This window comes from Bacteroides sp. 90-K9/2, from assembly GCF_047310725.1.
Lineage (GTDB): Bacteria > Bacteroidota > Bacteroidia > Bacteroidales > Bacteroidaceae > Bacteroides > Bacteroides vicugnae.
Map to the genome: position 1 here is coordinate 1,260,627 of NZ_JBCGVL010000001.1, position 230,686 is coordinate 1,491,312.

At 42.3% G+C, this 230,686-nt stretch carries 177 protein-coding genes, 2 tRNA genes and 1 other RNA gene (2 of these 180 only partly in view); 92 read left to right on the plus strand and 88 right to left on the minus strand.

Annotated elements, in window-relative coordinates; translation table 11 throughout:
• A protein-coding gene (locus AAHJ11_RS04935) for a hypothetical protein (protein WP_320974500.1) crosses the window boundary here: on the minus strand, positions 1–214 show its 5' end (the start). Its footprint begins 248 nt before the window's first position; the window shows 214 of its 462 coding nt (coding positions 1–214); its start codon is at positions 212–214; its stop codon lies beyond the left edge, outside the window.
• Positions 215–820: 606 nt separating this feature from the next.
• On the opposite strand from AAHJ11_RS04935, the gene AAHJ11_RS04940 reads away from it, so the two are divergent.
• The gene (locus AAHJ11_RS04940; RefSeq protein WP_195650589.1) at positions 821–1,513 is read left to right on the plus strand and encodes a DUF4468 domain-containing protein; all 693 of its coding nucleotides are present in this window, start codon (positions 821–823) and stop codon (positions 1,511–1,513) included.
• A 247-nt stretch (positions 1,514–1,760) separates the two neighbouring features.
• Here the strand turns inward: AAHJ11_RS04940 and AAHJ11_RS04945 are convergent, their stop codons facing one another.
• Positions 1,761–1,958 carry a hypothetical protein gene (locus AAHJ11_RS04945; RefSeq protein ID WP_298043860.1) on the minus strand — a complete coding sequence of 66 codons (198 nt, stop codon included), beginning with the start codon at positions 1,956–1,958 and terminating at the stop codon, positions 1,761–1,763.
• Positions 1,959–2,335: 377 nt separating this feature from the next.
• Here AAHJ11_RS04945 and AAHJ11_RS04950 point away from each other — a divergent pair, with 377 nt between their 5' ends.
• On the plus strand, positions 2,336–2,749 hold the full coding sequence (locus tag AAHJ11_RS04950; RefSeq protein WP_148364435.1) for an HU family DNA-binding protein: 414 nt from the start codon (positions 2,336–2,338) through the stop codon (positions 2,747–2,749).
• Positions 2,750–2,755: 6 nt separating this feature from the next.
• Positions 2,756–4,555, plus strand: a complete 1,800-nt coding sequence (locus tag AAHJ11_RS04955) for a hypothetical protein (protein WP_320974499.1) — start codon at positions 2,756–2,758, stop codon at positions 4,553–4,555.
• Positions 4,556–4,699: 144 nt separating this feature from the next.
• Here AAHJ11_RS04955 and ccsA read toward each other — a convergent pair whose 3' ends face one another.
• The 11 genes from ccsA to AAHJ11_RS05010 form a co-directional block, all read right to left on the minus strand.
• Entirely contained in the window at positions 4,700–7,177 is a 2,478-nt protein-coding gene (gene ccsA / locus AAHJ11_RS04960; protein ID WP_320974498.1) for a cytochrome c biogenesis protein CcsA, read from the minus strand.
• Positions 7,178–7,221: 44 nt separating this feature from the next.
• Positions 7,222–8,352 carry a PTS cellobiose transporter subunit IIC gene (locus AAHJ11_RS04965; RefSeq protein ID WP_320978719.1) on the minus strand — a complete coding sequence of 377 codons (1,131 nt, stop codon included), beginning with the start codon at positions 8,350–8,352 and terminating at the stop codon, positions 7,222–7,224.
• 39 nt (positions 8,353–8,391) lie between these two features.
• Positions 8,392–9,276 (minus strand): aryl-sulfate sulfotransferase, encoded by an 885-nt coding sequence (locus AAHJ11_RS04970; protein ID WP_148364431.1) that lies wholly within the window; start codon positions 9,274–9,276, stop codon positions 8,392–8,394.
• Between the two features lie 151 nt (positions 9,277–9,427).
• A complete protein-coding gene (locus AAHJ11_RS04975) occupies positions 9,428–11,230 on the minus strand; it encodes a c-type cytochrome (RefSeq protein WP_217721630.1) in 1,803 nt (600 codons plus the stop codon).
• Positions 11,227–13,740, minus strand: a complete 2,514-nt coding sequence (locus tag AAHJ11_RS04980; RefSeq protein ID WP_320974496.1) for a hypothetical protein — start codon at positions 13,738–13,740, stop codon at positions 11,227–11,229. The genes AAHJ11_RS04975 and AAHJ11_RS04980 overlap by 4 nt, the downstream gene beginning before the upstream one ends.
• Positions 13,741–13,787: 47 nt before the next feature.
• On the minus strand, positions 13,788–14,504 hold the full coding sequence (deoC, locus tag AAHJ11_RS04985; RefSeq protein WP_148364428.1) for a deoxyribose-phosphate aldolase: 717 nt from the start codon (positions 14,502–14,504) through the stop codon (positions 13,788–13,790).
• A gap of 42 nt (positions 14,505–14,546) precedes the next feature.
• Positions 14,547–15,581 carry a zinc-dependent alcohol dehydrogenase gene (locus AAHJ11_RS04990; protein WP_320974495.1) on the minus strand — a complete coding sequence of 345 codons (1,035 nt, stop codon included), beginning with the start codon at positions 15,579–15,581 and terminating at the stop codon, positions 14,547–14,549.
• A 23-nt stretch (positions 15,582–15,604) separates the two neighbouring features.
• Positions 15,605–17,122, minus strand: a complete 1,518-nt coding sequence (gene xylB, locus AAHJ11_RS04995) for a xylulokinase (protein ID WP_320974494.1) — start codon at positions 17,120–17,122, stop codon at positions 15,605–15,607.
• Positions 17,123–17,153: 31 nt separating this feature from the next.
• Positions 17,154–17,633 (minus strand): Lin0368 family putative glycerol transporter subunit, encoded by a 480-nt coding sequence (locus AAHJ11_RS05000; RefSeq protein ID WP_320974493.1) that lies wholly within the window; start codon positions 17,631–17,633, stop codon positions 17,154–17,156.
• A gap of 13 nt (positions 17,634–17,646) precedes the next feature.
• Positions 17,647–18,018 carry a Lin0368 family putative glycerol transporter subunit gene (locus AAHJ11_RS05005; protein WP_004325051.1) on the minus strand — a complete coding sequence of 124 codons (372 nt, stop codon included), beginning with the start codon at positions 18,016–18,018 and terminating at the stop codon, positions 17,647–17,649.
• A 52-nt stretch (positions 18,019–18,070) separates the two neighbouring features.
• Positions 18,071–19,159 carry an SMP-30/gluconolactonase/LRE family protein gene (locus AAHJ11_RS05010; protein ID WP_413579137.1) on the minus strand — a complete coding sequence of 363 codons (1,089 nt, stop codon included), beginning with the start codon at positions 19,157–19,159 and terminating at the stop codon, positions 18,071–18,073.
• A 466-nt stretch (positions 19,160–19,625) separates the two neighbouring features.
• Between AAHJ11_RS05010 and AAHJ11_RS05015 the strand changes: the two genes are divergently transcribed.
• The 4 genes from AAHJ11_RS05015 to AAHJ11_RS05030 all read left to right on the plus strand — a co-directional run bounded on the left by AAHJ11_RS05015 (position 19,626) and on the right by AAHJ11_RS05030 (position 22,700).
• Positions 19,626–19,919, plus strand: a complete 294-nt coding sequence (locus AAHJ11_RS05015) for a hypothetical protein (RefSeq protein WP_074557927.1) — start codon at positions 19,626–19,628, stop codon at positions 19,917–19,919.
• Between the two features lie 11 nt (positions 19,920–19,930).
• Positions 19,931–20,221: a cell division protein ZapA gene (locus AAHJ11_RS05020; protein ID WP_074557855.1), complete on the plus strand. Its 291-nt coding sequence runs from the start codon at positions 19,931–19,933 to the stop codon at positions 20,219–20,221.
• A gap of 123 nt (positions 20,222–20,344) precedes the next feature.
• Positions 20,345–21,880 (plus strand): ribonuclease Y, encoded by a 1,536-nt coding sequence (gene rny, locus AAHJ11_RS05025; protein WP_074557854.1) that lies wholly within the window; start codon positions 20,345–20,347, stop codon positions 21,878–21,880.
• Between the two features lie 64 nt (positions 21,881–21,944).
• A complete protein-coding gene (locus tag AAHJ11_RS05030; protein ID WP_320974492.1) occupies positions 21,945–22,700 on the plus strand; it encodes a copper homeostasis protein CutC in 756 nt (251 codons plus the stop codon).
• A gap of 118 nt (positions 22,701–22,818) precedes the next feature.
• Here the strand turns inward: AAHJ11_RS05030 and AAHJ11_RS05035 are convergent, their stop codons facing one another.
• From AAHJ11_RS05035 to AAHJ11_RS05085, 11 genes are all read right to left on the minus strand, one after another.
• A complete protein-coding gene (locus tag AAHJ11_RS05035; RefSeq protein ID WP_258979727.1) occupies positions 22,819–24,033 on the minus strand; it encodes a sodium ion-translocating decarboxylase subunit beta in 1,215 nt (404 codons plus the stop codon).
• Positions 24,034–24,047: 14 nt separating this feature from the next.
• A complete protein-coding gene (locus AAHJ11_RS05040; RefSeq protein ID WP_074557926.1) occupies positions 24,048–24,479 on the minus strand; it encodes a hypothetical protein in 432 nt (143 codons plus the stop codon).
• Positions 24,480–24,725: 246 nt separating this feature from the next.
• Positions 24,726–25,532: an FAD/NAD(P)-binding protein gene (locus tag AAHJ11_RS05045; RefSeq protein WP_413579139.1), complete on the minus strand. Its 807-nt coding sequence runs from the start codon at positions 25,530–25,532 to the stop codon at positions 24,726–24,728.
• Positions 25,533–25,562: 30 nt separating this feature from the next.
• On the minus strand, positions 25,563–26,576 hold the full coding sequence (locus AAHJ11_RS05050; RefSeq protein ID WP_320974490.1) for a 4Fe-4S dicluster domain-containing protein: 1,014 nt from the start codon (positions 26,574–26,576) through the stop codon (positions 25,563–25,565).
• Between the two features lie 9 nt (positions 26,577–26,585).
• Entirely contained in the window at positions 26,586–27,386 is an 801-nt protein-coding gene (locus tag AAHJ11_RS05055) for a 4Fe-4S binding protein (RefSeq protein ID WP_148364420.1), read from the minus strand.
• Complete coding sequence (locus AAHJ11_RS05060) at positions 27,379–27,852, minus strand: hydrogenase iron-sulfur subunit (RefSeq protein WP_074557844.1); 474 nt, start codon at positions 27,850–27,852, stop codon at positions 27,379–27,381. Before AAHJ11_RS05060 ends, AAHJ11_RS05055 begins: the two co-directional genes overlap by 8 nt.
• A gap of 14 nt (positions 27,853–27,866) precedes the next feature.
• Positions 27,867–29,867 (minus strand): CoB--CoM heterodisulfide reductase iron-sulfur subunit A family protein, encoded by a 2,001-nt coding sequence (locus AAHJ11_RS05065; protein ID WP_259022469.1) that lies wholly within the window; start codon positions 29,865–29,867, stop codon positions 27,867–27,869.
• Entirely contained in the window at positions 29,855–30,721 is an 867-nt protein-coding gene (locus tag AAHJ11_RS05070) for a CoB--CoM heterodisulfide reductase iron-sulfur subunit B family protein (protein WP_148364419.1), read from the minus strand. The genes AAHJ11_RS05065 and AAHJ11_RS05070 overlap by 13 nt, the downstream gene beginning before the upstream one ends.
• Positions 30,722–30,723: 2 nt before the next feature.
• The gene (locus AAHJ11_RS05075) at positions 30,724–31,278 is read right to left on the minus strand and encodes a 4Fe-4S dicluster domain-containing protein (protein ID WP_195650471.1); all 555 of its coding nucleotides are present in this window, start codon (positions 31,276–31,278) and stop codon (positions 30,724–30,726) included.
• Positions 31,279–31,380: 102 nt separating this feature from the next.
• Positions 31,381–31,818: a hypothetical protein gene (locus tag AAHJ11_RS05080; RefSeq protein ID WP_148364417.1), complete on the minus strand. Its 438-nt coding sequence runs from the start codon at positions 31,816–31,818 to the stop codon at positions 31,381–31,383.
• Positions 31,819–31,900: 82 nt separating this feature from the next.
• The gene (locus AAHJ11_RS05085) at positions 31,901–34,624 is read right to left on the minus strand and encodes a transglutaminase domain-containing protein (RefSeq protein WP_320974489.1); all 2,724 of its coding nucleotides are present in this window, start codon (positions 34,622–34,624) and stop codon (positions 31,901–31,903) included.
• A 324-nt stretch (positions 34,625–34,948) separates the two neighbouring features.
• Between AAHJ11_RS05085 and AAHJ11_RS05090 the strand changes: the two genes are divergently transcribed.
• Together AAHJ11_RS05090 and AAHJ11_RS05095 are read left to right on the plus strand one after the other, a co-directional pair.
• Positions 34,949–35,086 (plus strand): hypothetical protein, encoded by a 138-nt coding sequence (locus AAHJ11_RS05090; protein ID WP_167511728.1) that lies wholly within the window; start codon positions 34,949–34,951, stop codon positions 35,084–35,086.
• Positions 35,087–35,179: 93 nt separating this feature from the next.
• Complete coding sequence (locus AAHJ11_RS05095; RefSeq protein WP_148364415.1) at positions 35,180–36,358, plus strand: aminopeptidase C; 1,179 nt, start codon at positions 35,180–35,182, stop codon at positions 36,356–36,358.
• Positions 36,359–36,567: 209 nt separating this feature from the next.
• On the opposite strand, the gene AAHJ11_RS05100 is transcribed toward AAHJ11_RS05095, so the two are convergent.
• The 3 genes from AAHJ11_RS05100 to dinB all read right to left on the minus strand — a co-directional run bounded on the left by AAHJ11_RS05100 (position 36,568) and on the right by dinB (position 40,681).
• On the minus strand, positions 36,568–37,269 hold the full coding sequence (locus AAHJ11_RS05100) for a DUF4627 domain-containing protein (protein ID WP_320974488.1): 702 nt from the start codon (positions 37,267–37,269) through the stop codon (positions 36,568–36,570).
• A gap of 60 nt (positions 37,270–37,329) precedes the next feature.
• A complete protein-coding gene (locus AAHJ11_RS05105) occupies positions 37,330–39,264 on the minus strand; it encodes a heparinase II/III family protein (RefSeq protein WP_413579142.1) in 1,935 nt (644 codons plus the stop codon).
• A gap of 325 nt (positions 39,265–39,589) precedes the next feature.
• The gene (gene dinB / locus AAHJ11_RS05110) at positions 39,590–40,681 is read right to left on the minus strand and encodes a DNA polymerase IV (RefSeq protein ID WP_074557371.1); all 1,092 of its coding nucleotides are present in this window, start codon (positions 40,679–40,681) and stop codon (positions 39,590–39,592) included.
• Between the two features lie 215 nt (positions 40,682–40,896).
• On the opposite strand from dinB, the gene AAHJ11_RS05115 reads away from it, so the two are divergent.
• Positions 40,897–42,324 carry a DUF4419 domain-containing protein gene (locus tag AAHJ11_RS05115; protein WP_320978717.1) on the plus strand — a complete coding sequence of 476 codons (1,428 nt, stop codon included), beginning with the start codon at positions 40,897–40,899 and terminating at the stop codon, positions 42,322–42,324.
• Positions 42,325–42,392: 68 nt separating this feature from the next.
• On the opposite strand, the gene ssrA is transcribed toward AAHJ11_RS05115, so the two are convergent.
• Positions 42,393–42,789, minus strand: a transfer-messenger RNA (tmRNA) gene (gene ssrA, locus AAHJ11_RS05120).
• A 183-nt stretch (positions 42,790–42,972) separates the two neighbouring features.
• Between ssrA and AAHJ11_RS05125 the strand changes: the two genes are divergently transcribed.
• On the plus strand, positions 42,973–44,154 hold the full coding sequence (locus AAHJ11_RS05125) for a lactonase family protein (protein ID WP_148364411.1): 1,182 nt from the start codon (positions 42,973–42,975) through the stop codon (positions 44,152–44,154).
• Positions 44,155–44,158: 4 nt separating this feature from the next.
• Here AAHJ11_RS05125 and AAHJ11_RS05130 read toward each other — a convergent pair whose 3' ends face one another.
• From AAHJ11_RS05130 to AAHJ11_RS05165, 8 genes are all read right to left on the minus strand, one after another.
• Entirely contained in the window at positions 44,159–44,797 is a 639-nt protein-coding gene (locus tag AAHJ11_RS05130) for a M23 family metallopeptidase (RefSeq protein WP_320979425.1), read from the minus strand.
• Between the two features lie 37 nt (positions 44,798–44,834).
• The gene (locus AAHJ11_RS05135; RefSeq protein ID WP_074557366.1) at positions 44,835–45,500 is read right to left on the minus strand and encodes a B3/4 domain-containing protein; all 666 of its coding nucleotides are present in this window, start codon (positions 45,498–45,500) and stop codon (positions 44,835–44,837) included.
• A gap of 50 nt (positions 45,501–45,550) precedes the next feature.
• On the minus strand, positions 45,551–46,363 hold the full coding sequence (gene pgeF, locus AAHJ11_RS05140) for a peptidoglycan editing factor PgeF (RefSeq protein WP_320979424.1): 813 nt from the start codon (positions 46,361–46,363) through the stop codon (positions 45,551–45,553).
• Positions 46,360–47,526, minus strand: a complete 1,167-nt coding sequence (gene obgE / locus AAHJ11_RS05145; protein ID WP_074557362.1) for a GTPase ObgE — start codon at positions 47,524–47,526, stop codon at positions 46,360–46,362. The genes pgeF and obgE overlap by 4 nt, the downstream gene beginning before the upstream one ends.
• A gap of 115 nt (positions 47,527–47,641) precedes the next feature.
• Entirely contained in the window at positions 47,642–48,211 is a 570-nt protein-coding gene (locus AAHJ11_RS05150; protein WP_004301902.1) for an adenylate kinase, read from the minus strand.
• 67 nt (positions 48,212–48,278) lie between these two features.
• On the minus strand, positions 48,279–48,815 hold the full coding sequence (gene hpt, locus AAHJ11_RS05155; protein ID WP_004304676.1) for a hypoxanthine phosphoribosyltransferase: 537 nt from the start codon (positions 48,813–48,815) through the stop codon (positions 48,279–48,281).
• 41 nt (positions 48,816–48,856) lie between these two features.
• The gene (locus tag AAHJ11_RS05160) at positions 48,857–50,401 is read right to left on the minus strand and encodes a peptide MFS transporter (RefSeq protein WP_320978696.1); all 1,545 of its coding nucleotides are present in this window, start codon (positions 50,399–50,401) and stop codon (positions 48,857–48,859) included.
• A 204-nt stretch (positions 50,402–50,605) separates the two neighbouring features.
• Positions 50,606–50,830 (minus strand): winged helix-turn-helix domain-containing protein, encoded by a 225-nt coding sequence (locus AAHJ11_RS05165; RefSeq protein WP_148364407.1) that lies wholly within the window; start codon positions 50,828–50,830, stop codon positions 50,606–50,608.
• A 557-nt stretch (positions 50,831–51,387) separates the two neighbouring features.
• Between AAHJ11_RS05165 and AAHJ11_RS05170 the strand changes: the two genes are divergently transcribed.
• From AAHJ11_RS05170 to AAHJ11_RS05180, 3 genes are all read left to right on the plus strand, one after another.
• Complete coding sequence (locus AAHJ11_RS05170) at positions 51,388–52,899, plus strand: bifunctional ADP-dependent NAD(P)H-hydrate dehydratase/NAD(P)H-hydrate epimerase (protein ID WP_074557357.1); 1,512 nt, start codon at positions 51,388–51,390, stop codon at positions 52,897–52,899.
• A gap of 72 nt (positions 52,900–52,971) precedes the next feature.
• Positions 52,972–54,039 carry a DUF4831 family protein gene (locus AAHJ11_RS05175; RefSeq protein WP_074557355.1) on the plus strand — a complete coding sequence of 356 codons (1,068 nt, stop codon included), beginning with the start codon at positions 52,972–52,974 and terminating at the stop codon, positions 54,037–54,039.
• Positions 54,040–54,062: 23 nt separating this feature from the next.
• On the plus strand, positions 54,063–54,347 hold the full coding sequence (locus tag AAHJ11_RS05180; protein WP_298043763.1) for a hypothetical protein: 285 nt from the start codon (positions 54,063–54,065) through the stop codon (positions 54,345–54,347).
• 301 nt (positions 54,348–54,648) lie between these two features.
• Here the strand turns inward: AAHJ11_RS05180 and AAHJ11_RS05185 are convergent, their stop codons facing one another.
• The 16 genes from AAHJ11_RS05185 to AAHJ11_RS05260 form a co-directional block, all read right to left on the minus strand.
• A complete protein-coding gene (locus tag AAHJ11_RS05185) occupies positions 54,649–54,996 on the minus strand; it encodes a PqqD family protein (protein WP_195648413.1) in 348 nt (115 codons plus the stop codon).
• 118 nt (positions 54,997–55,114) lie between these two features.
• Positions 55,115–56,503 carry an MFS transporter gene (locus AAHJ11_RS05190; protein WP_074557349.1) on the minus strand — a complete coding sequence of 463 codons (1,389 nt, stop codon included), beginning with the start codon at positions 56,501–56,503 and terminating at the stop codon, positions 55,115–55,117.
• 246 nt (positions 56,504–56,749) lie between these two features.
• Positions 56,750–57,142, minus strand: coding sequence for a preprotein translocase subunit SecG (gene secG, locus AAHJ11_RS05195; protein WP_074557347.1), 393 nt, complete (start codon positions 57,140–57,142; stop codon positions 56,750–56,752).
• A 6-nt stretch (positions 57,143–57,148) separates the two neighbouring features.
• Positions 57,149–57,922 carry a tetratricopeptide repeat protein gene (locus AAHJ11_RS05200; protein ID WP_195648414.1) on the minus strand — a complete coding sequence of 258 codons (774 nt, stop codon included), beginning with the start codon at positions 57,920–57,922 and terminating at the stop codon, positions 57,149–57,151.
• A gap of 5 nt (positions 57,923–57,927) precedes the next feature.
• Positions 57,928–58,455 carry an LptE family protein gene (gene lptE, locus AAHJ11_RS05205; RefSeq protein ID WP_074557343.1) on the minus strand — a complete coding sequence of 176 codons (528 nt, stop codon included), beginning with the start codon at positions 58,453–58,455 and terminating at the stop codon, positions 57,928–57,930.
• Positions 58,442–59,683: a sigma-54 interaction domain-containing protein gene (locus AAHJ11_RS05210; protein ID WP_320978694.1), complete on the minus strand. Its 1,242-nt coding sequence runs from the start codon at positions 59,681–59,683 to the stop codon at positions 58,442–58,444. Before AAHJ11_RS05210 ends, lptE begins: the two co-directional genes overlap by 14 nt.
• Positions 59,684–59,787: 104 nt before the next feature.
• The gene (pdxA, locus tag AAHJ11_RS05215; RefSeq protein WP_148364404.1) at positions 59,788–60,882 is read right to left on the minus strand and encodes a 4-hydroxythreonine-4-phosphate dehydrogenase PdxA; all 1,095 of its coding nucleotides are present in this window, start codon (positions 60,880–60,882) and stop codon (positions 59,788–59,790) included.
• A gap of 4 nt (positions 60,883–60,886) precedes the next feature.
• Positions 60,887–61,930 carry a DUF4837 family protein gene (locus AAHJ11_RS05220; RefSeq protein ID WP_413579144.1) on the minus strand — a complete coding sequence of 348 codons (1,044 nt, stop codon included), beginning with the start codon at positions 61,928–61,930 and terminating at the stop codon, positions 60,887–60,889.
• 18 nt (positions 61,931–61,948) lie between these two features.
• The gene (gene rlmN, locus AAHJ11_RS05225) at positions 61,949–62,983 is read right to left on the minus strand and encodes a 23S rRNA (adenine(2503)-C(2))-methyltransferase RlmN (RefSeq protein ID WP_074557335.1); all 1,035 of its coding nucleotides are present in this window, start codon (positions 62,981–62,983) and stop codon (positions 61,949–61,951) included.
• A 103-nt stretch (positions 62,984–63,086) separates the two neighbouring features.
• Complete coding sequence (locus AAHJ11_RS05230; RefSeq protein WP_413579145.1) at positions 63,087–66,437, minus strand: DUF4062 domain-containing protein; 3,351 nt, start codon at positions 66,435–66,437, stop codon at positions 63,087–63,089.
• Positions 66,438–66,642: 205 nt separating this feature from the next.
• On the minus strand, positions 66,643–68,784 hold the full coding sequence (locus AAHJ11_RS05235; protein WP_298043755.1) for a peptidylprolyl isomerase: 2,142 nt from the start codon (positions 68,782–68,784) through the stop codon (positions 66,643–66,645).
• 119 nt (positions 68,785–68,903) lie between these two features.
• Complete coding sequence (locus AAHJ11_RS05240) at positions 68,904–70,160, minus strand: hemolysin family protein (protein WP_099146243.1); 1,257 nt, start codon at positions 70,158–70,160, stop codon at positions 68,904–68,906.
• Between the two features lie 53 nt (positions 70,161–70,213).
• Entirely contained in the window at positions 70,214–70,828 is a 615-nt protein-coding gene (gene lptC, locus AAHJ11_RS05245) for an LPS export ABC transporter periplasmic protein LptC (protein ID WP_099146244.1), read from the minus strand.
• A gap of 43 nt (positions 70,829–70,871) precedes the next feature.
• Positions 70,872–72,197: a hypothetical protein gene (locus AAHJ11_RS05250; RefSeq protein WP_099146245.1), complete on the minus strand. Its 1,326-nt coding sequence runs from the start codon at positions 72,195–72,197 to the stop codon at positions 70,872–70,874.
• 62 nt (positions 72,198–72,259) lie between these two features.
• Positions 72,260–73,531 carry a hypothetical protein gene (locus AAHJ11_RS05255; protein WP_413579148.1) on the minus strand — a complete coding sequence of 424 codons (1,272 nt, stop codon included), beginning with the start codon at positions 73,529–73,531 and terminating at the stop codon, positions 72,260–72,262.
• Positions 73,518–74,306 (minus strand): type III pantothenate kinase, encoded by a 789-nt coding sequence (locus AAHJ11_RS05260; RefSeq protein ID WP_176553111.1) that lies wholly within the window; start codon positions 74,304–74,306, stop codon positions 73,518–73,520. The genes AAHJ11_RS05255 and AAHJ11_RS05260 overlap by 14 nt, the downstream gene beginning before the upstream one ends.
• 408 nt (positions 74,307–74,714) lie before the next feature.
• Here AAHJ11_RS05260 and AAHJ11_RS05265 point away from each other — a divergent pair, with 408 nt between their 5' ends.
• The 5 genes from AAHJ11_RS05265 (at position 74,715) to AAHJ11_RS05285 (ending at position 82,802) form a co-directional block, all read left to right on the plus strand.
• Positions 74,715–75,902, plus strand: coding sequence for a DUF4105 domain-containing protein (locus AAHJ11_RS05265; protein WP_413579149.1), 1,188 nt, complete (start codon positions 74,715–74,717; stop codon positions 75,900–75,902).
• Positions 75,902–77,476, plus strand: a complete 1,575-nt coding sequence (locus AAHJ11_RS05270; RefSeq protein WP_148364398.1) for an alkaline phosphatase family protein — start codon at positions 75,902–75,904, stop codon at positions 77,474–77,476. Before AAHJ11_RS05265 ends, AAHJ11_RS05270 begins: the two co-directional genes overlap by 1 nt.
• A 212-nt stretch (positions 77,477–77,688) precedes the next feature.
• A complete protein-coding gene (secA, locus tag AAHJ11_RS05275) occupies positions 77,689–81,006 on the plus strand; it encodes a preprotein translocase subunit SecA (RefSeq protein WP_148364397.1) in 3,318 nt (1,105 codons plus the stop codon).
• 181 nt (positions 81,007–81,187) lie between these two features.
• Positions 81,188–82,294 carry a DUF6340 family protein gene (locus AAHJ11_RS05280; RefSeq protein WP_148364396.1) on the plus strand — a complete coding sequence of 369 codons (1,107 nt, stop codon included), beginning with the start codon at positions 81,188–81,190 and terminating at the stop codon, positions 82,292–82,294.
• 61 nt (positions 82,295–82,355) lie between these two features.
• The gene (locus AAHJ11_RS05285; protein WP_148364395.1) at positions 82,356–82,802 is read left to right on the plus strand and encodes a hypothetical protein; all 447 of its coding nucleotides are present in this window, start codon (positions 82,356–82,358) and stop codon (positions 82,800–82,802) included.
• 234 nt (positions 82,803–83,036) lie between these two features.
• Here the strand turns inward: AAHJ11_RS05285 and AAHJ11_RS05290 are convergent, their stop codons facing one another.
• The 7 genes from AAHJ11_RS05290 to AAHJ11_RS05320 all read right to left on the minus strand — a co-directional run bounded on the left by AAHJ11_RS05290 (position 83,037) and on the right by AAHJ11_RS05320 (position 96,686).
• Positions 83,037–85,172, minus strand: a complete 2,136-nt coding sequence (locus AAHJ11_RS05290; protein WP_320980137.1) for an alpha-N-acetylglucosaminidase — start codon at positions 85,170–85,172, stop codon at positions 83,037–83,039.
• 69 nt (positions 85,173–85,241) lie between these two features.
• Entirely contained in the window at positions 85,242–87,569 is a 2,328-nt protein-coding gene (locus tag AAHJ11_RS05295) for a beta-galactosidase (RefSeq protein WP_413579150.1), read from the minus strand.
• Positions 87,570–87,657: 88 nt separating this feature from the next.
• Positions 87,658–89,223, minus strand: coding sequence for a DUF4874 domain-containing protein (locus AAHJ11_RS05300; RefSeq protein ID WP_297284621.1), 1,566 nt, complete (start codon positions 89,221–89,223; stop codon positions 87,658–87,660).
• 28 nt (positions 89,224–89,251) lie between these two features.
• Complete coding sequence (locus AAHJ11_RS05305) at positions 89,252–90,562, minus strand: SusE domain-containing protein (protein WP_320974481.1); 1,311 nt, start codon at positions 90,560–90,562, stop codon at positions 89,252–89,254.
• Positions 90,563–90,577: 15 nt separating this feature from the next.
• Positions 90,578–92,092 (minus strand): RagB/SusD family nutrient uptake outer membrane protein, encoded by a 1,515-nt coding sequence (locus tag AAHJ11_RS05310; protein ID WP_148364391.1) that lies wholly within the window; start codon positions 92,090–92,092, stop codon positions 90,578–90,580.
• A gap of 12 nt (positions 92,093–92,104) precedes the next feature.
• Positions 92,105–95,494 (minus strand): TonB-dependent receptor, encoded by a 3,390-nt coding sequence (locus AAHJ11_RS05315; protein WP_309569299.1) that lies wholly within the window; start codon positions 95,492–95,494, stop codon positions 92,105–92,107.
• Between the two features lie 169 nt (positions 95,495–95,663).
• Positions 95,664–96,686 (minus strand): FecR family protein, encoded by a 1,023-nt coding sequence (locus AAHJ11_RS05320; protein ID WP_148364389.1) that lies wholly within the window; start codon positions 96,684–96,686, stop codon positions 95,664–95,666.
• A 134-nt stretch (positions 96,687–96,820) separates the two neighbouring features.
• Here AAHJ11_RS05320 and AAHJ11_RS05325 point away from each other — a divergent pair, with 134 nt between their 5' ends.
• Positions 96,821–97,396 (plus strand): RNA polymerase sigma-70 factor, encoded by a 576-nt coding sequence (locus tag AAHJ11_RS05325; RefSeq protein WP_148364388.1) that lies wholly within the window; start codon positions 96,821–96,823, stop codon positions 97,394–97,396.
• Positions 97,397–97,712: 316 nt separating this feature from the next.
• Here AAHJ11_RS05325 and AAHJ11_RS05330 read toward each other — a convergent pair whose 3' ends face one another.
• Positions 97,713–99,611, minus strand: a complete 1,899-nt coding sequence (locus AAHJ11_RS05330) for an ATP-binding protein (protein WP_148364387.1) — start codon at positions 99,609–99,611, stop codon at positions 97,713–97,715.
• 117 nt (positions 99,612–99,728) lie between these two features.
• Positions 99,729–102,365, minus strand: a complete 2,637-nt coding sequence (locus tag AAHJ11_RS05335) for a valine--tRNA ligase (protein ID WP_298043729.1) — start codon at positions 102,363–102,365, stop codon at positions 99,729–99,731.
• A gap of 251 nt (positions 102,366–102,616) precedes the next feature.
• On the opposite strand from AAHJ11_RS05335, the gene AAHJ11_RS05340 reads away from it, so the two are divergent.
• Together AAHJ11_RS05340 and mazG are read left to right on the plus strand one after the other, a co-directional pair.
• Positions 102,617–103,672, plus strand: a complete 1,056-nt coding sequence (locus AAHJ11_RS05340; RefSeq protein WP_234131909.1) for a DUF3810 domain-containing protein — start codon at positions 102,617–102,619, stop codon at positions 103,670–103,672.
• 12 nt (positions 103,673–103,684) lie between these two features.
• The gene (gene mazG, locus AAHJ11_RS05345) at positions 103,685–104,473 is read left to right on the plus strand and encodes a nucleoside triphosphate pyrophosphohydrolase (protein ID WP_008775510.1); all 789 of its coding nucleotides are present in this window, start codon (positions 103,685–103,687) and stop codon (positions 104,471–104,473) included.
• 106 nt (positions 104,474–104,579) lie between these two features.
• Here mazG and AAHJ11_RS05350 read toward each other — a convergent pair whose 3' ends face one another.
• The 6 genes from AAHJ11_RS05350 to rpsA form a co-directional block, all read right to left on the minus strand.
• Positions 104,580–105,047 (minus strand): hypothetical protein, encoded by a 468-nt coding sequence (locus AAHJ11_RS05350; protein WP_148364384.1) that lies wholly within the window; start codon positions 105,045–105,047, stop codon positions 104,580–104,582.
• 27 nt (positions 105,048–105,074) lie between these two features.
• Positions 105,075–105,455 (minus strand): hypothetical protein, encoded by a 381-nt coding sequence (locus AAHJ11_RS05355; protein WP_320978689.1) that lies wholly within the window; start codon positions 105,453–105,455, stop codon positions 105,075–105,077.
• 47 nt (positions 105,456–105,502) lie between these two features.
• Positions 105,503–106,054: an RNA polymerase sigma factor gene (locus tag AAHJ11_RS05360; RefSeq protein WP_148364383.1), complete on the minus strand. Its 552-nt coding sequence runs from the start codon at positions 106,052–106,054 to the stop codon at positions 105,503–105,505.
• Positions 106,055–106,078: 24 nt separating this feature from the next.
• The gene (locus AAHJ11_RS05365) at positions 106,079–107,620 is read right to left on the minus strand and encodes a L,D-transpeptidase family protein (protein WP_320978687.1); all 1,542 of its coding nucleotides are present in this window, start codon (positions 107,618–107,620) and stop codon (positions 106,079–106,081) included.
• Positions 107,617–108,549, minus strand: a complete 933-nt coding sequence (locus tag AAHJ11_RS05370) for a ribonuclease Z (RefSeq protein ID WP_148364381.1) — start codon at positions 108,547–108,549, stop codon at positions 107,617–107,619. The genes AAHJ11_RS05365 and AAHJ11_RS05370 overlap by 4 nt, the downstream gene beginning before the upstream one ends.
• A 326-nt stretch (positions 108,550–108,875) precedes the next feature.
• Positions 108,876–110,678, minus strand: coding sequence for a 30S ribosomal protein S1 (gene rpsA, locus AAHJ11_RS05375; protein ID WP_148364380.1), 1,803 nt, complete (start codon positions 110,676–110,678; stop codon positions 108,876–108,878).
• A 96-nt stretch (positions 110,679–110,774) separates the two neighbouring features.
• On the opposite strand from rpsA, the gene AAHJ11_RS05380 reads away from it, so the two are divergent.
• Entirely contained in the window at positions 110,775–116,732 is a 5,958-nt protein-coding gene (locus AAHJ11_RS05380; RefSeq protein ID WP_320978686.1) for a DUF3320 domain-containing protein, read from the plus strand.
• Position 116,733: 1 nt separating this feature from the next.
• On the opposite strand, the gene AAHJ11_RS05385 is transcribed toward AAHJ11_RS05380, so the two are convergent.
• Both AAHJ11_RS05385 and AAHJ11_RS05390 read right to left on the minus strand, forming a co-directional pair.
• The gene (locus AAHJ11_RS05385) at positions 116,734–117,864 is read right to left on the minus strand and encodes a retron St85 family RNA-directed DNA polymerase (protein ID WP_148364378.1); all 1,131 of its coding nucleotides are present in this window, start codon (positions 117,862–117,864) and stop codon (positions 116,734–116,736) included.
• A gap of 204 nt (positions 117,865–118,068) precedes the next feature.
• On the minus strand, positions 118,069–120,276 hold the full coding sequence (locus AAHJ11_RS05390; RefSeq protein WP_167511727.1) for a DUF5686 family protein: 2,208 nt from the start codon (positions 120,274–120,276) through the stop codon (positions 118,069–118,071).
• 1,099 nt (positions 120,277–121,375) lie between these two features.
• Between AAHJ11_RS05390 and AAHJ11_RS05395 the strand changes: the two genes are divergently transcribed.
• The 14 genes from AAHJ11_RS05395 (at position 121,376) to AAHJ11_RS05460 (ending at position 141,993) form a co-directional block, all read left to right on the plus strand.
• Complete coding sequence (locus AAHJ11_RS05395; protein ID WP_217721590.1) at positions 121,376–121,855, plus strand: hypothetical protein; 480 nt, start codon at positions 121,376–121,378, stop codon at positions 121,853–121,855.
• Positions 121,856–121,987: 132 nt separating this feature from the next.
• Complete coding sequence (locus tag AAHJ11_RS05400) at positions 121,988–124,177, plus strand: glutamine synthetase III (RefSeq protein WP_148364366.1); 2,190 nt, start codon at positions 121,988–121,990, stop codon at positions 124,175–124,177.
• A gap of 116 nt (positions 124,178–124,293) precedes the next feature.
• Positions 124,294–124,995: a Crp/Fnr family transcriptional regulator gene (locus AAHJ11_RS05405; RefSeq protein ID WP_148364365.1), complete on the plus strand. Its 702-nt coding sequence runs from the start codon at positions 124,294–124,296 to the stop codon at positions 124,993–124,995.
• 34 nt (positions 124,996–125,029) lie between these two features.
• Entirely contained in the window at positions 125,030–125,584 is a 555-nt protein-coding gene (locus AAHJ11_RS05410; RefSeq protein ID WP_148364364.1) for an RNA polymerase sigma-70 factor, read from the plus strand.
• A gap of 66 nt (positions 125,585–125,650) precedes the next feature.
• Positions 125,651–126,811, plus strand: coding sequence for a FecR family protein (locus AAHJ11_RS05415; protein ID WP_195648444.1), 1,161 nt, complete (start codon positions 125,651–125,653; stop codon positions 126,809–126,811).
• Positions 126,812–126,840: 29 nt separating this feature from the next.
• Positions 126,841–130,407 (plus strand): SusC/RagA family TonB-linked outer membrane protein, encoded by a 3,567-nt coding sequence (locus tag AAHJ11_RS05420; RefSeq protein ID WP_413579152.1) that lies wholly within the window; start codon positions 126,841–126,843, stop codon positions 130,405–130,407.
• Positions 130,408–130,425: 18 nt separating this feature from the next.
• Entirely contained in the window at positions 130,426–131,967 is a 1,542-nt protein-coding gene (locus AAHJ11_RS05425; protein WP_195648446.1) for a RagB/SusD family nutrient uptake outer membrane protein, read from the plus strand.
• Positions 131,968–131,998: 31 nt separating this feature from the next.
• Positions 131,999–133,009, plus strand: coding sequence for a hypothetical protein (locus tag AAHJ11_RS05430; RefSeq protein WP_195648447.1), 1,011 nt, complete (start codon positions 131,999–132,001; stop codon positions 133,007–133,009).
• A 32-nt stretch (positions 133,010–133,041) separates the two neighbouring features.
• On the plus strand, positions 133,042–134,046 hold the full coding sequence (locus AAHJ11_RS05435) for a TlpA disulfide reductase family protein (RefSeq protein ID WP_320974203.1): 1,005 nt from the start codon (positions 133,042–133,044) through the stop codon (positions 134,044–134,046).
• 31 nt (positions 134,047–134,077) lie between these two features.
• A complete protein-coding gene (locus AAHJ11_RS05440) occupies positions 134,078–135,784 on the plus strand; it encodes a S8 family serine peptidase (protein WP_148364358.1) in 1,707 nt (568 codons plus the stop codon).
• Between the two features lie 10 nt (positions 135,785–135,794).
• Positions 135,795–136,934, plus strand: coding sequence for a hypothetical protein (locus AAHJ11_RS05445; RefSeq protein ID WP_148364357.1), 1,140 nt, complete (start codon positions 135,795–135,797; stop codon positions 136,932–136,934).
• On the plus strand, positions 136,921–138,096 hold the full coding sequence (locus AAHJ11_RS05450; RefSeq protein ID WP_320979421.1) for a hypothetical protein: 1,176 nt from the start codon (positions 136,921–136,923) through the stop codon (positions 138,094–138,096). Before AAHJ11_RS05445 ends, AAHJ11_RS05450 begins: the two co-directional genes overlap by 14 nt.
• A 20-nt stretch (positions 138,097–138,116) precedes the next feature.
• Positions 138,117–139,406 carry a thioredoxin domain-containing protein gene (locus AAHJ11_RS05455; RefSeq protein WP_413579154.1) on the plus strand — a complete coding sequence of 430 codons (1,290 nt, stop codon included), beginning with the start codon at positions 138,117–138,119 and terminating at the stop codon, positions 139,404–139,406.
• A gap of 157 nt (positions 139,407–139,563) precedes the next feature.
• Positions 139,564–141,993 (plus strand): beta-N-acetylhexosaminidase, encoded by a 2,430-nt coding sequence (locus tag AAHJ11_RS05460; protein WP_234131897.1) that lies wholly within the window; start codon positions 139,564–139,566, stop codon positions 141,991–141,993.
• Between the two features lie 122 nt (positions 141,994–142,115).
• Here the strand turns inward: AAHJ11_RS05460 and trxB are convergent, their stop codons facing one another.
• Genes trxB through AAHJ11_RS05475 form a run of 3 tightly spaced genes read right to left on the minus strand, consistent with a single transcriptional unit; the run spans position 142,116 to position 146,262 of the window.
• Complete coding sequence (gene trxB / locus AAHJ11_RS05465; protein ID WP_004309849.1) at positions 142,116–143,066, minus strand: thioredoxin-disulfide reductase; 951 nt, start codon at positions 143,064–143,066, stop codon at positions 142,116–142,118.
• 36 nt (positions 143,067–143,102) lie between these two features.
• Entirely contained in the window at positions 143,103–143,750 is a 648-nt protein-coding gene (locus AAHJ11_RS05470) for a LolA-like putative outer membrane lipoprotein chaperone (protein ID WP_413579155.1), read from the minus strand.
• A gap of 19 nt (positions 143,751–143,769) precedes the next feature.
• Positions 143,770–146,262, minus strand: a complete 2,493-nt coding sequence (locus AAHJ11_RS05475) for a DNA translocase FtsK (protein ID WP_297284628.1) — start codon at positions 146,260–146,262, stop codon at positions 143,770–143,772.
• A gap of 125 nt (positions 146,263–146,387) precedes the next feature.
• On the opposite strand from AAHJ11_RS05475, the gene AAHJ11_RS05480 reads away from it, so the two are divergent.
• The 23 genes from AAHJ11_RS05480 (at position 146,388) to AAHJ11_RS05590 (ending at position 173,445) form a co-directional block, all read left to right on the plus strand.
• On the plus strand, positions 146,388–147,038 hold the full coding sequence (locus AAHJ11_RS05480) for a DUF5063 domain-containing protein (RefSeq protein ID WP_217721582.1): 651 nt from the start codon (positions 146,388–146,390) through the stop codon (positions 147,036–147,038).
• A gap of 2 nt (positions 147,039–147,040) precedes the next feature.
• Positions 147,041–147,700 (plus strand): 3'-5' exonuclease, encoded by a 660-nt coding sequence (locus AAHJ11_RS05485; protein WP_148364351.1) that lies wholly within the window; start codon positions 147,041–147,043, stop codon positions 147,698–147,700.
• 67 nt (positions 147,701–147,767) lie between these two features.
• Positions 147,768–148,946: a class I SAM-dependent rRNA methyltransferase gene (locus AAHJ11_RS05490; protein ID WP_148364350.1), complete on the plus strand. Its 1,179-nt coding sequence runs from the start codon at positions 147,768–147,770 to the stop codon at positions 148,944–148,946.
• Positions 148,947–149,354: 408 nt separating this feature from the next.
• The gene (locus AAHJ11_RS05495) at positions 149,355–150,593 is read left to right on the plus strand and encodes a nucleoside permease (protein WP_217721580.1); all 1,239 of its coding nucleotides are present in this window, start codon (positions 149,355–149,357) and stop codon (positions 150,591–150,593) included.
• A gap of 23 nt (positions 150,594–150,616) precedes the next feature.
• Positions 150,617–151,210, plus strand: coding sequence for a bifunctional nuclease family protein (locus AAHJ11_RS05500; RefSeq protein WP_074558501.1), 594 nt, complete (start codon positions 150,617–150,619; stop codon positions 151,208–151,210).
• Between the two features lie 8 nt (positions 151,211–151,218).
• Positions 151,219–151,917 (plus strand): 16S rRNA (uracil(1498)-N(3))-methyltransferase, encoded by a 699-nt coding sequence (locus AAHJ11_RS05505; protein ID WP_074558500.1) that lies wholly within the window; start codon positions 151,219–151,221, stop codon positions 151,915–151,917.
• 51 nt (positions 151,918–151,968) lie between these two features.
• Entirely contained in the window at positions 151,969–153,516 is a 1,548-nt protein-coding gene (locus AAHJ11_RS05510; protein WP_234131894.1) for a DUF4836 family protein, read from the plus strand.
• 20 nt (positions 153,517–153,536) lie between these two features.
• On the plus strand, positions 153,537–154,181 hold the full coding sequence (locus AAHJ11_RS05515; RefSeq protein ID WP_148364346.1) for an ATP-binding cassette domain-containing protein: 645 nt from the start codon (positions 153,537–153,539) through the stop codon (positions 154,179–154,181).
• Positions 154,182–154,268: 87 nt separating this feature from the next.
• Positions 154,269–155,474, plus strand: a complete 1,206-nt coding sequence (locus AAHJ11_RS05520) for an ABC transporter permease (protein WP_217721578.1) — start codon at positions 154,269–154,271, stop codon at positions 155,472–155,474.
• A 47-nt stretch (positions 155,475–155,521) separates the two neighbouring features.
• Entirely contained in the window at positions 155,522–158,173 is a 2,652-nt protein-coding gene (locus tag AAHJ11_RS05525) for a TonB-dependent receptor plug domain-containing protein (protein WP_413579158.1), read from the plus strand.
• Between the two features lie 243 nt (positions 158,174–158,416).
• A complete protein-coding gene (gene miaA, locus AAHJ11_RS05530) occupies positions 158,417–159,337 on the plus strand; it encodes a tRNA (adenosine(37)-N6)-dimethylallyltransferase MiaA (RefSeq protein WP_148364343.1) in 921 nt (306 codons plus the stop codon).
• A 58-nt stretch (positions 159,338–159,395) separates the two neighbouring features.
• Positions 159,396–160,322, plus strand: coding sequence for a diacylglycerol/lipid kinase family protein (locus AAHJ11_RS05535; RefSeq protein WP_004301802.1), 927 nt, complete (start codon positions 159,396–159,398; stop codon positions 160,320–160,322).
• A gap of 144 nt (positions 160,323–160,466) precedes the next feature.
• A complete protein-coding gene (gene kdsA, locus AAHJ11_RS05540; RefSeq protein ID WP_148364342.1) occupies positions 160,467–161,267 on the plus strand; it encodes a 3-deoxy-8-phosphooctulonate synthase in 801 nt (266 codons plus the stop codon).
• Between the two features lie 81 nt (positions 161,268–161,348).
• Positions 161,349–164,186 carry a M16 family metallopeptidase gene (locus AAHJ11_RS05545; RefSeq protein ID WP_234131890.1) on the plus strand — a complete coding sequence of 946 codons (2,838 nt, stop codon included), beginning with the start codon at positions 161,349–161,351 and terminating at the stop codon, positions 164,184–164,186.
• A 23-nt stretch (positions 164,187–164,209) separates the two neighbouring features.
• Complete coding sequence (locus tag AAHJ11_RS05550; protein WP_234131889.1) at positions 164,210–165,703, plus strand: DUF5687 family protein; 1,494 nt, start codon at positions 164,210–164,212, stop codon at positions 165,701–165,703.
• Between the two features lie 38 nt (positions 165,704–165,741).
• On the plus strand, positions 165,742–166,449 hold the full coding sequence (locus AAHJ11_RS05555; RefSeq protein WP_004301798.1) for an ABC transporter ATP-binding protein: 708 nt from the start codon (positions 165,742–165,744) through the stop codon (positions 166,447–166,449).
• Positions 166,450–166,474: 25 nt separating this feature from the next.
• The gene (locus AAHJ11_RS05560) at positions 166,475–167,098 is read left to right on the plus strand and encodes a C40 family peptidase (protein ID WP_081353369.1); all 624 of its coding nucleotides are present in this window, start codon (positions 166,475–166,477) and stop codon (positions 167,096–167,098) included.
• 26 nt (positions 167,099–167,124) lie between these two features.
• Positions 167,125–168,009, plus strand: coding sequence for a TraB/GumN family protein (locus AAHJ11_RS05565; RefSeq protein ID WP_074558488.1), 885 nt, complete (start codon positions 167,125–167,127; stop codon positions 168,007–168,009).
• Between the two features lie 38 nt (positions 168,010–168,047).
• Positions 168,048–168,686 (plus strand): HAD-IA family hydrolase, encoded by a 639-nt coding sequence (locus AAHJ11_RS05570; RefSeq protein ID WP_413579159.1) that lies wholly within the window; start codon positions 168,048–168,050, stop codon positions 168,684–168,686.
• A gap of 194 nt (positions 168,687–168,880) precedes the next feature.
• Entirely contained in the window at positions 168,881–169,198 is a 318-nt protein-coding gene (rplU, locus tag AAHJ11_RS05575) for a 50S ribosomal protein L21 (protein ID WP_004316691.1), read from the plus strand.
• 21 nt (positions 169,199–169,219) lie between these two features.
• Positions 169,220–169,483, plus strand: a complete 264-nt coding sequence (rpmA, locus tag AAHJ11_RS05580; RefSeq protein WP_004301792.1) for a 50S ribosomal protein L27 — start codon at positions 169,220–169,222, stop codon at positions 169,481–169,483.
• 230 nt (positions 169,484–169,713) lie between these two features.
• Complete coding sequence (serS, locus tag AAHJ11_RS05585) at positions 169,714–170,988, plus strand: serine--tRNA ligase (protein WP_074558484.1); 1,275 nt, start codon at positions 169,714–169,716, stop codon at positions 170,986–170,988.
• 156 nt (positions 170,989–171,144) lie between these two features.
• A complete protein-coding gene (locus AAHJ11_RS05590; protein ID WP_074637927.1) occupies positions 171,145–173,445 on the plus strand; it encodes a bifunctional dihydroorotate dehydrogenase B NAD binding subunit/NADPH-dependent glutamate synthase in 2,301 nt (766 codons plus the stop codon).
• Positions 173,446–173,655: 210 nt separating this feature from the next.
• Here AAHJ11_RS05590 and panD read toward each other — a convergent pair whose 3' ends face one another.
• Entirely contained in the window at positions 173,656–174,009 is a 354-nt protein-coding gene (gene panD / locus AAHJ11_RS05595) for an aspartate 1-decarboxylase (protein WP_004301789.1), read from the minus strand.
• An 18-nt stretch (positions 174,010–174,027) separates the two neighbouring features.
• Positions 174,028–174,873 (minus strand): pantoate--beta-alanine ligase, encoded by an 846-nt coding sequence (gene panC / locus AAHJ11_RS05600; protein ID WP_074558481.1) that lies wholly within the window; start codon positions 174,871–174,873, stop codon positions 174,028–174,030.
• 142 nt (positions 174,874–175,015) lie between these two features.
• Between panC and AAHJ11_RS05605 the strand changes: the two genes are divergently transcribed.
• Positions 175,016–175,849, plus strand: coding sequence for a glycogen/starch synthase (locus AAHJ11_RS05605; RefSeq protein ID WP_074637926.1), 834 nt, complete (start codon positions 175,016–175,018; stop codon positions 175,847–175,849).
• 20 nt (positions 175,850–175,869) lie between these two features.
• Complete coding sequence (locus AAHJ11_RS05610) at positions 175,870–177,555, plus strand: DUF4270 domain-containing protein (RefSeq protein ID WP_413579162.1); 1,686 nt, start codon at positions 175,870–175,872, stop codon at positions 177,553–177,555.
• 298 nt (positions 177,556–177,853) lie between these two features.
• Here AAHJ11_RS05610 and AAHJ11_RS05615 read toward each other — a convergent pair whose 3' ends face one another.
• The 3 genes from AAHJ11_RS05615 to AAHJ11_RS05625 are packed head-to-tail and all read right to left on the minus strand — an operon-like array spanning position 177,854 to position 182,545.
• Positions 177,854–179,308 carry a glycoside hydrolase family 57 protein gene (locus AAHJ11_RS05615; RefSeq protein WP_148364337.1) on the minus strand — a complete coding sequence of 485 codons (1,455 nt, stop codon included), beginning with the start codon at positions 179,306–179,308 and terminating at the stop codon, positions 177,854–177,856.
• Between the two features lie 17 nt (positions 179,309–179,325).
• Positions 179,326–180,591 carry a glycosyltransferase family 4 protein gene (locus AAHJ11_RS05620; RefSeq protein ID WP_164727216.1) on the minus strand — a complete coding sequence of 422 codons (1,266 nt, stop codon included), beginning with the start codon at positions 180,589–180,591 and terminating at the stop codon, positions 179,326–179,328.
• Between the two features lie 16 nt (positions 180,592–180,607).
• Positions 180,608–182,545 carry a glycogen debranching enzyme N-terminal domain-containing protein gene (locus tag AAHJ11_RS05625; RefSeq protein ID WP_148364336.1) on the minus strand — a complete coding sequence of 646 codons (1,938 nt, stop codon included), beginning with the start codon at positions 182,543–182,545 and terminating at the stop codon, positions 180,608–180,610.
• Between the two features lie 213 nt (positions 182,546–182,758).
• On the opposite strand from AAHJ11_RS05625, the gene AAHJ11_RS05630 reads away from it, so the two are divergent.
• Entirely contained in the window at positions 182,759–183,427 is a 669-nt protein-coding gene (locus AAHJ11_RS05630) for a rhomboid family intramembrane serine protease (RefSeq protein WP_148364335.1), read from the plus strand.
• A gap of 140 nt (positions 183,428–183,567) precedes the next feature.
• Here the strand turns inward: AAHJ11_RS05630 and AAHJ11_RS05635 are convergent, their stop codons facing one another.
• Positions 183,568–184,167: a MarC family protein gene (locus AAHJ11_RS05635; protein WP_004301781.1), complete on the minus strand. Its 600-nt coding sequence runs from the start codon at positions 184,165–184,167 to the stop codon at positions 183,568–183,570.
• Positions 184,168–184,304: 137 nt separating this feature from the next.
• On the opposite strand from AAHJ11_RS05635, the gene AAHJ11_RS05640 reads away from it, so the two are divergent.
• Positions 184,305–184,973 carry a Crp/Fnr family transcriptional regulator gene (locus AAHJ11_RS05640; protein WP_148364334.1) on the plus strand — a complete coding sequence of 223 codons (669 nt, stop codon included), beginning with the start codon at positions 184,305–184,307 and terminating at the stop codon, positions 184,971–184,973.
• A 90-nt stretch (positions 184,974–185,063) separates the two neighbouring features.
• On the opposite strand, the gene guaA is transcribed toward AAHJ11_RS05640, so the two are convergent.
• The gene (guaA, locus tag AAHJ11_RS05645) at positions 185,064–186,587 is read right to left on the minus strand and encodes a glutamine-hydrolyzing GMP synthase (protein WP_148364333.1); all 1,524 of its coding nucleotides are present in this window, start codon (positions 186,585–186,587) and stop codon (positions 185,064–185,066) included.
• Between the two features lie 131 nt (positions 186,588–186,718).
• On the minus strand, positions 186,719–187,165 hold the full coding sequence (gene mscL, locus AAHJ11_RS05650; protein WP_148364332.1) for a large-conductance mechanosensitive channel protein MscL: 447 nt from the start codon (positions 187,163–187,165) through the stop codon (positions 186,719–186,721).
• Positions 187,166–187,307: 142 nt separating this feature from the next.
• Between mscL and gap the strand changes: the two genes are divergently transcribed.
• The 7 genes from gap to AAHJ11_RS05685 all read left to right on the plus strand — a co-directional run bounded on the left by gap (position 187,308) and on the right by AAHJ11_RS05685 (position 194,572).
• On the plus strand, positions 187,308–188,318 hold the full coding sequence (gene gap, locus AAHJ11_RS05655; protein WP_143258094.1) for a type I glyceraldehyde-3-phosphate dehydrogenase: 1,011 nt from the start codon (positions 187,308–187,310) through the stop codon (positions 188,316–188,318).
• A 172-nt stretch (positions 188,319–188,490) separates the two neighbouring features.
• A complete protein-coding gene (locus AAHJ11_RS05660) occupies positions 188,491–190,551 on the plus strand; it encodes a M3 family metallopeptidase (RefSeq protein WP_413579165.1) in 2,061 nt (686 codons plus the stop codon).
• A 24-nt stretch (positions 190,552–190,575) separates the two neighbouring features.
• Positions 190,576–191,091: a DUF4847 family protein gene (locus AAHJ11_RS05665; RefSeq protein WP_148364330.1), complete on the plus strand. Its 516-nt coding sequence runs from the start codon at positions 190,576–190,578 to the stop codon at positions 191,089–191,091.
• An 8-nt stretch (positions 191,092–191,099) separates the two neighbouring features.
• On the plus strand, positions 191,100–191,549 hold the full coding sequence (locus AAHJ11_RS05670) for a dCMP deaminase family protein (RefSeq protein WP_148364329.1): 450 nt from the start codon (positions 191,100–191,102) through the stop codon (positions 191,547–191,549).
• 30 nt (positions 191,550–191,579) lie between these two features.
• Positions 191,580–193,331: a S41 family peptidase gene (locus tag AAHJ11_RS05675; RefSeq protein WP_148364328.1), complete on the plus strand. Its 1,752-nt coding sequence runs from the start codon at positions 191,580–191,582 to the stop codon at positions 193,329–193,331.
• Positions 193,309–193,836 carry a 5-formyltetrahydrofolate cyclo-ligase gene (locus AAHJ11_RS05680; protein WP_229091884.1) on the plus strand — a complete coding sequence of 176 codons (528 nt, stop codon included), beginning with the start codon at positions 193,309–193,311 and terminating at the stop codon, positions 193,834–193,836. Before AAHJ11_RS05675 ends, AAHJ11_RS05680 begins: the two co-directional genes overlap by 23 nt.
• Complete coding sequence (locus tag AAHJ11_RS05685; RefSeq protein ID WP_148364326.1) at positions 193,781–194,572, plus strand: histidinol-phosphatase; 792 nt, start codon at positions 193,781–193,783, stop codon at positions 194,570–194,572. The genes AAHJ11_RS05680 and AAHJ11_RS05685 overlap by 56 nt, the downstream gene beginning before the upstream one ends.
• Here the strand turns inward: AAHJ11_RS05685 and AAHJ11_RS05690 are convergent.
• Positions 194,559–194,846 carry a DUF721 domain-containing protein gene (locus AAHJ11_RS05690; protein WP_074638816.1) on the minus strand — a complete coding sequence of 96 codons (288 nt, stop codon included), beginning with the start codon at positions 194,844–194,846 and terminating at the stop codon, positions 194,559–194,561. The two genes, AAHJ11_RS05685 and AAHJ11_RS05690, sit on opposite strands and share 14 nt — an antisense overlap.
• The gene (gene recF, locus AAHJ11_RS05695) at positions 194,833–195,951 is read right to left on the minus strand and encodes a DNA replication/repair protein RecF (protein ID WP_074638815.1); all 1,119 of its coding nucleotides are present in this window, start codon (positions 195,949–195,951) and stop codon (positions 194,833–194,835) included. Before recF ends, AAHJ11_RS05690 begins: the two co-directional genes overlap by 14 nt.
• A 160-nt stretch (positions 195,952–196,111) precedes the next feature.
• On the opposite strand from recF, the gene AAHJ11_RS05700 reads away from it, so the two are divergent.
• From AAHJ11_RS05700 to AAHJ11_RS05740, 9 genes are all read left to right on the plus strand, one after another.
• On the plus strand, positions 196,112–196,795 hold the full coding sequence (locus AAHJ11_RS05700; protein WP_074638814.1) for a tetratricopeptide repeat protein: 684 nt from the start codon (positions 196,112–196,114) through the stop codon (positions 196,793–196,795).
• A 153-nt stretch (positions 196,796–196,948) separates the two neighbouring features.
• Positions 196,949–197,443 (plus strand): 6,7-dimethyl-8-ribityllumazine synthase, encoded by a 495-nt coding sequence (gene ribH / locus AAHJ11_RS05705; RefSeq protein WP_320979418.1) that lies wholly within the window; start codon positions 196,949–196,951, stop codon positions 197,441–197,443.
• Between the two features lie 50 nt (positions 197,444–197,493).
• A tRNA-Tyr gene (locus AAHJ11_RS05710) sits at positions 197,494–197,576 on the plus strand.
• Positions 197,577–197,585: 9 nt separating this feature from the next.
• A tRNA-Gly gene (locus AAHJ11_RS05715) sits at positions 197,586–197,658 on the plus strand.
• 62 nt (positions 197,659–197,720) lie between these two features.
• On the plus strand, positions 197,721–198,980 hold the full coding sequence (locus AAHJ11_RS05720; RefSeq protein WP_298047788.1) for a Gfo/Idh/MocA family protein: 1,260 nt from the start codon (positions 197,721–197,723) through the stop codon (positions 198,978–198,980).
• A gap of 306 nt (positions 198,981–199,286) precedes the next feature.
• Complete coding sequence (locus AAHJ11_RS05725) at positions 199,287–200,696, plus strand: Gfo/Idh/MocA family protein (RefSeq protein WP_148364575.1); 1,410 nt, start codon at positions 199,287–199,289, stop codon at positions 200,694–200,696.
• 114 nt (positions 200,697–200,810) lie between these two features.
• Entirely contained in the window at positions 200,811–201,701 is an 891-nt protein-coding gene (locus tag AAHJ11_RS05730) for a YitT family protein (RefSeq protein WP_074560295.1), read from the plus strand.
• Between the two features lie 72 nt (positions 201,702–201,773).
• Positions 201,774–205,115 (plus strand): glycoside hydrolase family 2 TIM barrel-domain containing protein, encoded by a 3,342-nt coding sequence (locus AAHJ11_RS05735; RefSeq protein WP_413579168.1) that lies wholly within the window; start codon positions 201,774–201,776, stop codon positions 205,113–205,115.
• A gap of 30 nt (positions 205,116–205,145) precedes the next feature.
• On the plus strand, positions 205,146–206,234 hold the full coding sequence (locus tag AAHJ11_RS05740) for a phosphotransferase enzyme family protein (RefSeq protein ID WP_074560289.1): 1,089 nt from the start codon (positions 205,146–205,148) through the stop codon (positions 206,232–206,234).
• A 157-nt stretch (positions 206,235–206,391) separates the two neighbouring features.
• Here the strand turns inward: AAHJ11_RS05740 and AAHJ11_RS05745 are convergent, their stop codons facing one another.
• From AAHJ11_RS05745 to AAHJ11_RS05765, 5 genes are all read right to left on the minus strand, one after another.
• Positions 206,392–207,057 (minus strand): DUF3256 family protein, encoded by a 666-nt coding sequence (locus AAHJ11_RS05745; RefSeq protein ID WP_413579169.1) that lies wholly within the window; start codon positions 207,055–207,057, stop codon positions 206,392–206,394.
• Position 207,058: 1 nt separating this feature from the next.
• Complete coding sequence (locus tag AAHJ11_RS05750; RefSeq protein WP_320996286.1) at positions 207,059–207,964, minus strand: DMT family transporter; 906 nt, start codon at positions 207,962–207,964, stop codon at positions 207,059–207,061.
• 15 nt (positions 207,965–207,979) lie between these two features.
• Positions 207,980–208,747 carry a tRNA pseudouridine(38-40) synthase TruA gene (gene truA, locus AAHJ11_RS05755; protein WP_320996285.1) on the minus strand — a complete coding sequence of 256 codons (768 nt, stop codon included), beginning with the start codon at positions 208,745–208,747 and terminating at the stop codon, positions 207,980–207,982.
• A 42-nt stretch (positions 208,748–208,789) separates the two neighbouring features.
• Positions 208,790–212,881 (minus strand): response regulator, encoded by a 4,092-nt coding sequence (locus AAHJ11_RS05760; protein WP_413579170.1) that lies wholly within the window; start codon positions 212,879–212,881, stop codon positions 208,790–208,792.
• Between the two features lie 261 nt (positions 212,882–213,142).
• Positions 213,143–213,769, minus strand: coding sequence for a DUF5033 domain-containing protein (locus tag AAHJ11_RS05765; protein ID WP_413579172.1), 627 nt, complete (start codon positions 213,767–213,769; stop codon positions 213,143–213,145).
• Between the two features lie 493 nt (positions 213,770–214,262).
• On the opposite strand from AAHJ11_RS05765, the gene AAHJ11_RS05770 reads away from it, so the two are divergent.
• From AAHJ11_RS05770 to AAHJ11_RS05815, 10 genes are all read left to right on the plus strand, one after another.
• The gene (locus AAHJ11_RS05770; RefSeq protein ID WP_320996282.1) at positions 214,263–214,832 is read left to right on the plus strand and encodes a DUF3575 domain-containing protein; all 570 of its coding nucleotides are present in this window, start codon (positions 214,263–214,265) and stop codon (positions 214,830–214,832) included.
• A gap of 12 nt (positions 214,833–214,844) precedes the next feature.
• Positions 214,845–216,290: a DUF3868 domain-containing protein gene (locus AAHJ11_RS05775; RefSeq protein WP_413579175.1), complete on the plus strand. Its 1,446-nt coding sequence runs from the start codon at positions 214,845–214,847 to the stop codon at positions 216,288–216,290.
• Positions 216,291–216,904: 614 nt separating this feature from the next.
• Positions 216,905–218,233: a fimbria major subunit gene (locus AAHJ11_RS05780; protein ID WP_413579176.1), complete on the plus strand. Its 1,329-nt coding sequence runs from the start codon at positions 216,905–216,907 to the stop codon at positions 218,231–218,233.
• 134 nt (positions 218,234–218,367) lie between these two features.
• A complete protein-coding gene (locus AAHJ11_RS05785; protein WP_413579177.1) occupies positions 218,368–219,459 on the plus strand; it encodes a FimB/Mfa2 family fimbrial subunit in 1,092 nt (363 codons plus the stop codon).
• Between the two features lies 1 nt (position 219,460).
• Positions 219,461–220,489: a FimB/Mfa2 family fimbrial subunit gene (locus AAHJ11_RS05790; protein WP_413579178.1), complete on the plus strand. Its 1,029-nt coding sequence runs from the start codon at positions 219,461–219,463 to the stop codon at positions 220,487–220,489.
• 17 nt (positions 220,490–220,506) lie between these two features.
• Complete coding sequence (locus AAHJ11_RS05795) at positions 220,507–223,554, plus strand: fimbrial protein (RefSeq protein WP_413579179.1); 3,048 nt, start codon at positions 220,507–220,509, stop codon at positions 223,552–223,554.
• Positions 223,555–223,572: 18 nt separating this feature from the next.
• Entirely contained in the window at positions 223,573–223,839 is a 267-nt protein-coding gene (locus tag AAHJ11_RS05800; RefSeq protein ID WP_320996276.1) for a hypothetical protein, read from the plus strand.
• A 264-nt stretch (positions 223,840–224,103) separates the two neighbouring features.
• Positions 224,104–224,601 carry a hypothetical protein gene (locus tag AAHJ11_RS05805; protein ID WP_074560281.1) on the plus strand — a complete coding sequence of 166 codons (498 nt, stop codon included), beginning with the start codon at positions 224,104–224,106 and terminating at the stop codon, positions 224,599–224,601.
• A 20-nt stretch (positions 224,602–224,621) separates the two neighbouring features.
• On the plus strand, positions 224,622–226,274 hold the full coding sequence (locus AAHJ11_RS05810; protein ID WP_148364319.1) for a flotillin family protein: 1,653 nt from the start codon (positions 224,622–224,624) through the stop codon (positions 226,272–226,274).
• A 161-nt stretch (positions 226,275–226,435) separates the two neighbouring features.
• Entirely contained in the window at positions 226,436–227,566 is a 1,131-nt protein-coding gene (locus AAHJ11_RS05815) for an AAA family ATPase (protein ID WP_074560276.1), read from the plus strand.
• 378 nt (positions 227,567–227,944) lie between these two features.
• Here AAHJ11_RS05815 and AAHJ11_RS05820 read toward each other — a convergent pair whose 3' ends face one another.
• Positions 227,945–228,382 (minus strand): DUF6078 family protein, encoded by a 438-nt coding sequence (locus tag AAHJ11_RS05820; protein ID WP_074560274.1) that lies wholly within the window; start codon positions 228,380–228,382, stop codon positions 227,945–227,947.
• 91 nt (positions 228,383–228,473) lie between these two features.
• On the opposite strand from AAHJ11_RS05820, the gene AAHJ11_RS05825 reads away from it, so the two are divergent.
• Positions 228,474–229,151, plus strand: coding sequence for a DUF5715 family protein (locus AAHJ11_RS05825; protein ID WP_234131880.1), 678 nt, complete (start codon positions 228,474–228,476; stop codon positions 229,149–229,151).
• 113 nt (positions 229,152–229,264) lie between these two features.
• A protein-coding gene (locus AAHJ11_RS05830; protein WP_167511724.1) for an ATP-binding protein crosses the window boundary here: on the plus strand, positions 229,265–230,686 show its 5' portion. Its footprint extends 135 nt past the window's final position; the window shows 1,422 of its 1,557 coding nt (coding positions 1–1,422); its start codon is at positions 229,265–229,267; the stop codon falls past the right edge of the window.

Here is a 230,686-nt window from a genome sequence, read left to right on the forward strand (position 1 = left end):
TAAATTTCCCCCCTTTATATGTATAGTACCCTAATTTCCCATTTTCAAAAACTAAGTAATATGTATATGAACCTTTGTTCATTACATATGTTCCCGTACCAGACTCTAATTCATTCGCAGTAATTTGTTTTTCATAAAACTCATCTCTTTCTTCATCTTTGCTACATCCAGCAAACATTAGTGCAGTAATCATTAAGAACAGTAAACTCTTCATATTTGTTTTTGTATGTTTATAGTTTGTAAAGGAACAAATAAGTTTGAATACAATCAAATTTTTACTCTACTTTTCTGAAGATATTCAAAAACAAATATCAAAAGGCTCAAATACATTATTAATTATGAACATGTTGTGTATATATCTCCAGCGTATTGGATATATATAGCCAATGCGCAGGATATATATAGCCAATATGTAGCGCATATATATCCTGCGTGTAGCACATATATACACAACAAACAGCTATTACTTATGCAAACATGAAAGATTAAGTATAATTTTTCTTCAACAATGACTAATTTACAAAATATATCATTACCTTTGTCGCAAGAAATAGTTATACAGTAGAACAAACAAGCTTATATTTCCAATTTTAAAATAAACACTTAGACAAAATAAACATAATGATATGAAAGCAAATCCACTCTTGCCAATTAATGACTCTATATCAAATACAAACTATTCTAAAAACAATACTGTAATAATATACAGCAACAATAACAAGTCTCCCTGATTTGAACTACAATTCTATAATCTCAGTCTAACACATTATTATTAATATCTTTCCTTTTTCTAGAAAGGGGAAAGAAAAAACTTTTTTGTATGAAAAGAATTATTTTTAGTATTCTAATTGGATTTACGGCAATTAGTGTAAGCGCACAACTTATGCGGAGTGAAGAACTTGAAAAGTATGCCAAAGAAAAGTTTGGCGATAAGTGGGAAAATGCAGCAGCCAATATAGGCTCTCAATTATCATTGGATAAAAACAAATCTTTGACATACACACAGGTCATTGAGTGTGGAGAACAAACGAAAGAGAAATTATATATTACTCTTAATCATTGGTTTGTTGAGTCTTTTAATGATGCAAATTCTGTCATTCAGCTTAATGATAAAGACGCTGGGGTTATTATTGGCAAAGGATATGTTGCTAATATTGCAGGCCATGTAGGTGGAATGAACGCATACAATGTTAGTATGCATCCAATTATCAAAGTTGATATCAAAGACAAAAAAATTCGTGTAACTTATACCGTACAGTGTTACGATGTCGAAAAATCTGTTGGTGGAGGCGTAATGTCTGCTTTTTCCAATGGTTCTACAAAGCCTGTATTATCTAATGAACAATGGCCGCTTGAAAGCTGCTATCCTTTTGTGGAAAAAGATGCACACAAAGCAAAAAAAACTTCATCAAAAGCACTGGTTATGGCTCATGCATATTCAAATGTCATCATTGATAAAATTGAAGAAGCTGTAAAAAACGGTCTTGTTGGTAACGAATCTGATAATTGGTAATTCGCACTGAAAAACTAAAAACACTAATAGTTTAGATCTCAAGTATTAACAATTCACACGATAAGTCTTAATACTTGAGATGTAGACTATTAATAATCAAAAATTCGAAGACCACAGCTATTAAAAAAAAATTAATAGCCAGTCATATTACTCACTAATCATTCTCCTGACTAAATCGCGATTCTTAGGATCATCTGCATTAACAACTCTGCCCTCGCCGCGTCCCAGTTTTTTTTTTCGTTCTTCATCACTTAGATACACGGTAGTGATAGCATCTGCCTGCAAACAGCATATTCAGATTCACATAACTAATTCCCCAAAGCACATAATCCATTGTCCAGCCATAACGCTGACAAGCAAAGTCAATTAATAGTCCATAGATACTTTTTCCTCCGAAAGTAATACTACTACCCTCTCCTTTAATCCGACTGATTTGACTCGTCATTTCCCGATCTGCATCTATCCCCAAATACAGAATAAACTCTTCAATCTTGTCATTTGAAAGAATAATGGTCAGAATTGTAGCGATATCCTCTTCCGATATATTATCCTCAAAAAACTTAGCACGATGAAGAATTTTCTCTATCTTTGCGACGTCTTAATCGACCAGGTGTTTTTACCAATCCATAAGGAAGATGTAATTAGTTCTACTCCATATATTAATAATTCCCCCTTATCTTTTAGCAAATTCATCCGCATGAATTAATCTGTTGCACTTGAGCAACCATTCAGCTATACTTGTGCAACCACCCAGTTACACAAGTCCATTTCTGAAGTTACTCAACTGCAATACATAATAGTCATCTAAAAGAAATTAGATTTATGAGCATACTTTATAAAACCACTCGTTTTGCGGATACTTTTACCGGCGACAAAGAAACGAATGTACGGGTACAACTATTATCATGGGACACTTTGGATACCAAAGCTTTTGTTGAATACTTAGCTGACAAAAACAATATCACCAAAGGCGACGCATACAAAAATCTAAGCATGGTACTAGAGGGAATAGAGGCCGTTCTGAAAGATGGAAATATTGTCAATCTGGATGATTTCGGCAGTTTTTCTCTGAACGGCAGTTTCTGCGAAGACAAAGAACCAGGTGAACACCACCGTGCAGAATCCATAGAGGTGAAGAATGTTGTATTCAAAGCCGAAAAACGTTTGAAAAAAGCGATAACAGCAGCCGGATTCGAGAAATATAATCCGGAAAGACACAACAAACGAAAATACTAAAACAACATGGAATACGATAGAATCTACTCCATCCGAAAAGGTGAATACTTTGCGGATGCATTGAAACGTGCCGGCAAAGACTTCATCCCGACCAATTGTATCATTAATAAACTCCTTCCCGGATTGGGAGCTACACACTGCGAATTGACGGCACCCCGAAAGTCTATCATTATCGAGCCCAACGTACCTGTTATTGAGTCTAAAGCAAAGGTACACAAAAACTCATTGGCTATCTATAAAGGAGTCAGCGTCCGGCAAATCACAGACTTTCTGGAGAAGAACCAAGACAAACATTACAAACTGTTGACTACTCCCGAAGGCTTCACCAAAATCAAAGAAGCCATGCTGGCTGTAAATATAGATATGTATACAGAGTGTTTCATCTTGTTTGATGAATGTGAAAAGCTAGTGCAGGACGTGCATTACCGTGATTCTATCCGCGAACCGATGAATGATTTTTTCCATTTTCAGCATAAGGCATTGATTTCGGCCACTCCCATCGTACCCGAAAAAGACAATCGCTTCGACAGTTTCATGCGGGTACTGATTCAGCCGGATTACGAATATCGTCAAAAGCTGAAACTAATCACTACCAACAATGTTCTGGAAACGTTGCAGGAGGTGATTGAAGCGAAGCGCGGCACGGTCTGCATCTTCTGCAACAGTATTGATTCGATAGATAGTTTCTACCGATTGATTCCCGAATTGAACAATGCCTGCACTTTCTGTAGCGAAGACGGACAATACAAACTATGGAAAGGCAACCGACGCAAAAAATCAATGATGATTACTGAACTGGAACGTTACAACTTCTTCACTTCACGTTTCTACTCCGCGGTGGATATCATATGTAAAAACCCGCCACATGTGATTCTCATCAGTGATTTGCATGGCGCAACCCAATCGGTTATCGATCCTACTACCGAAGCCATTCAAATCATCGGACGATTCCGAGGGGGAGTAAATACCGTGACACATATTGCTTCCATCCGCCCGGATCTGGAATGTATGTCAACCAATGAAATTGATAATTGGATACAAGGCGCTTCCCATATCTTCAACGGATGGAAAACTCAACTGGCACAAACCTCCAATATTGGTGAACGTACTCTGTTGCAGGAAGCTATCGGAGAAAATTCATATCTCCCCTATCTGGATGCGAATGGAAAACCTGATCCGTTTCTAATAGCAAATTTATATGAGAAAGAGCAAGTGAAGCGACTATACACATCCACCGATCTGCTTTGTAGTGCCTATCAACAGACCGATTATTTTATATTCTCTCATGAGGAACGTCTCATGCCGGTTTCGGATAATGAACGTATGGCAATCCAGCATCGCCTGGCAAAAAAGAAGCGGGCAGAGTTGATCGTCCGTAAGCTGGAAGAAATGGAGAAAATGAGCCGCACTACTGACAAGAAAGTGCAAAAACGCTACCAACGTATGCTGGGAAATCTGCTTACTACGACCAATGACAGGTATATATACGATTGTTTTTGCCGATTTGGAGGAGATTTCATTCGTGAATCTGACTATAATGAGAATAAATTGCGGACTGCATTGAATGTAAGCAGTGAGCATACGATTAAACAATCAGGGCAGATGCGTAGCTCTATCCAACGTACTTTTCCCATAGGTTCGGAGCTTTCCGTTCAGGAAGTGAAAAGTATGCTGAAACAAGTATATAAAAAGATGGGACTGAATACGGGACGAGGGATCACAACCAAAGAACTGGAACAATATGCAGAAATAGAAAAAGGATGGAAACACGACAATAGAACAATCAAAACACTGAAATTCAAATAATTGGCAATAAAATGCAGTTTTCCTTCCGAAAAAAGCAGAAACTCCGTATATGTTTCCTGTAAACTTCTCTTATTTTCGGCTATTTTCAGAGATAAGTTATTGATTATATGATCTGCCACATTTTTGTTTCTCCCCGTATAATACTTAAAAGAAAGACGAAAATGTGGCAGAGAGTTTCTTTAAACGTCTGCGGGCAAACAACGCCAAAACAAGTACGAGGCATACGCCCAATCCCCATATCCACAACAAGAAATCTCCTCCTTCGGTTTTTCCATAAGAATGCAGACCGCTCAAATAGTAGTTCACCCCAAACCAAGTCATTATAACCGAAAGGACGGCAACAACGGAAAGCAGATTAAAACACCAGGTGGTCTTTCCTTTCAGGAGAGGAATAAAGCGGATATGAAGCACCAATGCATAGACAACGATTGAAATCAATGCCCAAGTTTCTTTAGGGTCCCATCCCCAATATCTGCCCCAGGAGACATTGGCCCAGATAGCTCCAAGAAATGTTCCGGCAGTCATAAAGAACAGACCGAGGATCATTGCCATTTCATTCAGTAGCGTCAGTTCACGGATGCGGAACAAGAGTTTCACCCGGTTGGTGGCGGAAAGCAAACTCATCAATACAAGATTAAACAACCCTATCAGCGCACAAAGAGCAAAAAAGACGTAACCGATCATAATGATAGCGACGTGAGACATCAGCCAATAAGATTGAAGTACCGGGACTAAAGGAGTGATTTCCGGATTCAGGTGATTTAGTCCTGCTACAAAAAGCATGATTCCGCCCAATAGTCCTGCCAATGCGGGAAGAATACGGAATCGGCGGGCAAACAAGAGTCCGCTACCTACCAACATCCAGGAAGTACATATCATCGACTCGTAAGCATTTGCCCAAGGGGCATGTCCGCAAATATACCAACGTAACAAGACACCTGCCGTATGTGTGAGAAAAGCGATTGCCAGAAGAGCAATCAGAATACTGCTAATTTTTCTTCCCCATTTAAAGTCCGCAATAATCTCTCCGCAGGCAATGAAAAGTAGGATACCACCCAAAATCAAGTAAGCCAGACGACACCAGAAAAATAAATCCAGTTGATTATAGAGAAGTTCGGCTTTCACTTTCCGGTTGTCAATAGCAGGAACTTTAGCCTTTGCTTGTTGGTAGACATTCATCATTTCAACTACTTTATCTGCTTCCTTCCAGTTGTTGGAACGAACTCCATTTCCTAGCTCATAGATATACCAGTCCATGATTTTAGTTACAAATAGAGAATCTTTCCCATGAAAAGCGCTCAAGTCATCACCCGGTGAATACCATTTTCCCTGCAAATCGTTTCCATCCGGGAAAAGCGGTAGCAATTGGTGTTGCATGATGCGATATATGATGTTTACTGATTCATCCAGTTTTAATAAATCCGAGTCCAATCGTTTGCGCTCCGCAGCCGGTTTAGCGTAAATTGTGTTCAGTTCATTCGTCAGGATATAGTTACCGTCTGCATCAAATACATCTTGCCAGGCAATGTATTTGCCATCTCTGCCGAAGCGTTGAAGAAGTTCTTTATTATCCACTTTGATAAAAGGAAAAGCTCCCCATTCATCGGGAAAAGAAAGTAGATTCAAAAAGAATTGATCTGAATTAATGCCATTCAGTTTATCGGCTCCATACAATTTGCGTAAAATGGCAGATGTATAACTGTTGACGGGTTCGAGACGTCCGTTAGGGTTAAGCACTACCAGATTGCCAAACTTTTCGGCATGTAAGGAAGAAACACAAGGTAATTGTGAAACGACGAGAGATTGTTGTAAAGAGACAGCCGGTTGTTGTGCACGCAATGCCTGCATATTGGAGATGCCGGATAAAGCCAGAAAGAGCAATAAGCAGAAAGGGGTATTCTTTTTCATTTCTCCCAATTCTCTGCGCAACCGCCCGAAACGGGATTTCTTACTGAACAATGTCAAGACAAAACCTACCAGTAAAAGGAAATATCCCGCATATGTAAGCTGCATACCGGGACGGTCATAGCTCACTGATAACACGGTACCTTGTTCATCAGAATCGAATGAAGACTGAAACAGACGGTAACCATCCACATCAATCACTTTATTCATTCGTATGGTTGCCTGTAAAGGAGATTCATTTTCTCTCTTAATCACCAGGTCACTCTCATAAGACATCGGACTATGGGAACCCGGATAGCGCTGCAACCGGAAATCATTCAGAGTTACAGAAAAAGGCAAGGAAGCATTTTCCATCCCTGTTCCTTCCTCTTTCATCATGCTATTTGCCGTTTCCCCTTCACGGATATGCATGATACCCGTCACCCCTACATAGTGAGTGACAGCAGCTCCCAACCAGATAAAAAGAAAAGCTCCATGAAAAATCAGACTACCTTTACTAATTCTCTTAAAATAGCTTCCCTGAAGGAACATAGCCAATAAATTGACTGCCTGCAACAACTGCAACAGTATAAACCAGGGAGCATAATAAAAAAATTCACGGGCAACGGCAGGACCATAAGAGTTTTCCACCAAAGTGGCTACCGCCAATATCAGGGCATAAAGTCCCGCTAATATATACATCAATACTGGTAAAGCGATCAGTCGAATCAATTTCATCTGTTTTTCTTTTATAATAAACAATGCTTTTATAAATGAGGCTTTTATAGATAAGCAATTCCTTCAATTTCTACCAGCAATTCCTCTCTGCATACATCCGCATAAAGATATACGATAGGAATATCCGGGCAGAGTTTATCCAAGTCTGCTTTCACAGCTGGCGCATCCTCTTCATTCTTGAGATATACACGAAGAAGTCCCAACTTACCGGAATGTTCCGGTAGTTTCTCCCTACCCTCTTCCAAGCCGATCAAATGCTGGATATTTTCAAGAGTGATTTCCGTTTGAGAGAGAACATCTCCGGTCGTTACACTTTCCTCGCCACGGATAGCAGCCGTGCCGGAAATATAAATCACCTCCTGCCGACGGTCGGACAGCGACTTTCCTCTTTCAAATTTAGGAGTTCCCTTCTTCCCATCCGCCCGATGGCTAATCAACACCTCATCCGAATAGACATGAGCAGCCCGTTGCCAGTCGTTATCTAAAGGAGCAATATTCACTTCTCCACTGACAGCATTGAAATCAATCAGAACGCCGCCATGCTGTGTACCAATCCCCGTTGCTGCCGGATAACTCAATTCCCATTCCGAAGAAGCATAGAACAGAGTACGCACATCATTGAAATCCTGATAACACTGATTGCCATGTGCAATATCCGTGATATTTTCCAGATAATTCCACTGACGGACAATGTCGCCGAAATTCATCTGTTCCGTCTTTAAGATCTCTTCTGCCTTTCTGAAAGCCTGTTCCGATTGTTCGCGAACAGGAAGATTCAAATCATCTGCGTAAAGTCCCCCCACTATTATTTCCCGATAGTGAGGAGTCATGATCCGCAGGTAGCGGACAGAGAAAGAACTAATTTGTTCCTCTATGGTGACTGCCTCATCCGTAATCTCCACCAACGAATGTACCTCCAATACCAAGTCTGCTACCAAAGGCTTTTGAGCCACCAGCGAAACCACCGGACGGGGAGAAACGAAATGCCGCTCCACCCATTGTTCCAGAAAGGAACGCTGAAACTTGTATTCCTGATTATCCGTACAGCGTGTAAAGAGTACAAGACGGAGCACCCTCTCTTCGCGGACAGCGGATGAAAGTAATTCCTCCGCCATCTGTTCCCAACTGTTTCCTGTCGTTTTATACAAATTACATATGATTCGATGATACTTCATACTGCAAATTTCAATGTTTTTTCTGATGAACGATACTTATTAATGATAGGAGGTAACACCTGCCGGAACGTCCATGCTATAGACAGATGACATCGTCTTCAGCCCCGGAGTATTCTCCAAAGAATAAAGCACTTTCTTTTGACGGTCTACCAACAACATGTGTACTTTCTCTTTCGGATTCACATGTCCCGTCCAGTTCGTTATCAGGATGCGTCCGTCAGAAAAATACTGAAAACCTCCCAGAAACTTCAACGGTTTTCCGGGAATATCCGCATTCGATAATTCCCAAACAGTCTTTCCATCTGCCGTTACTTCGATAATTCTCGGATTCTGGTCTTTATCTGCTACGGCAATCAGCGTATGTCCGTTGGGCAGACGAGTCAGAGAATGCGGTCCGCCGGGAACATCCAGTTTCCACACCTCTTTGCCGTTCGTGTCATATTCCGTCACACATTGCGGTCCGTAATGTGCTACCAGAAAATGCCCGTTATCCAAGCGACGTGCATTACGCATAAACGCAAAACCTTTCTCTTTCACTCCCTCCGGCAGGATGCAAACTTCTTTCACAATCTTACCTTTAGGAGAGATTTCCAGCATACGTCCCGTGGTACATTCGCCCACAAACGTATTGCCGTTCTTCAACCGCTGACAGGCAAAGACCGGACTTTTAGACTCGTAATGGAAGATTGTATCGTTCTGACGGGTCATTTCGAGTACCCCGTGCCCAGTGGTGAAAAGGATATTGCCATTAGGCAATACCCATAAATCATTAGAATCGGGAGCTTTGTGCTGCCATACAATCTGATTGTTTTCCATCACAAAGACGATTCCCTGTGAATAATCTGTTCCTGCAAACGTCCGGGTCTGTGCCAACAGGGATGCAGAGAACAGAAATGTCAGAATCACAACATATATTCTTGTCATAAATATAAATTCAAAAATAGTTTTATATAAAAGATTTTTCAGGCACGGATTACACGGATTACGCGGATTTTATTTTCTGAATCCAATGATAGTACAGCTTTTAAACCGTGAAATCCGTGTAATCCGTGCCTAAAATCATCAATGAAGTTCACTACAAAGACAGTACGTATTCCTCCAACTCTTCCAGTTCTTTATCAGAAACAGGCTTATGAGGTCCGTGTACCTTTAACATATCTTTCATCGAATAGCTACGACCGTCATACAGATAAGGAGCCGTACGCCAACATTCATTCAGAGCAGGAACGTCCATAGCCAGTCCTTTATCAGATCCGGTAGTCCAATCCACTTTATACTGCTTCAGATCCGTATAGTATTCTCCGGAGTGGCAACTCGCACAGTTTTCTTCAAATATCTTCTTCCCTCTTTTCGCTTTCGCAGAAAGTTTACCATTCTCAAGATAAGGGCTTGGCAGAGGCTTCAGAGATTTCAAATATTCGTCGATAGATTCGTAGATCTCATCATCTCCCTCCATAAACAAGATATATTTCACTCCCGAACGAACGGCTACTTCGGCATTTTTACGAATACCGGTCGCCATACAAGGCGGAGTCTGATGGGAAAGCAAGAGTGTTTTCGTATTCTTCGGATTACCCATGCCATCATTCAGCAAGTCCCAGTTAAGCCCGTCCATGCGTGCATCATTCGGATGACAGGTTGCACAACTTTGCCAGTTTTGGAAACAAATGGTTGCATCATGGAAGTACATATCTCCCTTACCAACTTTAGTGAATGCCAATGGAGTACCCAGAATCTGCTTCTGCACATTCTTACCGTTCAAATCCATAGACACCAATTCCGACGTATAATAGTTGGCAGTATAAATTTTACCTCCCGTAGCTACGACCGAACGCGGCCCTTTTCCCTGTGTAGGAATGAAGTCACGGATGCCATACAAGAATCCCGCATCATTAGGTATATTGCCCCACGCTTTCATGGAAGGAGTAACCATTTCCCCTTGTTTCGCTTTCCCAAGACGTTCATGCAAAGCAATGCGATCGATACGCACCAATTCCTGACTACCGGCAGCAGCTACTATGATCTGCTTATCATCCGGGGTAACAATTACCGACCACGGATTGGCTGCTCCTTTCTGTGGAGTGTCCAAGATGACGGAAGTGAGCCACTTTCTTGCCTTCAAATCAATGATGGATAATGTATTTGTAGCCATCCATCCTCTATCCAGCTGATTGGTAGGCAACTGATAGCGGGAGATTAAATGAGTGACATACGCAAAAGTATGATTCTTATCCACCGCTACCGACTTCACATCCGTAGAACCGTTCGGCAACATAACACGTCCCGAAACCTTTTTCGAAAGCACATCTACCATATCGAGCTGTACTGCAATCGGATAAGCCGTAGAAGGCATTTCCGGCAGATTATTGGCTATCAGCAGACAGGAATCACCTGCAAAAGCAGCCATCGACACCGGTTCGCGGCCGACAGCTATTTTAGTTTTCACCTTACGGGTGGCCGGATCAATCTCCCAAAGTTCGTTGTTGAACCGCTGTGTCACCCAAAGAGACTTTGACAACGGATTATATAGAATATCCGAAGGAGTAGCTCCGCTTTTTGTTTTGGATTGTACGGAGAGTTTCTTTCCATCCAGTTCGTACATGGTGCCGTAGTTTCCGTCACATACTACCCAGAATTTACCATTCGCATCCTGCGTCATGGCATTGACAGGAGACGAGAAAGAGACTTTCTTTTCCATTTTCTGTCCGTCGGACGACATCTTGATGAGTTCACAACCTGCCCTGTTTGTTACAAACAAGGATTTCCCATTGTCTGCCAGAAACAAACGGTCCGGTGAAACCGTCGTTTCCGCTTCTTGCCAAGACGCACAAAGAAATATGGCAGCCATACCAACAGGTATCAATATCTTCTTTTTCATTTTTTCTCTTGTTTAGTTTGAAGGGATTGAATGTATTGACGAATATTCTCCTGATCTTCCGCACGGGCTGCTTCCCGCTTCTTATCATAATAGTTATAGAAGTCGAGATCCTTTTGCGACCAGTTGTTCGCTTCACGGTAGTCTCCGATAAAGGGCACAAGCAAGTCAATCCAGAGAGCTACTTTTCGTATTTCCTGAGGAGTCAGTTTGGTTCCTCCATGTCCGCTTTCCAGACGTTTAATCAGATTGCTCTTGTTGGAACCTGCAAAATAAGGAGGCAACAGCGTAGGTTCGGACAAAGCGCTGATCCAATTTACTTCCGGATGGTGCGGATCCCCCTTCCATGCATCTCCACCTTTATTTAATGTAACATGTGTCAGACTCAAGTACGAGTCCGTATATTTTCTTTTACTTCGTTTATCCGTTACTTTCAATTCACCTTTCAGGCTCATCCGTTGCTTCACTCCATCATGACAGGAGATACAATGCTTGTCCCAGATAGGTTGTATTTCTTTCAGGTAACTGAAATTGCGTTCGCCCATCTCATCTTCCGGAGCCAATGCCTTGACACCTTTGTTCATTGCCATGGATACCGGATGCCCTGCTACAGGAACCGTGTTCTTATGTTCGTGGCATCCTACACAACTCTGCACTTCGTTCGGCTGCAAAGTAGACCAACTACGCATAGTTTGTACGACACGTCCGTTTTCGTCTAATGCCTGAAAATAAAGCGGTCTGCGTGCAGGAACTTTAAAGAAAGCAGAACCATCAGGATACACTTCCGTTATTCCTAAAACCCGCTTCACATCCCATGCTGCATTTCCCACTCCTACTGGAGTACTCATAATAGCTCCTCCTCCTTCACCTTTACCGTTCACTTCACCTACACCTGCTGCACGGAACTGGATTTCCACCACACGCAACTGTTTGATAGTTCCCGGTTTCACACCTTTCAATCCATTACCCTCGTAGATATTCTGCATATAATATACGCCTTCATTCTTTGTATAATCTACCGAAGATGAACGGCGGAACGGACGTTTACGGGGAGCGACCAACACAGGCTGGTTGCAGGATATACGCGCATCGGATACGAGTAATTCACGTTCTCCGTCCGCATTCATCCAATAAACACCAAATTCCATCGGATGTCCGACGTAATAACCCAACGGAGTATACGATATTAAAAATTCCTTCTCGCTCAATGGAAAAGGATGCTGGAACTGATCGGTAAACTTTCCATAACCGTCAATACGTTCCGGTTCCGGCTTATGTACCGGAGCTACGAACATAACACCTTCATTCTCATCACGTCCGGCTTCAGGATCTATGATACCCAGTTTGCCATGTTGAGGAGTATGGTGACCCATAAAAACTCCCATCAACTTACGAGTACCGGGAATCTGACGAATCTGTGCCACCGTTGTCGGAAACCAGCTATTCATTCCGTAATATTCAGCCTGTCCTGTTCCATCGGGATTCATTTGGAACAAAGGCTGCGCCCATATCTGGCCGCGGTCATTGTAATCCCAGCGAGTATAGACCACCCGACCATCATCCAACAAAGTCGGTGTTACCGTATGCACCTGGTCGAAACCGACCTGACGCATATAACGCCCCTCCCTGTCGCAGAGATACATATTGCTGACTTCTGTAAACCAGCAGTCTACCGTACTTCCGCAACGGGTAGAGTTGAACAGGATATTGTCATCCGGCAAGTAAATGCCTTCAATGTCGGCATGTCCTTTTCCGAAAGTCAACTGCTTGATTTCCCGTGTCTTTAAATCCATTTCATACAGATGGAAGTCGTCTTCCTTGCGGGATTTCTTCCAGGAGAAAAGCAGATGCTGACCATCAAAATGAAGATTCGGATCACGCACTACTCCTTCTTCATCTGTCAGCATGGTTTCTACTTCCGCCCAAATTCCATTCATCTTCAATTTCGCCAACGCACCGCCCGCAATGTAGTTGCATTCAGCACGGGCATCCGACACTCCTTCGGTATAAGCAAAGAAAGAGGGACGCAACGTTCTGTACTTTGTAAAAACAATCTCCGGTTTATCTGCAGTGAAGGCTTCCAAACGCTTGATACGTCTTTGTTCACACGCTTTCAGATAAGACAGGAAAGCCGATTCGATGCTTTCCGGTGTATTAATCACGGCAGCTTTGATGTTCAGCTTCTGTAAACGCACGGAAAGTTCCTGATTAAAACTCTTGTTAAACCAGTCTACATCACCCGTTGTTCCATCCTGTAGCCACCAATCGTAATAGACCGGATAGGCACGCGTCAATCTCCGGTGCACGGCTTTTATCTTGTTTTCTGTTTCTTCCTGATTACCTTTCTGTTTTATCGCCTGAATTTCCGCGTATTTCTTCTGAATCTCGACGATAAAACCTTTCGCGTCGGTAGGCTGAAGGGAAGTGTCTTTCGTCTGCCATGCTACGATGGAGAGGAACACACAGCATGCCATCCCACACTTCAACAGCTTCATTAATTTCGATCTTATCATTTTATCTTCTTATTTACCTTAAATTTACCTTCCTGAAAAGAGAACGATTACAAACCTTTCTTCAGTTCCTTATAGGATTCTATAATCTGAATACCGCTTGATGTACCGATACGGGTAGCGCCCGCCTGAATCAATGCCAACGCAGAATCCAGATCGCGAATACCACCTGCTGCTTTCACTCCGATAGTAGGTCCTACCACACGACGCATCAATGCTACATCCTGCACCGTTGCTCCTGCCGTACCGAATCCGGTAGAGGTTTTCACAAAATCCACTCCGGCTTCTTTAGCTATACGACATACGGTTTCTTTCTCTTCATCCGTCAGATAACAAGTTTCAAGAATGACTTTACAGATCACACCGGCAGGTTTGCAGATAGAAACCATGTCTTCAATCTCTTTCTTTACAATTTCAATCTGTCCTTTCTGTAAAGCACGAACATTGATGACTGTATCTATTTCAGTAGCACCTTTGGCAATGGCATCACGGGTTTCAAATGCTTTGCACTCTACTGTGTTCTGTCCCAACGGAAAACCGATAGCGGCTCCTACACGCACTCCTGATCCTTCAAGCAACTTCACACAAATTTCTACTTCCGCAGGATTGATGGCTACCATTGCAAACTGATACTGACGGGCTTCCGCACAAAGTTTCTCAATAGGTGATGCATCACCGAAAGGTTTCAGGAATGTATGGTCGATCATACCTGCCAACTGCTCTACTGATAATTCTGCAATCACTTCGTTTATATTCTTCTTTTCCATTATTTTGAGTCGTTTAATAAGTTATTATAAATATACAGTTTCTTAAAAAGTCAATACGCATTTCAATACTTCACCCCGCTTCACGGCAGCAAAGGCTTCTTCTATTTCTTCTATCGCAAAGCGATGCGTGATAAAGTCGGATGCAGAAAGTCTGCCCTCTTCAATCCATTGTGCCAATGTGACCATTGCCGCCTTTTCTTCGGAACGGGTAGGCCATTGATGCATGTGCAGGTCGAAGTTATAAGGAGCTTTCGACAAGTCGAAGGTTGGATTCTTAGTCATAACGCCATAGACACACACATCTCCACCCATCTTCACCAATGGTAATACGGAATTTACGACTACATCCAGTCCTACCGCATCAATGACAGCATCATAAGAGCGATTAGCCGCGGCAATAAAATCCGGAGTACTGATTTCGGCGGGTGTATATCCGTTGTCTGCTCCCATCCGGCGGGCTACTTCCAGTTTAGCGGGAAGCATATCGACAATGTCAATCTGTCCCAGACCGAACAATTTACCCAACTTCACAAAGCTCAATCCTACAGGACCGGAGCCTACTACAATCACCTTTTTCCCCGGAGTCAGATTGAAATCCTTGAAAGCTCCCAACACTTCGCGCCAGGTACAAGAAATGACCGCTTCTTCCGGTTGCACATGAGAAGGAACTGTGTTCTGAATCTCAAAACTGTCCCAGCATCCCTGTTCGGGGGTAGCCAGTCCCTCTTCTTTCAGTACCTCAAAGTCGTTCACTACCACATATTCGCTGAAACCACCCCAGCCGCTATTGACACCTTGCGCGCCAAAATCGGAAATAAGACCGCCAATAGCACGGTCGCCTACCTTAAAGTTACGTACTTTTTCACCGACAGCCACTACAATTCCGGCATTTTCATGCCCCAAAGCCAATGGATAAGTATCCACTCCGGGGAATTTTCCGGCTATCAGTTTACTGTCAGTCGCATTACACAAAGCGACCATTTCCGTTTTCACCAATGCCTGATAAGCATTGATAACAGGAGTTTCCACCTGTCGTATTTCTATTTTGCCAGGAGCCGGCACTATTACTGTTTTCATTCGATTATTAGGTTTTATACAGATTATAATTCAGTTTTTGCAATTTCAGTATACATATCGCACAAGGCGTGATAAGCTTTATCAAAAACAGGCATCCAAGTCTCATACTTCTTCACGTTTTCCTGAATCGGCTGCACGGTCTGTTCAATACGGACAAAGCGGTCTATCACAGAGAAGTCTTTAAAGACTCCCGCACCGATACCTGCCAGAATAGCTGCTCCCATCGAAGTAGCCTCTTCCAGATAATTAGGTACACGGATTTCCGCCTGATAAATGTCTGCCATCATCTGACGCCATACAGGGTTTTGCGCACATCCTCCAATCACCGTCACCTGGTCGATGGGAACGTGTTTGCGGAAGATATTGACGATAAATCCCAGATTGAGAGTAATTCCCTCCATCACAGCACGTAGCATATCGCCATGTGTATGCCCCAGCGTCAGACCGATAAATGCTCCTTTGGCATCTACATTCCAACGGGGAGTACGTTCACCAAGCATATAAGGTAAGAATAGGAGTTTATTGGCTCCTATCGGAGAGGAAAGGATCTGTTCGTCAATCAGTTCGAACACGCTACGTCCGAGTTGAGCAGCCAATGCCTGCTCGTGCTGGCAGAGTTGGTTAATCATCCAGTTGTAGGAAGAGCCTGCCGCCTGCATCGTTCCCGACGGATGCAGCATGTCCGGCACTACGTGCGCCCAATTCATGGTGCGGCGTTGTTCGTCTACAATCGGCTTTTCTACTGTCAGAGCTACCCAAGAGGAAGACCCCAGATAGTTGTATGCGCTACCCGGAGCCACACAGCCGACGCCTACTCCGGCACAACTACCATCGCCTCCACCACAGATTACGGGTGTTCCGGCAAGCAGTCCTGTTTCACGGGCAGCTTCGTTGGTCACTTCACCGATGACGTCAATAGACGAACGGACTTCCGGGAATAAGGAAAGATCGAGTCCGGCAGCTTCTATGATTTCTTCACTCCATTGCCAACGGTTCAGGTCGTATGCATTGGTACCCGAAGCATCCGAGGGATCTGTGGCTAGAGTGCCGCAGAGGCGGAAGTTGATATAATCCTTGGCATTCAATATCTTGGCTGTCTGTGCAAAGATTTCCGGTTCGTGCTTCTTTACCCACATCAGTTTCTCAATAGAATAGGAAGCGCTGATCCGGTGTCCCGTGATTTCATAGAAATGAAGCGGGTCTATCTTTTCGGAAAGAATAGTCTCTTCTTCCTGCGAACGCTGGTCGCAATAAAGCATGTGAGGACGAAGCGGGTGACCGTTTTTATCCACACAAAGACAACCCATCATTTGTCCGCTAAGTGCCACACCGGCAATATCATTGGGAGATACCAGTTGGAGAAGTGCCTGCGTGGTATCTACAATCGCTTTCCACCAATGGAGCGGATTCTGTTCCGCCCGGTTGCCGGAAGCGTAATCTGTAGGGTATGCGGCTGTACGTGAAGCAATCAACAATCCCGATTCGTCGAATAAGGTTGCTTTATTACCGCTGGTACCCAAGTCATGTGCTAATATATACATATATGTTCTTTCTTCTTTTCAGTTAATTAATTCAGAGTGCCGCATTCGTGTATCCGGTAAGTCCGACGAAAAGACCACCGACGATACCGCCCAGGATAATCACCAGCCAACGGGGAAATGCTTCTTTCATTAGTCCCCCACGCGTGCCTTTCGGTGCGCAAAGTACATCGGCCAGAATGAAGCCCATCGCAATCGCCCATCCCATATCTACCCAGGGAGCACTGCCGCGATTTCCCTGATGAATCAAACTGAATTGCATCGGCAGACCTTCAGCATCATTTAAGAGTCCGGTGGAAAAACCAAATCCGGGCAGTTTGTGATTGACTATCCAAAAAGTACCGATAATAAGGGCGGCCGCCATAAATCCACCTATCGGACCAAAGTCCTTTACTAATTTAGGCCAACTCATCAACACGGTAAAGGTGACGGCAAAAGCTCCGAAAATAGATGTGATGATTCCGGCATGATACATGCCGAAGAATTCATTATAAGTCTGTAACCATTCGCTCATTGTTCTTTCCTCCTTAGTTTATCTTCCGGGCACAATCGCACGAACGGATTTTCCATACTAATATTCCTGCCAAGGCACCTCCTATCAGACAACAGATTAAGGTAGGTACTGCATAAAAGAAGTTGGTGATATCGCCTTGAAAGCGGACAATTCCCCAGGCAATCCCGGCAGAACCGATACACCAGCCCTGATCCAGCCATATTTTTCCCGGAGGATTCAGAATAGCTCCATGATAATGGTTCATATACCACATAATGCCGATAATCAGTGTGGCTGCCAACCAGCCTCCCATCAGACCGTATGTCTTCCAAAGTTCCGGCCAAATGCCAAATGCAAATCCGCCACAGATGGCAGAGCCGGCAAAGGTCGATAGATATTGTTTCATATAATTGATAATGTGTTTTTTAGGTTTATAATAGTAGTTCGGGGTTGTTTATTTATTCCAAAGACAACTTAGCCAGTGTGAAAGGCTTGTCGTGTTTCGTGTTTACCTTATCCGGTCCGGTCACCAAGTCGAAGCAAGATACAATCACCTGTCCGTTCCATACGATAGGTTCGCCCGGCTGATCCAGACCTCCGTCGCTTCCGTCACAGTCAGGACTTTGAGCAATACGCTGAATTTTTCCGTCTTTATCAATACATGCAACTGCATTTGCCGAGAAATCCGCTACCCAGATTTTACCTTTATCGTCTATACACATTCCGTCCGTGGTACGTAACTGGGTGGTATCTTGCGCCCATACATCATTACTAAGTACATTCCCTTCCACATCCATCTTTATGCGATGAACAGCTCCATCACCGAAGTTCCCTACAAAGAGGTCGCCCGCTTCGTTGAAAACAATTCCATCCAGTCCATATTGCACTTCCGGGTTCTTTGTGATAACGGTGGTAATAAGGTTTTTATCTTCTAATGTATTAGTCACTGCCACATCACGGTCATTCATATCAAAGCAATATACCCCGCTGACCAACAATCCCGAAGGATCTTTTATCTGTGATAATGAACTCTGGGTGACGTACAATTTCCCGTTACGGATACGCAGTCCGTTAGGATGCTCCATACCGGATGCCACAGTGATTGTTTCTTTTAATTGGTCGTTTTCAAACTTCAGACGAAGAACACGTCCTTTATTCTGTGCTTTCTCTGCTCCGCTCCAACCTTGATTGTCGCAAATAAACAGATCACCCTCTTCATTAAAGGCAATCCCCATCGGAGAAGCCCAGCCGGTTTCTTCCAACACCGGAACATCCATCCATTTCGCAATCTCGCCATTTTTAGTGATGCGCATCAGACAAGCAGGCTGCGTGATATCTGCAAAATTCGGACAGGCCAGAATCAAATCTCCATTAGGAGCGATAGCCATTCCATCCGGAGTCGGACAACAATCCGGTAATTTTGCAAACAATTCACTCTTCTGCGGAAGAGCATTCTCACCACTTTTTTGTTTCGGAGAAGTACATTGAATACAAGTTACTCCCATCAAAGAAGCTGCCACAAGAGATAGTAAATAATACTTTTTCATGGTTAGATAATACAAATGTTTATGTTTATAATTTGAGCCCGTCAGTTCGGTACGCAAACATACTGGTATTTATCAGCAAAGAAGGAAAATGACAAATCAATAAAGGACAAAAATTGTTCAAAATGCTGGGAAAAGAGCCGGTTTGAGCTGTAAATAGAGAGATTACCAATCAATCTCTATTTTTTCAGGCACGGATAACACGGATTACACGGTCTTTAGTGTTGTCATTGCCGCGAAGCAACCGCGTTAATCCGTGTAATCCGTGCCTAAATTATTATATAGACTAATTATGAACACATACTTATATATACCTTATATTATAAAAGCAGTCGGCACTTACTTCCTATGCAATACTCTACTTTCCCCTCCGTTCATGGCTAATTTAGGCTAAAAAGAACATTTTCTCATAAAAAGTTTTTGTAATATCAGAGTTAATCGTATTTTTGTGTACAATTTTGGTGTAGTGATGACAGAAGAAGAAAAAAAGTTATTGAATTCCTTTGAAACGCAACTCCGGCATTTGATTTATTTACACGATGAACTAAAGCGTGAAAATGCCGAGTTGAAGAAGCTTCTCGATAATGAAAAGCTGAAAAACGAGAAGGTACAAGCTCAATACAATGAATTGGAAGTCAGCTATACAAACCTAAAAACAGCTACGGCAATCAGCCTTAACGGCAGCGACGTAAAAGAGACGAAGCTGCGATTGTCAAAATTAGTGCGTGAAGTCGATAAATGCATCGCTTTGTTGAATGAATAAGAAGAAGATGTATGAACGATAAAATAAAGATAAACCTGCAGATAGCAGATTCAAACTATCCGCTAACCATCAACCGTGAGGAAGAAGAAATGGTACGGGAAGCCGCCAAGCAGGTAAATATCAGGCTTAATAAGTATCGGGAGGTTTATAAGAACCTGGAACCGGAGAAAATTATTGCCATGGTAGCCTATCAGTTCTCGTTAGAGAGACTGCAATTGATGCAACGTAATGATACCAGCCCCTATGTGGAGAAGGTAAAAGAACTGACAGAATTGCTGGAGGATTATTTTAAGGAGGAATGAATCCTGACCGGCTATTCACTGATAAGAGATAAAACAACCACGCACTGCACAATATCCAAGCAAAAGTATATGCTTTGATATTTGGCGGTGCGTTTTTATTTATATACTTAAATTAAATGTAGAATGATAGCAATAATAGCAACAGCAATTGCCTGCTTCATCGTAGGAGGAATCCTTTCATATATACTATTCCGGTATGTACTGAAATCCAAATACGATAATGTCCTGAAAGAAGCGGAGACGGAAGCGGAAGTAATTAAGAAAAACAAGCTGCTTGAAGTAAAGGAGAAATTCCTGAATAAAAAAGCAGATCTTGAAAAGGAGGTAGCATTGCGGAATCAGAAGATTCAGCAGGCGGAAAACAAACTGAAACAACGTGAAATGGTTCTTAGCCAGCGTCAGGAAGAAATCCAACGCAAAAAGATGGAAGCCGAAGCTGTAAAAGAGAATCTGGAAGCGCAACTTGTCATTGTCGATAAGAAAAAAGATGAACTCGACAGACTGCAACAACAGGAAATCGAGAAACTGGAAGCAATCTCCGGATTGTCTGCCGAGGAAGCTAAAGAACGTTTGGTAGAATCACTGAAAGAAGAAGCTAAAACGCAGGCACAATCATTCATCAACGACATTATGGATGATGCCAAGTTAACTGCCAGCAAAGAAGCGAAACGGATCGTTATCCAGTCTATCCAACGGGTAGCTACGGAAACTGCCATCGAAAACTCTGTTACGGTATTCCATATTGAATCAGATGAAATCAAAGGACGTATTATCGGACGTGAAGGACGTAATATCCGTGCTTTGGAAGCTGCTACCGGCGTTGAAATCGTTGTTGACGACACTCCGGAAGCAATCGTTCTTTCTGCTTTCGACCCGGTTCGCCGTGAAATTGCCCGCTTGGCACTGCATCAGCTTGTGACCGACGGACGTATCCATCCTGCCCGTATCGAGGAAGTGGTAGCTAAAGTTCGCAAACAGGTGGAAGAAGAAATTATCGAAACTGGTAAACGCACAACCATCGACTTGGGTATCCACGGTCTGCATCCTGAATTGATCCGTATCATCGGTAAGATGAAATATCGTTCTTCTTATGGTCAGAACCTATTGCAGCATGCACGTGAAACAGCCAATCTTTGTGCTGTGATGGCATCTGAACTGGGATTGAACCCGAAGAAAGCGAAACGTGCAGGTTTGCTGCATGATATCGGTAAAGTGCCTGATGAAGAACCGGAATTGCCGCACGCATTGCTGGGTATGAAACTTGCCGAGAAATACAAAGAAAAACCGGATATCTGCAACGCTATCGGTGCTCACCACGACGAGACGGAAATGACCAGCTTACTGGCTCCTATCGTACAGGTATGTGACGCCATCTCCGGTGCACGTCCGGGTGCACGTCGCGAAATCGTAGAGGCTTACATCAAGCGTCTGAACGATCTCGAACAATTGGCAATGGCTTATCCGGGTGTAACAAAGACTTATGCTATCCAGGCAGGGCGCGAACTCCGCGTGATCGTTGGTGCGGATAAGATTGACGACAAGCAGACAGAAAGCCTGTCAGGCGAAATCGCTAAGAAGATCCAGGATGAAATGACTTATCCGGGACAAGTGAAAATTACCGTCATTCGTGAAACACGTGCGGTTAGTTTCGCTAAATAAAGCAACTATTCAAAAGAAGATTCATATAAGGGCGAAGAAATTCGCCCTTTTTTAGTACAAGACTATGGAAAAGTATCAAATTGAGATTTGTACCAATTCAGTAGAAAGCTGTCTGGCTGCACAGGAAGGTGGTGCCAACCGCGTGGAATTATGTGCCGGAATACCGGAAGGCGGGACAACCCCTTCCTATGGTGAAATAGCCATTGCAAGAGAAGTATTGGCTCATACCCGCCTGCATGTTATTATCCGGCCACGTGGAGGAGATTTTCTTTATTCGGAGATGGAAATCAGAACAATGCTGAAAGACATCGAAATCGCACGAAAATTGGGAGCGGACGGAGTTGTATTCGGTTGCCTGACAGCAAACGGCGAAGTAGACTTAACATCAATGCAGATTCTAATGGAAGCCTCTAAAGGGCTGTCAGTCACCTTCCACCGGGCATTCGACGTATGTCGTAATCCTCAAAAAGCATTGGAGGAGATCATCGAGCTGGGATGCAACCGTATTCTGACTTCCGGTCAGCAACCTACGGCTGAACAAGGTATCGGTCTTTTAAAAGAATTGCAAGGACTGGCTGCGGGAAGAATTACGTTACTTGCCGGCTGTGGAGTAAATGAAAATAATATTGCACGGATTGCGGCAGGAACCGGAATCAATGAGTTTCATTTCTCGGCACGCGAAAGTATTCAAAGTGAAATGAAATTCAGAAATGAAGTTGTCTCAATGGGAGGAACAGTACATATCAACGAGTACGAACGAAATGTGACTTCCGTGCGAAGAGTCAAAGAAACAGTGGAGGCTTTATATAAAGGAATGTAAGTGATCGCCTCTCTACTATATACTAAGAAATGGTGAACATACAGCTTTAAGCCTTTTGTTCACCATTTCTGTTTTGCATTACCACCAGCGGTATCAAGAAAAACTGCTATACCTTTATTTATAAATAAGGAATCACCGTAATATAAATACCTGTAATAATAGCCGAAGTAATTACTCCCGAGATATTAGCTCCCAAGGCATCTCCCAAGACGAATGAGTCCGGATTATCTTTGCTTACAATCTTTTGTGCAACCTTTGCGGTAGTCGGCACACAGCTAACTGCTGCAATACCGATGACCGGATTGTAATTACCCCGTTTAATAATATACATGATATATCCTCCGATTATTCCTCCGATACCGGAAAGTAATAATGCTACAATGCCTAATACTAATAGTTTCAATATCTTCGGATCGAGCAGCAGATGTGCATCACAAAGTACACCCAGCAACACGCCCAACATAAAAGTCGATCCATAAAGCAACGGACCGCTCACAAAATCATAGATGTGTTTCATACCCGACTCACGAACAGCAACCCCCAGGAACAAAGAGAAAAACAAAGGAGAAGCTACCGGGAATAAGAAACAGAGAATAGCACAAAGAACAGCAGAGAAAGCCAGTTTTACTTTAGCATCGTAATTCTTCGGAGCTTTCTTTGTCACCATCTTAATAGCACGGAAACGTTTGGGAACCAACAGCTTCACAAGGTAAGGATAGCCTCCATATGTCAATCCTAAATAAAGATAGGCAACCACCGTAATAGGCACAAACAAATGCTTTGCCAATGCCAGTGAAGTAAACAAGACCATCGGTCCGTCTGCTCCACCTACCATCGCCACTGATGCACTTTCTTTGAGAGTCAGGCCGAGAGCGGAAGCAATAGGAACCGTCAGGAAAGTACCCAGTTCTGCACACAGAGCAAGGAATATACTTGCAAATGGTTTCTGAAGCAAGAATCCGACATCCAGAAGCGCCCCGATACCCATAAAGACAAAGCAGGCTATGAGCCCATTACTAAACGTCAGGGTGTAAACAGGTTGCAGGAAATCTATCTGCATGGTATTCATTAATTGATCCGTATCTGAAAGCATCGGATCGAGAAAGAGGTTACCTAGTGTGCCGTCGGGCATCATCAGTGTTCCGCAGTTGATAGCCACCATTCCGAGTCCCATCGGAATCATCACCATAGGTTCGAGGATACCTTTCCAGCCCAAATAGATCAGTAACAGACCGAGAAGTACCAGAAAAACTCTTGCAGAAGCAAGCACCCATCCGCTTGCCATCATTGTACCAATACCTTGAAATAAGGTAGCAAAATCTATATTTTCCATAAATTAGTTTTCTTTCATTGTTTGTTGTTAGTCAGTTTCTTTGAGTTCTTCTTATTGGCATGTACCTGCTCTTCTTCCCGAAGAAAAAATTCACGGGTATCCTGCGAATAATAATAATTAACCAGATTATTTTCCGAAGCTCCCGGACTCACTCCATGATAATAGCCGGGATAACCAGTAAAGTTCCTGTCAATCCCCCTACTATAGTCTTCACGAGAATCTCCTAAAGCATCTTCATCTACAATAGGTATTTGCCGGACTAATCTTTCCACCTTCTGCCGATGCTGCCGCCAGCGTCGTAGCCGGAGTAGCTCCAAACGGTGGGAACTATAAAAATCAAATGAATCAGCCGCATAGGCAATCAACTTGATGACCGCAGCGACAAAAAAACCGATGAGGAAAGTAAGCCCCATCATCGCAAGAGTAGATAGTAATAAATGAATCATAGTAATATAAAAATTAGGTTGTACAATCATATTCAAAATAAAGAAGAGGCGCCCAATGGTGAAACCATTATAAAATTTAGACACACATGAAAGTTAATCCCACTGGGCATTCCTCATCACCATATAAAAACAATCGGCGGATATTATTTGCCTGAAATCACTTCGGTATATATCCTTGCTTTTATACGACGTAACTCCCGTTTCACAACGGAAAACACAATATTTTAATCCTTAAACACCTTATCATTAGTATTCAGGAGGTATATCATTCAACTGGGCTTTGGTAAATACGGGACCGTCTTTACAGACATACAACTTCCCGACATTACACCGTCCACATTTTCTAACACCACATTTCATCCGGTTCTCCAGGGTGGTATAAATATTCTCATCGGCAAAGCCTAACTTCTCCAATACAGGAAAAGTGAACTTTATCATCACCGGAGGTCCGCAAACTATTGCCACAGTATCTGCACTGGCAGGTGCAGCAGCCTCAAGCACCGAAGGTACAAAACCGACTTTTCCTGTCCAGTCGGGAGTCTCCCCCCCGGGATCAACCGTAGTTATCAGATTGACATCCAGACGTTTTTCCCATTCTTTCAGCTCTTCTTTATATACCAGGTCGTTAACAGACTTGGCTCCGTAAACAATCGTTATATCTTTAAAATCTTCCCGCCTGTCCAATGCATTCCAGATGACGCAACGCATCGGCGGAAGTGCTATACCACCTGCAACGAACAACAGATTCTTTCCTTTCCACTCGTCCAACGGAAATGTGTTTCCGAAAGGTCCGCGAAAACCGACGGTAGCTCCTTCTTCCAGTTTGGCAAGTCCGGTAGTCACCCGTCCTGCCTGGCGGAATGTACACTCGATATATCCTTTACGAGTAGGCGACGAAGCAATACAGAAAGTTGACTCTCCTTCACCAAACGCAGAGTATTCACCGAACTGTCCGGCTTTGAAATGAAAGGCTTCTCCTTCCTTCTCGTCTTTAAATCTTAACCGGAAAGTCTTCACTCCCGGAGCTTCATGGGTTATCTTCTCAATCACCATCAGGTACGGAAGATATATATATTCGACTGCTCATTCATGGCTTGATATCGATATTAAGTGTTCAAGTATATTCATATCTACCGGGCAGGCACGTGAACAACGTCCGCATCCGGTACAACCGGTTTCCTGTATCCGTTCAGGCATATAGGAGAACTTATGCAAAATGCGCTGACGCCAACGGGTGCTTTGTGTCGGACGCGGATTATGTCCGGACGTATGAAGGGTAAACAGCGAAAAGCCGCAAGAATCCCAACAACGGACACGATGGCCGGACGAACCTTTGGCATCTTCCTGAATATCAAAACAGGCACAGGTTGGACAAACATAAGCGCATGCGCCACATCCCAAACAGCGTTCGGACTGTTGTTTCCAAACAGGACTGTCGAATGCTCCCGCCAACTTCTCCCGTACATTATCAACATTGAAACGAATGGGAACGGATGCCAGATATTGTTCCTTATCTATTTCTTCGGCAGGTGTATATTCTTTCACAAAGAATTTAACCAATGCTTTGCCTTTTGCTGTCAAGACTTCCACCAATGCACTCTGATCCGGCAACTCCGTAATCTGAATATCACTGCCGGCAGTATTACCGGGCCCCCCGTGAACGGAAGTACAGAAACATGATTCATCGCATTGTGCACAACTGAAGCTGATTAATGTCATTTTCTCCCGCCGGGCATTATATAGTTTATCTTTATAATCCCAATTAAAAATACCGGAAAGGGGTGCAACCCCTGCCGCATCACAAGGACGGATTTTCCAGAGAATCATTTCGGGAATTGCATTAATATCCGCTTCCTGCAAAGTAGCTTCTTTCCCGTCTTTCTGATAAGAGAACAGCACTTCTGTTTTCGGGAACGCAAATCGTTTAGCCGACTGGGTAGTCTGCACATAGTCCGTCGCTACCTCATCGTAAGAAGTCACTCTTTTGAAGTCTACTTTATCTCCTGAACGCACAGGAGCAAAAATATGCATTTCCTTTTTCACCATCTGGTGAAACCATTCTTGCAGACTGCTTTTACTGATATGTAGATTTTCCATTACTTTCTTTTAATGTATAAAGTTCTCTTTATCTTCTGCCTTGAAGGTAGAAAGTACATTTCCCGCAGGATTGATAGCACCGGGAGCAACCCCGAACTCGTCCTGAATGTCTTCCATCATACTTTGTGTCATCAAATGAAGAGGAATCCCCACCGGACAAGCTTGCTTACAAGCGCCACAACCGATACAGCGTCCTGCCATGTGCATCACGCGGTTAATCTGCCACTCCATATTTGTCAGCGGAGCAGACCAGGGTTGTACCCACTGCGGACAATTGACCTCCACAATACACCGGCTGCAATAACACAACGGACAGGCAGCCCGGCAAGCATAACATTTGATGCATTTCGACATTTCCCCCATCCAGTATTTCCACCGCTCTTCACGACTCATCTTTTTCAGACGATCAATCAGTTGAAGATTCTCCTCGCTAATAACCAAGGGAAAATCTGCCAGATATGTTTTTATTTCATCAAATCCTTTAAACTGGATAAGTTCTCCGTGTCCGTCAACGGTCAGTACCAGAAGATTATCTTCTTTCAACTGGTTTTCGAATGCCAATTGAACAATCGTCCGTAATGCCGGAACCGCAGCTGTTATAGCCACTTTGCCTGTTCCTGTTAATTCCCGTTTTGTCAGATAGACTGCAATATTATTCGTGCAACGGTCGTCCAGTATCAGTCTGTCGGCATTTTCTGCCTGCCGGCAAAAGAGAGGACGTGTTCCGTGATTTCCTTCTTCATAGCCTATCACAAGATTCACTTCTCCTTCTTGTAACAAAGCAACTGCTTTTTCTGTCAGTTTACTCATAGATAGCCTCCTTTTCCAAATAGTCCGAAGCTTTCTGATACTCCAGATAAGGTCCCAGTTCACGGATTCCGGCAACTGTTTCATTCACCAGATCAGCCCACTTGGCTCCCTCCGCCGCCGACACCCATGAATAACGGATACGACGTACATCAATACCCAAGAAGTCGAGCAGTCCGCGGAATACAATCCAACGACGACGTGCGTGGAAGTTTCCAGATGTATAATGACAGTCATTCGGATGACAACCCGAAACGATAATTCCATCAGCACCTCCGGCAAAGGCTTTCAACAGTAACATAAAGTCAATTCTTCCTGTACAGGGGAAGCGAACAATTTCTACATTAGCCGCATATTTCAACCTGCTCGTACCTGTCAGGTCTGCCCCGGCATACGTGCACCAATTACAGACAAAAGCTACAATGCGCGGTTCAAATTCTTGATTATTCTCGATCTTATTTTCGTTCATAGCTTACTCTCTTTTTAATGGTTCAGCAATGCCATCACTTCGGCATAGACCTGTTCATTGGAATATCCCTGTATATCAATAGATTTGGAACGGCAGAAAGCAACACAGGTACCACAACCCTGACAAAGTCCGGGATTTACTTTAGCAACTGTCTTTATTACATTCCCATTCCTGTCTTTTATTTCTTCACGTTCGATAGCCTGATAAGGACAAGCTGTCTGACACATGAAACATCCTACGCAAGTACTGAATAACGGAGGGGCAGTACGATTGACAACGGCTATCAACGGCTCACGAACCAGATTTGCCTGTGAAAACAATCCTGCTACTTTCACAGCGGCTCCCGAAGCCATTCCCACTGTTTCGGGAATATCTTTCGGTGCCTGACAGGCTCCTGCCAGATAGATTCCGGCTGTATTCGTTTCCACCGGTTTCAGTTTGGGGTGAGATTCGGCAAAAAACTGATAAGGGTCATAGGAAATGTGCATCTTCTGCGCCAGTTCTTCCGCTCCCTTGTTGGCGACTCCCGCTGTGGCAAGCACTACCATGTCAGCTTCTATCTCGACAGGTGATGCTCCCAACAGGGTGTCTACTCCTTTAACAATCAATTTACCGTTCTTCTCATATATGCGGGCGACGCGACCACGGACGTAATTCACTCCATCCTCTTCAATGGCACGGCGCACAAATTCTTCATAATTCTTTCCTCCGGCACGAATATCCATGTAGAACACGTACGATTCGCCACCATGTACCTTGTGCTGATAAAGCATCGCATGTTTGGCAGTGTACATACAGCATATCTTAGAGCAATAAGGAATTCCTTTGGCCGGATCACGGGAACCGGCACAGGCTACAAATACAATCTTTTGAGGAATCTGTCCGTCAGACGGACGGCGAATCTCTCCGAATGTAGGACCGGAAGCCGATGCCAGACGCTCAAACTGCAATCCGGTAATGACATCTTTGTATTTTCCATATCCATATTCGGGGAAGAAGTCGGTATTTAATACATTGAATCCCGTAGTCACTACAATTGCTCCGACTTCTTCAGTGATAATACGATCCTCCTGTCCGAAACGGATAGCCCCCGTAGGACATAGCTTTTCACAAACTCCGCATTTACCATTGCGATAATGGGTACAATGTTCTTTATCAATCACCGGTTTATTGGGCACTGCTTGCGGAAAAGGAACATAAATAGCTGTACGCATTCCCAAACCGGCATTAAATTCGCTCGGTATCTTCTTGTTGGGACATTTAGTCGTACAAAGTCCGCAACCGGTACATAATTTCTCATCAATGCTCTTCGCTTTCAGGCGTATACTGGCTTTAAAATTACCGATAAAGCCTTCCACATGCTCCAGTTCGGCATACGTATAAAGAGTGATATTCGGATGCTGCGCTACTTCCACCATTCGGGGAGTAAGAATACACTGCGAACAGTCTAATGTAGGAAAAGTTTCCGAAAGCTGTGACATATGTCCGCCGATAGACGGTTCTTTCTCTACCAGAATGACCTGATGTCCGCAATTGGCGATGTCCAGACTTGCCTGAATTCCGGCAATTCCTCCTCCAATCACCAGTGCTTTTTTGGTGATAGGAACCTGAATGGGGACCAAAGGATGATTCCGCTTTACTTTTTCAACCAGACTTTTGACAATATCGACAGCCTTACGGGTAGTTGCCTCCCCTTTCTCATGTACCCAAGAGCAATGCTCACGAATATTAGCTATCTCGCACAGATAAGGATTCAATCCGGCTTCCGCACATGCCCTCCGAAAGGTAGGTTCATGCATTCGCGGAGAACAGGCAGCAACGACAACGCCATCCAATCCATATTCTTTAATGGCGTTCTTAATCAATGTCTGTCCCGGATCGGAACACATATATTTATAATCGATGGCATAGGCAACGCCTTCCATTTCTTTTGCCGCCTCGGCCACTTTTTCGCAATCGACAGTTACACTGATATTTTCACCGCAATGGCAGATAAAAACTCCTATTTTAGACATACTTCCGCCTCCTTCAAATTTACAGCTACAAAATGACGTCCCAGTCCCAATTCCTTGGGAGTCAGTCCGACAGCCAGTCCGATAGCCTGTGTGATATAAAGAACCGGTATGGTAACAGGTTTTGCCAGATAGTGGTTGATAGCAGGGCGACGCATATCCAAATTAGAATGACACATCGGACAAGCCACAATCACGGCTTCCGCTCCCCGGTCGTCAGCATCTTTCAGAATATTTCCCGAGAGACGTCCTACAAGGTCTGTGCGAGAAACGGACAAGCCCGCACCGCAACACTCCGTTTTGAAAGCCCAGTCAATAGGAGTGGCACCAATCAGAGACATGATTTTGTCCATGCTTTGCGGATCTTCCAAACGGTCGAAGTTTAATATTTTATGGGGACGCACCAGCAAGCAGCCATAGTAACAAGCCACTTGATGAGCAAAAGGACGTACTATCTTCTCTTTTAATGCATCCAGCATATATTTCTCTATCATCTGGATGACATTCAATATTTTCACATGACCGAGGTAGCGCATTCCAACTGTAGTCAGTATTTCATCCTTCAATGCTTCATTGTGCATTAATTCGTATTGAGCCACACTCAAACGATTGTAACAGGAAGCGCAGGGGACAACGATTTCTTGAAATCCCTGTTGTTCTGCCAAAGCCAACACACGGGTAGGTAAGGCAAGAGACAATTGTTTGCTCATGGAGTGAGCAGCCGTTGCACCGCAACAGTTCCAGTCTTTCAACTCGATCAGTTCGAGTCCCATCGCCTGTGCCAGTGCTTTGACTGATTCATTATATTCACGAGAAGTTCCGTTTAGCGAACATCCCGGATAGAAACCGATTCTCATAGTTACTTTTGAGTCTTTTCAATGGTTTGTGCAAATATCTTTTTGATCATATTCTCATCTTTTACCCGTTCCGGAAGAAGGTTGAGCTTCCCTTTGACGAACATAACAGGAGCCACATTCAAATCCTGTGTCAAACGTAAGGTACGGGCTTTAAAACCTGCCACCAATCCAACCTCGTAGAGTCTTCCTGTTCTTTTTACTGATTCGAGAAAAGCGGAATGGAAAGCTACAACAGGGCGTGACTCTTTACTAATGCATCCTTCTTGACGGGATTTCTCACGCAGATAGTCCATCACTTCAGGAATGTTTATTTCTTTGGGACACCGGGCAATACAGTTTTCGCAATTCAAGCAAATCCAAATGGCATTGGAACTTAACACGCGACGGTCATTTTGAGCATTTTTTGTCTGCAACAACCGGAGAATATAGCTGGGAGCATAATCCATCTCCTCTGATAACACACATCCGGCCGTACATTTGCCACACTGGTAGCAATAAGACACATCAATACCCGTCTTTTGTTCCAAGTCACAGGAAATACATTCTTTGTTTTCCATGTTGACATGAATAAAATAGATAATAATAAAAATAAAGGAAAGAGTGGCAGAGAAGTATCAGAATAAGACACACCTCACCCAACCAAAAGAAAAGAATATTGTCTAAATGAGAATATGCGCCAATGTGTAGACGTAATACTTACACGAATATTTAGTGTAATTGACATCAAGGTCGGTATGACCCAAACGGTTCTCCGGAAGCTGAACATTCAGAGAGCTCAATATCTGTATAATCACAGTATTTGTATTGAACTTCAAGTTCTTGAAAGGAACAATGCTTCTTGGAAAAGAGATATTATCAAAAATGCAGTCACTGACTTTACAATTGGATGTCTCATCAACAAACTGCGAATGCGTTTTTTTACTTGACTTATCGAAGCCGGCAGAAGAGACACAACAACATGACTCTACTTTATATTGCATATCATTAACCCGGATTTCAGTTTCTTTCTGAAATCCCTGCAAATCTTTATCGGAAACATTACTAAATCCCAATACCAGAAATGCGCATGCTAATATGCAAAAAATATACTTAGTCATAATTTGCTGCAAACGTAATCATTCTTTTCCGAAAAAAGCATATTAAGAGCAAGAATTAACGATTATTCATACAGCCTCTTTCCTATAATCCATGTACAACTTTCATCAATTGTTCCCCTAAACCGATTGTATATCCTTGAGAAACAAAGACTATCCTATTAAATGTGTCGGCAATAATAAAGACCGGCAGGATGGAATTGTTCAAGTTCATAGCTGCCACAATTTCTTTCCGAATGCTGTCATCAGTATCAATACCGTAAGTGATGGTAGACGGAAGTCCCTTGAATTCGTCAGCATTAAATTTCTTGTATTGTTCTTCCGAAGGGAAAAGAAAGACCATCTTACGCCCCCACTGTTCAAAATCATTGCCTAGAGCGGCTATGTCTCTTAACGCATGATTGGTAGGTTCCTGCCCTGCCCCGAGAACAGCCACCACAAAATAGCCACGACCGCAGGTTTGCAAAATACTTTGCAGCCCGGTGTCACCGACCGGCCGATAGATCGCTTCTGAATTAAAATTGCCGATCACCTGTACCTGATCTTTGCTTTCACGCATCACAAGATCAACTGTCGTTGTCTTACCCGGTTCTATCGTAAAAAACGTAATGTTGGAAAGCACCGCGCCACTTGCCAGACGGGTTCCGGTCACCATCATATAATAGCCTTCATCAAACTCTCTCCCATATCTTAATAAATTATGCCATGTAGTCCCATCCCCCATATCTGTCTCTCCTTCGTCATAATTCAACAACTGGAAGGTACCGTCTTTAAACTTGGAAAGAGTGAAATGCGAATAATATTTAGGATTATCTAATGAACGGATAGGCGTATAGGTAGCTTTCAATACTCCTTTTGGGGACAATGCGGATTCTGCTGTCTCGAAATCGACATCTTCCGGAGCAAATTCTTTATTTAAGACCTGTACCTTTCCGGTCACTTCATCAATCCGGGCAGACGCCCATCCCATGCTCCGGCAAGCTGCTACAAAGAAAATATCACGTGACTTTTCATCAGCCACCCGTGCTTTCCACACACCCATCGGAGAGATCGGAATCTGTTGGGAATTCAATTCATTATTGATTTTAATTTCTTTTCTACACCATTCTATTAATACCTTAGGATCACGCTTCATGCTATCGGGAACAGACTGGTAAACAGTTTTTTCAATCGCTTCGCGAAGTACCTTTTTATAAGGAGTCAGCATTTCATTGGCTACACGAGGAGGATTGAGGTACATTCTTTTAAAACGTTCGGTATCTATCTTTTCCCAATCCGAAAGATTCGTTTGCAAATGATCATTCAATACATCCAGAGTTACATCACGGAGGTCTTTTGCCGAAAGACTCTCTAATATCCACATGGCACGTATTTCTTCCCATGAGACAGCATCTTTCTCTTTCCTGACAGGCAAAAGGAAGTCTTTCAATGTTTGGTAGTTTCCGCGCGAAGCAACCAGAAAGTCTGCCAGTTTTTCTTTCTTTTCCGATTGTAAAGCATTTCCATACAGCTTGTCTACCCACTCTTCGGCTTGTTTTTCCGTCATCATTGTTGCCACATACGCATTACGGATGGAGTCTTCTTGCGCCATTCGCCGATCATTCTCTGCACGCTGTTCGGGAGTGACTTCGGGGATATTCGCCCCTTCTACCGGAGGAATAAGATCCATTGGCAAGGAATAAGTTTCCCCTTCTTTCTTATCTAAAGAGAGATGCAATGCATTGTCTTTTCCAAAAGATAATTTAGCATAGCCAAATCGTCCGTCACGGGATGCCCAAACCAGCATATCTCCTTTACCGGCAGTCAGGCTGGCTTTCCCTTCTGCATCTGTATACTTCGTAGCTACTGTATAGAACTCTGCATAATTGTATATCTTAAATTCAACTTTAGCGTCTGCTACCGCTTGTCCTTCGGCATCCGTCACCGTCACGATAGCCTTAGCGGTAGGCGCATAATTATCAATCACATTGATTTCCGTATAATTCGGCGTTTCAAGCATCATTTCCTCCGGACCGTTATAACGCCCGAAGACTTTCGTATGCATCAACATTCCCCGACTGGCAGGAGCATTGAACCATCCCAGATTCAAAACCGGCTCCGGCTCACAGGCTCCGAAGAAATACCAATGTCCATCCGCCCATGCTTCCACCCAGGCATGATTATCATCCGTATGCGCCCAACGAGGCGTATACACCTGACGCGCCGGAATACCAACCGCCCGGAGAGCAGCTACCGTAAATGTAGACTCTTCACCACAACGCCCATACGCCGTCTTGACGGATGCCAATGGCGAACTGGTACGCGCATCACTCGGACGATAGACTACTTTCTCATGACACCAGTGATTCACCTCTAATATAGCCTCTTTCATCGGCAGCCCCTTCACCCTGTCTTTCAGCTCGCCATAAAACACACGACGGGAATCGTCCAGATTCTCATTATTCACCCGGATCGGCAAAACAAAATGACGGAACACTTCATCGGGAATCTCCTTTCCCCAAGGCATTTCGCTATGCGTCTGCTTTGACAGCCGGACATTTTCCAGATAATAATCTCCTGAATAGTCCGTCACATCCCCTATCGGCATATAAGCATAGAGAAACATCAATGCTTCGCGCTCGTAGACTGATAAAACAGAATCGGCAAAGATCGCAAATAAATCTCCATGAGGAAGTGCCTGTTTTTTCAGTTCAAAGTCTTGAGCCACTTGATTCCGGTAGGCTTCTTCTTTGAGAAAATGAGCGTTGTTACAAGCAAACAGCACAATTGACAAAATCAGGATGCACAAAAGATGGGTGAATGTTTTCATACGAGTGTTTGGTTTATTCTAATAATAAGGTTGCTGACTGACAAAAATACAAGAATATTTTCTGAAAGCCTAGATAAGTACATAAAAATGTGATAGATAAAAATAATATTGTCATCAACGGAGAATTGCGGGCATTTTGTAACAGGTTTGTAACATGGACCGTGTTCGAACCCTTATAAAAAGAAAATTCAAATGAAAAAGAAGATTTTTATGTTTTACAGCATATAATTCAAAAACAATTCGTATCTTTGCAGTGTTATTAGAGAAAACAAGATGTAAAATCGCTCTTCAAAACGTGGAGGGCAAAAAAAGAGGAAACAAATTATGAAAAAGAATGCAAATGAAAAAATTATGATGTTACAGTACCGTATTAAACGCTATCAAGCAATGGGAAATGGTGCTATGTGTCAAACCTTGAACGGTAAACTTCAAAAACTGCTGTCACAGCAGGTTGTCATGTAAATAAACACACTAATTATAATAAATAGAGCGAGGAACTTTCGAGTATCCTCGCTTTTTTTATACATTTGCAGAAGAAAGATAATAAAACACATTATGAAAAAGCTATTTATGTCGGTTGCGCTGCTTTTACTAGCCGTAACCTCTTTTGCACAAACACCCGGTTATGAATTCACAACCGTTGTATCTCACAAAGCAACACCTGTCAAAGATCAGGGCTCCACAGGAACCTGTTGGTGCTTTGCCACCGCTTCTTTTATGGAATCGGAACTGCTCCGTATGGGAAAAGGAGAATATGATCTCTCGGAAATGTTTATCGTCCGCCAGAAGTACATGAATCAGATCGAAGATAATTACCTGCGTCGTGGCAAAGGAAGCATTGGGGAAGGAAGTTTGGCACACACTTTCAAGAATGCTTATAAGAAAGCGGGAATCGTTCCGGAAGAAGTATACACCGGACTGCTAAACGACAGCAAAGATCATAACCACGGAGCATTGTCACGTTACCTCAAAGCATTGGTGGATGCAAATATTGCTTCTAAAAAGCGTACTCCGGAATATGATGCGCTCATCAACAATCTGTTCGACATTTATTTGGGCAAGCTTCCTGAAAAGTTTACTTATAAAGGCAAGGAATATACGCCTCAATCTTTCACTGAAAGTTTGGGATTGAATATGGATGATTATATCGAACTGACCAGTTTCACTCATAAACCTTATTATGAAACCTTCTCACCTGAAGTGCCTGACAACTGGGAGAATCAACCGATGTATAATCTTCCGCTGGACGAACTGATCGGGGCTATTGACTATGCATTGAACAAGGGATATACCGTATGTTGGGATGGTGATGTCAGCGAACAGGGTTTCTCTTTCAAGAACGGAATCGCCATCAATCCGCAAGTAGAGGACGTGAAAGATTACTCAACTACCGATCGTGCCCGTTTTGAAGCTATGCCTAAATATCAGCGTATGGATGAAGTGTTCAAGTTCGAGCATCCTTATCCGGAAATCAATGTTACACCGGAAATCCGTCAGGACGGTTATGAGAAGTTTGTAACGACCGATGACCACCTGATGCACATCACCGGCATTGTAAAAGACCAGAATGGTACTAAATATTATATTACCAAGAATTCCTGGGGAGCAGAAAGCAACAAATCCGGAGGTTATCTGAATATGTCTGAAAGTTATGTACGTGCCAAAACTATTTGTGTCATGGTTCATAAAGATTCTCTGCCAAAGGGTTTGAAGAAGAAACTCGGAATCCAATAAGCCGCTTGGTATCACCCTAAATAGAGGGTTGATTATTCTATGGATGTCTATATATTAAGTATGTGTTCTTAATAATTTAGGCACGGATTACACGGATTAACACGGTTACTTTGTAGCAATGACAATACTTAAGACCGTGAAATCCGTGTAATCCGTGCCTAAAAAAGATAGCAATTTATGAGTGACAGGCACTTACCCACCCTTAGTTTTTATTTTTTTCTCAATGTCACGTCGCCGATTTCTACAACGCCACCTTTGTTTTGTGAAAGAATAGCCAGATAGCAATCTTTCAGAATAGCAGCGTCATCATCCGTGTCAGATACTTCCAAGTCAGCATTTGCCTTCTTGCTGCTAATAGCATTAACCACTTGTCCCATATCATAATAAACCACTACTTTAGTCCATTTATCAGCATCTTTAATCTTAAAGTTATACTGTGCACCCGAAGCATTCGGTTGAGCATCCGCATCATAATCTCTACGCATGAAGAAAGTGGTATTGTACTTACCATTATCGTTCTTTTCTTCATTGGTCTGTTTGATGTATACACCTACCGGAGTACCAGCTTCTTTAGCTTTTGCATAGAAAGTAAGAACATAGATGCCTTTTTCCAAACCATCGGTAATACGTTGTCCCAGAAAAGCCTTGTACCAAGAGATATTTTTTTCGGCACCGGAATTATCAAATTTCATCGCATTCGGATATTTGGCATCTCCCGTTTGTTCCCAAGCAATAGTAGTTACTCCGTCAGCTTCATTATTCAAAATAAACCACTCTCCTGCGGCAGCTTTGTTAGCGTTAGTCACTTTAGTCTTTACTTCGGTAGCGAATTTTTCATTCTTTATCAGGTTCTGTGCACTTACACTTACTCCTGCAATGACCAAAAGGCCGGCAAATAAAACTTTTTTCATCTTACTGTGATTTAAATGTTTATACTTTATTTTTTCTTATTTAAAAGAATCTACTTCATCTTACTTCACTTGTTGGATCACAAATTCATATTTACCAGTCGCTTTCTTTTCTTCTGTCTTTAGTGTGATGCGGTAAATCTCCTTGCCCCATACGTTAGACAGGCGCGGATCATCTAATTTGATTGTTTCCAATTCTGCTTTAAATTGTGACGGATAATGCATTTCCACCTTTTGCCCCTTCACTTCGATTCGGATTTTCCCTTCAGACGGGAAAGTAACATTGCCCCAAGTTAAGAAATTCAGTTGATTAGGAGCAACAACCTCATCCAATGTATAAGTATCGCCAATAGTTAATTTATTATTATCAAGTGCGTAAGAGCGAATCCAACTTTTCACTTTCGCCTCTGCCGGATAAGCAGTAGCTATATCAGTAGAGAATGTCCGTTTCTTCTCATTGCAAACTGTATTTGTCGCTTTATACTGCTGACCGAATTTTTGCGGTACTCCGTTAATCATCGGCAAGTTGTGATAATTGCTCTGCATGGTCCAGATAGTATAGCGGTCTTTACCGAACGTCTGTTTGGTATAGGTACCTACACCGGCATCAATAATCACGGGAATCGTATTCACGTATAGAGAGAAGGTCCCTACATCATTGTGATTATGACTTTCGTTATTAAATCCTCCTTTAGCGGCAACGAACATACCATTCTTGTTCTTCATATAGCAGAATTCCGTTTCGGGATACCAGGTAACATCCGGCATATCATGTTTCGGAGTTGCTTTTGCGAGTTCATTACAGCAAAGCAGAGACTGGAGCGAACGGAAAGCATCGTTGCCCATGGTGGCATACGGCTTTCTCCCATTCAGCAGGTAAGCGGCAAAATGCATCATTTCATCGCTGTTTACAGCTTTACCGAAACGATAGATTAATAAGGGATCACCTCCTCCTTGTGCCGATGCGTCAGCAAAGTTCACCACCCAGCCATTACCCACGTATGAGCGGGACATATATTCTCCCATCCGGCGAATCATCGGTTCGTTGAACAGAGACAGTTTACCACCTGTACCATCGGAGAGTATCTGCAAATAATCATAGAGTTTTCCGGCAGCATGTCCCCAGTAGGATGTACCTTCTTCACAAGCACCGTCAGACTTCACGAAATTGATAAATTTGTCGACTGATTGCATGGAGCGGTAAACGGCTTTTGCCAACTTGTCTTTATTGTTCTCCATCAGGAAGAAACATTGCAGGGCATTTGAGTTACACCAAGGATTCCAGTTGTTGATGATTTCCCCCGGTTTCCAGTTAAAAGCCATCCACCACATTTCATCGTCGTTCATATATGGATCGAGAATACGTTCTTTGATTGCTTTACGCATTTGTAAAGATACCACGGGATTGATTTTGTCGAATGGTTTACGGAAGAAATAGTGCACCCAAGCCATTAAAGCTCCATATCCGCCTGAACCGAGGTCAATAATTTGTTCGCGGAAATCGGGCAGTGAACGTTTGCTGCTCTGGCGAGGTAAGTGTGCGGATAAAACCCATGAATTCATTTCACAGCTCATATATGCTCCGTTCAGTAGTTGGTCGATGAAGCGTCCTTTTCCTTCGGCCAGTTCGGCGAGCATCAGGGTGTTGAGTGCCTGACGGTTGGCGTCATAAGGAACTTCCATCACTTTCCGGTTACCGCTACGTTCGTACTCCAAATAAGCAGTGGCAGGTATCAGCTGCCATTTATAGTCGAGGAGTTTTTCACCGGCTTCGATGAGGCGTTGTTTGTTAGGGCCCATCAACGAGTCCCAAGCGGCGCGATCTGTATAAGCAGGGTAAGGCACCCAAGCCTGTTTCATTACCAACACGTTTTTCAACGTAGTTTCGTCTGCCACTTTCTGCAGCATATTGCGTTCGGTATATGCGTTTGCCTTGAAAGAAAGACTTCCCAAAGCTGCTACCAGAAAAACACAAAGCAAATGTTTCATTCGAGTCATGGTATTTTCATTCATTTAAGTATTGCAAAGATAGTGTATCTGATAAAAAATGAGGTGAGCAAATCATACGAACCTAATGACAAAAAAGTACATACTTCAAAATTTGTACTCATAATTGCTTCATTTTAAGCTTTTAGGTTATAGAATAATCGATTTCACTCATATTTAAACAGAGATTTCTTCTCAAAATACAGAGATTCCGTTCCAAGAAAACAGAGGTGCAATTTTAGCTAAACAGCGGCTCTGTCTTCCTTAAACAGAGCCTCTGTTTAGTCCAAATAAAGGCTCTATTTTGACATCCTGTTCTCTTCCCGTTTTTCATACCTTAATCCCAATCGCTAAATTCAAAACTCAACTGTTCCCAAACACCGTGTTGCTCATCGGCTTCTTCTTTCGGATTGGAGACAGAAAGCCCGATGAGACGGATTGGATGTTGTTCATATTCCACACTTTTAAGCAGTTCCTTGGCAAGCGGGAGTACCCGGTCTAAGGTAGTCAGTTCCTGCGATTGAGTAAGGCTTCGGGTGATCTGGCTAAAATCATGAAACTTAATTTTCAAGGTAAGCGTGTTTCCTTTGAAGTCTTTTCGCTGGAGACGTTCAATCAGTTCTACTGCAACGTGATATAATTCGATTATGACCGATGAACGGGCCGAAATGTCCCGTTCCAATGTACGTTCACAGCCGATAGATTTACGAATACGAATTGCTTCGACAGGGCGTTCGTCAATGCCTCGCGAACATTCATAATACAGCGTACCTGCTTTTCCAAAATGACCAGTCAGCATTTCAAGAGAACATTTCCGTAGTTGAAGTCCGTTGTGGATACCCAGCAAATGCATCTTCCTGGCAGTCACAGGTCCCACTCCCCAGAAAGATTCAATAGGAAGACAGGCGATAAAATCAAGAGCTTGTTCCGGGTGAATAGTACATAAGCCGTCCGGTTTGCGATAGTCCGAAGCTATTTTAGCTAAAAATTTATTATAAGATACTCCGGCAGAGGCAACAAGGTTGAGTTGCTCGCGAATCTTCAACTTTATTTCCTTGGCTATATCCACAGCCAGGGAAATATCTTTCTTGTTTTCAGTAACATCCAGAAAAGCCTCATCCAAAGACAGAGGTTCGATGAGGTCTGTATATTCGTGGAAAATCTCATGTATCTGACGGGAAACGGATTTATAAACATCCATCCTGCCGGGTACAAAGATGAGTTGGGGACAAAGGCGTTTCGCCTTTTGGGAGGACATGGCCGAACGGACACCATAACGCCGGGCTTCATAGCTGGCAGCAGCCACAACTCCCCTCTCTTCAGCATGACCTACTGCCAAAGGTTTGCCACGAAGTTCAGGATTATCACGCTGTTCTACAGAGGCATAGAAGGCATCCATGTCGATATGTATAATCTTTCTCTGCGTCATTCTTTAGGATTAGCAGAGCAAACTTACTACAAATTCCCGAATAATTCCCGCTTATCGGCTCAAGAAATAATACGCTTATGTTTTTTATAGATATAAATCAAAAAACATTTAATATCCTGTTTAATCTACTTCTTATAATGTTATATTTGCATATCGTCTATGAAAAGCATAGACATACCTGATAAGTTTATGCCACCATAGAATCATTTAAGATTATGAAAAACATACTTTTTGGCTTATTAATATCTTGCAGTGTTCCCATATTCGCTCAAAATGGAATCACCTTTAAAGTTGAAAAGCTTTCAAAGCCTGAAGAATTACTCCATTTGAATTCCCAAGACGACATTTATAAAAGTCTTATATTATCGTACATGAACATAGAGCCTTATGAAATAAAAAAGAAGCATATCGAAATTCCTTATCATATCATTGCAAAGAGCCAATCTCCTGACAGTCTGGTATCTTTTGGTCCTAATTCTTTTTTCAACGGTATGTATCAGGCTTATGCAGATCACAGGCCATTTGTTCTGTCCCCAGACATGATTTGGCTACTAATCAGCCAGGGATTTGCCCGGCATATAAATGCCAATCAGGAATCGATGAGAAATAATCTCGTTGACTTCTCCGGCAAACTGTCCTTAATTGTAAGAGCGGACAAGAAACTGGAAGACCCTACTTTTTCATGGGAAGAGATCTTTCCCCAATTCACAAAACAAATATCAGAACACGTCGGTAACCATCTGACTGAGTTGCTTACCTGTAATTTTTCAACAACCACCTCCTTAGAGAAAGTTGCTTCTGAAATAACAATCATGGAAGCTGTGAAGCCATACTTTGAGTTTATAATCATACGCATTGTCTGTGGAATACCTGAAATAACCCTCGAAGGAACTCCGGAGGACTGGGAGAAAGTTCTACAGAAAGCCAGAAGCCTGAAAGAATATAAACTTGAATGGTGGATTTCCGAACTGGAGCCTCTTCTGGAAGAATTTGTCAAAGCCTCCAAAGGCCAGGTGGACAAAAGCTTCTGGCGCAATATGTTCAAATATCATTCACAGAAGCAATACGGCGCTCCGAATATTATTGATGGATGGATTGTTAAATTTTTCCCGTATGACAAGAAAGGAAGAAGAAATAATCTGAAACAGCTTGAAGGCAGAAATTGTCTCCCTGATGAAATAGTGAAGGTAGATGTAAAGTATCAGGAAGTATATCCCGATGCCGTCAAAGAGACCCCATTGGAATTTTGGGCAGGTTTCATCGGACTGGAGCAAAATAGTAAGAATTTTGCTCTGCGACCACAAATAGGCTGGATGGTCAGAAAGAAAGACGTTAACAATGACGGATTAAAAAACAAGTTGAGTGCTGACGCCCAAAATGATGGCTGGGGCAGTGGTATTAACATTAGGGTAAAGAAGTTTCCTACTGTCTTGTTAGAACTGAAGGAGATAAAAAGGTTGGATATCCAGTTTATCGATAAGATCGATATACCGGATGAAATATCAAAGATAAAAATTGAATCGTTGACCCTATATGGAAAGATAACCAAAGAGGGAATAGAGCGCATTAAAAAGCTATTACCCGATACGGATATAAAAATAAATGGCTCGCGAGGTGGAATAAATTCATTGATAGCCCCATAAAAAAAGAACACTCAATGTTACTATTGCAACGTTGAGTGTTCTCTTTATAGATACTAATGATTAGTATAAAGTGGAGCTGGAGGGAATCGAACCCTCGTCCAAACGAGGAAATCATAAGCTTTCTACATGCTTATCTTTGCCTAAATTTTCGTGCAGGAACAGAACCAAAGCCATCAATTCCTGCCTTATCCTCTAAAGTTTCATCAAAAGTGCGAGGCCACTTCCAACTATCCCCGATGTAACTGCACCACTGAACCGGAATGCTTCGGAGCAACAGCTTCCGAGTGATGTCTCGTCCTGGCACCTAGTGCCTGGATTAAGCTAATCTACTGTGATTCGATTAAGCAGCAAGAGCGTAATTAGTTTCGCCAGATAAAATTTTGATAACTGATATTTAAGTGGAAATTACCGACCCACTGCATGCTTACCTACCATTTCTGCCCGCTGTCAAATCCAGTCAACCCCAAATTCTTATTCGTACAGAATAGCGATTATTTAGAACGCTTTCCAAGGGTGCAAAGATAGGAAATGTTTTCTAAATTACGAGAAGACGTTAGCAAATATTATATCAAAGCATTATCTTTACGGAGCTATTTTATACTTAAAATGAAAAGGCATCATGAAGAACCAACCAATAACATGCTATTTATGAAGAAGACATTTTTATCTAAAACATTTATATTCAACTCATTCGCTGCTGTTTGTATATTAGGAATCAGTATCAGTAGCTGCACATCTAAAAAAAAGACTCATATGGAAACAACCGGTACTACGGAAAATGAATTAACGATGTTAGTAGGTACTTACACTTCAGGAACCAGTAAGGGTATCTATAGCTTCCGCTTTAATGAAAAAGACGGAATTGCTGTCCCGTTGAGTGAAGTAGAAATAGAGAATCCTTCTTATCTTGTTCCATCCACTGACGGAAAATTCGTTTATGCAGTCAGTGAATTTAATGATGAGCGGGCTGCTGCCAATGCATTGGCTTTCGATAAAGAGAAAGGCACTTTCCAACTATTAAATTCACAGAAAACCGGAGGCGAAGACCCTTGCTATATTATCACTAATGGTAAGAATGTGGTGACTGCCAATTACAGTGGAGGCAGTATTTCTGTTTTTCCTATTGCTAAGGATGGTTCTCTCCTTCCTGCTTCCGATATCCTGAAGTTTGAAGGTTCGGGAGTAGACAAGGAACGGCAGGAAAAATCTCATTTGCACTGTATACGGATTACTCCCGATGGAAAATACCTGTTTGCAGATAATTTAGGAACAGACCAAATACATAAATATGTCATCAACCCGGATGCAGATATTGCCAACCAAGAGAGTTTCCTTAAAGAAGGACAACCAGCGGCCTACAAAGTAAAAGCCGGTTCAGGCCCCCGCCATCTGACATTTGCCCCGAACGGTAACTATGCTTATCTGATAAATGAGTTATCGGGCACAGTCATTGCTTTTGAATATAAAGACGGAAACCTGAAAGAGATTCAAACGATAGCTGCTGATACTGTGGGAGCCAAAGGAAGTGCAGACATTCATATCAGCCCGGATGGAAAATTCTTATATGCCAGTAATCGCTTGAAAGCAGATGGCATCGCTATCTTCCGGATTCATCCGGATAACGGAATGTTGACGAAAACAAGCTATCAACTTACAGGGATTCATCCGCGTAATTTCATCATCACGCCTAACGGTAAATACCTGTTAGTCGCTTGCAGGGATAGCAATGTGATACAAATTTATGAAAGAGATGCAGATACGGGATTGCTAACGGACGTGCACCGGGATATTAAAATAGACAAACCGGTTTGCATACGGTTTGTTCCATAATAATTTACTTCTTATTCTGCGCAACCCGACTATCAGGAATGTGAGTCTTCACAACGATTTTACCCCCATTCTTGGTACACTTGATACATTCTTTCCGCAATGTTCTCTCTTTCAGGTTGAAAATCAGATTCGGATTGAAGTGCTCTCCGTTGATACGGGTTTCGAAATGCACATGTTCGGTAGTGGCACGGCCAGTACGTCCGGTTAGTGCGATAGGCTGTCCGGCTTTTACGATATCACCGCTTTTAACCAGATTCTTGAAGTTGTGGCTATAAAGAGTTTCCAATCCGTTAGCGTGACGGATGACGACTAGATTCCCGTAGGCATAATATGGTTTCGACATACGTACCACTCCATCAAAAGCAGCACGAATCGTATCTTTTGCACAAGTTTTAATGTCTGTTCCCGAATGTCCTCCACGAGTTCCATAGGCGGAGATTACTTTTCCTCCGGGTAATGGAAAAGCATATTCATGGTCTTTCAAGGAGTCCAAATGCAGATAGATGTGATTCCCTTTAGCAAATAGTCCGGGAGTAGCTACCCGGACATCGCTCACTTCCCGGGCAGAGAATGAAGGTTTATTCTGTCCGTTGACAGCCAGTGGCAATAATAAAACAGTCAGTAAAATAAGTATGTTTTTCATGTGTTTTTTCTTTTTCAAGCCGGAAAAAGGAGCCTCATTATTCAAAGAACATGATTTCGCCTCCATCCGATTCTGCATAGTTTCTTAATAAAGTCTGAATCATTTCAGCAGCTTCTTTCAAGCCTTCTTTCCCGTTATAACCGTTGACTATCGCTAAAATATGAGTAGTTCCGAGACCCATTTTCGTACGTTCGTGATCGCTTGTCGGGGTTCCGATTCCTCCGAATGAATCGCGATATACGGGTAATCCTTCAATATTCAACACACCGCGCCCGATGCCTTCAAATGGTTCTCCAGCTTTACCGATACCGAGTTCAAGGTGTGTACCTTGTATTTTATCCGCATCGAAGCCACCGATAGAATGTCCCGTACGAAGAGACACGAGGTTAATCAGGTCTACCAATGTATCAATCTGATATAATGGGATTCCGCGCATCAGGCGGCGGCGCAAAGCTTCGGCTGACGGACGATAACGTCCGGGGTCTTTGCCACAACGTTTATAAGCCTCACGGGTAGCAAAGATAACAGGTTGATGTTTGATGTCTTCCATCTGTGTTGTGGAAGTCAGTTGTTCGGTGAAAGCATTGATTTCGTGCCAAAGACCTTCGCTGTAAGCAGTATTCTTCACTGCAGCATACACGGCGGCTCCGGCGAAAACCGGGCATGCGTCTTTTATTTCTTTAGATACTTTTATTTCAAACATAACTTATCATAAACTAATCATCAGTGCTATACGGTTATAGGTACTGATTATTACTTTCTAATCATTATTCCCGACAAGATACGGCCGGAGTCTATACCCAGCCTACGTGCAGAGAAGAATTCATCATGATGAATATAGGTACAGATGCCAGCTACTTCTATCTGTTCTGCAGGCACTCCGGCATTCAGTAATTCAATCCGGTTTGCTTCCCACAGGTCGATATGATACTTTCCGGTTTTCCTCTTTTTAACAGAAATAAGGGACATATCGAAACCACTTTCTTTAAAAGCTTCGTAGACCTCATCGCCTACTTCAAATGATTCGAGCGAAATACTCGGTCCGATGCAAGCTACCACATCTTCGCCTTGCGTTCCGAACATCTCATTCATGTGTTCGAGTACATTGCTGACAATATGCTCCACCGTTCCTTTCCATCCGGCATGAATGGCAGCTACCACTTGCAACTTCTTGTCATACAACAATACGGGTACGCAATCCGCAGTCGTGACGCAAACGCAATACCCCGGTATATTGGTAATTAAAGCATCGGCACCTCTCAAAACATCCTGCCTCATTCCTTCCGGAGCATCAAAGTACCATTTATCAATCACTATGCTCACGGCACCGTGTCGCTGCTCTGCAAAGAATAATTCTTGTATTTCCCACTTCATCAATTGAAGCAACCGATGCCGGTTACGGACAAGATTCATACACGTGTCATTCGTATAAGGCGAGCAGTTGAAAGAGGCATAAGTCCCGGTACTAACACCTCCGTGACGTGTAGTTACGAAATGAGCTACTCCGGGATATGACATGAGTGACTTATATCCCTTCAACTCTTTATTTTTTGTAAGTGAAATCATTTTTCTTCCCAATCTTCTTCCTCATATTCATAGTCGATATCATCGTCGTCATCATCAACATTGTCATCATATTCATAAACGATGTCTTCATCTTCGCCCATGTCTTTGAGCTCCTGTTGCAGACGGGTCACGTCCTTCGGACGGTGAACGATGTTCTCTATCTTATTACTTTCCTTATTCAGTTCTTCCCAAAGAATGTCTTTCAACACCGAGATACCCAAACCGGAAACAGAAGATATGAATACGTGGGGAATGCCTTCCGGCAATGTAGGTTCTATTTCGTCCATCAATTCCTGATCGAGCATATCGCTCTTGGTGACAGCCAACACACGTTGCTTGTCCAACATTTCAGGATTGAAAGTACGCAGTTCGTTCAGCAAGACTTCGTATTCCTTACGAATGTCGTCACTGTCTGCCGGAACCATAAACAGCAGTAATGAATTGCGCTCGATATGACGCAGGAAACGCAGTCCCAAGCCTTTACCCTGACTGGCTCCCTCGATAATACCCGGTATGTCCGCCATTACGAAAGACTTTCCACCATGATAGGAAACGATACCCAGATTGGGTTCGAGCGTAGTAAACGGGTAATCAGCAATTTTCGGTTTGGCAGCCGAAATAGAAGAAAGCAAAGTTGACTTACCCGCATTCGGGAAACCTACCAGACCAACATCGGCAAGCAGTTTCAGCTCCATGATAACGGTCATTTCCTGCATCGGTTCTCCCGGCTGCGCAAAACGCGGAGCCTGACGGGTTGCCGTCTTGAAATGCCAGTTACCCTGACCACCGCGACCGCCTTTGAGCAAGATCACTTCCTGTCCGTCTTCTGTTACGTCACAAAGATATTCCCCGGTTTCGGCATTATAAACGACCGTTCCGCAGGGCACTTCTATTACTTTATCCGCACCGTCTTTTCCGAAACTACGTCCTTTGCTCCCCGATTCACCATGACCGGCCATTGCATGACGGTCATACTTCAAGTGCAGCAATGTCCAGTAATTACGGTTACCGCGCAAGATGATATGACCTCCTCTTCCACCATCGCCCCCATCGGGACCTCCGTTAGGACAATATTTCTCGCGCCTCATGTGCGTAGAGCCTCTTCCGCCCTTACCCGAGCGACAGTATATCTTTACGTAATCAACAAAATTCGATTCAGCCATATTCTTTTTAAGTAGTTAAAGTAGTCAGTAGTTAGAGTAGTTAAGTAGAATACTCCGGCTACTGACTGACTTATTCATTTATAATAGTGTATTGATAATTAGTAAGATTACTAAATTACAATTTATCTACTGCTTCGCAGATTTCAGCAAAGATACCTTCCATAGTACCTAAGCCGTTGATGTGTTGGTATTTCTTTTCATTCTTGTACCAGTCGATCAGTGGGGCAGTCTGTGAATGATATACGTGCAGACGTTTTTTGATGGTCTCTTCATTATCATCAGCACGACCGGAATCCTTACCACGTTTAATCAGACGTACCATCAGTTCTTCCTCCGGAACATCCAGGTCAACCATTACAGAAACATCCTGTCCTCTTTCTGCCAACATTTTCTTTAATGCTTCAGCTTGTGCAATTGTTCTTGGGAAACCGTCGAAAATTACACCTTTGCTATCTTTGAAGCTGTCGAATACGCTTGCCAGAATATCAATCATTAATTCATCAGGAATCAATTGACCTTGGTCGATGTAACCTTTAGCAGTTTTACCCAGTTCTGTGCCATTCTTGATTTCAGCACGCAATACATCCCCTGTTGAGATGTGATTGATTCCATACTTTTCTACAATACGTTCGCTCTGTGTTCCTTTTCCTGAACCCGGAGCACCGAAAATTACGATGTTCAACATTTTGTTATTTACAATTTAACGATTTACTATTTACCATTAAAACTGGTACCTATTTAATATTAACTGTTTAATCTACTACTGTATAAATATCGGGATAGTTACGTCCGAAACCATCATAATCCAATCCGTAACCAACGATAAAGTCGTTCGGGATTTCCATTGCTACATATTCGATGTTCAGATTGACCTTGAGCTTTTCAGGCTTCACAAGCAGAGAAGCAATATGGATTGCTTCAGGGTTGCGTGTACCCAGTGTATCCAACAGGCGTTGCATGGTCAGCCCGGTATCCACAATATCTTCCACAATAACTACTGTGCGTCCGGCAATGTCTTCATTCAGTCCGATCACTTCCTTAATCACTCCCGAGGAAGTCACTCCCTGATAAGAAGCCAGTTTCACAAACGAAATCTCGCAAGGGATGGTGATATGCTTCAACAAGTCGGCGGTAAACATAAATGAACCGTTCAACACACTAAGGAAGAGCGGATTCTTACCTGCCAAGTCGCGGTTGATTTCGTTCGCTACGCGAATCACTTCTTTCTGAATATCCTGTTCCTTAATAGAAACAGTGAACTGTTTGTCTTTTATCTGAATGGTATCCATAACCGGTAATTTTAAAAATAACCTTGCAAAAATACGATTTTTTATTCTACCCCGTGCATCATCTTCTGTAATTTCTTCGAGAGAAGGAACAGAATCAATGAAGCAACACCGGACATGACAACGAATACCATAAAGAAATCGTACATGGTAGCAATCTGATAACCAAAGATTGATTTCACTTTTCCGGCTTCCGGATAAAGTCCGCTCAACATGCCTGCAAATTTATTGGCTGTGGCAGTAGACAGATACCAGATTCCCATCATCAAAGAGGCGAAGCGTAGCGGACTCAACTTATTTACCATTGAAAGTCCGATAGGTGACAAGGCTATTTCACCCATTGTATGAATAAAGTAAAGTCCTGTCAGCCAAATCATACTTACCTTCACTCCGGGGATGGCATCTTTCACTCCGAAACAGATGAAAAGATAACCTAAAGAAAGAAGTAGCAAGCCAATCGCTTGTTTGGTAGGAGAAGCAGGTTCCATCTTTCGTTTGTTAAGGAAGCTCCACACACCCGGCATTATATATGCCAGAACAACAACAAACAGAGGATTGAAGGATTGAAACCACGAAGCCGGCATTTCCCAACCTAAAATATCGCGGTTGGTCTGTTCGGAGGCAAAAAGGGTTAAAGAGGCTCCTGCCTGTTCGTAAGCCGCCCAGAAGAAAATGACAAAGAAAGCTACTATATAGATAACAAAAATACGGCTACGTTCGATCTTAGTTAATGATCCGTCCAGCAGGATGAGGACAGGGAAAACAATGCAGGCGGTAAAAATACCGATGCTCACCCAATCACCCTCAAAAGCATAATTAAAGAAGGCTATTAAAGCAACTGTAAGAATAGTGATTACAAAGGTATTACGTATCTTGGTACGCTTATCCATCTTCGGGTGTGAGATATGCTCGGCTATCTCCTCTTTCTTTTCACGTTTGGCATCGGGAATAATACCGATTGGTTCTCCGGAGGGAGAGAAAAGATATTTATTCTTTTGAGTTTCAAAAAGTACAACGGTGAACAGTGTCATGATTCCGGCTGCAAGAAATCCCCATTTAAAGTCGTGCGGATCACCGGTATCACCCAGATAACCACAAATCAAAGGGGCGGCAAAGGAACCTACATTCACTCCCATATAGAAGATGGTATATGCAGCATCCAGCCGTCTGTCTCCCGGTTCGTAGAGTTGACCAACGAGAGAAGAAACGGTAGGTTTGAAACAACCATTTCCCAAGATCAGGAATCCGAGTCCGCCATACATCATCCAGTGAGCAAGTTCCGTATTATCCAAAGTAGAGGCACTCATGAACATCAGGAATTGTCCGACTGCCATCATCACTGCTCCCCAAAACACAGAGCGACGGATTCCCCAATATTTATCAGCAATGTATCCGCCAATCAAAGGAGTTAAATAGACTAATCCGGTATAGCTACCGTAAATGGATGCTGCCGCTTCTTTGTCAAACAATAATGCCTGCGTCAGGAAGAGAATAAAGATCGCGCGCATACCGTAGTAACTGAAACGCTCTGCCGTGCTTGTCGCGAAAATCAGATAAAGGCCTTTCGGATGCCCTTTCAATGCACTCATAAATTTATGTGTTTAGTAGTTTATGGGGTGCAAAGGTACGAAAAATAGATTAAATGCTTTAAAAAAAGAAAGTTCTTATCAAACAGGAATACAGGGGGAATAATAAAAATGAGCATAAAAAATCCTACCGGTCCACTTCATTATTTTTTTAGCTGTATAAATAACAAAATGGAGATCCATCTTACATGCAGGTTACTTACCACTTTAGCCAAAAGTAAATTCGACATTTTCGACACTGGCAAAAAGCATTCCTTCCCTCTTCCTCAAAAAGACTTTGCTTTCTCTAGCCAGCCAACCAATAGCAAGAGCTACGTCTTCGAACGTCAAACCTAATTCACGGCACAAATCGAACATGGAAAGTTCACCTTTTTCATTTAAGATGCGCCATACTTTCCCGGCATTCAAGCCAATCTTTGTCTTTTCCATCATGCAAACTTTAAAAGATTAAACAATCTATTATTTATAATCTTATTCATTGTGAGCATAGGAAAATGATGCAATACACATCACCTACCCCAAAGATAGTATTTTTATTGGGAACCGCAAATAATCAAACACTTAAATTGTTCAAAAGCAGATTTTTCCCCAAACCAAACAGACTATATCCGATACATTTACAGATCATTCCCAATCTATTCATAACAAAGTTACTCTCTATCAATGATAAACTTACTAATGACTCATTGAAAAGTTCCTTTTCACTAACTAAAATCTATAAATGCAACTTGCATTTATAAAAACAAAGCTTGCGTTTATATAAATGAAAGCTTCATTTATATAATCAAAAGTTGCAATTATAGTTTTCTTCCTATACTCAAAAACTTTGCAACCTATAGAAAAGAACTTTGCTATGGGTCACGGACAACTTACTTCCCTATTCCCTGCAGCTCATCTCCTTATAATTAATAAGTTTTCTTCCCACAACAAACGGGAAAAGTCAGAAGAATCATGTACATTTGTAATCCGAAAACTAAAAGAACATCGCAATGAAAATATTTCCAAGCAGCAGTATCAAGAAATTGGACGCTTATACCATTGAGAACGAACCTATTGCATCAATCGACCTGATGGAACGTGCAGCAACCGCATTAACTAAAGCCATCACAGACAGATGGAATACGGAAACACCGGTCACCATCTTTGCCGGACCGGGAAATAATGGCGGAGACGCCCTTGCCGTAGCCCGCATGATGGCTGAAAAAGGGTATAAGCTCGAAGTATATCTCTTCAACCCAAAGGGAGAACTTTCACCTGACTGCCAGACCAACAAAGAACTGGTAGAAATGATGGAAGAAGTGGCATTCCATGAAATTAGTACCCAATTCGTCCCTCCTGTCCTGACACCCGATCATCTGGTTATTGATGGATTGTTCGGTTCCGGCCTGAACAAACCATTGAGCGGAGGATTCGCTGCCGTAGTGAAATACATTAATTCTTCCCCTGCCATGGTAGTAGCCATCGACATTCCTTCGGGATTAATGGGAGAAGAAAACACATTCAACGTAAAAACCAATATTATCCGTGCCGACGTTACTTTCAGTCTGCAACTGCCGAAGCTCGCCTTTTTGTTCGCAGAAAACACTGAATTTGTAGGAGAATGGGAATTACTGGATATCCAATTGAGCGAGGACGGCATTGAAGAAACGGAAACAAACTACGAGATGTTGGAAATAGAGGAGATCCGTTCACTCATCAAACCACGCAAACAGTTTGCCCACAAGGGAAACTTTGGTCATGCACTATTGATAGCCGGTTCAAAAGGAATGGCAGGAGCTTCTGCTCTCGCCGCCCGTGCCTGCCTCCGTTCGGGAGTAGGACTGCTGACCGTTCATGCACCAATGTGTAACAACGACATCTTGCAGACTTCCATACCTGAAGCAATCGTAGAAACCGACGCCAACGAGACCTGTTTTGCCGTACCCACCGACACAGATGATTATCAAGCAGTCGGCATCGGTCCGGGACTGGGACGAAATGAAGAAACGGAAGCTGCCCTACTGGAGCAACTGGAACACTGCCAAGCCCCTGTTGTAGTAGACGCCGATGCACTTAATATCCTTGCTAACCACCGCCACGCACTTACACATCTGCCGAAAGGCTCCATCCTCACCCCGCATCCGAAGGAGCTGGAACGTCTGACCGGCAAATGTCAGGATTCCTACGAACGTCTGATGAAGGCTTGCGAGTTGGCTCATGCCGCTCATGTCCACATTGTTTTAAAAGGAGCCTATTCCGCCATCATCACCCCCGAAGGCAAATGTTTCTTCAATCCGACCGGGAATCCAGGAATGGCAACCGGAGGTAGTGGTGACGTATTGACCGGAGTAATCCTGGCACTGCTCGCCCAAGGTTATCCAACCGAAGAAGCCGCTAAAATCGGCACTTACATTCACGGATTGGCGGGCGATGTCGCTCAAAAGAAGCAGGGAATGATCGGAATGATCGCAAGCGATATTATCACCTGTCTGCCGACAGCATGGCGACTTGTAAGCGAATAAAAGTTAAGAACTTACAGTTTTTTCAATAACTTCATTAACTTTGTTTTCAAAACCAGTTAAAAAGAACCGAATATGAAAAAGTTGATTATAGCAGCGGGACTACTGATGGCAACGTCCGCCTATGCACAAACCGAAGTACTGACGGGAGTTACCCGGGGAAAAGATTACGGAGTAGTCTACAGCCTTCCCAAAACCCAAATAGAGCTTGAAATAAAAGCCAACAAAGTCAACTATACTCCAGGAGAATTCAGCAAATACGCTGATCGTTACTTGCGATTGGCCAACGTCTCCACCGAACCCGAAGAGTATTGGGAACTGGCTAGTGTGAAAGTGAAATCCGTAGGAGTACCCAACAGCGAAACTACTTACTTCGTAAAATTGAAGGATAAAACAGTAGCACCGCTTATGGAACTGACAGAGGACGGCATCGTGAAAACCATCAATGTGCCTTACAGCAAAAGCAGTTCAGACAAGAAAACAGCTCCTGCTCCCACTGTCCTCTCAAAAATAGCGAATCCCCGCGAATTCCTGACCGAAGAAATCCTGATGGCCAGCTCTACCGCGAAGATGGCTGAACTGGTAGCTAAAGAGATCTATAACATCCGCGAAAGCAAGAATGCCTTATTGCGCGGACAAGCTGACAATATGCCTTCAGACGGAGCACAGCTTAAAATTATGCTCGATAATCTGAATGCACAGGAAGAAGCCATGACGCAAATGTTCTCCGGCACTCGTGATAAGGAAGAGAAGACATTCACCGTCCGTCTTACTCCGGACAAGGAATTCAACAACGAAGTTGCTTTCCGCTTCTCCAAGAAGCTAGGCGTAGTTGCTAATAATGACCTGGCAGGAACTCCGTTTTATATCAGCTTGAAAGACCTGAAATCTGTCAAGATCCCACAGGAAGACGGTAAAAAGAAGAAAGATTTGGATGGAATCGCCTACAACGTGCCCGGACAAGCAATGATTACATTGACCGACGGTAAAAAGAAACTTTACGAAGGTGAACTTCCTATTACTCAATTCGGTGTGATAGAATATCTGGCTCCTGTCTTATTCAATAAGAATTCTACAATCAAAGTTTATTTTGATCCGAATACGGGAGGATTGTTAAAAGTGGATAGAGAAGAAGGTAAATAGTAAAATTCTAAAAGACAAAGAATATGGGTGGTGAAGGACATATGCTCGACATGATACGCCGGCTTAGCGAAGGACGGGAGGCTTCCCGTCTACGCCGTGAACGTGCCAACAACAAACTGAAGCAATTAAACCGCACCAACGAGCCTTATCCACTGCCCAACACCACTCCCGAGGAAATGGGACGTATCATCCACGACTCGGAAAAAAAGAAAGAAAAGGACAGTAATTATTTCGTTTGGGGGACGCTTATTATCATGGGAGCCCTCATAGCAACTGCTGTCATATTCTGGGCAATCTTCCTTAATTAGATAATTTATGATGATAGATGATAGATGATAGGTGATAAATGATAGATGGGAGATGGGAGATGTTTCCTAAATGATAAGGGATATTTAGTAAATAAGAAATATAAGTAACTAAAGATATTCTCAAAATATTAAAAAGGCAACTAATTCGTAATGAATCAGTTGCCTTTTTTCATGTCTTTAAACGAGATATTTAATAAACCTCCTTAGGAGGGCTGTACTACGCATATAACCAGCTATTATGCCACATAGTAACTATCATTTATCATCTATCAACTATCATTTATCAACTATCTATCACCTATCATCTAATTAAGAAAAGTTTTATAAATCCATCTTTCTGCATTTGAGAAAGATAAGCCGATACACGAGACTCGTATCCCACTTCATTTTGAAAATGCTCTGCGAGTTCTTCTATGATCTCACGAACAGTACGTTTTCCATCTATCAGTTCCCATACAGCCGTACCGTGTTCTTCCAATCGTACATGAAGTTCTTTCGACATTCCTGCCGGTACAAGGAAGCGTTGCATCCACGGATATTTAAAACGGGGAAAGGAGAGCACAATCGTCTCCCCTTCCCTTTCTGCTGTAATATGTTCACTGCGACAGGGAATAACCTCTAACAGGTTGGTTTTCTCTTTGGCAGCCATAGTTCTTATTTCTTATTTCAAAGCATTAATACTGATTCTCTTTTATTTCCGAACCTTATACTTTCGGATTTATAGCGTTACTTTGAATCACAACAGTTACTTCGAATTGTAGCAACTGTTACTTCTGGATATTTGCCTCTTCCAAACCGTATCCTTTCTTCTTGTTCTCTGCTTTCAACATCAAAGCAACAACCAGAGCAAGTACACCAAAGAGAGCAAAAATAGTCATCGGCAATGTGTAATCATAAGTCTGTGCACCGTCTACCACCGGACCTTTACAATAAGTATTCAATACCCATCCGATTAACAAAGGAACACCCATCAATCCCCAGTTCTGTACCCAGAAAATCAAAGCGTAAGCAGTACCCAACTGTTTTTCCGGAATAATCTTCGGAACAGAAGGCCACATAGCCGAAGGCACCAGTGAGAAAGCAAATCCCAATATAATCATTATAATAGTAGCAAACCACCATATATTCAATATAGGCAGGGCAAACATGGTATGTACAAAAATCAGCATCAATGATCCGATCACCATCAATGTGGCTCCCTTACCGATACGGTCATATAACGAACCGAACAACGGAGTCAGGATAATAGCACCAATCGGCAATAATCCGGGAATCGTTCCCGCCAGTTTCGGATCCACATTATATTTCTGCACCATCAAGTCGGCAGCATATTTGATAAAGGGGAACACGGCCGAGTAGAACAATACACACAGTAATGCGATCAACCAGAATCCTTTATTTGTGATGATATACACAATGTCTTTCATGCGGAACGGCTCTTCCGGTTCCAAGCCTTCTGCATCCAAAGAAGCATCCAATTTCTTATCGTAGAAAGTATAAAGGAAGAAAGCGATGGTACCTACACACAACATAATCAGACAAAACAGAATAGGAGCAGGAATATTGGTATGGAATGCACCACTCTCATCCGTATATCCGAAGAAGTCTGCCAAAGGAACTGTCAACACCATCGCCAGAGTTGTTCCGATACGTGCCGTAGCCATTTCAAGTCCCATAGCCAATGCCATTTCCTTGCCCTTGAACCATTTCACTATAATCTTGGAAACAGTGATACCGGCAATCTCCACACCTACACCAAAAATAGCATATCCCAATGCAGCCAAAGTCACCTGTGTTTTGAATCCGAAGAGCATGGCACCTTCCGGAAAAGTAGTAGAAATCGCATAGTATTTCAATCCACAACCAAACACCATCAATAAACAAGCTCCCATTCCGGTGAAACGAACTCCCATCTTATCCAAAATGATACCACCGAAGATCAGCATCAACAAGAATACGTTAAACCAACCGTAAGCGCTTGTGAAGAATCCATAATCAAGACTATCCCATAGTAGTTCTTTCTCAAGCATGGGTTTTAGAGGAGACATTACGTCGGTGAGGAAATAGCCGCATAGCATAGTAAATGCGACCAATGCTAGAACACTCCATCGGAGTACGGCGGAGTCATTCAATTTCTGTTTCAAATGTTCTGTCATTGTTATATTCAAAAAGTAGTTAATAATCTTATACAGCCCACAAAGGTAGTTAAATCTCGTTTGTTTCTATCACAAAGAGATTGTTTTTACAAGAAAAAGTTAAGTGCGGATTACACTGACCACTCGGAACATTGAAAATCCGTGTAATCTGCGTAATCCGCACTTAAATATCAAAGAAATGCAGCATCCGTCTGCACCTTCCCTTAAATGGTTTTATCCCAAAGCCTTACCTGACGGCGGAGCAAATTACTCTGCTTTAGGAGCAGGAGTTTCAGCCGGTGCCGGAGTTTCCGTTGCAGGTGCATTGGTAGCAGGAGCATCAGTTTGCGGCGCAGCCGTACCTGCGGGTAAGTTATACGGGTTAGTCTGTTGTTCTTTCTGTGCCTGTTCCAACACTGCGTCTTTAGCAACTGCAGAACGAGGAACTACATAAGCAGTAGCAATGCTCATTACAACCATAAAGATGGCCAGGCCCCATGTTGCTTTTTCCAGAAAGTCTGTAGTCTTGCGCACGCCCATGATGGCGTTAGATGAAGAGAAACCAGAAGCAAGTCCGCCTCCTTTTGAGTTCTGAATCAGCACGATGAAACACATCAACAAGGCTGCAATAACCATTAAGATAACGAATAATAAGTACATTTTTAGTTATTTTGAATTAGCGTTAATAATCAATTTCTCCAAAAATCTGATTTGGTCTGCAAAGTAAGCATTTTTTTTTGGATATTTCAAGCTTAATTTTTTAATTATTTCAAGAGCTTTTGAATATCGTTGCTGTTTAACATAGATTTTTGCTAAAGTTTCCGTGAAACAGCTGTCGTCTTCCTCTTCTTCCTCCATCATTTCTTCTTCGCATACCTCGTCCGAAGCAGCTGCGGAAAATACCGCTTCTTCTCTTAACGGCTTCATGCAGAGGGGGGAGTCACTCTCACTCTTTTCTATAAAATCGTCAATCAGTTCGTATCCTTTGAGTTTGGGCGTTTCTTCCGATGGCTGTTCCGTAGCCGGAGTCTCCTCCAAAAGATAGGAAGTATAATCCATCGAATAGTCGAAGCCGGTCTGGGCCGCTACTTCTTCGGGGACTGTGGACAAGAAAGCGTCAATCAATGCCAATGTGCGGTCTACAGACGGCTCGTCTTTCAGTACCTCCGTGAGAGGTACTCCTTTTTTCCGCGCCTGCACATCATAGCGGTCACCTTCAATCAACTGGAACAACTGTCGTCTGTCTGCGATGTAAAGAACCGCTTTTCGCAGTTCCCCACCAAAACTAATATCATGGAGAACATACAGGTTTTTCAAATACAGCAGACGGAGCGACTGAAAATACGGATATCTCGCAAGAAGATTGCGCAGTTCGTATAAAGTATCCCTATTCAGCATCTCGGGATGCTGTATCCATTGTTGAAAGTTAACAGAAGTCATTTATATTACCAGTTTGCTACAGTTGCATTAAAAATTTGGTCGGTGATCTCTTTAGACATTTCAGCAATCAATCCGTCCTGTACGGCAGTCAGCAACTGGGTAGAGTCGTAGGTACGGAAAGCAGAAAACTGTTGTTCAAAGTCTTCGGCATGATTGGTATTGTTGACAAAGCGTACATTGACGGTGATAGTCAATTTTGTTTCCGAAGAGTAACCGTCGGCAGATACTGCCTGGTTATACTGATTGTATCCTGTGATTTCTCCGTCAATCTGCAAGTCGGCATTCTGATTCGGCTTGAGCAGTTGCAGACGGGTTTGCCGGATGAAGATATCTTTCAGGTCTTCATTGAACTTGGTCGCCAACGGAGCATACACATACTCCGACTTGATCGGGAAATCTGCTATCGAAATAGTCTTTACCTTATCATAATTGATAGACGATCCGTTAAACTTATAGGAGACAGTGCACGCAATGACTACCACCGGTAAAACGAACAGTACCAAAGGGCGTATTATTTTCTTAATCCAATTCATATTCTTTTATTTTTCTATAAAGTGTACGCTCGGAAATATTCAAGTCCTTAGCCGCACTTTTCCGCTTTCCATGATGCCTTTCAAGTGCTTTGCGTATCATTTCTTTTTCCACTTCGTCCAGTGACAAAGGAGGTTCTTCTACATATTCTTCCGTGTCTTGTATGTCATCATCATCCTTGCAAACCGCAGGCTGCATGGTATGAATGATAGCAGGTACCGAAGGCTGATGTGTCGTCACCACCGGGGTAGTAACCACCGTTCCCACTTGTCCTACCTGCCCCACCTGTCCGGCACGTTCAGCCATCAGGTTGTGTACCATCTTCTTCAACTCCGCTACCTCCTGGCGCATATCGAACAGAACGGAATAAAGAATCTCCCGTTCACTTTCAAAGCCTTTACTTTCGCGTGTTCCCATCAGTGCGGGAAGACGTTGTATATTTTGTGCGGGAAGATAATTCTGCAAGATGGCGGCAGTGATCTCCCTGTTTGTTTCAATGATGGATATTTGCTCGGTGATGTTCTTCAGCTGGCGCACGTTACCGGGCCACGGATAAGCCAGCAATTCTTTCTTGGCATCCTCCGTCAGCTGAATAGCGGGCATCCGGTATTTCTCTGCAAAGTCTGCGGAAAACTTACGGAACAACAGGAGCACATCGTCCCCACGTTCACGCAAAGGGGGAATCTGGATAGGTACCGTATTCAACCGGTAATATAAATCTTCACGGAAACGTCCTTCGGCAATCGCTTGTGTAAGATTGACATTGGTAGCTGCAACAATACGTACATCCGTCCTTTGTACTTTGGACGAACCTACTTTTATAAACTCGCCACTCTCCAACACACGAAGCAAACGTGCCTGGGTAGGCATCGGCAACTCCCCTACTTCGTCAAGGAAAATAGTACCACCGTCGGCTTCGCCAAAGTACCCTTTCCGTTCGCCAATCGCACCGGTAAACGCACCCTTCTCATGCCCGAACAGTTCGGAATCAATCGTACCTTCCGGAATAGCACCACAGTTGACAGCAATATACTGCCCGTGCTTCCTCCGGCTATATTGATGAATAATCTGCGGAAAACTTTCTTTTCCGACTCCACTTTCTCCGGTAATCAGCACAGACAAATCGGTAGGAGCTACCTGAATGGCAACATCTATGGCGCGCAACAATGCTTCGGTATTACCTATAATACCGAAACGTTGTTTCACTTGTTGTATCTCTGCTTTTGTCATCTATTTTAAGTATTAAGCCAGTATAAAGTATTAAGTATAAAGTATTAAGTATTAACCTTGCAAATGATCGACTGTGATAATACTTAATACTTTATACTTAATACTTATTCTTCGTCTACTGTATCCAGTTTCAGTTTATCACTATCATCACGTTTCTCGTAATACTGTTTACGCAACGGATTGGCACGAGCCACCTTTTCCCGCTGACGATTACGGAACACGTCGATGGCAACATAAATTGCCTGACGGAAAGAATCTTCACAAGCCACTCCCTTGCCTGCAATATCATAAGCAGTACCATGAGCCGGAGAAGTACGTACCACCGGCAGACCTGCCGTATAGTTCACTCCGTCTTCCATAGCCAATGCTTTGAACGGAGCCAGCCCCTGATCGTGATACATTGCCAGGATACCGTCAAAATGAGTATAATTGCCTGAACCCATAAAGCCATCGGCCGCATAAGGACCGTAACTAAGGATTCCTTTCTCTTCCATTTCTTTCATGGCAGGAATAATCACTTCCTGTTCTTCCATTCCCAACAAACCACCATCTCCGGCGTGAGGGTTGAGAGAGAGTACCGCGATACGCGGAGCACCAATGCCGAAATCCTGTTTCAAGCAACGATGGAATATCATCAGCTTCTCCTGAATCAGTTCCTTGGTAATCGTAGTGGCAATCTCTCTGACAGGGATATGCGTCGTAACCAAAGCTACCCGGAAGTCATTCTTCATCAAAATCATCAATGATTTATTACCGTTACCCAGACGTTCTTCGATATATTCCGTATGTCCGGGGAATGAAAATTCTTCCGACTGAATCGTATGTTTGTTGATCGGAGCTGTCACGATGACGTCGATCAAACCTTCGCGATATTCTTCAATGGCACGTTCCAAGGCTCCCAACGCAGCTTTACCCGCTTCGGGATCGGGTTTGGAAAATTCCACTTTCACCTCATCATCCGTGCAGTTCACCACACTCAAGCGGTTGTATCCCGCTTCGGTAGCAGAGTTGACAATACTGAAATTCGTCTGTATGTCCAACGCTTTACGATGATAAGCCGCTACTTTTGGTGAACCGTAAATGATCGGAGTACATAGTTCCAACATTGTAGGGTCGGAAAATGTCTTCAGAATCACCTCATAGCCCACCCCGTTAATATCTCCCTGGGTGATACCTATTCTTATCTTGTTATCTTCCATGTTTTTATTTTTTAGTTTGTTCCGCTGCCTCCTTGGATACACCTCCCAATGGAATTTGATTCTGCTGAACTTCATTCGGAAGTTTCAGTGTATAAAGAGATGCTTCCATCTGGCGTACCAGGTTGCGTTTCATTTTATCAGGTGAATAAACAAATATTTCTGCTGTAATAATTCGTTGGTTTTTCTCGTCCAGGCGAGTGTGGGAAACGTATGGGCCACCCATAAAATCACCCTTCATACGCCACAAGCCGCGTGCTTCCATCGTGTAGCTGTTCTGTACATTGATGGGACGAACGTCAGTCAGCAAACTGTCAGTCGACATATAAACGCCTTCTTTGAATCCGGGGATATTGGCTTGCATCACAGAGTCACGCTTATGCACAAAATATTCTTTCGTAAATGTATCCTTGTCAGTATAAGGATAAGAGTACATCACAAAATTACGGTCGGCAGTACCTGTGTTGGTAGAAGCCCAGAAAAAGTTCTCACCGGTTTTAGAATTGGTCAGTTCGGAAGGCAACCAGATATTGCAGCCGACCAGGCTATCCACTTGGTTGGAGATAAAGTTACTGTGTTTTTCTTCCAATAACGTAATCTGACGGTTCATTTCCGCACGGGTAAAGAAGTCGACAATCGTCTTTTTATTCTCTTCTACAAACTTTTCAAACTCTTCTTCGTTCGGAGCCTGGATAGTCAATATCATTTGCGGATTGGCATATACGTCTTTCGCATATTTGAAAGATGCTTTCGTATATATATCCTGTATATCTACAATAATAATGTTACGTATCAGCTTCAATGTAGAATCATAGTCTTTCGGTGAAGTATACATAATCCGGAAAGAAGGTTCCGACTGCGGCAAACCGGGCATATCGGAATCGAGCGCATCATGTAAAGCCCTTCCGGCAGCACGATCCCAAACACCGTGATCTACTACAACCAGAAGCTCATAGGCACGACCACTAGAGGTGTGATTTCCTTTCAGACCACAAGAAGCAACGACAAAGGCTACCAAAGCGATGCTTAAATAAAAAAAGTACTTTTTCATGATGTTCGGTTTTATATATTAACTCTCATTATTTTCTTCCTGTTTCGCTGTCGACAACATACCACAAGCTGCAAAAATATCTTCTCCTCTTGAAGAACGGATGGTGGTGAAAAGCCCGTGTGACGTCAGATAATCACGAAAACGGGTCATCGTTTCCATGTCCGCTCCTTCGAGGTCTACTCCCGGTATGGCATGAAAACGAATCAGATTCACCCTGCAATCCAGTCCGCGAAGAAGCTTCAGTAGCTCTTTGGCATAGACCTGCGAATCATTAAGCCCTTTAAAAACAATATATTCAAATGAAAGTCGACGTTGTTTGCTAAAATCATAGTTTTTTAACAGTTCCACCATCTCGGTGATCGAATATGCCCTTTCTGCCGGCATCAATTCGGAGCGTTGAGCTGTCAATGGAGAGTGAAGACTGATGGCGAGATGGCAATCGTTTTCTTCGATAAAACGCTGCAATCCTTTCCGTAGTCCGACTGTAGAAAGTGTGATACGCTTCGGGCTCCAAGCATAGCCATAGGTAGCGGTCAGTAGTTCCAATGCTTTCAGCACCTCATCCAAATTATCAAGCGGTTCGCCCATTCCCATCATCACGACATTGGTCAGTTTGTCGCGTTCCGGCAACGAATGAATCTGGTTGATGATCTGACTGGCGGTCAGGTTGGCGGTATAGCCTTGTTTACCCGTCATGCAGAACTTACAGTTCATCTTGCAACCTACTTGTGAAGACACACACAACGTTGCCCGGTCGTCATCCGGAATATAAACCGACTCAACAAAATGATTCTCACCAACTTTATAAAGATACTTCACCGTACCATCTACAGAGCGCATTTCATCTACCGGAGCAACTGCTCCCACCTCATAGTTCTGCTTGAGCAACTCCCGGTGTTTCAACGACAAATTAGTCATTTCATCAATCGAGGCTACCTTCTTTTCGTAAAGCCATGATGCAATCTGTTTGGCAGCAAAGCCGGGCATACCCAGTCTTTTTGTCAATGATTGAAGCTCTACAAGAGTCATTCCTAAAAGGGGATATTTAGACATTCTTCTTTCTGTTGATGGTTTATATTTGCAAATGTAAGGAAATAAAGTCGATTTCTATATAGCGAGAATGCAAAAGTTAACAAAAAAGGGAAGTAGTCCCAAGTTATGAACGAACCACATCTATATATTGAAGCAGCTTTTTCGCCATTTCCGAATCACTACCATTCCTTTTCACTTCATGATCGTACGCCTCACGAAAACAGGCCAACGCATCTTCCCGTTCATTACAAAAACTGTGTAAAACCCCTAGATTTTGACAAGCCAGAATCGTATGATCATCCTCCCATCCCAAGTACTTCTTCCGTAGTTCAAACTCTTTTAAGAAAGCATCTTTCGCCATTGGATAATTTTCCATCTTTGCATAAGCTTGCGCTTCGTAGTAACAGACCTCACTAGAAACATCAGGATCAATATCCTCGTGAATATCTAAAGTCGTTGCAATACGAATTACGTTCCCATACTCCTTATTCTCGTAATATTGTCGCATAATATCACATCTCAATGCCTCGTAACGGACAGTTAATTCAGCCAGACGCGGCTTTTCACTGAAAAACTTTTCATGCAGAAGAGACTCACGAAAAAATAAAGTAGAACTTTGTTCATCTCCACGCTCCTTCATCACCCGTTTAAACTCTTTGCACAAATGATACAACTCTTTGTGACAAGCCACGATCTGTTTCCTATTATCTATCTGTATAGCAATACCCAACGCCTCATTCACCAAACTCCACGCTTCATCATATCGCTTAATATAATAAAGACATTTTCCCTGCATACGCAAACATTTAGCCACTCCACTCGACAGTCTGCCATTCAAAGATTCGTGCATTTCAGCCACTTTCCGGAATTTCTTGGCAGCACTCTCTTCCTCATCCCTATAATAATCACAATAAGCCAAAAATTCGGAAAGTTCAATAACTTCTGCCTGACTCTTCTCGTCAGTAGAAGCCGCATGATAATTAAGCGCCCTATTCAAATAAATCGCAGCCTCATTGTATTGCTCATTGTAGTAATATGCCAGAGCCAGATTCCGACAGGTATTGGCAATCTCCAATTCCGGAGTTGGTACAATACTTTCCTGCATCACCAATGCTTTCAAGAAACAGTCGCATGCCGTTTCGTATTCTTCATTGCGGGCGTACCGGCATCCTTCATTCATCTTTAATACCGACTTGGCAATTAACGGTATCGCTTCTCCTTCCATACTTTTCTCGCTCACCTCCATTGCCGCCTTCGTCAGATGGAAAGAGCTGCTTAAGAAAGTAGCCATGTCATTAGCAATGACAGGAATCAAAAAAGAGTCAATCTGACCAAAGTCCAATTCAGCATAGGCTGCAGGCGTAAGCGAAGGGTTATCGTTCATTATCGCCTTCCAACAATCTTCTAATAGAGAATAATTAGTGCGATACAGGATTTCGAAGGTTTCCGCATCACAAATCCAATCTCTTAAAAAGTCCCAATGTTGCATCTTATAACTTTGATAAGTAATTTCCACTTGATAGCGATAAGAATCATGGTAACAAAACTGCTTCATGCGATAGTTATAATCAGCAAAAGTCAAAGGATGCGAAAGAGTATCGCTATCATCCAGAAGAGCAACAATTATTTCCTTGCGACACTCGTCTATAGACACGTCATCTTGAGCAAAACACCGTTCAATCGCCTCTATCATTTGTGTATCACAAATGCAATATCGCCCCCCTTTGTTGGTGAGCCAACTACTCATTTCCACTCTCAACTGCGACCAAAGCAGCTGATTAATACCTGTCATACTCTTTACCTCATCTTCGGTAAATCCTTCTAAAGTAAGTGAAAGCATTAAAAGCGCTCTTCCAATCCTATCGAAACCATAATCAGACGACAAACGCCGGAGCACACTGTCGTAGAATTGGGCAATCTCGTTTATCTGACAATATCCACTCATATATTCACTAAGAGTATCATATTGACCAAACGAAACTAATTCATTGAGCAATACATTTAAGCAGCGCGGTTGTTTAGCCAGCCCCCATGAGCTAAGAATATCTTCTTGCTGTGCAGACAGAGCTTTAGAATAAGTAGACAAATATTGTTTTGAAAACGACTTTGCATCAGTCTGCGAAAAGCCATTCAACCGGTAATGAACGTACCCGTTCCGGACAAAAGGCAGATATGCAGTAGATGATGCAGCAAAACTTAACACGACCTTCACATTGGACGGTATAGATCCGAATAAAGAAAACAGAGATACTTCCGTTGAATTTAGATAACTGATATCATCAATCAATAAAATGATAGCATATTTTGATCTCCCCAGCGCAGCCCATAACTGACTGAACTTTTGAATAGAATTCAAATCTTCCTCAATTTCTTTAATGTTTCGAAGTGTGTTTTCTGAAAAACCGTCCAATACATTATTCCCAAACACCATTGATTCTCTCACAATATCCAGAATCGATCTGGCTGTACCTTGAGTTGAATCTGATTCCTTTGAAACTTCAGCGGTAAACAAATCTTCTTCACCTAAAGTCTGACATTTGAGTGCATTCTGACATTTGGCAGCTAATGCCCTCACCAAAGTCTCCGGATAAGAAGACAGCGTAGTATTGTCCAGTCGATGATATATGGGAATCATCTGCGTATCATTGTTCACCCAATCACTCCAATGAGCCAGCAGAGCACTCTTACCAAGACCACGATCACCCGTTACAACCAGACACCGTTGCTCATCCGCAGCTAAGAAATCGGAAAAAGCCTGATCCGCTTCAGGTATTGGATGATAATTAAATAAGAGTTCATTACGGGTTAACTGTTCTTGCAATGCCTGGTTATCTTCCACAGTCAATACACTAGGAAACTCTTGTTCGAGCAGTTCTGTGAAAGCTGATTCTACAAATTGGCATAGCTGCTCGGGCGAATCATACTCTTGCACAGGATAGCGTTCCTGCTGCAAAAGACACTCTTTAAGATGCTGCAGCTTATGAAACTCCTCTTTAGGACAAGAGGGATCAGTAGCAGACTGTTTGATATAAAAATAGGCATGCAACGGATCGGGATTGCGCAGTACTCCAAACTGCATTTCCATCTCTGTCACACTCAAGTGGTTATTCAAATCATCTTCCACCCAACTATATTCCAGGCTATCACTGAAAGTCTGCGATATATCTTCATAACTGGGACACCATCCATAGCGTTCACCTACCATGCCAATGAAAAAAGGCCGGGAATGCACTATTTCTTTCAAACAGATTTCGACCACCTTGCCACTTTTTGCATCTTCTTCTGTGATGCCCCAACGCAGGTCGACCAATGAAATGGTAACACCACGACTGGCAGCCTTCACTTGCAAGCCCTTAAAAAGTTTGACTAATGCAGAGCGTTCCATCTCCATGTCTCTGAACGTTGACGAAAGGAATACACGAATGATACGTGAATTTTCAGTGGGAACTGAATACTGGGCTAGTTGTTTGGTCATAATATAGATTCATATTAGTTAATGAAGTATTTCACAAAGCCAATTAAAGATTGGCAAGGTATGGAAAATTTATCAGATAACAAAGATCGTAAACGAAAATGAGAATAAAAAAGGCACGGATTACACGGATTTCGCGGTTCTCTCATAAGTTAAAACCGTGTAAATCCGTGTAATCCGTGCCTGAATATCTATTCCTATTACTTCTTTAGAAGAACAGGAAGCGTGTATCTTTTACGTTTGCTTTCAGATACAAGTCGTTCATCAGACGGCTGGCAAAACGTGCGTGCATGTTAGTCAGCGTAGCTTCTTCAGCTTTTGCGTCGAATGTTTCGTTCAACTTGTCTTTACCGTATACTTGCAATACAAATACTCCGGCGTTACCTTTAATAGGAGCACTCAACTGATTTTCCGAAGCAACAGAAGCATAAGCACCTACCAGCGGCTCGCTGCTGCGCAATGCTGACACATAAGCAGGGGCTGCAAAAGTAACCATCTTCAAAGAGTCGCTGACTGCATTAGCCATATCTTTGTACTGGTTGAATGAAGTTGCATTGGCAGCTTTCATGTCAGCCATGATCTTTTCAGCTTTCTTATCTTTCACGATTTCAGCTCTCAACTGATCCTGTACAGCTTTCAACGGACGGTATCCTTCCGGTTTAATGCTTACCAGACCTACCACCATCAGGTGATCGCTTTCGCCACATTCGTACAAGCCGGAAACATCACCCGGTTTCGCTTTATCAAATGTCCATCTCAAAGCCTCTTTTGTACCTCTCACGCCACCGATGTTATGTTCTGAACTGCTCAAATCCATTCTGTCGAGCAATCTGTAACCAGCTTCTTCAGCGTTAGCCACCATCTTTTCTACACTAGGGTTAGCAGCGATAAACTGGCTGAAATCATTATAAGCACGGTTGTAAGTTTCTTTGCTGAACTCTACTTCACGCTTGATAACAGCTACTTTATATTTATCTTTCACAGATTTCTTGTTAGTCACCTGAAGGATTACATTTGCTTGTCCCATCGGCAAGTTCACCAGTTCGTTCACACCTGCATTGTTGATAGCAGAGATGAATTTCAGGTTGTCACCATCTAGCTGTGCACCTTCATACTGTGCAGAAGTGATCCAGTTAGCATCACCAGTCTGGCCATATTTCTTTGCAACATCTGCAAAGTTAGCACCGCCTTTAATAGCGTTATAGATACTGTCAGCCAATGTCTTTGTCTTCACTGCATCTTCTGCGTATACCTGAATCTGGCGGAATTCCACAGAGTCGGCAGCAGCAGCCTTAGCAACTACTTTGAAAGAGTTGATTGTATTGTCGGCTCCGTTATAATAAGGACCATAAATAGCACCAACAGAAGCAGAGTCCAAACGTGCAACTACATCTGACGGGAAAGCTGTCTTGTTATAGAACAAGTCTACATAAGGAGCTTCCGAGCCAACCGAACGGATAAAAGAAGTATAATCATCCGTAGTGGTAGCCAACTGTGCAGTGGCTTCGTCTACTTCTTTCTGGATAGCTGCTCTGTCTTCAGCACTTGCAGTTACCTGTACATCAATATATTTGACGTCACGAGTTTCCTGATATTGCTTGAATTGTTCTTTCTTCTTGTTATACAAATCTTTCAGTTCCGATTCTTTCACTACAATTGTAGAATCTACCACAGAAGAGTAAGGAATACCAGCCATCAACACATTGTACTGGTTTACTCTTGCGTCGAAAGCATCCTGTGCTTCCACCGGGTTAGAAAGAAGAGCTTTAGAAACCAATGCCTGGTATTTTTCAGCCAGACGGCTCTGAATCAACGTTTTCTGGATGAACGACCAGTATTTATACATATTGTTGTATTGTTCAGCATACTGTGCCGGCATCTGTGACTCGCTCATCTTGGCATATTCCACGAGGAACTTGTTCAACATATCCTTGTCGAAGTTGCCTGTTTGCGGATTCTGGAAAGGAGTTTGTCTCAACAAAGGATGAACGCCAGCTTTCAGGATGTCCTGAATTTCAGCAGCAGAAACAGTCAGTCCCAGTGCTTTTGCTTCTTTTTCAACCAGTTTATTGTTTACGTAGGAACGCCATACTTCATCGCGCACCTGATTGGTTTGTTCGTCATTCAAGGCGGTCACCCCACGCATGAGTTTCACCACTTCGGTATATTCTTCTACCAAATTCTGATACTCTTGAGCGGAAAGAGCGTCTCCGTTCACCTCACCTACGTCATGTGCCTGATGCGGCTGCATCACCTTCCATGCGTCACCCGCAATGAAAGCAAACAGCGCCAAGCCGATAACAATCACCAATAGAGGTCCTTTCGACCTAATGTTTTGTAACGTTGCCATTTTGATTAATACGATTTATGTTTATTATTATTTCTTTCTTTTGTCGTTTTAGCGCACGAAGATACAAAAAATGCTAATATGCATCTATTTATTGGCTAAAAATTTCTTGATTATCGTCATTATTCCAAGACTTTTAATCGCACGAGTTCTATTTTTGTCGCTGTGACCTTAATTATCTTGAATTGATAACGTCCTACCCGCACCACTTCATGCAGCTTCGGGAAGCTCTGATATTGGTTCAGAATCAGCCCTCCTACCGTCAGATAATCGTCCGATTCGGGCAAATCAAGTCCGAACGTCTCATTGACTTTTTCTATCTCCAAGCGGGCGGACAACACATACTCGCGTTCGTCGATCTGCTTGCTGATGTAGGAAGTATTATCGTGCTCATCCTCTATATCTCCAAAGATTTCTTCCACGAGGTCTTCCAGAGATACGATGCCGGATGTTCCGCCAAATTCATCCACCACTACGGCAATCGTTTTCTTTTGCTGCATGAAGAGTTTCATCAATTTATGGGCGGACATGGTTTCGGGTACAATCGGCACTTGCTTCACATTCTCATGCCAGTTTTTCGGAGCACGAAACATTTCTGACGAATGGATATACCCCACTACATTATCGATATTTCCATCATACACAATGATCTTGGAGATTCCGGATTCGATGAAGCGGCTTTTCAACTCGTCCAGTGAAGTTGTCAGATCAACGGCCACCACTTCAGTACGGGGAACGATACAGTCACGGATTTTTATGTTCGAGAAATCCAAAGCGTTCTGGAAGATTTTCACTTCCGTATCCAGTTCTTCCTCATTCTCGGCATTATCAATACTGCTTTGCACGAAGTAATCCAAGTCTACTTTCCCAAACGCTCTATCGGACGCATCCTTGTTGACCTTCATTCCAAAGACACGAAGAAATAAGCAGGACAAACCGGAAGCCAGTTTGGAAATAGGATATAGAATGACATAACAAACAATAAGTGGAATGGCAAAAATATTCAATACCAGATTGGGATTGATTTTGAAAATTGTTTTCGGCAGAAACTCTCCGGTCACCAGAATGATAAGGGTAGAAATTATAGTCTGCGCCAGCACCATCAAAAAATGATTGTCAATGAATCCTGCCAGCAAATTATCACCGATAATCTGTGCCATCAGGATACCATAGATGACCAGGGCGATGTTATTCCCCACCAACATGGTAGAGATAAATTCATTCGGGTTCTTGAAGAAGATGGAGAGGATGCGGGACGTAATTCCCCCCTTACGTTCCATCTCAAAACGCAGTTTGTCTACCGACACAAAGGCGATCTCCATTCCTGAAAAGAAGGCGGAGAAGACCATGGTGATAATTAGAGAGATATAAATATTCATAAGTTCTGATTTACGATTAGACGATTTACGATGTACGATTGATAGTACTTCGCCTATTTCGCTGAATCTTTTTTCACTGAATCCGGCAGTGCTTTTGTTTCCGGTTGGGGCGGACCACCCGCTTCCTCATCCACATAGAAAATGCCTTCGATATTATGGATGGTATATATGGTCATTTGCTGGTTCGAGTCGAATCCATGCCCTGTAATAATTCTGTCCGGTTGTTGAATACGTATAAACTTGTCAGAATACACCTTCTGGGTAGCTTCGTTCCAGTACAGCAGTTCCGTATTAAAACGCTCTCCTTTCCGGTTCTGTATATCTACGTTCCCTATCAGCTTCCAAAGCCTTTCTTTGTCATAATAGTAGGCAGTATCCGCTTTGATACTGGCTTCTATATGAAAGATAGAGTCGAACTGTTCCAGATATACGCCTTTCTCAAAGGCCCAATAGGATGGTTTCTTACGGTCGTACACCGACCATTCTTCCGTATTCACTCTGTAGCGTGTCACTCCGGAATCGGAGATAAGGGTGGTGACTCCCAATGTTGTCATCATCGGAAGGGAATCACGTTCAGTGATGGCCTCACCCATAGCTTTCTTCTTTCCGCCACAGGAAGATAATAAAAGAAGCATAACAATCACCCCGAAGGTGATTGTTATGCTCATGCTTTTATGCAATAAACGGTTTCTTCGTTTTCGCAACATACATTTATCTAATCGTTGTAGTCTCTCCTATCCAACCGCCGATAGTGATGCGGTCGCCTTGCTTGTAACCTAACATAAATAGGTCTTTAGCTTGCGGAGTATGACCTGAATATCTACCGATCAATTTGTTAGCTTCTTCAGCTACGCTCGGATCCACTTGTTTTGCACGTTGCAGTTTATCGATCACTGCAAAGTAAGTACACTTGTTCAGAGCAGATTCGTCGCTCCAGTTAGGACTCATTGCATAAAGGTTAGCAATCAGGATATAAGGAGCACCATAATTCTCGTTGAAACCAATTGCTTTCTGGCAATAAGCTCTTGCTTGAGACAGTTTCTTGGCAGAAGCCAGTACTGCTGCAGCAGCGTATGCTTTTTCAGCCTTCTTCATATTGTCTGTTTCCAGATTCACTGCTTCATCGAAGAATTTCACCGCACCATCAATATCACCTTTCTTAAATGCCTGATAAGCACATCCGGTAGCTGCTTCTGCAGTAGGTTCTATCTTATAAGAATAGAAAGAAGCCTGTTGATAAGCGTCACTTTCAGTACATTTCATCATTTTCATGATATCGATTACTTTCTTCAAGTAAGCCAAGTCTGTTTGGTTAGCTTCTACTTTCGGTCCATAGATGCTTTGCAATGATTCACAATCAGCTGTTCCACTGTTCACAAACAAAGCAACCAAGTTGTCTTTGATACCCAGCAAAGATTTCTTTTTAGCTTCACTAGCCTCGGCTGCAATAGCAGCATCTACATATTCAGAAGCAGCCAGATAATCCTGAATGAACTGTTCTTTATGATTCGGATCCGTTTTCAGTTTATCCAAAGACATTTGCAGGAAATAGAAGATAGTTGCACCTGCCGATTCACCTTTCACAGCGTTTACAGACTGGCTCAACCATTGATAGGCCTGATTCACATCAATCTTCGGAGCAAAAGCAATATAATCTACCGCTTTGATACCCAGAGCTTCATCAACAGAAGACACTTTTGTACCTTTAGACAAGAATTCATCCGTATATTTGATACGCAGGTCATGCGTATTCATCAGTTCATTAAAATATTTCTGATAATCCGCACTATTCCGGTCTTTAATTTGTCCCATCAAGCCTTTCAGAATTTTATATCCGTCAGTAAAGGTATAGAAACGAAGCGTCGGGCAGTTTTCCAACACAGCTTTCCAAGGAGTATACGCATCTTTAAAATTACCAGCACGCACAGCTTCATGCGAAATACTACTGTTAGAGTTACAGTTAGACGCATCCTGTGCTACCACAGTGGTTGCTCCTGCCGAAAGGAACAACATAGCCACAAGCGTTTTAATTTTCATTGTATCTAAATTTTAGTTGTTATTATATAGTCGTCTATTCTCTCTCACATCGATTCATCCCATTATTCCACTCTGCGTTTGAAGAACCAACGTTCGTTGAACGTCAATCCGATACTCACGCGGAAGATATTTTCATTTACAAAAGCCGCTTCCTGTCCACTGATGCGAACAAACTGCCCGCTAATGCTAAGAATGGAACGGGAACGGGGTACAGGCAGACCGAAACCAGCAGTTACGCCATATTCACGGGTAGCCTCTTTGCCGCCGACCTTATAATACGGAGTCGTATAATAAGCTCCCAAACGGTATTTTATATGGGATAAATAGGAACGTCCAATCAAATTAGGAATGTATTCCGCACCCACTGATATTTTATGACGGTCGCAATACGTGTATGTTTCTTTAAAGTCTTCACGTACAGCTTCATCTGGTGTATTTACGTCAAATTTCGTTTTTGACCATTGTTGCAAACTATAATCCAGACCAACTGTCAGGCGTTTGTCATAGTTATATGTAAATCCGACACCAAATGTATTAGGAACTTCAAACGTAGCATCCAAGTTATTGCTATTAGTTGTACTAACCTGTGTCGTTATCGTATAATCGTTATTCAATTTATGCTTCGGAGAAAAAACAGCCCCGATTGTCATCGAATGTTTTTTACTCAAATCCAATGTGTATTGTGCACCGAAATCCAGTTTATAGTCTGAAATAGATACCCCCATCTGCTGTATATAAGAGTAAGACTCCGATGTCGCGGGATAAATAACAGTCCGCGTACGGGTTATATCTCCCCAAAAATAAGAAGCATTCACCCCCAGCGAAAGATTCTTAAGTACTTTCACACCAATACCACCATAAAGTTGATGCAATCCCCCATCTCCTGTAAAACTCCGGGGTTGGCTGACTCCATTATCAACTTTACTGTCCGACACAGAATACCCCACATTGGAGAACGGCAGCAATCCGACACTCATCGCTATCCTAGGATGCAAACGAAATTGCATAGCCAGATAGTCAAAGCTGGAGTTTTTAGCGTTCAGTTTCACACCGCTACCGCTAATATTCATATTTTGCAGACTGACACCTCCTTCAAAGAGGAATGTCAATGAGTCAATGGCTGTATACGAAGCAGGATTCAGCGGATTGATCTGTGCTCCATCCCGAAGTCCAAAAGCAATTCCCCCCATCGCCTTGCTGTTACCGAAACTCTGATCGGACAAGTCGCCATAGCCATATCGTGTATAAGGAGAGTTTGTATTATTTTGAGCGATTGCCATTCCGGTAACCATCGTGAGCAAAAGCGCACAAAGTGTGTGTTTAAATCCTACCATTATTATAGTTTAAAATTCTATTTAATCCTTTCAACACTAAAAATCTATCTGCAAAGATGATACTTTTTACGCTGCTATCAAAAGAAAAATCATCTCCGCCCGTTAAAAAAACCAAAAGTTCAGGATATTTATGCTTCATAGACTCAATATAACCTGAAATTTCGTATTCCATCCCTTTCATCACTCCGGCACGTATAGCCGTTTCGGTGTCCCGTCCCATCGGGAGTTTGCGCCCGTTGGTGTCTACCAGAGGCAAACGTCCTGTAAACTGATGAAGTGCTTTGAAACGCATTTGCATACCGGGAGAAATATTACCGCCATGATACTGACCTTTTGAGTCAATAAACTCATAAGTAATGCAAGTTCCCGCATCAATCACCAATATATCCCGATGAGGAAACTGCTCATTAGCACCCACTACGGCAGCCATACGGTCATATCCCAATGTTTCGGGAGTTTCGTACAGGTTGACAACCGGAAGCGGAGTCTGATGATTGAGCCAGAGCAAAGGAAACGGCAAAGCTGCCAAATCAGCTAATACCTTTTCGCTTAAATCAATGACAGTAGCCACAATCCCCTGTTCAACCGGATATTGGGAACAAAAAGCCTTCAAGCAACCCAACGACTGATTGGATTCAGCTACTACATCCACGATTTCTCCGCCGTCGAAGAAAGCAATCTTTGCCTTTGTATTTCCTATGTCGATTATTAAATTCAAATCTTTTGATTCTTTAGTGGGCGCAAAGGTAAAGTAAAAAAAGAAAAGTTGAAGCATAGAAGAGGAATTATCTTCTTTTTTCATTTTAGAAATCCCCAAAAACAAAAAAATCGAACTATCTATTTTTAAATAGATCAATTATCTTTTATTGTTTATTATGTATTCCACTTTGCGTTCGGCAGTCTTTTTTTATTACATCATAAACAGCTAATAAGCAATAGATTACAAGAGAAAAACTGTGTTCCAAAAAGTGTTCCACTATTTTGTAATCAATTTTCCGTTCAAGCAGAAACATTATTTCACCCCAACAGAGGCTCCATTTAAAGAAAACAGAGCCTTTGTTTAAGCCATATAGAGCTTCTGCTTGTATGAAACGGAGCCTCTATTCTGATAAAATAGAGGCTCCGTTTTCCCGAATCCAACTATTCTTCATATATTTGCCACCGAAATAAAACGAACCAGCTAATGAAACGGTTTTTCTCATGCATCATCCTCTCCTTCTTCCTGTTGCTTTTGCCCGCCGGACAAGCATCTGCCAACAACAACGACTCCATCCGTTTGAGCCTGTTGACTTGTGCCCCCGGAGAGGAAATATATTCCCTGTTCGGACACACTGCCATCCGTTACGAAAATCCTTCACAAGGGATCGACGTTGTATTCAACTACGGATTGTTCAGTTTCAACACTCCCAACTTCATCTTCCGCTTCTCGCTCGGAGAAACAGACTACCAACTGGGAGCAACGGATTATGAACGTTTTGCAGCTGAATACGCATTTTTCGGACGCAGTGTATGGCAGCAAACGCTGAATCTGACCGATGAAGAAAAGACAGAACTAATCCGGCTATTACAAGAAAATTATCGTCCGGAAAACCGGGTGTACCGTTATAATTTCTTTTACGATAATTGTGCTACCCGCCCCCGGGACAAGATAGAAGAAAGCATTGCAGGAAAAGTGAATTATCCCGCAGAACCGCAGGATGGCTCCCACACTTTCCGCGACATCGTACATCAGTATTGCAAAGGACATCCGTGGGCACGTTTCGGCATCGATCTCTGTATCGGAAGTGAAGCCGATCAGCCCATCACACAACGTCAGATGATGTTTGCCCCTTTCTACCTGATGGATGCTTTCGACGGTGCACAAATTAAAGGCGATTCTATCCAGCGTCCACTCATAACGGCCAACGAACTGGTAGTCGATGCCACTCCCGAACCGGATGAAAGCAGCCGGATGCCTACTCCGCTTCAATGCTCCTTACTCTTATTTATACTGACAGCCGCCGCCACAATCTATGGAATCCGCCGGAGAACCGGATTATGGGGAATCGACCTCTTTCTTTTTGGTATGGCAGGCATTGTGGGATGCGTCCTCGCCTTCCTCGCACTCTTCTCCCAACACCCGGCAGTCAGCTCCAATTTCCTATTATTGGTATTCCATCCGGGGCAACTTTTTTTCTTGCCATACATTATATATTGTGTCCGAAAAGGAAAGAAATGTTGGTATTTAACCCTGAATCTGATGGTTTTAACACTTTTTATAGTGCTTTTTCCTGTAATTCCGCAAAGATTTGACTTTGCTGTTGTACTTTTGGCACTCGTTTTGCTGATACGTTCAGCGAGCAATCTGATTGTGACATCTAAAAAGAAATAATGAAAGGACTACTAACTTCCCTCATCACCGTACTGACTTTCACCGGGCTACAAGCCCAGTCACTGCCTGCCGCCCCTAAATTAGTAGTAGGGCTGACGATTGACCAATTACGTACGGACTATTTGGAGGCTTTTTCGTCACTCTACGGTGAGAAAGGCTTCAAACGTCTTTGGAAAGAGGGAAGAGTGTTCCATAACGCCGAATATACCTTCTGCGGTATAGACCGTGCTTCTGCCATAGCGGCTATTTATAGCGGTACGACGCCTTCCATGAACGGAATTATTTCTCAACGCTGGATGGATGCCTCTACCCTTCGCCCCGTCAACAGCACAGACGACACGGCATTTATGGGGTATTACACCGACCAGACTGTCGCCCCCACCAAACTACTGACTTCAACCATTGCCGACGAGCTTAAAATAGCGACACAAGGCAAAGGACTCGTATATGCCATTGCACCAGATTGCGATGCCGCACTTTTCGCAGCCGGACATGCCGGAAACGCTGCTTTCTGGATCAATCCCAACACCGGAAAATGGAGCGGAACCACCTATTACGGAGAGTTTCCGTGGTGGGCAAGCCAATATAACGACCGTCAAGCGATTGATTTCCGTATTGCCGGTATGACATGGGAACCTATATTTCCCCGGGGCATGTACACTTTCCTGCCAGATTGGCGGGATATGCTCTTCAAATATAAATTTGATGATGATCGCAATAACAAGTACCGCCGCTTCATCACCAGCCCTTTTGTAAACGATGAAGTGAATGCGCTTGCCGAAGAAGCATTAAACAAAAGTTCGATCGGCATGGATGACATTACTGACTTATTGGCACTCACTTACTATGCCGGAAACTATGCGCATAAATCCGTACAGGAATGTGCCATGGAAATACAAGACACCTATGTGCGTCTTGACCGCAGCATTGCCGACCTGCTCGAAGTTCTTGATAAGAAAGTAGGACTGCAAAACGTGCTTATTTTCGTCACTTCCACCGGATATATAGACAGCGAATCGCCCGATTCGGGATTGTACAAGATTCCTGGCGGAGAGTTTTATCTCAACCGTTGTGCGGCTCTATTGAATATGTACCTGATGGCTACGTATGGCGAAGGAAAGTATGTGGAAGCTCACCATAACCAGCAGATTTATCTGAATCATAAGTTATTGGAAAAAAAAGAACTGAATCTGGCAGAGATCCAACAAAAGTCAGCAGAATTCCTGATGCAGTTCAGCGGAGTGAACGAAGCCTATTCGGCTAACCGGCTATTACTGGGTTCATGGACTCCGGAAATCTACAAAATACGTAACGGCTACCACCGCAAACGTTCGGGTGACCTCGTAATCGACGTCCTCCCCGGATGGACGATCGTCAACGAGAACGGCGGCGACAACAAAGTGGTACGTCATTCTTATATTCCCTCACCGCTGATTTTCATGGGACATTCCGTGAAACCGGCCATTATCCAGACACCTGTAACCATTGACCATATTGCGCCTACACTGGCACATTTTATGCGCATCCGGGCTCCCAACGCCTGTACTTCTGCTCCTATTACCGACCTTCGGTAAAAATTTACTCACAAAAACAGGGAGCAAAACATAAATAAATCAGCATTTTAATGTAACTTTGCGGAGGTTTCTTGATATAAAGATTCCCCAACGCGGATTAACGCAGATTTATGCGGATTAAAAAAAATCCAATTTAATCTTTCCTTTAACCTGCGTAAATCTGCGTTAATCCGCGTTGAAATTGAAATAAATAATAAACTAAATAATATAACATGGGATTTAATGAATTTTTAAGCTCGATTTTCGGAAACAAATCCACACGAGACATGAAAGAAATCAAACCCTGGGTGGAAAAGATCAAAGCTGCTTACCCGGAGATTGAAAAACTAGACAACGACGCCCTCCGTGCCAAAACGGAAGAACTCAAAAAATATATCCATGAATCGGCTACCGCTGAACGTGCGAAAGTGGAAGAGTTGAAGGCAAGCATTGAAACTCTCGAACTGGAAGACCGCGAAGAAGTCTTCGCACAAATCGATAAGACAGAAAAAGAAATTCTGGAAAAATATGAAAAAGCACTGGACGAAGTACTACCTGTTGCTTTTTCTATCGTAAAGGCTACTGCCAAACGTTTTACTGAAAATGAAGAAATCGTTGTAACTGCTACGGACTTCGACCGTCAACTGGCTGCCACGAAAGATTTCGTACGTATCGAAGGTGACAAGGCCATCTATCAGAATCACTGGGTAGCCGGTGGTAATGATACTGTATGGAATATGGTTCACTATGACGTACAGCTCTTCGGTGGTGTCGTTCTGCACAAAGGTAAGATTGCGGAAATGGCAACTGGTGAAGGTAAAACACTGGTAGCCACGCTCCCGGTATTCCTCAACGCATTGACCGGAAACGGTGTACACGTAGTTACCGTGAATGATTACCTCGCCAAACGTGACTCCGAATGGATGGGTCCTCTTTATATGTTCCACGGTTTGAGCGTAGATTGTATCGACCGCCATCAGCCGAACTCCGACGCACGTCGTCAGGCATATCTGGCTGATATCACTTTCGGTACAAACAACGAATTCGGTTTCGACTACCTGCGTGACAACATGGCTATCAGCCCGAAAGACCTTGTACAACGTCAGCACAACTATGCCATCGTCGATGAGGTTGACTCGGTATTGATTGACGACGCACGTACTCCGTTGATAATCTCCGGTCCTGTACCTAAAGGCGATGACCAGTTGTTCGAGCAACTCCGTCCACTAGTGGAACGTCTGGTAGAAGCACAAAAGGTACTGGCTACCAAATATCTTTCCGAAGCAAAAAAACTGATCGCATCCAACGATAAGAAAGAGGTGGAAGAAGGATTCCTCGCTCTATACCGCAGTCACAAAGCATTGCCGAAAAACAAACCGTTGATTAAGTTCCTTAGTGAACAGGGAATCAAGGCAGGCATGCTCAAGACGGAAGAGATCTACATGGAACAGAACAACAAGCGTATGCATGAAGTGACTGATCCACTGTACTTCGTGATCGACGAAAAGTTGAATAGCGTAGACCTGACAGATAAGGGGGTAGACCTGATTACCGGTAACTCTGAAGATCCGACTTTATTCGTTCTTCCGGATATCGCCGGACAGCTTTCGGAACTGGAAAACATGAATCTGACCAACGAGCAACTGCTTGAAAAGAAGGATGAGTTGTTGACTAACTATGCCATCAAATCGGAACGTGTACACACCATCAATCAGCTGTTGAAGGCTTACACGATGTTCGAAAAAGACGATGAATACGTAGTAATCGACGGTCAGGTGAAGATTGTAGACGAGCAGACCGGTCGTATTATGGAAGGTCGCCGTTACTCTGACGGATTGCACCAGGCTATCGAAGCCAAGGAACGTGTGAAAGTGGAAGCTGCTACACAGACCTTCGCTACCATTACTTTGCAGAACTACTTCCGTATGTATCACAAACTATCCGGTATGACCGGTACTGCTGAAACGGAAGCAGGCGAACTTTGGGACATCTATAAATTAGATGTAGTCGTGATCCCGACCAACCGTCCGATCTCCCGTAAGGATATGAACGACCGCGTTTACAAGACGAAGCGCGAAAAGTATAAAGCTGTTATTGAGGAAATCGAAAAATTGGTTCAAGCAGGACGTCCGGTACTGGTGGGTACTACTTCGGTAGAAATCTCCGAAATGTTGAGCAAAATGCTTACCATGCGTAAGATTGAGCACAAGGTATTGAATGCTAAGCTGCACCAGAAAGAAGCAGACATCGTTGCTACTGCCGGTTTGAGCGGCACAGTAACCATTGCTACCAATATGGCAGGTCGTGGTACCGACATCAAACTAAGTCCGGAAGTAAAAGCAGCGGGCGGTTTGGCAATCATCGGTACGGAACGTCACGAATCCCGTCGTGTAGACCGCCAGTTGCGTGGTCGTGCAGGACGTCAGGGTGACCCGGGTTCTTCTGTATTCTTCGTGTCATTGGAAGACGACCTGATGCGTCTGTTCTCTTCCGACCGCATTGCCAGTGTAATGGACAAGCTCGGTTTCCAAGAAGGCGAAATGATCGAACACAAGATGATTTCCAACTCCATCGAACGCGCACAGAAGAAAGTGGAAGAAAACAACTTCGGTATTCGTAAACGTCTGTTGGAATATGACGACGTAATGAACAAGCAACGTACGGTGGTTTATACGAAACGTCGTCACGCTTTGATGGGTGAACGTATCGGTATGGATATCGTGAACATGATTTGGGACCGTTGCGCCAACGCTATCGAGAACAACGATTATGAAGGTTGCCAGATGGAATTGCTCCAGACATTGGCCATGGAAACTCCGTTCACTGAAGAAGAATTCCGTAACGAGAAGAAAGATAAGTTGGCCGAAAAGACTTTCAATATTGCTATGGAAAATTTCAAACGCAAAACTGAACGTCTGGCACAGATCGCTAATCCGGTAATCAAACAGGTATATGAAAATCAGGGACACATGTACGAAAACATCCTGATTCCTATCACAGACGGTAAACGGATGTACAATATCTCTTGTAACCTGAAAGCGGCTTACGAATCGGAATCTAAAGAAGTGGTGAAATCGTTCGAGAAATCAATCTTGCTCCACGTAATCGACGAAGCATGGAAAGAAAACTTGCGCGAACTGGACGAACTGAAACATTCCGTACAGAATGCAAGCTACGAACAGAAAGACCCGCTATTGATCTATAAACTGGAATCCGTGACTTTATTTGACGCTATGGTGAACAAGATCAACAACCAGACTATATCTATCTTGATGCGCGGACAAATTCCTGTACAGGAAGCTCCGGATGAATCAGCTGCACGCCGTGTAGAAGTGCGTCAGGCTGCTCCTGAACAACGCCAGGATATGAGCAAGTATCGCGAAAACAAAGAAGATTTGAGTGATCCGAACCAGCAGGCTGCTGCAAGTCAGGATACTCGTGAACAGCAGAAACGTGAACCGATTCGTGCAGAGAAGACAGTAGGTCGTAACGATCCTTGTCCATGCGGAAGCGGCAAAAAGTATAAAAACTGCCACGGAAAGAACCTTTGATTAATTAATAATTAAAAATTATAAATTAAAGGTTGGAAATTGTAGGGTAATGTGCTTTATGGCATAGTCTCTCTATATTCAACTTATAAAAGAAAGTCTCAAACGGTTAAAAACTGTTTGAGACTTTCTTTTATTCTTCCAAAGTTGTACTTTTGTTCAAATTACTAAATAGAACAAAACTATGGCAAAATCTTATTCACTGGCTTTCATCGTTTTATTCCTGCTGACTCTGGGTAGCTGTCAGAGTCTGGAACAGATCCCCATTGATTATCTGCAACCTGCCGACTTGAGCTTTCCTCCGCAACTCCGGAAAGTAGCTATTGTGAATAACACCAGCGACGCCCCGGATAATAAACTGATAACAGAGACTGAAAAAATGAAAGAAGGTACACCATTGATAAGTCGTGCAACGGCTTATGCTAATGGAGATCCTAAGACGGCCACTGAATCACTGGCAGAAGAAATTGCACAGCAGAACTACTTCGATGAGGTGGTTATCTGTGATTCTGCCTTACGTGCCAATGATAAACTGGCCCGCGAAAGTACATTGAGCCAGGAGGAAGTGCGTCAACTGGCTTCTAACCTGGGAGTGGACTTTATTATTGCACTGGAAAACCTGCAACTCAAAGCAACAAAGACGGTCCGTTATCTGGATGAGTTCAACTGCTTTCAAGGAGCGGTAGACGTGAAAGTTTATCCCACGGTGAAAGTTTATCTTCCCGAACGTAGCAGGCCGATGACTACGCTCCATCCTACTGATAGCATTTTTTGGGAGGATTTTGGAGTTACAGCCATAGAAGCTGCCACTCGCATGATTCCCGACAAGCAGATGCTGGAAGAAGCGGCAGCATTCGCAGGAACGGTTCCGGTGAAATATATTGTCCCTATTTGGAAAAAAGGAACACGGTATCTTTACACTGGCGGTTCGGTTCCCATGCGTGACGCTGCCATTTATGTACGCGAAAATTCATGGGACGACGCATACGAACTTTGGCGTCAGGCTTTCGAAGGAACCAAGAACCAAAAGAAAAAAATGCGGGCAGCTCTCAACATCGCTGTTTACTACGAAATGAAAGATAGTTTGGCTAAAGCGGAAGAATGGGCAGAAAAGGCCCAACAACTAGCCAAGAAAATAGATAAAAAGAACATCACAGATAGTCCTCAAGCTACCATTGATGACGTGCCGAATTATTATCTTACTACCTTGTATTTAGCTGAATTAAAGGAGAGAAATGCTCAATTACCCAAGTTAAAATTGCAAATGAGCCGATTTAATGATGATTTTTAAGGAAATTGTGTATCAAATCTTATTTTTTTTATACCTTTGAACTTATAAAAAGAAGGAACCCATGAAATTGAGCCAACAATCATTATCTATTATCGAATCGGCTATCCAAAAGGTAGTCGCTAAATATGCATGTAGCTGTGAACAAACAGTCGTAACCGATATCCATCTCCAACCGGATCAGGCATCGGGACAACTTAATATTTACAACGATGATGATGAAGAACTGGCAAACATCATGATCGAAGAATGGGCTACTTATGAAGGGGATGATTTCCTTGAAAACGTGGAACCTTCTCTTCGCAACATTCTTTGCAGAATGAAGGATGCCGGAGATTTCGACAAAGTGACTATTCTAAAACCTTATTCTTTCGTCTTGGTAGATGAAGAGAAAGAAACCGTAGCAGAATTGTTGTTGATTGATGACGACACCATACTGGTAAATGATGAATTGCTGAAAGGGCTGGATAAGGAGTTGGATGACTTCTTAAAGGATTTGTTGGAAAAATAAAGAGGAATTGTTGGAGAAATAAGATACCGTTCTTTTTTAAATAGAGATCTTCAAGATCCATATAAAAAGATAATCGGAAGCAATCAGGATATGTCCTTTATTGCTTCCGATAATTTTATATATCTACCTTTCAGCAATGAAATTTGAGATTCCTTATAAAAAAGTTCTAATGCAAATGTTATAGCCGGACATATTTCATACCCGACTATAACATTTGCATTTCTATTCAATTATTTAGTTCTTCAATGTCTGTGCCTTACTCTTCTCTGCCCAGGCTTTCTCCATCCCATAGAAGTTTATTTCCTGTCCTGCAGGCTTCCCGTCCAGCTCCGCCTGTTTCTGCTCAAAGAAGGCTTTCCAACGCTGATAATACAAGTCTTTCAAGAGTCCGCTCCATTCCCGATGCGAATAATCATGTAGTCCGCCTTGATTGGCAGCAATGCTATCTCCCCAGACTGTGATTAATGCGGAAGCATTCCATTCGTACAATCGCTTTTCTTCTTCTGTAGTTCCCAAAGAACGAGCTGCATTCAACCAAGAGGAAACGGAAAATTCTTTCCGGGTAGATAACAAATGATCCTGTGCCAATATCAAGTCCAGGAATTGCTGTGTTTGTCTGCGGAAATTCTCTTTGTCCTTTCGGTCATAGCTATGTGATATTTCTTCAAGTAACACATTTCCTTTATCGGCATTACTCTGACGTACGATGTCTACCAAGTCATATTCAAAATTATTGTTTCCTTTATACTGGTCGGCAACGGAAGTAAATAGCAGGGCTGCCTTTGCTGTAGAATCCGGAGCATAAAATAGTTTGGAATATCCCCAAGTGGAAGTTCTATCCAGATGGAAACCCGGACGGGCACATAACAAAGACTCAATGGTTCCTTCACCCTGATAATCTTTCGGAGCATTGTAAACGGTGTGTTCCAATGCACGCCAAGCCTCCATTATTTCCGGTGAAACTTCTCTGCCATAACGAGCTTTCAAGTAAGTCTGCAACCATTCATCGGAAGAAAAGCGTTCTTCACGCCAAGGAAGTTCGTAAAGTAGTTCGAACATCACCGGATTATTCTCTATGCCCTCCGGGGTTGCTCCTACTCCATGCAACGTTTTCCCGTTAGTGTGTGCACAAGCATCATAATAACCGTTCACCAACTGATTCATCCGGCCGTGCAAGCCGACATTACCTCCAAAATTCAGCAACATACAATAGAGCCAGTCGTGTTTGCCAAAGCCTTTTTCCCGATACCACATGGAGTCCGGATCTCCCCATTGGGGACGTTTCTCGCTATATAAATCTAAAACGAGCAAATCTCCCTGATTAAGAGAAGCAATCATTTCTTCCCGAGGATTTGCCTGCCAGGCTTGAATGATCCAAACAGCCTTCGGATTGGCTTTCTTCATGGCTGCCATAATGGAAGCACCCGTTTTCGCCAAGTCGACTCCTTCCGTGTTGCCTCCCTCATGGAATGGGTCCATACTGTAATAGTTGGCTTTTCCATAAAGTCTCTCCAATTCCTCATAATACATAGCGGCAAAAGAATCGAAATGTTCATCTTCCGTAGAAAGGAAAGCCGGACGGGGGAAACCGCACCATTTACCGGGATCAGCGATCTGATAACCTAGCTTTTCACCAATGTTACGGGGAACCATTCCAGCATATCCGGGGAATACGGGTTCAAGACCCAACTCCCGCATGCGGGCTACGATCTTCTTCTGAAGCGCTTCTTGTTGCTGATACCAGCTATCGGGGTTCGGTCCGCCCCAACCCTCGAGATTATTCATTTGCCACCAAGCCATAAAGGCCGGGCCGGAAATAAATTCATTGACTTCTTCTGTTGTGTATCCCAAACGTTTCAGCAAATTGTACCAGACCACCTCCATTCCGGTGATGCTCAAAGGCATATTGATGCCATGCATTGCCATCCAGTCTATTTCTTTTTCCCAACGCTCCCAATCCCAGAAAGCCATGGAATAAGAATAGGTACAATAGTTCAGATAATATCTGTCCTGCATGGATGTTTCCTTACGTATCTTTTCCTGTGGAAGCGGTAGTATTTCCGGTAACTTCTGCGAAAGATTATTCCAGGAAAGATGAATACCGGCTACATATTTCAGATACCAGTTCAACCCCGTAGCCAGAGACAAATCAGAGTTTCCGGTTATCAGCACTTTACCCTCTTCAGAAGATATTTCAAAATAATCTCTTAACGGATTGTTTTCATCAGCAATCATCCGAAAAAGAATACGATCTTTCGAAGTACCCTCCGTCACACGATCTGCCAATGCATTGACAGGCGACTGTTCGGTTTGGCAGCTACATATCCATGTAGCCCCCAATAATAGAATGAATAAAAGACGTGTATACATAGCTTTATTTACAATTTATCAAATATAATAATTAAGAGTCGCATTTTATATCTATTTACTACGTTTTATTCAATGAAATAAGAAGAATTGTGGACGGCCATATACATTTATATCTTTCACCTTTCCTGACAAGAATGAACCTTTACGAACTTTCACGCGAAAAGCCGAAACCTTATAAATTTCTTTCAGATCTATAATAACCCGGTGAGGATGATTAGGTTCCATAGCCGCATCCGTATGCCAAAAAGAAGAGATATCTCCATCAAACAGGTTTTCCGCTATTCCCAAGTTCTTATCAGCTTGTTCGCTGCTTACATAAACGACTTCCCATTTAGTTTTGTCAATCGGCTGTCCCTTATCATCTATCAGTTCCACTTCCGAAATGCAGGCCTGATTATCCTCTGTGTAGGAAGACAGAGTCTCTATACAGAAATGGCGGAGAGTAGTCGCAACCGGTAAATCGAATGACTGCCACTCATTAGTCTCCTGCAAAGTAGTTTTTAATGCAAGATCACCGTCTTCCAGAATCGGAGTGCCTGCCACTGCACGACGCTGGCCCTTCTGATAATTCTTATCAATACCCAGACTATCCAGAATGGGTTGATTCAATCCTTGCAAAACACGCTTACCCGTATCTTCCATTTCAAACACTACAATTTCGTTTTCTCCCTCTTTCAGCCATGGAGCGGGCAGATAGAGTGTTTGTTGAGGGCCGATATTCCAGAAACGTCCCAGAGATTTGCCATTTACCCAGACAGCACCTTTGCCCCATTGACTCATATCCACAAAGCAGTCACCTTTCTTCTCTACTGTAAACGTTCCTTTATGGAAAGCAGGAACGCCTTTGATGGTTTCTCCAAACTCCATTTCCGAAACTTTTTCTTTATACAGAGGCAATGGAGTAATAGACCATCCGGTCAACTTTTCATTTCCCCACAAAACTTGGCTGGTGATACCTTTCCGGTTAAACAGTATATCGGGGCCGTAGTTGACGCGTCCGGTATTTTCTACCAGAATCTCCAGTGTGGCAGGTGTCTTCGGCACATTCAAGGTCACACTGTTCTGATTGTAACGACGATCCAGACTGGCTACCTGCTTACCATCAATGAGGATCACAGCATAGTCACGCAAATCCTGTATGACAAGTTTCTGTCTTCCCGCTTTGGGGAGTGTTGCCTGATAATGAATATATCCGAAATCAACCCCCAAGTCTTCCATCGACAGCACATTTTCCGACTGGGTAGTCTGATGAAATGCAGTCCTTAATGGAGCACTTTCCTTTAATTCGACTGTTGCAAAAGTGGTAGTCGGATTATCTGCCGGAACTTCCGGAAGCACTGTTCCCGCAGGCAGGTATTTCTGAATCACTTCCCTGAATGCATGATATTTGGGATAACAATTTCCCCATTCACCCAAGGGAGCGTCATAATCATAGCTTGTGGGCTGGGGCTGATAACCGCCTCCGGTATTGGCTCCATTGGTATACTCAAAGTTTGTACCTCCATGGAACATATACATGCTGACAGAAACACCATGGCTCAACATCCAGTCCAGCTGTTCGGCAGGACGTTCATAAGCAACAGAAGAATGTCGTCTGCCCCACTCATCAAACCAGGCCGGATAAAACTCCGCAACAAAATAGGGACCGCCCTTTTGGTACTTATCTACCACTTTGAATATATCTTCACCAAACACTCCGTTCAATGTAGGCAGTGCGCCCTCAACATGTCCGGCTTCCACCTGTCCACCACCGTCGCAGGTAAATAGCGGAACATTGAATCCTGCTTCTTTAATCATATCGCGGATAGCGGCAAGATACTCTTTATCCGCTGCATACGATCCATATTCATTCTCCACCTGCACCATAATAATATTACCTCCATTATTGATGGTCAAAGGAGACAGTTGTTTGCCAAGTTCTTTGATATATCGTTCACAATAGGACAGGAAACGCGGATCTTTACTACGATAAGTCAGCTCCTTTTCTTTCAGCAGCCACGACGGGTAACCTCCGAAATCCCATTCTGCACATACATACGGACCGGGACGAAGAATCACATACAGTCCCTCTTCCTGTGCCGTACGGATAAATTCCGCAATATCAGCCTGTCCGCTAAAGTCAAATTCTCCCGGCTGACGTTCATGGAAGTTCCAAAAGACGTAGGCAGACACCGTATTCAGTCCCATCGCACGCGCTCTCTTCAGGCGGTCACGCCAATACTCGTGCGGAATGCGGGGATAGTGCATTTCTCCACAAATCAACTGGACATCCTTTCCCTCGATAGTAAAAGTACCATTTCCTATTCTAACCTGTTCCTTGGGGGAGGAACAGGATGAAATTAGAAATGATACTATGATGTTAAGTATAACAAGTACGGTTTTATGATTTTTGTTCATCTTCATTCAAATAAGATGTGAATTCCGAATACTCCGACCGCAACATGAAATCCATTCCATACGGTCGGAAGTATTCATCAATTTATTTTTAGAATGTAACTGTTCCGAACAGGTTTACAGCGTATTTTTTTGCATCATCATACCAATGAGTCACATTTTCTGTTTGAGCAAACTTAATGGCATATACCGAATTGTATTTCCAATCGGCTACTTTTTCCGGCATCCAGATTCCTACTTTATAAGTCCCGCTCACACCGGCTGCCACACTTCCTTTGATAGTGTATTTCGCAGCCTGATTCGGTTCCTGATCAGTAGACGGAATCCAAGTCTTAGGATCCACATCCAGTTTAAATTCTTTCACTACCTGACCGCTTTCGGAAACCAGTACGAGATATACCTCTTTCGGATTAATCACCGTAGCAAAACCGGTATTCGTAATCGTCAGATCATATTCCAGATTTCCACCTTTTGCTTCTACTTTCGATTCACTTTGGAGATTCAGACGATAGCCCAAATGGTCGCGGACAAAATCATAGAATGAACGAACAACATCATTGCCCTCCTCATCTTTGAAATAACTCTCATCGAACAGAATATGATTATCATTTAATAAAGCGGGATTTACTTTTACCCGTTTCCAACTCATGATATTCAAATCAAAGTTTTGTGTCACATCAAATGCCGAGTAACGGTGTTCGCGCAAAATACGCAGTGATTTTATCGGACTAATCAACGCTGCCAATCCCCATTCTGTATCCTCATTATAAGGGATCTCACCGCTCATATAGAAATTGTTCGCTTTCACCTCTTCCGTTATCTGCTTGTAGTCATCCGTATTAGGAACAAAGTCATTGCCCGGTGCAAGCGGATGTTCGCCGGCTGTAAAATAATCATTCGCATATCCGATGCGTCCACGAGATCCTTCCTGTTCCAGTGTCAACGCTTTCTTATGATTCGGATAACGCATTTCTACACAATAAGGTGAAGGTAAGGCTCTCAATAAAGCACTGACGATTGCATTCTTCGCACTCTGGTCATTCATCAACGGAGAAGTATGCCACTCTCCCCAAGCACCGATAAAACCAACCTGCATGGTAGCAATTTGTCCAATGTATTCATTCAACAGAGGAGTCAGTTGTTCGATGTGCCGGAGAATCCATTGTTTGGATTCGCCACCGGAAGTATTCAGTCCGGCGTGATTGTATGCAAAACGAAGAATGGCTTTATATCCCTGCGCTTTCATCAATTCGAATATCTTGCGGATATTTGACAGAGCTTCAGCATCCAGATCCTTACTCACCCAGTTAGTTAAGTAGATATATTGCTGCACAAGAGTCAGGTTATCGTCCTTTGCATCAAATTGCTCTACTTTCTTCGTATACAAATCATTGCCATAAACCTCATAATCATTATATGGACTTTTCATTTGGTCGGCAAGCAAATTACATTCCAAGTGGAATCCCCTATCGGGATTCCTAAGCGACTCGATCGGTACAATATTTCCTGTTACCTCCGGAGTTTCCGGTTCACTCGTTCCGTCTTCTTCTCCATATTGTCCCGCATATACATCTATTGTATCAGAACAAAAGCTACACATAATACCTAATAATAAGGTAGATAATATGGTCATAGTTTTCTTTATATTGATTAACATGATTGATATACTTTTAATTTTCACCCGATTAATTTTCATTGTAGATAAAACGTGCAGGAGCACCGGTTGTCCAAGGACTCCACAATGTTGCTCCTCCATCATGAAGAATACATTGATGAGACATATCATCAGTGACCAACAGATAAGAATACGGTCCGGTATGATTAGTGATTGCATCACCGCTCCATTGACCGGAAGCACACAAATTGAATTTCCAGTCGTTCAAATGCGCCTGTCCTTTTACTGATTCATAATATTCAGGATCTTTCAATACATTCCATTGACCTTCGGCAGTTCCGGCTTCCGCAAACAAATTCTTATATTCCTGTATGGTCGGCAAACGCCATCCCTTAGGTGCTATCTTATCACGAATATCGTAATGATAATGCACTCCATAGGCTTTCACTCTACCTTCTCCGAGCGACGCAGGTGTATTTTTGAAATTATTCGCTTCAATATCTGTACCATCAGCATATTTAGTCGCACGCAGGTTATCCGCCAACCAAACCAATGACGTTTTATCACTATAAAATATACGAACAACACGGTAAGTAATCTTTTCATCTCCACGAACATCGACGAAGCGCATCATTTCTGTCATATTCAATACTCCGGAAGAACGCGATACCCATTGCCCATCATCAGTCTTCACATTCCAATACACAGAATTGGAAGTCCAACGTTTGATGGAAAGTTTATCGAGCAGTGCCTGAAGTTCTTCATGAGTCAATGATGCTTTACCATTCACAACTCCCACACTCTGTTCGGCAACCGTCTGTATCATTTCGGGATCCAGTGAGAAACAAAGCGAGTACGAGGTGGATTCAGGCCATTCCTGGGTATTCCATTCAAATTGCACAGCAGTCTCCGGGGCATTTTCAGCCAAGGAAATCTTAGTCAAATCTTCCGGCTGCACTAATTTGCTAGTCATACGTTTCACCCGAATGGTGCGTGCTTCCGAAGCTGCTGCGGTTATATTACCTGTTTCTTTGACCGTCCAATACAGTATTGCTTCCTGTCCCGCTTTAATTCCCAATTGAGAAAAACTCTGATCGGCAGTCAATGCAGATATCGCAACAGAAGTCGATTTTCCTGCATCAATTATCACCGGTTCTTTGAATTTCCTGTCAGCACAAATAAGCAGCTTTGCTCCATTTTCCAGAGGCTTCTCCCAAGAGAAACTATATTTCTCAATCGATAAATCATTCAAATCAATGATCGCTCCATCTTGAGGCGTGCTCAAGTAAATATCCGACATCGGAATGATCACATTGTACTTGTCTTCCTTACATCCGGCAAGCAACAATATTCCTAATAGACTATATAATAAATGTTTCATAATGCTATCTATTTTTTAGTAACCGGGATTTTGAATTATAATGCCTTGTCCTTCAGTTATCAGATGAGTAGGCAACGGGAATTTCTCATATTTATATTGTCCATCCACTTTCGTTTCTATTTTACCTGTCGGTTGTCCGGCAAATCTTGCTTTGGCAAGTGCTGCTTCAATAAATTTTCCATGGCGGATCAAATCCTGACGGCGCACTCCTTCAAAATAGAATTCATGTCCACGTTCTTCCAACAGTTTATCCAGAAAATCTTCTACTGATGAGAAATCACTCAGTTGATAAGCTTTCAATCCACCATGAGTAACCCGCACCTGATTCAACAGGCCAATCGCCTCTTGAGTGATACTGTTTCCATTGCGAACGATAGCTTCCGAAAGTAAAGTCAATACATCCGCATAACGATAGATGGGCATATCTATTTCGCACTTCTCTCCTATTACACCCTCAATTTTATATTTCACCGGAATTGCACCGTAGAAAAGTATACCTGTCGTACCACCGTCACGGTCAAGCGCCCGGCTATGGTGTACGCCCTCCGTACCTGTATATTCACCAATAATTCTTTCGCGTCTCTTGTCTTTTGGATCATACGATTCGTATGCAGGCCAGGAAATTTTATACCCTCCCCAGGCAGTTACCGACATTCCGGCTGGAAGAGGATAGTCTGAAGTCAGTACGTGAGCGAACCATTTCTGTTCCATCACACCGGCCTCGGCCACACATGAGAATATGACTTCCGAATTCTTTTCACCAGATAAAGAGAACAGAGAGTTATAATCGTCTACCAATTTATAACCATATTCCGGTTTTGTCAATTCACGTCCTATTTTCTCCGCCTCATCCCATTGCTTAGTCATCATGTAGAATTTCAGCAATAATGTATTGGCCAATCCTTTGGTGAAACGTCCGTAATTTGTATCTTCATACTTATAAGGCAACACATTAGCTGCATCTTTCAAGTTGGAAACAATGTATTCACGCATGGCTTCTTCCGACAAACGTGGAATAACAATCTCCGCTTCCGGTTTTTGCAAAGTCTCCAGATCAGCGATAGGTATCGGACCGTACATATCATACATCAGGAAAGCCAGGAAACCACGTCCGCATTTCAATTCCGCCATATAGCGAGCTTTCAAGGTTTCATCCATATTCACGTCCTTGATGCGATCCATTGTCAAAGTCATGGAAGCCAAATACTGGGAATAGTCATACACACGACGATAGTCACCGTCAATATGCCAGTCATTAGCTTCATACGAATTGTATACGGTAGTCCATCCCCAAGTGTTTTCCACATAATCGGTTACCATTTCCGAAGTCGTCACATAGCCTGCCGCTACTTCAAAGATCCCCCACGGAGAGAACACATAATAAGCACTCGAATTGACCAAAGCATTTACGTCTTCAGCATTTTGGGGAAACATTCCCGGATTAATTTTATTATATACTTCCTGCTCCAGCGTACAAGACGAAATGAGGAACAAGAGAGTTGCTATTGCAGTATAAATTGTCTTTTTCATATTCATCACTTATTAGAAAGATATTGATACACCAAAATTATACGAGGTTACATTCGGATATGCATAGGTCCCGTTGTCCGTTTCTGGGTCCAGACCTGTCCAGTTAGTAATCACAAACGGATTGTTCACGTCTACATATACACGAAGATTCTTGGCAATCTTCTGGCTGACAGGCACTTTATATCCCAATGTAATGCTTCCACAACGAACATAATAGATAGATTTCACATAATAGTCACCCCATCCGCTTCCACCTCTGACGAATGTCGGATCAGTGGCTGTCAGGTTATTGCTATTGAAAGCTTTCAGGGCATAAGTAGAAACATTGATACCATTGTCCATACGTGTCCAGCCCTCATAATAACTGGCTCCTCTCTTTCTGCCGGCTTCTCCATAGAAATAGATATTCAAGTCAAAGTTCTTATATCTGAACGAGTTGTTCAGACCGTAGATTATTTTGGGGTCACCATTACCCATATATACTTTATCCTCATCTCCCAATACTCCGTTTCCATCGCGGTCTTTCAGTTTCATCATACCCGGAACCAAGTCTTTTTGAGCGTCCGGAACTTTTTCTCCCGGTTGCAGGATACCAAGCGCTTCATATTCCCACCATGCACGAATCGGATCATTTTCTTTTTCATAAGGTTTGGGTTTCCAGTTCGGGTCACGTGTCAGCCAACGGTCATTGTAATGTGACAAGGTTAATGTCGTATCCCATTCAAAATCTTTAGTAACGATATTCACCGTATTCACTGTGATTTCCACACCCTGACTTTGTGTTGATCCTATATTACCCGCTATTTTATTTATCTCATTATAAAAAGGCAATGGTTTATTTGTCACCAACAAGTCTGTAATCTTACGTTTGAAGTATTCGGCTGTCAACTTAAACCGGTTGTTGAGTATGCCTAGATCCACACCTACATTAAATTCCGTGGTCGTTTCCCAAGTCAGGCTCCTGTTACCCAAATCCGAAGCATATACTCCTGTTGATTCTGCACCTCCGATAATAGCACTTCTTCCCACTTCATAATAGTCGTAAATGCGATAACCGACATTAGAGTTACCTGTCTGTCCGTAAGAAGTTCTTAACTTCAACATAGACAACCAGTTTGAAGCTCCCTTCATGAACTTTTCTTCACTGATCATCCAACCGGCTGATATGGACGGGAAATACCCCCAACGATTTTCCGGGGCAAAATTGGAAGCAGCATCAGCACGAACTGTAGCTTCCAGTAAATATCTGCCTTTATACGAGTAATTGGCACGGGCAAACAGAGAAGCAATACTGTTAATAGAAGCCCATGAACCTACAGAAGGTTTCTTGTAATTACCTGAACCCAAACTATTATATCCGAAACCATCTACAAGAAAGTCTTCATTTCCGGCACTCAATCCATCATTCTTAAATTTCTGGAATGAATAACCACCAATAGCTTTCACGTTATGATCACCAAAACTCTTGGAATATTGTGCTGTCAGCTCCATCAGATAGGTAGTACTTGTTTCCTGCGAAATATCCGCTCTTCCGTTTTTGGTCTTTCCCTGCAAAGTTGTTTTAGGCAAATAGCTGGAACGTTTCTGGAAACTACGGTCGACGCCTAACTGCAACTTCACTTCCAATTCTTTCAAAGGTTTCACGGATACGAATGCAGAGCCTATGATCCGGTCTTTTACAGTGTTATCCTTTATATCCAACAGAGACACCGGATTTGCAACAAAAGGACGTTTCGGATCAATATAATAATTTCCTTCAGAATCATAGATAGGAATAGTAGGATTGGACTGGATAGCACCGGTCAATACACCGGAATATTCATTGGCATTGTCTCCCAGCGGAACATTATCATACTTATTCTGTGAGTAAGTAGCAGTCAGTCCGAAAGAAACATATTCACTCAATTCCTGATCCAGATTCAAACGGGCAGAAAAACGGCTGACACCATTATTCTTGACAATACCCTCCTGATTCATATAGTTGACAGAAGCCAGATAACGGGTTTTCTCCGTACCACCATTCACAGAAAGATTGTGCTGTTGCGTATATCCATTGCGCATCACCGCATCCAACCAATCGGTACCGCTAGCTGTCAATATTTCATCATTATTGAAAGTGGGTTTATATTGAGTAGGCGGAGTGTCCTGCTTTTCAACATATCCTTCATAGATACCCATTCCGTTCAACTTTAACCACTCTTCATACATCTGTTTATTATACATATCCATATACATACGGGTATCAAGCATCTTATAGTTGGAACGGGCTACCTGCACCGATCCCATACCGGAATAAGTCACTCTGGGCTTCTGACTCTTACCGCGTTTGGTGGTAATCAAAACAACTCCATGTCCGGCACGCGCACCATAAATAGCCGTAGAAGCAGCATCTTTCAACACAGAAATGGATTCAATGTCATCCGGATTCAATGATTCCAGTACATTATCGATATTACCCGATTCGTAGAAACCATTACCCGAACTTAAATTGGAAGTAGAAGATACCGGGAAGCCGTCGATTACAAATAAAGGTTCATTACCAGCACCTGTAGACGCCTCTCCACGAATACGGAATTTCGCTTCACCGCCCGGCTGCGCAGAAACCTGGTTCACACGGAATCCTGCTGCTTTACCTGCCAACGCACGAGATACATTCGGTACGGTATTCATCTCCACATCTCCCATGTTTACCATAGAAACGGCACCGGTCAATGTCTTCTTGCTCTGTGTACCGTAACCCACCACTACCACTTCGTCAAGTTGTTTGGAATCTTCCTGCAAAGTGATTCTCATGTTTTTTCCGGGTTGTACGGCAACCGTCTGCGACTGATAGCCGATATAGGAGATATCGAGCTGTGCCTTCGATGAAGAAACGGAGAGTTTGAAATTCCCGTCAATATCTGTTATCGTACCGTTACCCTGTACTCCTTTTTCTAACACACTGGCCCCGATAATCGGTTCCCCCTGTGCATCTGATATAGTACCGGATATGGTTATTTTCTTTTCTTGTTCCGGAGACTGTGCCTCGATGGATAATATTATCTTCTTGTCCAGTACCGAATATTTTACATTAGTACCGGAAAAGATTTCTTTCAACACACTAAAAATGTTGCTTTTATCAGCGGAAACTGATACGCGACGATTCAAATCGACATGCTTATTATTGAAGAAAAAATCGAAATCAGACTGCGCTTCAATCTCTTTCAAAATGTCCTCCACTCGCTGATTACGTACATCAATACTGATTAAAGCCTTTTGAGCGTAACTATCGGCTGCATAGCTCAATCCGATAGAACATACAAAGAACAAAACCAATAGTCTCATAGATAATGGGATTTTTTTTGAGGTTAGCCAAAGTGACTTTACCACCCACAAAAATTGGATGCTAAAATAATTTTGCATAAATTTGTAATGACTTAAAGTTAATAAAAAGTTTATCTAAGCTTGTCGCCAAACAAGCATCAAAAAGATTTACCGATTTCCATACGGGGAGATACGCCAATATCCTCCCGTATGTTTTTGTTTAAGGGGATCTGTCTTTCATTGCATTTTTGTTTTTAAGGTTAATCAATCAATATATTTCAATTTTACTCTTTTCATCTTTTATATCCGGCGAATCAAGATAACGCCAACGGATTTGAGAAGAAAGCTGGAAATATTCCAGAATACGCTCCAAGCGTTGATTAGTAAACGTACCTGTAAATGAGTCTCCTTTCAAACGGTCGTTTTTAATAATGAATTCCACGTTATACCGCTTCTCCAACATTCGCAATCCCTCTTTGAGAGGAGTATTTTTGAATATAATCTTTCCCTCTTTCCATGCTATTTCCGACTCGCCGGAGGTGGCATAAAGCTGTACTTTACTGTCTCTTGTATCATAGACCAATTTCTGTCCGGGATCCATCAGTACTTTTTTCGAACCATTGTCAGATGAATAAATAAAACCTATCTTTCCTTCAACCAATGTTGCTGCAATCCGGTCTTCTTTTTCATAAGCCTCTACATTAAAATGAGTTCCCAATACCTCGATCTGTGACTGGTGGGAAGTAGAGACTATAAATTTCTTTTCCGGATTCTTGGCTACTTCAAAATAAGCTTCTCCCTGCAATGTTACATTTCTCGTGTCGCCGTCAAAGCGTGAGGGATAACTCAAAGTAGATTCGGAATTCAGGAAAACCAGTGTACCGTCGGGCAATGTCAAAGAAGTCATCATTCCTGGATTCGTCTTCACTTCCATGATTTGTACCAGTTCCTGTTCGCTTCCTCCCCAGTGTTGTACCATCAGAGTAACGAGAAGTGGAATGAACAGCACTGCTGCCGCACGTTGCGCCCATTCCCACCATGTCGTTTTCCTTTGTCTGTTACCTGTCATTCTACTTTTCACCTTTGTCAATGCTTTCTCTGTGTCGACTTTCGTCATGATGTGAACGGTATCTGTGGCAAGATAGAGAGCATGTATTTGTTTGGCCATCCGTCGGTTTTCTTCCGATTCATCCATCCACGTCTCAACTTGCAGACGCTCTTCTTCCGTTGCCAGTCCCTCACAATAACGGGGAAGCAATTCTTCTATTGTATTTTTATCAGTCTTATCCATATTCGTATTTTATTGCCTTTTACTATAAGACAAGGGAGACTTTAGAGATTCCTAAACCAAATCTCATTTTTTTTCAGAAAATCTTTGTTTTCTTATAAAAAAGCTATATTTGCAGTGAAATATCGAACTAATGCATGAAAGAAATTCACCTGTCAGACAACAATTTTCTATTATCTGCCATACAACAGGGAGACCAAAAGGCATTTGATGCACTGTTTCGGAGATATTATCCGGCACTGTGCGCCTACGGCCATCGCTTCGTCGATCTGGAAGATGCGGAAGAAATTGTGCAGGATTCTCTTTTATGGATTTGGGAAAATAGAGAAAATCTGATTATCGAAACCTCGCTTAGTTCATACCTCTTTAAAATGATATACCGCAAAGCTCTGAACAAGCTTGCACATATTGATGCCACCCAACGTGCCGACACTCGATTTTATGAAGAGATGCAGGAGATGCTACAAGATACGGATCTTTATCAAGTCGAAGAGTTGACACAACGTATCAAAAATGCCATTGCCACATTGCCGGAAAGTTACCGGGAAGCTTTTGTGATGCATCGGTTCCGGGATATGAGTTATAAAGAAATAGCTGAGATTTTGGGAGTATCTCCCAAAACTGTAGATTACCGCATTCAACAGGCACTAAAGCAACTACGTGTAGATTTAAAGGATTATCTGCCGTTATTGCTACCGATTCTATTTCCTTAAAAATAAGCCAGCCATCTATTTTCTTATCTATTACTATCTATTTACTAAAGTACTGATAGATAACTTCTGTTGCATTAGAGGTAAACTTACATTCCCCTGCTGACAAACTTCTTTTTGACCGAGAGAAAACTATAATTGCAAGCTTCATTTATATAACTGCAAGTTCCGGTTATATAAATGCAACTTGCAATTATATAATCAGAACTTGCGTTTATAGTTTCTTCTTAGTCAAAGACAACTTATCCAATAAGGGAAAGGAAGTTTGCAATAAGAGCATAGCAACTTATCTACTGATAGATTGGAGAGAAGTAAAGCACTAATTCTGCCGATAAGGTAAGGTAAACCAGAAAGTAGATCCTTTGTTTTCTTCCGACTCCACTCCTATTTTCCCTCCCAGGCGGTCTACAATCGTATGGCAGATAGAAAGTCCCAGTCCGGTACCTTGCACAAAGGAATTGTACTTCACAAACCGTTCGAATACATGAAGACACTGTTCAGGAGACATTCCACAGCCGGTGTCCGACACATAAAAATAAATCGTTTCAGGATCGAGCAAACGATACCCCATACGGATAGTACCCACCTCTGTAAACTTAATAGCATTAACTGTGAAATTGGCAAGTAACTGAATCAAACGGTTCTTATCCGTATACAATGTACATTGGGGCAGTCTTTCCGCAAATGTGAAAGTCACATTATTGTATCGCAGACGTAGCTGCATACTCTGCTCGATTTCTTCAAGCGCCTGGTTCACATCAATCAAGGCAGGGTAGAAATCGAATGTACCGGCTTCAATCTTCGACAAATCCAGAATATCATTAATCAACTGAAGCAATAAATCTGTATTTGTTTCAATAAGATCTGCATATTCGGACATTTCTTCACGGTTTTCGACATGAGGAAGCATATTCGAGAACCCTACAATAGCATTCAAGGGGGTACGTATCTCATGACTCATATTAGCCAGGAATGCGGATTTCAATTGATTAGCCTGCTCCGCTTTTTCCATCGCTTCATGCAGACGACTATATGCTTTCCGAAGAATGCTGATATAATATACAATAGCAACAATCAATATCAATAAAAAGAAAGAGCAGGAAAGGATTTGAACATAATACTGCTGGAAAAAAGTCCTGGGTTCATTGACATATACCGCATCGTCCGGATAACGGGAAGAAGGTATATTGTAGGATTTCAATACTTGATAGCAGAGATTGGCACTTCCTTGTCCTCCCACCTCACCGGGAATATTACGTGCCTGCTCTCCATCCAAAATACGACCGAGTATTTCCAACAAAGATTTACAGAACGATTCTGTCGAAACGTAATATCCTCCTGCAAAAGTATTGTTCGACAAGTCTTCGGGAGAAAGTAAGAACAATGGAGACGGAGTAAAATTGACAATCACCTCCTGAATATGATCGAAAAGATAAGTATTGTCATTTTTGTTATGTGATTCAAACCAAGAATAATAAATGATCCCCGTATTCGGTTTATAACCATGTAAAGTATCCAGCAACATTTCCGTAGACAACTGAGTGGTGGAAAGTAAATCCAGACGCAAGTCCGGAAAGTTCTCCTTTACAGCTTCCTGTACATCTCTGCGAGTTTCTTCACTGATATACCGATCGTCCGAAATGAATGCCAGACGTTCCATATCAGGTATCAGTTTGTAAATTAAGTCGATTGTCTCCTTTACATAATAATGTTGCTTCAAGATGGTTATATTATATCCGCGCCTCCATTCATCACCGGAAAGGGTATTGGCTTCCGTCAACGGAACGTGAGATAACAAGACCTCAAGGGAAGCCGGTAAATGGTCGCGGGCATTTGTCACAATTACCGGAACTTCTTTCCATACGTCATCAAACAATTCACGGCAGACTATCCATCCCGGATCTCCAATCAACACAACCGCAGTGGGAGGAGTCGGATATTTCTGGCGCAAATGGGTAACCAGAGCATTCACTTCCATCTCATTTTCCAAAGCAGGTACAGAAAGCGACTCCGCTTTGACAGAGATTCCCTGTTTCTGAAGAGCATCATGAAGACACCAATAAAAGTTTTTAGCCCAAGGCAGATTGAAATTAATCGAGTTTAAAACCAGTACTTCTTTATTTGTTTTTTCGGTTCGGGCTGACGCAGGGGATAAGAATCCTTCAATGAAAAGGAATAATCCAAGGAAAAATGGGATGATCCGCAGCGGTTGTTTCATTTGTGATATTCTATAAATAGCGAAAGCAAAGATAGTATTAATTTTTTTAGCGCAAAAAAAAGGCATCCCAAAACGAGTTGAGATGCCCTTTATTATATAAAATTAAGTATCAGAGGACTATGATTTCTTCAAAGCCGCAATACTTTCTTTCAAAGATTTGATGATACTCTCCGCATCGGCCTGCTTCTTACGTTCCAGTTCAAGAACGGCAGCCGGAGCATTATTGACGAATTTCTCGTTGCTAAGTTTCTTCATCACTCCCTGCAAGAATCCTTCTTTATGTTTCAATTCGGCTTCCATACGGGCGATTTCGGCTTCCACGTCAATCTTATTGCCCAATGGCACGGCAAATTCGGTCGTTCCTATCATGAAAGAAGCAGCACCTTCTGATTTGCTTTCTACCACTGTTACGGAAGACAGGTTACACATCTTGATAATCACCGGATTCAATTTCTCCACCGGATGAGTACCTACAACCTGCAATTCGAGTTCTTCTTTCAGAGCAATGTTCTTCTGCAAACGGATGCTACGGACATTACTGATGATTTCCTTAGCTACTTCAAACTCTGCCAGGAACTGTTCATTTGCTCCGACCGGTTCAAACAGTTGAGTAACCATCAGGCTTTCACCCGGTTCACGCTCACGCAATTGTTGCCACAGTTCTTCTGTGATAAATGGCATAAAAGGATGCAGCAATTCAAGCAGACGCTCGAAAGAGCTAAGAACCATATCATAAACAAAGCCATTGACAGGCTGTCCATAAGCAGGTTTCACGATTTCCAACAGCCAGGAAGAGAATTCATCCCAGAATAGTTTGTAAACCAGCATCAACGCTTCGCTCAAACGATATTTGGAGAAGAGATCGGCCACTTCAACAGCTGCCGCATCCAGTCTTTGGTCAAACCACTGAACTGCCAGATGTGCATCGGTAGGAATTTCAATAGTGCCTTTGGCATTTGTCCAGCCCTTAATCAGACGGAAAGCATTCCATATCTTGTTGCAGAAGTTACGTCCCTGTTCGCAAAGTGCGTCATCGAAAAGAATATCGTTTCCGGCAGGAGCAGAAAGCATCATACCCATACGTACTCCATCGGCTCCGTATTTCTCGATCAACTCCAACGGATCGGGAGAATTACCGAGTGACTTGGACATCTTACGTCCCAGTTTATCACGAACGATCCCTGTGAAGTAAACGTTCTTAAACGGCATCTTTCCTTCATACTCGTAGCCTGCCATAATCATACGGGCTACCCAGAAGAAGATAATATCCGGTCCTGTCACAAGGTCGCTGGTCGGATAGTAATAGTTGATTTCTTCGTTACCCGGATTGTTGATTCCATCGAACAAAGAGATAGGCCACAACCAGGAAGAGAACCAGGTATCCAGACAATCTTCATCCTGACGGAGATCTTCGATTGTCAAGGCGGCATTGCCGGTTTTCTCCTTCGCTTTTGCCAATGCTTCTTCTGCTGTAGCAGCTACCACATAACCGCCCTCCGGGAGGAAGTAAGCAGGAATGCGATGTCCCCACCACAACTGACGGCTGATACACCAGTCTTTGATGTTCTCCATCCAGTGACGGTAGGTATTCTTGTATTTTGCAGGATAGAACTTCAGTTCATCGTTCATTACCGGAGGCAATGCCATGTCAGCAAAATGCTGCATCTTGAGGAACCATTGCATAGACAGTTTCGGTTCGATCACTACATTGGTACGTTCCGAGTAACCTACCTTATTTGTATAGGCTTCTGTCTTGTCCAGCAGTCCGGCAGCTTCGAGGTCTTTCTCTATTTGTTTACGGACGTCGAAACGATCCATACCGATATACATACCGGCAGCTTCGCTCAATGTACCGTTATCGTTGAAGATATCAATGCTAGGCAGGTTGTACTTTTCACCCAGCATATAGTCGTTTACATCATGAGCCGGAGTCACTTTCAGGCAACCTGTACCAAATTCGATGTCTACATAATCATCTTCAATCACAGGGATGGTGCGATTTACCAGCGGAACGATCACTTTCTTGCCTTTCAGCCATTCGTTTTTCGGGTCGTTCGGATTGATACACATCGCTGTGTCACCCATGATTGTTTCGGGGCGGGTAGTTGCCACTACGGCATAGCGTCCTTCCGGATCACCTTCCACTTTATAACGGAGGTAATATAGTTTTCCGTGCTCTTCTTTGTAGATCACTTCCTCGTCAGAAAGAGCGGTCAATGCCTTCGGGTCCCAGTTCACCATACGGACACCGCGGTAGATCAATCCTTTATCGAACAGGTCTACGAAAACTTTCAGTACACTTTCACTGCGTTTCTCGTCCATAGTGAAAGCAGTACGATCCCAGTCGCAGGATGCACCGAGTTTGCGGAGCTGTTTCAGGATGATACCTCCGTGTTCGTCTGTCCAATCCCAGGCATGTTTCAGGAATTCCTCACGAGTCAGGTCAGTTTTCTTGATACCTTGAGCGGCGAGTTTGTTTACTACTTTAGCTTCAGTAGCAATAGAAGCATGGTCAGTTCCCGGTACCCAGCAGGCATTCTTGCCTTCCATACGGGCACGACGAACTAAAATATCCTGAATGGTATTATTAAGCATGTGTCCCATGTGCAACACACCGGTGACGTTCGGGGGCGGAATGACGATGGTGTAAGGTTCACGGCCATCGGGTTTCGAACTGAATAAATGATGGTCCAGCCAATACTGGTACCATTTTCCCTCCACGTCAGCGGGATTGTACTTACTTGCTAATTCCATATTGTTTTATGTATATATGATAATGTATATTCTAAAAATAACGGGTGCAAAATTAATAATTTAAATTCAAATCTTACCACCCTCGGGGTGTTTCTTCCTACTTGTAGCCATCTTTTATCCGGTTTATGTTGAATGACTTTTCCTATTACACAAGTAATAAAGCCATTGTTAACAGATTTTTTGCAAATATAGAGGTATTTTTTCGCGCGACGTCTATTTAATGCATATTTTTGTTGACTGATATTAGACAAATGATGAAAAAGAAGCCAAATGTAAGATATTTAGCCCTAGGAGCAATCTTAATCCTGGTGTGGCTAACGCAATGGATTCCTGCTCTGGCAACAATCTATTCGCAAACAATCTATCCTTTTATCTCTTACGTTTTGTCGTTTTTTTCCAATTTATTTCCTTTTGCGATAGGAGACTTATTCATCTTCCTTAGCATCACGGGGGTGATTATTTATCCTATTTACGCCCGTCTCCGCAAGAAGTTGCCTTGGAAAAAAATTTTATTGCGCGACGGCGAATATCTGTTGTGGATTTATGTATGGTTCTATCTGGCATGGGGACTGAATTATTCTCAAAAGAACTTTTACCAACGAACTGAAATCCCGTATACAGCCTACACTCCCGAAATTTTTCAGGAGTTCGTTGACGACTATATCACCCAATTAAATCGTTCGTATACCCCTATAAATAGTATCAACCAGGATTTGATACGGGAAGAAACCGTACGAATCTATAATCAGTTAAGTGATAGCTTGGGCGTGCACCGACCTCCACATGATCATCCGAGAGTAAAGACCATGTTGTTTACTCCATTCATTTCCATGGTAGGAGTAACCGGTAGCATGGGGCCTTTCTTCTGCGAATTCACCCTTAACGGAGATTTGCTTCCCGCCAACTATCCCGCCACTTATGCTCATGAACTAGCCCACCTGTTAGGTATCACCAGCGAAGCGGAAGCCAATTTCTATGCTTATCAGGTTTGCACCCGTTCACAGGCAATGGGTATCCGTTTCTCCGGATATTTCTCTGTACTGGGGCATGTATTGGGAAATGCAAAAAGATTACTTTCAGAAGAAGAATATGCAAAACTCTTTCAACGCATCCGACCGGAAATTATTGAATTAGCCAAGAATAATCAAGCCTATTGGGCTGCCAAGTATAGCCCGGTAGTGGGAGCCGTACAGGATTGGATATACGATCTTTACCTGAAAGGAAACAAGATAGAAAGTGGCCGCCAAAACTACTCGGAAGTAGTAGGGTTGTTGATTTCTTACCAGGAATGGAAAAAAATGAATTAAATAGATAGATTTATGTCACATACCAGACAAGAACAGATGGAAGCCTTCGGACGCTTCCTGGACATTCTCGACGAACTGCGTGTTAAATGTCCCTGGGACCGTAAACAGACAAATGAAAGTCTGCGTCCCAACACCATAGAAGAGACTTACGAACTTTGCGATGCCCTGATGAGGGATGACAAGAAAGAAATCTGCAAAGAATTGGGAGACGTATTATTGCACGTTGCTTTCTATGCCAAGATAGGTTCGGAAACAGGAGATTTTGACATCAAAGATGTTTGCGACAAGCTGTGCGATAAGCTGATTTTCCGCCATCCGCATGTGTTCGGAGAGGTGAAAGCAGAGACAGCCGGACAAGTTTCCGAGAACTGGGAACAGTTGAAACTCAAAGAGAAAGATGGCAACAAGAGTGTATTAAGCGGTGTGCCCGCTGCCCTACCCTCACTAATCAAGGCTTACCGTATTCAGGACAAAGCCCGCAATGTAGGCTTCGACTGGGAAGAACGGGAACAGGTTTGGGATAAAGTAAAAGAAGAAATCGGTGAGTTTCAGGAGGAAGTAGCCAACATGGATAAAGAGAAAGCGGAAGCTGAATTCGGCGACGTGATGTTCAGCCTCATCAATGCGGCACGCCTTTATAAAATCAATCCTGATAATGCACTGGAACTTACCAACCAGAAGTTTATCCGCCGCTTCAATTATCTGGAAGAGCACACCATCAAGGAGGGAAAAAGTCTGAAAGATATGTCTCTCGAAGAGATGGATGCCATTTGGAATGAAGCAAAGAAAAAAGGACTGTAACTTCCTTACCGGCATAAAAAAACTGAGGCTCTATTCCCACCGGACAGAGCCTCCATTTTACTCAAACAGAGCGTCTGTTCATACGAATCAGACGCTCTGTTTTTCTTTATTTCTTCTTTGAATCGTCTCCCTTGTCTTTGCTACGATTCATACCTTTTATCATTTCACGGTGAAAACGCATCTCTGCACGTTGCACGAGAAAAATCTTCTTGCTTGAAAGAATCTTTTTAAACTTACCCAAATAAGTTTTATCAAGCTGGTCGGCAGCAATACGGTTGTTGGCCACTTTCTCGTTGATTTCTGCATATTGAGCTTCCGTTGTTTTATCATCCTTGCCTTTGCGCATCAAATCCCATGACTCATCATTCAGTTTCTTCTTTTTATCCTGGAGTTCAAAATAAACGGGAAAGAACTTGGCTGCTTCTTCTTTATTCAATCCAGCCTGTTCGATAATGAAAGCTTTTTGTTTTTCCCTGAACTCCTCCCGGGATAAATGCTGATCACATCCATCAGCAGCCCAAAGAACAGGCATAAAGCCACACAACAAAACGATCCATGCGATTAGTTTTTTCATTTTCTGTATTCAATCAGTTTTTATAAATCATTCTACACTTGCGTCACTCAAATAAACATATAACGAATAATCATCCAGCATGGCACGATCCACTGCTACATCAATCATTTCGTCAGATACAACTACTTCAGTATCTACTTCTGTCACCGCTACATCATCTGCCGTAGCAGGCTTATGGTCTGTTGACGCCACCCGGATAATCAAGGCCGCCCCTACAAACATAGCTGCCATATAGAACAATGGTTTCAGTCTTGTCCATGTGCTGACAGGTTCTTCCTTAAAAGCGACTTTCTCTTTTTCAGGAAGTTTATTCATTATCTCCGAAGTCAGGTTCTCAAAGTAACCATCGGGCACTTTGAAGGAATTTTCCTTTCCAAGCTTCTTCAATAAAATATCTTCTTCTTTCATACGTTTTTCTCCTCTCTTTTCATTAGACAGTGTCTCATTTAAAAGGTTTAATCTATTTCTTCTAAAAACTTCTCTATTTTCTTCACCGCATGATGATAAGATGCTTTCAGTGCACCGACCGACGTGCCGAAGATCTCCGACATCTCTTCGTACTTCATTTCCTGATAATATTTCAGGTTGAACACCATACGCTGCTTTTCGGGCAAAGTCTGCAAGGCTTTTTGTAAGCACATCTGTATCTTGTCGCCTGAAAAATAAGCGTCACTCTCCAGCCTTTGCACAACTACTGCTTCGGGATCGTCAATATCTACGGTAGTCATGGCACGCTGCTTATTCAGAAAGGTAAGACACTCGTTCAGCGCGATACGATAGAGCCAGGTTGACAGCTTCGCCTCAGCACGGAAATAATCAATACTCGTCCATGCCTTGATGAAAGTGTTTTGCAGGAGATCGTTCGCATCCTCATGCGACAGTACCATCCGGCGGATTTGCCAATACAATTGCTCGCTATACTGCCCCACAATCATTTCAAATCCTTTCCGCTGTGTACTCTCCTCCTGAAGGAGTTTCAGAACTTCTCGTTCGTTATAAGGGGTCATAATCTCTCGTATCTGTATGTTTATTTATGGTTTCAAATTCAGGTTATTCATCGCCTCTAGTAAGGACGGATCATATTTATAAATGTCCTCACAATACCTCAATTTATTATCGGCAGACAGGTAAACCGTCTGATAATCTATAAATAAAGGTATATATTGTTCCAAACTATAATGTTTCAATTCACGATAAGCCACACTGATGGGCAGCTTCTTTCCCTCTTCGCTCACCGGCTTGATATCCATTGCAATACGAATACGGTCTTCCAACAATTCATCCGGCTCTTTCAACAGGAAAAACGCAAAGTCGAGGGCTTTTTGAAGACGGACACAACCGTGACTCACCGCACGATTATTCCGTGTAAAAGCCCACCGGGAGGGAGTGTCATGCAGATATACGGAATGAGGATTGGGAAAACGGAAGATGATACGTCCCAACGAATTCCCCGTTTTATTGTCCTGTTTCACCGTATAAGGTACGCCACTTCCTGCATACTTCGCCCATTTAATACTACGGGGATCTACCTGCGTACCATTCTTATCGTACACTTTCATGCGGTTACGGGTAAAATATGTCGTATCTCTACGGTAAGTAGGGATAATCTCTTTCCGGATAATGCTTTGAGGCACATTCCAGTACGGATTCAATTCCATATAATAAATCCTGCTTGACAATAGGGGAGTTTTATTCTTCACAGTCCCCACACAAATACGCATCTCCAGAATAGAGTCCGTTTCTTCGTTGACGGCCTGCAACATAAATGCCGCCACATTGGCTATCACATATTTCTGTCCTTTATCCAATGCATATTGCCAACGTGCCCGCTCCATGTTTACCAATAGCCGATCCCGATAATAATCCGTAGTATCTGTCATTCCCCAGCCATTCACACGAACCAACTCTTCCTGCATCTTATGATAAAGCGGAGAAGAGGGTTGCGCCCGACGAAAAGCGGCGTTAGGGTTTGCACGCAAAGAATCAAGGGCAGCCATTGCAAACTCCGTATCACAATGTTTCAGAGGAATGTGGTCTATCGAGTCGTTCCATCTGCGTTCCGAAGGCAGGAATCCAAATTTCAATTGACACACATACGAAAGATAGGCGGCTGTCAACTGATATTCCACGTCTGCCAGCAGACGGTTCATCGTCTTCCCCGCACGCAGATTCAAGGTACGTATCTGTTGCAATTCTCCACGAATACTATCGACAGGATAATAATTCGGATTAATTCCATGCTGTGAAATATTTCCTAACCAGAATAACATCGAGTCCGCCACCTGTATGGCTGGTTTATCGGATATGAGAGAATCGTTCAGCCAAAAGAATTCATCCTTCTCCTGATAATGAGCCAACAAAACCGAATCCCACGCAGTCACCGGATTTTCGTTCAAACAGGAACGGATCATCTGATGAATGCTGTCTGCATTTATTTGATAAGCAGGATGGAACAGTTCCTTGAGGGAAGACAAAGAGTCGGGTATTGGAGATTGAGGCTTCTCTTTTTTACAGGCTGCCAAACAACCAAAGAACAGGATGATTACTCCCCAAAGCAATCGACTACTTTTCATAGACAAGTCCCTCCATCAACGTCAATACACAAATTTTCTTTCGCTAAAATGGTTTGTGGGAAAATGGCGGACGCTTCATTAAGTAAGACAGATTCATCTTCATAACGGGCGGAAAAATGTCCGATCACCAGTTGTCTCACATTAGCATCCACAGCAAGCTGTGCAGCTTGTGCAGCAGTGGTATGATAAGTTTCCCTAGCGCGTGCCTGCTCGGTCTGTGCAAAGGTAGCCTCATGGAAAAGCAAATCTACATTTTTAATCTGTTCAGCAAGGGACGGACGATAGATTGTATCGGAACAATAAGCATATTTACGCGCCGGAGCCGAAGGGCGGGTTAAACGTAAATTAGGTATTACTTCTCCCTCGGGAGTTACAAAGTCGGCTCCGTTCTTGATGCGGTTCAGCTCATAAACCGGGACTTTATAAAAGTCTACCATGTCTCTGATGATATGATTAGGACGCTGTTTTTCTTCAAAAAGGAAACCACAACAGGGAATACGGTGTTTCAAGGGAATCGTCGTTACAGTCACCGAACGATCATCGTAAATGAGCACCGGTTCCTTCGTTTCAAATTCATGAAAGAATACCTTGTAAGTCAGTGTCTTGCAAAAGAAAGCAAGCATCGGGGCAAACAACTCTTCCAATCCCCGTGGAGAATGGATGTGCAAATCGGCAGTTCTCCCCAATAATCCGAATGTAGAGATCAATCCCAGCAATCCGAAACAGTGGTCACCATGTAAATGAGAGATAAAGATATGATTCAACCGGGAAAATTTCAGCCGGGAACGGCGTAACTGCATCTGTGCCCCTTCACCACAATCAATCATAAAAAGCTTTTCACGCAAATTCACGACTTGAGAGGTCGCAAAATGTCGCGTGGTAGGCAAAGCGGAGCCGCATCCCAATATATGTAACTCGAATTTTTCCATGGTATGCAAAGATAGGACATTTCACATTTAATCTTGCAAAGGAAGAAACTTTTTTTCTATTCACCACAGAGGACACAGAGGACGCAGAGGGTAAAGAGGATATGGAGAGGATGCGGAGGAGAAGAGGGTAGTTTATATAAATAAATATATATTACCATCGCTAATTTGTTAAATCAATCCTTCAATCCTCTGTATTCTCCATATCCTTCCTGTCCTCTATATCCTCTATATCCTCCCTACCCTCTGCGTCCTCCGTGTCCTCTGTGGTGAACAAAAAAAGCGCCCCCAAACGGGAGCGCCTTTCACTGGAAAATATTCTATTCAGATTATTTCTTTCCTTCCAACTGTTCTTTCAATGCAGCAAGAGCGTCGATATCGCCCAGCGTAGTTGAAGCAGCCTGGTTTTGGATCATCGGAGAATCTTCTCTCTTGTTGCTGGAAGATGACTTCTTAGCACCAGAAGCAGCTTTCTTTTCTGCTCTTTCTTCAGCCTTAGCTACATCTTCGAAGATACGGCTGTGAGACAGAATGATTCTCTTAGCGTCTTTGTTGAACTCGATCACTTTGAATTCAAGTTTCTCATCCAACTGTGCTTGTGAACCGTCTTCTTTTACAAGGTGTTTCGGAGTTGCGAAACCTTCTACACCGTAAGGAAGAGCTACAACAGCACCCTTATCCAACATTTCGATGATTGTACCTTCGTGTACAGAACCTACAGTGAACACAGTTTCGAATACATCCCAAGGATTTTCTTCGAGTTGTTTGTGGCCAAGGCTCAAACGACGGTTTTCTTTGTCGATTTCCAATACCTGAACTTCGATGTCAGCACCAATCTGAGTAAATTCTGATGGGTGTTTTACTTTCTTAGTCCAAGAAAGGTCAGAGATGTGGATCAAGCCGTCAACACCTTCTTCGATTTCTACGAATACACCGAAGTTAGTGAAGTTACGAACTTTTGCAGTATGCTTAGAACCTACAGGATACTTTTCTTCGATTGTTTCCCATGGATCTTGTTTCAGTTGTTTGATACCCAAAGACATCTTACGTTCTTCGCGGTCAAGTGTCAATACAACAGCTTCTACTTCGTCGCCTACCTTCATGAAATCTTGTGCAGAACGCAGGTGTTGGCTCCAAGACATTTCTGAAACGTGGATCAAACCTTCTACGCCCGGAGCGATTTCGATGAATGCACCGTAGTCAGCCATAACAACCACTTTACCTTTCACCTTGTCACCTACCTTCAAGTCAGTGTCAAGAGCATCCCATGGGTGCGGAGTCAGTTGTTTCAAGCCAAGAGCGATACGTTTCTTTTCGTCATCGAAGTCAAGGATAACAACGTTGAGCTTCTGATCCAGTTCAACCACTTCTTTCGGATCGCTAACACGTCCCCAAGAAAGGTCAGTGATGTGGATCAAACCGTCTACGCCACCAAGGTCGATGAATACACCGTAAGATGTGATATTTTTAACAGTTCCTTCAAGAACCTGTCCTTTTTCAAGTTTACCGATAATTTCTTTCTTCTGTTGTTCCAGTTCAGCTTCGATAAGAGCCTTGTGAGATACAACAACGTTTTTGAATTCCTGGTTGATTTTAACCACTTTGAATTCCATTGTTTTGCCAACGAATACATCATAGTCGCGGATCGGTTTAACGTCGATCTGAGAACCCGGCAAGAATGCTTCGATTCCGAATACGTCTACGATCATACCACCCTTCGTGCGGCACTTGATGTAACCCTTGATAATTTCTTCATTTTCCAGAGCAGCGTTAACGCGATCCCAAGAACGAGTAGCGCGGGCTTTTCTGTGTGACAGAACGAGCTGTCCTTTTTTGTCTTCCTGATTTTCGATGTACACTTCTACTGTGTCACCGATCTTCAGATCCGGATTGTAACGGAATTCATTCAATGGGATGATACCGTCTGATTTGTAACCGATGTTCACAACTACTTCACGCTTGTTCATTGCGATTACGGTTCCGTCAACAACCTCACGGTCGTTCACCTTGTTAAGCGTACCGTCGTAAGCTTTTTCAAGTTCTTCGTGGCTTGCATTGGTTACTGATTCGCCATTTTCATAAGCATCCCAGTTGAAATCTTCAATAGGAGCTACGTTCTTTAAGTTTTCCATTAATAAATAAATTGTTTAATACTTTAATTAAATAAGACATTATATTATCTATAAATCGGGCGCAAAGGTAGAAATATTTTCTTGATTGACAAAAGAATGGCAGAAGAAAAGAGAATTATATCCGTATTTTTTGTAATATTGCAATCTTTAATTTATACAGTTTTTGCCATGGACGAGAGATTGGACAAAGTCAAGGTGCAATGCGACTATTTACCGCTTATTAATTTTGCGATACAACAAAACGGTGCATCGGTCATTCATCAGCTTTCTATTGAGAATACGACACCTGCCCCACTGAAGGACATTCAGGTACAAATCACAACAGAGCCGACTTTCGGAAACGCCGTTCCGATAGCTGTGGAACAGATTCCGGCAAACAGTTCGATCTGCCTGTCATCATTCAACCTCACTTTGTCCGCCAACTATTTCACACAGCTGACCGAACGTTTATCCGGCAATCTGAAAATTGAAATTACTTCCGAAGCAGTTTCCGTATTCAGCCAAACCTACCCTATCGACATTCTGGCATACGACCAATGGGGAGGAATCAATGTATTGCCCGAAATGCTGGCCGCTTTCATCACCCCCAATCATACAGCCATTCTGCCGATCATCAAGAGAGCCGCTTCCATCCTGGGGCAATGGACTGATAATCCGTCCCTCGACGAATATCAAAGCCGTACTCCGGACCGGGTAAGGAAACAGATGGCCGCCATCTACACGGCTATCACGGAACAACAGATTATATACAGCACCATCCCCGCCAGCTTCGAGGAATATGGCCAGCGTGTCCGGCTAGCCAACTCCGTGATGGCACAGAAACTGGGAACCTGTCTGGATATGGCCTTACTCTATGCTTCCTGCCTGGAGGCAATCGGACTGAATGCACTCATTATCATCACTCAAGGGCATGCTTTTGCGGGAGCCTGGCTAGTGCCGGAAACTTTCCCTGACCCTACCATTGACGATGTCTCTCTGTTGACCAAACGGACTGCCGAAGGGATCTACGACATAACGTTAGTCGAAACGACCTGCATGAACATGGGACATTCGTCCGATTTCGACGATGCAGTGAAGCAAGCGAACGGAAAGCTGACGGATGGAAATAACTTCATTCTTGCCATAGATGTGAAAAGAGCGAGACATTCGGGCATCCGCCCCATCCCCCAACGCATTCTGCACGGGCAGGTATGGGAAGTAGAAGAAAAGGAGACCGACATTCCCAAAAGTGCCGTTCATGCCACTCCGCAAAGTATCAATCCGTATGATTTGTCAGGCAATGAAACCCAGACCGTAATTACCAAACAACTGTTATGGGAAAGACGGTTGCTGGATTTAAGTCTGCGCAACAATCTGCTGAATATCCGGATCACCAAAAACACACTCCAACTCATTCCGGCTAATCTATCCTGCTTGGAAGATGCATTGGCCGACGGAGAAGAATTTCGCATCCTTCACCGTCCTGCCGATTGGGAGAGTCCGGCAATGGACTTCGGGATTTATTCCTCCATACCGGAATCTGATCCTGTAGTTGGTTTCGTCAACTCTGAACTTTCACAGAAAAGACTACGTTTCTATCTATCCGAAAACGATTTAGGCAAAGCACTGACCCATCTATACCGGTCTTCGCGTACCTCTATTGAAGAGAATGGAGCCAACACGCTCTATCTGGCTCTCGGACTTTTAAAATGGTACGAGACCCCCTCCAGCGAACGCCCCCGCTACGCTCCCATCCTGCTGTTGCCGGTTGAAATCATCCGTAAATCGGCAGCCAAAGGTTATGTTATCCGTTCTCGGGAGGAAGAAACGATGATGAACATCACCTTATTGGAAATGCTCCGCCAAAATTTCGGAATCGCCCTATCAGGGTTAGACCCGCTGCCTACCGACGGAAGTGGTGTAAATGTCAAACTGATTTATTCCATCATTCGCAACAGCATCAAGAACCAGCGCAAATGGGACGTGGAAGAGCAAGCGATTCTGGGTATTTTCTCTTTCAACAAATTCATCATGTGGAACGACATCCACAACAACGCCAACAAACTGGTTCAGAACAAGATTGTGTCCAGCCTCATCAACGGAAAGATAGAATGGGAAGCCGCCACAGAGGAAATAGATGCAACGGATATGGATAAGCAACTGTCGCCCACAGACATTGTATTACCCATCATCGCCGATTCCTCACAACTGGAAGCCATCTACGAAGCCGTACATGACAAGACTTTCATCCTGCACGGCCCTCCGGGAACAGGAAAATCGCAAACGATTACCAATATCATTGCCAATGCGCTTTACAAAGGAAAACGCGTCTTATTTGTTGCGGAAAAGATGGCTGCCCTCTCCGTTGTACAAAACAGACTGGCGGCTATCGGCCTGGCTCCGTTCTGCTTGGAGATTCATTCCAACAAGACAAAGAAATCCGCCGTTATCTCGCAACTGAAAGAAACTACGGAAATTATCAGGCAGACACCTCCCGAAGAATTCAGAAAGGAAGCGGAACGCCTGCTGAATTTACGGGCGGAATTGAATCAATATATCGAAGCCCTACATAAAGAATACCCGTTCGGAGTTTCATTATACGACGCCATTATTCATTATCAATCCGTGGATGTCGAATCTTGTTTTGATATTCCACAAGTTTATCTGGATACATTAGATAAAGAAACATTTGCCCAATGGGAAGATGCCATCGAGCTGTTAGTCCGGACGGCCAATGCGTGCGGACATCCTTATCAGCATCCATTAACGGGCATCTCGATTACCGAATATTCATCAGCCGTTAAAGAGGAGTCCTCCCAACTGCTCACCGGATTTATCGACCTGTTGACCACCATCCGGCAGAAGCTGGATGTATTCTCCGTACTTCTAAAAGATACGGATATACGCCCTACACGCAAGGATTTCCGGACGATTGTCCACATCATCCGAAAAATACTCGACATTCCGGAACTGACTCCCGGATTGCTGACTCTGCCATTGCTCAACGAAACACTGAATGAATACCGGGAAGTAGTGGTTCACGGACGGAAACGGGATGAACAAAGGAAAGAGATAGAAACCGGATTCACCCAAGAAATCCTGTCCATCAACGCAAAGCAGATGTTAGCCGAATGGAACCGGGTATCCGCCCAGTGGTTCCTTCCCAGATATTTCGGGCTGCGGAAAATCAAAAAAGCAATCAACATATATGCTTTAAAAACGATTGAAACAGAAGACATCAAAGCTCTGCTTCACCGCATTATCAGGTATCAGGAAGAAGCCGAAGCCGTTCAGAAATACACCGGACAACTTCCCTCCCTATTCGGACGACCCGGCAAGAACGAGGATTGGAACACCATTGAACAGATAATCGACGACATGACTTCCCTTCATTCGCATTTGTTGAACTATGCTAAAGACATTGCCAAAGTTTCGCAAATCAAGCAGAATTTGTCCGCACAACTCACAGAAGGAATTCAAACATTCAGAGACATTCATGCCCATTCCTTCAATGAACTGTATCAACTCGCAGATACACTCACAACCACCGAAAAGAAGCTGTCCGGCATGCTGGGTATCTCGACTGAAGAACTTTATACCGATTCAGCCGACTGGATAACGATTGCCTTGTCTAAAGCCCTGACCTGGAAAGAGAACCTCGACAAGCTCAAGGACTGGTATCAGTGGCTACAAGCCTACCAAACCCTGCATAGCCTGGGAATTGGATTTATTGCGACGGAATATAAAGAAAAGAATATTCCTACCGGGCAACTTACAGACAGCTTCCGCAAGAGTTTCTATCAGGCGGCTATCCGGTATATCATCGACAAAGAACCGACTCTGGAATTATTCAACGGTAAGATATTCAATGACATCATTGCTAAATACAAACAAATATCCGCCAAATTCGAAGAAACGACCCAAAGAGAATTGTATGCCCGGTTGGCCTCCAACATTCCGTCTTTCACTCAAGAAGCCATCCAAAGTTCAGAAGTGGGTATCCTCCAAAAGAATATCCGTAACAATGCCCGCGGCATATCCATTCGTAAGCTGTTCGACCAGATTCCCACTTTGTTGTCACGCATGTGCCCGTGTATGCTGATGAGTCCTCTTTCCGTCGCTCAATTCATCGACACGGACGCTGATAAATTTGATTTGATAGTCTTTGATGAAGCTTCACAGATGCCTACTTATGAAGCGGTGGGCGCCATTGCCCGGGGTAAAAACGTCATTATTGTAGGCGACCCGAAACAAATGCCTCCTACGAGTTTCTTCTCGGTCAACACCATTGATGAAGACAACATTGAAATGGAAGATTTGGAGAGTATCCTTGACGACTGTCTCGCCCTCTCTATTCCTTCCAAATATTTATTATGGCACTACCGGAGCAAGCACGAGAGCCTCATCGCTTTCAGCAACTCCGAATATTACGATAACAAACTGATGACTTTCCCCTCGCCGGACAACATCGAATCGAAAGTCAGGATAGTCAACATCAACGGTTACTATGATAAAGGCAAGTCGCGCCAGAACCGGGCGGAAGCTCAAGCAGTGGTGGACGAAATAGCGAGAAGATTGAGAAGCGAGGAATTAAGAAAGAAAAGTATCGGTGTAGTCACTTTCAGCATTGTCCAACAAGCCTTGATAGAAGACTTATTATCCGACCTCTTTATCTTTTACCCCGAACTGGAAACTCTGGCGTTGGAATGCGACGAACCGTTATTTATCAAGAACCTGGAGAATGTGCAGGGAGACGAACGCGATGTCATTCTCTTCTCTGTGGGCTATGGTCCGGATGCAGAAGGGCGCGTCAGCATGAATTTCGGGCCCCTGAACCGGGCAGGCGGTGAAAGAAGATTGAATGTAGCCGTTTCCCGTGCCCGGTATGAGATGATTATCTATTCCACCCTAAGGTCGGATATGATCGACCTGAACCGGACTTCTTCCATCGGAGTAGCCGGACTAAAACGTTTCCTCGAATATGCGGAGAAGGGAACCCGAAACACCATCAACAGCGTGACAAGACAACAGTCGGAAGCAACAGCCTCCATCGAAACGATCATTGCCGACAGACTGCGCTCACTGGGTTACACCGTGCATACAGACATCGGTTGCTCCGGATACAAGATAGATATAGGTATCGTCGACACCGAAAACACCTCTAACTATCAGTTAGGTATTATCTGTGACGGCAAAAACTACAAACGCACCAAGACCGCACGTGACCGGGAAATTGTGCAGAATAATGTATTGAAAGCACTCGGATGGGACATCTACCGGATATGGACAATGGACTGGTGGGAAAAGCCGGACGAAGTAATGGCAACTATCCAAGAGGCTATCGCCCGGAAAAAGAGTTCAAAAGTCGGCTCAATGACAGCAGCCGGAACCGGCTCTGCTCCGACAGAAGTGGCAGAACCTGCACCGGCTGCACAAATAACCAACAATGAACATTCATTCGTGCTCAAGGCATCGCCTGCTACTCCTGAAAAGCAAACAGCTTCCGTTCTTTCTACGCAAAACCGGATAGAGCAAAAGTACAAGTTTGCAAAGATTACCCCATACAGTTATTCACCGGAAGACTTTTTCTTTACGGACAGTTACTCTATCCTCCTCTCCCAAATACGGAAGATTATGGAAAGCGAGGCGCCAATCAGTAAATCCCTGCTCTGTAAGAAAATCCTGTCCGAATGGGGAATCAGCCGCTTGGGAACACGGGTAGAAGCCCAGATAGAAACAGCACTCGACACATTGAATATCTATCGCACAGAATACGAAGGACTTGTTTTCTGCTGGAACGACAAAGAACAATGCGCTTCCTATTCAGTCTATCGCCCGGTTTCCGACCGGGAAGCGACAGACATACCACCTGAAGAGATAGCCAATGCCATCCGGCAACTATTGACCGACTCCATCAGCCTGCCTGCAGCAGATTTGATAAAAGCATGCGCGCAACTGTTCGGCTTTGCCCGTATGGGATCGAACATAGACGCTGCCATGCAAAGAGGTATTCGCGAAGCTGTGAAAAGGAATTACGCCAAGATAGAAAATGAACGGGTAACGATTGCCAATTAGATTAATACCCTTTCTCCAAACATCTCAAACGGTTAATAGAATCGGATACATACGCATTGTCCGGTTCTATTGACCGCCAATAACAAAGTTCTCCAATCAGCCGTTTCAGATAGACAGGATCACTCGAGCCAATCCGGCGCTGATGTTCCGCCAAACCTTTCGTCAGGATAAAATAGACATTCTTCCGGATCTCTCTCTTTCTGGCTTTAGGGATTGTCAGTTTCGCACCGGAAGAGACAGATACTCCTGTAATAATCTTCCTGCCATACTCATTGATAAAACGGGTCTTCTTATGATTCGGTTCGAATTTCTCATCGCGGATAATTTGTTTGATTCGGGGAATGATTTGTTCTTTGGGAAACACATCTCCCGAAAAAGTCAGGTCATCGGCATAACGGGTGTAAGCCAGTCCGTATTCCGCTGCCAGTGCCGCTAATTTCCTATCCATCTCATACCCGACGATATTGCTTAACGACGGACTTGTAGGCGCTCCCTGCGGCAAGTGTCTGTGTAAACAACACAATGTTCCCAATACTTTAGACACATTTTCCGGATAACCGATCTTCTCAAATGTCTTTTTTACCCTCCGGCTCCGTATCGAAAAGAAAAAATCATGAATATCCATTTTCAACACATACCGTTTTCCCAAATGAGGACTGGCATTATCAACCACAGAATGACCGTTCCGGAAACCTACTGCTGCCGGATGAATCAGTGTCACAGATGATAATATTCGAGAATTAATAGTGGTTTGAATAGATTGCAATTCTTTGTCAGGAGCAGAAATCATCCGATAACCTCCCTTTCTTTTTCTCATCCAGAACTCCCGGTAATGTTCGGAAACATCCCGTAATATTTCCTTCAACCGCACCGTTTCCACCCCCAACAGGTTGGCGCACCAGACAACAGCCGATTCATCAAACTTTTGAACATACTGCGCTCTCGGAACAGTTCCCCCCAAAGCATGCCTAAGCCAGGCTCCGTGTTCCCATTTTACCTTAGTAGTCTTTTCTTCCTTACCACTGCTTGTTGCTTTCCATCTTTTATACCCCTCCTGTTTCCTGCTTGAGGAAATCATCTTATAAACCAGGAAAGCGGTAATAACAATGATCGTTATTAAAATTCCGTCCATTTTGTATATGCATATAAAAAAAGAGAAGAGAGGATGAGTTATTTACTAAAATAAATTTAGGTATTTATACCTTAGAATTTATTTTCTAGGAAAATACCTGTGCTTACAAGGCGACTACACCTCTTTGATGCTAAATTCGGTCCTCATCCTCTCTTATACAAAGATAAGTAAAATCTTTCGATAAAACAACCGGAACAAAGAAAACTATCGGTTGAACAACTCAAACGTGAACTTACAGCCTATCCCCCCGAATTTCCAGTTTTCGCTGCTCACAAAAACTCCTACGTCAAAAATATGCGTACCGATGCCATATCCTACTTCCAGATAAGGTTGAAGGTGCGGCATAGAGAGGGCACTGATATAAATACGTTCATTCTGCACATAACGGGTGTACTTCATCAGATGCCTAAGAATGAGAAACGGAGCTTCGTAGGTGAAATGCCCCCGTACATAACGGCGGGAGGAGTTATACCAACGTGAGTCAAGCACCTGAAATACTCCGCCGATTTCATCATTCCAGCCTACGGGAAGATTATGGCGGGAAAAATTGGCAAAGTCCACAAAATACAACTCATCCTGATTGGTGAATGCTCCGAATCCGAAACGATAATAAATGTTACGCATCAATCCCATCCGGATTTGATGTTGAAGGTCAAACTCTATTCTTTCATATTCGCCCGTACTCTTGAACACTCCTTTAATACCCCGTTCATAATCAACCGAGAAAGTCGGATATAAAGAATGAAGGTTAATCTTTCGTTTTCCGTTCATATAATAATAGAGTCCCGGAGTCCACTCTATCCGGATGCGGGGAGCGAAACTGATATAAGTGTTCTTGAATTTATCCATAAATTCCGGAGGCGGCATCGGATAGTCACCGGTGATTACAAAACGTGAAGGCTCTACCGCTGTTCTTTTATGGGCGGAGAACCCCAGACCGATATCCAGTCCGTTGACTACTTCAACGGTATGTCGGAAATTGAAATACAAGTCCTTGAAATAATCGAGATGAATTAAATCGAAATTAAAGATACTGTCCGGCATAGCTTTCAGTTCGTCCAACACTTTACTACTATAAATACGGTTACCGTTACCCACATTCAACCGGAAGAATCCCCGTTTCTGCGGCCAGTATTCAAAGTCGGCATTCAGTGACCAGTAGAATTCCTTACGCGTAAAGTTATATCCGAGCTTAGGCACAATGCGAAGTAATTTATCCCCTCTGAAAAGACGGTTATAACGGAAGTCCTGTCGATAGGACAAACCGTTGCTTCCACTATAACTGAATAAGAGCGGATTGATAAACGGAGAGAACCGTACGCTTCCGATATTGGACAAATTGAATTTATAATCTTCTACCATCAAATCACCCATCGTTCCCCAAAAGGCCTGACTCTTGGATTGCTTTTGTACCGTAGTCGTGTCACGTCTAAGGGTATAGTCATGGTATAGTTTTTTCTCACTTTCATCCAAAGGGATCGGCCGCATGATAGCAAAAGTAGAAGCATCCGTCTTATATGCATTCGTATCACACTGTAAAGAGAAAGATTCCGAAAGATTATATTTTCTTTTCTCTTTCTTGCGTACTTTTTTTTCTTTCAGTTCGATGGATTTATAGTCTAAAGAAGCGGTATAATTACCATCCACCTTATTTCCGAGAAATTTAAAAAGAGCTTCTACGTCATAGCGCACCGGCAGGAATTCATTTTTCTTACCTACATCCCCCATCTTAATCCAACAGGTAAATGTTATCAGTTCCGATCTTCCCGAAAAACGAATTTCACGAACACTCCAAACGTTACTACTGACCACCATATATCCACCCACCAACTGGTCACTCTTGGTACGGGGAATAAAACGTATCCGATAATCCAGATTGTTAGGATCTCCCATCACGCTGTCTATCCGGTATTTATAATATTTCTGTCCGTTTTTAGCCAGTGGTGATAATAAGCGTTCATCATTCAACAGAGACGAAGAGTAGATATTTACATTAAAGTATTCAAGCAAACCCGGCAATCCCCTGTTTCCTCTCACAGTTCCCTGCGAGGCCTTTACTTTCTGATCGTAAATATTGGGAGCCGTATAATGAAGGTCACTGTATGTTTCAAGCAGATATTCGCGAACACCCTTTTGCAAACGAAACATAGAAGGTACATAACGGAGAATAAAATTCTTCTTCTGAATGTCCATCTTACCTTTTATATATAAGTTCGCACGATAATCGCTTACGATTGTTTCATACAAAGGTGCAAAAGTCATCACACGTTCTATAATGGAGTCAGCAGAGATTTCCTGGTGGGTATAAGGATTCATTATATAATTATTGGCTGCCCCCTTTGGAATAAAAGAGAACAGACACAATATGCATCCTATCAATATTTTATCTCTCAATCGTCGTATCTCCTTCATTAACGTAGGCAAATATAAAAAAGAATATCGAAAAGCAAGGAAAGTTAGACACTAAAAAGAGTTATCAGAAGAAAACCTTCACATTATTCAAAATAATATGGAGATGAGCTAAATCTTTGGCGCGGTTGTCTCGAAATAAATGCAGGAAGCTCTGTATATTCTGCTATTCGCTTCATATATAAAAAACGAAAATCCTCTTTCAACCTATCACCACCTTTCTGAAACTCTTTATTCATCGTGCTTGCAGAATGGTGATAGGTTGTTTCTAACCTGTCACCACATCTGTCACCTATCACCTTGGTAATACTGTATATTTATGCTTTTCTTGTCTCTATCCGCGTCACTTTATAAACTTCCTGCATTTTGTAAAAAAGGAAACCTATGATGATATAAAGTGTTTCAAGCCTTTGAAACTAGAGTTTCAGCTAGGAGAAACTCTAGTTTCATCGGTAAGAAACCAATGGTTTCAAGTAATTGGAACTAGAGTTTCAAGCGTATGAAACTCCAGTTTCAAGGCTTGAAACTGGAGTAATCCCTTGTGGAAACATTTGTTTCCACAAGGCTTCTGTTTTTATGCAGGCTTTATTTAATGTTGGGCGGTGATAGGTGATAGATGCGGTGACAGGTTAGAAACAACTTATCACCATTCTGCAAGCACGATGAATAAAGAGTTTCAGAAAGGTGGTGATAGGTTGAAAGAGAAATTAATAAAACCAGTATGGAAGAAGTTATAATATGAAGAGGATTTCAACAATAATGGAAAAAATACAGAGTTCCAATATCTGTAAATATAAGAGATCCCTGAAAACATATTAATGACTAAATCAACCCTTCTATCTTTTTATTTATCACTTTATTCTTGACAAAGAAGAAAATTGTCGTATCTTTGTAATGCATTTCATACCAGAAGGCGGGGAAACCTGCCAATTTTCGTGGCAGGCATTTTTATGCCTGTCCATGTTCATTCTATATGGCGGTTCCGTACCCCCGTGTAGAATGTTAATGCATCTACTGCCTTCTGGTGAAATGCAACGGGAAAGGCGGAACCGCTCTTATTTCATAGAAAATCTTCGCCTACCACATTACTCATAATTATATTATGGAAACAAAACAAGTTACCGTTCAACCAGCGGTGGGAGGCATGATAAAGGCTTCCAAAGATTCATTCGTTATTCCTAAAGAAGAATTAAAGGATTTCTACCTTAAATTCGCCTTCCTCCTGAACCCGGATTCCTGCTCCATAAACCGCACCGAATTCGAACTATTAAACATTCTGCTGAAAGACTTGAAAAAAATCCTGGCAGCATTGACTCACCTCAACACCCATCCTTGGGATGAAGGCATTGCAGAAATCCAAATTTCATGCGGTGCTTACTCCATACAAGATAACTTGAGCAAAGAAAAACGTATACATATGAACACCTCTACGGGTAAACACCTACAATTTCTTACTCAAATGGCCGTGAGCAGCCCAGTGTTCAAACTGTTATTCAAGAACTATCACAACCATTATATCCAAGTGGAAAGTTTGGTTAAACAGATGGCTAAAGAAATCGACCAACAGCAACGATCAGAATAGAAGTTGGAGAATCAGCAGAGGGGGCACTTTTAGAAAAACATATTATTTTTCAAAATACCCCCTCAAAAATAGGGGTACTTTCAGAAAAAACATATAATTTTGCGCCATCAACCGATAAAAAATAGACCATTTATGTCAAAAATGCGTTTTTTTGCTTTACAAGAGCTTTCCAACCGGAAACCTCTGGAAGTTATTGCCCCTTCCAACAAACTCTCTGATTATTATGGTAGCCACGTGTTCGACCGCAAGAAGATGCAAGAGTATCTTCCTAAAGAAGCTTACAAAGCTGTAACCGATGCTATCGAAAAAGGTACGCCTATCAGCCGTGAAATAGCAGATTTAATTGCTAACGGTATGAAAAGTTGGGCTAAGTCACTCAACGTCACTCACTACACACACTGGTTCCAACCTCTGACAGACGGAACAGCCGAGAAGCACGACGGCTTTATCGAATTTGGCGAAGATGGCGGAGTGATCGAACGCTTCTCCGGAAAACTACTGATCCAACAAGAACCGGATGCCTCTTCTTTCCCTAACGGCGGTATCCGCAACACTTTCGAAGCGCGAGGATATACGGCCTGGGATGTTTCTTCACCAGCATTCGTAGTAGATACCACTCTTTGTATCCCCACTATCTTCATTTCTTATACAGGTGAAGCGCTGGATTACAAAACTCCATTATTGAAAGCACTTGCCGCCGTAGACAAAGCAGCAACGGAAGTCTGCCAGCTATTCGACAAGAACATCACACGCGTATATACCAATTTAGGATGGGAACAGGAATATTTCCTTGTAGACTCTTCCTTATATAATGCACGCCCCGACCTCTGTCTGACAGGACGGACACTGATGGGACATTCTTCTGCCAAAGACCAACAGTTGGAAGACCATTATTTCGGTTCTATCCCTCCACGTGTCACTGCATTTATGAAAGAACTCGAAATCGAGTGTCACAAACTGGGTATTCCCGCCAAAACCCGTCATAACGAAGTAGCCCCCAACCAATTTGAGTTGGCCCCTATCTTCGAAAACTGCAATCTTGCCAACGACCACAACCAGCTCGTCATGGATTTGATGAAGCGTATCGCCAGAAAACATCATTTTAATGTACTCCTGCACGAAAAACCATATAGCGGAGTAAACGGTTCGGGCAAGCACAACAACTGGTCGCTCTGCACAGACACCGGCATCAATCTGTTCGCTCCCGGAAAGAACCCGAAAGGAAATATGCTATTCCTCACTTTTCTGGTGAACGCCTTAATGATGGTTTATAAAAACCAAGATTTATTGCGTGCCTCCATCATGAGCGCCAGCAACAGCTACCGTTTGGGAGCCAATGAAGCTCCCCCCGCCATTCTCTCTTGCTTCCTGGGGTCACAACTCTCGTCCACTCTTGACGAAATTGTCCGCCAAGTAGGAAACGAAAAAATGACGCCGGAAGAAAAAACCACGCTGAAGTTAGGCATCGGACGTATCCCCGAAATTTTACTGGATACCACCGACCGCAACCGTACTTCTCCTTTCGCATTCACCGGAAACCGATTCGAATTCCGTGCCGCAGGTTCTTCTTCCAACTGTGCCGCCTCCATGATTGTAATCAATGCGGCCATGGCAAACCAGCTGAACGAATTCCGCGCATCGGTAGAAAAACTGATGGAAGAAGGAGTAGGCAAAGATGAAGCCATCTTCCGCCTGCTGAAAGAAACAATTATCGCCTCCGAACCGATTCGTTTCGAAGGGGACGGCTATTCCGAAGAATGGAAACAAGAAGCCGCACGCCGCGGACTGACGAATATCTGCCATGTTCCGGAAGCCCTGATGCATTATGTAGATAATCAATCGAAAGCAGTACTCATCGGTGAACGTATTTTCAACGAAACCGAATTGAACAGCCGCTTGGAAGTGGAATTGGAGAAATACACCATGAAGGTGCAGATCGAAGGCCGTGTATTAGGCGACCTCGCCATCAACCATATCGTACCTACTGCCGTTGCCTATCAGAACCGTTTGCTCGAAAATCTTCGGGGACTGAAAGAAATATTCCCGGCTGAAGAATACGAAGTATTGAGTGCCGACCGTAAAGAATTAATTCGTGAGATTTCACACCGGGTCACTTCTATCAAAGTACTCGTGCGCGATATGACCGAAGCAAGAAAAGTAGCCAACCACATGGAAAACTACAAAGAAAGGGCATTTGCATACGAAGAAAAAGTACGCCCGTATCTTGACCAAATCCGCGACCACATCGACCACCTGGAGATGGAAGTAGACGACGAAATATGGCCGTTGCCTAAATACAGGGAACTACTATTTACTAAATAAAACGTCCACAAGATTGCACGAAAGCTCCCACTTTTGTGCAATCTTTTTATAGATTCGTTCATTTTCTCATTTTTTCTTTTTACTTTTGTGCTGTATAACACAGTTTTGTAGCACTCATGGTAAAAATGAATATGTCAGACATCGATATTTCGGAACCGTTATCCGATATGTTAGCTCCTCTAAACAATGAGCAAAAGGAGTTTCTGATGAACAATTATACGATACAAACCTACAAAAAGAATGAAACCATCTACTGTGAAGGAGAGACACCGTCTCATCTGATGTGTCTCATCAGTGGTAAAGTGAAAATCTTCAAAGATGGTGTAGGGGGTAGAAGTCAGATTATCCGCATGATTAAACCACGCGAATACTTTGCATATCGTGCTTATTTTGCCAAACAAGATTTTGTAACCGCAGCAGCAGCTTTCGAACCCTCTGTTATTTGCCTGATTCCTATGAGTGCCATCACTACTCTGATTGCCCAAAATAATGATTTGGCCATGTTCTTCATCCGCCAACTCTCCATTGACTTGGGTATCTCCGACGAACGTACCGTTAATCTGACACAAAAGCATATTCGCGGACGCTTGGCCGAATCACTCATTTTCTTGAAAGAAAGCTATGGTCTTGAAGAAGACGGTTCCACTTTGAGCATTTATCTTTCACGTGAAGATCTGGCAAATCTTTCCAATATGACTACTTCGAACGCTATCCGTACCTTGTCGCAATTCGCTACGGAAAGACTAATTACTATCGACGGAAGAAAGATTAAAATTATCGAAGAAGAAAAGCTGAAGAAAATAAGTAAGATTGGGTAAGAGAGTTTCTGCACCAATCGCTCCACCCTAAATAGTGAACATACATATAGAAAATATAATTGCAGACATAAAACGTGGTAACAAACAGGCTTTCAAAAAGCTATTTGATGACTACTATCCTATTCTTTGTGTTTTTTCATCCCACTATATCGATGACAAAGAGGTTTGCAAAGACATCGTACAAGATGCATTGTTGGTTTATTGGGAGCGAAAAGAAGATTTTGATGACATTCTGAAAGTTAAGAGCTTCCTCTATACCGTCACCCGAAATAAATGCCTGAATCATCTCAAACATGAACAATTGGATATTCCAGATTTTCCGGAACAAGAAAAGTTTGACAGCGGTTTTGAAGCTGCAATTATCGAACAAGAAACTTTCCGCATAGTTCGCAAAGCGGTAGAAGAATTGCCTACCCAAATGCGAAATATCATCTTATATTCCATGAAAGGGTTAAAAAACCATGAGATTGCTGACAAATTGCAAATTTCAGAGGGTACTGTCCATACGTTAAAGAAATTCGCCTATCGCAAACTTCGCGAAAGCCTCAAAGGCATAAACTACGCCTTATTACTATTTTTATGCAAATAAAGTAACTTTTTGATTACCCCGTTTTTTCGATTGGATTGTTTTATATACAAACAAATCCTAAAAACGATGAATTCATTCAAAGAAAACTTTAGAATTGCAAAATTCCTTGCTTCCCTATTCACTCATTCGGCTATCCCGGAGGAAGAAAAAGCCTACCGTGAATGGATTAATGAAAATCCGGAGCATCAAAAGCTAGCCAAACGAATATTGAATGAGGAAACGTATGAAAAAAACACTCAGTTAATCAAAAGTTTCTCTTCACAAAAAGCATGGGACAGAATCTACCCGCGATTGGGAGGAGAAAAAGCATCCGGTTTTCTTTCATGGAGAAAGAGCCTGAAATATGCAGCTCTTATTTTGCTTCTGATAATACCGGCTTCCTACCTTATATATAATTGGGTAGCCGGAGAACCAATCGGCGAAATCACTCCAGGAACCCATGGCGGAGAACTGACTTTAAGTAATGGCAACACCTTCAATCTTTTCGATAATGCCCTCCCGGAAGGTGCAGCTGAAATATTCATCATTGATTCTAAAGGGATCAATTATCAAACTCCTGCCAACAAGCCCAAAGTGAAAGAGATCAAGAATACGCTCCGTACACTGCATGGTATGGAATGTCACATTGTCCTTTCGGATGGAACAAAAGTACATCTGAATGCAGAATCTCAACTGACTTATCCGATTTGTTTCAACAATAAGGAACGTATCGTACAAGTTGAAGGTGAAGCCTATTTTGATGTTGCTCCGGACAAAGCACATCCATTCATCGTGCAAACACCGCATACTTCAATCCGGGTGACAGGAACCTCTTTCAATGTAAGGGCCTACGCAGATGAAGGAGTGGAAAGTACAACATTAGTGAGTGGGGCCGTAAAGATAAACAATGAAAATGAAGACTATGAATTGCTTCCAAACCAACACTTCCTTTATGACAAAAATAGCCAGAAAGGTATCGTCTCCAATGTAAATGCTGAATTATATACTTCCTGGGAGTCTGGATCATTCATCTTTATAAACATTCCTCTTGAAAATGTCATGTCATATCTATCCAAATGGTACGGATTCAAATACACTTTTGAAGACGACGCAGCCAAGCAGGTAAAAATCGGAGCTTATCTCAACCGCTATGCAAACATGAACCCTATTATCGACATGATAATGGAACTGAATATGGTAGACATCAAACAAAGGGAAGGGGTACTGCACATTGCTTATAAACAATAACTATTAATACATATTATAACTAACGCATTATGAAAAAACGAGCACAGTCCTTATCAAAGGGAGTATCTTGTGTAAGCAGACATTTCATTAAATCCTGTCTTTTATGCATATTCTCCCTTTCTTCACTTATGATTCAAGCACAAGACAATCAGCGAATCTCCGTTGATTTGAGAGGCGAAAGCCTGGAATCCACGCTTTGGTATTTGCAAAACCGCACAAAGTTCATCTTTATGTATGCAACAGAAGATATCGCTAACATAACCGATATCAGCGTAAGGGCAAAAAACAAAACGATCACCGAGATTCTGGATGAATGCTTGGAGGGCACCAACCTGACTTACGAAGTGTCAGGCAATGCCATCGTTATCAAGAAAAGAAAAACGAACAAAATCACTATCAGCGGATGGATACGTGACGCTAGTGGTGAAGCCCTTCCCGGGGCCACGGTTACCGTACGGGGTTCAAAGCACGGAGCCATCGCCGGGCTGGACGGAAACTACACTTTTAACATTCCGGCACAGGAAGGACTGATATTGACTTACTCATTCATTGGAATGGAGAAAAAAACCGTAAGATATACAGGAAAGAAAACGATTAATGTCACTTTAAACAGTTCCAGCACGGAAATCGACGAAGTAGTTGTGACCGGTTACCAGAATATTCAGCGCCGTGACTTGGTAGGTTCCATTACTACAGTAAAAGCAAAAGATATTATAATGCCTTCGTATACCACTATCGACCAAATGCTGCAAGGACGTGTAGCAGGTATGATTGTCACTAATACAAGTAGCCGTGTAGGTACTGCCCCGAAAATTCAAATCCGCGGTACAAGTACCTTACTGGGTAATCAAGATCCACTTTGGGTAGTTGACGGCATTATTCAGGAAGACCCACTGGAGCTGAATGCATCTTCTTTAATGACAGAGGACTTAAAAAACATCATCGGTAATCAGATTTCCTGGTTGAATCCTGCTGATATCGAAAGCATCAGTATTCTGAAAGATGCTTCCGCAACCGCTATCTACGGTTCGAAAGCATCTAATGGTGTTATTGAAATCACAACCAAAAAGAATACGACTGACCGCCTAAGCGTCAATTACACATCTAATTTTGTAATAGGTACGCGTCCTAACTACGGACAGTTCAACTACATGAACTCCAAAGAAAGAGTACAGTTTTCACAAGAAGCTTTTAACTGGGGAACTCCTTATGGCGCAGAACCAATCAAACAAATATATACTTATGAAGGATTATTGAATATGTATCTGTCGCATGATATATCTTCTGAAGATTTTTTGGCACAACGCAATGTTTTGGAAACACAAAACACGGATTGGTTCAAACTGCTAACCCGCCGCTCTTTCAGTCATAACCATAATATAAGTGTTTCCGGTGGAACAAATAAATACAGTTATGCAGCTTCTATGGGATATTCCAATAGTGAAGGACAGGAAATTGGAAACGACAGTGAACGTATGACCGGACGCGTTGCCATCACTATACGCCCGGTACAAAAACTGACAATTAATGCAACGATTAACGGTAGCGTAACGACGAATAATGGCTTTACCGGGGGAGTCAACCCTATGGGGTATGCTACTACTACCAATCGCTCAATAGATCCCGATGCCTACTATCAAAAGAACGCCACATATACATACAATAGCGGAGTAAAATCATTATCATACAATTTCGTAAATGAACGGAACAATAGTGGGTCAAAATCCAAATCAAGCTTTATGTCAGCTTCATTGGACTTGAAATGGAATATTCTGGACTGGTTGACTTACCAATTCACCGGAGGATATTCTGATAATAACAGTACGAACGAAGCCTGGGAAACCGAACAAACGTTCTATATTGCTGAAACATATCGCGGCTATGATTTCAACTCTGTCTCACCAAACAGTAAAGAGTTTGGAGCAGCCTTACTCCCATTTGGAGGTGAATTATTCACAAACAACGCACAGCAGTACTCTTACAACATTCAGAATAAACTGCAATTCAGTAAAGCCTTCAATAACGAGAACCGAATTAATGCCTTAGTAGGTATGGAATTACGTTCTTCCACCAATAAAGGTGTCAGCAATACTGTATGGGGATATGCCCCGGATAGAGGAGAAGTAATAACATTGCCAACCACTCCACAAGCTTTTACACCTATTACAGGTTCTAAAGACGAAGGATGGGGGCTTTTAAAAAGGATATATGACGGTGGATGGAGAAAAGTCAATACTACAGACAATTACCTTTCCGTATTCGCCACATTGGCATATTCACTCAAAAACCGATATGTCGTTAATGCAAACATACGTAATGATGCCTCCAACCGTTTCGGTCAGGATGCTAATCACCGTATTGATCCTACCTATTCATTCGGTTTCTCCTGGAGAGCTTCAGAAGAGGACTTCATGAAGAAATATGTAAAATGGATAACAACCTTAAATTTCCGCGGCACCTATGGTATTCAAGGAAATGCAGTAACGCGGATTAGTCCGGATTTGATTTTAAATCAAGGGAAAGTAGCTAATCTATACAACAGATATCAGTCTACCATCTCCCAAATCCCAAATCCGAATCTATCATGGGAACGTACCAAATCATGGAATTTCGGTGTAGACCTGGAGTTATTCAGTATGTTTTATATGAATCTGGAATATTATACACGACGTTCCAATGCGATTGTTGAGTTGGAATTACCTTATGAATATGGAATAACATCCATGAAACGCAACGGTGGTATTATCCACAACAGAGGTATCGAATATACATTAACTTTCACCCCGATACAAAAACGAGACTACGCATTAAGTGTCAGCCTGAATGCTTCCAAGAACTGGAATGAAGGAGGACATACAGACATTGATGTCAATGCAGCTTCTTTTTTAAGCGGGCGTTCAGATATTGTACTAAAAGAAGGATATCCGCTCAGCAGTTTCTGGTCATACTCTTTTGCCGGATTAGACGGGAAAACCGGTGAAGCTTTATTCAATCTTTTGGATATTCCGGAAGAAGAACGTAGCAGACAAATCGATCCGACTACTTATCTGGTATATTCTGGTCAGAAAGAGCCTTATTTCACCGGTGGATTGAGCTTAAGTTTCCGCTATAAATCATTGACTTTAAACACAAGTTTTTCACTTCTACTTGGTAACAAGAAACGTCTGCCATCGCCATATGAACAGTTCGCAAGTTCGTATTATATGCCAGATCCGTATACAAATATAAACCGTGATTTACTGAACCGTTGGAAAGAACCGGGAGACGAAGCACATACAATTATTCCTTCTTTACCCAGAGCAGGTATGGCCTATGTGGAATTGCCCAATAATGAGAATGTTTATAGAATTCCATTATGGGAACAATCTGATGCTATGGTGGTCAGCGGCTCTTTCTTACGCTGTCGCAACATCGGTTTATCCTGGCAAATGAAACGCGAGTGGTGCGAAAAGATATATATGAAAAATCTATCACTCAACTTTAACATGGATAACATCTTCGTTATCGCCAGCAAACGTTTCAACGGTTTCGACCCGGAAGTTAGTAACAGTGTACTTCCACGGAATTATTCATTAGGTATTAACATTGGTTTCTAAAAAATAAAAAGATAAACAATGAAAAGAATTATATATATACTAACAGGAATAGCCTTACTATCGCTATCCTCTTGCTCAGATTTTCTAGAGCCTAAATCTCAAAGTGAGTATGTTCCTAAAGATGCAAATGCTTTGCAGGAAATGCTGATAGGCTCCGCTTATCCCAAACAAGACAAAGGTAATAGCCTGCTAGCCTTTCTTAGTTTCTTCGACGATGATATTCAGTTTCATAAAACCGATTATGAATTTAGTATTAACTCTCTAAAAGAAGTAGAGGCCAAGCAAGCTGTTTATACATGGCAACCGGATATGTTTTTCATTATGGAAAGAAATGGTTACAATATTCAAAATGTCTGGGAGGGATACTATAACTATATTTTAGGTGCCAATGCCGCTCTCGATTATATCGGTGACGTAAGTGGTACGGAAGCTGAAAAAAATTATGTAATAGCTCAATCTCTCGGATTAAGAGCTTTCTATTATTTTATGTTGGTTAATCATTTTGGAGCACCATACAACTATAACAAACAAGCTTTAGGAGTTCCGCTCAAACTAGACAGCAATCTGCTCCCTGAAGACCAACTGTTAATGACACGAAACACCGTTGAGGAAGTATACAACCAAATTGTGGACGATCTGAATGAAGCTGAACGTTTATTCCTTACTTTGAGCAAAGATAAACAATATGAGCCCAATTATCTGGTCAACCTTCCAATGATACAATTACTGAAATCCCGTGTTTTTCTTTATATGGAAAACTGGAAAGATGCAGCTATATACGCCAATAAAGTAATAAATGACTGGTCTTTCTCTTTAATAGACTTAAACGCCCTCCCTTCTCCAACAGTGGCAGAGCCTTATTATAATTTTACATCTTTAAAATCATCTGAAGTTATTTGGTTATACGGAAGCGTTTCAGACCTTACCGTGTTCAATGATCAGTCGGTAGAGTATGAGGAAGAAGGTTACTTCGGTAATACCACCTACTACAGAGAAGCTTTTATCGCTTCTGATAACCTGATTGAAAGCTTTGAAGATGGAGATTTAAGAAAAGAAAAGTATATAGCGAAAGAGTACAATAAAGATGATTACGTTTTCTATGAAGACTCTTACACAACTTTTGGCAAGTACAAACTTTCGGCTACAGGTGAGCCTAGTGGATCGGAAAACTTTGCTTTATCCTTCAGACTAGGCGAAGCCTATTTAAATCTAGCAGAAGCAGCTGCTCATAATAATGACGAAGGTACAGCACTCTCTGCTTTAAAAACCTTACTGGCTAAACGTTATGCCCCCGACAAATTTGTTGAACCTACCGGATTAACCGGCGATGCGCTCAAAACTTTCATCAAAAGTGAAAGAAGAAAAGAACTTTGTTTTGAAGGGCAACGATGGTTTGACCTCCGACGCTACGGAATGCCACAAATTATTCATAGATGGGGAGAACAGGTATATACATTAAAACAGAATGACCCTTCCTATACTATGCCTATACCAGACGCTGTCTTGATTAAAAATAAGAAACTGGAACAGAACCCTTTAGCTCCAAAACGGGAAAGTTAATAGTATATATCTGATGAATTAAACAAAGGAAATGAATATGAGAAATATATATATTTTATGGGGATTACTTGCTTGTATGGCATTCACCTCATGTTATGAAGAAGATACACTGACTCCTACAGAAGGAGGCGTTGAATTACGCTTCAAAGTACCTCAAGGAAATAATAGCTGGGACGATGACATTGCTCAAATATACGAAGACTATAATGTATATCTGATTTATAAAGATTTGCAAAAGGAAGATTTTAACCGGAGCTGGACAGGTACAACATATGGTAGTGGCTACGAAGGCCAAGGCTGTGTAAATGATGAAATGACCAATTACTATGTCGAATTTATGAAAAAGCAAATCTTTGCATACTTGAATCCGCCGATCACTTCTAAAGTTCTGCCTATGTATTGGTATTTGGGATACAATGTCCATAGTAAAAGCGTATTAGAAATTGGAGGCGTGATCCTAGCGAGTTGGATTGTGCCCATACACGAGAATCGCGATGGGTTGGATTATTGGTGCACTTGTATGTTCGGAGAAGATAATCCCGGAGATCCTTATTTAATACCTACAGACAGGGCAGTGCTTGACAGACGCCGGAAAATGATATTGGGTCCCATATTGGAAAAAGCTGTAAAAGCCGGAAACATTGTTATACCTGAAGAATTTGAGGCAGGATTCGACCATGTCACCAATCTGGTAAGAGGTTTGGGAATGGAAGATGACCCAAACTATTATCTTACCAGAGGATATCCGGGAAGTGTCAACACATATGTATTCAATAGTATCAGCACACCGGACAATAACTCTTATCCTCCAACCAATGAAGAGACTTTTATAGGATATATGCATCTTTCCATGTTCTATAACCAAGCTCAATTAGCAGAGGAATATCCGGCTGATAAATATCCTTTTCTTGCCGAAAAGTTCGCTTTCGTACAAAAATATTTGAAAGATAAATATCAGATTGATCTGGAAGCAATAGCCAACGGACCGGAAAATTGGGATTTACCTTTACCTCCAATACCGGAAACGCCCGATGAAGAATAACAACTCTGACAATTAACTATAAACTTATAATAATGACAAAAGTAAGAAATTCATTGCTAACCATATTACTCTTATGCAGTGCCACTGTATGGGGAAATAACGGACTGAAAATATCAGGAAGAATAAAGGTATTAAAGCCAACGACTTTGCAAATAAAAGACATGAACGAAAGCGTTGTATTAAGCTGTCTCATCGGCACGAATGGCACATTCTGTACCGACGAGACAGACATCCTCCCTGATGTCTATAAACTTTATTTAGGAGAAACCGAGCAGGATATTTATCTAGAGAATACTCCGGTAACAATCAATGGTTACTTTGATGAAAAGAACCCCGAACAAAGTTCGCTTTCATTCACCGGCATCGATTCGTTTCTGACTTTACAAAACTATATGCCTACAGAAAGAGATCCGGATATAGCAACGATTTCTGCTTCTGTCAAAGGGAAACTGACTCCCGGCATGGCAGCCGCACTAGCCTATCTGGCAAATATAAATGATTACCAATCCAACAAAATGTTGTTGGATATGATACCGGAACAAGACAGAAAGTCTTTATCTGCCAAATGGCTGGTAAATCGGGTAGAGGTCCTCTCCCATCAAATTATCAGCGCGGAATGTCCCGACTTTACATTCATAGATGCCAACGGAAAAAATGTAAGTCTGAAAGATTTCCGTGGGAAAATTGTCGTACTGGATTTCTGTGCTTCCTGGTGTGGTCCCTGTCGCAAAGAAATGCGTAGCATGCTGACAATATACAATGAACTGAAAGCTGACGATCTGGAATTTATCAGCGTCTCATTAGATGACAGCGAAGCTAAATGGAGAAAAATGCTGGACGAAGAAAAACTCCCGTGGGTGATGCTGTGGGACAAGACAGGCTTCCCTAAAAACAGTAAAACTCCAAGTGCTATCCAGAATGCTTATGGCTTCTACTCTATCCCCTTCCTTGTAGTCATTGACAAAGAAGGCAAACTCGCAGCACGCAACGTCCGGGGCGAACAGGTGCGCGAAGCCATTTTAAAAATAAGAAAATAACTAAACTGTATAAATTATAACTCATCCAACAATGAAGAAACTTATATTTCCTATCGTATGCTGTTTTGTCAGCATGGCAGTATCGGCCCAGTTAGTCAAACAAAAGGTAGAAACACAAAAGAAACAATCCGAACTGGACTGGTTTAACTGTTCTTTCGACCAAGACAGTGTGTACGGGGCTGAAGTAAACAAGGCCTATGATTACCTGAAAGCCAACAAAAAGAAAGCTAAAAAAAGACCGGTCGTCGCATTGATCGGAACAGGAATGGACGTAGAACACGAAGATCTGAAACAGGCTATCTGGGTCAATCCCAAAGAAAAGCTGAACCAGAAAGACGATGACAAGAATGGTTTGATAGACGACATCAATGGATGGAATTTCATCGGCGGTAAAGATGGTCAGGTCATGGAAGCCCTGACACGTGAAGGAGAACGTGAATTCTTCCGCCTCAAAGATAAATACGCTGATTATGTCTTTGATGGAAAGAAATATTATAAAATCGTTAACGGAAAACGTCAGGAGGTTCCCGCACCGGAAAATATGGAAGAATACAATTATTATCGTTTTAAGGTTATGCCGGAATCCAGAATTGGCGGTTCATACGGTGGCTTGCAACTTTCCTATGTAATTGAGGAATATATCGAAAAGTTCGACAAGGACATGAAAAAACGTTTTCCCGGAAAAGAACTGACTGTTGAAGAATTCCAGAGTTGTTATAATCCTAAAGCGGAAAGAGACAGTCTTTCTGAAGTTGCTTTTGTTTTTACAGCTTACTCATTCAGCATCTATAATACAGACAAGTGGGAAACTGTATATCAGAGAATGGGAAAGAAAAGCGCAGAAACTGCCAAAGCATCCTACGAAGATGCATTGAAGAAATATGGTACAGACAACCGGAGAGAAATTGTAGGTGACAATCCTTTGGATATTAATGACACGCATTACGGCAATAATGTACTGTTGACATCGGATGCAGCAACCGGTGTAATGAAAGCTGGTGTCATCGCAGCCAAACGTGACAATGGTATCGGAAGTAACGGTATTGCCGATAATGCCGAAATCATGACCTTGCGCATCCATCCGGGAGAAGGGGAACCTTACCTGAAAGATATGGCATTGGCCATCCGCTATGCAGTAAATCACGGAGCAGACGTTATCTTACTGCCGGAACAGAACTCCTTATATCCTGAAGAGCAGAAACAATGGGTAACAGATGCGCTGAAAGAGGCAGAAAAGAAAGGAGCATTAGTTATCGTTCCTGTTTGGGATCTGTCGATAGACATGGATAAAAGTGAATTCTTCCCGAACCGGAAGATGGGCAAGGATGGCGAGCTTACCAATTTCATGGTGGTTGCTTCATCCGACAAGAAAGGTAATCCGGTACTGAACACGAACTACGGCGCAACGACTCTTGACATCTATGCTCCGGGAACGGATATTTATTCTTCTTATATGGGCGATACTTACCAGAAAGGAACCGGTGAAGGAATGGCCTCGGCTACCGTGGCCGGTGTAGCTGCCCTTGTAAAATCTTATTTCCCCAAACTGACCGGCTCTCAAATCCGTGATATATTACTGAAAAGCGTCACCTCACGCAAAGGAGTGGAGGTAGAAAAAGGAATCCGTGTGAACGATAGTCCTTCACAAGATTTGTTTCTTTTTGACGATTTATGTATTTCCGGAGGTATCGTAAATGCTTATCAGGCAATTTTGGAAGCGGAAAAAGTCAGCAAATAAAGATTAGTCTATGAAGTATACTCGTATAACAGGAACCGTCATCGCCTTTTGCATGGCGGTCTCTTTATTCGCCCAACAATATAAAGCAACCATACCTTATCAAATGGTAGGCGGAAAAATGGTTATCGAAATGAAAGTGAACGGCACCGCACGTCCTTTTATCTTTGATACCGGGGGACGTACCGCACTCACGACCAAAGCCTGCCAAGTACTACAGATAGTGGCTACGGACTCGATGAAGGTGACGGATGTAAACAACGTGGAAAGCTATTACAAAACTGCGCGGATAGAAAATCTGACAACTCCCGATAATATTATCAACTTTAAAAATGCACCGTCGCTGGTTATCGATGAGGTAAAAGGTTGGGAATGTTTTGGAGTAGACGGTATTATCGGCAGCGATTTGTTTGCCAGTACCATTGTCAGCATAGATTCACAGACAAAAAATATCATAGTCACATCTGCAGAAAAGCCTTCTACGGTATCTTTACGGAAAATGCTGAATTTCACGAAAGATGGCGGTATGCCGATTATCAATATACAGATAGCCCCGGTGAGCAACATAACTGTATTATTTGATACAGGTAGTCCCAGTCTGTTATCTCTTATTGAAAGCGATTTTGAAAAAATCAAACCCGAAGCCTCTATGGAAGTGGTTTCCGAAGGATATGGAGAAGGGAGTATCGGAGTATCCGGTCAGGCGGACAAGGCGTCTTCTTACAGGGTTCGTATTCCATTGTTATCAGTCGGAGCCACCAAATTCCGTAACGTAACAACCAGCACCAACAATCACCCATACACATTATTGGGTGTCAAGCTGTTGCAATACGGTAAAGTGACCATTGACTATCCACGCGGAAGATTCTATTTTGAAGCATTTCAACCGGACAATGAAATAAACAATCAAGGTAATAATTTTGACTTGACGGTCAAAGACGGAGACTTATATGTATCTACTGTATGGAGCAGTACGAAAGGTAAGATAGCAGTCGGAGACAAGGTGATTAAAATCAATGGCAAACCTGCTAAGAAATATGACTTCTGCGAAAGTATTCTGAACGGAATACCGGAGTTGAAAGAAAAGAAGAAAACGAAACTGACGATCAAGACAGCTTCTGGAGTAAAGGATATTATCTATGAAAAAGAATAATATGAAAAGAATAGGAATACTGACCGGCTTATGGTTGCTGTTATTTCTAAACTGCGGACAAAGAATGGCAGCGCAAATCCGGAATAAGGTTTGCGACACCATTCCTTATGAATTTATACAAGAGAAAATCATTATCCCCGTCACCGTTAACGGTATAAAAGTGAAATATATCGTCGATACGGGAGGAAGAACCGGAACTATGTATGATGCTGCGACGGAAATGAAAGCTACTGCCGCAGGATATATGCGTATTTCCGATGTGAATGCACAAGGCTCCAATTATCAGGAAGCACATGTACAGAATGTATCTATCGGGGAAAACTATAAAATCAAGCAGTTGAAGACAATGGTACTGCCAAAGAATCCATTCTTCACCGGACTAGGGGTTGTCGGTATTCTTGGAGGAGACGCTTTCGCACAGTCGGTAGTTACATTCGATTCCCGTTCTAAAATAATGGTTATCAATTATCCGTATCGTCCTGAAGGACTAAAAGTAACGGATGGGATTCCACTGTTGGATGAGACGGAGCATCATTCCATCGTCAACGTCCGCTTAGGGGATAATGATTTCAAGGTTCTGTTCGATACGGGTGCAGATGGATTTCTGCTTTATTCTACAGAAGATTATGAGAGACTGTCTGACATTTCAAAAGTTACTAATCACGGATATGGTATCGTAGCTGCCGGAATAACAGGTCTGGGCAAGCCGGTAGATATAAAGAAGGTGACTGTTCCCCCCATCAACATCATGGGGAAAGAATTCACAAATGTGGGTAGTACGACCACGGTGATGAATGGAAGCATCATCGGAGTGGATTTACTGGAATACGGTAAAGTAATTATCGATTATATGCGCAGACGGTTCTACTTTTTTCCGTTTGAAGAAGGAAAAACCGACATGGGCGGTGCTCCAGCTCTCTGGAACGTAAGTATACTGCCGCGCAATGAGAGATTTGAAATCACAACGATCTGGGACAGCATGAAAGATAAAGTAGCTTTCGGCGACCAGGTGATTAACATCAACGGTACTTCTCTGGAAGATTGTCCCATGAGCCAGATGGCTGTAGAAGATATCATGAATGCCATCCCCAGTGATACCGGTTATATTATTGTCAAGAAAGACAATCAAGAGAAAAGAATTGAAATCAGGAAAGAGAAATGAACTTTAAACAGAAAAAAGATATGAAGCGAATAATAACAAAGATGTATCTCTGTCTACTTGCATTTTGTATTGCCGGAGGAATCAGTGTACAGACACAGAACAGTATGACAGAGGTCATTCCATTCAAAACCATTGATGGAAAGATAATCGTAGAAGCCGCCATAAATGGCGAAGTGGCAGACTTTGTCCTCGATCTGTCAGGACATAACGCCCTGCTTCCTGAGGCCATCAAGAAGTTACACATCGACACGGGGAAGAACGGTACTTTTAGTGCTTATCAGGATTTTGTATTCAAACAAGTACCTGTTGGAAAAGTATATGAAATGGCAACTGTTGCTATTGGCAACAATACGTTTAGCAACGATCTTCCAGCTTTCGTTCTGGAAGACGAACCGTATCTACGCAAGCTGGGAGTGATGGGTGTATTAAGCGGTGCCATTTTCCGCACTTCTGTTCTGACCATTGATATGCAACGGAAAAAGCTCACAATTACGCAGCCCTATCGTCCCTCTTATATGAAATTAAACTACCGGGAGAACTTTGATCTGATTACAGGATTAGGAATCGTATGTCCGATATCCATTCAAGGGAAACCTGTTTCTCTTGTTCTGGATACGTGGAGCGAAGGACTGGTGAATCTTACCGAAAAAGATTTCAATACATGGAGCGCACAATACACCAAAGGAACCAACCAAAAAGTTTCCAATGGATATAAAGAAGCCACTCAAGAAGAGGAAAGCCTCATCTTACCAGAAACCATGTTCGTAAAAACAAAGATTGAAGATGCCATGGCAGTGAAGAACCCGTACTTGAAACGCTCTGTATTAGGCAAAAAAATACTGGACTACGGAATCATATCCATTGACTATATTCATCAGAAAATTTATTTCCAGCCATTTGACATGGTTCCCATACCGGAAGCGGAAGCTAAAGTAACGGAAACTAAAATTGAAAACGGTAAACTGAATCCGATTACCCGCCAATTCTTCCTCGAACACATCTTCGACTACAGAAAAGGGAATGATTTCGTTTATAACGGCGACAAACCGGTTGTGATTGATTTCTGGGCAACTTGGTGCGGACCTTGCATGCGCTTACTTCCGGAAATGGAAAAGCTGGCCGAAAAGTATAAAGGTAAAGTTGTATTCTACAAGGTTAATGCGGACAAAGAAAAGGATTTATGCAATCACTTCGGTGTACAGGCATTGCCTACCTTATTCTTCATACCTGCAGGCGGCAAACCGATTATTGAAGTCGGAGCCACTCCGGAGAAGTACGTACAAATCATCGAAGAACAACTACTGAAATAAAAACTCTCTCTTAATTATATAACTAAATTAATCTGAAACTTTAGCTAAAAGCCGGACATCGTTCCGGCTTTTTTATTTCCATATTATTGGAACTTATCATATAAACAAGTACATTTGCCCTGTCAAACCTATTTATAACTTAACACACATTTTGACCATGAAGAAAAGTATTTCTCTTCTTCTTTTGTCCTTATTAATGATTACCCCCAGTTGTCAGAAGACAAAAGAAGCGGTGAACGAGTACAACATCGTTCCCAACCCCAACCAGATTCTTCCACAGGAAGGACGCTTTGAACTAAACAACAAAGTCTGCCTCGTAGTTCCTTCGGATGCTCCGGAAGTAAAAAGCATTGCCGACAGCTTAGCCGGACAACTAAAACTGACAGCAGGAATTTCCTTGAAAGAAGCTGAAAGTGCAGACGGAAAAACAGCAATCTCTTTTGTTGTACAGGAAGGTATGCCGAAAGAAGGTTATAAATTGTCGGTTACTCCCAGTCTCATTACACTCACCGCTTCCCAACCGAACGGATTCTTTTATGGAGTGCAGACTCTTTATCAGTTACTCCCTCCGGCAATTTACGGAAAGCAGTTGGATAAAAAAGCTGACTGGTCGGTTCCTGCCGTAGAAATTGAAGATTCACCCCGTTTTGTTCATCGCGGACTCATGTTGGATGTTTGCCGCCATTATGTACCGATTGACTACATTTACAAGTTTATCGACTTACTGGCTATGAACAAGATGAATGTCTTCCACTGGCATTTGACAGACGATCAGGGATGGAGAATTGAGATCAAGAAATATCCCAAATTGACGGAAATCGGTTCCAAGCGTGAAAAGACATTGGTAGACTATTACTATGTAAACTATCCGCAAGTATTCGACGGAAAAGAACATGGAGGTTATTATACACAGGAGCAAATCAAAGAGGTAGTGGCTTATGCTGCAAGCAAATATATCAATGTCGTTCCCGAAATAGAAATGCCGGGACATGCATTGGCTGCACTTGCTGCCTATCCGGAATTGTCATGCGACTCGACACAGACTTACAAGGTATCTCCTACCTGGGGAGTATTCGAGCAGGTATTCTGTCCAAGTGAAACGACTTTCAAATTCTTTGAAGGAGTGATGGATGAAGTGATAGAATTATTCCCCAGCGAATACATTCACATCGGTGGCGACGAATGTCCCAAGACAGCATGGAAGAACAGTGCTTTCTGCCAGCAGTTAATCCGTCAGTTAGGATTGAAAGATGATACGACTCCCAGTAAGATAGACGGAATAAAACACAGCAAAGAAGATAAGTTGCAGAGCTATTTCGTTACCCGCATGGAGAAATACCTGAATAGTAAAGGCAAAAACATCATCGGCTGGGATGAGATTCTCGAAGGTGGTCTGGCTCCCAATGCGACTGTTATGTCATGGCGCGGTGTAGAAGGAGGTATGAATGCAGCCAAAGCTGGGCATAATGCCATCATGACTCCGAATCCTTATGTATATTTGGACTACTATCAAGAAGAGCCGGAAATTGCTCCGACTACTATCGGCGGATACAATACCTTGAAGAAAACATATAGCTACAACCCTGTTCCGGACGACGCTGACGAGCTTGCCAAGAAACATATCATCGGAATACAAGGAAATATCTGGAGAGAGTATATGCAAACTTCAGAACGTACAGACTATCAAGCTTTCCCGCGTGCAATGGCTATCGCCGAAACGGCCTGGACACAAAACGCAAACAAAGACTGGAAGAATTTCTGCGAACGGATGGTGACTGAATTTGAACGTTTGAAAGTTATGAACACCCAGCCTTGTCTCAATTTCTTTGACGTAAATATAAATACGCACGCAGATGAGAACGGTCCTTTAATGGTATTGCTGGAAAGTTTTTACCCGGATGCGGAAATCCGGTATACAACGGACGGCAGCGAACCGTCCAAAGCGTCCGCTTTATATGAAAAGCCTTTTGTTCTTGAAGGCAATATCGACCTGAAAGCTGCTGCTTTCAAAGACGGAAAGATATTGGGCAAAGTAGCCCACAAGCCACTGTATGGCAATTTATTGACAGGAAAGCCCTATACGGTTAATTATACGATGGGATGGACAGGCGATATATTCGATGAAAACGATGTATTAGGAGCCGACCAGACTACTTTCGGACTGACCAATGGTAAACGAGGTAACAACGCTTCGTATACTCCATGGTGTAGCTTCGGTATCGTTGAAGGTAAGGATTTGGAATTTATCGTTCACTTGGATAAGCCGACACAAGTCAGCAAAGTTATTTTCGGTTCTTTATTTAATCCTGCCATGAGAATTCTTCCTGCAGGAGGAGTTGCCGTAGAAGTATCAGCAGACGGTAAGCAATACACACCGATAGCCGAAAAAGCTTTGAAACACGATTATCCGGAAACAGGAAGAATTGCATTCACCGATTCCATTGAATTTGAACCGACACAGGCTACGTTCCTGAAAGTCAAAATCAAGAATGGCGGCACACTGCGTAATGGTGTCAACTTTGAAAAGAATAACGGTCCGGAAGTCATTCCTGCCGAATTATGGATAGATGAAATAGAAGCATATTGACCAAAGACAATCGGCAAATGCTGTTCAACAAAATCACCCATACTACAGATTAAACTCTAGCATGGGTGATTTTTATATTTATAAGGGTTTTAATCCCCTTCTATGATCGGATATAAACCGGATTAAATAAGTCCTTTGGCAGAAAGATAACGTTCAGCTTCCAAAGCAGCTTTGCAACCACTTCCAGCAGCCGTAATAGCCTGACGATAATGCGGATCGGCAACGTCTCCTGCTGCAAAAACTCCGGGGACTTTTGTACGGGGACTATCACCTTCCGTGATGATATAACCCACTTCGTCCGTATCAACGTATTCTTTAAATATTTCAGTATTCGGCTGATGTCCGATAGCCAGGAAGAAACCGTCGATAGGCAAGCTATAACGTTCTTCATCCGGTTCCCCCCAACGTTTCACCAGGTTTACACCTTCTACCCCATTATCGCCAAACAAACCAACCGCATTGTGTTCAAAAAGAACTTCAATCTTCTCGTGGTTCATTACTCGCTCCTGCATAATCTTCGATGCACGCAGAAAAGGTTTGCGGACAATCAGATATACTTTGGATGCAAGTCCGGCAAGATAAACAGCTTCTTCACACGCTGTATCACCGCCACCGACTACAGCTACAACTTTCTTACGATAGAAAAATCCGTCACAAGTAGCGCAAGCACTTACCCCCATTCCGGCATATTTCTTCTCATCCTCCAGTCCCAGATATTTAGCAGTAGCTCCGGTAGCAATAATCAATGATTCTGTTTCAATAACCTTATCACCGTCGATTGTTATTTTATAAGGAGCTTTGCTCAAATCGGCCGCTGTAGCAATACCGAAACGAATGTCTGTTCCGAAACGGCTTGCTTGTGCACGCAAGTCTTCCATCAACTGCGGACCACTGATTCCTTCCGGATAACCGGGGAAGTTCTCCACATCCGTAGTAGTAGTCAACTGGCCACCCGGTTGCAATCCTTCATAAAGTACCGGACATAAATTTGCACGTCCTGCATAAATCGCTGCCGTATATCCGGCAGGTCCTGAACCTATAATCAGGCATTTTACTTTTTCTATTTCTGCCATTTTAATTTATCTTTTTCGTTTTGTTATAAACGTATATTATCTCAAATCTATCACCTCCGCATTGGGATATTGCTTTTTATCAAACGTAAAAACCTGATCCGCATAATTCTGCTTTGTCTGATAACTTGTAATGGTTATCTCATTACGTGTCTGTTGACCACGCTGTTGAAGCAAAATATACAAAGGTTCATAAGTATCCTTCGTCACAAAAAGAGTGATACGTTCCAACTCCTGTTTCTTATCTCTGGCAGTCAAAACGACTTCCCAAACAGCTTTTCCACGATACATCTTAGTTGCTCCCAACTTATAAGAGAATCCTTTCTGATACATATATAGAAATGTATACGGATTAATCTGCTGCAACTCTTCCTGTGTCGGATTGCTGACGTTCACTTCATCATTCTTTGTCACATAACTCCACTGCGTTTTTCCATCAAACCAAGTGATGATATCCGACGTTTTCAGTACGAATTTCTCTCCTTTCAACTGAATCGTTCCATTTTCAGCACCTTCTACCAGACCGTTCGTCACAGCCTTTACAGTAAAATCGGCCTTTACACCACCTGCTTTACGAAACGCCTCTGCCGTCTTATCAAGAATGACTTTAGCCTGCGACTGCTGTTGTTGGGCAATCACAGGCAAAGACAGTAAAGCTATTAAAACACTAAAAATGTATTTTCTCATTTGATTAATAAACGAACGGTTACTGTAAATTGTTCAATCGCATTTCAAGATCATTATCATCCATGCACAAGACATCGCGTGCCTTGCTTCCCTGGGTAGGGCCTACGATTCCCGCTTTTTCGAGTTGGTCCATAATACGTCCGGCACGGTTGTAACCGATAGCGAATTTACGCTGAATTAACGAAGTGGAACCTTGCTGATGAATCACTACCAATCGGGCTGCATCTTCGAACAACGGATCGAGACGTCCCATATCAATATCTCCTACTTCACTACCACCATCTTCGCTCACGAATTCAGGCAGGAAGAACGGAGTAGGATAACTTTGCTGACGAGCGATGAACTTCGTAATTTCTTCCACTTCCGGCGTATCGATAAAGGCACACTGCACACGCACCGGATCGGCTCCCTGCAAGAAGAGCATATCCCCCTTACCAATCAGGCGGTTAGCACCCGGACGGTCGAGAATGGTACGGGAGTCCATCATGGCGGATACACGGAATGCGATACGCGCCGGGAAGTTGGCTTTGATCGTACCCGTAATAATATTTGTAGTCGGACGCTGTGTAGCAATAATCATGTGAATACCGACAGCACGCGCCAACTGTGCAATACGGGCAATCGGAAGTTCCACTTCCTTACCGGCAGTCATAATCAAATCTCCGAACTCATCAATCACCACTACGATATATGGCATAAACTTATGTCCCTTTTCCGGATTCAAACGACGGTTGACAAATTTTTCGTTATATTCTTTGATATTACGCACATGCGCCATCTTCAAAAGATCATAACGGGTATCCATCTCCACACAAACAGAGTTCAAGGTTTGCACTACTTTCGTTACGTCCGTAATAATAGGTTCGCCTCCATCAGGAAGTTTGGCAAGGAAGTGATTTTCAATCACCGAATAGATACTGAATTCCACTTTCTTCGGGTCGACCAGTACAAACTTCAATTCTGCCGGATGTTTCTTATATAATAAAGAAGTGATAATAGCATTCAAACCGACAGATTTACCCTGACCGGTTGCACCTGCCACCAATACGTGCGGCATCTTGCAAAGGTCGAACATAAAAACTTCGTTCGTGATCGTCTTACCCAATACAATAGGCAAGTCATATTTGGATTCCTGAAATTTCTTGCTTCCGATCACACTTTGTCCGGAAACAATCTTCGGATTCTTGTTCGGTACTTCAATACCGATGGTTCCTTTACCCGGTATCGGAGCAATAATACGGATACCATCAGCGGAAAGGCTCAATGCGATATCATCTTCCAAACCACGGATTTTAGAAATACGCACTCCCTGTTCCGGAGTAATTTCATATAAAGTTACCGTAGGTCCTACGGTTGCTTTAATCGTACTGATTTCGATTCCGAAGCTACGTAATGTATTGATGATGCGGTCTTTATTTGCATTCTGCTCGTCCATGTCAATCGTCGGATCATCATTTTCGAAATGCTTCATCAGGTCGATAGTCGGGAAACGGTAGTTCTCCAGATCTTTAGTAGGATTATAAGGTTCAAGTTCAGGTCCCTGATATTCTTCTTCCGAAACTGCCGATTCTACCTCAAACCCAGGTTCCGCCTCTTCCAAAGAGTCTTCCTGCACAATAGGAGCAAGATTGGAAACTGTCGGTTCAAATACCATAGTCACTCCTTCACTTTCGTCAGATACAGAAGTATCTTCCTTTTCCGGTTTATTAATAGGGAGGTTTTCTTCAGGTTCTTCAGCCTGAATATCCATCACTGGTACCGGAGGAGGTGTCTGTTTATACGTCCGTTTCAAATTGAACTCCACTTCTTGCGGTTGGGAAGTTGTAAATTCCGGATCGTCTTCTCCTTCCGGAACGTTCTCTTTTTCTTCTTTCTTTTCGCGTTTCAGGAAACTCAATGCAAAAAGTTTACGCAACCAGATAACGGTACGTGCACTTATATATATAAAGAAACAGATAGCGGTTATCAACAGGATCATCCACACACCAGGTACTCCTACTTGCGAAATCAGCCAACGACTGACATTATATCCGTGCATACCTCCCAAATAAATGAAAGAATCCTGATAATGATCCATAAAGGCAAATCCGAAGAATACGGAGAACCAGACCAACAAGAGTGTGCAGCCGATAAACCACTTCCACAGACGTACAACACGTACACGCATCAACTTCAATCCTGCCACTGCCAGGAAAACAAGTATGAAAAAAGAGGAAACGCCGAAACAGTCATTAATCAAATAACTGGCCAATTGCGCTCCGCGTGAACCTGCATAATTCTTCACCTGATTATTAACGGCTGCCAAGTCTGCCGAACTGCCACTATCGATAATACTTTGGTCGGCAGCCCCCGTGAAGAAGAAGGAAGAAAAAGCCAACAACAGGTAAACGGAAAAGATGACCAGCATCAATCCGATTACAAAATGAATGGTTTCATTCTTACATACAGCCACAATTTTACTGGGGGAAGAGGGAGTACGTTCCGCCTCCTTATCTAATTTCTTCTTTGCCATGAGTCTTTAATTCTTTTTTATAAAACTGGAATAAGATTCTAAGCTGCAAAAATAATAAAAAAATAACGAGCACTACGCTCATTCAATCCTTTTTCTTACCTTTGCGTTTCAAATCAATATAGATCATGGAAAAAGAAAGCCAAACGATATTTGATAAAAACGTAATTGAGTTCGTAACGGTAGCTGCCGAATTTTGTGCATTTCTCGAACGTGCCGAACGCATGAAGCGTAGCACTTTCGTTGATACATCATTAAAAATACTTCCCCTGCTCTATCTCAAAGCATCTATGCTGCCCAAATGTGAGACTATCGGGGACGAAGCGCTCGAAACGTATGTCACAGAAGAGATTTACGAAATTCTGCGCATCAACCTTTCCGGATTGATGGCCGACAAGGATGATTATCTGGACGTATTCGTACAAGATATGGTGTATAGCGACCAGCCTATCAAGAAGTCTATATCGGAAGACCTGGCCGACATTTATCAGGATATTAAAGATTTCATATTTGTCTTCCAACTGGGACTGAACGAAACGATGAATGATTCATTGGCTATCTGCCAGGAGAACTTCGGTACACTGTGGGGACAGAAACTGGTAAACACGCTCCGTGCCCTTCATGATGTGAAATACAACCAGGAGGAAGAAGAGGAAGAAGGATTTTACGAACCAAGCGACGACAACGATTGTTGTGAAGAAGATGGCTGTCATTGCCACGATGACGATTGCCACTGCCACGAAGACGGTTGCCATTGCCATGATGATGAATTAAAATAGAAATGATTGTAAGAAGAACCATAGATAAAGATGAACTAAAAGAACTCCCGAAAACTGTCTTTCCGGGACGTATTTATGTTATCCAGTCGGAAGCTGAAACGGAAAGAGCAGTAGCTTACCTCCAATCCAGACCTGTGATAGGTATCGACAGCGAAACTCGTCCTTCCTTTACCAAAGGACAATCGCACAAAGTAGCACTTCTCCAGATTTCTTCCGAAGAATGCTGTTTCTTATTCCGTCTCAATATGACGGGATTGACCCAGCCATTGGTTGACTTGTTAGAAAACCCGGCTGTTATCAAAGTGGGACTTTCACTGAAAGACGACTTTATGATGCTGCATAAACGCGCACCTTTTACCCAACAAAGCTGTATCGAGTTGCAGGACTATGTGCGTCAATTCGGAATACAAGACAAAAGTCTGCAAAAGATTTACGCCATCTTATTCAAAGAAAAAATATCCAAATCACAACGCTTGTCCAACTGGGAAGCTGATGTATTAAGTGACGGACAGAAACAATACGCTGCTACCGATGCATGGGCGTGCCTCAATATCTATAATCTGCTGCAAGAGCTGAAACAGACAGGAGATTGGGAGGTTTCTCCGCTAACAGCTACAGTCTCTCCCACGGAGGAAGTGATAGGTAATAAAATAAGTGATTAATAACCAATAATAAAACCATCTAAAGCCCTTTCCCCGTTGGGAAAGAGGGTTGAGGAAAGACTACATTATGCATAAAGTATATCTCAAACCTGGTAAAGAAGATTCTCTTAAGAGATTCCACCCGTGGATTTTTTCCGGTGCTATCGCTCGTTTTGACGGAGAGCCCGATGAAGGTGAAGTTGTAGAAGTATATACCTCAAAAAAAGAATTTATTGCCGAAGGACATTTCCAGATCGGAAGTATTGCTGTGCGCGTACTGTCTTTCCGCCAGGAACCTATCGATCACGATTTTTGGAAACGCAAACTGGAAATAGCATATGCTATGCGTTGCAGTATCGGCATCGCCACCAATCCGGTCAACAATACTTACCGGCTTGTTCACGGTGAAGGAGACAATCTCCCCGGACTGGTGATTGACGTGTATGCCAAAACCGCTGTTATGCAGGCACACTCTGCAGGAATGCACGTAGACCGCATGACAATTGCCGAAGCTTTATCCGAAGTAATGGGTGACAAGATCGAAAATATCTACTATAAATCAGAAACAACCCTTCCTTTTAAGGCAGACCTTTTCCCTGAAAACGGTTTTCTGAAAGGAGGAAGCAATGACAATATCGCACAAGAATATGGATTGAAGTTCCATGTGGACTGGCTGAAAGGTCAAAAGACCGGGTTCTTTGTAGACCAGCGTGAAAATCGCTCTTTGCTGGAACGTTATGCCAAAGACCGTTCGGTACTGAATATGTTCTGCTACACTGGCGGATTCTCATTTTACGCTATGCGCGGAGGTGCGAAACTCGTCCACTCTGTCGACAGTTCAGCCAAAGCGATTGATCTGACTAACAAAAATGTGGAACTAAACTTTCCCGGTGATTCCCGTCACGAGGCGTTTGCCGAGGATGCTTTCAAATATCTCGACCGCATGGGCGACCAGTATGATTTAATCATCCTTGATCCGCCTGCATTCGCCAAACATAAAGATGCATTGCGGAATGCTTTGCAAGGCTACCGTAAGCTGAATGCCAAAGCATTCGAGAAAATCAAACCGGGCGGTATCCTGTTCACCTTCTCTTGTTCGCAAGTGGTAAGCAAAGATAATTTCCGTACTGCCGTATTTACCGCTGCAGCCATGTCAGGGCGTAGTGTACGCATCCTACACCAGCTGACTCAACCGGCTGACCATCCGGTAAACATCTATCATCCCGAAGGAGAATATTTAAAAGGGTTGGTACTCTACGTAGAATAATCGGTAAGGTGCCGGAGTCAAGTTTCCATTCGGATATCAGGCATTTCTCCGGAAGTATAACTGATCAGAGAGGGCAATAACAGAAAAATGGAAGATTCAAAGTTAATTAGAGTTAACAAACAGAAGATTTCCGAGAAAACATTATGTTGTATAACATAAACCCCATATCTTTGCACTGTGTTTTTCATGGTATTAGATTTAAGGTTAACAAAGATTGGCTGTCTGGGATAGATAGCCTTCTTTTTTTTATACCCTCTTCATTTGTTTTTTCACACCCAAATCTCATCTATTCTTCGCATTTATACCATTTTTATCCCCTTTTTATCAAATTACTTATCCACCTATTCAACGAAAATATTATATTTGCAAGGTTTATGAACGTGAAGAGAAACACAAATTAAAAAAGTCATGAGTATAAAAGTTCGTTTGATTATTATGAACTTCCTGCAATTCTTTGTATGGGGGTCATGGTTAATATCACTAGGTGGTTATATGGGAAGAGAACTTCATTTTGAAGGAGGACAGATCGGAGCCATTTTCGCCACCATGGGGATTGCCTCTTTGGTAATGCCGGGTATTATCGGTATTATCGCTGATAAATGGTTTAATGCAGAACGTTTATACGGACTTTGCCATATTGCAGGGGCAGGATGTCTCTTCTACGCTTCTACCGCAACGGGATACGACCAGATGTATTGGGCCATGTTGCTCAACTTGTTAGTATATATGCCTACTTTATCCCTCGCTAACACAGTATCGTACAATGCACTGGAACAATACAAATGTGACCTGATTAAAGACTTCCCTCCTATCCGTGTATGGGGAACAATCGGTTTTATCTGTGCCATGTGGGCTGTCGACCTTACCGGATTCAAGAATTCAAGTGCGCAACTTTATGTGGGCGGTGCTTCCGCATTGCTACTCGGACTTTATTCATTTACCCTCCCGGCCTGTCGACCGGCTAAATCTGAAAACAAATCATGGCTCTCCGCTTTCGGACTGGATGCGCTGGTATTATTCAAGAAAAAGAAAATGGCTATTTTCTTCCTTTTCTCCATGCTTCTAGGTGCAGCATTGCAGATTACGAATACTTACGGCGACCTTTTCTTAAGCAGTTTTGCCAGCATCCCTGAATATGCAGATTCTTTCGGAGTGAAACATTCAGTCATCCTGTTATCCATTTCACAGATGTCCGAAACATTGTTTATTCTTGCCATACCTTTCTTCCTGCGTCATTTCGGAATCAAACAAGTCATGCTAATCAGTATGTTCGCTTGGGTGTTCCGGTTCGGGCTGTTCGGTTTTGGAGATCCGGGATCGGGACTATGGATGCTGATCCTTTCCATGATCGTTTATGGTATGGCCTTTGATTTCTTCAACATTTCCGGTTCGTTGTTTGTTGAACAAGAAGCGAAATCTTCTATCCGTGCCAGTGCACAAGGATTGTTCTTCATGATGACTAACGGATTGGGAGCCATCATGGGGGGATATGCCAGCGGTGCGGTAGTTGATGCATTCTCGGTGTATGCTGACGGTAGACTGGTGAGCCGCGAATGGATGGATATCTGGCTGATCTTTGCCGCTTATGCGCTGGTGATCGGTATTCTGTTTGCCCTGATATTCAAGTACAAACACCAGCGAAAGTAAAACAAATTAAGTAAAAGAGAACGATGGACAAAAAGATAGAATTACAAGTTATAAATATCACAAACAGCCAGGCGCAAGTAGGCGCATTTGCTATGCTATTAGGCGAAGTGAACGGTGAGAGGCAACTGCCTATCATCATCGGCCCTGCGGAAGCCCAGGCTACAGCTTTATATCTGAAAGGAGTAAAAACTCCCCGTCCGTTGACACATGATTTATTTATAACAAGCCTTACTATACTGGGAGCCAGCCTGATACGTGTATTGATTTACAAAGCAAAGGATGGTATTTTCTACTCCTATATTTACCTCAAAAAAGACGAAGAGATTATACGTATCGACGCACGGACTTCAGACGCAATTGCCCTGGCAGTGCGCGCCGACTGCCCGATTCTTATTTATGAATCTATTCTTGAACAAGAATGTCTTCATATGTCATCAGAAGAAAGAACCCGTTCTGGAAAAACGGACAACGACGAAGAGGCTGAAGAAGAACATGATTTGCCCGGTGCTACTTCCAGAACACTTGAAGAAGCACTGGAACAGGCTATCAAAGATGAGAATTATGAATTAGCCGCCCAGATACGTGACCAAATCAATTCAAGAAATAAAAATCAGTAAGTAATATTATGCACGTATTTTATACTCCCGATATACAGAAAAGCAACGAGCTTCCCGAAGAGGAAGCACAACACTGTATCCGTGTTCTGCGGTTAAGTATCGGAGACGAAATCACTCTTACCGACGGTAAAGGTAACTTTTACAAAGCTGAAATCACTGTTGCAACCAACAAACGTTGTTTCGTAAACATCAAAGAATCCATTTTCCAGGAGCCTTTATGGCCATGCCATTTACACATTGCCATGGCACCGACGAAAAATATGGACCGTAACGAATGGTTTGCAGAGAAAGCCACCGAAATAGGTTTTGACGAACTGACTTTCCTCAACTGCCGTTTCTCGGAACGTAAAGTTATCAAGACCGAACGGATTGAAAAGATTCTGGTATCAGCCATCAAACAATCTCTCAAGGCACGACTGCCAAAGTTGAACGACATGATCGAGTTTGACCGATTCATCGGACAGGAGTTTAAAGGACAGAAATTTATCGCACACTGTTACGAAGGAGAGAAACCTCTATTGAAAAATATCCTGAAACCCGGAGAAGATGCTCTTGTCCTGATAGGTCCCGAAGGAGATTTCAGTGAAGAGGAAGTGAAGAAGGCCATCGAACGGGGATTCGTTCCGATCAGTCTCGGCAAATCACGGCTCCGTACAGAAACAGCAGCACTAGTGGCCTGCCACACGCTGAATTTGCAAAATCAATAACAGCAGTAAACGTCTGAATCAATGATTATACAACTTTTAAATAACATAAGTATGGCAAAGAAAACGATTTCACGACTCTCGGTACTGGCAGTACTGATTGTTTTCCTGGCAGCATGTTCCAAGACATCGGAATATACAAATGTGATACCGGCTGACGCTTCGGTAGTTGCCTCTATCAACCTCAAATCCCTCGCAAGCAAAGCAGGATTGGATGATAAAGAGAATGAAGCTGCTAAACAAAAAGTACTGGAAGCACTGAAAAGTGGAATGAATGCCGCCACATTCCAACAACTGGAAAAGGTTATGAAAAATCCGGGCGAATCGGGAATCGATGTTGAATCTCCATTCTATGTATTCTCTTCATCTTCTTTCCCTTATCCCACCGTTGTAGGTAAAGTGAACAATGAAGATAAGTTGCATGCTTCACTCGACGTGATGGCAAAAGAACAAATCTGCCAACCGGTAGGTGAAGCTGACGGTTATAGTTTTACAACGATGAACGGCGGTTTGCTCGCTTTCAATAATTCTACTGTACTGGTAGTTAACGTAAGCGGAACGACTCAAACTGATAAAGCCAAAGAAGCCATTACTAATTTGTTGAAACAGACAGCAAGCAATAGTATCGTGAAATCAGGAGCTTTCCTGAAAATGGAAAAACAGAAAAGTGATATTAACTTCTTCGCTTCCATGACAGCTATCCCTTCAACCTACCGCGATCAGATAACCATGGGATTACCTACCGAAGTGAAAGCGGAAGACATCACTCTGATAGGAGGACTGAACTTTGAAAAAGGCAAGATTGCCCTCAAAACAGAAAACTATACTGAAAACGAAGCAGTGAAAGCTCTCCTGAAAAAACAAATGGAATCTGTTGGAAAAGCGAACAATACTTTCGTTAAATACTTCCCGGCTTCTACCCTGATGTTCTTCAACGTAGGCGTAAAAGGAGGCGAACTGTATAACCTGTTGAGCGAAAACAAGGAATTCCGCAACACAGTATCTATCGCTAAGGCAGATGAAGTAAAAGAATTGTTCAGTTCATTCAATGGTGATATTTCAGCAGGGTTAATCAATGTTACCATGAGCAGTGCCCCTACTTTCATGATGTATGCTGACGTCAAGAACGGCAATGCACTTGAAACTATTTACAAGAACAAGCAATCATTGGGACTAAAAAAAGGAGAAGACATCATACAACTTGGCAAAGACGAATACGTCTACAAGACAAGAGGCATGAATATATTCTTCGGCATCAAGGATAAACAAATGTATGCAACCAATGATGAGTTACTTTACAAAAACGTAGGTAAAGCTGCCGACAAATCAGTCAAAGATGCTCCTTATGCATCGGACATGAAAGGAAAGAGCTTATTTATAGCAATCAATGCCGAAGCAATTCTTGATTTGCCTATAGTTAAAATGGTGGCAGGTTTCGGAGGACAGGAAGTTAAAACATATATCGAACTGGCCAATAAGGTTTCTTACCTGTCTATGAGTTCGGAAGGAGAAATCAGCGAGATCGACCTTTGCCTGAAAGACAAGGATGTAAATGCCCTCAAACAAATTGTAGACTTTGCCAAGCAATTTGCCGGCATGTAATAAATGTATAAACAAACGGTATGAATAGTATTCACCTACAGCAAACACTTCCCCAAGTGTTTGCTGACCGTAATTCGGTGACTTCGGACGTATGGCATCAGGATCTTTTCTTCCGGAAAGGAGAGATGTATCTGATTGAAGCGGCTTCCGGCACCGGCAAATCTTCGTTGTGCAGCTACATCTATGGTTACCGCAACGACTATCAGGGGATTATTAATTTCGATGAAACCAATATCAAAGCATACTCCGTGAAGCAATGGGTCGACCTGCGAAAGCATTCACTAAGTATGCTTTTTCAGGATTTACGCATCTTCACCGAACTGACCGCTCTTGAAAATGTGCAATTGAAGAATAACCTCACCGGATGCAAAAAGAAAAAAGAAATCTTATCATTCTTCGAACAACTGGGGATCGCAGATAAAATAAATGTGAAAGCCGGTAAGCTATCTTTCGGACAGCAACAGCGCGTCGCCTTTATCCGGGCGCTCTGCCAGCCGTTCGACTTTTTATTTCTGGATGAACCGATCAGCCACCTGGATGATGATAACAGCCGCATCATGGGTGAACTTATCATTGCCGAAGCAAAGGCACAAGGAGCCGGAGTGATCGCCACTTCCATCGGTAAACATATCGAGTTGCCTTACAACCATACACTTCAACTGTAATAAGCTGGTTAATAATAGGTAGCAGGTAATAAACAATCTCTTTTCACAGCATCATTTCAAATCGTAAATTGTAAAATCGTAAATAAAATGCCAACTCTTGTCTGGAAACTCCTTCGCCAACATATCAGTATCGGTCAATTAGCCGGTTTCTTTTTAGCCAACCTATTCGGCATGATGATTGTATTGCTTAGCGTACAGTTTTATAAAGATGTCATTCCGGTATTCACCGAAGGAGACAGCTTTATGAAAAAGGATTTCATCATAGCTACAAAGAAAATCAGCGCTCTCGGTTCTTTTGCAGGAAAGAGTAATACATTCTCTGCCGAAGAAATTGCGGATCTGAAAAAGCAACCGTTTACCAAAACAATAGGAGCTTTCACTCCTTCCCAATTCAAAGTTTCGGCAGGATTAGGAATGAAGGAAGCCGGTATCCATCTTTCCACAGATATGTTTTTTGAGTCTGTTCCCGATGAGTTTGTCGACATCAAACTCGATAAATGGCATTTCGATGAATCTACACATACCATACCCATTATCATTCCCCGCAACTATCTGAATCTTTACAACTTCGGTTTTGCGCAAAGCCGAAGCCTTCCCAAACTATCGGAAGGATTGATGAGTCTGATTCAAATGGATATTATGATGCGTGGCAACGGACGGGTGGAACAGTACAAAGGCAACATTGTCGGCTTCTCCAATCGCCTGAATACGATTCTTGTCCCCCAGTCTTTTATGAAATGGGCTAATGAGAATTTTGCACCGAATGCAGAAGCCCAACCGGCACGATTGATTATCGAGGTCAGTAATCCGGCAGATTCCGCCATCGCCAGTTATTTTCAGAAGAAAGGATATGAAACGGAAGACGGCAAGCTGGATGCCGGAAAAACAACTTATTTCCTTCGTCTTATCGTAGGTATTGTATTGGGAGTGGGTCTATTTATCAGTATCCTTTCATTCTATATACTGATGTTGAGCATCTTCCTGCTCTTACAAAAAAATACGACTAAACTGGAAAGTCTATTACTAATCGGATACAGTCCCAACAAGGTAGCATTGCCTTATCAGTTGCTCACGGTAGGATTGAACGTTATCGTGCTTGTATTATCCATCGGATTAGTCTCCTGGTTACGCAGTTATTATATAGACAGCATCCGCTTGCTATTCCCACAACTGGAAACCGGATCATTATGGGCAGCAATCAGCATGGGAATTGTATTATTCATCGCCGTATCGGTTATCAATATAGTGGCAGTGAAAAGAAAAGTGCTTTCCATATGGATGCATAAGGCGTAGATGGAAAAGACTCGCTAAAACAAAGTTTTCACAAAGACGTATAATATATGAAAAGCATAACTACATTTTCGATTAATAGGGTTTCAATAGCTTTCTTTTTCGGAATGCTGTTCTGTTTTGCTCCATTGTCGGGGCAAAACGGACAAGATACAATCATTGCGTATTTTAATCTGCTGGAAAAAGTCCCACAGGAAAAGCTGTACCTGCATCTGGACAAGCCATTTTATGGAGCAGGAGAAAAAATATGGTTCAAGGGATATCTGGTAAACTCTGTTACACATCAAGATAATACACAAAGCAACTTCATCATTACAGAGCTTGTCAACCGTTCCGACTCTATCGTAGAACGTAAGAAGATTCGTAGAGATTCATTGGGTTTTCATAATGCTTTCACCCTCCCTCCCACTCTCCCGGCAGGTGATTATTATTTGCGGGGATATAGCAACTGGATGCTTAATCAGGAACCGGAATTCTTTTATTCACGCAATCTGAAAATCGGTAACTCGATTGATAACACGATTGTCTCGAATATTGAGTATCAGCAAGAAGACGAATCACATTATACAGCCAAGGTAAGATTTACCAGCAATGTCCAAGAGGCTTTCGGAAATACTGCTATCCGCTACCGCTACTTTGAAAATGGAAAGATAAAAGATAAAGGTAAAAGAAAGACAGACGAGAATGGGATGATTTCTATTTCCCTGCCGGATCTGAAGCCTATTGCCACACGCCACATTGAAGTAGAATTCGATGATCCCCAATATATCTATAAAAAGACTTTCTATCTGCCTTCGTTTACAAAAGACTTTGACGTTAAGTTCTTCCCGGAAGGGGGAGCTCTCCTGGCCGTTGCTCATCAGAATATAGCTTTCAAGGCTCAAGGATCGGACGGCTTTTCCACAGAAATAGAAGGCTGCCTGTTCGATGCCAACGGAGACACATTAACAGTCTTCCGCTCAGAGCATGACGGCATGGGAGTTTTCACACTGAATCCGACTATAGGGAACTCTTATTATGTGATTGCCAAATCCGGTGACGGTATCAGTAAACGATTCGACCTCCCAGCTGTAGAAGAAAAAGGAATCACACTTTCCATGACACATTATAAAAAGGAAATCCGTTACGAAATCCAGAAAACAGAAGCTACCCAGTGGCCTCAAAAGTTATTCTTGATTGCACATACTCGCGGAAAGCTGATCATCCTGCAGCCAATCAGTGTCGACAGGACTTTTGGAAGAATGAACGACAGTTTATTCAACGCAGGCATCACCCATTTCATGCTGATCGACCAACAGGGCAACGCACTTAGCGAACGCCTGGTTTTCGTACCCGACCGGAATCCGCATCAATGGCAAATTCTTGCAGATAAGCCAACATACGGAAAAAGAGAAAAGGTATCCCTGCAAATTTCAGCAAAAGATGATAACGGCACTCCGGTAGAAGGTAGTTTCTCCGTCAGCATTACCGACAGAAAGAGTATCCGTCCGGATTCGCTTGCTGACAATATCGTATCGAATCTTCTATTAACCTCCGACTTAAAAGGATATGTAGAAAATCCCGGATATTATTTTCTGCAGCAAGACCTCCGGACTCTCCGCACGGTAGACTTCCTGATGATGACGCACGGATGGCGCAGACACCATATCCGGAATGTACTGACTGCACCTTCAATGAACCTCACCAACTATATGGAAAAGGGGCAAACTATCAGCGGACGTATCAAAGGCTTCTTTGGGGGTAACGTTAAGAAAGGACCTATTTGTATTCTGGCTCCCAAACAGAACATCATCGCCACTACCACCACAGACGAAAAAGGAGAGTTTATCGTGAACACATCTTTCAGAGATAGCACGACTTTCCTTGTTCAGGCACGTACCAAAAGAGGATTTGCCGGAGTAGACATTGTGATTGACACTCCTCAATACCCGGCAACTTCACACAAGTCTCCTTTCCATGATGGAACAGCAACGTTTATGGAAGATTATTTGCTCAATACCCGCGACCAATATTACATGGAAGGTGGAATGAGAGTGTACAATCTGAAAGAAGTGGTAGTCACTGGAAGTCGTAAAAAGGCCAGTTCAGAAAGTATTTACACAGGAGGTATCAACACCTACACGATCGAAGGGGACAGATTGGAAGGATTCGGTGCACAAACAGCTTTCGATGCAGTCACCAGACTTCCGGGCATTAGCGTGACAAATGGAAATGAAATACATATCCGCAACAATCCCGAGCAACCTGTCATTGTCGTTGACGACGTGGTATATGAAGACGATAACGATATCTTGACCATGATACAAACCAGTGATATGTCGAGTTTGAGCCTTCTCCGCGGTGCCGATGCAGCAATCTTAGGCTCCCGCGGTTCGGCAGGTGCTATCGTTATTACGCTGAAAGACGGTAAAGATATCCCGGCAAGACCGGCACAGGGCATTATCACGTGTACTCCACTGGGGTACAGCGACTCGGTCGAGTTCTATCATCCTACTTATGATACGCCCGAAAAGAAGAATGACCAACGCTCGGATTTACGAAGTACAATCTATTGGAATCCTACCCTACAACTGGATGCTAATGGAAAAGCAATCATCGAATACTATACTCCGGACAGCACTGCACCGGAAGATATAACCATAGAAGGTGTGGATAAAAATGGAAAGGCATGCCGGATCATACAGGCAATAAGCAACAGATAAATGTGAAAATGATTTTGAACTAAAGGCACTTTAGCTGAACAATGCCAGTATCTTCAAGCTACTTTACCCGTATCTATGCGTTATTCTCACACGCTTCATCATCATTAGATTGAATACCAGCAATTAGAGGTTAAAATACAAATTAACCTTCCCTACTCTCTTACTTATCTTGATAAAAAAGCGATTGAATACCAAACAGGTTAAAAATATTTCGTAATTTTGCAGATATAAAAGAATGAAGCTATGCCGGACTATGATTTAATCGCCATACTCGGACCTACAGCCTCGGGTAAAACTCCCTTTGCCGCTGCCTTGGCCTATGAACTCAACACAGAAATTATCAGTGCCGATTCCCGTCAGATATATAGAGGAATGGATCTCGGTACAGGAAAAGATTTGGCCGACTATACCGTAAACGGACGTACAATCCCCTATCATCTGATTGACATTGCAGACCCCGGATACAAATACAATGTGTTTGAATATCAACGTGATTTCCTGAATTCTTACGAAAGCATCAAACAAAAAGGCTGTCTTCCCGTTTTATGTGGAGGGACAGGTATGTATCTGGAATCCGTGTTGAAAGGATATAAACTGATGCCCGTACCGGAAAATCCGGAATTACGCAACCGTTTGGCAAATCATTCGCTGGAAGAGTTGACGGAAATATTAAGTCAATACAAGGCTTTGCATAACTCTACCGATGTGGATACCGTGAAACGGGCGATACGTGCAATAGAAATTGAAGAGTATTATGCAGCCCATCCGGTTCCCGAAAGGGAATTTCCGGAACTGAACAGTCTCATCATCGGAGTGGATATTGACCGGGAACTGCGTCGTGAAAAGATCACCCGCCGATTAAAACAACGATTGGATGAAGGAATGGTGGACGAGGTAAGACGATTGATCGAACAGGGAATTGCACCGGACGATCTCATCTACTATGGACTGGAATACAAATACCTGACATTGTACGTCATAGGCAAACTGACTTATGAAGAAATGTTCAACGGTTTGGAGATAGCCATCCATCAGTTTGCCAAGCGACAAATGACCTGGTTCCGTGGCATGGAAAGAAGAGGATTTACGATCCATTGGATGAATGCAGAGTTACCAATGGAAGAAAAGATAGCTTTTGTAAAAGAGAAACTGCAAGGGAATTAGTATCTTTGGCAGTTATTATAGTGCGATTTTTAATACACAATAGGATAGATATACAAATATGAGTGTAGAACCGAAGAAATGGGGAGTGATTTACAACCCAAAAGCTGGTACCCGAAAGGTAAAGAAGCGCTGGAAAGAAATTAAGGAGTACATGGACAGTAAAGGTGTAGACTATGACTATGTACAATCCGAAGGTTTCGGTTCGGTAGAGCGTCTCGCTAAAATTTTGGCCAACAATGGTTATCGCACGATTGTCATTGTGGGAGGTGATGGGGCATTGAATGATGCCATCAATGGCATTATGCTATCCGATGCCGAAGATAAAGAGAACATTGCCCTCGGTATGATTCCGAACGGTATCGGAAATGACTTCGCCAAATATTGGGGACTTAGCACCGAATACAAGCCGGCTGTCGACTGTATCATCAATCATCGGTTGAAGAAAATAGACGTAGGCTACTGCAACTTCTACGACGGAAACGAACACCAGCGTCGCTATTTCCTCAATGCCGTTAATATCGGACTGGGAGCACGAATCGTCAAAATCACCGATCAGACCAAGCGTTTCTGGGGAGTGAAGTTCCTTTCATACGTTGCCGCCCTGTTTTCTCTTATATTTGAACGGAAGCTTTACAGAATGCATCTCCGTATCAATGACGAACATATCCGCGGACGCATCATGACCGTATGTATAGGCAGTGCCTGGGGATGGGGACAAACACCCAGTGCCGTTCCATACAACGGATGGCTGGATGTATCCGTAATCTACCGCCCGGAATTCCTGCAAATTATTTCCGGACTATGGATGCTGATTCAGGGAAGAATCCTGAATCACAAAGTGGTGAAAAGCTACCGGACGAGAAAAGTAAAGGTACTCCGGGCACAGAATGCAGCGGTGGATTTGGACGGGCGTTTGTTGCCTAAACATTTTCCTTTAGAAGTAGGCGTGCTCCCGGAAAAGACAACGCTTATTATTCCAAATTAAATATAATTAGGCACGGATTACGCGGATTACACGGTTTTCTTAATATAACCGAATTGGCAAGAACAGTGTAATTTACAGTATCTGCAAGAACCGTGTAATCCGCGTAATCCGTGCCTGAAAATAAACTTATAATAGTAGTTAAGTATGATAGAACTTAAGAACAACCCCACCGGCAACTTTTTCCTGTTGGCCGGTCCGTGTGTGATAGAAGGTGAAGAAATGGCAATGCGCATTGCCGAACGAGTAGTAAAGATCACCGAAGCACTGCAAATTCCTTATGTATTCAAAGGTTCTTACCGCAAGGCAAACCGCTCACGTCTGGATTCGTTTACCGGCATTGGCGATGAGAAAGCACTCAAAGTATTGAAAAAAGTACATGAGACTTTCGGAGTCCCTACCGTAACCGATATCCATACCGCAGATGAAGCTGCAATGGCAGCCGAATACGTGGACATACTTCAAATCCCGGCTTTTCTTTGTCGCCAGACCGACTTGTTGGTTGCCGCAGCCAAAACCGGAAAAACGATTAACATCAAGAAAGGACAGTTCCTTTCACCGCTGGCAATGCAGTTTGCTGCCGACAAAGTGGTGGAAGCCGGAAACAAGAATGTGATGCTTACCGAACGCGGAACAACTTTCGGCTATCAGGATCTTGTTGTGGACTATCGTGGTATCCCCGAAATGCAATCATTCGGCTATCCGGTGATTCTGGATGTCACTCACTCCTTGCAGCAACCCAACCAGACCAGTGGGGTAACGGGAGGAATGCCGCAGTTGATAGAAACTGTCGCCAAAGCAGGTATCGCCGTAGGTGCCGACGGAATATTCATCGAAACGCATGAAAACCCTGCCGTGGCAAAAAGCGATGGTGCCAATATGCTAAAGTTAGACCTCCTGGAAGGACTGTTAACTAAGCTAGTCAAGATACGGGAAGCTATAAAATAACTCTTTTCCCTGTCTATTTGTGATTTACAACCAAACACAACGACAAATAACACAGAAATATTTATTTAAACTAAATAGAACATGAAACATTTATTACGTGGATTATTTATTGCAGTCCTTTTTATATGCTGCAATTTCCAGCTCGTACTTGCACAACCCATGCAAGAGTTACCTGTAGACAAGAATGTCCGCATCGGTAAACTAGACAACGGGCTTACCTATTACATTCGCCACAATGCCCTTCCCGAAAAACGAGTTGAATTCTACATCGCCCAGAAAGTAGGTTCTATTCTTGAGGAACCGCAACAACGTGGTCTGGCTCACTTTCTGGAGCACATGGCTTTTAATGGCACAAAGCACTTCCCGGGTGATGAAACCGGACTTGGCATCGTGCCCTGGTGCGAAACGAAAGGTATCAAATTCGGCACGAACCTGAATGCATATACCAGTGTCGACCAGACGGTGTACAACATCAGCAACGTACCGACTGAAAATATAAACGTGGTAGACTCTTGTCTGCTGATCCTTCATGACTGGTCGAATGCTATCAACCTTGCCGACAAGGAAATTGACAAAGAACGTGGTGTTATCCGCGAAGAATGGAGAAGCCGCAACAGTGGTATGCTTCGCATCATGACTGATGCACAGTCTACTCTATATCCGGATTCTAAATATTCAGACTGTATGCCTATCGGAAGCATTGATGTTATCAACAACTTCCCTTATCAGGATATCCGCGATTATTATGCGAAATGGTATCGTCCGGACTTGCAAGGAATCGTTATTGTAGGTGATATCAATGTAGATGAAATTGAAGCCAAACTGAAAAAGGTATTCGCAGATGTAAAAGCTCCGGTAAACCCGGCCGAACGTATCTACTATCCAGTGGCAGATAATCAGGAACCGCTTATCTATATCGGCACAGACAAGGAAGTGAAGAATCCTTATGTGAACATCTTCTTCAAACAAGACGCTACACCGGATTCTTTGAAAAATACCATTGCTTATTATGCTACCCAGTATATGGTCAGCATGGCTATGAATATGCTGAACAACCGTTTGAACGAACTCCGCCAAACTGCTAATCCTCCTTTCACTAGTGCAAGCGCAGAATATGGAAACTATTTCCTTGCCAAGACTAAAGAAGCACTCGCACTTGATGCAAGCAGCAAAATAGACGGCATCGATTTAGCAATGAAAACAGTTTTGGAAGAAGCTGAACGTGCACGCCGCTTCGGATTTACCGCATCAGAATATGAACGCGCACGCGCCAACTATCTGCAAGCCGTAGAATCTGCTTACAACGAACGCGAAAAGACTAAAAGTAGTTCTTACGTCAACGAATACGTTAACAATTTCCTTGAAAAAGAACCGATTCCGGGAATCGAAGTTGAATATACACTGGTAAACAAACTGGCTCCGAATATCCCAGTAGAAGCTGTCAATCAGGTGATGCAACAACTAATCACTGACAACAATCAGGTGGTTTTACTGGCCGGTCCGGAAAAAGAAGGCGCTAAATATCCTACTAAAGAAGAAATTGCTGCTTTATTGAAACAAATGAAGTCATTCGATCTGAAACCTTATGAAGATAAAGTTTCTAACGAACCGCTGATCTCTGAAGATATTAAAGGTGGCAAGATTGTTTCTGAAAAAGCTGGTGATATTTATGGTACGACTAAGTTGGTGCTTTCCAACGGCGTAACTGTATATGTGAAGCCTACTGATTTCAAGGCTGACCAGATTGTAATGAAAGGTGTAAGCTTCGGTGGTACCAGCGTATTCCCGAACGAAGAAATTATCAATATCTCTCAATTAAACGGAGTAGCTCTGGTAGGTGGAATCGGTAATTTCAGCAAAGTGGATCTGGGTAAAGCTTTAGCCGGCAAACGTGCAAACGTAGGTGCGGGTATCGGCAATACTACGGAAACTGTTTCCGGTAGTTGTGCTCCGAAAGACTTTGAGACAATGATGCAGCTTACTTATCTCACTTTCACATCTCCACGTAAGGATAATGAAGCATTCGAATCTTACAAGAACCGTCTGAAAGCCGAACTTCAAAATGCGGACGCTAATCCGATGACTGCTTTCAGTGACACAGTTACAAGTGTACTATACGGTCACCATCCGCGTGCCATCAGAATGAAGGAAAACATGGTAGACCAGATCGACTATGACCGTATTCTTGAAATGTACAAAGACCGCTACAAAGATGCTAGTGATTTCACTTTCTTCCTGGTAGGAAACGTAGACTTGGCTACAATGAAACCGTTAATCGCCAAATATCTGGGAGGTCTGCCATCTATCAACCGTAAAGAGACTTTCAAAGATAACAAGATGGATATCCGCAAGGGAGAGATCAAAAATGTATTTGCAAAGGCACAGGAAACTCCAATGGCTACCATCATGTTCCTTTATAGCGGCACTTGCAAATATGACTTGCGCAACAATGTCCTGCTTAGCTTCTTAGATCAGGCTCTGGATTTGGTTTACACTGCTGAAATCCGTGAAAAAGAAGGAGGTACATACGGTGTAAGCTGTAACGGAAGCCTTGGTAAATACCCGAAAGAGGAACTTGTTCTTCAGATTGTATTCCAAACTGACCCTGCCAAGAAAGATAAACTGTCTGCTGTTGTTGTAGAACAACTTCACAAAATGGCAAAAGAAGGTCCGTCTGCCGAGCACATGCAGAAGATCAAAGAATATATGCTGAAGAAGTATAAAGACGCCCAGAAAGAAAACGGCTACTGGCTTAATAATATGGACGAATACCTCTACACGGGTGTGGATAATACCAAAGACTATGAAAAGTTGGTCAACAGCATCACAGCAAAAGAAGTGCAAGACTTCCTCGCCAAATTGCTGAAACAGAACAACGAAATTCAAGTCATCATGACCGTGCCGGAAGAAAACAAATAAAAATTCTCTAGTATATCTACTGAATGATGATATTCAACGAATTACGCAAACATGGAAGGCTTGCCGCCAAACGGCATCCGATGTATGAAAAGAACAAAGTTGCTAAAATACTCGGTTATGTCATGGGCGCATTCTGGGCCGGTTACCTGATATTCTTCGGTACGACGTTCGCGTTCGGATTTTCTGATATGGTTCCCAACCGGGAACCATATCATGTGATGAACGCAGTGGTTCTGATCTTTATCCTGGCACTGGACTTTCTGTTGCGTGTTCCGTTTCAAAAAACACCGACACAGGAGGTAAAACCTTACCTCCTGCTGCCGGTTAAACGAATTCGTGTCATCGACTTTTTACTAATCCGCTCGGGACTAAGCCTGTTCAACCTGTTCTGGTTGTTTCTGTTTGTCCCTTTTTCCTTCATCACTATTACCAAGTTTTTCGGTATCTCCGGTGTCATCACCTATCTTATCGGTATCTTGCTATTGATTATTGCCAATAATTACTGGTACTTGCTTTGCCGCACTCTTATCAACGAACGTATTTGGTGGATTCTATTACCTATCGCTTTCTACGGTGGAATAGGCTGCCTTCTTTTCATTCCCGAAGATAGCCCCCTCTTCTATTTCTTCATGGATCTGGGAGACGGATATATACAGGGCAACATTCTATATTTTCTCGGCACCATACTTATGATTGCCATTTTATGGCTGGTTAACCGCAAGATCATGTCCGGACTTATCTATGCAGAACTGGCAAAAGTAGAAGATAGTCAGATTAAGCATGTCTCCGAATATAAATTCTTCGAACGCTACGGGGAAGTTGGCGAATACATGAGATTGGAACTGAAAATGCTTTTACGTAACCGCCGCTGTAAAGGTGCATTACGCAATATCGCTATTATAGTGGTGGCTTTCTCCGTTGCACTTAGCTTTTCCAGTGTCTACGACGGCAATTTCATGACTTCTTTCATCTGTGTATACAACTTTGCCGTATTCGGAATGATTATCCTTTCACAGATTATGTCCTTCGAAGGTAATTACATTGATGGCCTGATGTCTCGTAAAGAATCAATAATGAGTCTGCTGAAAGCGAAATATTACACATACAGCATTGGCGAAATCATACCTTTCATACTCATGATTCCCGCCATCATCATGAATAAACTCACTTTACTGGGCGCCTTCGCCTGGTTTTTCTATACCATCGGCTTTATTTATTTCTGTTTTTTCCAACTGGCTGTCTACAACAAACAGACGGTACCCTTAAACGAGAAAGTGGCAAGCCGGCAAACGAATAGCGCTATACAGCTGGTGGTTAATTTCGCTGCTTTCGGTGTGCCTCTCATCTTATACAGTCTATTAAATGCATTTTTAGGTGAAACAATCACTTACATAATTCTGTTAGTTATCGGTCTCGGATTTACCCTGACTTCTCCTTTATGGATTAAAAATGTATATCATCGTTTCATGAAACGGCGATACGAAAACATGGAAGGCTTCAGAGACAGCCGCCAATAAACGCTCATGAATCATTAACCATATAAACATTGAAGATCATGATTATCATTGACAAACTTAAAAAGAATTTCGGTGAGAAGATTGCCGTAGACATAGAACACTACGAAATCAATCAAGGCGATATGCTCGGATTGGTGGGAAACAACGGTGCCGGTAAAACAACTCTCTTCCGAATCATGCTGGATCTGCTAAAAGCAGACGATGGTAAGGTGATTATTAATGATATTGATGTCAGCCAAAGCGAAGACTGGAAAAGCATTACCGGTGCTTTCATTGACGATGGTTTTCTGATTGATTATCTCACTCCGGAAGAATATTTCTATTTCATCGGAAAGATGTACGGACTAAAGAAAGAAGAAGTGGACGAACGTCTGATTCCTTTCGAACGTTTTATGAGTGGAGAAGTGATCGGGCACAAGAAGCTAATCCGCAACTACTCCGCAGGTAATAAGCAAAAGATCGGAATTATTTCTGCCATGCTTCATTACCCGCAATTACTGATACTGGACGAACCGTTCAACTTCCTCGATCCAAGTTCTCAGTCTATCATCAAACATCTGCTCAAGAAATATAATGAGGAGCATCAAGCTACGGTTATTATATCCAGTCACAACCTCAATCATACCGTAGATGTATGTCCGAGGATCGCTTTATTGGAACACGGTGTCATCATCCGGGATATTATCAACGAGGACAACTCCGCAGAGAAAGAACTGGAGGATTATTTTAATGTAGAAGAAGAGTAAACGGTAAATAGGGAATGATAAAATAATGAATGGTAAGTATTCATCCTTACCAAAATTATTGCATAAACTAATTATGATGAGATATATAACAGAAAAGTCTGATACCCATAAGTCTAGTATAAAGAAACCTGATAGAAAGAAAAGATACTTCCTGCAATTCGTCCTTTTATTAGGACTGGTTGCCAGCCTTAGTTCCTGCCGCACTTCCGCGCCCCGGCTGGATTATCAAGCATTGGCGCGAGCTTCTATATTGTTGGGGGTAGATATTAATATGGAGGATAACCATAAGCTCTATCTGGAAGCAGCCGACTGGATAGGGGTTCCCTATCGTGGTGGAGGTGATTCGAAACGAGGAGCCGACTGTTCGGGATTAGTTTATCAAGTGTACCGTAAAGTATACCGCACCCAAGTGCCGCGTAACACGGAAGATCTGAAAAAAGAAAGTAATAAAGTCGCCAAACGGAATCTCCGGGAAGGAGACTTGGTATTCTTCACCAGCAGTCGTTCAAAAAATAAAGTAGCTCATGTAGGCATTTACCTCAAAAACGGAAAGTTTATCCATTCCAGCACCAGTAAAGGAGTGATCGTCAGCAACTTGAACGAGAACTATTATAGCAAACACTGGATAAGCGGCGGCAGGATACGTTAATTATCAACTTCTAATGATATAAAATTATGAAATCATTCATCGGAGCAGTTCTATTTATTTGCGTGGCATTCAGCGCCAATGCACAGCTTTTATGGAAAGTGTCCGGCAACGGACTGAACCAACCGTCCTACATCATAGGCACTCACCATCTGGCACCGTTCAGCATCATGGACAGCATTGCCGGACTTAAAAAGGCTATGAATGAAACCCAACAAGTATATGGAGAGATGAAAATGTCGGAAATGCAATCGCCCGCCACCATGGGAAAGATGCAAAAGGCAATGATGATTGAAAGTGATACCACGCTGAACTCTCTCCTTTCTCCGAAAGACTTTGAGACTGCTAATAAATTCTGCAAAGAAAACCTGATGGTAGATTTAAATATGGCTCCGAAGCTAAAGCCTGCCTTCTTATTAAATAATGTAGTGGTGATGGCTTACGTAAAACATATAGGGAAATTCAACCCGCAAGAGCAACTCGACACATTCTTTCAGAGCCAAGCCATCCAAAACGGAAAAAAGGTGGACGGACTGGAAACTGCAGAATTCCAATTCAACCTGCTTTTCAATGGCAGTTCACTACAACGGCAAGCACAACTATTGATGTGCACTCTTAACCATATAGAGACTGAAGTAGAAAATCTGAAAAGGCTCACAAACGCCTACATGAAACAAGATCTGAACACCATGCTTAAAATCAGCGAAGAGCGTAAAGGTGATCAATGTGACGCACTTCCCGGCGAAGAAGATGCTATGATTTACAACCGTAATAAAGCGTGGGCTGAAAAACTACCGGCAATCATGAAGGCTGCCCCGACTTTTGTCGCAGTAGGCGCCCTGCACCTCCCCGGAGAAAAAGGATTATTAAACTTACTAAAAAGACAAGGATACACAGTAGAAGCTGTGAAATAAGAAAAGTATTTAGTACTTTTGCGGAAAAGTTTTCCCCAATGAACTACAAAACCTATTTATTCGATTTCGACTACACACTAGCCGATTCGTCGCGTGGTATCGTTAAGTGTTTCAGAATTGTGCTTACCCGGCATCAGTATTTGACCGTTACCGATGAAGCTATCAAGCGTACAATCGGCAAAACATTGGAAGAATCGTTCAGTATCCTCACCGGAATTACCGACCCGACACAATTAGAAGCCTTCCGGAAGGAGTACAGACTAGAAGCTGATGTGCACATGAATGTAAATACCCGTCTTTTCCCCGACACATTGTCTACACTAAAAGAATTGAAGAAACGGGGTGCCCGTGTCGGAATTATCTCTACCAAGTATCGTTTCCGGATATTGAGTTATCTGGAAGAATATCTGCCTGAAAATTTTCTTGATATAGTAGTGGGAGGAGAAGATGTAAAAGCACCGAAACCTTCGCCGGAAGGAGTTAAATTTGCATTGGAACATCTGGGAAGTAGCCCCGAAGAAACATTATATATTGGAGATAGCACCGTAGATGCCGAAACAGCGCAGAATGCAGGAGTCGATTTTGCAGGTGTGCTGAACGGAATGACAACAGCAGAAGAACTTCGTGTTTATCCACACAAAATCATTATGCAGAATTTAAGAGAATTAGTCCAATAGGCTACAATGAGAGCTAAAACGCTCATTTATTTGCCGTAATCATTTTATCTCCTATAAAAAATAAAAGAAATATTTGTCGGGAACGAATAAAAATAGTACTTTTGTGCCCGATTATTCCGCAACGGGTTCGATAAAGAGTTCTTTAAGTGATTAAAGACCACCCGCCGGAGCTAACTTATACATTTATATATAAGATGTACGCAATTGTAGAAATTAACGGTCAGCAATTTAAAGCAGAAGCTGGTCAAAAGTTGTTCGTTCACCACATCGAAGGTGCAGAAAACGGTTCAACAGTAGAATTTGAAAAAGTTCTTTTGGTAGACAAAGACGGAAATGTAACAGTAGGTGCTCCTACCGTAGAAGGCGCTAAAGTTGTTTGCCAGGTTGTTTCAAACTTGGTTAAAGGCGACAAAGTTCTTGTTTTCCACAAGAAAAGAAGAAAAGGACACAGAAAACTGAACGGTCACCGTCAACAGTTCACTGAATTAACAATTACAGAAGTAGTAGCTTAATCAATTAAAAAGTAAGAAGAAATGGCACATAAGAAAGGTGTCGGTAGTTCTAAGAACGGCCGCGAATCACAAAGTAAAAGATTAGGCGTTAAGATATTTGGTGGCGAAGCTTGCAAAGCAGGTAACATCATCGTTCGTCAAAGAGGTACTGAATTCCACCCGGGTGAAAACATCGGAATGGGTAAAGACCACACTCTTTTCGCTTTAGTAGATGGTACAGTTAGCTTCAAAGTAGGCAAAGAAGACAGAAGATATGTTTCTGTTGTTCCTGCTACCGAGGCATAATTGCACAACTGAAAATATTTAAGAGAAGGAGATGTAATCCAATGGATTACATCTCCTTTCTTTTTATATCTAATTCACTTCATGATATCAGCACCTAACTAAGATTTCCCTCATAAAATGTGTATTTGATATGCATATATGTATCAGATAATACACATATACTTGCTCGATTATTCGTTTTTTCTTTATCTTTGTAGCCTTAAATAAGAAAGTTCATAAAAAGTATAGATATGCTTACCATTAAACAAATTACAGAAAACACAGAGGCGGTACTCCGCGGACTGGAAAAGAAGCATTTCAAAAATGCAAAGGAAACGATCGATCAAGTGATCGCTCTTAACGACAAGAGACGTAGCACACAAAATGAATTAGATAAAAATCTGGCAGAGGTTAACTCGCTTTCACGCACCATCGGTCAACTGATGAAAGAGGGCAAGAAAGAGGAAGCTGAAACCGCACGTGCCCGCGTTGCCGAACTAAAAGAAGGTAACAAAGTATTAGACGCCACCATGACACAGGCTGCAACAGATATGCAGAATGTACTTTATACCATTCCTAACATTCCTTACGACAGTGTGCCCGAAGGTGTAGGCGCTGAAGATAACGTAGTGGAAAAAATGGGAGGTATGGAAACTGAACTTCCTAAAGATGCACTTCCTCACTGGGAACTGGCTAAGAAATATGATTTAATAGACTTCGACCTGGGTGTAAAAATCACAGGTGCAGGTTTCCCTGTATATAAAGGTAAAGGCGCACAACTCCAACGCGCTCTTATCAACTTCTTCCTGGACGAGGCACGCAAATCCGGATATACTGAAATCATGCCACCGACAGTAGTTAACGCTGCTTCCGGTTATGGTACAGGACAGCTTCCTGACAAAGAAGGACAAATGTATCATTGCGAAGTAGATGATTTATATCTGATCCCGACAGCAGAAGTGCCTGTAACCAACATCTACCGTGATGTGATTTTGGAAGAAAAACAGTTGCCAATCATGAATTGCGCCTATACACAATGTTTCCGTCGTGAAGCTGGTTCCTATGGTAAAGATGTACGCGGACTGAATCGTCTGCACGAATTCTCCAAAGTAGAATTGGTTCGTATTGATAAACCGGAACACTCCAAACAATCTCATCAGGAAATGCTCGACCACGTAGAAGGTCTGTTGCAAAAACTGGAACTTCCGTATCGTATCCTCCGCCTCTGTGGTGGTGATATGAGCTTCACCGCTGCCCTTTGCTTCGACTTCGAAGTATATTCAGAGGCACAGAAACGTTGGTTGGAAGTAAGTTCCGTATCCAATTTCGATACCTACCAAGCCAATCGTCTGAAATGCCGTTACCGTAATGCAGAAAAGAAAACCGAACTCTGCCATACATTGAACGGTTCAGCATTAGCATTGCCACGTATCGTTGCCGCCCTACTTGAAAACAACCAAACTCCGGAAGGTATCAGAATACCAAAAGCATTGGTTCCGTATTGTGGTTTTGACATGATAGACTAAATTTGACATGACAGACTAATAAAAGTACCGTATATAAAAAGCCACTCATCAAAAGAGTGGCTTTTCTTTTATATTTCGTAAATTAGCTGTATCTTTGCCAAAATTTATATCATTCTGATAGCAGTTACGTAATAAAAACAACAAATTAATTAGATAATGAACAAAATCATTAGCAAGGAACGCTTTTCTGAAAAAGTATTCAAATTTGAAATTGAAGCTCCTTTAATTGCTAAATCTCGTAAGGCCGGACACTTCGTCATCGTACGTGTAGGCGAAAAAGGAGAACGTATGCCATTGACTATCGCAGGTTCCGACCTGAAAAAGGGCACCATTACTCTGGTAGTACAGGAAGTCGGGCTTTCTTCTACCCGTCTCTGCGAGCTGAATGAAGGCGAATCTATTACTGACGTAGTAGGCCCACTCGGACAAGCTACCCATATAGAGAAATTCGGAACAGTAGTCTGCGCTGGTGGTGGTGTAGGTGTGGCTCCGATGCTTCCTATCGTACAGGCTTTGAAGGCTGCCGGTAACCGTGTTATCACCGTATTGGCCGGACGCAATAAAGATCTTATCATCCTGGAAAAAGAAATGCGTGAAAGCTCTGACGAAGTAATTATCATGACGGACGACGGTTCTTACGGTCGTAAAGGTCTGGTGACAGAAGGTGTAGAAGAAGTTATCAAACGTGAGAAAGTAGACAAATGTTTCGCTATCGGCCCTGCCATCATGATGAAATTTGTTTGCTTGCTGACTAAAAAATATGAAATTCCGACAGACGTCTCGCTAAATACTATCATGGTGGACGGAACTGGTATGTGCGGTGCTTGCCGTATCACTGTGGGAGGAAAAACAAAGTTCGTTTGTGTAGACGGTCCGGAATTCGACGGTCACCAGGTGAATTTCGACGAAATGCTGAAACGTATGGGTGCGTTCAAGAATATCGAACGCGAAGAAATGCATAAGCTGGAATCGGAATGTGAAGCAACCAAAGAAATCGATGAAAAAAGTCGTAATGCTGCTTGGAGACAGGAGTTACGTAAATCCATGAAACCCAAAGAACGTACAGCCATTCCTCGTGTAGAGATGAATGAACTCGATGCTGAATACCGTTCACATAGCCGTAAAGAGGAAGTTAATCAAGGATTAACAGCAGAACAGGCTGTTACAGAAGCCAAACGTTGTCTCGATTGTGCTAATCCGGGATGTATGGAAGGCTGCCCGGTAGGCATTGATATTCCCCGCTTCATTAAGAATATCGAACGCGGCGAATTCCTCGAAGCTGCCAAAACATTGAAAGAAACAAGTGCGCTTCCGGCTGTTTGCGGTCGTGTGTGCCCGCAAGAGAAACAGTGCGAATCAAAATGTATTCATCTGAAAATGAATGAAAAGCCGGTAGCTATCGGTTATCTGGAACGTTTTGCAGCTGATTATGAACGCGAAAGCGGACAAATCTCCGTACCTGTCATTGCAGAAAAAAATGGTATCAAAATAGCAGTTATCGGTTCAGGACCTGCAGGATTGGCATTTGCCGGAGACATGGCTAAATATGGATATGATGTAACTGTATTCGAAGCGTTGCATGAAATTGGAGGTGTATTGAAATACGGTATTCCCGAATTCCGTTTGCCAAACAAGATTGTAGATGTAGAAATCGACAATCTTGGCAAGATGGGCGTTAACTTCATCAAAGACTGTATTGTAGGAAAGACTATCGGTGTAGAAGACTTGAAAGCGGAAGGTTTCAAAGGAATATTCGTGGCTTCCGGTGCCGGACTGCCAAACTTTATGAATATCCCGGGAGAGAACTCCATCAATATCATGTCTTCAAATGAATACCTCACCCGTGTCAATTTAATGGATGCCGCCAGCGAAGATTCGGACACTCCGGTAGCTTTCGGTAAGAATGTGGCAGTAATCGGTGGTGGTAACACAGCTATGGACTCTGTCCGTACAGCAAAACGTCTTGGCGCTGAACGTGCTATTATTATCTATCGTCGTTCGGAAGAAGAAATGCCGGCACGTATCGAAGAAGTAAAACATGCCAAAGAAGAAGGAGTTGAATTTCTCACTCTGCATAATCCTATCGAATATATTGCTGATGAACAAGGTTGCGTAAAACAGGTTATTCTGCAAAAGATGGAATTAGGAGAACCGGATGCTTCCGGACGTCGTAGCCCTATAGCTATCCCGGGAGCAACAGAAACAATCGATATAGACCTGGCCATTGTCAGCGTTGGGGTATCTCCTAACCCGATTGTTCCAAGCTCTATCAAAGGACTGGAATTAGGACGAAAAGGAACTATCGCAGTAAATGACAATATGGAATCTTCTATCCCGATGATTTACGCAGGTGGCGACATCGTTCGCGGCGGAGCTACTGTAATTCTGGCGATGGGTGATGGCCGTAAAGCTGCCACTGCCATGAATGAACAACTGAAAACAAACGCCGGCAACTAACTGCCGCTTATTAACACCCGGGCTAAACTTCCCTAACACGTGGGATAACTACATCTGACACGTGGGCGGAAGTTTATCGAGAGGTGGGCTAAAGCCAACTCATATGTGGGTAGAACACCGATCATCCCCGGCATAAAAAATAGAATAAGAAAAGCCCCGTTTACGAAATGTAAAACGGGGCTTTTCTTATTCAAATATCAAAGATACTTTCTACTTTACCACTTTGTTCGTCGCAGGATCAGGGAAAATTACAGCCGGTTTAAACGACTTGGCTTCCTCAAAATCCATCAATGCATAAGACATGATTATCACAATATCATCCGGTTGCACCTTGCGGGCAGCAGCACCATTCAGACAAATTTTGCCCGAACCGCGTTCACCTTTGATAATGTAGGTTTCAAAGCGTTCACCGTTGTTATTATCAGCAATATACACTTTCTCTCCCGGAATCATGTTTGCAGCATCCAGCAGGTCTTCATCAATCGTGATACTACCCATGTAGTTCAGATTTGCCTCTGTGACACGTGCACAATGAATTTTCGACTTCAACACTTCAATCATCATAAGGTTTCGTCTTTTTAGTTATTCTTTATATTTAATGTTATCAATCAGCCGGACTTCTCCACAGAACACTGTGATGCATCCCACCGCATAGGAAGTATCTTCCCAATTACTAATTTTCTGCAATGTGTTTCCGTCTACGATCTCAAAATACTCCATACGCAAACCCGGAGCAGCTTCAATCGCATCTTCAACCATCTTTTGCGTCTCGCTCACTGTATGAGTGGCTGCAAAGTTACGACTTTTAAATAAGGTGCGAGAAATATTTAAAGCATTTTCACGTTCTTCTGCAGATAAACGTTTGTTCCGGCTACTCAATGCCAGTCCGTCTTCCTCACGTACAATTGAACAACCTACAATTTCAAGATTATATTTCAATTGCCGAACCATTTCACGAATAATCGCTAACTGCTGGAAGTCTTTCTCTCCGAAATATGCCCGATCCGGCAGTACAGCATCAAACAGTTTGCTGACAATTTGGCAAACACCGTTAAAATGTCCCGGACGGAAAGCTCCTTCCATCACCGTATCCAATGGTGCATAGCTAAATTGACGAGTATCCGGTTCCGGATACATTTCGCTAACTGAAGGAACAAAAGCGAAATCCGCCCCGCATTCTTCCAACAAACGACAATCTGCATCCAATGTACGCGGATATTTCTCCAAGTCATTTTTATCGTTAAACTGTGTGGGATTCACAAAAACACTCACAACAGTTACACCATTCTCACTTACGCTGCGCTTTACCAGAGATGCATGTCCCGCATGTAAAGCACCCATTGTAGGAACCAGTCCCACCTTTTTACCTTGGGCTCTTAGGGCAGTCAATTCTGCCTGTAAGTCCTTGATAGTGTGCACTACTTTCATTTTCGTCAATTGGTTTATGTTTTACTCGTTTGCAAAAACTCTGCAAAATAAACTAATATTTGCCACATAAAGAAAGAATATCTTATTTAATGTGTCTTTTTTTTCGTATCTTTGCAGAATATTATAGTGAACTATTGTTATTATGACAAAGGCGAATAAAGTTTTATTTATTACTCAAGAGATTACACCTTACGTTTCAGAATCCGAAATGGCCAATATAGGTAGAAACCTTCCACAGGCGATACAAGAAAAAGGCCGTGAAATCAGAACCTTTATGCCTAAATGGGGAAATATCAATGAGCGCAGAAATCAACTGCACGAAGTGATCCGCCTCTCTGGTATGAACCTGATTATCGATGATACTGACCACCCCTTGATTATAAAAGTTGCTTCTATCCAATCCGCACGCATGCAGGTATATTTCATCGATAACGATGACTATTTCCAGAATCGGATGCAGACAACGGATGAAAATGGTATAGAATATGATGATAATGATAGCCGTGCTATTTTCTATGCACGCGGTGTATTGGAAACAGTGAAAAAGCTCCGCTGGTGTCCTGATGTCATTCACTGTCATGGCTGGATGACAGCTTTAGCTCCTCTTTATATTAAGAAAGCCTATAAAGACGAACCTTCTTTCCGCGACGCTAAAGTGGTATTCTCTGTTTATGAAGATGATTTCAAGAGTACACTTAGCGACGATTTCGCAACAAAACTGATGCTGAAAGGTATTACCAAGAAAGATTTAGGTGATTTGAAGGAACCGGTAGACTACGCCGCTCTTTGCAAACTCGCTGTTGACTATTCGGACGGAGTAATACAAAACAGTGAAAAGGTAGACGAGTCTATTATTGAATATGCCCGCCAATCTGGCAAATTGGTACTTGACTACCAGAACCCGGAAAACTATGCGGATGCCTGCAACGAGTTCTACGATAAAGTATGGGAAGCCACTGCAAACGAAGAAGAATAAAAAATCAAGATACGACGATCATGAAAGCAAAATACGCCTTAATAGCTTTACTGGCAATCACCTTTTGGGGTTGTGATGACAACACTGCCGGACTGGGATTGGGAATGTTTCCGGGAAGCGACCAAAATATCAATGGAAAGCTATCTACATTTGATGTAACTACCGAATCCGTTCATGCCGGTAAGATATATGCAATGACCAATGTGGGGTATGTAGGAAAGTTCACTGATGAAACATTCGGAACTTATCAGGCAGGTTTCTTGGCGCAACTTAACTGTCCCGAAGGAATGACTTTCCCCGCAGCTTTTTCTGGAACCACTGAAAGTGGTACTGGAAAGATGATGACAAATTTCGAGAATGTGGCAGAAGGTGTATCTGGTAACTACACCATCATTAAAGATGATAATGGAAATCCTATTGGTAATTGCCAAATCAATATTTATCTTTGGTATGACAGTTATTTTGGAGATTCATTAACAGCTTGCCGACTAAGTATGTATGTATTAGATAAGAAAAAAGGAAACAAATATTGGTACGAAGATCCAGATGCTTATTATACCAATATCAACCCTACAGAATATTATGATAATACGACAAGTTTATTAGGGAGTAAATCTTATACAGCAGTTGATTTATCTATTAGTGATTCTATACGTAATCTTTCAACATATACTCCTTATATTAAAATTACATTGGATCAGACTAGAACACAGGATTTGGGACTGAAACTTTTAGAAGGAGGACGTACAGAAGATCTATATAAGAAATTTCAAAGTATATTTCCCGGAGTGTATGTAAAAAGCGACTATGGAGACGGTACTATCCTCTACACTAGTTCCATGCAAATGGATGTAGCATTTTTGGAGCATGCAAGAGATAGCATAACAGGTGGTCTACTACACACATCTGCCGGAAAAGACTCTGTTATATACAGCGGACGTTCATTCACATCTACCCGCGAAGTTATTCAAGCCAACCGATTGGAGAATGATACAGAAAAAATTCAGGAATGTATAAATGAGCCTAAATGGACTTACTTAAAAAGCCCGGCTGGCATCTTTACACAGTTAACTCTTCCTGTTAGCCAAATAGCAGAAAAGCTCCAAGGAGACACTTTAAATGCGGTTAAATTAGGAATTCCTATCTATAATGAAACCAGTGACAAGAAGTTTGGCATGTCTACTCCTAAGAATGTTCTATTAATACGTAAAAAATATAAAGATAGTTTCTTTAAAGATAATCAACTTAGTGATGGTATAACTTCATCTCTATTTAATCCTACTACTAGCTTTACTCAATATACATTCAACAACATTACTCAAATGATTAATGATTGTTTAGCAGATGGAGAACGAGAAGAAGCAGAAAAGAAACTCAAGAGTGGGACGATAACTCTCCAAATAACTAACTCCGAAGGTGAAACAGACACTCAAAAGGTTCATACTATTGAAGAATGGGAAAAATATAGTGATTGGAACAAATTCATACTTATTCCAGTACTTGTAACCACAGATGCTTCCTCAAGTAATAGCTATTATGGTTCTTCGAGCAATGTTATTAGCATACAACATGACCTGAAACCTGGCTATGCGCGCTTAAAGGGAGGTACAAATGCCACAAATACTTCTTTACCTAAAGAAGAACAAGATAAATACAAATTGAAACTTGAAGTTGTTTCTACAAACTTTGGAACAAAATCAAAATAAGAAATAGTTGAAATCTTATAAAACAACAGCGCAGGTTACATTGAGTAATCTGCGCTGTTGTTTTATAAGATATTTATAGAAAAGTCAGATAGAATAATTTCATAATAATAACGGTATATGCTTGGGGTATTAACGGTATCGTTATCAAATAGCGTTACTATTTTATCGGATGGTGTTACTATCTTGCAGAAGAATATCTGCCAACAAAGGTTTCGACTTAATCCACACAAAAAACCGTGAGTTTGATTTTATCTCACTCACGGTCCCAATATAATAAACATAATAATTTCTTATTCTTCTACTTAGCAGCAGCCTTTTTAGCTTTACCTGTAGCCTTCTTCGGCTCCGCAACTGCTTTCTTAGCTTCAGCTTTCTTTGCAGCAGGCTTTGATTTAGCAACAGCTTTCTCTTTTACTGCCGGTTCTTTAGCATCAGCAGCCTTTTTGACTGTCGTTTTCTTTGCCGCTTCTGCTTTTGCCTGCCATTTAGCCACTTCTTTTTCCAACTCGGTAATCTCATCTCCCTGGTTCTTAATTGTAGTCAACAAAGAATTTAATTCTTCACTGTCTACATCAGCAGGATATAGTGCATCTACCCGTTTGATAAAGTCACCCAGAATATTCATATAGTTGGTGAAAGCATCATAAGGAGAATCATAGATCCCACGATTCAGCCACATACCATTATTCTTCGTTGTCATGAAACGGAAGTTATTACTAGCCTGCAAATAATCCCAATCCTGTTTGATACGACGGTCGTCACACAAATGCACACGTTCAGCTACACTATACAATTTATTGAAAGCCTCGCGTTGCATAACATTACCTAGCCAACAACTAGTATCTCTTTCTTCATCTACCCATGACATCGGATATGCAACATCAAGCTGTGACACTGATTTCAACTTCGTTACAATTTCTGTCGGTGTAGAGAAAGTGATTCCCTTAGCCTTTGCGCATTCCGGTAATGCTTTCAAGAATTCAAGAATATTAGAAGATAACGGTTGAGCCATACCAAGTGCGCTCAATTCCATGAAGATATTAATTACTTGTTCTTCTTGCGGTAATGCATCGATCCAATTAATATATTTATCAGCGAACAAAGGATATTCCGCCCAATCCGAATTGGAAAAACGCAAGCTGATATCGTCAGAAAGTTTGAAATCTCTCAACAAAAGCTTAAGACTGGGAGCTTGATTACAGTGATAGACATAATGCGGACTCTTCCATCCCAACACATGTTTAGCACCTTCCGTTAACATCCCCTTAAAACCCATAGAAGCTACCAAGCCACCAATTTCATCAGAATAAATCAGACTAGAATTGCGGAACACTTTCGGTTCTTTACCAAACATCTGTTTCATCTTATCACGTTGACGAAGCACTTCTTCGCGGAAGCAATCCTCGTTGGCAAGTGAAGACAAACCATGTGAATAAGGTTCACACAAGAACTCACAACATCCTGTTTCATTCAACTGATGCAATAAATCAATGACTGCCGGAGCATGAATTTCCAATTGTTCCAAGGCTACCCCCGAGATAGAAAGCGCTACTTTAAAGCCCCCCCCCGAGTTCTTCACCATCTCAATTAAAGTATTGAGAGCAGGAATATATGAACGTTCAGCGACCTCATTCATACCCGTTTCATTCGCATAATCATCGTAATAATAATGATCATTACCAATATCGAAGAAACGATAGCGTTTCAAATGGATAATTTGATGTATTTCAAAATAAAGACAGATAGTTCTCATTTTTATTTATTGTTTTGTTATTTACCATAGTTTCTTAACACAGCATCATAGAGAGCACGGATTCTCAAGCCGACTTTTTCCCAAGTAATCCCATCTACTTCTTTCTTACCTTCTTCCTTGAGGTATTCGAAAAGAGACGGATTAGTACAAAGAGAGTGGATAGCGTCAGCCATTGCATGAATATCCCAGTAGTCAGTTTTTATCACCTTATCAAGAATCTCGCCACACCCTGACTGCTTAGAAATGATGGAAGGCGTTCCACACTGCATCGCCTCCAATGGAGCAATACCGAAAGGTTCAGAGACAGACGGCATGACAAACACATCACTGTTCTTATAAACTTCATATACCTGCTTACCTTTCATAAAACCAGGGAAATGAAACCGGTCAGCAATACCACGCTCGGCCACCAGATTGATCATGGCATTCAACATATCACCCGAGCCAGCCATAACGAAACGAATATTACGAGTACGACGCAACACAAGAGCAGCAGCTTCTACAAAATATTCCGGCCCTTTCTGCATCGTAATACGTCCGAGGAAAGTGACCACCTTTTCTTTTGAATGATCGGGACGTGGAATGTCCAGCAGCTCCTGCGACAATGGATAAACAGCATTATGCACTGCAAATACTTTTCTAGGGTCCTGATGATACTCGTTAATAACAGTGCGGCGAGTCAACTCGGACACGCACATGATACAATCGGCATGATCCATACCATTCTTCTCAATCGAATAAACAGTAGGATTGACTTTGCCACGAGAACGGTCAAAATCAGTGGCATGCACATGGATACAAAGCGGCTTTCCACTTACCATCTTGGCATGTACACCGGCAGGGTAAGTGAGCCAGTCGTGAGCATGAATAATATCAAACTCCTGCTGACGGGCTACTACTCCGGCAATGATCGAGAAATTATTAATTTCTTCGTGCAAGTTCCCGGGATAGCCACCTGCAAATTCCATACATCCCAAATCATTCACATGCATATAAGAAAAATCGGCATAGATATGATCACGGAAAGAATAATACTCCTCCGGTGTCATTTCCAACAAACGGGACTTCAAGTAATCGTAGTGGACATCACGCCATACGATGGGTACTTGATTCATACCGATTATTTTCAAGAACTTTTCTTCTTCGCCGCTAGGCTTAGGCATACAGAAAATCGTCTCCATATCACCTTGCAGACTCAATCCTTTAGTTATTCCATAAGAAGCAACCGCAAGACCACCATATATTTTGGGAGGGAATTCCCATCCAAACATTAAAACTTTCATCTTCGTTCCTCCTTTTTTAATAATACTTAGACAGTAGCTTTAAGACACGCAGTATTTCTGCTACATTCATCGCGAACGACACCGCGCCACGTCCTTTGAAAGGCGGGTTCCCATCGAACAACTCGGGAATGGAACCAACACAATGGCTTGTCATCTCGTCATCATAACTAATAAGCTGGCGTTCAACAAATGACAATCCGCTCATCTTATAAATTCGAAGATAAGCTTCCAGATAGAATCCCATCAACCAAGGCCAAGCAGTTCCCTGATGATAAGCATAATCCCGTTGTATCTGCGGACCCACATAGTTAGGATTATATCCACCACTCTTCGGACTCAATGAACGAATTCCTTTCGGAGTGAGCAGCTCTTTGGTCACAATATCAAGCACCTGTTTCTTTTGTGCACGATCCAAAGGAGAATAATCAAACGCTACGGCAAATATCATGTTAGGACGTACACTCCAATCCATCATATTACCGTCAACATAATCAAGCAGATAACCATATTCGTTACGGAATACCTCGACAAAAGACTTTCCGGTTACTTCCGCCTGCGCATCGAGTTCATCCGCCAAGTATACGTCTCCCCCTTCGCGCACCAAATCAGCGATGAAACGCAACGCATTATACCACAACGCATTAAATTCAACAATATATCCTGTACGAGGAATCACCGGATGTCCGTTCACAGTAGAGTTCATCCATGTAATCGCCTTATCCGTACCGTTAGCAAAAAGTAATCCATTGTCATGCAAAAAGAGATTCTCATGTTTCCGCTGACGGATAAACTCCATCATATCTTTCAGGAGTTCTCCATATTTCTGACGACATTGCTCACGGGAAGTCTCTTTTGCATATTGCTGCAAAGCCCAGACAGCCCAAAGCAAAACGTCCGGATGCTCCATTTCATAAATCTTGTATCCGACAGGTTCTTCATTAATAAAGTTGCGAATCGCTTTTTCCGCCGTTTTCATCACATCCTCAAACTGGTCGACCTCATCGAGCGCAAGCGTCAGCCCCGGCAGTGCAATGAACATATCACGCGCACGACACTTAAACCACGGATAACCGGCAAGAATATAATGTTCGTCTTCCTGTTGGTTATGGAACTGATGAGCGGAATTCTTCAGGCAGTGATAAAAGCTATCACGCGGGGTACGATCAGCCACTTCAGCCTCAAATGTCTGTTTCAATCTACGGGGAGTCACTTCTGAAGTTCCGGCAGAGAATACGATACTCTCCCCTTTCTTTATATCCACCTCAAAATAACCGGGAACATAAAGGTCTTCATTGAAGTCATACCCTCGTTCTTGTTCTTTCGGGTATTCAATCCCCCGATACCAGTCAGGCATGAAATGGAACTCACACTTTTTATTCAACTGCATATAAAGTTCCGGATAGCCGGGATACATACAGGTTTTAATACCATTTTCCACAAGTTGATACTCGCGGCTTGCCTGCCCATTTTCATGTGTGTACTCGCGTACACTCCTGAAAGCGAGGAACGGGCGAAAGCGCAAGGTTGTGGCCGAATGCGCATCAAGTAACGTATAACGAATCAGGATTCTATTTTCATGATGTACAAAGATTTTTTCTTTGCGGAGGATAACACCTCCGACACGGTAAGTTGTTGCCGGGATATGCTCACAGTCAAACTCACGGATATACTTGTGTCCGTTAGGACTAAAGTTGTTTCCTTGATATTTGTGCAACCCCAAGTTAAACTCCGCACCGTGTTGAATTACCGTTTCATCAAGAGAAGATAGCAGCACATGATTTTCATCGTCGAGATTGGGAACTGGAATCACCAACAGGCCGTGATATTTGCGTGTGTTACAATCAACAATCGTCGTACAATGATAAGCTCCTGCTTTGTTCGTCCGGAGGATTTCTCTTTGAAGAGATTCTTCCAGATTCGTCATGAGGGTCTTGTCAAATCGTAAATAACTCATAGTTGTGCATTATTAAAGGTTAATTATTGGTCATTATATCGTATATCTATTTATTGTTACATACCGTATATATTGGCTGTAGCATCATATACAACGGGTATAACGCCCAAATGTACAAATTATAGATAAAAACAAAAATAAAAAGGCTTTTTATTTTCAGATTTTGTGCAAATATTCGTAGTATTGCGTAAAATATCTAAAGAAAAGAATGTCATGAAGCAAGATATTCAGCGTATCATGCTGGCTGCAGCAAAGCCTTTGTTCCTTATTTTTATCCTCTATTTACTCAAGATTATGGAAGTCGGAATGGACTGGGACTTCTCTCGCTTGGGGGTATATCCTATGGAGAAACGGGGACTGGTAGGTATTTTAACTCACCCGCTGATACACAGCGGATTCAGTCATTTACTGGCAAACACAATCCCTTTATTTTTCTTGTCATGGTGTCTTTTTTACTTTTACCGGGGGATAGCAAATAAAATTTTCATCCTAATCTGGCTAGGAGGCGGACTACTAACTTTCCTGATCGGAAAACCGGGATGGCACATCGGTGCCAGCGGATTGATTTACGGACTTGCCTTCTTTCTCTTTTTCAGTGGTATTCTCCGCAAATATGTTCCACTCATTGCCATTTCTCTACTCGTCACCTTTTTGTATGGAGGAATTATATGGCATATGTTTCCTTATTTCTCCCCCACCAATATGTCGTGGGAAGGTCATCTCAGCGGTGGAGTTATAGGAACATTCTGTGCTTTCGTTTTCGTCAATCACGGTCCACAACGACCGGAACCTTTTGCAGACGAAGCGGAAGAAGAAGAGAATATAGAAGAAGTAACGACAGCAACGGCAGAAGAGGAAAAAGAAGAGAAAGAACCATTATAAATGCCACCTCATGCCACCGTACTGTCACAACTGTGCCATCGTATTGGCACAATTATGACATAGGCGTGGCACAACTGTGCCACCATGGTGGCACAGTTAATATAATAGCTTTCCAGTTCAATAAGATAATCTGAATTCAATCAAGACCGATGCAACGCCTCAATCAATAACGTTATATTTGCCGTAAACAATCTTACAGATATAGCCAATAAGATGATGCCGAAGAACTTACGAATAATATAAATACCTCCTTTTCCCAGGAAACGTTCTACACGACCGGTCATACTCACTACAAAGTAAACCCAGATCATGTTCAAGACTAAAGCTATAATGATATTAACACTGGCATATTCCGCCCGGAGAGAAAGCAAAGTGGTGAAAGCTCCGGCACCTGCCAACAGAGGAAAGACGAGCGGTACCAAAGTTGCTTCTTTGATAGGACCCTGGTTCTTGAAAATCTCAATATCCAGAATCATCTCCAAAGACATGAGGAAAATGACAAATGCGCCGGCTACTGCAAACGATTCAATATCTACATGGAAGAGTTTCAGCATCATATCTCCCGCATAGAAAAATCCGATCAGCAAAGCAAAAGAGATGACAGTAGCTTTCATTGCATTCACATCTTTCCCTTTTTCTTTCAGGTTAATTATAATAGGTATAGAGCCGATAATGTCTATCACGGCAAAAAGTACGATAAACGCACTGATCATCTGTTGCCAATTGAAGCCTGCGAACATAATTTCCTCCTTTTTTTCTGCAAATATACTCTATTTTTATGCATTCAAACAATAAAAAAAACAAAAAGAACGCTCAGATATTGACAGCAGTATTGTATTATGAGTAAATTTGTACGATTAACAAGAGATTACAACATATGGAAACAATGTTCGACACTTTGCTCCAATTGCCTTTATTTCAAGGTCTTTGTCATGAAGATTTCACAAGTATTCTGGATAAGGTCAAGCTACACTTTATCAAGCATAAAGTGGGAGAAACTATCATAGAAAATGGTAGTCCGTGTAAACAACTCTGCTTTCTGTTAAAAGGAGAGGTTTCTATCGTCACAAGTTCCAAAGAAAATATATACACCGTCATTGAACAGATGGAAGCACCTTACCTGCTGGAACCACAGTCGTTGTTCGGCATGAACACCAATTACACTTCCGCTTATATAGCACATACGGAAGCACACACTGTCAGCATCAGCAAAGCGTTTGTACTTAGCGACCTGTTCAAATATGAAATATTCCGGCTCAACTACATGAACATTGTCAGCAACCGGGCACAAAATCTTTATTCCCGTTTATGGGAAGAACCGACACAAGACTTACAAGAGAAAATCATTCGCTTTTTCCTGCTACATTGTGAAAAAACGCAGGGAGAAAAGATATTCAAAGTAAAAATGGACGACCTTGCCCGCTACTTAGATGACACTCGGTTGAATACATCAAAAGCACTCAACGAGCTACAAGACAAAGGATTATTAGAGTTACGCCGGAAAGAGATTCTTATTCCGGACGCACAAAAGCTGATAAGCGAATAGATACGAATTAACCAACAAAAGAAATTATCTATCACAAAAATAGCCTCAACAGGAATTTCCATTGAGGCTATCTTTATGATACAAAGTGTATTATTCCCATTCAATAGTTGCTGGCGGCTTGGAACTGATATCATAGGTGACACGGTTCACTCCTTTCACCTTATTAATAATATCATTCGATACCTTACCCATAAATTCATAAGGCAGATGTGCCCAGTCAGCTGTCATGGCATCAGTAGATGTCACAGCACGCAAAGCAACCGCTCTCTCATAAGTACGTTCATCTCCCATTACACCCACGGACTGTACCGGCAACAAGATAACCCCCGCCTGCCATACTTTATCATACAATCCCCAGTCACGCAATCCCTGGATAAAGATATCGTCAGCATCCTGCAGAATACGTACTTTTTCAGGAGTAATATCTCCCAGAATACGCACTGCCAGTCCCGGTCCCGGAAACGGATGACGGGTAATCAGATGCTCCGGCATACCCAACTCACGGCCCACCCGGCGAACTTCATCCTTAAACAACAAACGAAGCGGCTCACACAACTTCAGATTCATCTTTTCAGGAAGTCCCCCTACATTATGATGGCTCTTTATTACCGTACCCGTAATAGACAATGACTCAATGCAATCCGGATAAATAGTACCCTGCGCCAGCCATTTCACGTCTTTTATCTTATGAGCTTCTACATCGAACACATCGATAAAGCCCTTACCTATAATTTTACGCTTACTTTCCGGTTCAACCACCCCAGCCAGTTCTGCGAAGAACTTTGCACTGGCATCAACGCCAATCACATTCAGACCGAGACACTCGTAATCCTTCATCACATTCTTGAACTCATTCTTACGCAGCATACCATGATCTACAAAGATACAAGTCAAGTTCTTGCCAATAGCCTTGTTCAGCAACACTGCTGCAACCGAAGAATCGACTCCGCCACTCAAACCGAGAACGACTTTATCATCCCCCAACTGCGCTTTCAGCTCGGCAACCGTACTTTCAATGAATGAAGCCGGCGACCAGTCTTGTTTGCAACCGCAAACATCTACCACAAAGTTCTTCAGGATTTGAGTTCCGTCTTCACTATGGAATACTTCCGGATGGAATTGAACACCCCACACTTGCTCACCTTCTACCTGATAAGCAGCAATCTCCACTTTATCTGTTGAAGCTATTTTCTTGAAATTATCGGGAATAGCAGTAATCGTATCTCCATGGCTCATCCATACCTGCGACCCATCACGCACTCCTTTAAACAGCACATTATCTTTGCAGAATGAAGCCAGGTGAGCACGTCCATATTCGCGTGTTCCGGCCGGTTCCACTTTTCCGCCATTAGTGTATGACATAAATTGTGCACCATAACAAATACCCAATATCGGATATTTACCACGAATTTCACTCAAATCTACTTTGAAAGCATCTTTATCGTAAACCGAGAAAGGACTTCCGGAGAGAATAACCCCTTTAATAGTCGGGTCTTCTTTAGGAAATTTGTTATAAGGAACAATTTCACAATACGTATCCAATTCGCGTACACGACGACCTATAAGCTGTGTTGTCTGCGAACCGAAATCAAGAATTATTATTTTTTCCTGCATATCAATGGTTGGATTTTGAATAAATTGAGTTGCAAAAGTAGAAAAAAGTACGCAATCTATATTAATAATGAAGAGAAAAATAAAGGAGATTCACCAGTTTACACTTGGAACCTCCTTTATTTCAATTAGAATCAACGATTCTTTTCTTTCAATAAATCACGTATCTCCGTCAACAAAACCTCCTCCTTCGTTGGCGCAGGAGGAGCTGGAGGAGTGGCTGCCACTTCTGCCTGTTTTTTAGTTGTCAACTTCGTAATCAACCGTATAAATAAGAATATAGCGAAAGCTATAATCAGAAAATCAAAGGTGGCTTGCAGAAACTGGCCATAATCCAACGTCACGGCCGGAGCTATCTCCTTGCCGTCAGCACCAATCTCCGCTGCTTTCATCACCCATTTCAAATCTGTAAAGTTCACACCGCCAACCAGTAAACCAATCGGAGGCATGATAACATTAGCAACCAATGATGATACGATTTTTCCAAATGCACCACCAATAACAACACCGACAGCCATGTCAATGACGTTACCTTTCATAGCAAACGCCTTAAAGTCCTGTAAAAATGTGTTCTTTCCCATCTTTTTTCAATATTTAATGTGAATTTAATATGCGAATATAAAAACATTTTTGTAATTTTGCACCGCATTTGAAAATAAAACAAGTGCGAAGGCTGAGAGATATTTGAACAAATATTATAAAACCCTTAAAAGTTTAAACAAAATGATTAAAGTAGGTATTAATGGATTCGGACGTATCGGACGTTTCGTTTTCCGCGCTGCAATGACAAGAAACGATATTCAAATCGTAGGTATCAATGACCTTTGCCCGGTTGATTACTTGGCTTATATGCTGAAATACGACACAATGCATGGTCAATTCGATGGTACTATCGAAGCAGATGTTGAAAACAGCAAACTGATCGTTAACGGTCAAGCTATCCGTATCACAGCTGAAAGAAACCCGGCTGACCTGAAATGGAATGAAGTAGGCGCAGAATACGTTGTTGAATCTACAGGTTTGTTCTTGAGCAAAGACAAAGCTCAGGCTCACATCGAAGCTGGTGCAAAATATGTTGTAATGTCAGCTCCTTCTAAAGATGACACTCCGATGTTCGTTTGCGGTGTAAACGAAAAAACATACGTAAAAGGTACTCAATTCGTATCTAACGCTTCTTGTACTACTAACTGTTTGGCTCCTATCGCTAAAGTATTGAACGACAAGTTCGGTATCCTTGACGGTTTGATGACTACAGTTCACTCTACAACTGCTACTCAGAAAACAGTTGACGGTCCTTCTATGAAAGACTGGAGAGGTGGTCGTGCTGCTTCTGGCAACATCATCCCTTCTTCTACTGGTGCTGCTAAGGCTGTAGGTAAAGTAATCCCTGCATTGAACGGCAAATTGACTGGTATGTCTATGCGTGTTCCGACTTTGGACGTATCTGTAGTTGACTTGACAGTTAACTTGGCTAAACCGGCTACTTACGCTGAAATCTGCGCTGCAATGAAAGAAGCTTCTGAAGGCGAATTGAAAGGTATCCTGGGTTACACTGAAGATGCAGTAGTTTCTTCTGACTTCTTGGGTGACACTCGTACTTCTATCTTCGACGCTAAAGCAGGTATCGCTTTGACTGATACTTTCGTTAAAGTTGTATCTTGGTATGACAACGAAATCGGTTACTCTAACAAAGTTCTTGACTTGATCGCTCACATGGCATCAGTTAACGCTTAATTAGAAGCCTGAACAATATAGAAACCGCTGCGGGAAACCGTAGCGGTTTTTTTATACATTTCATTTTATATATTGTTAAAAAGCAACGTGTTATCCGTTGAATAAGCTACAATTTTAGTAGCTTTGTACCTCTATGAAGAGATTAATACTAACATTGATACTAGTTTGCACTATGAACAATATAATAAATGCCCAGAATCCTTTCTACGGGCAATATCATACGCCGCACGAAACCGTGCCGTTCGACCGGATTAAAACCGAACATTATGAACCTGCTATTCTGGAAGGAATCAGGCTGCAAAATGCTGAAATAGAAGCTATCATACAGAATCCGGAAAAGGCTGACTTCACCAATACAATAGAAGCTTTCGACGAATCCGGAGAATTACTGGATAAAGTAGTAGCCGTCTTCGGCAATATGCTAAGCGCAGAAACGAATGACGACCTGCAAGAACTGGCTCAAAAGATAATGCCGTTGCTTAGTGAACACAGCAACAATATCACACTGAACGAAAAGTTATTCGCACGTGTGAAAGAAGTGTATAACCAGAAAGAGGCTTTGCAACTGACACAGGAACAAAAACAGTTACTGGAAAATGCATATAACAGCTTTGTACGCCATGGCGCCAACCTGGAAGGAGAAGCACGGGAAGAATACCGTCGCCTGACTACCGAATTGAGTAAACTGACTCTAACTTTCAGTGAAAACAATCTGAAAGAGACGAATGCTTATCAAATGCTGTTAACAAAAAAAGAAAGCCTCGCCGGACTACCCGAAATTATCATAGAAGCAGCTGCAGAAACAGCCAAGAGCGAAGGAAAGGAAGGATGGGCGTTCACGCTTCACGCTCCGAGCTATGTTCCTTTCATGACGTATTCCGATAATCGGGATTTACGTCAAAAACTGTATATGGCTTATAACACCAAATGTACACACGATAACGAATTCAATAATATCGACATCGTAAAAAAAATAGCCAATACACGCATGAAAATAGCCCAATTACTGGGATACAAAGATTATGCGGAATATACGCTAAAGAAAAGAATGGCTGAAAACAGCAAGTCGGTATACAAGCTACTCAACCAACTGTTGGAAGCATATACTCCTACTGCACAGCAAGAATATAAAGAGATACAGGAACTGGCTCGTAAAGAACAGGGAGCTGATTTCATTGTCATGCCTTGGGACTGGAATTATTATTCAAACAAACTGAAAGACAAAAAATTCAATATCAACGAAGAAATGCTTCGCCCCTACTTCGAACTGGAACAAGTGAAGAAAGGAGTGTTTGGTCTAGCTGAAAAGTTATATGGAATCACGTTCCGGAAAAACACAGAGATTCCGGTTTACCATAAAGAGGTGGAAGCCTTTGAAGTGTTTGATAAAGACGGTAAATTCTTAGCCGTCCTATACACCGACTTCCATCCGCGTCCGGGAAAACGTGCCGGAGCCTGGATGACGAGTTACAAGGAGCAATGGATAGATAAAAAGACCGGTGAAAACAGCCGTCCGCATGTATCCGTTGTAATGAACTTCACCAAGCCAACCGAGAATAAGCCTGCTTTATTGACTTTCAATGAGGTAGAAACATTCTTACATGAGTTCGGACATAGCCTGCACGGTATGTTTGCCAATTCCACTTACAGGAGTTTAAGTGGAACTAACGTATATTGGGATTTCGTGGAACTTCCCTCACAAATTATGGAGAATTTTGCCATAGAGAAAGATTTCCTCAATACCTTTGCCCGCCATTATCAGACGGGAGAAGTTTTGCCGGATGAATTGATAAAACGTCTTGTAGATGCATCAAACTTCAATATTGCGTATGCTTGTCTGAGACAAATAAGTTTCGGTCTACTTGATATGGCATGGTATACGCGTAACACTCCTTTTGAAGGAGATGTGAAAGCTTATGAACAGGAAGCCTGGAAGGATGCGCAAATATTACCGGTAGTACAAGAAGCTTGCATGAGTACGCAGTTCTCCCACATCTTTGCCGGTGGATATGCCGCTGGATACTACAGCTACAAATGGGCGGAAGTATTGGATGCTGACGCTTTTTCATTATTCAAGCAAAAAGGGATATTCAATCAGGAAGTGGCAGACTCATTCCGCAATAATATTCTGTCGAAAGGAGGAACGGAACACCCGATGGTACTTTATAAACGTTTCCGCGGACAGGAACCGAGCATTGATGCTTTGCTAATCAGAAATGGGATAAAGAAATAAGTATTAAGTTATTAGATATTAAATATGAAGAGAAGTATATTTCAAATAGTAGGATTGCTTTTATTGCTTCCTTTATTTTCTGGATGTAATGATTCGGACGATGTAGCTGCTATCTTTACAGGAAAAACTTGGAAACTAAATTATATCACAGTAGATGGAGGTCATGAGATGTTTGGCTTTTGGGAGAATGAAGAACAAGAAAAAGCAAGTATTGAAGAGCTTAATAAAAACGGTACATACAACATCGTATTTGATGGTACAGTAGATGGAGATGTTATCAACGGAAATATAAAAGGAAGTGTAATTGCAACCAGTACTTTTGAAGGGAAATGGAATGCCAACGCCAAGAACAACAGTTTTAAAGCTACAGTCACCACCGCTGGTAGCTATGGCAACGATAGACTCGCCAAAAATTTTATAGAGGGACTTAATACCGCCACATCTTACGAAGGAGACAGTAACAACTTATACCTTTTATACAAACCGGCATCCGGAAAACAAACTTTCCGCATGGTTTTCCGGGTAGTCAGCAATAAATAGTAAACAACATGGACACTAAAAAGAAACAATTAGAACTTGACAAACGTTATATACGCATGGCCAGCATATGGGCTGAAAATTCCTATTGCCAACGCCGTAAAGTAGGAGCTTTAATTGTTAAGGATAAAATGATTATCTCCGACGGATATAACGGGACACCTTCCGGATTCGAGAATGTATGTGAAGATGAAAACAACCTGACAAAACCATACGTTCTGCATGCGGAAGCCAATGCCATTACCAAAATAGCGCGTTCAAACAACAGTAGCGACGGTGCTACCATGTACGTCACCGCCTCTCCTTGCATCGAATGTGCAAAGTTAATCATACAGGCAGGAATCAAACGGGTAGTTTATTCCGAGCATTACCGCCTGGAAGATGGAATAGAGTTATTAAAACGGGCGGGAATCGAAGTTATCTACACAGAGTTAGATGATAATTCCTCTCCCAATAAATAAGAAGACGAACGTTTTAAAAAAGGAATAGACATGAGTACAAAAAACTCTTCACGTTTCACACCTGTCATCATAGCAGTCAGCGTGGTAGTCGGGATTCTTATCGGTACATTTTATGCCAAGCATTTTGCCGGCAACCGTTTGGGTATCATCAACGGTTCCTCCAATAAGCTAAACGCATTGTTACGCATTGTAGACGATCAATATGTCGACACCGTAAACATGGCCGATTTGGTAGAAAAAGCCATGCCGCAAATTCTAGCCGAACTGGATCCGCATTCAACTTATATCCCAGCCCAAAATCTCGAAGAAGTCAACTCTGAGCTGGAAGGCAGCTTCAGCGGAATTGGCATCCAGTTTACCATACAGAATGACACCATTCATGTCAATGCTGTTGTTCAGGGAGGTCCTTCTGAAAAGATAGGATTAATGGCGGGCGACCGCATTGTTACTGTAGACGACAGCTTGTTTGTCGGCAAGAAAGTAACGAACGAACGGGCTATGCGCACCTTGAAAGGTCCGAAAGGCTCACAAGTAAAATTGGGAATCAGACGAACAGGAGAAAAGGACTTATTACACTTCAACATCACGCGTGGAGACATTCCTCAAAATACCGTAGATGCCGCTTATATGTTAAATGACAATATCGGTTATGTGAAAGTCAGTAAATTCGGACGTACCAGTCATGTAGAATTGCTGAATGCATTAGCACAGCTCAACCATAAAAAATGCAAAGGTCTAATCATTGACCTACGCGGTAATACCGGAGGATATATGGAAGCAGCCATCCGCATGGTTAATGAATTCCTGCCCGAAGGCAAGTTGATCGTATATACTCAAGGCCGTAAATATCCACGTGCAGAAGAATTTGCTAACGGTACGGGTAGCTGTCAGAAAATGCCGCTTGTTGTATTGATTGACGAAGGTTCTGCTTCTGCCAGTGAAATCTTCACCGGAGCTATTCAAGATAACGACCGGGGTACAGTTGTAGGACGCCGTTCTTTCGGTAAGGGACTTGTGCAACAGCCCATCGATTTCAGTGATGGATCGGCTATCCGCCTGACTATCGCCCGCTACTACACCCCATCTGGACGTTGCATCCAACGCCCGTACGAAAGTGGTAAAGACCGTAACTATGAGCTGGATTTATATACCCGTTACGAACATGGAGAATTTTTCTCACGTGATAGTATCAAGCAGAATGAGAGTGAACGTTATAATACCAGCTTGGGACGTACTGTGTATGGCGGTGGTGGTATCATGCCGGATATATTCGTACCGCAGGATACGACGGGAGTCACTTCTTATCTATCGACAGTTATTAACCGGGGATTGACTATTCAGTTCACATTCCAGTACACCGACAACAATCGGAAGAAATTAAGCCAATACGAAACAGAGGAAGAATTGCTGAATTATCTTCGTCATCAGGGTTTGGTGGAACAGTTTGTCCGTTTTGCTGACAGTAAAGGAGTGAAAAGAAGAAACATCCTCATTCAGAAATCATACAAATTATTGGAAAAGAACCTCTTCGGCAACATCATCTACAACATGCTTGGATTGGAAGCTTATCTCCAATACTTCAACAAGACAGATGCTACTGTTATTAAAGGTATTGAGATACTTGAAAAAGGAGAAGCTTTCCCAAAAGCTCCGGTAGCCGTTGAAGAGGAAGAAGTGACGAAGGATAAAAAAGATGGAAAGAAAAAAAGAACTGCGCAAGCATATAGCATTACTGAAGACCCGACACGCGGATTCAACTATGCGAAAGCTGCAATCAGCTAACATACTTGCCGCCCTCGAAGCCCATCCGGCTTTCAGGGCGGCAAATACAGTATTACTATACCATTCGCTGAATGACGAAGTAGACACACATGCCTTTATTCAAAAATGGAGGACTGAAAAGCGGATTCTACTCCCCGTAGTAGTAGGCGATGATTTAGAACTACGGATATACACCGGACCGGAAGACATGTCAATCAGCGGTATCTACGGTATAGCAGAACCAACCGGAGAAATATTCACAGACTATGCAGCCATAGACTTCATCGTCGTTCCCGGAGTAGCTTTCGATGCTAAAGGTAACCGTCTGGGACGGGGAAAAGGATATTATGACCGTCTCCTGCCACGCATACCATCAGCCTACAAAGCAGGAATCTGTTTCCCATTTCAATTAGTAGAAGAAGTTCCGGCGGAATCATTCGACATCCGCATGGATATAATTATAACAATCAATGAAGACGAATTATCACACCCATACCACCCGCTGCCATCATGCGACAGGGAGTGACGAAGAATTTGTTTTAAGTGCCATCAAAGGCGGCTATCAAGAATTAGGTTTTTCTGACCACACTCCGTGGAAATACCACACTGATTATATATCCGACATCCGGATGCTTCCCGAAGAATTAGCGGAATATGTGGAAAGCATCCGTTCGCTGCAAGAGAAATATAAAAATCAAATCAGCATAAAAATAGGATTGGAATGCGAATATTTTCCTGAATACATACACTGGCTAAAAGGAGTCATCAAAGAATATAAACTGGACTATATCATCTTCGGAAATCACCATTTTCACACAGATGAGAAGTTTCCCTACTTCGGCCGGAATACAGATTCGGTAGACATGCTCGAACTCTATGAAGAGAGTGCTATTGAAGGAATGGAAAGCGGACTATTTGCCTACCTTGCCCATCCGGATTTATTTATGCGTTCTTACCCCGAGTTCGATCGTCATTGTAAGCTAGTCAGCAGGCATATCTGCCGGACAGCAGTACGGTTAAACTTACCGTTGGAATATAATATCGGATATGAAGAATATAATGACATTCATGGTATTACTACCATTCCTCATCCGGATTTCTGGAAAATAGCCGCCCATGAAGGTTGCACCGCTATCATCGGCGTGGACGCCCATAACAATCAATATTTGGAAAATCCTTTTTATTACAACCGTGCAACCGAAACACTCCGGAAGCTAGGCATAAAGGTGATAGACAGAATATCTTTCTTCAACGAAAAATAATATTTGTAATAACGGTAGCCCCGACTTTCTGATTCAGCGTGCGTACCAATACCTCACGCCCCATCATCAATTCCTGACGAAGAGCAGCAGAAGTCAGATGCACATACAATGTCTGATTACGAATATAAAGATTGCTGGTATAAGCCGCCGCCGGTCCCAAGATTTGAGGCCAGGCATCCAGCAGCCTTTGTTCGTTCAGCGGAGATTCCAAACTCTCCTGACGAAGAAACTGTTGAATCAGTTTTCCTATTTGTTCGGCATCATTGCGCTTCATTTTCAGCCTCCGTTTCTTGAATTGTACCCTCCTCTACACGAAATATTTTATAATCGCTGCCTACCTTATGTAAAATACGGTCGAGATGTCCCCGGTTCGTATCCGTTATAAATATCTGCCCGAAATTGTCTCCGGCCACCAGCTTCACAATTTGCTCTACACGGGAAGCATCCAACTTATCAAAAATATCATCCAGTAATAATAAAGGAACAGTCCGACCGGTACGTTTCAAAAAATCAAACTGTGCCAGTTTCAATGCTACCAGATACGTTTTGTTCTGTCCCTGCGAACCTTCTTTCTTTATCGGGAATTCACCCAACAACATATTCAACTCATCTTTATGAATGCCACGCAAAGAGAATCCCATTATCTTATCCCTCTCCCTGCTTTGCTTCAACACTTCCAACAAAGAAGCATCCCGCGCATGAGACTCATAAGATAGTCCCACCACCTCTTTATCTTGCGAAATAAAGGAATAGAAAGATTGGAAAATAGGAATAAACTCCCGGATAAATGCTTCACGCTTCTGGAATACGATTGCACCGGCTTGCGCCATCATCTCCTCCCATACAAGAAACAGCTCCTCCTCCACCGGAAACTCACTCTTCAACAATGTGTTACGCTGCGCCAATGCTTTATTGTACCGTATCAGCGCTTCAAGATATTCCTTATCATACTGCGAAATCACTACATCCATAAACCGGCGGCGCTCCTCACTTCCTCCGGCTATCAATTCGGAATCGGCAGGTGAAACCATCACCAGGGGCAGAAAACCGATGTGGTCCGAAAAACGACTATATTCTTTCTTGTTCCGTTTAAATTGTTTCTTCGAACGGCGTTTCATCCCACAATAAATCTCTTCAGGAGTTCCGTCCTCCGCTTCATAAAAGCCCTGAATCACGAAAAAGTCTTGTTCATGACGAATATTTTGAGAATCAATCGGGTTTCCGGAGCTCTTACAGAAAGACAAGAAATACACCGCATCCAGCAGATTCGTCTTTCCCATTCCATTCAGTCCGAAAAAGCAATTCAGCTTAGCAGAGAATCCCAGTTCTACCTCTTCCAGATTCTTATAGTTTAATACAGATATTCGTTTCAGTATCATTGTGTACACGTTAATTTGTTCACAAAAGTAGCAAGATTTTCGTGGTTTTCGGGTGTAAAACAAAAAAAGATGCTTCTAAATTTCGTTTGTAGATATAAAAAAACTACTTTTGCGAGTCGAAATATCAAACGGTGAATAATAACAAAAAGAATCATATAAAATGGCAGAACAAAAGAATCAGAACGAACATCTGAACGTAGAAGATGCACTGACACAATCGGAAGCATTTCTTATCAAGTACAAAAACGCAATTATTGGCGGTGTTGTTGCTGTGATTATTATTGTAGCAGGTTTTATCATGTACAAAAACCTCTATGCTGAACCACGTGAGGAAAAAGCACAGGCAGCTCTTTTCAAAGGACAGGAATACTTTGAACAGGATGCTTTTGAGCAGGCTTTGAATGGCGACAGCATCGGTTATGCAGGTTTCCTGAAAGTTGCCGATGACTACAGCGGAACAAAAGCGGCAAATCTGGCAAAAGCTTATGCTGGTATTTGCTACGCACAACTTGGCAAATATGAAGAAGCAGTGAAGATGCTGGACAGTTTCAATGGAAAAGACCAAATGGTTGCCCCGGCAATCTTGGGTGCTGCAGGTAACTGCTATGCACAACTTGGCCAATTAGACAAAGCGGCTTCTACTTTACTGTCGGCTGCAGACAAAGCAGACAACAACACATTAAGCCCGATCTTCCTGATACAAGCCGGTGAAATCCTGGTAAAACAGGGAAAATATGACGATGCTGTAAACGCTTACACTAAGATCAAGGATAAATACTTCCAATCTTATCAGGCTATGGACATCGACAAATATATCGAGCAAGCTAAATTGATGAAAAAATAATATACCTTATTATATAAGGGAATCGAGGCACGGATTACACCGGATTAAGCGGACTATCTATTAAAACCGTGGAATCCGTGAAATCCGTGCCTTTCTTCTTAATCTCTCATACTCTCAAATTTCCATTTTATAATCCTCAACTTTTAATTAACTATGGCAACAGCTTACCATAACTTATCCGAATATGATTTCAATTCCGTTCCAAATGCAGAAGCAATGAAATTTGGTATCGTCGTATCCGAATGGAATTTCAATATTACCGGTGCTTTACTGAAAGGTGCAGTCGATACATTAAAAAAACATGGAGCAAAAGACGAAAATATTCTGGTGAAAACTGTACCGGGAAGTTTCGAACTTACTTTTGGAGCCAACCAAATGATGGAAAATTGCGATCTTGATGCAATTATTGCAATTGGTTGCGTAATTAAAGGAGATACTCCACATTTTGATTATGTTTGCATGGGAGCAACCCAAGGAATTACCGAATTAAACGCAACTGGCGATATACCAGTTATTTACGGATTAATTACCACAAATACAATGGAGCAAGCAAAGGATCGTGCCGGTGGCAAACTGGGTAACAAAGGAGATGAATGTGCAATTACTGCAATAAAAATGATCGATTTTGTTTGGAGTTTAAATAAATAGTTGTATCTTTGCACCGCAATTGAGAAACAAACCTCCTCAAAAGCAAAAAAGGGCAAATACCAGAGTGGCCAAATGGGGCAGACTGTAAATCTGCTGTCTTTCGACTTCGGTGGTTCGAATCCATCTTTGCCCACAAAAAATTGCGGAAGTAGCTCAGTTGATAGAGCATTAGCCTTCCAAGCTGAGGGTCGCGGGTTTGAGCCCCGTCTTCCGCTCTCCAAAGAGAATCTGAGAAATTAGATTCTCTTTTTTTGTTTAACTTTAGTCCGCTAAGCTTATGAAGAATTCTCCGGTACAATCGCACGTACTCCGGCTAGCACATCCCCCTATCCCCACTGTCCGCATCGGGATTATAGGACTGGGCAATCGAGGATTGCTCACCTTACAACGTTATCTGCAAATCGAAGGAGTAGAAATCAAAGCTCTTTGTGAAATAAGAGAAGGAAATTTAAGTAAGGCTCAACAACTATTAAAAGAAGCCGGCCGTTCCGAAGCCACCGGATATACTGGAGTGGAGGGATGGAAAAAGATGTGCGAATCGGACGAAGCAGATTTAATATTCATCTGTACCGACTGGTTAATGCACACTCCAATGGCAACCTTCGCAATGGAATGCAATAAGCATGTAGCCATTGAAGTTCCGGCTGCTATGAGCGTGGAAGAATGTTGGCAGTTAGTAGACACTGCAGAAAAAACCAAGCGACACTGCATCATGCTCGAAAATTGTTGTTATGATCCTTTTGCACTAATGACCCTCAATATGGCCCAACGAGGACTGTTCGGAGAAATCATGCATGTAGAAGGAGCCTACATTCACGATCTTCGTTCAATGTACTTTGCCGAAGAGAGTGAAGGCGGCTACCACAACCATTGGGGAAAAAGATACAGCATCGAACATACAGGCAATCCTTATCCCACTCATGGATTAGGCCCCGCCTGTCAGATACTGGATATTCATCGCAGCGACAGAATGGAATATCTCGTTTCCATGTCTACTCATCAGGCAGGAATGAGCGAATATGCCCGCAGACTATTCGGCGAATATTCACCGGAAGCCCACCAGAAATATCAATTGGGAGATGTAAATACCACTCTCATCCACACGCTCAAAGGGAAGACGATCATGCTTCAATACGCCATATCCACCCCACGTCCTTACAGCCGCCTTCAAACAATATGCGGCACACTGGGATTCGCCCAGAAATACCCTGTCCCCTGTATCGCCCTGGATCCTAATGGAGACACTCCACTTGAAGGAGAACTGCTAGAAAAAATGATGGCACGCTATAAACATCCTTTTAGCGCAACCATTGGCGAAGAAGCACATCGCAGAGGCCTACCTAATGAGATGAATTATGTAATGGATTACCGCCTTATTCATTGTCTGCGCAACGGGCTTCCACTGGATATGGATGTATACGACGCTGCCGAGTGGTCGTGCATCACAGAACTAAGTGAAAAATCTGTACTGAATAAGAGCATGGCAGTAGAAATTCCGGATTTCACCAGGGGAGCCTGGAAAAAATACAAATACTAGGTTCCAACAGAAGTACAGCTGAAGCAGGTAGCTTACCCCAACAAGAGTAGTAAACGTTAAGCAATTCTAAAAAGGTGACTTTTTTTTAGGAAGAGTCTCTTTATGACATGTCTTTTATATGTATTTGACGTCACATAAGCCTACACAAAATCAGGTAGAAAAAGCCTGACTCATTTTTTACCTCATAATAGAAACTTATCTGATGAAAATATCGATTATAAATACAAATAATTGGCTAATTAATTACTATTTTTGACACGTAAATGAAAAACAGCGAATAACCCCTATTAAAAACTTTAAAATATGATGAAGAAACTACTTACAGTCACTGCCATCGGCTTGGCTTTGTTAACTTGGCACACCAGTTGTACTCAACAACCAAAGGCTCCGGAAGCCTTTACTCCCATCAAAGTAGAAACTCCTGCCCGCCCTGCCGGACAAGAAGATGTAATCCAACTCGTTACTCCTAAAATTGATACCGTTCGTGTCGGTTTCATCGGATTAGGAATGCGTGGTCCCGGCGCCGTGGCACGCTGGACCCATATCCCGGGAACTAAGATTATAGCATTATGCGACCTGCTTCCCGAACGTGTTGAAAAATCACAAGAAATATTGAAGAATGCCGGACTTCCTGAAGCTGCTTCTTACAGCGGTTCGGAAGAGGCATGGAAGCAACTTTGTGAACGGGACGATATTGATCTGGTATACATAGCCACCGACTGGAAACATCATGCAGCAATGGGTGTTTATGCCATGGAACATGGCAAACATGTAGCTATCGAAGTTCCTGCCGCCATGACACTGGATGAAATCTGGCAGCTAATCAATACTTCCGAAAAGACCCGTAAACATTGTATGCAGCTCGAAAACTGCGTATATGACTTCTTTGAACTGACCTCTTTAAACATGGCACAACAAGGCGTATTCGGAGAAGTGCTTCATGTAGAAGGTTCATATATCCACAATCTGGAAGATTTCTGGCCTGAATACTGGAATAACTGGCGAATGGATTATAATCATCTGCACCGTGGCGATGTATATGCTACCCACGGCATGGGTCCTGCTTGTCAGGTACTTAATATCCACCGTGGTGACCGCATGAAAACATTGGTATCAATGGATACGAAAGCTGTCAACGGACCGGCTTATATTAAGAAACAAACAGGAGAAGAAGTGACCGACTTCCAGAATGGTGACCAGACTTCTACCCTGATTCGCACAGAGAACGGAAAAACAATGTTGATTCAGCACAACGTAATGACTCCACGCCCATACAGCCGTATGTATCAAATAGTGGGAGCCGATGGTTATGCAAGCAAATATCCGATTGAAGAATATTGCCTGAGACCTTCACAAGTTGATTCAAAAGATGTGCCTAATCATGAGAATCTGAATGCACATGGTTCTGTACCTGAAAACGTAAAGAAAGCCTTGATGGATAAATATAAAGATCCTATTCATATAGAGCTGGAAGAAACAGCCAAGAAAGTAGGTGGACACGGTGGTATGGACTTTATCATGGACTACCGCCTGGCATATTGCTTGCAGAATGGACTGCCATTGGATATGGACGTTTATGACTTGGCAGAATGGTGTTGCATGGCTGAACTTACCAGACTTTCTATCGAAAACAATTCAGCTCCGGTAGAAGTACCCGACTTCACTCGTGGTGGATGGAATAAAGTACAAGGCTACCGTCACGCTTTTGCAAAATAAAACAGAATATTTCCTTTTAGCACGAGCATAATGAACCAATCCGGCTTCTCCCCCAAAGCCGGATTATTCATGGGTTCGTGTTTGAACATTTTATAGATTATCATTATCACGTTTATGAAAACAGCTATTCCAAAGCCTTCTAAGCAAAGCATTATCCGTGAAGCCAGAGATTATGTAATGATTGCCATCGGCATGATTTTGTATGGTATCGGTTGGACCGTTTTTCTGTTGCCTAACGATATCACCACCGGGGGAGTACCGGGTATTGCTTCTATCGTATATTGGGCCACAGGTTTTCCGGTACAATATACGTACTTCAGCATCAACCTCTTCTTGCTGTTACTGGCACTCAAGTTGCTGGGACTAAAGTTTTGCATCAAAACTATTTTCGGTGTATTTACTCTCACCTTCTTTCTGTCCGTCATTCAAAAACTGACGGCAGGTTTCGGTCTTCTCCACGACCAGCCTTTTATGGCATGTGTCATCGGAGCATCCTTCTGTGGAGGCGGCATAGGTGTTGCCTTTTCGGCCAATGGAAGTACGGGAGGTACAGATATTATTGCAGCCATCATCAACAAATACCGGGACATCACATTAGGAAGAGTCGTGCTTATCTGCGATATGATTATCATTTCTTCCAGTTATTTTGTCTTAAAAGACTGGGAAAAAGTGGTGTATGGGTTTGTAACTCTTTATATTTGTAGTTTCGTTCTCGACCAGGTAGTGAATAGCGCCCGCCAATCCGTACAGTTCTTTATCATATCTAACAAATATGAAGAAATAGGACGGCATATTAACGAATATCCACACCGGGGAGTGACGATTATCAATGCAACCGGCTTTTATACAGGACGAGAAGTAAAGATGATGTTTGTATTAGCCAAGAAAAGGGAATCGCCTATCATCTTCCGGTTGATAAAAGACATAGACCCGAATGCATTTGTATCGCAAAGTGCTGTCATCGGAGTGTATGGAGAAGGATTCGATCATATCAAAGTAAAATAAAAAAGAAATGAAAAACCAATATTGAGATACATGAAATTTCGACCAACCCCCAATTTATTAACAGGCATTTTCATGGGAATATTTTCCCTGACAACACTTAGTACAATGGCTGAGAAAGCCGTGAAACCTTATTGGCAGGACGTGCAGGTAGTTGAAGTCAACAAAGAGTATCCACGTACTTCTTTTATGACATACAACAATCGCGCTGATGCTTTGAGTGGCAAGTTCGAACGAAGCAAGTATTACCGCTTGTTGAACGGAACCTGGAAATTCTACTTCGTAGACTCTTATAAAAAGCTTCCCGACAACATTACCGATCCGAACACCAATACAGATTCGTGGGATGATATTCAGGTGCCCGGAAACTGGGAAGTACAAGGACACGGAATAGCCATCTACACCAATCATGGTTATGAATTCAAACCTCGGAACCCGCAACCTCCTACTCTTCCCGAAGCCAATCCGGTAGGAGTTTATCGCCGGGACATCGATATTCCGGCAGACTGGGACGGGCGGGATATCTACTTGCATCTGGCAGGAGCTAAGTCCGGCGTATATGTATATATCAACGGACAAGAAGTAGGATATAGCGAAGACTCCAAGAATCCGGCAGAATTTCTTATCAACAACTATGTGAAGCCCGGAAAGAACGTACTTACAGTTAAAATCTTCCGTTGGAGCACCGGTTCCTATCTTGAATGTCAGGACTTCTGGCGTATGAGTGGTATTGAACGCGATGTTTTTCTGTATTCACAACCTAAAGCCGCTCTCAAAGATTTCCGAATTAAGTCTACGCTGGACGACAGTTACAAAAATGGAATCTTTGGTTTAAATGTCGATTTGAGAAATCATGAAAAGGCTGCAACTAATCTTACATTAGTTTATGAACTATTGGATGCACAAGGAAAAGTTGTAGCTACTGAAGAGAAGACAGCCTATATTCCATCGAACGAAGTGCGTACACTTTCTTTCGATAAGAATCTGACAGATGTCAGCACATGGACTTCCGAACATCCGAATCTATACAAACTGTTGATGACAGTAAAAGAGAATGGCAAAGTCAATGAAATCATTCCTTTCAATGTAGGATTCCGCCGGATTGAGATCAAGCCTATCGAACAGAAAGCTGCTAACGGAAAACCATATGTCTGCTTATTCATCAACGGTCAGCCTCTGAAACTGAAAGGGGTAAATATCCACGAACATAATCCGTCAACAGGTCATTATGTAACAGAGGATTTAATGCGCCGTGACTTCGAACTTATGAAGCAGCATAACTTAAACAGTGTACGCCTTTGCCACTATCCGCAAGACCGCCGTTTCTATGAGCTTTGTGATGAATACGGACTTTATGTATATGATGAAGCCAATGTGGAAAGCCACGGAATGTATTATGATCTCCGGAAAGGCGGTTCACTGGGAAACAATCCCGAATGGCTGAAACCACACATGGATCGCACCATCAATATGTTTGAACGTAATAAGAACTACCCGAGCGTTACATTCTGGTCGCTGGGAAATGAAGCCGGAAACGGATATAATTTCTATCAGACTTATCTGTGGGTGAAAGAGGCAGACAAAGACCTGATGAATCGTCCGGTCAACTATGAACGTGCTCAATGGGAATGGAATTCCGATATGTATGTTCCGCAATATCCGGGTGCCGACTGGCTGGAAAATATCGGAAAGAATGGTAGTGACCGTCCTGTAGCCCCTTCCGAGTACGCACATGCCATGGGAAACTCCACCGGAAATCTGTGGGGACAATGGCAGGCAATTTACAAATATCCGAATCTCCAAGGCGGATATATCTGGGACTGGGTAGATCAGGGCCTTCTCCAAAAAGATAAAAATGGAAGAGAATACTGGGCTTACGGAGGTGACTTCGGGGTAGACGCACCGAGCGATGGTAACTTCCTCTGCAACGGTCTTGTCAATCCGGATCGTGGTCCGCATCCGGCAATGGCTGAAGTGAAATATGTACATCAGAATGTAGGTTTTGAAGCAGTAGATGCCGCAGCCGGTATATTCAAAATCACCAACCGTTTCTATTTCACTAACCTGAAAAAGTATCAGATTCACTACCATATACTCGCTAACGGGAAGACAATAAAAGGTGGAAAAGTATCTTTGGATATTGCTCCGCAAGCCTCTAAAGAGTTCACCGTACCGGTAAATAGTCTGAAAACCCAACCGGGAACAGAATATTTTGTCAACTTCAGTGTAACAACCACAGAGCCTGAACCGCTGATTCCAACCGGATATGAAATTGCATACGACCAGTTCCAACTTCCTATTCAAGCAGAGAAGAGTATTTATAAAGCAAACGGTCCGGCATTGAAAACAACAACCCAAGGAGATGAATTAATCGTTTCTTCCTCCAAAGTAAACTTTGTATTCAACAAGAATAGCGGATTAGTAACCTCGTATAAAGTAGACGGTACTGAATATTTCAAAGACGGATTTGGTATTCAGCCTAACTTCTGGCGTGCTCCTAATGATAATGATTATGGTAACAGCGCTCCTAAACGCTTGCAGGTATGGAAGCAATCAAGCAAAAACTTCCGCATAACGGATGCTACCATGACAACAGAGGATAGAGCAGTTTCTTTAAATGTGACCTACTTATTGGCTGCCGGCAACTTGTATGTCGTCACTTACAAAATCTATCCGAACGGAATAGTCAACGTAAATGCCAAGTTCACATCAACGGATATGCAGCCTACAGAAACAGAAGTTTCCGAAGCTACCCGCATGGCTACATTTACCCCCGGAAGTGATGCTGCCCGCAAGGCTGCCTCCAAATTGGAAGTCCCCCGTATCGGGGTGCGTTTCCGCTTGCCGGCACAGATGAATAATGTACAATACTTTGGCCGTGGCCCGGAAGAGAATTATATCGACCGCAATCACGGAACGCTCGTTGGCGTATATAAGACAACAGCGGATCAAATGTACTTCAACTATGTGCGTCCACAGGAAAACGGACATCACACAGATACCCGTTGGATCGCCTTATCTCCTAATAAAGGAAACGGTCTGGTTTTGGTAGCGGACAGTCTTATCGGATTCAATGCCTTGCGCAACTCTATCGAAGACTTTGACTCTGAAGAAGCTCTGCCCCACCCTTACCAATGGAATAACTTCAGCCCGGAAGAGGTTGCCAATCACGATGAAAACGCTGCCCGCAACGTATTACGTAGAATGCATCATGTCAACGACATCACTCCCAGAGATTTCGTTGAAGTTTGTGTGGATATGAAGCAACAAGGAGTAGGCGGATATGACAGTTGGGGCGCTCGCCCGGAACCTTTCCACCAAATCCCGGCTAACCGTGATTACCAGTGGGGCTTCACATTAGTGCCCGTTCGCTCGGCTAACCAGGCCAACGAAGCTGCTAAATATGATTATCGATAACCTTTGTATAAATTTTTAAAGAAAAAAAACATGAAAGATTTATCTAGCATCGTAGCTAAATTTAAAGTCCAAGGTACGATAGAAGAAATCAAACCTTTGGGTGCAGGACTTATCAACGACACTTATAAAGTAAATACCAAAGAAGCAGATGCTCCCGACTATGTTTTGCAACGCATCAATCATGCCATTTTCCAGAATGTAGAAATGCTTCAATCCAATATTACTGCTGTTACCAATCACATTCGCAAGAAACTGACGGAAGCCGGAGAATCGGATATAGACCGCAAGGTGTTGAGTTTCCTCGAAACAGAAGAAGGTAAAACATACTGGTTCGACGGTGACAGCTATTGGCGTGTGATGGTATTCATCCCACGTGCAAAAACGTATGAGACGGTGAATCCCGAATATTCCAACTATGCAGGAGAAGCCTTCGGCAGCTTCCAGGCTATGTTGGCCGATATTCCGGAAACATTGGGTGAAACCATACCCGATTTCCACAACATGGAGTTCCGCCTCAAACAACTACGTGAAGCCGTTGCAAAGGATGCTGCCGGACGGGTATCAGAAGTGAAGTACTATTTGGATGAAATAGAGAAACGCGCAGATGAAATGTGTAAAGCTGAACGTTTATATCGTGAAGGAAAACTTCCCAAACGCGTTTGCCACTGCGATACGAAAGTGAATAACATGATGTTCGACGAGGATGGTAAAGTGCTTTGTGTCATCGACCTGGATACGGTAATGCCTAGCTTTATATTCTCCGATTATGGTGACTTCCTACGTACAGGTGCCAACACAGGTGATGAAGACGACAAAGACCTTGATCGTGTAAACTTCAATATGGAAATATTCAAAGCATTTACCAAGGGTTATCTGAAAGGAGCTAAATCATTCCTGACGCAGATCGAGATTGAGAATCTTCCTTATGCGGCGGCTTTATTCCCATACATGCAGTGCGTACGGTTCCTGGCAGATTATATCAACGGAGATACTTATTATAAAATCAAATATCCGGAACACAACCTCGTTCGCACCAAAGCACAATTCAAATTACTTCAAAGTGTGGAAGCAAACACACCGGAAATGACAGCGTTCATCAACGAATGCTTGTTAAATTGAGAATTGAGAATTAAAAATTGAGAAATAGGGATTATTCAATAATCCCGCTGATTAAAAATATCAAAAAGGCAACTAACTCGTAAAGAATTAGTTGCCTTATATTTTTTTATTTTGAGAATATCCAGAGATAGCCACAGCGCAGCTTATTTCTCAATTTTTAATTCTCAATTCTCAATTTAACAAATGCTCCATTTTTCCAATGGTAGACTACAGGGCGGCGGAGAAACGGTTTCAGTTTCTCTGCTGTTTCTTTTGACATATAGTCGGGGGTTGTTAACGTAAGTGTCAGTTCCGTATTTTCTTTATTAAAATCGGCTTTCATCAATAGCATATCTGCCGAGCGACGTGCTTCATCAAACTTATAAACTCCTGTTGAATCGGGAGCATTCAGAAAATCATCCATCAAGGGCAAGGTAATAAAGAGAGATGTAGTAAGCGGTTTCCAGTCGTCCGTATAGAAACGGATGCTGCTATCACAAGCAGGAGCACAAACAGTAGAGACTGTACAGATTACGTTCGTTGAATCATTTAGTGCCAACACTTTCATCTGCCAGGTAGATTGAGCTGACATTTGCATACGGATATAGTCTTTACCAAGATCAGTCATCTCCGACTTCTTGCCGAAACGGTTTTCCACTTGCGCTTTCATCTTACTTTCCAGAAAGTCTATACAATCTTCACGATTCACTTTTGTAAGCAAGGGACTTAAAGAATCCGACATATTCACAAACAAAGTTTTGGCTTCTTGCGCCTGAAGGGAAGTCAAGGAAAATAACCCGACAACAGAAAAGAGTATAGCGATAAAAAGTTTATTTATTTTCATATCAATCATATTTAGTCCCCAAATATAAGAATATCATTCCGATTAACACCAGTATAAGGTCAATCGCTTTGCTTTTTAAATTCTTTTCACGGAAGAAAAGAGCTCCGAAAATGAAAGAAACAATTACACTTCCCCGGCGAACCATCGAAACGATAGAGATCATCGAATCATCATAGCTCAGTGCATAGAAGTAGACAAAGTCTGCTGCCGAAAGAAAAATGGAAATAAGAATAATTGTCCAGTCCCAACGAAACGGAGTGGTGGACTTTCTTTTCGGCCACCAAAGTAATAACAAGATAGGACACATGATAAAGACCTGATAGACATTGTACCAGGACTGCACCAGCATCGGATTCAGTGACTTCATCAGATATTTGTCATACAGTCCGCTGATAGCCCCTGTTATTGCCGCCAATACAATAAAGAAGATCCATTTATTATGTTTGAAATCAATTCCTTCTTTCTTTCCCGAACGGCTCAACATAAAGAAAGAAGCGATAGCCAGCATTACACCAATCCATTGATAGAGATTCAGCCGTTCGCCAAATACAAGCATAGCTCCTACCAACACCATCACCGGACGAGTGGCATTGATAGGCCCTACGATGGTAATGGGCAAATGCTTCATTCCGAAATAACCGAATATCCATGAAGACAATACGATAAACGACTTGATAATAATATATTTATGCTGTTCCCAACCCACAACCGGGACATTGAATATCGTTCCACCCAACAAGTCCGGCTGATATACGGAGAACAGAATAAACGGCAGGAAGATAAGACTGGAAAAGAAAGTGTTTAAAAACAAAACGGGAAGTACCGCATTATCTTTCAGCGATTTCTTTTTGAATACATCGTAAAATCCCAGCAAAGTCGCCGAGAGAAATGCTAATAATAACCACATGAGAGTATCTACTAATTACAATTTACTAACTTCAAATATATCTTCGGGATATTCGACATTCACCAGAAACAAAGCCTGACCGGGAGCCGACGTTCCGGCTTTTCCACGATCCTTCTGCTCTATAATACGCCGGAAGCCTTCAACCGAAAGTTTTCCACGCCCCACTTCAATCAAAGTTCCCACTATGGCACGTACCATATTCCGCAGAAAGCGGTCGGCACGGATGGTAAATACCCAGGTAGCATCTTCCTCTTGTGTCCATTCGGCATGAGTCACATGGCAAATATTCGTCTTTACATCCGTATGCAGTTTGCTGAAACTTGTAAAGTCCGTATATTCGAACAAGGTACGTGCGGCCTCATTCATACGTTCATAATTTAATGGATTGAAAATACGGCAACGATATTGCCGGTTGAAAGGGTATTTTTCAGTCGTCACATAATACTTATACGTTCTGGCTGTTGCGTCAAAACGAGCATGGGCATCCGGCTTTACACGGCAAACCCGATAAATGGAAATATCCGGGGGGAGCAGACGATTCAGCTTATCTGTGACAGAATCTGTATCCAATAGCTCTTCATAATCAAAATGAGCTACCATTAAAGATGCATGCACTCCCGCATCCGTTCTGCCAGCACCCACCACTTCTATATCGCGACGTAGAAAGGTAGACAATGCTTTCATCAGACATTCCTGCACGCTAATCCCATTCGGTTGAATCTGCCAACCATGATAGTTGGTTCCGTCATAAGCCAAATAAATAAAATACCTTTGCACGCTCATTCCTTCTTTTTAGGGTTTTCGCGTGCAAAAGTAGTCATTTTTTTATTCATAAGTGGAAGGAGTGATGCCAAAAGCGTCGACAAAATGCTTTCTAAAAGTAGGAATATCATTATATCCCACCATTTCTGCGACTTCTTGTACTCCATATTCCTTTGTTTTCAACAATACACTTGCCCGGCGCATACGTACTCCCCGAATAAGCTCAATAATTGTATAATCCGTACTTTGCTTCACCTTACGATACAAAGTAGGTTGACTCATATTCATATCCGATGCTAGTTTCTTCACGCTAAAATCAGCCTTACAAATATTTTCCTCTACAATTTTAATGACAGAACTGATAAACGGGTCTTCTACTGCCACAGTCTCCATCTGTTCCGGTTGAGCTACATCTACAGCATTCATTCCCGGCAACATCAGCAACTTCGTATACATCTGCTTCAATGCCTGCCGGTTATTAATCAGATTTTGAACTTTCGCTTTTAAAATGCTTGGAGTAAACGGCTTCAGTACATAGTCGTCTGCACCCAATTCTAAACCATGTATAATATCCTCGTCTTCTACCTTGGCAGTCAACATAATGATAGGAATACTACAAGTCTCCAGTCCTCCTTTCAACTCGCGGCAACAATCGAATCCATTCTTTACCGGCATCATTACATCACAAAGAATCAAATCCGGAAGTTCTTTCACAGCCATGTCAATACCTTCCTGTCCATTGGTAGCCATCAGCAGGTTATACTCTTTTCCAAACATAACTTTCAAATAGAGACGAATATCCTTGTGATCCTCAACAATCAGCAAGGTCTTTTTAAGTCTTGCCGAAGTAGATGGAATAAATTCCTCAACTGTCCGGTTCGGTTGCGAAAAGTCCAACAACTGGGGTTCTATCTCACCTGTATCTTCCGGTTCAACAAACAGAACATTCGGATCATCTTCGAACACACTTTTATCCAGTGGAAAACTTACAATAACCTTTGTACTTCCATCATGCGAACTCTCCAGACTGATTTTTCCATGATGTATTTCAACAATCTGACGTATTGCAGAAAAGCCCATTTCCGTATAGACCAGTTCCTCTTCAGGTATTTCATTTTCATCAATCAATTCTTCGGCGGTCCGTATCATTCTCTGTCCTTCATATTCAATAACAGCCGTCACATAATGCAGTTGTTCCTGTACTGTTTCAGAAACGGTCAAAGAAATATTCCCTGAATAATTAATATGAATAAAAGCATTAGTCAGCAGACTATGGATAATAAATTCCACCTTTTTTTTATCTACATAAAATTCCAGTTCTTTTTTAATCCGTTTCTCATACTGGAAATTTATCGAATACATCTTCAGTAACTCACGGACATCAAACAAATTATTATCAAGCAATTTTTCCACCTGGTAAGCCGCCACTTTTAGTTTCTCATTCACATTTCCATGTTGATGAATAGCCAGCAATTGATTACAAGCATCCAGCATACGAAGAGAATTCCGATAAGCCACCCGACCGCGAGTAGCAAAATTTGGAGCCATTGACTTATCTTCAAGAATTTCCTTTAGCGGAGCGATTATTAATGAAAGAGGAGTACGCAATTCCTGGATAAAAACCACCAACAAGCGGTTTCTCATAGCTTCTATTTCTTGTTTCTGCTTCTGCTCCACCTTTTCCATATTCAACTTTTCCCTCAATAGGATTTCATGTTCCCGGTGTATCTGCCTGCGTAAATTCTTCTTTACTGAATGGCGATAAACAATATAAAGTAAAATTATGACTAATAGTCCATAGCCGCAATACACCCATACAGTATGATACCATGCCGCCCTGATGACAATAGGAATCTCTACAACCTCCCCTTCCTTCGCACTCGGGAAGACCTGTTTGACCTGCAATACATAGTTGCCCACAGGCAACCTACTATACTCCACTCCTTCCTCAAGCGGCTGCATTCTCCATTCTTCATCTTCCGGTAGTAACCGATAAGCAATCTTACACTGCATCATTCCATACTGCAAATCAGAGAAGTATAAACGGAATTTATTATTTTCCTGATTAAGAGACAAATGTTCCTGTTTCTCCGGTGAAGTAGAAAGAATAATTTGTCCATTCCGTCTCTCCCCGGCCAGAATTGTCTCACCATTCACTTCTATATCTGTCAGCATAAGCCGGCTTTCTACTTTATTAGCTTTAAAGACAGCAGGGTCAAAAAATAACAGTCCCCATGAGTCCGCCCACAATAACCGACCATCATTCAATCGGCATGAAGCGCTACAATCGCCTATTGACAAGTAATTATAGAAAGCATCCTGCCCATTTCTTATCGTCATGATTCCTGCGCTATTTCCTGCCCATGTATTCCCAATCTGGTCATCTACCATGCAACTGACATTTCCACTAATCAAACCATTCTGCAATGTATAAATAGACTCCAACTTATCCTTATCCCTTCCGTCAATACGAATAACCATATTTAAATAAGCAGCATAAATCTGATTTGAGTTATTCACATAAATTGTCCGTACAGCGGACTCTTCCAACCCGTTATCTTTTTCGTACCCTCCTTTCCAGTGAATCTCATCTCCCAGATATTCAAGTCTTTTCAATCCCCTGTTTGTACCAATCCAGATACTGCCTTCTTTATCTTCAACGACCGCATATACTATCTCGATTCCCCCATCCTTTGGCTCGATTTTCCGGCATTCATAACTTTCCGAATCCACTTGCATCAGCCCGCCTGATGTAGCTATCCACAAATGATTCCTTGAATCCATGCAAAACTGAAAGATAGAAACAGACAGTTTTCTCCCAGCGGTTGTTTTCAAATTAAATGTTTTTATTTCATCAGTCAACGGGTTGATACGCATCACCTCGCCAACGTTGTTGCCTAGCCAAATGTACCCCTTCTTATCTTTATAGATACGGCAATATCCAGAAAAACCGGATGCTTTTTTCCAAACTTCAAAACGAGTTTGAGAAGATAGAGAAGGCGTAGTACTCTTTACCAATGTTCCGCAATTCATCACCAACCAAATGTACCCATTGACATCTTCAACGATACCGTTAATTTTGGTTCTGAATTTCTGCTGTACCCAGCTATACATCCGATCACTCATATCGAATTTCACGATTCCTCCCCCCAATGTACTTGTCCACAATATTTTTTGTTGGTTATCCCACAATGCACTTGTCATTTTACGTTCAATATTCGAATGATATGCTACTTCATATTGTGTCAATAACTCCAACGAGAAAGGACTCTCACAGAGATTTTCATTTTCGAAATTCAATTCAAACAATCCATCCGAAGTTGTCAGATAGAATATCTGTTTACTCCTGCACACGACATCTGTAACATAGGGATTGAAATAATCAACATTATCAACATTCCCTATCGGAATGACACGTTCCTGATTCCCTTTAAGATTATAACAGACAATATCATTCCGAAGTCTGTCAATCCATAAATAGTCATCTTTAAGAAACAAGCGGTTCGCAGCACCATACTCTTTGAGTAAAACAAGGTCCTTTGTCTCAACATTATAATGCATCACCTTTTTTCCGTCAATAGAGAAATAAAGATTATTTTTACCATCGGCACACAGGTTTGCCGTTTTTCCTTTTACTAAGGGCTTTGTATCTATAGTGCAAAATAAGACATCGTTTTTATCATCTTTACGAGCTACCTGTGACTTAAACAATCCCTGAGATGTAGCAAGATATAAAACGCCACTACACCAACGAAAACTTTGTATATCTCTCAGAGTGAAAGGTCTATTGAAAACAATCGGAAGGTATCTCTCTTTTTCTCTATCAAAACAAGCAATTCCCCCCTGATATAATTGAATATAAATCAAGTTGCCCGAAACCTCTTGCAGTATACTGGTTGCCTGGGGTAAAGGAAGGGAAGACGAATCTACTTTGGCAATCAAAGGATAGTTACGGAATCTGAATCCATCATAACGGGCTACCCCTCTGTCGGTAGACAACCAAACAAAGCCATCTTTTCCATAACAAATATTATAGACAGTATTGTTATTTAATCCGCTTTTAATAATTACAGGCTCCGGACTCCAATGAATATCTAGAGAATATGATAGGCTAACACCTAGTAACAGTAATAATAAAGACAAGGTCTTCTTCATATATGTCATGTATTTTGTTCATGTGTGGAGGATTAGGTTAGTCAAAGTTAAGGGAAATATATCTATTACCAAAAAGCCCGCAAGTTTTTTAAGAATAATTTACACTAAAAAAGTTTTATCAATTCCACTAAGAACTGATAAAACTCTTCATCTTTGGTTACTCTTTTTTAATACCTTATACCTTATTATATATACTGTTTGCTGTTTGGTTCCCCATTTTCAACTCTAAACACGATATGTTCTCCTTATATACAGACCAGACTATTGAGCTATTTTAGAAAGAGTAAAACTATAAACTCCTTTGCCTGTGTTAAAATCATAATTTCCTTCAAAGCTAATAGGTACCTTTACCAAACAATTTCCCTGATCACTTACACAAAAATAAAGATAGGAATCAGAAGTAAAGACACTGCCACCTTCAGCTGTAGTTGACAAAGAACCTCCCTGCCCCTCCCAAAGGAACAAATCAGTCTCGCAACTATACGTAGCGCCCGCATAATAGACCATCTTTTCATCTACAGTAAAATTCAATGAAACACATAATGCGAAATTCTCAACCAGATAGCCACTTCGGGTACGGGCTTGGTATTCAGCTGTCATCATCACTATTTTCTTATCATTACCGACTCCATAATATCCTTCCATATTCTCCACTTTACACCCTTGAACAACACTGTTATTCTCACGAAGCGCTTCTAACACACTTCTCATTTCTTCTGTTGTCACAGAAGGCACTGCACTGTTCTGCTCAGCAGCCTCAATGCCATACAAAGATATCATGGATTCAAAACTTGAAGTACTGCTTTCAATACTATCACTTTCCGAATTGGAACACGCTGCGAATACTGATGCAACTACACATAAGAAAAAGAATTTAATAGCTTTCATTATATTTCCTCCTTTATTTATTTGTTTGTTAAAATGTTTGCGAATTGTTGATAGTTTGCAATTCGACTGTTACAAATACATTGTTGTTTGCTCATGTTCCTCAGGAGGGAATCTTCATTTCATAAATTTATATCAAGCGCTTTGTTTGTTCGATGCAAACATAAGAACATTATTTAAGAAATAAAAAAAATTCCAAGGGGAAAATGAATGATTTACCATTCTTTAATGAAAGAAATACACCACATACAAGAGGATTAATAGAATATACAAGTATTAATTCACCTACCATATGTGATTAATTCACCAACCATGAACAAATCACCACTCATACAAGAATGACAATCCCACCACCTTTCAAAGAATAAAACACCAGTCCACTTATTATTTTCCACTGAAAGTTATCCTAAGAAAGAACAATATGCCAATTAAGACCTATTAGTATTATACCTACATTTGCACATCAACAAACAAAACCTGTCAGGTAATGAAGAATATGAAAAAGAAAAAAAAATTAGTACTATTCGTAATACTGTTTGCTCCTACCTTATTATATAGCCAAACAGTTGGAGTAAAAACGAATATTGTAATGGATGCGCTTAAAGTTATCAACCTTGGGGCTGAAGTAAGCTTGAGCAAAAAGTTAACTCTCGATTTGTATGCCAATTATAATCCCTGGAAATACAAAGATCAAAAGATGATGAAAATGATGGCGTTCCAACCGGAACTCCGCTATTGGTTCTGTGATAAATTCAACGGTCATTTCGTTGGCGTACATCTTCATGGCGGTGTTTACCAGGCGGCAGCTATTGATATGCCTTGGGGCATCTGGCCGGAATTGAAGGATCACCGTTTCAAAGGCAATTTCTATGGATTTGGCATTTCCTATGGTTACCAATGGATTCTAAGCAAGCACTGGAATCTGGAAGGAAACATAGGCGTAGGTTATGCACGCGTCAAATATGAACAGTATATATGCAAGACTTGCGGAGAAAAAGTAGGCGAAGGTCATAAAAACTATGTAGGACCGACAAAAGCCGCCATCAGTTTAATTTATTTATTTTAAAACAAAACAAATATGAAAAAGATTCTATGTATACTCATCTGCCTGCTCCCCATATTGGGCGAGGCGCAGACTTTTTACAAAAATCAAATACACGTAGACAGCGAATCAACAACGCACAGTGACGACAACCAACTGACTATCCGAATGAGCTTTATTCTGCAAGATAACCTGAAACTGGCATCCAACAATGCCGCGACCCTGACTCCCTATCTTGAAGCGGAAGGGCAAACTAAAATTCTGCCAGCTATCATAATATACGGGCGGAAACGTCAGCTTATCAATCAGCGAGCTCATCAGACTCCTGAAAATGCTTATACCATCGTCAGACACCACCGGAGAGAAAAACAAAAAGTAGACTATCTGGTACAGATTCCATACGAGGCTTGGATGCAACAAGCAAACTTAAAATTGAATATAGATTTGTGTGGTTGCTGTGACGTAGTAGAGGAAAACAGTGGAGAAATGATAGCCAAGCTGAACATTACGCCGTTAAAATTGCATCCGGCAATAGCTTATATCACCCCGGAAGCCGAAGAGGTGAAACACCGGGCAATAGAAGGAACAGCATTTTTGGATTTCCCTGTAAACAAAATAGCTATTTATCCGGAATACAGACGTAATTTGACAGAACTGGCAAAAATACGTGCAAGCATTGACACAGTGCGTAACGACAAGAATACCCAGCTTACTGGCATAACGATACATGGTTATGCATCCCCCGAGGGAAGTTACACCAACAATACCCGTCTGGCAAAAGGACGCACCCAAGCACTTGTAGACTATGTGAGCAGTTACTACGACTTCGACAGTAATCTCATTTCTTCAGAATACACACCCGAAGACTGGGATGGTTTCCGCACGTTCGTCAAAAACTCCACAATAGATAAAAAGGAAGAAATTCTACTTATGATGGATAATCAAGATATAAATATTGATATAAAAGAGCGTAATATAGCCCAATTAGCGGGTCCGAAAGTTTATCAGTATTTATTAACTGAATGTTATCCGGCACTACGCCACTCTGACTATACAGTAAATTACACAGTACGTGGTTTTAACCTCGAAGAATCCAAAGAAATAATCAAAAAACATCCGCAACAGCTAAGTTTACAGGAAATCTACCTCGTAGCTCAAAGTTACGAACCCGGAAGCGAAGAATTTGATTATGCTTTCCAAGTAGCCTCTTTCATGTTTCCCGACGATCCGGTTGCCAACCTAAATGCCGCCGCAATGGAAATCCAGCAAGGAGGAGATTTAACATCTGCGAAGAAGCATCTGGCAAAAGCCAATCAAAAAGCAGCCGAAACTATTAATAACTTAGGAGTTATCGCTCTACTGGAAGGTAATTTGGATATAGCCAAGAAGTATTTTGATGCAGCAAAAGCTGCCGGACTTACCAAGCAGGCGGATATTAATCTGGCAGAATTAAACAAGAGACTAAACTATCCTACAAAATAAAATAGCAATAAAAATAAATACCCCAATCCATTTCCCCTTAAAAATGGATAAAACGCACCACCTGAGAAGGCAGTGCGTTTCTTTTTTTCCCGATTCCGAATTATCATTCGATTTCAAAAGGTGACTTATACAGAAAATACAGATTTATCCACCTCCTCCCCACATTTCATTGCATAGGCAAAATAAAAACAAGAACGGTAAAACATTCATTTCACCCCAATTATCATTCATTAAAGAACAAAATACCTACCATAAAAATCAAATTTAAAAGATTGCATAATTCACCTTTGAATTTGATAAAAACGCCAACCAACGCTTATCTCCCTATGGACTATCTTTGCAACATGAAAAAAGGGAAGCGAGTTCTTCTCTTATTAATTTTTTAAATAATGCAATATTAGTAATCAACAAAAAAACAAACATCATTTATTATGAAACAAACAAATTATTAAACTCACCGGAAGCCTCTTTCCTTATTATATATAAGGACTTCCCTATAAAAAAGAAAAGATATCACTGAATATTTGAACAGAACAAACACTCTTCCTCATTTCAGGATATCTCCTATCCAATAAAAAACTTATAGCATCACACATTAAAATCAAAACAAAAAAATGAAAGTTAGAAATTTATTATTAGCAGGATTGGCAATGACAGCCATGGCAGCTTGTAGCAACAATGATGAGTTCATCGACAACAGTATCCAAGCTCCTACAGGTGAGCAGGCCACTATGAGAATTAATTTCGCCGTTCCAGTAAGCGGAAACACAAGAGCTATCAACGATGGCGGAGCAAATGCCGGAAGTAAAGAAGAATCAACTATCAGTACTGCAACAATCGTATTAGACTACGGAGCCAATAAAATCATCGTAAAGGATAATCTCCAATTAACCGGCGCTACAAATGACGTGACAAAAGAAATTGCAGCCAGCACTCCCGCTTTCGATGTAACTGCAGGCAGTGGAATTACAATTTATGCATTCGTAAATCCATCAGAAAACTTACGCAAAAGCATAAATGCCGCAAAAACAGCAGCTGATTTTCAGGCACTGCATATCGGAGCACAGGCCTTACCGGAAAACGGATTGGATTATCTGGTTTCAAGCATTGCTAAAAACGACCACTTCTTAATGAGCGGTTCCAAAGGAGAAATTACCATTACAGCTGGTAGTGACTCGAATGAAGCTACAATTAAAGTAGATCGCGTTAGTGCTAAATTAGATGAGCAGACTAAAGCAGCAACTCCTTTTAAATTGTCTCAACCAACAGTTACCGTAAAAGGAGAAGAATGGTTGGTTGTAAAATTCGTAGGCCATTCCTATTCCAATCTAGTAAAGGACTCTTATGTATTACCACATAAAGATAATAGCTGGACAAGTTCAGAGCCTTATTGGCAAGCTTACAAAACCAGTTATAGATGGATTTCTTCCGAAACTACCTACTGTTTGGAAAACAAAGTTGGCGGAACTTGGGATGCGGCAAAAGAAAAGGCTACTAATGTACATTACCAGGCACAAGTATACTATGCTACTGGAACGGAAGAGAACCCAACATTAACGGAAGCTGGAACATTCTTCGTGAAAACTTCTACGGCATATGATAATGAGGGTAATGCAACAGAGGTACAAACAATCTACAAAAGTTGGGCGGATATGAAAGCAGATTTCGCCGGTCTAAGTGAGACGGAAGGAGATGCTGAATACCTCAAAAACAATGACATTGTTAAATACGAAGAGGGTTTATGCTATTATGAAGCACCTATCCAACACGCGACAGCGGGATGCTCAATCATTCGAAACAATTGGTATCAGCTTACAGTTCAAACAGTCAAAGACTTAGGATGGTCAACAAGTACTCCTCCCAATCCTAAATCAGATACAAAATTAACAATTAAGGCAAACATCCAACCCTGGACTGTCAATATCAATAATATTGAGCTTTAATCCTTAGTCATAAATTCCAATAAAATAACGGGAGAGAATATCTCCTCTCCCGTTTTTTTTATTCCTATAGGCATTCAAAGAAGCATTACATTCAAACAAAACACTACTTTCTAAAAGCATAAAAGGCGAGAATAATGAAACGTATACTAACTACCATACAAGAAAAAGCTAACAAGATATTGTTGCTCACCATATTGGCTGGTGCAATTACATCGTGCGATTCTATTCTGGATTATGATGATGGAGATTGCAGCATCCAGTATCGTGTGAAGTTTAAGTATGACTATAACATGGACGAGGTAGACGTATTTTCCAAACAAGTAAAGACTGTGACACTTTATGCTTTTGATGACAACAACAATCTAGTTTTTCAGAAAACAGATGAAGGAGCACCGTTAGAAAAAGACGGTTATTTAATGACCGTAGATATAGATCCTTCAAAATATCACCTGATTGCATGGGCCGGATTAAATAATGAATCATTCGCAGTACCTTTATTGTATCCGCAACAATCAGAGATTGAAGAATTGAAAGTGAAAACATTGCGTAAAGCAATGACACGTCCTGCATCCGGAGGAGATGAAAAAGGACAATATATCGTAGACCAAGAATTACACTCACTTTGGCATGGCGAAGCCAGGAATCCTGCTACTACCCGTAGTGGAAGAGAGCAAATCAGCACTGTGTCTTTAGTGAAGAATACCAATAACATCCGCATAGTCGTAGCACAAGTCAACAAATCCGGTGGCCCGATTACAAGAGCATTGTCTAAAGAAACATTCAAATGCGAAATTTATGATGACAACGGCTATATGAACTATGACAACTCACTATTGGAAGACAACCTACTGACTTACAAGCCATTTATTGTAGAATCAGAAGTTGTCGCAACAAGAGCTTTCAGTGCAGCAGACGAACCGGCCAAAGAATACAATGCCGTTGTCAGCGAGATAAGTATTGCCAGATTGGTGGAGAACAAAACCCCACAACTGACCATCAAAAATTCAGTGACAGACGAAACGTTATTCCACTGCTCTAATTTGGTGAAATATCTGGAGCTGCTTCAGCTAGAGAAATACAAAGACCGGAATTACACTCTCCAAGAATATCTGGACCGAGAAGATAATTACAGCATGATTATTTTCGTAGATGAGAAACTTGCACTGATTAAAACCGTAATTGATGTAAACGACTGGATTATCCAGCTCAATGATATTGAACTATAAAATGAAATACTCTAAATTGACATATTATCTGCTGGCTGTCCTCTGCGTCATGGCAACGTCGTGTGTCACAGACGGAGTTATGGATGATGATATAAAGAATATCCCGGGAGAACCCATAAAAGGCGGCAAAATTAATTTTGCATTAACCTTTCCTGAGACTTCTCCCACACGGGGCATTGACGGCGAGGCAGATGACTCTGCAAACGAACGGACAATCAACGATGTCCAAATATATACTTTCGTAGGAGACCTATTCGTAGAACAAGTTAAATACGTGCTCATAGGAGGAGTAAACGGAGAGACTACCCGGTTTGTAGAAGGAAAACTGTCGGGAACATACGACACCGGCACTTCCATGGATTTTATCGTAATCACCAATGTGGAAAATAAAGGTGTACGTAATGTGAAAATGAATCCGGGAGATAGCAAAACTGATTTATACCGACAGCTAATATTCAGCTACGGCAAAACAGCAGACCGCTCGACAAACCTCCCGATGTGGGGTGAAGGCACCATTGAATCCATCCAATCCGGAAAAAACAATATGGGAGAACTCACTTTGAAACGTGCAGTTGCCAAAGTTAATGTAACGGTCAATGACGGAAAAGGAATAACCGATTTTGTTATCACTGAAGTTCAGGTACACAACTATAACACACAAGGATATAGCGCGCCCATAAAAAACGACGGTCCGTCCATACCGGATAGCTCTACACTATCAACCGACTTTCTAACTTCCGGCACATTGACCGACACCGAAGGAAACAGGGTAGAAAACAAATTCTACATCCCTGAACATAAGAATAAAGGCGCAGAAGAAAGAAACAAAGTTTTTTTAGTGATAAAATCGTTGGCCAGAGGAAAAGTAAAAACTTATACTATACCATTCAGTGAAAATGGGAAAGACTATGATGTTCTTCGCAACCATATATACGTGTTCAACATCACAAGTGTGAAAATGGATGTAACATTAGAATATGAAGTGAAAGCATGGGAAATAGAGAACATCGATGTCCCGTCATTTGATTAATATAAGGAGACAAACAAATGAAAAAGCAAAACAACATACTGAGATTGATAAAGAATATAATATATCTGACCGTTGTCTGCGCATTCCTCAGCGCTTGTGCAGATGATGAAATATACTCTTCCACCCACGTGAAAGAAGGGATTCCGGTTACAATAAATTTCGGCCTGTCACTCACAGGCATGGAGAAGTTAACCCGCGGGCTTCCCGAAACTGAAGAAAATAGAATCAACGACCTCTATGTACTGGTATTCGACAGGAGTGGAAAGCTGAAGAACAGTAAGTTCTACAAGACAGAAGATATTGTCGATGTCCTTGAAAGGAAAGAAAGTGGAAAGTTCACATTAGAAACAACCAGTGGTGAAAGCCGCATCTATGCAATAGCCAACGTAGAAACGAATGAACTGGAATCCATACTAACCAGACTGAACGCTGTTAAAAGTATCGACGACCTGTCCGGAATCATCATTAGTATCAACGAAGCGAACGTACAGCGCATACAAGGCAGTCTGGTTATGAGCGGAACATTCAAGAAAACCCACCCGGAAACAGGTGAAGAAGCAGGATACTGTGTAATTGACGAACATGGCAACATATCCCAAGGAAAAATACAGCTTTCGCGGCTTGATTCCCATATCACTTTTAAAATAAAAGTAGGGGAAAAAGTAACCTCTTTTACTCCCACCAGTTGGCAGGTGAAATATGTTCCGTTAAAATCGAATGTGATTGAACAAGCGAATGTCAACAGTTTCAAAGAAGCCGAAGATTATGGGAACAGCATAGTAAGCACTGCTTTTAAAACAAACGAAGAGGATAAATCCCGCACATTCGATTTTTACATGCTGGAAAATATAAAGCACTCAAAATCCTATAAGGACAAAGACGGCAAGGTGACTTCCATCAATCCATCAGCAACATCGTCGGAAGATAAAAAAGCGGAATATGCCAAACGGGAAGCGGAAGTTAAGAACGATGACGGCACAAACACCGGCGAGTATAAATATTCGGAAAAGTATGCGACTTATGTAGAGATTAAAGCTGAATTGGAAATCGAAATCAAAAACGCCACAGGCTCCTCAGACGGAAAACGTGTAGCTACCGTACAGTATAGAATACATTTAGGAGGTGGTATCAATAATCCGGCTATCTTTACAAGCAGACGAAATACTAAATATACATACAACTTAACGATAAATGACGTAAACGACATTATAGTAGAAGTGGTAGACGGAGTGGAAAACCGTCCCGGCGCCGAAGGAGATGTGGTCGATTCTGAAGCGGAAGTACGTACATTGGATGCACATTACAACTGTTTCATAATGGGATTCAGTTACAATAATGTAGTGGATGCCATCACAGAAGAACAAGGTCTGAAATTTGTGGTAAAGACCCCTTTCGGAGACATAACCGAAAAAAGCACTCCTGATTCAGAAAATGGCTCTAAACAGAATTATCACTGGATTCATTTCCAATCTCACGGAAGCGAAAATTCTGCAGACAAACTACAAAGCTACAAAAAGAATGAATTAGTCGACTTATTCGGACTCACCGGGAATGTGATCACCCGCTACCGAGAGGACGGAAGCAAGGATAGGGACAAACTATATTACTATACGGTTTTTGTAGATGAATATTATTATACCGAAGCTCCTAAAGGACAAAATTGGGGGAATGATCCTACTACATACTGGCGGCATTTTGCAAATGCAGAGAACCGTTACATAATGTTGGTTTATGCTCCCAAATACAGTGCAGATGGCAACAGCAGTTATGCCAAAGCCCGATACATGATTACCCAACGTTCTATACAAACATATTATAGTACGGAAGCCAAGCAAGCACTGGGTATGGAGCACGTCAATGAAACAGGAGCAGCCAAATGGGGAAGCCCAGGCATAACCGGTTCTATATCTTCGGCCAACGGATTATGGAATACTTGGGCGTATTTGAAAAAAAATGCATCATGGAATACCCATGTCAACCTTGATACACCGGATAAGGAAATGAATACTTTCACTACCCAGGAAGAAACTATTGCTTTGGCGCGTTGCTTATCACGGAATCGTGACGAAAACGGTGATGGTAAAATAACATTGGACGAAGTGAAATGGTATGTACCCGCCAGTGAGCAATTAATGGGTATGTATTTGGGAGCCAAGAGTCTGCCGACCCCCTTATATGATGCAAACAATGTTTCATTTGTGTATGGAGACAGGACAAAGTATCACTATGCGACCAGCGACCAAAAGCGTATCTGGTCGGAAGAAGGTGCTTCTGTGGGTAGCTATCAGGCTGGCGGAACAACTGATCTTCCGCAAAATTTCAGATGTGTGCGTAACTTAGGAATAGATAAGGTCCAAAACCAGAATTTAAATGAAAAGGAATATCCTGCCCAAGCATTTGAATACATCCCGGAAGGTGAATATGTAACAGTAAAAGTATACAATCAGCTCAGCAACAAAGATGAAGAAATTAGTGCCGACCGAATATTCAAGATGACGCGGTTAACTGACCAAAACATACGTGGTTCGCGACTGAATAAGGGAGAGATAGCTCTTCACGACAATTTTGAAGATGGCAACAAACCTTATAAAGCATTTCAGATGGCTAAAGATAAATATACTGATACAAAAGCGACCCCCAAAAATACATATGTATATGAGGGAGATTCATTTTTCACTCTCTCAAGTTGGTATACCACTATACGCTCATGTGAGGTTGATTTCACAAGCAGTAAATGGAAAGATTCTCGTTTGTACTATGCATTAACCACAGATAACGATCGCAGCTTATGCAAAAACTACTCTGAAAATGGCGAGCATGACAAAGGACTTTGGAGAGCTCCCAATCAAAGAGAAATGATGCTGATGTTCATAGAAAATAAGGAATTTCCTAATGGTACTGCATCACGGACCAAATGGAGATACACTATACCCACAGGTGATAATGCGGGAAATTTAAGATTCTTCAGTGTTAATAACGATGGTAATCTATATTTATCAAATAAGGTTGATAATACAAATAAAATCAATATACGTTGCGTACGCGACGTAGAAATAGTAGAATAAAACTAAAATCAAGATATTATGAGACAAAGAGACCTCCTGCAACTAGAATCATCTGATAAGCAACAAGCCTATCTGTTTGAAGAGAACGGACACTGGTATGCTTATGAACTTTCAGCCAACCGGATTGAGAAATTTATGAAAGGCTTTGCCGACTTCAAACATAAAATTCATGATGTCTGCGGCCGCTTCAAGATAGAGATCAATCTTGATGATATTCTGGATAAAATATCCATTGTCTCATGCGAAGATTCGATACTGGTACTTGATTGCTCCGGCAATATTTAAAAGAAAACACTCCGTAAGAGTACGGAACGCCATAACCCATAATTAAAGATATACAAATTATTGTTTGTTTTGTTTGTGTTCCTCATTCCACTCAGATGCGGCCTGTGAAGATAGCGCTGAGTGGGTGGGGATTTTTTTCGTACATCTGTGATTTTAGTACACTGGATAAGGAAATGTAACTTTATAAAAAATTTCTTTGTATAGTCCACACAAAACCGTATATTTGGACAACAAATAGATATGATTCACTAACATCTCAAATTTATGAGTAGTACCATATTCCTTATTATTGCCCTAGTGACAACGGGTATCTTTGTAATCCAATTCGTTCTATCCATCTTTTTCGGAGATATGGATGCCGATGTAGACGTGGATGCTGACATCAGCAGCGTAGTTTCTTTTAAAGGACTAACTCATTTTGGAATCGGATTCGGTTGGTACATGTATTTAGCGGGAAACACTGAAATTCAAAGTTATGTCATCGGCATTCTGGTGGGTCTTTTCTTTGTTCTGGCTGTGTGGTTTCTCTATAAGAAAGCTTATCAACTGCAACAAGTGAATCATTCTGAACAGACAGATCAACTTGTAGGACGGGAATGTACTATATACTTCAAGCAAAGTGACAGCAAATATACAGTACAGACAAGCCGGGACGGAGCAATGCGCGAAGTAGACGTCATCTCCGAATCCGGAAAAGCATATCAGACGGGTGACAGAACAATCATCACCCGTTATAAAGACGGAACGCTATTCATTCAATAACTATTCAAATACACAATTCTATGACACAAGAAATGTTGATTATGGCTGCTATATTAGTGGCAGTCATCCTACTCACTTTTATTGGTATCCTTTCTCGTTACCGCAAATGTAAGAGTGATGAAGTCCTCGTTGTATATGGTAAAACAGGAGGAGATAAGAAGTCAGCGAAGCTATATCACGGTGGTGCAGCTTTCGTATGGCCGATTATCCAGGGATATGAATTCCTTTCCATGAAACCCATGCAGATTGAATGCAAACTGACGGGTGCACTGTCTGCTCAGAATATCCGTGTGGACGTGCCGACTACCATTACTGTAGCTATCAGCACTGATCCCGAAGTAATGCAAAATGCTGCTGAACGTATGCTGGGTTTGACGATGGACGACAAACAGAATTTAATTACCGATGTCGTATATGGTCAGATGCGTATGGTGATCGCCGATATGACTATCGAAGAATTAAATTCAGACCGCGATAAGTTTCTGGCTAAAGTAAAAGACAACATCGATACTGAACTTCGCAAGTTCGGTTTGTACCTGATGAACATCAATATCAGTGACATTCGCGATGCTGCCAACTACATTGTCAACTTAGGTAAGGAAGCTGAAAGTAAGGCTCTGAACGAAGCACAAGCTAACATCGAAGAACAGGAAAAGCTGGGTGCTATCAAAATTGCCAATCAGATTAAGGAACGCGAAACCAAAGTTGCAGAAACGCGTAAAGATCAAGATATCGCCATCGCAGAAACGAAGAAACAACAGGAAATCTCGGTTGCCAATGCAGATAAGGACAGAATTTCTCAAGTAGCCATCGCCAATGCGGAAAAAGAATCACAAGTAGCAAAAGCTGAAGCTGAAAAGAACATCCGTATCGAACAGGCGAATACCGAAAAGGAAAGCCGTGTTGCCGAACTTAACTCGGATATGGAAATCAAGCAGGCGGAAGCTGCCAAGAAAGCTGCCATCGGACGCAATGACGCACAGAAAGAGGTGGCTCTGTCAAATTCAGAACTGGCCGTGACGCAAGCTAATGCCGACAAGCAAGCCGGTGAAGCTGCCGCCAGATCGGAAGCTGCCGTACAAACTGCACGTGAAATTGCCCAGAAGGAGGTAGAAGAAGCCAAAGCACGTAAAGTAGAATCTTCATTGAAAGCTGAAAAGATCGTTCCTGCGGAAATCGCCAGACAGGAAGCTATCCTACAGGCTAACGCCATTGCCGAAAAGATTACTCGTGAGGCAGAAGCACGCGCAAAAGCTACTTTGGCACAAGCGGAAGCAGAAGCAAAAGCCATCCAGATGAAACTGGAAGCAGAAGCGGAAGGTAAGAAACGTTCATTACTTGCTGAAGCGGAAGGTTTCGAAGCAATGGTAAGAGCAGCCGAATCGAACCCGGCCATCGCTATCCAATACAAGATGGTAGACCAATGGAAGGAAATCGCCGGCGAACAGGTAAAGGCATTCGAGCACATGAACTTAGGAAATATCACGGTATTCGACGGAGGAAACGGTGGCACAAGCAATTTCCTGAATACATTAGTAAAGACAGTAGCTCCGAGCCTTGGTATATTGGACAAGCTTCCTATCGGTGAAACAGTGAAAGGCATTATCAATCCGGACAGTAAAACGGAGGAAGAGCCTGCAACGAAAGCTGAAGAGAAGAAGGATAAGAAATAATCCTGCTCCGACAAATAATAGTGCGCTGATGAAAGAAAATGATTGTTCTTTCATCAGCGCACTATTTATATACACATAAACAAAAAAAGTCTTTGAATATTCCCCAATTATTACGTTCTTTGTATTACATAAAATATGTAACATAAAAGATATAATAAGATATGAAACCATATAATCCATTCCTTGTGTACGGTTACAACAGTCCGGAATACTTTTGTGACCGGGAAAAAGAAACTGATAAAATGATTTCAGCGTTACAAAACGGGCGGAATCTGACATTAATATCTCCTCGGCGTATGGGAAAGACGGGACTCATCAAAAATGTATTCTACCGGATGAAACAGGAAAAGAATCCGAATACCGCCTATTTCTACATGGATATCTATCCCACACGCGACTTAAAGGCATTCATACAATTGCTTGCTCAAAATGTTCTCGGGAAATTGGATACCCTGTCCCAAAATATACTCAGGCAAATGACCGCTTTCTTCAAATCTTGCCGCCCCATAATCAGTACTGACGAAAGAAGCGGTATGCCTACCGTAACTCTGGACTTTGCCCCTGCTCATGCCGAACAGACACTAAAAGAAGTGCTCGACTATATGGCAGCTTCAAAAAAACATTGTTACCTTGCCATTGATGAGTTCCAACAGATTACAGAATATCCGGAAAAAGGTGTAGAAGCATTGCTCCGTTCTCATATCCAATTCATGCCAAATGTACACTTTATCTTTTCCGGAAGTAAAAAACATGTAATGGAAGAAATGTTCAGTTCTGCAAAACGACCTTTTTATCAAAGTACCCAGATTATTGTATTAAAGGAGATTCCATTGGAGAATTATTATTCATTCGCACACTCATTCTTTGCCAAAGAAAAAAGAGAGCTACCGTTAAAAACATTCTCCTACTTATACCAACTTGAAAACGGACACACCTGGTACATTCAAAGCATACTCAACCGATTGTATGAGAAGAAAATCAACCCTATTGATAACCGACTGGTAGATAGCTGTATAAACGACATTTTAGATGAACAGGAAACCATATACCAAAGTAACCTGACACTACTAACCAACAATCAAGTGGATCTATTGAAAGCTATTGCCACAGAAGGCTGTATAAAAAGTATAAATGCCAATGACTTCATCAAAAGGCATCATCTAAAAACGCCCAGCAGCGTTAACGTGGCACTGAAGTCCTTACTAAATAAAGAACTGATATATAATACACCGGATGGTTATATTGTCTATGACCGTTTTTTCGGAAAATGGCTGAAAGACACAGTGATCTAACCACACTAGAAATGATTTGGCAATTTCATTTCTCATATTCTCATAATATTTGATTAATAACCTACTAATCAACAATATATAATATGAGAAATACTTTTCAATAAGGTATTTCTCATATTATTTTGCCTGAAAAGTCGTAAATAAACGGTATTTCTCATACTTATCATCATGCATTTCTCATACCGAAACTGATATTCAATAAACGGAAGTATATACCTTCTTTTTACTTTCATCACAGACTTCCTTTGTCCCATATATTGTGGGAAGAGATTCCCTAGCTGGAGGGAAAAGATTCCCCCATTTTGTGGGAAAGTATTCCCACAATATATGAGAATACTTTCCCACAATATATGGGACTATCGGAACTAATAGATATCCTTAACCTAGATCATAGTATTCTATGTATTCGTCAAATTGAGGTGATCCGGCAACGCCCCTCTTGCGGAAAAGTCCTTGTATATATTCCTGCTCCTTCGGCTTTATCAATCGCTCTTTGTTGCAGCAACGGTAATAAACAGTCTTGCCGAAATAGGAAATCATCTGTCGTTTAATAATGTTGGCATCAGCAAGCGGCACACGGTCCAATATATGTTTCATTCCCCGTGCAAAAAGCAAAGGTTTTTCATCAATAAAGTAAGTGCAGTCTCCGCCATCGGAAGCGATATGTTCGGGATTGATAACCGTTACAGCAGCCCGTTCTTTCGGCATCCGGAGAGTTACTTGTCGACGCAGACATTTGTCCGCGCGCAAACAATGTCCATTCAAGCAATGAGCGAAGCTGACGGGCATAGAATTGTAATCGAAATCTGTTTTCATGTGTGTTATGTTTAGTGGGAAATGGTCTATTTTTATAAACCGCTACAAATGTATGAAAAAATAGCGTATATTTGCGGGCAAAAAATACAAAATGACTATTTATAAGCTTCGCATATTACCGCTATTTTTATTAGTTATTGGGGTGACAACGCTTACTTCGGGCTGCAAAAAGAAAGATATGTCACTGAAACTGAATGAGCCACGCAACATTCGGGGTGTTGTCAGCTACAAACGTTCTTTCCCTGATTTGAACGACGCACATCTGAAAGCCGCTAAAAAGATCGGTATTAGTCCGCTGGCAGACCGAGAGGAAGCGGAAGCAATGAAAGAAAAGCTGACTCATATCACTGATAATGAATTTTATGCAGTGGATTCATTAACACACTCCATTCCCTACCTCGTTCCACGCGCCAGTGCATTGCTCGATACAATAGGTTCCAACTTTCTCGATTCATTGGCTGCCAAAGGTTTGAATCCTAATCAGGTAATCATCACCTCCGTACTACGCACCGAAAACGATGTGAAACGTCTCCGCCGCCGCAATGGAAATGCCTCCGCCAACTCTGCACATTGCTTTGGAGCAACCTTTGACGTCAGTTGGAAACGTTTCAAAAAAGTAGAAGACAAAGATGGAAGACCGTTGCAAGATGTAAGTGCCGACACACTGAAACTTGTCCTGTCCGAAGTTTTAAGAGACCTGCGACAAGCTGAAAAATGCTACATCAAATACGAATTGAAACAAGGTTGTTTCCATATTACTGCCCGATAAATATCTTTTTCCAAAATCTTTGACCAGCATATCATAAAACCTTCAAGGTAAATTTTGCGTTAAGATGAAAAACTGCTATCTTTGTATGATTCCAACGCTAAAAAAATCAGATTATGGGCAAGCTTTATCCTATCGGCATACAGAATTTTGAAAGTCTTCGCAAAGACGGTTATCTCTATGTAGATAAAACCAAACTTATCTATCAATTAGCAAAGACCGGCCGTTATTATTTTCTTAGCCGTCCCCGCCGTTTTGGAAAAAGTCTGCTGATATCTACCCTTGAAGCTTATTTTTCGGGGAAAAAGGAACTTTTCAAGAATCTAGCCATAGAGGAACTGGAAAAAGAATGGATCAAACATCCCATCCTCCACATTGATCTCAACACCGAAAAATACGATACACCGGAAAGTCTGGAAAATATCTTAAACTTCACACTGGTAAAGTGGGAGCGACTGTATGGCACCTCTTCATCAGAGACCACCTTTTCTTTGCGCTTCCGTGGAATCATCGAACGGGCTTATGAACAAACCGGGCAACGTGTCGTCATTCTTATTGATGAATACGACAAACCCATGTTGCAAGCAATTGGCAACGAAGAACTTCAACAGAAGTTCCGCAACACAATGAAGGCTTTCTACAGTGTATTAAAAACAATGGACGGATTCATCAAACTCGCTTTCCTGACAGGTGTCACTAAGTTCGGAAAAGTGAGTGTATTCAGCGATCTCAACAATCTGATTGATATTTCAATGGACGAACAGTACGTGGAACTCTGTGGTATCACAGAGAAAGAAATCCACGACAATATGGAAGAAGACTTGCATATATTGGCAGACAGACAGAAAATGACTTATGAAAAAGTATGTTCTGAATTGAAAGAATGTTATGATGGTTACCACTTCGTAGAAAACTCCATAGGAATATATAATCCTTTCAGTCTACTCAATACGTTCTATAAAATGAAATTCGGTAGTTACTGGTTTGAGACCGGCACTCCGACTTATCTGGTAGAATTACTTAAAAAATCCAATTATGATCTTCAACGTATCACGCATGAAGAAACGGATGCAGATGTACTGAACAGTATTGATTCGACTTCCCGAAATCCGATACCGGTTATTTACCAAAGTGGATATCTTACAATCAAAGGATTCGACAATCGTTTTGGGATTTATAAATTGGGATTCCCTAACCGGGAAGTAGAAGAAGGCTTTGTTAAATATCTTCTTCCTTTCTATACGAATATAGATTTAATTGAATCCCCTTTCCAAATACGTCAATTTGTGGATGAAGTGGAACAGGGTGATTACAACGCCTTTTTCCGCCGCCTGCAAAGTTTCTTTGCAGATACACCTTACGAATTGATACGCAATTTGGAGCTGCATTATCAAAATGTGCTTTTCATCGTATTCAAACTCATTGGGTTCTATGTAAAAGCAGAATATCATACTTCTCGGGGACGCATTGACCTCGTCTTACAAACCGAGCGTTTCATCTATGTTATGGAATTCAAGTTGGATGGAACTGCCGAAGAA

Bases quoted from the DNA above. Each gene is read 5' to 3' on its own strand.
- AAHJ11_RS04955 (WP_320974499.1), top strand. From the start codon at position 2,756: ATGGAATACGATAGAATCTACTCCATCCGAAAAGGTGAATACTTTGCG.
- lptE (WP_074557343.1), bottom strand. From the start codon at position 58,455: ATGAATTGGATTAAGAAAATAATACGCCCTTTGGTACTGTTCGTTTTA.
- AAHJ11_RS05430 (WP_195648447.1), top strand. From the start codon at position 131,999: ATGAATATGAGAAATATATATATTTTATGGGGATTACTTGCTTGTATG.
- AAHJ11_RS05185 (WP_195648413.1), bottom strand. From the start codon at position 54,996: ATGGCTGCCAAAGAGAAAACCAACCTGTTAGAGGTTATTCCCTGTCGC.
- AAHJ11_RS05555 (WP_004301798.1), top strand. From the start codon at position 165,742: ATGATTATCATTGACAAACTTAAAAAGAATTTCGGTGAGAAGATTGCC.
- AAHJ11_RS05730 (WP_074560295.1), top strand. From the start codon at position 200,811: ATGAAAACAGCTATTCCAAAGCCTTCTAAGCAAAGCATTATCCGTGAA.
- AAHJ11_RS05420 (WP_413579152.1), top strand. From the start codon at position 126,841: ATGAAAAAACGAGCACAGTCCTTATCAAAGGGAGTATCTTGTGTAAGC.
- AAHJ11_RS05440 (WP_148364358.1), top strand. From the start codon at position 134,078: ATGAAGAAACTTATATTTCCTATCGTATGCTGTTTTGTCAGCATGGCA.
- AAHJ11_RS05825 (WP_234131880.1), top strand. From the start codon at position 228,474: ATGACTATTTATAAGCTTCGCATATTACCGCTATTTTTATTAGTTATT.
- AAHJ11_RS05510 (WP_234131894.1), top strand. From the start codon at position 151,969: ATGGCAAAGAAAACGATTTCACGACTCTCGGTACTGGCAGTACTGATT.
- AAHJ11_RS05810 (WP_148364319.1), top strand. From the start codon at position 224,622: ATGACACAAGAAATGTTGATTATGGCTGCTATATTAGTGGCAGTCATC.
- AAHJ11_RS05480 (WP_217721582.1), top strand. From the start codon at position 146,388: ATGGAAAAAGAAAGCCAAACGATATTTGATAAAAACGTAATTGAGTTC.
- AAHJ11_RS05520 (WP_217721578.1), top strand. From the start codon at position 154,269: ATGCCAACTCTTGTCTGGAAACTCCTTCGCCAACATATCAGTATCGGT.
- AAHJ11_RS05770 (WP_320996282.1), top strand. From the start codon at position 214,263: ATGAAAAAGAAAAAAAAATTAGTACTATTCGTAATACTGTTTGCTCCT.
- xylB (WP_320974494.1), bottom strand. From the start codon at position 17,122: ATGTATATATTAGCACATGACTTGGGTACCAGCGGTAATAAAGCAACC.
- AAHJ11_RS05135 (WP_074557366.1), bottom strand. From the start codon at position 45,500: ATGTTTGAAATAAAAGTATCTAAAGAAATAAAAGACGCATGCCCGGTT.
- AAHJ11_RS05115 (WP_320978717.1), top strand. From the start codon at position 40,897: ATGAAAAACATACTTTTTGGCTTATTAATATCTTGCAGTGTTCCCATA.
- AAHJ11_RS05300 (WP_297284621.1), bottom strand. From the start codon at position 89,223: ATGTTAATCAATATAAAGAAAACTATGACCATATTATCTACCTTATTA.
- AAHJ11_RS05200 (WP_195648414.1), bottom strand. From the start codon at position 57,922: ATGACTTCTGTTAACTTTCAACAATGGATACAGCATCCCGAGATGCTG.
- AAHJ11_RS05240 (WP_099146243.1), bottom strand. From the start codon at position 70,160: ATGAATATTTATATCTCTCTAATTATCACCATGGTCTTCTCCGCCTTC.
- AAHJ11_RS05235 (WP_298043755.1), bottom strand. From the start codon at position 68,784: ATGGCAACGTTACAAAACATTAGGTCGAAAGGACCTCTATTGGTGATT.
- AAHJ11_RS04965 (WP_320978719.1), bottom strand. From the start codon at position 8,352: ATGAAGTATCATCGAATCATATGTAATTTGTATAAAACGACAGGAAAC.
- truA (WP_320996285.1), bottom strand. From the start codon at position 208,747: ATGAGCGTGCAAAGGTATTTTATTTATTTGGCTTATGACGGAACCAAC.
- AAHJ11_RS05045 (WP_413579139.1), bottom strand. From the start codon at position 25,532: ATGGTGATTGAGAAGATAACCCATGAAGCTCCGGGAGTGAAGACTTTC.
- pgeF (WP_320979424.1), bottom strand. From the start codon at position 46,363: ATGATTTCACTTACAAAAAATAAAGAGTTGAAGGGATATAAGTCACTC.
- AAHJ11_RS05010 (WP_413579137.1), bottom strand. From the start codon at position 19,159: ATGAAAAAGTATTATTTACTATCTCTTGTGGCAGCTTCTTTGATGGGA.
- obgE (WP_074557362.1), bottom strand. From the start codon at position 47,526: ATGGCTGAATCGAATTTTGTTGATTACGTAAAGATATACTGTCGCTCG.
- AAHJ11_RS05335 (WP_298043729.1), bottom strand. From the start codon at position 102,365: ATGGAATTAGCAAGTAAGTACAATCCCGCTGACGTGGAGGGAAAATGG.
- AAHJ11_RS05795 (WP_413579179.1), top strand. From the start codon at position 220,507: ATGAAAAAGCAAAACAACATACTGAGATTGATAAAGAATATAATATAT.
- AAHJ11_RS05445 (WP_148364357.1), top strand. From the start codon at position 135,795: ATGAAGTATACTCGTATAACAGGAACCGTCATCGCCTTTTGCATGGCG.
- AAHJ11_RS05150 (WP_004301902.1), bottom strand. From the start codon at position 48,211: ATGTTGAACATCGTAATTTTCGGTGCTCCGGGTTCAGGAAAAGGAACA.
- hpt (WP_004304676.1), bottom strand. From the start codon at position 48,815: ATGGATACCATTCAGATAAAAGACAAACAGTTCACTGTTTCTATTAAG.
- AAHJ11_RS05100 (WP_320974488.1), bottom strand. From the start codon at position 37,269: ATGAAAAAAGTTTTATTTGCCGGCCTTTTGGTCATTGCAGGAGTAAGT.
- AAHJ11_RS05565 (WP_074558488.1), top strand. From the start codon at position 167,125: ATGAAATCATTCATCGGAGCAGTTCTATTTATTTGCGTGGCATTCAGC.
- AAHJ11_RS05535 (WP_004301802.1), top strand. From the start codon at position 159,396: ATGAGTGTAGAACCGAAGAAATGGGGAGTGATTTACAACCCAAAAGCT.
- AAHJ11_RS05015 (WP_074557927.1), top strand. From the start codon at position 19,626: ATGACAGAAGAAGAAAAAAAGTTATTGAATTCCTTTGAAACGCAACTC.
- AAHJ11_RS05065 (WP_259022469.1), bottom strand. From the start codon at position 29,867: ATGTCTAAAATAGGAGTTTTTATCTGCCATTGCGGTGAAAATATCAGT.
- AAHJ11_RS05330 (WP_148364387.1), bottom strand. From the start codon at position 99,611: ATGAAACAACCGCTGCGGATCATCCCATTTTTCCTTGGATTATTCCTT.
- AAHJ11_RS05280 (WP_148364396.1), top strand. From the start codon at position 81,188: ATGGCAAAATCTTATTCACTGGCTTTCATCGTTTTATTCCTGCTGACT.
- AAHJ11_RS05325 (WP_148364388.1), top strand. From the start codon at position 96,821: ATGAAAGAAATTCACCTGTCAGACAACAATTTTCTATTATCTGCCATA.
- AAHJ11_RS05805 (WP_074560281.1), top strand. From the start codon at position 224,104: ATGAGTAGTACCATATTCCTTATTATTGCCCTAGTGACAACGGGTATC.
- AAHJ11_RS04940 (WP_195650589.1), top strand. From the start codon at position 821: ATGAAAAGAATTATTTTTAGTATTCTAATTGGATTTACGGCAATTAGT.
- AAHJ11_RS05780 (WP_413579176.1), top strand. From the start codon at position 216,905: ATGAAAGTTAGAAATTTATTATTAGCAGGATTGGCAATGACAGCCATG.
- kdsA (WP_148364342.1), top strand. From the start codon at position 160,467: ATGATAGAACTTAAGAACAACCCCACCGGCAACTTTTTCCTGTTGGCC.
- AAHJ11_RS05785 (WP_413579177.1), top strand. From the start codon at position 218,368: ATGAAACGTATACTAACTACCATACAAGAAAAAGCTAACAAGATATTG.
- AAHJ11_RS05210 (WP_320978694.1), bottom strand. From the start codon at position 59,683: ATGACAAAAGCAGAGATACAACAAGTGAAACAACGTTTCGGTATTATA.
- AAHJ11_RS05095 (WP_148364415.1), top strand. From the start codon at position 35,180: ATGAAAAAGCTATTTATGTCGGTTGCGCTGCTTTTACTAGCCGTAACC.
- AAHJ11_RS05635 (WP_004301781.1), bottom strand. From the start codon at position 184,167: ATGTTCGCAGGCTTCAATTGGCAACAGATGATCAGTGCGTTTATCGTA.
- AAHJ11_RS05735 (WP_413579168.1), top strand. From the start codon at position 201,774: ATGGGAATATTTTCCCTGACAACACTTAGTACAATGGCTGAGAAAGCC.
- AAHJ11_RS05260 (WP_176553111.1), bottom strand. From the start codon at position 74,306: ATGCTTCAACTTTTCTTTTTTTACTTTACCTTTGCGCCCACTAAAGAA.
- mscL (WP_148364332.1), bottom strand. From the start codon at position 187,165: ATGGGAAAGAACACATTTTTACAGGACTTTAAGGCGTTTGCTATGAAA.
- AAHJ11_RS05365 (WP_320978687.1), bottom strand. From the start codon at position 107,620: ATGAAAAGTAGTCGATTGCTTTGGGGAGTAATCATCCTGTTCTTTGGT.
- AAHJ11_RS05270 (WP_148364398.1), top strand. From the start codon at position 75,902: ATGAAAGGACTACTAACTTCCCTCATCACCGTACTGACTTTCACCGGG.
- AAHJ11_RS05745 (WP_413579169.1), bottom strand. From the start codon at position 207,057: ATGAAAATAAATAAACTTTTTATCGCTATACTCTTTTCTGTTGTCGGG.
- AAHJ11_RS05170 (WP_074557357.1), top strand. From the start codon at position 51,388: ATGAAAATATTTCCAAGCAGCAGTATCAAGAAATTGGACGCTTATACC.
- AAHJ11_RS05550 (WP_234131889.1), top strand. From the start codon at position 164,210: ATGATGATATTCAACGAATTACGCAAACATGGAAGGCTTGCCGCCAAA.
- AAHJ11_RS05125 (WP_148364411.1), top strand. From the start codon at position 42,973: ATGAAGAAGACATTTTTATCTAAAACATTTATATTCAACTCATTCGCT.
- AAHJ11_RS05790 (WP_413579178.1), top strand. From the start codon at position 219,461: ATGAAATACTCTAAATTGACATATTATCTGCTGGCTGTCCTCTGCGTC.
- AAHJ11_RS05685 (WP_148364326.1), top strand. From the start codon at position 193,781: ATGAAGACGAATTATCACACCCATACCACCCGCTGCCATCATGCGACA.
- AAHJ11_RS05720 (WP_298047788.1), top strand. From the start codon at position 197,721: ATGAAGAATTCTCCGGTACAATCGCACGTACTCCGGCTAGCACATCCC.
- rpsA (WP_148364380.1), bottom strand. From the start codon at position 110,678: ATGGAAAACTTAAAGAACGTAGCTCCTATTGAAGATTTCAACTGGGAT.
- AAHJ11_RS05315 (WP_309569299.1), bottom strand. From the start codon at position 95,494: ATGCAAAATTATTTTAGCATCCAATTTTTGTGGGTGGTAAAGTCACTT.
- AAHJ11_RS05370 (WP_148364381.1), bottom strand. From the start codon at position 108,549: ATGGAAAAATTCGAGTTACATATATTGGGATGCGGCTCCGCTTTGCCT.
- rlmN (WP_074557335.1), bottom strand. From the start codon at position 62,983: ATGTCTAAATATCCCCTTTTAGGAATGACTCTTGTAGAGCTTCAATCA.
- AAHJ11_RS05490 (WP_148364350.1), top strand. From the start codon at position 147,768: ATGCATAAAGTATATCTCAAACCTGGTAAAGAAGATTCTCTTAAGAGA.
- AAHJ11_RS05415 (WP_195648444.1), top strand. From the start codon at position 125,651: ATGAATTCATTCAAAGAAAACTTTAGAATTGCAAAATTCCTTGCTTCC.
- AAHJ11_RS05590 (WP_074637927.1), top strand. From the start codon at position 171,145: ATGAACAAAATCATTAGCAAGGAACGCTTTTCTGAAAAAGTATTCAAA.
- AAHJ11_RS05495 (WP_217721580.1), top strand. From the start codon at position 149,355: ATGAGTATAAAAGTTCGTTTGATTATTATGAACTTCCTGCAATTCTTT.
- AAHJ11_RS05670 (WP_148364329.1), top strand. From the start codon at position 191,100: ATGGACACTAAAAAGAAACAATTAGAACTTGACAAACGTTATATACGC.
- gap (WP_143258094.1), top strand. From the start codon at position 187,308: ATGATTAAAGTAGGTATTAATGGATTCGGACGTATCGGACGTTTCGTT.
- AAHJ11_RS05165 (WP_148364407.1), bottom strand. From the start codon at position 50,830: ATGATGGAAAAGACAAAGATTGGCTTGAATGCCGGGAAAGTATGGCGC.
- panD (WP_004301789.1), bottom strand. From the start codon at position 174,009: ATGATGATTGAAGTGTTGAAGTCGAAAATTCATTGTGCACGTGTCACA.
- AAHJ11_RS05680 (WP_229091884.1), top strand. From the start codon at position 193,309: ATGCGAAAGCTGCAATCAGCTAACATACTTGCCGCCCTCGAAGCCCAT.
- AAHJ11_RS05080 (WP_148364417.1), bottom strand. From the start codon at position 31,818: ATGACTAAGTATATTTTTTGCATATTAGCATGCGCATTTCTGGTATTG.
- AAHJ11_RS05605 (WP_074637926.1), top strand. From the start codon at position 175,016: ATGACAAAGGCGAATAAAGTTTTATTTATTACTCAAGAGATTACACCT.
- AAHJ11_RS05290 (WP_320980137.1), bottom strand. From the start codon at position 85,172: ATGTATACACGTCTTTTATTCATTCTATTATTGGGGGCTACATGGATA.
- AAHJ11_RS05820 (WP_074560274.1), bottom strand. From the start codon at position 228,382: ATGAAAACAGATTTCGATTACAATTCTATGCCCGTCAGCTTCGCTCAT.
- secA (WP_148364397.1), top strand. From the start codon at position 77,689: ATGGGATTTAATGAATTTTTAAGCTCGATTTTCGGAAACAAATCCACA.
- AAHJ11_RS05505 (WP_074558500.1), top strand. From the start codon at position 151,219: ATGCACGTATTTTATACTCCCGATATACAGAAAAGCAACGAGCTTCCC.
- AAHJ11_RS05000 (WP_320974493.1), bottom strand. From the start codon at position 17,633: ATGAGCGAATGGTTACAGACTTATAATGAATTCTTCGGCATGTATCAT.
- mazG (WP_008775510.1), top strand. From the start codon at position 103,685: ATGTCACATACCAGACAAGAACAGATGGAAGCCTTCGGACGCTTCCTG.
- AAHJ11_RS05675 (WP_148364328.1), top strand. From the start codon at position 191,580: ATGAGTACAAAAAACTCTTCACGTTTCACACCTGTCATCATAGCAGTC.
- AAHJ11_RS05360 (WP_148364383.1), bottom strand. From the start codon at position 106,054: ATGACCCCTTATAACGAACGAGAAGTTCTGAAACTCCTTCAGGAGGAG.
- AAHJ11_RS05625 (WP_148364336.1), bottom strand. From the start codon at position 182,545: ATGAGTTATTTACGATTTGACAAGACCCTCATGACGAATCTGGAAGAA.
- AAHJ11_RS05800 (WP_320996276.1), top strand. From the start codon at position 223,573: ATGAGACAAAGAGACCTCCTGCAACTAGAATCATCTGATAAGCAACAA.
- AAHJ11_RS05055 (WP_148364420.1), bottom strand. From the start codon at position 27,386: ATGAGTAAACTGACAGAAAAAGCAGTTGCTTTGTTACAAGAAGGAGAA.
- AAHJ11_RS05160 (WP_320978696.1), bottom strand. From the start codon at position 50,401: ATGAGTGCATTGAAAGGGCATCCGAAAGGCCTTTATCTGATTTTCGCG.
- AAHJ11_RS05700 (WP_074638814.1), top strand. From the start codon at position 196,112: ATGGCAGAACAAAAGAATCAGAACGAACATCTGAACGTAGAAGATGCA.
- AAHJ11_RS05425 (WP_195648446.1), top strand. From the start codon at position 130,426: ATGAAAAGAATTATATATATACTAACAGGAATAGCCTTACTATCGCTA.
- AAHJ11_RS05180 (WP_298043763.1), top strand. From the start codon at position 54,063: ATGGGTGGTGAAGGACATATGCTCGACATGATACGCCGGCTTAGCGAA.
- panC (WP_074558481.1), bottom strand. From the start codon at position 174,873: ATGAAAGTAGTGCACACTATCAAGGACTTACAGGCAGAATTGACTGCC.
- AAHJ11_RS05310 (WP_148364391.1), bottom strand. From the start codon at position 92,092: ATGAAAAAGACAATTTATACTGCAATAGCAACTCTCTTGTTCCTCATT.
- AAHJ11_RS05455 (WP_413579154.1), top strand. From the start codon at position 138,117: ATGAAGCGAATAATAACAAAGATGTATCTCTGTCTACTTGCATTTTGT.
- serS (WP_074558484.1), top strand. From the start codon at position 169,714: ATGCTTACCATTAAACAAATTACAGAAAACACAGAGGCGGTACTCCGC.
- miaA (WP_148364343.1), top strand. From the start codon at position 158,417: ATGCCGGACTATGATTTAATCGCCATACTCGGACCTACAGCCTCGGGT.
- AAHJ11_RS05500 (WP_074558501.1), top strand. From the start codon at position 150,617: ATGGACAAAAAGATAGAATTACAAGTTATAAATATCACAAACAGCCAG.
- AAHJ11_RS05665 (WP_148364330.1), top strand. From the start codon at position 190,576: ATGAAGAGAAGTATATTTCAAATAGTAGGATTGCTTTTATTGCTTCCT.
- AAHJ11_RS05350 (WP_148364384.1), bottom strand. From the start codon at position 105,047: ATGAAAAAACTAATCGCATGGATCGTTTTGTTGTGTGGCTTTATGCCT.
- ribH (WP_320979418.1), top strand. From the start codon at position 196,949: ATGGCAACAGCTTACCATAACTTATCCGAATATGATTTCAATTCCGTT.
- AAHJ11_RS05405 (WP_148364365.1), top strand. From the start codon at position 124,294: ATGGTAAAAATGAATATGTCAGACATCGATATTTCGGAACCGTTATCC.
- AAHJ11_RS05305 (WP_320974481.1), bottom strand. From the start codon at position 90,562: ATGAAACATTTATTATATAGTCTATTAGGAATATTGTTGCTTGCCGGA.
- AAHJ11_RS05295 (WP_413579150.1), bottom strand. From the start codon at position 87,569: ATGAACAAAAATCATAAAACCGTACTTGTTATACTTAACATCATAGTA.
- lptC (WP_099146244.1), bottom strand. From the start codon at position 70,828: ATGAGCATAACAATCACCTTCGGGGTGATTGTTATGCTTCTTTTATTA.
- AAHJ11_RS05190 (WP_074557349.1), bottom strand. From the start codon at position 56,503: ATGACAGAACATTTGAAACAGAAATTGAATGACTCCGCCGTACTCCGA.
- AAHJ11_RS04975 (WP_217721630.1), bottom strand. From the start codon at position 11,230: ATGAAAAAGAAGATATTGATACCTGTTGGTATGGCTGCCATATTTCTT.
- AAHJ11_RS05265 (WP_413579149.1), top strand. From the start codon at position 74,715: ATGAAACGGTTTTTCTCATGCATCATCCTCTCCTTCTTCCTGTTGCTT.
- ccsA (WP_320974498.1), bottom strand. From the start codon at position 7,177: ATGAAATTGATTCGACTGATCGCTTTACCAGTATTGATGTATATATTA.
- AAHJ11_RS05690 (WP_074638816.1), bottom strand. From the start codon at position 194,846: ATGAAGCGCAATGATGCCGAACAAATAGGAAAACTGATTCAACAGTTT.
- AAHJ11_RS05660 (WP_413579165.1), top strand. From the start codon at position 188,491: ATGAACAATATAATAAATGCCCAGAATCCTTTCTACGGGCAATATCAT.
- AAHJ11_RS05050 (WP_320974490.1), bottom strand. From the start codon at position 26,576: ATGGAAAATCTACATATCAGTAAAAGCAGTCTGCAAGAATGGTTTCAC.
- AAHJ11_RS05610 (WP_413579162.1), top strand. From the start codon at position 175,870: ATGAAAGCAAAATACGCCTTAATAGCTTTACTGGCAATCACCTTTTGG.
- AAHJ11_RS05485 (WP_148364351.1), top strand. From the start codon at position 147,041: ATGATTGTAAGAAGAACCATAGATAAAGATGAACTAAAAGAACTCCCG.
- AAHJ11_RS05760 (WP_413579170.1), bottom strand. From the start codon at position 212,881: ATGAAGAAGACCTTGTCTTTATTATTACTGTTACTAGGTGTTAGCCTA.
- AAHJ11_RS05525 (WP_413579158.1), top strand. From the start codon at position 155,522: ATGAAAAGCATAACTACATTTTCGATTAATAGGGTTTCAATAGCTTTC.
- AAHJ11_RS05515 (WP_148364346.1), top strand. From the start codon at position 153,537: ATGAATAGTATTCACCTACAGCAAACACTTCCCCAAGTGTTTGCTGAC.
- AAHJ11_RS05005 (WP_004325051.1), bottom strand. From the start codon at position 18,018: ATGAAACAATATCTATCGACCTTTGCCGGCTCTGCCATCTGTGGCGGA.
- AAHJ11_RS05175 (WP_074557355.1), top strand. From the start codon at position 52,972: ATGAAAAAGTTGATTATAGCAGCGGGACTACTGATGGCAACGTCCGCC.
- AAHJ11_RS05105 (WP_413579142.1), bottom strand. From the start codon at position 39,264: ATGACTCGAATGAAACATTTGCTTTGTGTTTTTCTGGTAGCAGCTTTG.
- AAHJ11_RS05040 (WP_074557926.1), bottom strand. From the start codon at position 24,479: ATGATTCATTTATTACTATCTACTCTTGCGATGATGGGGCTTACTTTC.
- rpmA (WP_004301792.1), top strand. From the start codon at position 169,220: ATGGCACATAAGAAAGGTGTCGGTAGTTCTAAGAACGGCCGCGAATCA.
- AAHJ11_RS05385 (WP_148364378.1), bottom strand. From the start codon at position 117,864: ATGGACGGAATTTTAATAACGATCATTGTTATTACCGCTTTCCTGGTT.
- AAHJ11_RS05230 (WP_413579145.1), bottom strand. From the start codon at position 66,437: ATGACCAAACAACTAGCCCAGTATTCAGTTCCCACTGAAAATTCACGT.
- deoC (WP_148364428.1), bottom strand. From the start codon at position 14,504: ATGGAAAAGAAGAATATAAACGAAGTGATTGCAGAATTATCAGTAGAG.
- AAHJ11_RS05390 (WP_167511727.1), bottom strand. From the start codon at position 120,276: ATGAAGGAGATACGACGATTGAGAGATAAAATATTGATAGGATGCATA.
- AAHJ11_RS05450 (WP_320979421.1), top strand. From the start codon at position 136,921: ATGAAAAAGAATAATATGAAAAGAATAGGAATACTGACCGGCTTATGG.
- AAHJ11_RS05250 (WP_099146245.1), bottom strand. From the start codon at position 72,197: ATGAAAATTAAAACGCTTGTGGCTATGTTGTTCCTTTCGGCAGGAGCA.
- AAHJ11_RS05255 (WP_413579148.1), bottom strand. From the start codon at position 73,531: ATGGTAGGATTTAAACACACACTTTGTGCGCTTTTGCTCACGATGGTT.
- AAHJ11_RS05090 (WP_167511728.1), top strand. From the start codon at position 34,949: ATGAAAAAGAATGCAAATGAAAAAATTATGATGTTACAGTACCGTATT.
- AAHJ11_RS05285 (WP_148364395.1), top strand. From the start codon at position 82,356: ATGAAATTGAGCCAACAATCATTATCTATTATCGAATCGGCTATCCAA.
- AAHJ11_RS05355 (WP_320978689.1), bottom strand. From the start codon at position 105,455: ATGAAAGAAGAAGATATTTTATTGAAGAAGCTTGGAAAGGAAAATTCC.
- AAHJ11_RS05750 (WP_320996286.1), bottom strand. From the start codon at position 207,964: ATGTGGTTATTATTAGCATTTCTCTCGGCGACTTTGCTGGGATTTTAC.
- AAHJ11_RS05400 (WP_148364366.1), top strand. From the start codon at position 121,988: ATGTCAAAAATGCGTTTTTTTGCTTTACAAGAGCTTTCCAACCGGAAA.
- AAHJ11_RS05320 (WP_148364389.1), bottom strand. From the start codon at position 96,686: ATGGATAAGACTGATAAAAATACAATAGAAGAATTGCTTCCCCGTTAT.
- secG (WP_074557347.1), bottom strand. From the start codon at position 57,142: ATGTACTTATTATTCGTTATCTTAATGGTTATTGCAGCCTTGTTGATG.
- AAHJ11_RS04990 (WP_320974495.1), bottom strand. From the start codon at position 15,581: ATGAAAACAGTAATAGTGCCGGCTCCTGGCAAAATAGAAATACGACAG.
- guaA (WP_148364333.1), bottom strand. From the start codon at position 186,587: ATGCAGGAAAAAATAATAATTCTTGATTTCGGTTCGCAGACAACACAG.
- AAHJ11_RS05475 (WP_297284628.1), bottom strand. From the start codon at position 146,262: ATGGCAAAGAAGAAATTAGATAAGGAGGCGGAACGTACTCCCTCTTCC.
- AAHJ11_RS05220 (WP_413579144.1), bottom strand. From the start codon at position 61,930: ATGAAAAAGTACTTTTTTTATTTAAGCATCGCTTTGGTAGCCTTTGTC.
- AAHJ11_RS05460 (WP_234131897.1), top strand. From the start codon at position 139,564: ATGAAGAAAAGTATTTCTCTTCTTCTTTTGTCCTTATTAATGATTACC.
- AAHJ11_RS05630 (WP_148364335.1), top strand. From the start codon at position 182,759: ATGAAGCAAGATATTCAGCGTATCATGCTGGCTGCAGCAAAGCCTTTG.
- AAHJ11_RS05060 (WP_074557844.1), bottom strand. From the start codon at position 27,852: ATGAACGAAAATAAGATCGAGAATAATCAAGAATTTGAACCGCGCATT.
- AAHJ11_RS05560 (WP_081353369.1), top strand. From the start codon at position 166,475: ATGAATGGTAAGTATTCATCCTTACCAAAATTATTGCATAAACTAATT.
- trxB (WP_004309849.1), bottom strand. From the start codon at position 143,066: ATGGCAGAAATAGAAAAAGTAAAATGCCTGATTATAGGTTCAGGACCT.
- AAHJ11_RS05380 (WP_320978686.1), top strand. From the start codon at position 110,775: ATGGCAGAAGAAAAGAGAATTATATCCGTATTTTTTGTAATATTGCAA.
- AAHJ11_RS05130 (WP_320979425.1), bottom strand. From the start codon at position 44,797: ATGAAAAACATACTTATTTTACTGACTGTTTTATTATTGCCACTGGCT.
- rplU (WP_004316691.1), top strand. From the start codon at position 168,881: ATGTACGCAATTGTAGAAATTAACGGTCAGCAATTTAAAGCAGAAGCT.
- AAHJ11_RS05765 (WP_413579172.1), bottom strand. From the start codon at position 213,769: ATGAAAGCTATTAAATTCTTTTTCTTATGTGTAGTTGCATCAGTATTC.
- recF (WP_074638815.1), bottom strand. From the start codon at position 195,951: ATGATACTGAAACGAATATCTGTATTAAACTATAAGAATCTGGAAGAG.
- AAHJ11_RS05570 (WP_413579159.1), top strand. From the start codon at position 168,048: ATGAACTACAAAACCTATTTATTCGATTTCGACTACACACTAGCCGAT.
- AAHJ11_RS05620 (WP_164727216.1), bottom strand. From the start codon at position 180,591: ATGAAAGTTTTAATGTTTGGATGGGAATTCCCTCCCAAAATATATGGT.
- AAHJ11_RS04945 (WP_298043860.1), bottom strand. From the start codon at position 1,958: ATGACGAGTCAAATCAGTCGGATTAAAGGAGAGGGTAGTAGTATTACT.
- AAHJ11_RS05070 (WP_148364419.1), bottom strand. From the start codon at position 30,721: ATGAGAATCGGTTTCTATCCGGGATGTTCGCTAAACGGAACTTCTCGT.
- AAHJ11_RS05340 (WP_234131909.1), top strand. From the start codon at position 102,617: ATGATGAAAAAGAAGCCAAATGTAAGATATTTAGCCCTAGGAGCAATC.
- rny (WP_074557854.1), top strand. From the start codon at position 20,345: ATGATAGCAATAATAGCAACAGCAATTGCCTGCTTCATCGTAGGAGGA.
- AAHJ11_RS05640 (WP_148364334.1), top strand. From the start codon at position 184,305: ATGGAAACAATGTTCGACACTTTGCTCCAATTGCCTTTATTTCAAGGT.
- AAHJ11_RS05395 (WP_217721590.1), top strand. From the start codon at position 121,376: ATGGAAACAAAACAAGTTACCGTTCAACCAGCGGTGGGAGGCATGATA.
- AAHJ11_RS05085 (WP_320974489.1), bottom strand. From the start codon at position 34,624: ATGAAAACATTCACCCATCTTTTGTGCATCCTGATTTTGTCAATTGTG.
- AAHJ11_RS05470 (WP_413579155.1), bottom strand. From the start codon at position 143,750: ATGAGAAAATACATTTTTAGTGTTTTAATAGCTTTACTGTCTTTGCCT.
- AAHJ11_RS05435 (WP_320974203.1), top strand. From the start codon at position 133,042: ATGACAAAAGTAAGAAATTCATTGCTAACCATATTACTCTTATGCAGT.
- AAHJ11_RS05075 (WP_195650471.1), bottom strand. From the start codon at position 31,278: ATGGAAAACAAAGAATGTATTTCCTGTGACTTGGAACAAAAGACGGGT.
- AAHJ11_RS05775 (WP_413579175.1), top strand. From the start codon at position 214,845: ATGAAAAAGATTCTATGTATACTCATCTGCCTGCTCCCCATATTGGGC.
- AAHJ11_RS05545 (WP_234131890.1), top strand. From the start codon at position 161,349: ATGAAACATTTATTACGTGGATTATTTATTGCAGTCCTTTTTATATGC.
- dinB (WP_074557371.1), bottom strand. From the start codon at position 40,681: ATGACGCAGAGAAAGATTATACATATCGACATGGATGCCTTCTATGCC.
- AAHJ11_RS05740 (WP_074560289.1), top strand. From the start codon at position 205,146: ATGAAAGATTTATCTAGCATCGTAGCTAAATTTAAAGTCCAAGGTACG.
- AAHJ11_RS05035 (WP_258979727.1), bottom strand. From the start codon at position 24,033: ATGGAAAATATAGATTTTGCTACCTTATTTCAAGGTATTGGTACAATG.
- pdxA (WP_148364404.1), bottom strand. From the start codon at position 60,882: ATGGAAGATAACAAGATAAGAATAGGTATCACCCAGGGAGATATTAAC.
- AAHJ11_RS05725 (WP_148364575.1), top strand. From the start codon at position 199,287: ATGAAGAAACTACTTACAGTCACTGCCATCGGCTTGGCTTTGTTAACT.
- AAHJ11_RS04950 (WP_148364435.1), top strand. From the start codon at position 2,336: ATGAGCATACTTTATAAAACCACTCGTTTTGCGGATACTTTTACCGGC.
- AAHJ11_RS04970 (WP_148364431.1), bottom strand. From the start codon at position 9,276: ATGACAAGAATATATGTTGTGATTCTGACATTTCTGTTCTCTGCATCC.
- AAHJ11_RS05030 (WP_320974492.1), top strand. From the start codon at position 21,945: ATGGAAAAGTATCAAATTGAGATTTGTACCAATTCAGTAGAAAGCTGT.
- AAHJ11_RS05815 (WP_074560276.1), top strand. From the start codon at position 226,436: ATGAAACCATATAATCCATTCCTTGTGTACGGTTACAACAGTCCGGAA.
- AAHJ11_RS04980 (WP_320974496.1), bottom strand. From the start codon at position 13,740: ATGATAAGATCGAAATTAATGAAGCTGTTGAAGTGTGGGATGGCATGC.
- AAHJ11_RS05615 (WP_148364337.1), bottom strand. From the start codon at position 179,308: ATGAGAACTATCTGTCTTTATTTTGAAATACATCAAATTATCCATTTG.
- AAHJ11_RS05020 (WP_074557855.1), top strand. From the start codon at position 19,931: ATGAACGATAAAATAAAGATAAACCTGCAGATAGCAGATTCAAACTAT.